The sequence below is a fragment of the Pedobacter aquatilis genome (genome assembly GCF_032678425.1).
In the GTDB taxonomy this organism is placed as follows: Bacteria; Bacteroidota; Bacteroidia; order Sphingobacteriales; family Sphingobacteriaceae; genus Pedobacter; species Pedobacter aquatilis_B.
The window spans coordinates 403,700-634,385 of record NZ_JAVTSG010000003.1 but is presented as its reverse complement, the minus strand read 5'-3'; the positions used below and the strand labels follow the sequence as shown (position 1 = coordinate 634,385).

At 35.4% G+C, this 230,686-nt stretch carries 190 protein-coding genes, 1 tRNA gene and 2 riboswitches (2 of these 193 cut by a window edge); of the genes, 112 read left to right on the top strand and 79 right to left on the bottom strand.

Annotation, left to right across the window (positions count from 1 at the left end; genetic code table 11):
* The 5 genes from R2Q16_RS12730 to R2Q16_RS12710 form a co-directional block, all read left to right on the top strand.
* A protein-coding gene (locus R2Q16_RS12730) for a flavodoxin (RefSeq protein WP_316737513.1) crosses the window boundary here: on the top strand, window positions 1–416 show its 3' portion. Its footprint begins 211 nt before the window's first position; only the last 416 of its 627 coding nucleotides appear in the window; the start codon falls outside the window, past its left edge; the stop codon is at window positions 414–416.
* Between the two features lie 46 nt (window positions 417–462).
* On the top strand, window positions 463–1,176 hold the full coding sequence (locus R2Q16_RS12725) for a carboxymuconolactone decarboxylase family protein (protein WP_316737512.1): 714 nt from the start codon (window positions 463–465) through the stop codon (window positions 1,174–1,176).
* A gap of 20 nt (window positions 1,177–1,196) precedes the next feature.
* The gene (locus tag R2Q16_RS12720; RefSeq protein WP_316737511.1) at window positions 1,197–2,261 is read left to right on the top strand and encodes an alpha/beta hydrolase; all 1,065 of its coding nucleotides are present in this window, start codon (window positions 1,197–1,199) and stop codon (window positions 2,259–2,261) included.
* A gap of 3 nt (window positions 2,262–2,264) precedes the next feature.
* On the top strand, window positions 2,265–2,741 hold the full coding sequence (locus R2Q16_RS12715; protein ID WP_316737510.1) for a cupin domain-containing protein: 477 nt from the start codon (window positions 2,265–2,267) through the stop codon (window positions 2,739–2,741).
* Window positions 2,742–3,062: 321 nt separating this feature from the next.
* Window positions 3,063–4,175, top strand: a complete 1,113-nt coding sequence (locus R2Q16_RS12710) for an acyltransferase (RefSeq protein WP_316737509.1) — start codon at window positions 3,063–3,065, stop codon at window positions 4,173–4,175.
* Here R2Q16_RS12710 and R2Q16_RS12705 read toward each other — a convergent pair.
* Both R2Q16_RS12705 and R2Q16_RS12700 read right to left on the bottom strand, forming a co-directional pair.
* The gene (locus R2Q16_RS12705) at window positions 4,172–4,621 is read right to left on the bottom strand and encodes a GNAT family N-acetyltransferase (RefSeq protein WP_316737508.1); all 450 of its coding nucleotides are present in this window, start codon (window positions 4,619–4,621) and stop codon (window positions 4,172–4,174) included. The two genes, R2Q16_RS12710 and R2Q16_RS12705, sit on opposite strands and share 4 nt — an antisense overlap.
* Before the next feature lie 11 nt (window positions 4,622–4,632).
* Window positions 4,633–5,226: an HPP family protein gene (locus R2Q16_RS12700; RefSeq protein WP_316737506.1), complete on the bottom strand. Its 594-nt coding sequence runs from the start codon at window positions 5,224–5,226 to the stop codon at window positions 4,633–4,635.
* A 173-nt stretch (window positions 5,227–5,399) separates the two neighbouring features.
* Here R2Q16_RS12700 and R2Q16_RS12695 point away from each other — a divergent pair, with 173 nt between their 5' ends.
* The gene (locus R2Q16_RS12695) at window positions 5,400–6,383 is read left to right on the top strand and encodes an SDR family NAD(P)-dependent oxidoreductase (protein ID WP_316737505.1); all 984 of its coding nucleotides are present in this window, start codon (window positions 5,400–5,402) and stop codon (window positions 6,381–6,383) included.
* Between the two features lie 3 nt (window positions 6,384–6,386).
* On the opposite strand, the gene R2Q16_RS12690 is transcribed toward R2Q16_RS12695, so the two are convergent.
* Window positions 6,387–6,575: a hypothetical protein gene (locus tag R2Q16_RS12690; RefSeq protein WP_316737504.1), complete on the bottom strand. Its 189-nt coding sequence runs from the start codon at window positions 6,573–6,575 to the stop codon at window positions 6,387–6,389.
* A gap of 461 nt (window positions 6,576–7,036) precedes the next feature.
* On the opposite strand from R2Q16_RS12690, the gene R2Q16_RS12685 reads away from it, so the two are divergent.
* From R2Q16_RS12685 to R2Q16_RS12660, 6 genes are all read left to right on the top strand, one after another.
* Window positions 7,037–9,427: a TonB-dependent receptor gene (locus R2Q16_RS12685; RefSeq protein ID WP_316737503.1), complete on the top strand. Its 2,391-nt coding sequence runs from the start codon at window positions 7,037–7,039 to the stop codon at window positions 9,425–9,427.
* A gap of 19 nt (window positions 9,428–9,446) precedes the next feature.
* Window positions 9,447–10,688: a DUF4374 domain-containing protein gene (locus R2Q16_RS12680; RefSeq protein WP_316737502.1), complete on the top strand. Its 1,242-nt coding sequence runs from the start codon at window positions 9,447–9,449 to the stop codon at window positions 10,686–10,688.
* A gap of 130 nt (window positions 10,689–10,818) precedes the next feature.
* Window positions 10,819–11,148, top strand: a complete 330-nt coding sequence (locus R2Q16_RS12675) for a hypothetical protein (RefSeq protein WP_316737501.1) — start codon at window positions 10,819–10,821, stop codon at window positions 11,146–11,148.
* Window positions 11,149–11,438: 290 nt separating this feature from the next.
* Window positions 11,439–13,085, top strand: coding sequence for a PepSY-associated TM helix domain-containing protein (locus tag R2Q16_RS12670; RefSeq protein WP_316737500.1), 1,647 nt, complete (start codon window positions 11,439–11,441; stop codon window positions 13,083–13,085).
* Window positions 13,086–13,186: 101 nt separating this feature from the next.
* Complete coding sequence (locus R2Q16_RS12665) at window positions 13,187–14,179, top strand: alpha/beta hydrolase (protein ID WP_316737499.1); 993 nt, start codon at window positions 13,187–13,189, stop codon at window positions 14,177–14,179.
* A gap of 32 nt (window positions 14,180–14,211) precedes the next feature.
* A complete protein-coding gene (locus R2Q16_RS12660) occupies window positions 14,212–14,502 on the top strand; it encodes a hypothetical protein (RefSeq protein WP_316737498.1) in 291 nt (96 codons plus the stop codon).
* 3 nt (window positions 14,503–14,505) lie between these two features.
* Here the strand turns inward: R2Q16_RS12660 and R2Q16_RS12655 are convergent, their stop codons facing one another.
* From R2Q16_RS12655 to R2Q16_RS12635, 5 genes are all read right to left on the bottom strand, one after another.
* Window positions 14,506–14,694, bottom strand: coding sequence for a hypothetical protein (locus tag R2Q16_RS12655; RefSeq protein WP_316737497.1), 189 nt, complete (start codon window positions 14,692–14,694; stop codon window positions 14,506–14,508).
* Window positions 14,695–14,780: 86 nt separating this feature from the next.
* Window positions 14,781–15,404 carry a TetR/AcrR family transcriptional regulator gene (locus tag R2Q16_RS12650; protein WP_316737496.1) on the bottom strand — a complete coding sequence of 208 codons (624 nt, stop codon included), beginning with the start codon at window positions 15,402–15,404 and terminating at the stop codon, window positions 14,781–14,783.
* A gap of 98 nt (window positions 15,405–15,502) precedes the next feature.
* The gene (locus R2Q16_RS12645; RefSeq protein WP_316737495.1) at window positions 15,503–17,023 is read right to left on the bottom strand and encodes a PAS domain S-box protein; all 1,521 of its coding nucleotides are present in this window, start codon (window positions 17,021–17,023) and stop codon (window positions 15,503–15,505) included.
* Window positions 17,024–17,180: 157 nt separating this feature from the next.
* Window positions 17,181–17,993, bottom strand: a complete 813-nt coding sequence (locus R2Q16_RS12640) for a response regulator (RefSeq protein ID WP_316737494.1) — start codon at window positions 17,991–17,993, stop codon at window positions 17,181–17,183.
* On the bottom strand, window positions 17,975–21,145 hold the full coding sequence (locus R2Q16_RS12635) for a two-component regulator propeller domain-containing protein (RefSeq protein WP_316737493.1): 3,171 nt from the start codon (window positions 21,143–21,145) through the stop codon (window positions 17,975–17,977). The genes R2Q16_RS12640 and R2Q16_RS12635 overlap by 19 nt, the downstream gene beginning before the upstream one ends.
* 323 nt (window positions 21,146–21,468) lie before the next feature.
* On the opposite strand from R2Q16_RS12635, the gene R2Q16_RS12630 reads away from it, so the two are divergent.
* From R2Q16_RS12630 to R2Q16_RS12595, 8 genes are all read left to right on the top strand, one after another.
* A complete protein-coding gene (locus R2Q16_RS12630) occupies window positions 21,469–22,494 on the top strand; it encodes a glycoside hydrolase family 43 protein (RefSeq protein WP_316737492.1) in 1,026 nt (341 codons plus the stop codon).
* Between the two features lie 225 nt (window positions 22,495–22,719).
* The gene (locus R2Q16_RS12625) at window positions 22,720–25,803 is read left to right on the top strand and encodes a SusC/RagA family TonB-linked outer membrane protein (RefSeq protein WP_316737491.1); all 3,084 of its coding nucleotides are present in this window, start codon (window positions 22,720–22,722) and stop codon (window positions 25,801–25,803) included.
* Window positions 25,804–25,813: 10 nt separating this feature from the next.
* The gene (locus R2Q16_RS12620) at window positions 25,814–27,484 is read left to right on the top strand and encodes a RagB/SusD family nutrient uptake outer membrane protein (RefSeq protein WP_316737490.1); all 1,671 of its coding nucleotides are present in this window, start codon (window positions 25,814–25,816) and stop codon (window positions 27,482–27,484) included.
* Between the two features lie 231 nt (window positions 27,485–27,715).
* Window positions 27,716–28,273, top strand: a complete 558-nt coding sequence (locus R2Q16_RS12615) for an RNA polymerase sigma factor (protein ID WP_316737489.1) — start codon at window positions 27,716–27,718, stop codon at window positions 28,271–28,273.
* Window positions 28,266–29,042, top strand: coding sequence for a HEAT repeat domain-containing protein (locus R2Q16_RS12610; RefSeq protein ID WP_316737488.1), 777 nt, complete (start codon window positions 28,266–28,268; stop codon window positions 29,040–29,042). Before R2Q16_RS12615 ends, R2Q16_RS12610 begins: the two co-directional genes overlap by 8 nt.
* 22 nt (window positions 29,043–29,064) lie before the next feature.
* Window positions 29,065–29,970 (top strand): DUF4097 family beta strand repeat-containing protein, encoded by a 906-nt coding sequence (locus R2Q16_RS12605; protein ID WP_316737487.1) that lies wholly within the window; start codon window positions 29,065–29,067, stop codon window positions 29,968–29,970.
* A 62-nt stretch (window positions 29,971–30,032) separates the two neighbouring features.
* On the top strand, window positions 30,033–30,761 hold the full coding sequence (locus R2Q16_RS12600; protein ID WP_316737485.1) for a hypothetical protein: 729 nt from the start codon (window positions 30,033–30,035) through the stop codon (window positions 30,759–30,761).
* Window positions 30,762–30,943: 182 nt separating this feature from the next.
* Window positions 30,944–33,352, top strand: a complete 2,409-nt coding sequence (locus tag R2Q16_RS12595) for an outer membrane beta-barrel family protein (RefSeq protein ID WP_316737484.1) — start codon at window positions 30,944–30,946, stop codon at window positions 33,350–33,352.
* A gap of 369 nt (window positions 33,353–33,721) precedes the next feature.
* Here the strand turns inward: R2Q16_RS12595 and R2Q16_RS12590 are convergent, their stop codons facing one another.
* Window positions 33,722–34,972: a TlpA disulfide reductase family protein gene (locus tag R2Q16_RS12590; protein ID WP_316737481.1), complete on the bottom strand. Its 1,251-nt coding sequence runs from the start codon at window positions 34,970–34,972 to the stop codon at window positions 33,722–33,724.
* A 119-nt stretch (window positions 34,973–35,091) separates the two neighbouring features.
* A riboswitch (SAM riboswitch) is annotated at window positions 35,092–35,191 on the top strand.
* A 355-nt stretch (window positions 35,192–35,546) separates the two neighbouring features.
* Here R2Q16_RS12590 and R2Q16_RS12585 point away from each other — a divergent pair.
* From R2Q16_RS12585 to R2Q16_RS12550, 8 genes are all read left to right on the top strand, one after another.
* Window positions 35,547–38,720: a SusC/RagA family TonB-linked outer membrane protein gene (locus R2Q16_RS12585; RefSeq protein WP_316737480.1), complete on the top strand. Its 3,174-nt coding sequence runs from the start codon at window positions 35,547–35,549 to the stop codon at window positions 38,718–38,720.
* A gap of 4 nt (window positions 38,721–38,724) precedes the next feature.
* Complete coding sequence (locus tag R2Q16_RS12580) at window positions 38,725–40,158, top strand: SusD/RagB family nutrient-binding outer membrane lipoprotein (protein ID WP_316737479.1); 1,434 nt, start codon at window positions 38,725–38,727, stop codon at window positions 40,156–40,158.
* Window positions 40,159–40,600: 442 nt separating this feature from the next.
* Window positions 40,601–42,103, top strand: coding sequence for a glycoside hydrolase family 43 protein (locus R2Q16_RS12575; RefSeq protein ID WP_316737478.1), 1,503 nt, complete (start codon window positions 40,601–40,603; stop codon window positions 42,101–42,103).
* Between the two features lie 126 nt (window positions 42,104–42,229).
* A complete protein-coding gene (locus R2Q16_RS12570; protein ID WP_316737477.1) occupies window positions 42,230–42,967 on the top strand; it encodes an alpha/beta hydrolase family protein in 738 nt (245 codons plus the stop codon).
* A 27-nt stretch (window positions 42,968–42,994) separates the two neighbouring features.
* The gene (locus R2Q16_RS12565; RefSeq protein WP_316737476.1) at window positions 42,995–43,399 is read left to right on the top strand and encodes a DUF805 domain-containing protein; all 405 of its coding nucleotides are present in this window, start codon (window positions 42,995–42,997) and stop codon (window positions 43,397–43,399) included.
* 98 nt (window positions 43,400–43,497) lie between these two features.
* Window positions 43,498–43,842 (top strand): hypothetical protein, encoded by a 345-nt coding sequence (locus R2Q16_RS12560; protein ID WP_316737474.1) that lies wholly within the window; start codon window positions 43,498–43,500, stop codon window positions 43,840–43,842.
* Window positions 43,843–44,362: 520 nt separating this feature from the next.
* Window positions 44,363–44,677 (top strand): hypothetical protein, encoded by a 315-nt coding sequence (locus R2Q16_RS12555; RefSeq protein WP_316737472.1) that lies wholly within the window; start codon window positions 44,363–44,365, stop codon window positions 44,675–44,677.
* A complete protein-coding gene (locus R2Q16_RS12550) occupies window positions 44,670–45,344 on the top strand; it encodes a competence protein (protein ID WP_316737471.1) in 675 nt (224 codons plus the stop codon). The genes R2Q16_RS12555 and R2Q16_RS12550 overlap by 8 nt, the downstream gene beginning before the upstream one ends.
* Before the next feature lies 1 nt (window position 45,345).
* Here R2Q16_RS12550 and R2Q16_RS12545 read toward each other — a convergent pair whose 3' ends face one another.
* Window positions 45,346–46,062: a hypothetical protein gene (locus R2Q16_RS12545; RefSeq protein ID WP_316737470.1), complete on the bottom strand. Its 717-nt coding sequence runs from the start codon at window positions 46,060–46,062 to the stop codon at window positions 45,346–45,348.
* A 137-nt stretch (window positions 46,063–46,199) separates the two neighbouring features.
* Between R2Q16_RS12545 and R2Q16_RS12540 the strand changes: the two genes are divergently transcribed.
* From R2Q16_RS12540 to R2Q16_RS12530, 3 genes are all read left to right on the top strand, one after another.
* Window positions 46,200–47,201 carry an LLM class flavin-dependent oxidoreductase gene (locus tag R2Q16_RS12540; RefSeq protein ID WP_316737469.1) on the top strand — a complete coding sequence of 334 codons (1,002 nt, stop codon included), beginning with the start codon at window positions 46,200–46,202 and terminating at the stop codon, window positions 47,199–47,201.
* Window positions 47,202–47,270: 69 nt separating this feature from the next.
* Complete coding sequence (locus tag R2Q16_RS12535; RefSeq protein ID WP_316737468.1) at window positions 47,271–48,785, top strand: SulP family inorganic anion transporter; 1,515 nt, start codon at window positions 47,271–47,273, stop codon at window positions 48,783–48,785.
* A 220-nt stretch (window positions 48,786–49,005) separates the two neighbouring features.
* Window positions 49,006–50,847 carry a glycoside hydrolase family 2 protein gene (locus tag R2Q16_RS12530; protein ID WP_316737466.1) on the top strand — a complete coding sequence of 614 codons (1,842 nt, stop codon included), beginning with the start codon at window positions 49,006–49,008 and terminating at the stop codon, window positions 50,845–50,847.
* A 57-nt stretch (window positions 50,848–50,904) separates the two neighbouring features.
* On the opposite strand, the gene R2Q16_RS12525 is transcribed toward R2Q16_RS12530, so the two are convergent.
* Together R2Q16_RS12525 and R2Q16_RS12520 are read right to left on the bottom strand one after the other, a co-directional pair.
* Window positions 50,905–51,267 (bottom strand): response regulator, encoded by a 363-nt coding sequence (locus R2Q16_RS12525; protein ID WP_316737465.1) that lies wholly within the window; start codon window positions 51,265–51,267, stop codon window positions 50,905–50,907.
* Window positions 51,268–51,378: 111 nt separating this feature from the next.
* Window positions 51,379–51,630, bottom strand: a complete 252-nt coding sequence (locus R2Q16_RS12520) for a hypothetical protein (RefSeq protein WP_316737464.1) — start codon at window positions 51,628–51,630, stop codon at window positions 51,379–51,381.
* Window positions 51,631–51,770: 140 nt separating this feature from the next.
* Between R2Q16_RS12520 and ligD the strand changes: the two genes are divergently transcribed.
* Window positions 51,771–54,458, top strand: coding sequence for a DNA ligase D (gene ligD / locus R2Q16_RS12515; protein WP_316737463.1), 2,688 nt, complete (start codon window positions 51,771–51,773; stop codon window positions 54,456–54,458).
* Here the strand turns inward: ligD and R2Q16_RS12510 are convergent.
* The 4 genes from R2Q16_RS12510 to R2Q16_RS12495 form a co-directional block, all read right to left on the bottom strand.
* Complete coding sequence (locus R2Q16_RS12510; RefSeq protein ID WP_316737462.1) at window positions 54,455–54,898, bottom strand: TQO small subunit DoxD; 444 nt, start codon at window positions 54,896–54,898, stop codon at window positions 54,455–54,457. The genes ligD and R2Q16_RS12510 overlap by 4 nt on opposite strands.
* Before the next feature lie 229 nt (window positions 54,899–55,127).
* On the bottom strand, window positions 55,128–55,865 hold the full coding sequence (locus tag R2Q16_RS12505; protein ID WP_316737461.1) for an MIP/aquaporin family protein: 738 nt from the start codon (window positions 55,863–55,865) through the stop codon (window positions 55,128–55,130).
* A 36-nt stretch (window positions 55,866–55,901) separates the two neighbouring features.
* Window positions 55,902–57,392 carry a glycerol kinase GlpK gene (gene glpK, locus R2Q16_RS12500; RefSeq protein ID WP_316737460.1) on the bottom strand — a complete coding sequence of 497 codons (1,491 nt, stop codon included), beginning with the start codon at window positions 57,390–57,392 and terminating at the stop codon, window positions 55,902–55,904.
* A gap of 21 nt (window positions 57,393–57,413) precedes the next feature.
* Window positions 57,414–59,003, bottom strand: a complete 1,590-nt coding sequence (locus R2Q16_RS12495; RefSeq protein WP_316737459.1) for a glycerol-3-phosphate dehydrogenase/oxidase — start codon at window positions 59,001–59,003, stop codon at window positions 57,414–57,416.
* A gap of 153 nt (window positions 59,004–59,156) precedes the next feature.
* Between R2Q16_RS12495 and R2Q16_RS12490 the strand changes: the two genes are divergently transcribed.
* Together R2Q16_RS12490 and R2Q16_RS12485 are read left to right on the top strand one after the other, a co-directional pair.
* Window positions 59,157–59,921 (top strand): DeoR/GlpR family DNA-binding transcription regulator, encoded by a 765-nt coding sequence (locus tag R2Q16_RS12490; RefSeq protein ID WP_316737458.1) that lies wholly within the window; start codon window positions 59,157–59,159, stop codon window positions 59,919–59,921.
* 39 nt (window positions 59,922–59,960) lie between these two features.
* Window positions 59,961–60,353 (top strand): response regulator transcription factor, encoded by a 393-nt coding sequence (locus R2Q16_RS12485; protein WP_316737456.1) that lies wholly within the window; start codon window positions 59,961–59,963, stop codon window positions 60,351–60,353.
* Between the two features lie 52 nt (window positions 60,354–60,405).
* Here R2Q16_RS12485 and R2Q16_RS12480 read toward each other — a convergent pair whose 3' ends face one another.
* The 3 genes from R2Q16_RS12480 to pta form a co-directional block, all read right to left on the bottom strand.
* The gene (locus R2Q16_RS12480) at window positions 60,406–60,741 is read right to left on the bottom strand and encodes a hypothetical protein (protein WP_316737455.1); all 336 of its coding nucleotides are present in this window, start codon (window positions 60,739–60,741) and stop codon (window positions 60,406–60,408) included.
* Window positions 60,742–60,834: 93 nt separating this feature from the next.
* A complete protein-coding gene (locus R2Q16_RS12475) occupies window positions 60,835–62,031 on the bottom strand; it encodes an acetate kinase (protein WP_316737454.1) in 1,197 nt (398 codons plus the stop codon).
* Between the two features lie 54 nt (window positions 62,032–62,085).
* Window positions 62,086–64,176, bottom strand: coding sequence for a phosphate acetyltransferase (pta, locus tag R2Q16_RS12470; RefSeq protein ID WP_316737453.1), 2,091 nt, complete (start codon window positions 64,174–64,176; stop codon window positions 62,086–62,088).
* A 182-nt stretch (window positions 64,177–64,358) separates the two neighbouring features.
* Between pta and R2Q16_RS12465 the strand changes: the two genes are divergently transcribed.
* The 4 genes from R2Q16_RS12465 to R2Q16_RS12450 all read left to right on the top strand — a co-directional run bounded on the left by R2Q16_RS12465 (window position 64,359) and on the right by R2Q16_RS12450 (window position 69,345).
* On the top strand, window positions 64,359–64,844 hold the full coding sequence (locus tag R2Q16_RS12465) for a sigma-70 family RNA polymerase sigma factor (protein WP_316737452.1): 486 nt from the start codon (window positions 64,359–64,361) through the stop codon (window positions 64,842–64,844).
* Between the two features lie 61 nt (window positions 64,845–64,905).
* Window positions 64,906–65,544, top strand: a complete 639-nt coding sequence (locus tag R2Q16_RS12460) for a hypothetical protein (RefSeq protein WP_316737451.1) — start codon at window positions 64,906–64,908, stop codon at window positions 65,542–65,544.
* A 9-nt stretch (window positions 65,545–65,553) separates the two neighbouring features.
* A complete protein-coding gene (locus tag R2Q16_RS12455) occupies window positions 65,554–66,771 on the top strand; it encodes a hypothetical protein (RefSeq protein WP_316737450.1) in 1,218 nt (405 codons plus the stop codon).
* A gap of 81 nt (window positions 66,772–66,852) precedes the next feature.
* Window positions 66,853–69,345 (top strand): TonB-dependent receptor domain-containing protein, encoded by a 2,493-nt coding sequence (locus tag R2Q16_RS12450; RefSeq protein WP_316737449.1) that lies wholly within the window; start codon window positions 66,853–66,855, stop codon window positions 69,343–69,345.
* Between the two features lie 73 nt (window positions 69,346–69,418).
* On the opposite strand, the gene R2Q16_RS12445 is transcribed toward R2Q16_RS12450, so the two are convergent.
* The 5 genes from R2Q16_RS12445 to R2Q16_RS12425 form a co-directional block, all read right to left on the bottom strand.
* Window positions 69,419–69,503, bottom strand: a tRNA-Ser gene (locus R2Q16_RS12445).
* A 96-nt stretch (window positions 69,504–69,599) separates the two neighbouring features.
* Complete coding sequence (locus R2Q16_RS12440; protein WP_316737448.1) at window positions 69,600–70,589, bottom strand: YihY/virulence factor BrkB family protein; 990 nt, start codon at window positions 70,587–70,589, stop codon at window positions 69,600–69,602.
* 7 nt (window positions 70,590–70,596) lie between these two features.
* Window positions 70,597–71,007 carry a thioesterase family protein gene (locus R2Q16_RS12435; protein ID WP_316737447.1) on the bottom strand — a complete coding sequence of 137 codons (411 nt, stop codon included), beginning with the start codon at window positions 71,005–71,007 and terminating at the stop codon, window positions 70,597–70,599.
* Window positions 71,007–72,062 (bottom strand): endolytic transglycosylase MltG, encoded by a 1,056-nt coding sequence (mltG, locus tag R2Q16_RS12430; protein ID WP_316737446.1) that lies wholly within the window; start codon window positions 72,060–72,062, stop codon window positions 71,007–71,009. Before mltG ends, R2Q16_RS12435 begins: the two co-directional genes overlap by 1 nt.
* Window positions 72,063–72,081: 19 nt before the next feature.
* A complete protein-coding gene (locus R2Q16_RS12425; protein WP_316737445.1) occupies window positions 72,082–72,852 on the bottom strand; it encodes a PASTA domain-containing protein in 771 nt (256 codons plus the stop codon).
* 197 nt (window positions 72,853–73,049) lie between these two features.
* Here R2Q16_RS12425 and R2Q16_RS12420 point away from each other — a divergent pair, with 197 nt between their 5' ends.
* The 3 genes from R2Q16_RS12420 (at window position 73,050) to R2Q16_RS12410 (ending at window position 75,120) form a co-directional block, all read left to right on the top strand.
* A complete protein-coding gene (locus tag R2Q16_RS12420; protein WP_316737444.1) occupies window positions 73,050–74,039 on the top strand; it encodes a D-alanine--D-alanine ligase in 990 nt (329 codons plus the stop codon).
* Between the two features lie 9 nt (window positions 74,040–74,048).
* Window positions 74,049–74,630: a Crp/Fnr family transcriptional regulator gene (locus R2Q16_RS12415; RefSeq protein WP_316737442.1), complete on the top strand. Its 582-nt coding sequence runs from the start codon at window positions 74,049–74,051 to the stop codon at window positions 74,628–74,630.
* Window positions 74,631–74,841: 211 nt separating this feature from the next.
* Window positions 74,842–75,120 (top strand): hypothetical protein, encoded by a 279-nt coding sequence (locus R2Q16_RS12410; protein ID WP_316737440.1) that lies wholly within the window; start codon window positions 74,842–74,844, stop codon window positions 75,118–75,120.
* On the opposite strand, the gene R2Q16_RS12405 is transcribed toward R2Q16_RS12410, so the two are convergent.
* The 5 genes from R2Q16_RS12405 to R2Q16_RS12385 all read right to left on the bottom strand — a co-directional run bounded on the left by R2Q16_RS12405 (window position 75,117) and on the right by R2Q16_RS12385 (window position 79,773).
* On the bottom strand, window positions 75,117–75,641 hold the full coding sequence (locus R2Q16_RS12405) for a hypothetical protein (protein ID WP_316737439.1): 525 nt from the start codon (window positions 75,639–75,641) through the stop codon (window positions 75,117–75,119). The two genes, R2Q16_RS12410 and R2Q16_RS12405, sit on opposite strands and share 4 nt — an antisense overlap.
* Before the next feature lie 303 nt (window positions 75,642–75,944).
* Complete coding sequence (locus tag R2Q16_RS12400; protein WP_316737438.1) at window positions 75,945–76,691, bottom strand: copper homeostasis protein CutC; 747 nt, start codon at window positions 76,689–76,691, stop codon at window positions 75,945–75,947.
* On the bottom strand, window positions 76,692–77,729 hold the full coding sequence (locus R2Q16_RS12395) for a N(4)-(beta-N-acetylglucosaminyl)-L-asparaginase (protein ID WP_316737437.1): 1,038 nt from the start codon (window positions 77,727–77,729) through the stop codon (window positions 76,692–76,694).
* A 69-nt stretch (window positions 77,730–77,798) separates the two neighbouring features.
* Complete coding sequence (locus R2Q16_RS12390; protein WP_316737435.1) at window positions 77,799–78,605, bottom strand: nitrilase family protein; 807 nt, start codon at window positions 78,603–78,605, stop codon at window positions 77,799–77,801.
* 22 nt (window positions 78,606–78,627) lie between these two features.
* On the bottom strand, window positions 78,628–79,773 hold the full coding sequence (locus tag R2Q16_RS12385) for a methionine aminotransferase (protein WP_316737433.1): 1,146 nt from the start codon (window positions 79,771–79,773) through the stop codon (window positions 78,628–78,630).
* Between the two features lie 71 nt (window positions 79,774–79,844).
* On the opposite strand from R2Q16_RS12385, the gene R2Q16_RS12380 reads away from it, so the two are divergent.
* Window positions 79,845–80,033 carry a hypothetical protein gene (locus R2Q16_RS12380; protein ID WP_316737432.1) on the top strand — a complete coding sequence of 63 codons (189 nt, stop codon included), beginning with the start codon at window positions 79,845–79,847 and terminating at the stop codon, window positions 80,031–80,033.
* A gap of 132 nt (window positions 80,034–80,165) precedes the next feature.
* Here the strand turns inward: R2Q16_RS12380 and R2Q16_RS12375 are convergent, their stop codons facing one another.
* The gene (locus tag R2Q16_RS12375) at window positions 80,166–81,392 is read right to left on the bottom strand and encodes a multidrug effflux MFS transporter (protein ID WP_316737430.1); all 1,227 of its coding nucleotides are present in this window, start codon (window positions 81,390–81,392) and stop codon (window positions 80,166–80,168) included.
* Window positions 81,393–81,539: 147 nt separating this feature from the next.
* On the opposite strand from R2Q16_RS12375, the gene R2Q16_RS12370 reads away from it, so the two are divergent.
* Entirely contained in the window at window positions 81,540–82,310 is a 771-nt protein-coding gene (locus R2Q16_RS12370) for a queuosine precursor transporter (protein WP_316737429.1), read from the top strand.
* Between the two features lie 15 nt (window positions 82,311–82,325).
* Entirely contained in the window at window positions 82,326–82,769 is a 444-nt protein-coding gene (locus tag R2Q16_RS12365) for a hypothetical protein (protein WP_316737428.1), read from the top strand.
* 75 nt (window positions 82,770–82,844) lie between these two features.
* Here R2Q16_RS12365 and R2Q16_RS12360 read toward each other — a convergent pair whose 3' ends face one another.
* From R2Q16_RS12360 to R2Q16_RS12350, 3 genes are all read right to left on the bottom strand, one after another.
* Window positions 82,845–84,089 carry a homoserine dehydrogenase gene (locus tag R2Q16_RS12360; RefSeq protein WP_316737426.1) on the bottom strand — a complete coding sequence of 415 codons (1,245 nt, stop codon included), beginning with the start codon at window positions 84,087–84,089 and terminating at the stop codon, window positions 82,845–82,847.
* 123 nt (window positions 84,090–84,212) lie between these two features.
* Window positions 84,213–85,271 (bottom strand): alpha/beta fold hydrolase, encoded by a 1,059-nt coding sequence (gene metX / locus R2Q16_RS12355; RefSeq protein WP_316737425.1) that lies wholly within the window; start codon window positions 85,269–85,271, stop codon window positions 84,213–84,215.
* A gap of 34 nt (window positions 85,272–85,305) precedes the next feature.
* Window positions 85,306–86,625, bottom strand: coding sequence for an O-acetylhomoserine aminocarboxypropyltransferase/cysteine synthase (locus tag R2Q16_RS12350; RefSeq protein ID WP_316737424.1), 1,320 nt, complete (start codon window positions 86,623–86,625; stop codon window positions 85,306–85,308).
* A 277-nt stretch (window positions 86,626–86,902) separates the two neighbouring features.
* Window positions 86,903–87,013, bottom strand: a riboswitch (SAM riboswitch).
* Window positions 87,014–87,230: 217 nt separating this feature from the next.
* On the opposite strand from R2Q16_RS12350, the gene R2Q16_RS12345 reads away from it, so the two are divergent.
* Both R2Q16_RS12345 and R2Q16_RS12340 read left to right on the top strand, forming a co-directional pair.
* The gene (locus R2Q16_RS12345; protein ID WP_316737423.1) at window positions 87,231–88,235 is read left to right on the top strand and encodes a hypothetical protein; all 1,005 of its coding nucleotides are present in this window, start codon (window positions 87,231–87,233) and stop codon (window positions 88,233–88,235) included.
* 66 nt (window positions 88,236–88,301) lie between these two features.
* On the top strand, window positions 88,302–88,817 hold the full coding sequence (locus tag R2Q16_RS12340) for a glutathione peroxidase (RefSeq protein ID WP_290237854.1): 516 nt from the start codon (window positions 88,302–88,304) through the stop codon (window positions 88,815–88,817).
* A 173-nt stretch (window positions 88,818–88,990) separates the two neighbouring features.
* Here R2Q16_RS12340 and aqpZ read toward each other — a convergent pair whose 3' ends face one another.
* Window positions 88,991–89,701, bottom strand: a complete 711-nt coding sequence (gene aqpZ / locus R2Q16_RS12335) for an aquaporin Z (protein ID WP_316737419.1) — start codon at window positions 89,699–89,701, stop codon at window positions 88,991–88,993.
* Between the two features lie 163 nt (window positions 89,702–89,864).
* On the bottom strand, window positions 89,865–90,956 hold the full coding sequence (gene mnmA / locus R2Q16_RS12330; RefSeq protein WP_316737418.1) for a tRNA 2-thiouridine(34) synthase MnmA: 1,092 nt from the start codon (window positions 90,954–90,956) through the stop codon (window positions 89,865–89,867).
* 761 nt (window positions 90,957–91,717) lie between these two features.
* On the opposite strand from mnmA, the gene R2Q16_RS12325 reads away from it, so the two are divergent.
* Window positions 91,718–94,003, top strand: a complete 2,286-nt coding sequence (locus R2Q16_RS12325) for a GH92 family glycosyl hydrolase (protein ID WP_316737417.1) — start codon at window positions 91,718–91,720, stop codon at window positions 94,001–94,003.
* Between the two features lie 48 nt (window positions 94,004–94,051).
* Here the strand turns inward: R2Q16_RS12325 and R2Q16_RS12320 are convergent, their stop codons facing one another.
* Window positions 94,052–95,239: a DUF1624 domain-containing protein gene (locus R2Q16_RS12320; RefSeq protein ID WP_316737416.1), complete on the bottom strand. Its 1,188-nt coding sequence runs from the start codon at window positions 95,237–95,239 to the stop codon at window positions 94,052–94,054.
* Window positions 95,240–95,633: 394 nt separating this feature from the next.
* Between R2Q16_RS12320 and R2Q16_RS12315 the strand changes: the two genes are divergently transcribed.
* From R2Q16_RS12315 to R2Q16_RS12245, 15 genes are all read left to right on the top strand, one after another.
* On the top strand, window positions 95,634–97,034 hold the full coding sequence (locus tag R2Q16_RS12315) for a phage tail sheath family protein (protein WP_316737415.1): 1,401 nt from the start codon (window positions 95,634–95,636) through the stop codon (window positions 97,032–97,034).
* Window positions 97,035–97,086: 52 nt separating this feature from the next.
* Window positions 97,087–97,584 (top strand): hypothetical protein, encoded by a 498-nt coding sequence (locus R2Q16_RS12310; RefSeq protein ID WP_316737414.1) that lies wholly within the window; start codon window positions 97,087–97,089, stop codon window positions 97,582–97,584.
* A gap of 248 nt (window positions 97,585–97,832) precedes the next feature.
* Entirely contained in the window at window positions 97,833–99,257 is a 1,425-nt protein-coding gene (locus R2Q16_RS12305; protein ID WP_316737413.1) for a glycoside hydrolase family 125 protein, read from the top strand.
* Window positions 99,258–99,398: 141 nt separating this feature from the next.
* The gene (locus R2Q16_RS12300) at window positions 99,399–101,543 is read left to right on the top strand and encodes a GH92 family glycosyl hydrolase (RefSeq protein ID WP_316737412.1); all 2,145 of its coding nucleotides are present in this window, start codon (window positions 99,399–99,401) and stop codon (window positions 101,541–101,543) included.
* A gap of 188 nt (window positions 101,544–101,731) precedes the next feature.
* Window positions 101,732–102,319, top strand: a complete 588-nt coding sequence (locus R2Q16_RS12295; protein ID WP_316737411.1) for a sigma-70 family RNA polymerase sigma factor — start codon at window positions 101,732–101,734, stop codon at window positions 102,317–102,319.
* A 70-nt stretch (window positions 102,320–102,389) separates the two neighbouring features.
* Window positions 102,390–103,409 (top strand): FecR family protein, encoded by a 1,020-nt coding sequence (locus R2Q16_RS12290; protein ID WP_316737409.1) that lies wholly within the window; start codon window positions 102,390–102,392, stop codon window positions 103,407–103,409.
* A gap of 167 nt (window positions 103,410–103,576) precedes the next feature.
* Window positions 103,577–106,900 (top strand): SusC/RagA family TonB-linked outer membrane protein, encoded by a 3,324-nt coding sequence (locus R2Q16_RS12285; protein WP_316737408.1) that lies wholly within the window; start codon window positions 103,577–103,579, stop codon window positions 106,898–106,900.
* Window positions 106,901–106,910: 10 nt separating this feature from the next.
* Complete coding sequence (locus R2Q16_RS12280; protein WP_316737407.1) at window positions 106,911–108,440, top strand: SusD/RagB family nutrient-binding outer membrane lipoprotein; 1,530 nt, start codon at window positions 106,911–106,913, stop codon at window positions 108,438–108,440.
* A 63-nt stretch (window positions 108,441–108,503) separates the two neighbouring features.
* The gene (locus R2Q16_RS12275; protein WP_316737406.1) at window positions 108,504–110,138 is read left to right on the top strand and encodes an alpha-L-fucosidase; all 1,635 of its coding nucleotides are present in this window, start codon (window positions 108,504–108,506) and stop codon (window positions 110,136–110,138) included.
* Between the two features lie 19 nt (window positions 110,139–110,157).
* On the top strand, window positions 110,158–112,455 hold the full coding sequence (locus R2Q16_RS12270) for a family 20 glycosylhydrolase (RefSeq protein ID WP_316737405.1): 2,298 nt from the start codon (window positions 110,158–110,160) through the stop codon (window positions 112,453–112,455).
* Window positions 112,456–113,772, top strand: coding sequence for a gluconate:H+ symporter (locus R2Q16_RS12265; protein WP_316737402.1), 1,317 nt, complete (start codon window positions 112,456–112,458; stop codon window positions 113,770–113,772).
* 18 nt (window positions 113,773–113,790) lie between these two features.
* Window positions 113,791–114,261, top strand: a complete 471-nt coding sequence (locus R2Q16_RS12260) for a RidA family protein (RefSeq protein WP_316737401.1) — start codon at window positions 113,791–113,793, stop codon at window positions 114,259–114,261.
* A 5-nt stretch (window positions 114,262–114,266) separates the two neighbouring features.
* Complete coding sequence (locus R2Q16_RS12255; RefSeq protein WP_316737400.1) at window positions 114,267–115,379, top strand: D-TA family PLP-dependent enzyme; 1,113 nt, start codon at window positions 114,267–114,269, stop codon at window positions 115,377–115,379.
* Between the two features lie 9 nt (window positions 115,380–115,388).
* Window positions 115,389–116,459: a dipeptidase gene (locus R2Q16_RS12250; protein ID WP_316737399.1), complete on the top strand. Its 1,071-nt coding sequence runs from the start codon at window positions 115,389–115,391 to the stop codon at window positions 116,457–116,459.
* A gap of 11 nt (window positions 116,460–116,470) precedes the next feature.
* Entirely contained in the window at window positions 116,471–118,870 is a 2,400-nt protein-coding gene (locus tag R2Q16_RS12245; RefSeq protein WP_316737396.1) for a glycoside hydrolase family 3 N-terminal domain-containing protein, read from the top strand.
* A gap of 331 nt (window positions 118,871–119,201) precedes the next feature.
* On the opposite strand, the gene R2Q16_RS12240 is transcribed toward R2Q16_RS12245, so the two are convergent.
* Entirely contained in the window at window positions 119,202–120,107 is a 906-nt protein-coding gene (locus R2Q16_RS12240; RefSeq protein WP_316737394.1) for a hypothetical protein, read from the bottom strand.
* A gap of 2 nt (window positions 120,108–120,109) precedes the next feature.
* Window positions 120,110–121,795: a PNGase F N-terminal domain-containing protein gene (locus R2Q16_RS12235; RefSeq protein WP_316737392.1), complete on the bottom strand. Its 1,686-nt coding sequence runs from the start codon at window positions 121,793–121,795 to the stop codon at window positions 120,110–120,112.
* A gap of 188 nt (window positions 121,796–121,983) precedes the next feature.
* On the opposite strand from R2Q16_RS12235, the gene R2Q16_RS12230 reads away from it, so the two are divergent.
* Window positions 121,984–122,850, top strand: coding sequence for a sugar phosphate isomerase/epimerase (locus R2Q16_RS12230; RefSeq protein WP_316737390.1), 867 nt, complete (start codon window positions 121,984–121,986; stop codon window positions 122,848–122,850).
* A gap of 10 nt (window positions 122,851–122,860) precedes the next feature.
* On the opposite strand, the gene R2Q16_RS12225 is transcribed toward R2Q16_RS12230, so the two are convergent.
* Window positions 122,861–123,922 carry an endonuclease/exonuclease/phosphatase family protein gene (locus R2Q16_RS12225; RefSeq protein ID WP_316737388.1) on the bottom strand — a complete coding sequence of 354 codons (1,062 nt, stop codon included), beginning with the start codon at window positions 123,920–123,922 and terminating at the stop codon, window positions 122,861–122,863.
* Between the two features lie 250 nt (window positions 123,923–124,172).
* Between R2Q16_RS12225 and mutS the strand changes: the two genes are divergently transcribed.
* The 3 genes from mutS (at window position 124,173) to R2Q16_RS12210 (ending at window position 127,917) form a co-directional block, all read left to right on the top strand.
* Window positions 124,173–126,752 (top strand): DNA mismatch repair protein MutS, encoded by a 2,580-nt coding sequence (gene mutS, locus R2Q16_RS12220; RefSeq protein ID WP_316737386.1) that lies wholly within the window; start codon window positions 124,173–124,175, stop codon window positions 126,750–126,752.
* A 106-nt stretch (window positions 126,753–126,858) separates the two neighbouring features.
* Window positions 126,859–127,362, top strand: coding sequence for a C40 family peptidase (locus R2Q16_RS12215; protein ID WP_316737385.1), 504 nt, complete (start codon window positions 126,859–126,861; stop codon window positions 127,360–127,362).
* Between the two features lie 87 nt (window positions 127,363–127,449).
* On the top strand, window positions 127,450–127,917 hold the full coding sequence (locus R2Q16_RS12210) for a TlpA disulfide reductase family protein (protein ID WP_316737383.1): 468 nt from the start codon (window positions 127,450–127,452) through the stop codon (window positions 127,915–127,917).
* Window positions 127,918–128,050: 133 nt separating this feature from the next.
* Here R2Q16_RS12210 and R2Q16_RS12205 read toward each other — a convergent pair whose 3' ends face one another.
* The 3 genes from R2Q16_RS12205 to R2Q16_RS12195 form a co-directional block, all read right to left on the bottom strand.
* Window positions 128,051–128,887: an SDR family oxidoreductase gene (locus R2Q16_RS12205; protein ID WP_316737381.1), complete on the bottom strand. Its 837-nt coding sequence runs from the start codon at window positions 128,885–128,887 to the stop codon at window positions 128,051–128,053.
* Between the two features lie 90 nt (window positions 128,888–128,977).
* Window positions 128,978–129,811, bottom strand: a complete 834-nt coding sequence (locus R2Q16_RS12200) for an SDR family NAD(P)-dependent oxidoreductase (RefSeq protein ID WP_316737380.1) — start codon at window positions 129,809–129,811, stop codon at window positions 128,978–128,980.
* Window positions 129,812–129,893: 82 nt separating this feature from the next.
* Entirely contained in the window at window positions 129,894–130,805 is a 912-nt protein-coding gene (locus R2Q16_RS12195) for a helix-turn-helix transcriptional regulator (RefSeq protein WP_316737379.1), read from the bottom strand.
* A 185-nt stretch (window positions 130,806–130,990) separates the two neighbouring features.
* Between R2Q16_RS12195 and fabF the strand changes: the two genes are divergently transcribed.
* A complete protein-coding gene (gene fabF / locus R2Q16_RS12190) occupies window positions 130,991–132,241 on the top strand; it encodes a beta-ketoacyl-ACP synthase II (protein ID WP_316737378.1) in 1,251 nt (416 codons plus the stop codon).
* Here the strand turns inward: fabF and R2Q16_RS12185 are convergent, their stop codons facing one another.
* A complete protein-coding gene (locus tag R2Q16_RS12185; protein WP_316737376.1) occupies window positions 132,242–132,892 on the bottom strand; it encodes a YceH family protein in 651 nt (216 codons plus the stop codon).
* Between the two features lie 125 nt (window positions 132,893–133,017).
* On the opposite strand from R2Q16_RS12185, the gene R2Q16_RS12180 reads away from it, so the two are divergent.
* Entirely contained in the window at window positions 133,018–134,064 is a 1,047-nt protein-coding gene (locus R2Q16_RS12180) for an NAD(P)-dependent alcohol dehydrogenase (protein WP_316737374.1), read from the top strand.
* Window positions 134,065–134,420: 356 nt separating this feature from the next.
* Here the strand turns inward: R2Q16_RS12180 and R2Q16_RS12175 are convergent, their stop codons facing one another.
* The 4 genes from R2Q16_RS12175 to R2Q16_RS12160 form a co-directional block, all read right to left on the bottom strand.
* On the bottom strand, window positions 134,421–136,034 hold the full coding sequence (locus tag R2Q16_RS12175; RefSeq protein WP_316737372.1) for a S8 family peptidase: 1,614 nt from the start codon (window positions 136,032–136,034) through the stop codon (window positions 134,421–134,423).
* Between the two features lie 154 nt (window positions 136,035–136,188).
* Window positions 136,189–136,785, bottom strand: coding sequence for a DUF4142 domain-containing protein (locus R2Q16_RS12170; RefSeq protein ID WP_316737371.1), 597 nt, complete (start codon window positions 136,783–136,785; stop codon window positions 136,189–136,191).
* Window positions 136,786–136,897: 112 nt separating this feature from the next.
* Window positions 136,898–137,347 carry a GNAT family N-acetyltransferase gene (locus tag R2Q16_RS12165; RefSeq protein ID WP_316737368.1) on the bottom strand — a complete coding sequence of 150 codons (450 nt, stop codon included), beginning with the start codon at window positions 137,345–137,347 and terminating at the stop codon, window positions 136,898–136,900.
* Between the two features lie 68 nt (window positions 137,348–137,415).
* Window positions 137,416–137,907 carry a YajQ family cyclic di-GMP-binding protein gene (locus tag R2Q16_RS12160; protein WP_316737366.1) on the bottom strand — a complete coding sequence of 164 codons (492 nt, stop codon included), beginning with the start codon at window positions 137,905–137,907 and terminating at the stop codon, window positions 137,416–137,418.
* Between the two features lie 76 nt (window positions 137,908–137,983).
* On the opposite strand from R2Q16_RS12160, the gene R2Q16_RS12155 reads away from it, so the two are divergent.
* From R2Q16_RS12155 to R2Q16_RS12145, 3 genes are all read left to right on the top strand, one after another.
* Window positions 137,984–138,649, top strand: coding sequence for a hypothetical protein (locus R2Q16_RS12155; RefSeq protein ID WP_316737364.1), 666 nt, complete (start codon window positions 137,984–137,986; stop codon window positions 138,647–138,649).
* Window positions 138,650–138,747: 98 nt separating this feature from the next.
* Entirely contained in the window at window positions 138,748–140,805 is a 2,058-nt protein-coding gene (ppk1, locus tag R2Q16_RS12150) for a polyphosphate kinase 1 (protein WP_316737362.1), read from the top strand.
* Between the two features lies 1 nt (window position 140,806).
* Window positions 140,807–141,688 (top strand): exopolyphosphatase, encoded by an 882-nt coding sequence (locus R2Q16_RS12145; RefSeq protein WP_316737360.1) that lies wholly within the window; start codon window positions 140,807–140,809, stop codon window positions 141,686–141,688.
* Here the strand turns inward: R2Q16_RS12145 and R2Q16_RS12140 are convergent.
* The 5 genes from R2Q16_RS12140 to R2Q16_RS12120 form a co-directional block, all read right to left on the bottom strand.
* Window positions 141,681–142,040, bottom strand: a complete 360-nt coding sequence (locus R2Q16_RS12140) for a DUF5655 domain-containing protein (RefSeq protein ID WP_316737359.1) — start codon at window positions 142,038–142,040, stop codon at window positions 141,681–141,683. The genes R2Q16_RS12145 and R2Q16_RS12140 overlap by 8 nt on opposite strands.
* 3 nt (window positions 142,041–142,043) lie before the next feature.
* Complete coding sequence (pgl, locus tag R2Q16_RS12135; RefSeq protein ID WP_316737357.1) at window positions 142,044–142,769, bottom strand: 6-phosphogluconolactonase; 726 nt, start codon at window positions 142,767–142,769, stop codon at window positions 142,044–142,046.
* Window positions 142,770–142,876: 107 nt separating this feature from the next.
* Entirely contained in the window at window positions 142,877–144,391 is a 1,515-nt protein-coding gene (gene zwf, locus R2Q16_RS12130; RefSeq protein ID WP_316737356.1) for a glucose-6-phosphate dehydrogenase, read from the bottom strand.
* Between the two features lie 28 nt (window positions 144,392–144,419).
* Window positions 144,420–145,835, bottom strand: coding sequence for an NADP-dependent phosphogluconate dehydrogenase (gndA, locus tag R2Q16_RS12125; RefSeq protein ID WP_316737355.1), 1,416 nt, complete (start codon window positions 145,833–145,835; stop codon window positions 144,420–144,422).
* Between the two features lie 98 nt (window positions 145,836–145,933).
* Entirely contained in the window at window positions 145,934–146,692 is a 759-nt protein-coding gene (locus R2Q16_RS12120) for an ROK family protein (RefSeq protein WP_316737353.1), read from the bottom strand.
* Between the two features lie 154 nt (window positions 146,693–146,846).
* Here R2Q16_RS12120 and R2Q16_RS12115 point away from each other — a divergent pair, with 154 nt between their 5' ends.
* From R2Q16_RS12115 to R2Q16_RS12085, 7 genes are all read left to right on the top strand, one after another.
* The gene (locus tag R2Q16_RS12115; protein WP_316737351.1) at window positions 146,847–148,070 is read left to right on the top strand and encodes a sterol desaturase family protein; all 1,224 of its coding nucleotides are present in this window, start codon (window positions 146,847–146,849) and stop codon (window positions 148,068–148,070) included.
* 629 nt (window positions 148,071–148,699) lie between these two features.
* A complete protein-coding gene (locus tag R2Q16_RS12110; RefSeq protein ID WP_316737349.1) occupies window positions 148,700–151,864 on the top strand; it encodes a SusC/RagA family TonB-linked outer membrane protein in 3,165 nt (1,054 codons plus the stop codon).
* A gap of 10 nt (window positions 151,865–151,874) precedes the next feature.
* On the top strand, window positions 151,875–153,443 hold the full coding sequence (locus R2Q16_RS12105) for a SusD/RagB family nutrient-binding outer membrane lipoprotein (protein ID WP_316737348.1): 1,569 nt from the start codon (window positions 151,875–151,877) through the stop codon (window positions 153,441–153,443).
* Between the two features lie 17 nt (window positions 153,444–153,460).
* The gene (locus R2Q16_RS12100; protein WP_316737345.1) at window positions 153,461–154,966 is read left to right on the top strand and encodes a DUF5689 domain-containing protein; all 1,506 of its coding nucleotides are present in this window, start codon (window positions 153,461–153,463) and stop codon (window positions 154,964–154,966) included.
* A gap of 54 nt (window positions 154,967–155,020) precedes the next feature.
* Window positions 155,021–156,433, top strand: coding sequence for a calcineurin-like phosphoesterase family protein (locus R2Q16_RS12095; RefSeq protein ID WP_316737344.1), 1,413 nt, complete (start codon window positions 155,021–155,023; stop codon window positions 156,431–156,433).
* Window positions 156,434–156,446: 13 nt separating this feature from the next.
* Complete coding sequence (locus R2Q16_RS12090) at window positions 156,447–157,346, top strand: glycerophosphodiester phosphodiesterase family protein (protein ID WP_316737342.1); 900 nt, start codon at window positions 156,447–156,449, stop codon at window positions 157,344–157,346.
* A 3-nt stretch (window positions 157,347–157,349) separates the two neighbouring features.
* Entirely contained in the window at window positions 157,350–158,042 is a 693-nt protein-coding gene (locus R2Q16_RS12085) for a GDSL-type esterase/lipase family protein (protein WP_316737341.1), read from the top strand.
* A gap of 62 nt (window positions 158,043–158,104) precedes the next feature.
* Here R2Q16_RS12085 and R2Q16_RS12080 read toward each other — a convergent pair whose 3' ends face one another.
* Window positions 158,105–158,554, bottom strand: coding sequence for a hypothetical protein (locus R2Q16_RS12080; RefSeq protein ID WP_316737340.1), 450 nt, complete (start codon window positions 158,552–158,554; stop codon window positions 158,105–158,107).
* A 67-nt stretch (window positions 158,555–158,621) separates the two neighbouring features.
* Window positions 158,622–159,398, bottom strand: a complete 777-nt coding sequence (locus tag R2Q16_RS12075) for a LexA family transcriptional regulator (protein WP_316737338.1) — start codon at window positions 159,396–159,398, stop codon at window positions 158,622–158,624.
* 132 nt (window positions 159,399–159,530) lie between these two features.
* On the opposite strand from R2Q16_RS12075, the gene R2Q16_RS12070 reads away from it, so the two are divergent.
* Entirely contained in the window at window positions 159,531–159,881 is a 351-nt protein-coding gene (locus tag R2Q16_RS12070; RefSeq protein WP_316737337.1) for a GIY-YIG nuclease family protein, read from the top strand.
* Between the two features lie 71 nt (window positions 159,882–159,952).
* On the opposite strand, the gene R2Q16_RS12065 is transcribed toward R2Q16_RS12070, so the two are convergent.
* A complete protein-coding gene (locus tag R2Q16_RS12065) occupies window positions 159,953–163,102 on the bottom strand; it encodes a peptidase MA family metallohydrolase (RefSeq protein WP_316737335.1) in 3,150 nt (1,049 codons plus the stop codon).
* A gap of 116 nt (window positions 163,103–163,218) precedes the next feature.
* Window positions 163,219–165,666, bottom strand: coding sequence for a transglycosylase domain-containing protein (locus tag R2Q16_RS12060; protein ID WP_316737334.1), 2,448 nt, complete (start codon window positions 165,664–165,666; stop codon window positions 163,219–163,221).
* Between the two features lie 139 nt (window positions 165,667–165,805).
* Between R2Q16_RS12060 and R2Q16_RS12055 the strand changes: the two genes are divergently transcribed.
* Complete coding sequence (locus tag R2Q16_RS12055) at window positions 165,806–166,693, top strand: polyphosphate kinase 2 family protein (RefSeq protein WP_316737333.1); 888 nt, start codon at window positions 165,806–165,808, stop codon at window positions 166,691–166,693.
* 37 nt (window positions 166,694–166,730) lie between these two features.
* On the opposite strand, the gene R2Q16_RS12050 is transcribed toward R2Q16_RS12055, so the two are convergent.
* Window positions 166,731–168,785, bottom strand: coding sequence for a beta-L-arabinofuranosidase domain-containing protein (locus R2Q16_RS12050; protein WP_316737332.1), 2,055 nt, complete (start codon window positions 168,783–168,785; stop codon window positions 166,731–166,733).
* 152 nt (window positions 168,786–168,937) lie between these two features.
* On the opposite strand from R2Q16_RS12050, the gene R2Q16_RS12045 reads away from it, so the two are divergent.
* Complete coding sequence (locus R2Q16_RS12045; RefSeq protein WP_316737331.1) at window positions 168,938–169,402, top strand: VOC family protein; 465 nt, start codon at window positions 168,938–168,940, stop codon at window positions 169,400–169,402.
* Between the two features lie 105 nt (window positions 169,403–169,507).
* A complete protein-coding gene (locus tag R2Q16_RS12040) occupies window positions 169,508–170,581 on the top strand; it encodes a PAS domain-containing sensor histidine kinase (protein ID WP_316737329.1) in 1,074 nt (357 codons plus the stop codon).
* A 670-nt stretch (window positions 170,582–171,251) separates the two neighbouring features.
* Here R2Q16_RS12040 and R2Q16_RS12035 read toward each other — a convergent pair.
* On the bottom strand, window positions 171,252–171,914 hold the full coding sequence (locus tag R2Q16_RS12035) for an HAD family phosphatase (RefSeq protein ID WP_316737324.1): 663 nt from the start codon (window positions 171,912–171,914) through the stop codon (window positions 171,252–171,254).
* A 105-nt stretch (window positions 171,915–172,019) separates the two neighbouring features.
* Between R2Q16_RS12035 and R2Q16_RS12030 the strand changes: the two genes are divergently transcribed.
* Window positions 172,020–172,847 (top strand): murein L,D-transpeptidase family protein, encoded by an 828-nt coding sequence (locus R2Q16_RS12030; RefSeq protein WP_316737323.1) that lies wholly within the window; start codon window positions 172,020–172,022, stop codon window positions 172,845–172,847.
* A 4-nt stretch (window positions 172,848–172,851) separates the two neighbouring features.
* Here the strand turns inward: R2Q16_RS12030 and R2Q16_RS12025 are convergent, their stop codons facing one another.
* Entirely contained in the window at window positions 172,852–173,373 is a 522-nt protein-coding gene (locus tag R2Q16_RS12025) for an RNA polymerase sigma factor (RefSeq protein WP_316737322.1), read from the bottom strand.
* A gap of 313 nt (window positions 173,374–173,686) precedes the next feature.
* Here R2Q16_RS12025 and R2Q16_RS12020 point away from each other — a divergent pair, with 313 nt between their 5' ends.
* Window positions 173,687–174,307 carry a Crp/Fnr family transcriptional regulator gene (locus R2Q16_RS12020; RefSeq protein WP_316737321.1) on the top strand — a complete coding sequence of 207 codons (621 nt, stop codon included), beginning with the start codon at window positions 173,687–173,689 and terminating at the stop codon, window positions 174,305–174,307.
* On the opposite strand, the gene R2Q16_RS12015 is transcribed toward R2Q16_RS12020, so the two are convergent.
* Complete coding sequence (locus R2Q16_RS12015) at window positions 174,304–174,945, bottom strand: phosphatase PAP2 family protein (RefSeq protein WP_316737320.1); 642 nt, start codon at window positions 174,943–174,945, stop codon at window positions 174,304–174,306. The genes R2Q16_RS12020 and R2Q16_RS12015 overlap by 4 nt on opposite strands.
* A 453-nt stretch (window positions 174,946–175,398) precedes the next feature.
* On the opposite strand from R2Q16_RS12015, the gene R2Q16_RS12010 reads away from it, so the two are divergent.
* Window positions 175,399–175,674, top strand: coding sequence for a hypothetical protein (locus R2Q16_RS12010; protein WP_316737319.1), 276 nt, complete (start codon window positions 175,399–175,401; stop codon window positions 175,672–175,674).
* Window positions 175,675–175,682: 8 nt separating this feature from the next.
* Here R2Q16_RS12010 and R2Q16_RS12005 read toward each other — a convergent pair whose 3' ends face one another.
* Window positions 175,683–176,033, bottom strand: coding sequence for a hypothetical protein (locus R2Q16_RS12005; RefSeq protein ID WP_316737318.1), 351 nt, complete (start codon window positions 176,031–176,033; stop codon window positions 175,683–175,685).
* A gap of 148 nt (window positions 176,034–176,181) precedes the next feature.
* On the opposite strand from R2Q16_RS12005, the gene R2Q16_RS12000 reads away from it, so the two are divergent.
* A complete protein-coding gene (locus tag R2Q16_RS12000; RefSeq protein WP_316737317.1) occupies window positions 176,182–178,887 on the top strand; it encodes a PQQ-dependent sugar dehydrogenase in 2,706 nt (901 codons plus the stop codon).
* 59 nt (window positions 178,888–178,946) lie between these two features.
* Here R2Q16_RS12000 and R2Q16_RS11995 read toward each other — a convergent pair whose 3' ends face one another.
* From R2Q16_RS11995 to R2Q16_RS11985, 3 genes are all read right to left on the bottom strand, one after another.
* Window positions 178,947–179,675: a LytR/AlgR family response regulator transcription factor gene (locus R2Q16_RS11995; RefSeq protein WP_316737316.1), complete on the bottom strand. Its 729-nt coding sequence runs from the start codon at window positions 179,673–179,675 to the stop codon at window positions 178,947–178,949.
* A 152-nt stretch (window positions 179,676–179,827) separates the two neighbouring features.
* On the bottom strand, window positions 179,828–180,907 hold the full coding sequence (locus tag R2Q16_RS11990) for a sensor histidine kinase (protein ID WP_316737315.1): 1,080 nt from the start codon (window positions 180,905–180,907) through the stop codon (window positions 179,828–179,830).
* 5 nt (window positions 180,908–180,912) lie between these two features.
* The gene (locus tag R2Q16_RS11985) at window positions 180,913–181,665 is read right to left on the bottom strand and encodes a LytTR family DNA-binding domain-containing protein (protein ID WP_316737314.1); all 753 of its coding nucleotides are present in this window, start codon (window positions 181,663–181,665) and stop codon (window positions 180,913–180,915) included.
* A 419-nt stretch (window positions 181,666–182,084) separates the two neighbouring features.
* Here R2Q16_RS11985 and R2Q16_RS11980 point away from each other — a divergent pair, with 419 nt between their 5' ends.
* Together R2Q16_RS11980 and idi are read left to right on the top strand one after the other, a co-directional pair.
* Entirely contained in the window at window positions 182,085–182,921 is an 837-nt protein-coding gene (locus R2Q16_RS11980) for a phytoene/squalene synthase family protein (protein WP_316737313.1), read from the top strand.
* 33 nt (window positions 182,922–182,954) lie between these two features.
* The gene (idi, locus tag R2Q16_RS11975) at window positions 182,955–183,473 is read left to right on the top strand and encodes an isopentenyl-diphosphate Delta-isomerase (RefSeq protein WP_316737312.1); all 519 of its coding nucleotides are present in this window, start codon (window positions 182,955–182,957) and stop codon (window positions 183,471–183,473) included.
* A 195-nt stretch (window positions 183,474–183,668) separates the two neighbouring features.
* Here idi and R2Q16_RS11970 read toward each other — a convergent pair whose 3' ends face one another.
* Window positions 183,669–184,049: a hypothetical protein gene (locus tag R2Q16_RS11970; RefSeq protein WP_316737311.1), complete on the bottom strand. Its 381-nt coding sequence runs from the start codon at window positions 184,047–184,049 to the stop codon at window positions 183,669–183,671.
* 53 nt (window positions 184,050–184,102) lie between these two features.
* Between R2Q16_RS11970 and R2Q16_RS11965 the strand changes: the two genes are divergently transcribed.
* The 5 genes from R2Q16_RS11965 to R2Q16_RS11945 all read left to right on the top strand — a co-directional run bounded on the left by R2Q16_RS11965 (window position 184,103) and on the right by R2Q16_RS11945 (window position 188,013).
* Window positions 184,103–184,291: a hypothetical protein gene (locus tag R2Q16_RS11965; protein ID WP_316737310.1), complete on the top strand. Its 189-nt coding sequence runs from the start codon at window positions 184,103–184,105 to the stop codon at window positions 184,289–184,291.
* Between the two features lie 103 nt (window positions 184,292–184,394).
* Complete coding sequence (locus tag R2Q16_RS11960; RefSeq protein ID WP_316737309.1) at window positions 184,395–185,186, top strand: HipA family kinase; 792 nt, start codon at window positions 184,395–184,397, stop codon at window positions 185,184–185,186.
* Window positions 185,164–185,547, top strand: coding sequence for a DUF3037 domain-containing protein (locus tag R2Q16_RS11955; RefSeq protein ID WP_316737308.1), 384 nt, complete (start codon window positions 185,164–185,166; stop codon window positions 185,545–185,547). The genes R2Q16_RS11960 and R2Q16_RS11955 overlap by 23 nt, the downstream gene beginning before the upstream one ends.
* A gap of 37 nt (window positions 185,548–185,584) precedes the next feature.
* Complete coding sequence (locus R2Q16_RS11950) at window positions 185,585–187,492, top strand: AAA domain-containing protein (RefSeq protein WP_316737307.1); 1,908 nt, start codon at window positions 185,585–185,587, stop codon at window positions 187,490–187,492.
* Window positions 187,493–187,635: 143 nt separating this feature from the next.
* Window positions 187,636–188,013, top strand: coding sequence for a response regulator (locus R2Q16_RS11945; RefSeq protein ID WP_316737306.1), 378 nt, complete (start codon window positions 187,636–187,638; stop codon window positions 188,011–188,013).
* Here the strand turns inward: R2Q16_RS11945 and topB are convergent.
* Window positions 188,002–189,858 carry a DNA topoisomerase III gene (topB, locus tag R2Q16_RS11940; protein WP_316737305.1) on the bottom strand — a complete coding sequence of 619 codons (1,857 nt, stop codon included), beginning with the start codon at window positions 189,856–189,858 and terminating at the stop codon, window positions 188,002–188,004. The genes R2Q16_RS11945 and topB overlap by 12 nt on opposite strands.
* 181 nt (window positions 189,859–190,039) lie before the next feature.
* Between topB and R2Q16_RS11935 the strand changes: the two genes are divergently transcribed.
* Window positions 190,040–190,480: a hypothetical protein gene (locus tag R2Q16_RS11935; RefSeq protein WP_316737304.1), complete on the top strand. Its 441-nt coding sequence runs from the start codon at window positions 190,040–190,042 to the stop codon at window positions 190,478–190,480.
* Here the strand turns inward: R2Q16_RS11935 and R2Q16_RS11930 are convergent.
* The 3 genes from R2Q16_RS11930 to R2Q16_RS11920 all read right to left on the bottom strand — a co-directional run bounded on the left by R2Q16_RS11930 (window position 190,477) and on the right by R2Q16_RS11920 (window position 195,438).
* Window positions 190,477–191,265, bottom strand: coding sequence for a murein L,D-transpeptidase catalytic domain family protein (locus R2Q16_RS11930; protein WP_316737303.1), 789 nt, complete (start codon window positions 191,263–191,265; stop codon window positions 190,477–190,479). The genes R2Q16_RS11935 and R2Q16_RS11930 overlap by 4 nt on opposite strands.
* A 292-nt stretch (window positions 191,266–191,557) precedes the next feature.
* Complete coding sequence (locus tag R2Q16_RS11925; protein ID WP_316737302.1) at window positions 191,558–193,465, bottom strand: DUF3857 domain-containing protein; 1,908 nt, start codon at window positions 193,463–193,465, stop codon at window positions 191,558–191,560.
* Window positions 193,465–195,438, bottom strand: a complete 1,974-nt coding sequence (locus R2Q16_RS11920; protein ID WP_316737301.1) for a DUF3857 domain-containing protein — start codon at window positions 195,436–195,438, stop codon at window positions 193,465–193,467. Before R2Q16_RS11920 ends, R2Q16_RS11925 begins: the two co-directional genes overlap by 1 nt.
* Before the next feature lie 170 nt (window positions 195,439–195,608).
* Here R2Q16_RS11920 and R2Q16_RS11915 point away from each other — a divergent pair, with 170 nt between their 5' ends.
* Both R2Q16_RS11915 and R2Q16_RS11910 read left to right on the top strand, forming a co-directional pair.
* The gene (locus R2Q16_RS11915) at window positions 195,609–196,556 is read left to right on the top strand and encodes an exonuclease domain-containing protein (RefSeq protein ID WP_316737300.1); all 948 of its coding nucleotides are present in this window, start codon (window positions 195,609–195,611) and stop codon (window positions 196,554–196,556) included.
* Between the two features lie 72 nt (window positions 196,557–196,628).
* Complete coding sequence (locus tag R2Q16_RS11910; RefSeq protein WP_316737299.1) at window positions 196,629–198,485, top strand: M1 family metallopeptidase; 1,857 nt, start codon at window positions 196,629–196,631, stop codon at window positions 198,483–198,485.
* Between the two features lie 54 nt (window positions 198,486–198,539).
* On the opposite strand, the gene queG is transcribed toward R2Q16_RS11910, so the two are convergent.
* Window positions 198,540–199,478, bottom strand: coding sequence for a tRNA epoxyqueuosine(34) reductase QueG (gene queG / locus R2Q16_RS11905; RefSeq protein ID WP_316737297.1), 939 nt, complete (start codon window positions 199,476–199,478; stop codon window positions 198,540–198,542).
* Window positions 199,479–199,614: 136 nt separating this feature from the next.
* Here queG and R2Q16_RS11900 point away from each other — a divergent pair, with 136 nt between their 5' ends.
* On the top strand, window positions 199,615–199,821 hold the full coding sequence (locus R2Q16_RS11900; protein WP_316737296.1) for a hypothetical protein: 207 nt from the start codon (window positions 199,615–199,617) through the stop codon (window positions 199,819–199,821).
* Between the two features lie 62 nt (window positions 199,822–199,883).
* Here R2Q16_RS11900 and R2Q16_RS11895 read toward each other — a convergent pair whose 3' ends face one another.
* Window positions 199,884–201,392 (bottom strand): bifunctional GNAT family N-acetyltransferase/carbon-nitrogen hydrolase family protein, encoded by a 1,509-nt coding sequence (locus R2Q16_RS11895; RefSeq protein ID WP_316737295.1) that lies wholly within the window; start codon window positions 201,390–201,392, stop codon window positions 199,884–199,886.
* 119 nt (window positions 201,393–201,511) lie between these two features.
* Between R2Q16_RS11895 and R2Q16_RS11890 the strand changes: the two genes are divergently transcribed.
* Window positions 201,512–201,892, top strand: coding sequence for a GxxExxY protein (locus R2Q16_RS11890; protein ID WP_316737293.1), 381 nt, complete (start codon window positions 201,512–201,514; stop codon window positions 201,890–201,892).
* A gap of 268 nt (window positions 201,893–202,160) precedes the next feature.
* Here the strand turns inward: R2Q16_RS11890 and ruvB are convergent, their stop codons facing one another.
* Window positions 202,161–203,183, bottom strand: coding sequence for a Holliday junction branch migration DNA helicase RuvB (gene ruvB / locus R2Q16_RS11885; protein WP_316737291.1), 1,023 nt, complete (start codon window positions 203,181–203,183; stop codon window positions 202,161–202,163).
* Window positions 203,184–203,215: 32 nt separating this feature from the next.
* Window positions 203,216–204,115 carry a 3-hydroxybutyryl-CoA dehydrogenase gene (locus tag R2Q16_RS11880; RefSeq protein WP_410478161.1) on the bottom strand — a complete coding sequence of 300 codons (900 nt, stop codon included), beginning with the start codon at window positions 204,113–204,115 and terminating at the stop codon, window positions 203,216–203,218.
* Between the two features lie 365 nt (window positions 204,116–204,480).
* Here R2Q16_RS11880 and R2Q16_RS11875 point away from each other — a divergent pair, with 365 nt between their 5' ends.
* The gene (locus tag R2Q16_RS11875) at window positions 204,481–207,612 is read left to right on the top strand and encodes a TonB-dependent receptor (protein WP_316737290.1); all 3,132 of its coding nucleotides are present in this window, start codon (window positions 204,481–204,483) and stop codon (window positions 207,610–207,612) included.
* 12 nt (window positions 207,613–207,624) lie between these two features.
* The gene (locus tag R2Q16_RS11870) at window positions 207,625–209,232 is read left to right on the top strand and encodes a RagB/SusD family nutrient uptake outer membrane protein (protein ID WP_316737289.1); all 1,608 of its coding nucleotides are present in this window, start codon (window positions 207,625–207,627) and stop codon (window positions 209,230–209,232) included.
* Between the two features lie 399 nt (window positions 209,233–209,631).
* Here the strand turns inward: R2Q16_RS11870 and pdxH are convergent, their stop codons facing one another.
* Entirely contained in the window at window positions 209,632–210,282 is a 651-nt protein-coding gene (gene pdxH / locus R2Q16_RS11865; protein WP_316737288.1) for a pyridoxamine 5'-phosphate oxidase, read from the bottom strand.
* Window positions 210,283–210,327: 45 nt separating this feature from the next.
* On the opposite strand from pdxH, the gene R2Q16_RS11860 reads away from it, so the two are divergent.
* On the top strand, window positions 210,328–210,891 hold the full coding sequence (locus R2Q16_RS11860; RefSeq protein WP_316737287.1) for a YqgE/AlgH family protein: 564 nt from the start codon (window positions 210,328–210,330) through the stop codon (window positions 210,889–210,891).
* An 86-nt stretch (window positions 210,892–210,977) separates the two neighbouring features.
* On the opposite strand, the gene purE is transcribed toward R2Q16_RS11860, so the two are convergent.
* The gene (gene purE / locus R2Q16_RS11855; RefSeq protein ID WP_316737286.1) at window positions 210,978–211,460 is read right to left on the bottom strand and encodes a 5-(carboxyamino)imidazole ribonucleotide mutase; all 483 of its coding nucleotides are present in this window, start codon (window positions 211,458–211,460) and stop codon (window positions 210,978–210,980) included.
* A 47-nt stretch (window positions 211,461–211,507) separates the two neighbouring features.
* On the bottom strand, window positions 211,508–212,647 hold the full coding sequence (locus tag R2Q16_RS11850; protein ID WP_316737284.1) for a 5-(carboxyamino)imidazole ribonucleotide synthase: 1,140 nt from the start codon (window positions 212,645–212,647) through the stop codon (window positions 211,508–211,510).
* Between the two features lie 340 nt (window positions 212,648–212,987).
* On the opposite strand from R2Q16_RS11850, the gene R2Q16_RS11845 reads away from it, so the two are divergent.
* Window positions 212,988–214,178 (top strand): NAD(P)/FAD-dependent oxidoreductase, encoded by a 1,191-nt coding sequence (locus R2Q16_RS11845; RefSeq protein ID WP_316737282.1) that lies wholly within the window; start codon window positions 212,988–212,990, stop codon window positions 214,176–214,178.
* A gap of 156 nt (window positions 214,179–214,334) precedes the next feature.
* Here R2Q16_RS11845 and R2Q16_RS11840 read toward each other — a convergent pair whose 3' ends face one another.
* The gene (locus tag R2Q16_RS11840; RefSeq protein WP_316737281.1) at window positions 214,335–215,042 is read right to left on the bottom strand and encodes a hypothetical protein; all 708 of its coding nucleotides are present in this window, start codon (window positions 215,040–215,042) and stop codon (window positions 214,335–214,337) included.
* Window positions 215,043–215,226: 184 nt separating this feature from the next.
* Here R2Q16_RS11840 and R2Q16_RS11835 point away from each other — a divergent pair, with 184 nt between their 5' ends.
* The gene (locus tag R2Q16_RS11835; RefSeq protein ID WP_316737280.1) at window positions 215,227–217,422 is read left to right on the top strand and encodes a B12-binding domain-containing radical SAM protein; all 2,196 of its coding nucleotides are present in this window, start codon (window positions 215,227–215,229) and stop codon (window positions 217,420–217,422) included.
* 117 nt (window positions 217,423–217,539) lie between these two features.
* Here the strand turns inward: R2Q16_RS11835 and R2Q16_RS11830 are convergent, their stop codons facing one another.
* Complete coding sequence (locus tag R2Q16_RS11830) at window positions 217,540–220,767, bottom strand: amidohydrolase family protein (RefSeq protein ID WP_316737277.1); 3,228 nt, start codon at window positions 220,765–220,767, stop codon at window positions 217,540–217,542.
* Between the two features lie 73 nt (window positions 220,768–220,840).
* Here R2Q16_RS11830 and R2Q16_RS11825 point away from each other — a divergent pair, with 73 nt between their 5' ends.
* The 9 genes from R2Q16_RS11825 to rplT all read left to right on the top strand — a co-directional run bounded on the left by R2Q16_RS11825 (window position 220,841) and on the right by rplT (window position 230,534).
* Window positions 220,841–222,733 (top strand): ATP-dependent DNA helicase RecQ, encoded by a 1,893-nt coding sequence (locus R2Q16_RS11825; RefSeq protein ID WP_316737276.1) that lies wholly within the window; start codon window positions 220,841–220,843, stop codon window positions 222,731–222,733.
* Between the two features lie 96 nt (window positions 222,734–222,829).
* Window positions 222,830–224,137, top strand: a complete 1,308-nt coding sequence (locus tag R2Q16_RS11820; RefSeq protein ID WP_316737275.1) for an MFS transporter — start codon at window positions 222,830–222,832, stop codon at window positions 224,135–224,137.
* A 29-nt stretch (window positions 224,138–224,166) separates the two neighbouring features.
* Window positions 224,167–224,904, top strand: coding sequence for a (Fe-S)-binding protein (locus R2Q16_RS11815; RefSeq protein WP_316737274.1), 738 nt, complete (start codon window positions 224,167–224,169; stop codon window positions 224,902–224,904).
* 120 nt (window positions 224,905–225,024) lie between these two features.
* The gene (locus R2Q16_RS11810) at window positions 225,025–225,933 is read left to right on the top strand and encodes a hypothetical protein (RefSeq protein WP_316737273.1); all 909 of its coding nucleotides are present in this window, start codon (window positions 225,025–225,027) and stop codon (window positions 225,931–225,933) included.
* Window positions 225,934–226,105: 172 nt separating this feature from the next.
* Entirely contained in the window at window positions 226,106–227,188 is a 1,083-nt protein-coding gene (locus R2Q16_RS11805; protein WP_316737272.1) for an acyltransferase, read from the top strand.
* A gap of 174 nt (window positions 227,189–227,362) precedes the next feature.
* Window positions 227,363–229,288 carry a threonine--tRNA ligase gene (thrS, locus tag R2Q16_RS11800; RefSeq protein WP_316737271.1) on the top strand — a complete coding sequence of 642 codons (1,926 nt, stop codon included), beginning with the start codon at window positions 227,363–227,365 and terminating at the stop codon, window positions 229,286–229,288.
* A gap of 23 nt (window positions 229,289–229,311) precedes the next feature.
* A complete protein-coding gene (gene infC / locus R2Q16_RS11795; RefSeq protein WP_316737269.1) occupies window positions 229,312–229,881 on the top strand; it encodes a translation initiation factor IF-3 in 570 nt (189 codons plus the stop codon).
* A gap of 29 nt (window positions 229,882–229,910) precedes the next feature.
* Complete coding sequence (gene rpmI / locus R2Q16_RS11790) at window positions 229,911–230,111, top strand: 50S ribosomal protein L35 (protein WP_056872807.1); 201 nt, start codon at window positions 229,911–229,913, stop codon at window positions 230,109–230,111.
* A gap of 78 nt (window positions 230,112–230,189) precedes the next feature.
* Window positions 230,190–230,534: a 50S ribosomal protein L20 gene (gene rplT / locus R2Q16_RS11785; RefSeq protein ID WP_025144714.1), complete on the top strand. Its 345-nt coding sequence runs from the start codon at window positions 230,190–230,192 to the stop codon at window positions 230,532–230,534.
* 60 nt (window positions 230,535–230,594) lie between these two features.
* Here the strand turns inward: rplT and R2Q16_RS11780 are convergent, their stop codons facing one another.
* Window positions 230,595–230,686: the 3' end of a serine hydrolase gene (locus tag R2Q16_RS11780; protein WP_316737259.1), read on the bottom strand. It continues 1,156 nt past the right edge of the window; the window shows 92 of its 1,248 coding nt (coding positions 1,157–1,248); its start codon lies beyond the right edge, outside the window; its stop codon occupies window positions 230,595–230,597.

Genomic DNA, 230,686 nt, shown 5'->3' with positions numbered 1-230,686 from the left:
AAAAGCCATATCCAACTGATTACAGGCAAACCGTTGAGCAGGTAGCGAGAGAAAATGATGCTGGCTTTTTGCCGCCCTTAAAAACAAAGGTAAAAGATATTGATAAGTATGAGGTGATATTTGTTGGTTTCCCAACTTGGGGCATGCAACTTCCACCGCCAATCAAAAGCTTTTTAAAAACAAATAATCTTCAGAACAAAATAATTATTCCATTTAATACTAATGGTGGTTATGGTGTGGGCAGCAGTTTTGATACGTTAAAATCACTATGTGAAAACAGCAAAGTGCTTAAGGGCTTTACCGTAAAAGGTGGTATAGAAAGAGATGGGGTTTTATTTGTAATGGAAAATGAAAAGAAGATTTTAGTAGAGAAAGATGTTGTGAAGTGGCTAAAGGAAATCGAAATACTCAAATAATTAATGCTGAAGCGCAATGAATTATCCATCAAAAAAACCTAACGGTATGCAAAAAATAATCCTTTTGATAATGTTTATCACCATGTGTGTAAAAGCTGATGCCCTGCAAGTGATTAAGCCAGATACATTAAATAAGACGGAAAGTAATATTATAACCATTGCTTCGCTTACGGCCAAGGGTGATTTAGTACGGTTAAAAACAGCCTTAAACAATGGACTTGAAGCAGGTTTAACTATCAATCAGATAAAAGAAATTCTAGTCCATACCTATGCTTATTGTGGTTTCCCGAGAAGTATACGGGCGTTGCAAACATTTATGGAGGTACTGGATGGAAGGAAGTTAAGCGGGATTAAAGATAATCTTGGTCTGGACGCTTCTCCAATTGAGAAGGCCGGCACTAAATATGCACGAGGGAAAGAGATATTAAGTGAATTAACCAAAACGCCACCTACAGAAAAACTAAGCGGCTATGGTGCGTTTGCACCTACAATTGACACTTTCTTGAAAGAGCATCTTTTTGCAGATTTATTTGAAAGGGATGTACTCTCGTATAAACAGCGTGAGTTGGTCACAATCGCCGTTATCGCAACCATTGGAGAGGCTGAACCAATGCTTCAAAGTCACTTTGCAATTTGCCTTAACCTCGGTTTCACTAAGGATAATTTAAAAACATTCACATCACTCATCCGGAATACTGCAGGTGAAGCACGTGAAGTGGAAGCGAATCGAGTATTAGAAAAGATAACTAACGCTCATTAACAAAGTTTAAACTATAGCATATGAAAATTATTAAATTCTTACTGGCTGCTTCAGCTATTATCACAACAGATGCTGTTACTGCAGTAGCACAAATAAAGAAAAGTGCTGAAATTCAAAATCCGTTTGGCTTAGTTTACAAAGATGCCATTAAAGTAAACGAGAAAAACAAGGTAAATATACATCCGGTTAGTTATACATTAAATGGCGTTACCATTGCGGCTAATGTTTACACGCCTCCACAATTTGATGCAAGCAAAAAGTATTCTGCTTTGGTCATTGCGCATCCAAATGGTGGTGTTAAAGAGCAGGTGGCAGGTTTGTATGCACAACAAATGGCTGAGCAGGGCTACATAACGATAACTGCTGATGCAGCCTATCAAGGCGCAAGCGGCGGAATGCCAAGAAATGTTGATAAGCCATCAAACAGAATAGAAGATATTCATGGGATGGCAGATTTTGTATCCAAGTATGATGGTGTTGATGTTGATAAAATCGCTTTGCTTGGAATTTGTGGTGGCGGTGGCTATGCTTTAAAAGCGGCCCAATCTGATAAGCGTTTCAAGGCTGTTGCTACTTTAAGTATGTTTAATTCTGGAGAAGTTAGGAGAAATGGCTTTTTAAACAGTCAGGTAAATACCATACAACAACGTTTAGCTGAGGCTTCGGCTGCGAGGGCCAAGGAAGCTGCGGGCGCACCGATTATCTACAGCGGTACTGCCGAACCTACAGATGAAGAGATTGCTAAAATACCAACGGATTTATACAGAGAAGGCTACATTTATTATCACCGCACGCACAAGCATCCAAATTCTACTTTTAAATATACCACGAGTAGCTTAATCGATTTAATGACTTTTGATGCAAATACGAATACGGATTTGATTAACCAACCATTACTGATGATGGCTGGAAGCAAGGCAGATACAAAATACATGACGGATGAAGTTTTTGATAAGGCCATTAATGCAAAGACCAAAGAACTTTATATTCTAGAAAACGCCACACATATTGATACCTATTGGAAGCCAGAATGTGTATCGAAAGCTATTGATAAATTAACTGATTTTTATCATAAAAACCTTTAAGTTATGAAGTTCCGTTTTTGTATAATGCTGCTTTCCTTATTTTGTTATGGCAGGTCAGTTTCGGCTCAGGATACAGAGAAATCTGAAGATAGCAGCAAACTATTTCCACTTGGAGATAATGTAACCAATGATAATTTTACGGGCAAGGTTTGGCTTCACATGTTGGTGCCTTCAGATACGATATTTAATAGCAATATTGGTTCGGTAAGCTTTTCGGCAGGAGCGAGAACAAACTGGCACAAACACGCTGGCGGCCAGATTCTGTTGATTACGGAAGGAACTGGTTGGTACCAGGAACGTGGAAAGACGAAACAAACGGTAAAAAAGGGAGCTGTAATAAAGTGTTTGCCGGGTGTAGAGCACTGGCATGGCGCAACTTCTGCTAAACCTATGACTCATATTGCAATAGGTACTAACGCAAATCTTGGGGCTGTGGTTTGGTTAGAGCCGGTGGCAGAAAAGCAGTATAGGGCAAATTAGTGGATGATGGAATATTGAATTATAGAATTAGTGAATTAGAGAATGGTGGGTTTAGTGAGTTATGGATGAGGGAAGATGGAATATTGAATTATAGAATTAGTGAATTAGAGAATGATGGGGTTAGTGAGTGATGGAATTGGTTGAGGTTTGCAACATTGCAGTTATCTAAAGGAAAAATTGTGAATGTTTAATAATTTGCGAGGGAAGAATTGAATGACTGAATTAGTGAATTAGCGGATGATTGGATGATTGATTATACAAATGATATTTTTTAATTCCTCGCAATAAAATTATTAGCCCTTACGCAAATTTAACTAACCAATGGACCAAAAAAGTCTGACTACAAAACCGCATTACCCAATACTTGATGGATTACGCGGCCTTGCTGCAATTATCGTAGTAACCTTTCACCTCGCAGAGCCTTTAGCGACAAGCCAGTTAGATAATTTGGTTAATCATGGTTATTTGGCAGTTGATTTTTTCTTTCTTTTATCTGGTTTTGTAATGGGCTATGCCTATGATGACCGGTGGCATAAAATGAGCGTTGGCGGTTTTTTAAAACGCCGTATTATCCGTTTGCAACCGATGGTTATTTTAGGTATGACACTTGGAGCAATCGGTTTTTACTATACTGATTCTGCAATATGGCCAACCATACACGAGGTTCCAATATGGAAAATGTTGTTGGTTTTGCTGGTGGGTTATACCATTCTTCCCGTTCCTTTATCGTTAGATATTAGAGGTTGGCAAGAAATGCATCCGCTTAACAGTGTGGGGTGGTCGTTGTTTTTTGAATATATAGCCAATATTTTTTACGCTATCGGTATCCGAAAACTCTCTAACAAAGCGCTTGGTGTTTTGGTATTCATTGCTGCGGTAGCACTGTCGCATTTGGCTATAACAAGTGTTAATGGAAATGTTGCCGGTGGCTGGACACTAAATGTAGAGCAGGTTCGTGTTGGTATTACCAGAACCATATTTCCATTTTTTGCAGGTTTGTTATTGTCGCGGATTGCAAAGCCTGCACGGCTAAAAAATGCATTTTTATGGTCGGGCTTATTGGTTGCTTTGGTTTTGTATATGCCGAGAATTGGAGGTGCGGATAATGTGTGGTTAAATGGAATTTACGAGTCGGTAAGCATCATTATTATTTTCCCATTAATTGTTTATATCGGGGCGAGCGGAAATACTGAAACGGCTATCGGCAATAAAATCTGTAAATTTTTAGGCGATATTTCTTATCCACTTTATTTAGTGCATTACCCAATTGTGTACTTCTACGTGGCCTGGATTAGCAATAACAAAGGCATAACCATAACAGAGGTTTGGCCAGTAGCGTTAGCCATATTAATTGGTTCAACCATTCTCGCTTACATCACTTTAAAATGGTATGATGAGCCTGTTCGTAAATGGTTGCGCAAAAAGTGGGCTTAGCTGGATTTTAGCATTTCAATATGCGGTATTCCATCTTCATCGTAAACATCGCCTTGCGCCACAAAACCAAGCGATTGGTAAAATTCAAGCAAATAATGTTGGGCACTTATGCGAATAGGTGAGTGGCCAAAATTTTCATAACAGGCTGCTATTGAAACTTCCATTAGCTTACGCCCCAAACCAGTTCCACGTTGTTTGGCAGAAGTAGCAACTCTGCCAATTGAAACTTCATCATAGGATAAACCTTTTGGCAATAAGCGGGTGCAGGCAGATAACTCGCCATCAGCATAGTAAAGAATGTGAAAGCTTTCCTGGTCTTTATTGTCTAAATCTGCGTAAACACATTCTTGCTCCACAACAAATACGTCGCTTCTCAACTTCAATAATTCGTAAAGTTCGGTAATGTTTAATGCGGAGAAATGTTTGGCTATGTATGATAAATTCATTGTTGAGTTAATTAATCTTTATTACGGTTGATGAATAGAAACCGGCGTTTTAAACGACTTTTTACCGGGTATTTTCTGTCTGCCGTTAAATTGTTGAAGATAAGTGCGACGATAAATAGAATCAATACACCTGTTAAAACAGGAAATAAAACATATAAATAGCCTAACGATTTTATTTTAGCAGAGCCCGATACAGCAATAAGCGCGGTTGCGCCACCCGGCGGATGCAGGGATTTCGTGTATTGCATCGCGATGATAGAAAAGGCAACAGCAAGGGGTGCGTTTATCCAAATAACATCAGGCACAATTTTATAGACGGTAACCCCAACTATTGCGCTCACTAAATGTCCAAGAATTAAATTACGAGGTTGCGCCAGCGGACTCGCGATAACACCATAAATTAATACGCTGCTTGCTCCGAAAGAACCAATCAAAAAGGTATTATCACTTTGTGGGAAATAAAATGATTGTATTAAGGCAATTATGCCAATACCAACAACCGCACCGATAAACGACCAGAATTTTTCTTTGTAATTAACCAGTGTCTCTTTGTAAATGAAATATCTGCCAAGTCGGTAATTCCGCTTAATTTTTTTTCTTATCAATAGATTAATTTCTTTCGGGCAAATATATGGCTTTAGCGAGAAAAAATTTATAGCTGAATTTGGTTGATTGCTTAATCAATAGTAGCAAATATTTGTTCGGTTTAATTGGGGGGATTTATAAAACATTTCTATGCTTTTGATGTTGGAAATAAGAACATTATAAATTATTAAACATGAAAAGCAGCACAACGAAAAGCGATTTATTGGGTAAAACTGTAATCATTACTGGCGCATCAAGCGGCGTTGGTTTAGCTACTGCTGAAGCTTTTGCCAATGCAGGTTGTAATTTAGTATTGGCGGCAAGAGGTGAATTACCGCTTCAAAATGCTGTAGATTATTGCGAAAGTTTAGGCGTTCGGGCAATTGGTGTACCTACTGATGTTTCCAATTATGATGAAATTCAAAATTTGATTGAGCAAGCATTGTCTTTTTCGGGAACAATTGATTTTTGGGTTAATAATGCTGGTGTTATGGCTAGTGGTAAATTTGATGAAATACCGATTGAAGTTAGTCACCAGGTAGTGAAAACAAATTTATTGGGCTATATGAATGCTGCTCATTCTATTATTCCGGTTTTCAAAATGCAAGGGTTTGGCGTTCTAATCAATAATGTTTCAATTGGCGGATTTATGCCTGCGCCTTACAGTGCGGTTTATTCTGCCACTAAGTTTGGAATCAAAGGTATGATGGAGTGTATTCAGGGCGAATTATCTGCAGAAGCGAATATTCATGTTTGCAATCTTTATCCCCAGATACAACGTTCTACGGGCAATATGCATTCTGCAAAATACTCTGGGCTCGATTTCAAAATACAACCATTTGCTGCTGATCCGAAAGATACTGCAAGCGCATTATTAAAACTTGCGTTAAGTCCGAAGAAAGATAAATTTCCTGATTTTTCATCATGGGCTTTAAAAACGATGCATAGCATATTTCCAAAATTACTGGTTAATACCGCATCTGGCGGGATGAGGGTTTTGATGCATGTTAAAGATGGAAAACCAACTGCCGGTAATGTGTTAGAGCCATCAGCACCACCACATCAAATTTATGGCGAATCGCTAATTCCAGAACCATCAAAAAAAGCTACACTCGCTTTGGGTATTGGTTTGGCCTTAAGTTTAGGATTTTTATTATTATCAGGAAAAAGAAGTTAAAAATTACGAGGCCTGGTTTAGTGAACGTTTTGTAAAATCGTACTTAATTTGCTCATATTCTGTAGCCGCCTGAGATAACCTCATCATCTCAGGAATTTCTTCCGTTATAACCGTTGGATTGGATGTATTTAATAAGCTTTTGATTTGCGCAATAACAAGCTTATATTCTTGTTCTGTTGATATGTTAACCATGGCTATATTTTTTAGATATATAAATTTAATACATTCGTAAAGCAGGCTTAAATGGTTTTTCTTAACAGATGTTAATAAGTGGAATATGCTTTACTTTGTCTTTAATTTTAGGCATGCAGATTTTTTACTCTTCGAGAAATAATAATTTTCTCAGCGCTTTTATGTTTAAGCTTTTCTGAAATACAGGCGTATATCATTGCTTCAAAATAAGGCAATAAATACATTAAGCGATGTTTTTGTTTATCATAGTAGTTTCTAAACCGATTAACTAATTGGTTCAAATTATGGGAAATGGTTATAAAATCATTTCATTTTCTAATAAAGTTTTAATAAATTCTAGTTTCTATTTGGACTTATTCTAAATAAGGTCTATATTTGCCGCATAAAAAAAATGCCACATGGTTCGGACCCATGTGGCTAAACCGGACAAACCGGCTCACCTTTAATCTCAGTTAAAAGTCATGCAATTTAAGAAAATTTTGCTAACGGGCATGTTATGTGCCTTCGTAATTTTCACTTATGCCCAAAATCTAGCCTCTTCGGTTTCGGGATATCTAAAAACCTCTACTGGTGAAGCACTTACAGGTGCTACCGTAAGAATTCAAAAAACAAATTTTGGTGTAGTAACCGATGAAAAAGGTTATTTCAAATTCGCTAACGTTCCGCAAGGAAGTTACAGTATTGTTGTAAGTGCAATTGGTTATAAAACCATAAAAAAAGAGGTTAATTTATCAAACGGCATTGAAGTTAAATTAAACCTTTCAATTATAGAAGACGCTGCCCAAATGGAAACGGTTAATGTAATTGGCCGAACCAAAGCGCAAGAAGTAAATAAGCAAGCCTTTAACGTAACCGCTATTGATGCAAAAAAACTTTACAATTCTACGCTGGATATTTCAGGTGCATTGGATAAGGTTGCTGGTGTTCGCGTAAGAGAATCAGGTGGTGTTGGCTCAAACTTTAATGTTTCGTTAAATGGGTTTTCTGGTCGCCACATTCGTTATTTTATTGACGGAATCCCGATGGATAATTTCGGTTCATCATTCCAGATAAATAACATTCCAATTAACCTTGCCGAACGTGTAGAAATATACAAAGGTGTTGTGCCTATTTGGTTAGGCTCTGATGCTTTGGGTGGTGCCATAAACATTGTAACCAATAACAGTCAGCGCAATTATTTAGATGCCTCTTATTCGTATGGATCGTTCAATACGCATCGTAGTGTAATCAATGCGGCAGTAACTTCAAAAAGTGGTCTAACATTTCAATTGAATGCTTTCCAAAACTATTCTGATAACAATTACAGAACGGATTTAAGGTTATTGTTGCAAAACGATATGCAGCCAGAATTCAGAGCTCCATCTGTAAAAAGATTTCATGACAACTATCACAACGAAACCTTGATTGCAAACGTAGGTGTGGTTGGTAAATCGTGGGCAGATAACTTTTTGATTGGAATGACTTTAGGGAAAAACTATAAAGAAATTCAAACAGCGGCAAGACCAGAAGCGGTTTACGGTCAATTACATAGACGTGGAAACATTGTGATGCCTTCCTTAAAATATAAAAAAGTTAACTTATTAAAAGGGCTTGATGTAACCATTAATGCAAACTACAATTTAGGTTACGAAACAACTATCGATACAGCTAGGGCAGATTATGACTGGGACGGAATCCGTGACCCGAAAGTAAGTATGGGTGAACGTGGCGATGGTGGTCAGCATAGCGAATTCAGAAATAATAATGGCCTGGCTACAGCGATGGTAAGTTATCAAATTTCCGAGCGTCAGTCTGTTGCAGTAAATAACGTATTCTCAACTTTTAACAGAAAAACTGACAATCTTTTATTCCCAGATAGAAATGCATTAGATCCCGCCAAAACGATGAATAAAAACGTATTGGGTTTTGGTTATTCTTATGCTATACAAAACAAATGGAATGTAAATGTTTTCGGTAAGTACATTACATTACAAAGTGTAGTTGGTAGTTTAAACAGAACGAATTCTGACGAAAAGTTAGGCTACGGTACGGCGTTATCCTATTATGTAATCCCAGATTTACAGGTTAGAGGTTCTTACGAATTGACGAATAGAATGCCAGAAGCCAATGAAATTTTTGGTAACCTGGAAAATGAAGCGGCTAATCCTTTATTGAAACCTGAAAAGAGTGACAACTTTAACTTAGGTTTAGTTTACGGGTTTAAGCTAAATGATATTAACCGTTTCTCTGTTACAGCAAATGCTATTTACAGACATTCAGCCGATTTCATTTTTAGCAGGTTTGTAGGCGGTACAAGTGCTCAAAGAGATTTTACCATTTCAGATAATCGTGATGGTGTACGTACAACGGGTGTTGATGGCGAAATCAGGTATTCTTATAAAAACTGGTTAAGCGCAGGCGCTACAGTTACTTACCAAAGATTAATTAACCTTCAGCAATATGATTACGATGCAAACGCCAGACGCTACTACACGACTGAAAGTTTAACCTATTTAGACCAGATGCCAAATATTCCTTTCTTTTTTGGCAATGCAGATGTTTCCGGGACATTTAAGGATGTTTTTGCTAAGGGAAATAATTTAACAGTTGGCTACAACCTATTATATGTACATGATTTCTGGTTAGACTGGCCTAGCTTCGGTTCGCCAACGGCTGATTCAAAATACGGTATTCCGGCGCAAGTTTCTCATGACGCCAACTTCGTTTACTCGATGAAAAATGGCAGATACAATGTTTCTCTCGAAGTAAGAAATATTGCTGATAAACCTGTGTTTGACAATTTTGCTCTGCAAAAACCAGGTCGTAGCTTTTACCTGAATCTTAGATACTTTATTAATAAATCACAAAAATAAATCTTTAATAAAAATTAATATGAAAACAACAATTACGAATTCACTACTAGCTATGGCTTTTGTAGGTGTTTTAAGTTCTTGCCAAAAAAAATCAGATAGAGAAGTTATTCCAGAGAATCCTGGGAACTATGTAATTGCGGTTAGTCCGACTGCAATTGCCAGTAAAGCAGATTATTTATTAACTGCGAGCAGTTTAGAAAGCGGTGCAGTTTCTATTGTAGGTAATGGTGTTGAACAAGATGGTTTGTATAGATACTATGTTACTGCAAAAAATAAGTTTTTTAGTATGTTATATGGCCAGGGTAGTCCGGGTGCTGTTACTGTTTATGGTGTTACAGACGGTAAACTGAAAAAATTAAACGATTTCACTTCGGCAACTGTACAAGCTTTTGCGCCAGTTAATGATGATATCTTAATGATGAAAGTACCAAGAAGAATTGCCGCAGAAGGTACACCAACTGTTTACGAATGGTATCGCGTGAGCGCAGAAACCAATGCTGAGGTTGGAAAAGGTACAACCGATGCAATTATTCCTAGTGGTAATGGCGAAATTGCTCACCTTAGCTGGATTAAACAAGTTGGCAACAAGGTGTTTGCTCCTTACTTCGGTATTTACGCTAACTTCTTTACTAAATATCCAAACGAAGCGGGTATTGCAGTATTCTCTTATCCAGATATGAAATATGAGAAAACCATTAAAGATACCAGAACAAGTTTTATCGGAAGATACTTTACCGATGGTTTAGGCGTGGTTGAAAACGGTGATTGCTATGCATTTTCATCATCAGTTGCGATGGATGGCGCTACTTCTGCGGAAGGTAAGTTAACTTCTACCAAACCATCAGCTATTACCCGAATTAAATCTGGAGCTACAGAATTTGACCAAACTTATTTCTTCAATTTCGAAGAAGTATCTAAAGGATATGTAATTACTAATTGGTTCGGTATTGGCCAAAATAAATTCATTGCTAACATCGAACCAGTTGCTACTAAAGGCCCATATGTTGTTGGAAAACGTTTGGCAATTGTTGATGTTGTGGCTAAAACCGTAACTCCGGTTACTGGCTTTGCAGACCCTGCAACTGTATCAAGCGTAACAACTACAAACTATAGCCCTGTTGATGGTAAAACTGGTTATGTAGGTGTTAACTTGTTAGACGGTTCAACTTATGTTTATAAAGTTGATGCCAGCACAGCAGTTGCAACAAGAGGTTTGAAAGTTGAAGGTGGTTTAATCACTGCAATTCAGCACATCAAATAAAATTAATACTCTAGTTTGAGCGATAGCAGTAGAGAAAATCTGGCTAAATTTTAGTCTGATTTACTTCTACTGTTATTGCTTTAAATAATGCTTTTTTCATCAAAAGCAATTTGTTTAATGCATTAATTTTATGATAACGACTACATTTCTACTTCTACTGATATCTTTTGAACTGTTTTACTTAACCTCAAAGCAATTCAAAGAAAAAAATACACCTGCATATTTGGCAAAAATTGCGACAAATGGTAAAACTTATCGTTTAGTGGCTGCTGCATTATTCGTTGTAGCGACAATATTATTCATTATTTCCCTTGGATGGTCGAGCGGATTAGTGGCCATAATTGTTGGCATTATGGCTGCCGGGAGTTTAATCGTGCTGTTGCAGCCGTTTCGTTATTTGCGCCCAACTACAATTGCAGTGCTTTATTTCTCCATTTTAATATTAGAGTTTTTAATATAATTGATATGCCGGCTAACAAAAAATACCTTACCAAGTCGCCCTGGCTTAGATTAGCAAAAATTCTTATTGGCAGCATCGGCGGTTATGCCGTTATGTTCTCCTTTCATTTGCTTATCTGCAAAGTTTTTCCCCAGAGGGATGTTATTGTTACTTCATTTATAACAGGTTACATCATTTGGTCTATATTATTACTTCTGGCGTTTTTATCAAAAAGTGTCTGGAAAATTTTTACAATCTATCTTGTGCTGACCTTAATTTTTTCAGCCCTGTATACTTTTTTATAAAGAAAAATGGATAACAGAAAATACAATATATATTTTCATACACATACGATAAGTGGAATTATAATATGCGCACTTTTATACGTGATATTTTTTGCGGGTTCTTTTTCATTCTTTAAAGAAGAAATTAGTGCCTGGCAAAAAAATAATTCATATGTTAAAAGCCGTAAAACGTTAACAAGAGATTTTGATAAGGTTATCGATTCTCTTGGGCAAAAAACTAATCTGAAAGGAAGAGATTTCGATTTCTTTATTCAGAGAAATGATGTTGGTGCATATGTTTCCATGACTGCATCGGCTGATACAACCTTAAAAAAGAAACCTAAACCTAAACCCGAAGGCGAACCTAAAAAACGCCGAGGCAGGGGCAGAGGTGGCGATGATGATTCGATGTATTTTAACTATGATTTTTCCAAGCAAAAATCTGGTGATTATTCAGAAGCCTATGATATGGGCGAATTTTTATACCGATTACATTTTCTTGCCCAGCTTAATGCAGTTCCAATTCGCTTAGGTGCACCGTTCGGCTATTTATTGGCTGGTGTGGTATCGTTTATATTCTTATTCGCGTTGGTAACAGGATTAATGCTCCATTGGAATAAAATTGTCTCGAACTTTTTTACCTTCAGGCCATGGTCTAAATGGAAAACTTTGTGGACAGACCTCCACACAGCAATTGGTGTAATTGGTTTCCCTTTCCAATTAGTTTTTGCAGTTACCGGTGTTGTTTTAATTGCAAACGTGTTTTTAGTTGGCCCTTATACAAAATACCTTTACAAAGGCGATAGTGCTGCAATTTATCAGGATTTAGAATATAGTGATACTACGAAATACGTGTATTCTTATCAGCCACTGCAAAAAACTTTTCAGGTTAATGAATTTGTCGAAAAAATAGAAGATAAATGGAGTCACAGCAGAATTACCGGTGTAACGATAAAGAATTACGGTGATGCAAATATGCATGTAATTGTAGCGGCTAAACCTAGAGCTAACAAAAGTTTCTCGGGAACCGGAAAACTGGTTTATCGGGTGCGGGATAACAAAATTTTAACCGAGGTATCACCAGTTAAAAGTTCGAGTTATGTAGATAAAATAAAAAGTACCATTTACCATTTACATTTTGGCGATTTTGGAGGTAAACCACTCCGCATCATATTTTTTGTATTGGGTGTAATGGGTTGTTTGGTTATTATTTCCGGGATATTGATTTGGCTTGTTGCCAGAGATAAAAATAATGTGCCTAAGCATAAACGTGTTTTTAACTTCTGGACCGCTAATATTTTTATGGCTTCTTGCCTGAGTATGCTTCCGGTAACCGCACTAACTATGTTGAGTTTGCTATTTATTGATAAGCCAGACCAATCGGCAATTTACCACATCTATTTTTATTCGTGGTTGGTATTATCGCTCTATTTTATTGCCAGAAGAAGCATCAGAACTACAAATCACCAAACCTTAATATTATCTGCAATCTTCTGTCTTTTATTGCCGTTGGCAGATGGTTTTAAGCGTAATAATTGGTTATGGACTACCTTTAATGAAGGAAAATTTGATATTCTGTTTATTGATTTATTGTTCCTGATATTGTCAATTTTATCTGTTGTGGTATTATTTAAAATGAAACAACATGAAAAACTTAAAGTAGCAGAAAAATAGTTCTTCATAGAAATATATCCCTCATTGTGAGAAACGAAAATGTTCTTCGAGTTAAACAATGAGGGATTCGTAAAATAAGTTTGTAAAAAGCCTTCTCACTAATGAAAAAGATAATTCACATCACCATTAAAGCATTAAAATATATTGGTAGTTTATTATTGATTTTGTTGGTGATTGGTATCGTATATGAGCAATATAGCAGATGGAGATTAGAATCTAAAGCATTTAAAGGCGAAACCTTTACTGAAATTGATGGCGCAAAAATACATTATGTAAAAAAGGGCATTGGTAACAAAACGATTGTCTTTGTTTCGGGAATGGGCAGCAATAGTAGCATTTGGGCAGAAATTCAAGATAAAACATATCCAAATGCCGTAACCATCTCATATGATAGAAGTGGTCTTTTTTTAAGCGAGAAAAGGGAAGGTACAATTACAAATCAATCCGTTTCGAAAGAATTAGCGCAATTACTTGAGCAAACAAATTGCCCAAAACCATATATTCTTGTACTTCATTCAATGGCAGGAATTTACATCAGACCATTTATAGAACAGCACAAAAAAGATATTGCCGGAATTATGCTAATGGAATCTGCGCATCCATTACAATTAAAAAAATCGTCAGCAGCATTTTTAGAATCGTTGAAACCACCACCATTATCATTGGTTAAATTCCTTACATTTTCAGGGGCATATCGAAGCCTATTTTCTTTTAACAGGATAAATCCTGAAATTCCAATTGAGCATGCTATCCATAAGAATGAGCGTGATTTCTTTTACCGCTCTGTTGAAACACTTTATGATGAACTTAAAAATGATGATGCTAATTTTGAAGATGCAGGCAACTCCAACAATTTTGGAAATATACCACTAACGGTAATTACAGGTACTTCGAACATACGAACTGAAGCTATTCCAAATCCAAAGGTAAAGGAGGAATACATGCAGTTGGTACACGACTTACATCGCGATTTTTTAAACCTTTCAACTGACAGCAAACTTGTAGAAGCTAAAAATAGTGGTCATGTTGTACAAGTCTCAGAGCCTGATTTGATTGTTAGGGAAATACATGCGTTGTTGAAAAGAAATAATTGAAATCTTTGGACAATTATGTTCAATTTAGCGCAATGAGTTCATTAGCGATATTTAAAGAAAGTATTAAAGAAATTGAGCCAGCAACAGAACTTTCCGTTCAATTAAAAGCACTTTGGTTTGATGGAAAAGGTGATTGGCATAAGGCCCACAGTTTAATCGATCATTTAACCGACCAATCTTCTGCATTGGTTCACGCTTATCTGCACCGTAAAGAGGGCGATATCTGGAATGCTGATTACTGGTACAGTAGAGCTAAATCTATTCGTCCAAATGTTTCTTTGGAAGCTGAGTGGGCGCAACTGGTTGAATACTTTTTGAAATAAAATCTAATTATTTACGTCGGCAGGTGCATTTGTTAATGAATCAGCTGTGCTATCAGTTGCTAAAGAATCAATAACCTTTGTGGTGTCGGTGTATTTGTACATGCTATCGGCATTTTTCTCATCTGCTTTTTTACCGTTACAGGCTGTTGCAAAAGTTGCGATTACGGATAAAATTATTAGGAGCTTTCTCATTTTTAATTTTAGTTTCTTTTAATAATCATCAAAAGGCTAAAATTGTTTAGCATTATTTAAATTTTGGAAAAAGATAAACACCAATTCTATTTTTCGTAAGTTTTTTTAATGATAAAATCGATGGCATTTTTGATTTCGTTTCGGCCTTGTTCTGTCTTTAAATTTAAGCCGCAAAAGGTCGTTCCATTTGTTTCTTGAATTAAATTCAGGTAATAACTTCCGGCAATTATTAAAGCTGTAACTGCCCGAAACCTTTTAGCGTTTTCACCGAAGTGAGGGTCAGTTAGGTTTTGAAAAATTTGCTCGCCGTTTGCCTCACGTAAATCAACTTGTTCAGTTAAAATATCTCTTTTTTCAGATAGTTCCCAAAGCATTATTTTACGCAATTCCTGGTTACGATGCAGCTCATCATATTGTCCTCTGAGTATGTTCGTGACAAAATCAGAGCTATTTTCGGCGTTTTCTGGTCGTTCTAATTTGGTTAGCACATTCCAGTAATCTTGTTGCTTAATGTAGGCATCAGCAAGTTCATCAACGCCACCAAAATATTCGTAAATTAATCTTTTATTTACACCAGAAACTGCTGCTATGTCGTTTACTTTTAAAGCTTTGTATCCTTTGGTTTTTAGTATTTCGCCTACGGCCAGCAAAAGTTTCTCTTTCGTTTTTTCTTTGTTGCGTATAGGGCCTTGAACAATTCTTTTTGCCATTAATCGGGGATTATAAATCCTAGCAATTTCGGAAATATTAACGGAATATTAAATCTAATAGATGATGAAGCGTTGCTAAATCCAAATTTGAATTATTATTATAAACTCAATGGCAGCGCAAAATAGAATAAAGAACCTTTACCAAGTTCACTTTCTACGGCGAGGCGTGATTTGTGTAGTTTCAAAAGCGTAGTGCAGAGGTATAAACCAATCCCAAATCCTGGTATAAATTTAGTTTGCTCGCTTTCTACTCTAAAAAATTTCTGGAACATATTACGTTGGTCTTCGAGAGATATGCCAATTCCATTATCTTTTATTTTGATGATAACTTGCTGTTTATCTACAAAGCAAGAAATTTTAATCTCACCACCAGCAGGCGCATACTTCTGTGCATTGCTGATTAAATTGGTTAACACCAGGCTTATTTTTTCCTCATCGCCAATTACGTTGATTTGGGGCAAACCTTCATAAACTACCTGGTGTTTATGGCTTGAAACACTCGCATCCTCAATACAATCGGCTATTAATTTTACAATATCAAATTGACTTGGCTTGATGCCGATATTGCCTTCTTCAAAACGCGAAACATTTAAAAAATCCTGAATTAAATGCTCCATTTTTTTAGTTTGCCCCTCAGCTTTTGCCAGGGCTCTAAGTATAAAATCAGCATCATTAGACTTCAATAAAGCCATTTGGAGATAAGATTTTAAAGAAGTTAGCGGAGTTTTAAGCTCGTGACTTACAAAACTAACAAACTCATTTTTTTTCTTTTCGATGAGGCTTTTTTCTGTAATATCTCTGGCAATTTTTGAAAGACCGATAACCTTTCCTTCTAAATCTTTTACAGGAGAAATGGTTAAAGAAACGCGGATTAATGAACCGTCTTTGCGCAATCGTTCGGTTTCAAAATGTTCTACACGAATGCCTTCTTTGAGCTGTGCTAAAATTTTAGGTTCTTCATCATGCCTATCTTCAGGTATAATTTTAAGGATAGATTCGCCAATCATTTCAGCGGCTGTATAACCGAAAATGCGTGTTGCCGCTTCATTCCAACTTATGATTTTACTGCTAAAATCTTTGCTGATAATTGCATCATCAGAAGATTCTACAATGGCAGCTAAACGCTGTCCAATGGTTTCAGCTAATTTTTCTTTAGTAATGTCGCGAACAATTTTTGATAAGCCAATTAAATCGCCCTGCGAATTGTAAACCGGAGAAATGGTTAAGGAAACATCAACCAAAGTTCCGTCTTTACGTAAACGCTGGGTATGAAAATGATCAATTCGGTTTCCTTTTTTTAACTGTTCAAGAAATGTAGGTTCTTGGTTTTGCAGGTGTGTTGGTATCAATTTTAATATCGATTCGCCAATCATTTCGGTTTCTGAGTAACCAAAAATTGTTGATGCGGCATTGTTCCAGCTGGTAATTATACTGTCCAGGTTTTTACTGATAATTCCATCGTCTGTAGATTCTACAATTGAATTTAGTATTGCACTTTTCTCTTCGGCTTTTTTTAGCGCATCATTTAACCTCTTGAGCTCACTATTGCTTAATTTTAGTTCAAGTTCTTGTTGCTGATACGCTTGTATTTTACTAATAATCTCCTTACTCTCGTGCATGCGCTAATAGATGAATTTGCATTGAAATATAATTATATCCTCATCAATTTAGGCAAATGTTTCGTAACTTTTTTTTTGCGAAAAGAATATTCCGTATTAAATAAATCAGATGATTAACTTTCGATTATTTTTTGATAATTAATCTAATAAATCGCTGTTATTTCGAATGTTGTCTGGATATATATTCAGTAGGCGACATACCAAACTGCTTGGAAAAACTTCTGCTAAAGTGTTTGTGAGAATTATAACCAACCATTTCCGAAATTTCGTAGATTTTGAGCACACCTTCATTTAATAATTCTGCCGCTTTCTTTAATCGGGTAATATTGATGAGTTCATTCCCGCTTAGGTTTGAAATTGATTTTATTTTTCGGTAAAGTGTTGGGCGACTCATGTTCATATTATCGGCAAGGTAATCAACACCAAGTTCTGCATCATCAATTCTATCGTTTATTAAATTTTGCAGTTTTTCCAGAAACAATTCATCGCCTTTGGAATGTGCCATACTTTTAATATGAATGAGCGGAGAACTTGCAAAATAAGCCTTTATTTTATCTCTGTTTTTGAGCAGCGATGAAACCTGAACCTGCAAAAAATCGGTGTTAAATGGTTTTTCTACGTAAGCATCGGCACCAACTTCCAAACCCTCTATTGTGGCTTGCAAACCTGTTTTGGCGGTTAACAGAATAACGGGGATATGGCTGTATTCAAAGTTCGATTTTATTCTTTCGCAAAGCTGAAATCCATCCATTTCGGGCATCATAACATCACTAATAACTAATTGTACAATCTCCTGACTTAAAATTTGGAGCGCCTCAATGCCATTAGCAGCCGTTAAAACATTGTATTTTTCACTTAAAACATCTGCTACATATTCCAGGATATCTTCTTCATCATCAGCTAGTAAAACAGTAAACTTATTTGTGGGTATTGCTTGCGCATTCGTTTCTGTCATAATCTTTTTTTCCATTTTCCCTTTAAGTTAAATTCGATGAGTTGGTGTATCGGTAAGCTCAGTATAAACAGGTTGTGGCCCATTTCATTGTTTATTGCCTTCAAGTTTCCGCCATGTAATTCTGTTAGCGATTTTGATAAAGAAAGTCCAATTCCCGTCCCTTGTTTTATTTGCGTTTCCGTTGCTCTAAAAAATGGCTCGAATATTTTTTTATGTAACTCTTCAGGGATTGTTTTTCCATCGTTTAAAACTGTAATTTCGAAGTATTCGGCATTACCTACCGGAAATGCTAAACTCACTTCGATTAAAGAATCGCTGTATTTTATTGCATTATCAATCAGGTTGCTCAATATTTTGTAGAAAGCTTCGGTATCGATGTAAGCTTCAAGTGTATTATCCGGCAGGTTAAGCTTGTAGTTAATGTTTTTTTGCTCAGTGATGGACTGGAAGAAGCTAAAAATATCCGTTAAGATTTCCGAAATATCAGCTTTAACAAAATTCAGAGAAAAACCATTGACTTCAGTTTTTCTAAAATCGAGCAATTGATTAGTTAGTTTAAAGAGTCTGTCGGTATTACGTTCCATTATTTTCAGCTTCTTTTCCATGTACGGAACCTCTGAAGCTTGCTTCAATAAATCGCCCATTGGGCCTTTAATCAGTGTTAACGGTGTACGTATTTCGTGCGCAATATTGGTGAAAAACTCAATCTTTGCCTGATATATTTCTTTCTCTTTTTTGTTTTCAAAACGCTCCATTCTTCGTTTGTTGCGGTTCTCCATTCGTGTGTGGTAGCCTCGAAAGAAAAAGAAAATTACCAAACCCAGTAAAATCGTGTAGCACAAATACGCAAGTTTACTTTTGTAAAAAGGAGGGAGGATGGTAATCGACAATTTTGGGTTTTTTACTGTCCAGGTGGAGTTTCCATTACCCAATGCTTTAATTTCAAAAACGTAATCTCCGGCAGCCAATTTGGTGAAATAAACCTTTCTATTGGTTTCCAGATAATTCCAATCATCGCTAATGCCTTTCATGCGATAAGCGTACTGTGTCATTTCAGGAGATAGAAAACTAATGGCGGCAAAATCCAAACTGAAAGAAGATTGCGCATCGTTAAGTACAATTTTTTGCGTATTTATGATAGATTCTGATAAAACTGACTTGCCTTGTACTTCAATTTCCTGATTGTTAATCTGAAAACCAGTTATTTTTAGAGGAGGTTGAGCATAAACCGTATTCAAATCCTTCGGATTAAAACTTATCATTCCCCTTACGCTTCCGAAGTAAATGCGTCCATCAGTATCTTTAAAGCCCGAATTATAATTAAACTGATCGGTTAACAAACCGTTTGAACTCGAATAAACTTTAACAGATTTATCAATTGGGTTGAAATGAACAAGTCCTCTGCTGCTTCCAATCCAAAGTTTTTTGTCGGCATCTTCAATTATTTTAAAAAGGAAATTGCTAGGCAAACCATCCTTAACAGTGATTCTATCAAAATTTTCATTCTTCTGATTGAACAGATTTAAACCACCACCATCAGTAGAAACCCAAATGTTTTTATTGCTGTCTTCATAGATTCCATTTACCGTATTGTGCGATAAACTTTTCGGTTTTTTAGGATCATTTTGGTATTGGGTATAACCTTTTTTGCCCGGCTTAAATTTTATAATGCCATGATTAAAAGACCCAGCCCAGATGTTCCCCTGGCTATCTTCCGAAATAATTGCATAAAAAATTAAAGGCAAGCCTTCCACCAAATCAAAATCGTCTGTTTGCCGGTTATACCGATATAAACCTACAATGGTTGCCAAGTAAATATCGCCACTTTTGGTTTTGCAAAAGGTTAAAATAAAGCCATTTAATAGTGAATTGCCTTTACCGGGCGTGTAATGCTTTATCACTTTTTTAGTTTTGATATCCATTACATCGATACCATGTTCAAAAGTTCCTATCCAAAGTTTATTGCCATCAACCAATAAACCATGAATATTTGAATAGGAAATACTGCCCGATTTTCCATCAGGAAAGAAATTTGTAAATAGACCCGTTTTAGGGTTTAGCGTATTTAAGCCAGCATCTTCAGTTCCAATCCAAAAATTTCCATTGTCGTCTTTACAAATTTCACGAACATCGCTTCCGCTTATGGAATTGATGCCTTTCTGCGGGAAATATTTGGTAAAGATGGAATATTGGCTCGAGCAATAATTTATGCCACCGAAATAGGTTCCAGCCCAAATGCCATTTTCCTTATCTTTATGAAGTGTGTAAATAGCATTATCCGATAGGGAATACAAATTGGAATATTGCTTTGTAAGCTGAATTACTTTCTTTTTATCGTAAATGTAAATGCCAGATTCAGAGCCAATCCAAAATTCATTTTCGGAGGCCTTAATCATGTCTCTTACATAAATTGAAGTCTTATTTTCGTTAAAGGTTAATATTTCTTTAGTGATGCCTGTCTTTCTATCAAATGATTTAATGCCTTGATTTGCAGTGCCGATAAGAATGGTGTTATTACCCATATCGAGTGTTTTGGTTACCCAGCTATTTTCTTTCGGATTAGCTTTGCTCATCACGTAGTACGCATAGAAACGATTTGTTTTTGGGTTGTATTCCTCTATCGTTCCCTTTAATGTGGTAATCCAAATGGTGCCATCATTCATTTTTGAAACAGATGTTGCATCTAAATTTAAATTCTTATCAAAGGCGTAAAGTTTCTTTTGATTGATGTTATACCGATAAACCTTTCTTATCGAAATAATCCACAAATTCCCATTGTTGTCTGTGGCGAGTTCATTTATCCTTAGGGTTTCCGTGCCCTTAACAAGCTCAAATTTTTCAGTTTTCGGTAAGTATAAATATACACCACTATTAGTTCCAACCCATAAACGATTGCCCTTATCATAATGTAAGGCATAAACTAAGTCATTTCCTAAAGTGCCTGGTTGCCCGGTTTTATTTCGGTAGGTTTTAAATTGATAACCATCAAAACGGTTTAAACCATCTTTAGTTCCAAACCACATAAAGCCCTCGTTGTCTTGCGTACTGCAAAAAACCGAATTGTTTGATAAACCGTTTTCGACCTGATAATGCCTGAAATAATACGGCTGCGCTGTGCAAACCATACCAATAAACAAGAAAAGAATAAACAGGGTCGACTTTTTCAATTTGGTTAAATTCAATGTTCAAATATATTAATATCAACAGATGATAGTTAATTTCTCTATTGTAATCGCCATTCGAAATTGAACTAAATTGTTGTAAGCACATGTATTAAGCATCATTACGAGCCAAACAATTAGGTTTAGTTTCAAAAAATAGAATCAAAATGTGTAATTATTGAAATATTATGAGATAATGAACAATATAAAATCTTTCATATTTGGATATTATTTTTCGGCTTCGTATTGGTGCTGATGATATGCTAACCAAAATATACAGATAAGCTTTTAAACAACTTATCTTATTGTAACCCGAACAACCAAATATTATGAGCAGATTTTTACTTTGTGTGCTTTTTTTCCTATCCGTTAAAAGTTTAAGTGCGCAAACCTTTACCAATCCTTTACTTCCGGCTGGTGCAGATCCATATAGTTTTTATAAGGATGGATATTTCTATTATACACATACCACAGGCAATAGAATTGAGTTGTGGAAAAGCAAAACTTTGGAAGGGCTGAAAGACGCACCACACAAAACCATTTGGAAAGCACCTGAAACTGGTCCGTATTCAAAAGAAATTTGGGCTCCAGAGGTGATGTTTTTGCAAGGTAAGTGGTATGCTTATTTTGCTGCCGATGATGGGCAGAATAAAAACCACAGAATGTATGTGCTTGAAAATTCATCAGCCGACCCGATGTTGGGCGAGTGGATTTTTAAAGGCCAAATAACTGATAAAACCAATAAATGGGCCATTGATGGTGATATTGTTGCGATTAAAAATAAGTTATATATGGTTTGGTCTGGATGGGAGGGCGACACCAATGGTAAACAGGAAATTTTTATCGCCAAATTAAAAAATCCCTGGACGGTAGAATCCGAAAGGGTTAAAATATCATCTCCAGCATTCGAGTGGGAAAAACATGGCGATTTAAACTCAGCTGATAACCCACCGCATGTAGATGTAAATGAAGGTCCGCAGTTTTTGGTTCGTGGCAATAAAATTATGATAATTTATTCTGCAAGCGGTTGCTGGACTGATTTTTATGCCTTGGGCATGTTATCAGCCAATCTAAATTCCGATTTCCTAAACCCAAAATCGTGGGTTAAGCATCCAAAACCATTGTTTAGTAAATCTGAAGCTAATGGTGTGTATGCGCCGGGGCATAATTCTTTTTTTAAATCTCCTGATGGAAAAGAAGATTGGATTCTATATCATGCGAATGACCAGCCGGGGCAAGGGTGTGGTAAATTTCGTTCGCCGAGGGCACAAAAATTTACCTGGAATAAGGATGGAACGCCAAATTTTGGTATTCCTGTAAAAACGGGTGTTGCCATAAAAGCACCATCCAAATAATTAGTAAAGCGATAAATATCCAATTCTGAAAAGACGGAATTGGTTTACAAAAGATATAACCAAATATTAAAACTATAGAATAATTATGAGAAAAATTTTAAGATAAATATCAGATAGTTAGTGAAATATACTAGCTAACTAAAGCAATGTTCAGCGAATTTAATCCAAGATTCCTGAAATAATTTGCCGCTAATTAATCAAACCTAAACCAATAACTGACCAAATATGAAATATAGAGCTTTACTATTAAAATTTATAGCTATAGTATTTTTGCAGTTCATTATCTCCGCCGGCTTTTCTACAGCAAAAGCGAATAATGAGGATGCACGAAACGTGCTTAAGAATAAACTGAAACTCAAACCATCGAAATTAAATAAGTTTGATATTACGATTTCAGGTAAAATAGTTGATCAAAAAAACAACAACCCAATTGCGGGTGTAACTATTAAAGTTAAAAACAGCACCGCAACCGCAACAACTGATGAAAATGGTAATTACAAAATCACCGTTCCAAATGAACAGGCAATTCTAGTTTTTACTTTCGTTGGTTACGAGTCTCAGGAAAAACTTGTTGGCGATTTAAAAACCATTAATATGTATCTGGTTTCCTCGCAATCAGATTTAGATGAAGTAATCGTGGTAGGATATGGTACGCAAAAGAAAGCTGATGTAACCGGTTCGGTAGCGAGAGCAAATCTAGATGATTTCAGAAATTCGCCGACGACCAACGTTGCCAATCTTTTGCAAGGAACTGTACCAGGACTGAATGTTGGGCAAGTTAATCGTGCCGGTGCAACGCCAGGTATAAGTATAAGGGGCCAAAATACTTTAGGTGGTAACCAAAGCGTGCTCATCATTTTAGATGGTGTGCAGTATAATGGTTCGTTAACCTCTATTAATCCTGATGATATTTCGACAATCGACGTTTTGAAGGATGCAAGTGCAACCGCAGTTTATGGTGCTCAGGCCGCAAACGGTGTAATTTTAATTACCAGTAGAAAAGGCGCAGCAGGCAGAACTAAAATTTCTTTCTCTACTCAGTATGCAACACAGAAACCTAATGTAGATTTAAGGCCAATGGGCAGAGATGAATACTTGGAGAATATTAGGTATTTACACTATGAGCAAGCCTTTTTAGCGCCAACTTTTACTCAACCTAATCCTGCGTTTGATTTAATTTCTAAGGTTGATGCATCAATGAAGGATGCGCAAGGAAACCTTTTACCGAACGATTTTAGCTGGTATGATGAAGCTACACGTACAGGAAATATCATTGATAATAAACTGAGTGTATCAGGAGGTTCTGATAAAATTACATACCTATTATCGGGAAATTTGGTCAAAAATCAGGGTTTTATCCATAACGACGTTTTTAAAAGCAAAGGCATTAGGGCAAATATCGAAACCAAAGCAACAGACTGGTTAACAGTTGGTTTGCAATCTTTCGGAAGTTTTATAAATGAGGATGGTATCGAACCAAATTTTGCCCAAATTAATGCAATGTCGCCATTAATTACACCTTATGATGCAAGTGGTAATTATAAAATCAATCCATATGCCACGAACTTAACCAATCCGTTTTTGAATTATCAAGCAGACGACTTTGACCGTAAGAATTACTTCTTTGCTAATGTTTATGCCGTTGTGCAATTACCCTTAAAAGGTTTAAGTTATAAAGTAAATTTTGGAAACAACTATCGTGTAGAGCTTAGAAATACAGCGAATAGATTTGATGCAAACTTAACCGGGCAGGCATCAAAGGAAAATGTTATATACCATGATTACACTTTTGATAATATACTTACTTACAATAAAACGATAGGTAAACATAATTTCACAGGTACCTTACTTTACGGTGCCATAGAGCGAAATAACAGCTACACCCGAGCTTATTCTACAGGTTTCTCTAACTTAACCTTGGGTTACAATAATTTAGAGCAAGGAACAAACAGGTTTGCAATCTCTAATGCTTATAAGGAATCGTTAAACTATCAAATGTTTCGTTTGAACTACAATTTCGATAGTAAATACTTATTTACCGGAACAATAAGAAGAGATGGTTTCTCTGGCTTTGCCGAAAATAACAAGTATGGAGTTTTTCCATCGGTATCATTAGGTTGGGACATTTCCAAAGAATCGTTTTTCAAAGTTAATTGGGTTGATAATTTGAAATTAACAGCTGGTTATGGTGTTGCAGGAAATCAAACTACCAGATATTCATCTTTAGCAAGAGTGGGTTCTAGCGCAGCTTACGTTTTTGGCGATGGTGGTTCAACGCAGTTTGGACAGCAAGTTAACTCGCTTTCAAACCCTGATTTAAGATGGGAGCGTACCGGAGGTTTAAACCTGGCCTTAGATTTCAGTTTATTTAAAAACAGATTATCGGGTCGTGTGGATTATTATAAAACTAAAACAACAGATTTATTATACTCTGTAAATATTCCTGTGGTAACCGGTTTTGGAAGCATTTTAACCAATATTGGTCAGTTGGATAATCAAGGTTTAGAGTTTTCTTTAAATTCCAGAAATATCTCAGCTAAAGATTTCCTTTGGACAACAACGTTAAACTTTTCTAGAAACACAAATAAGATTGTTAAATTATTAGGTGATAAGAATGGCGATGGCGTAGAAGATGATCTTCCGCAAAGTGGATTGTTTATCGGTCAGCCAACTGCAGTTATTTTTGATTATCAGGTAAATGGTATCTGGAATGTTGGCGAGCAAATCCCGGCAGGCTATTCTCCGGGAACTTATAGAATTGTAGACCAAAATGGCGATGGTGTAATTAACGCGAACGACCGTTCTATTTTAGGAAGCGGAGCGCCGGCGTACAGAATCAGTATGTTAAATAATTTTCAGTACAAAAACTTTACGCTAACTGTATTCTTAAACTCAATTCAAGGTGGTAGCAAATCTTTTTTATCAGGCAATACACCGCGTAGAATCAGAGATGATAATGCGATTCGTGATAATTACTTAAGTGGAGTTGATTTCTGGTCGCCCGATAACCCTAACGGAAAATACCCTCGTTCGATTGTAGCGGCTACACTACAGCCACAGTTATATCAAAACAGAAGCTTTATCAGATTACAAGATGTATCGCTTTCGTACAAATTTACGGGCAAGTTTATCGAGCGTATGAAACTGCAAAACTTAAATGTTTTTGTAAGTGGAAGAAACTTAGCAACCTGGACGAATTGGGAAGGATGGGACCCGGAAGCTGTAATTGACGGAAGAACACAAGGATTAACAAACGATGGAAGACCTGTTTTTAAAGGTTATTCAGTTGGTTTAAACGTTACATTTTAATTAAAACGACATGAAAAAGATTTTTATAGCAGCAGTTTGTGTTTTAACAAGTATCAGTTTTTCTTGTAAGAAAACCTTCTTAGATGAAGAACCGCTTGATTTTTTAAGTACAACAAATGCATATAACACCACAACCGACTTTAATGCAGCGGTTAATAATTTATATTCGAGGGTAAGACAAGAATTTTATAGCAGCGGAGAGCAACGTCCGTTTGATTACGTTTTCGGAACAGATTTAGTTTACGATGGGCAACCCGCTGCGACCAGGCATACCAATATGATTGCGGCGTATTCTCCTTTGAGTACAGAAATTCCCCTAATCCACTGGACTTCTCTTTACAAAATCATTGCAGAATCAAATACGATTTTGGATAGGATTCCAGCTTCCGCGATGTCGGCAGCTGATAAAACCTTAATGGAGGCTAGAGCAAGATTTTTCAGGGGTATGGCTTACCGTACATTAGCTTATTTGTATGGTGGCGTTCCTTTGAATACAACCGAGGTTTTATCTCCAAAAACAGATTATGGAAGAGCAACAAAAGCAGCTGTTTTGGAACAAGTGATTACAGATTTGAAATTCGCATCGACCAATTTACCAGCAATTAATGCAGTGCAAGATGGACAAATCAATAATCTTGCTGCATTTCATTTACTTTCTGAAGTATATCTTGCGGTCGGACAGTTTCAAAATGCTGTTGATGCAGCGACTTCTGTAATCAGCAATCCAAACGTGGGTTTAATGAGAACCAGGTTTGGTGTGAAACAATCCGATGCAACCAAAAACGTGTATTGGGATTTATTTCAGCAAGGTAACCAGAATAGAAAAAACGGGACCAACCGCGAAGGACTTTGGGTAATTCAGTTTGAAACTGATGTGCCGGGTGGTGGAACGGTTTCTACAGGTATTGGCGGCTCATATCAATTCGAACGTCACTTTGCACCGCAGTTTTTGAATTTCAGGTTAGCTGGAAGCAGCATTCAGCCATTTCTTTATCCAATAAGCGATTATACAGGTGGTAGAGGTATTGGATGGGCAATTCCAACAAAATATTTCTCTGACGTAATTTGGACCAGCGATTTCAATAACGACCTTAGAAATGCACCATTTAATTTTGTTAGAGAGTTTAAGGTTACAAACCCAGCGCATCCACAATTTGGTCAAACAATTTCGACCAGAACGCCACCCGCAGGTATAACGGTTCCGCGAAGAGATTTTTATGCTTTCCAATCTAAGGTAACTACCCCCGGCGATCATCCGGATGGGATGTTTGAGAATAAAGCAACCTTATTGCTTAAAGCGAGTGCTGGTGCAACCTACGCAGATCAATATATGTTCAGGTTGGCTGAAACTTATTTGCTAAGGGCAGAAGCTTATCTTGGTCTCAACAGATTATCAGATGCAGCAACCGATATTAATGCAGTTAGAAGCAGATCAAACGCTACAAATGTTTTGGCTGCAAATGTTAATATCGATTATATTTTGGATGAGCGTATGCGTGAGTTAGGCTCAGAAGAAAAGAGAAGAATTACATTAATGCGATTAGGTTTGGTGTTTGATAGAGTAAAAAGATTTAATCCGTATTACACTGATGTTTTGCCAACTTATAATGTTTGGCCTATTCCCGCATCTGAAATTGAACGCAACAACGGAGTGAAGCTAGAACAAAATCCAGGTTATTAAAATTAGTTTAATTGTTTTTGGTTTAGTTGAGGATGCAAATTTTGCATCCTTTTTTTTTCTTAAAAATTTTATAACGGTATTTTATTATCTGTAAATGAGTTATTTGTAAATTTAATGAATGCCTGAAATCAATTTTTTTGAAAAAAATAACAAAATAGTGTAACACTTTTTAATAAGTTGCGACTAGAGTATAGAAACACATTTAAATATTGGAAAATTAAAGCTCTTGCCTTGCCACCTTTAGAAAAAACAACTGATAAGTATTTAATTGATTTATGCCTTGATGGGCGTGATGAAGGCTATACTGGCTTATACAACCGTTATGCAAGGCAGGTGTATAATTCGATTAGCAGAATTGTTAGTCACAGTGGCGAGGCCGAGGATATATTACAAGATACTTTTTGTGCAGTATTTAATGAGGTTGGCAAATTGGCAAATGTATCGAGCGTTGAGGCATGGGTTAGGCGTTTGGCAATAAACCGGTCTATTTCTCACATTAGAAGAAGAAAAATGACCTTTTCAGACTTAGGTGAAATGGACTTGCCAGATGAGGTTGAGGAGAGTGAAAATGCCGATATTTTTGACGCCAAAGTTGACGATGTAAAAAGAAGTATTGAAGAATTGCCCGATGGATATAAAACAATTGTTAACCTGCATATTTTCGAGAAGTTAACACATGAAGAAATTGCGGTAATGTTGGATTTAACTGCAACAAATGTTAGAACGCAGTACCACAGGGCAAAAAAGAAGATTTTATTTTCATTAAAAGATAAATGTTATTATGAGTGATGAGATTAGAGATTTCGTAGATAGAAATAGGGAGGAATTTGATCACCTTGAAGCTCCGGCTTTTGATATGGCCCGGTTTAAAAAAACGCTTCCCAAAAAAGAGGTGGTTATTAAAAAGCTTCCTTTCTATAAATCGCCAAAATGGTTGGCAGCGGCTTGTGTACTCGTTGTGGTAGCAGCAGCTTGGTTCGTTTATCAGCAGCAAGCTGAGATTAATAAGCTTTATGTAAAAGCGAAACCAATACAAAATAAACCTGCAAATGTAGTTCCTGAAGAAACTAATGAAGAAGTTGAATCAAAAGCTAACACAAATGATAATGTCTCATTTGCAAGTTTAAGGGAAGCACCAAAGCAAAAGAAAGTTACACCACTAGTGATAACTGAAGAATACAAAGGATTAAGTGACAGCAGTTCGGCAAGTATGCGTTTGTTAACGATTATGGAGATTGAAAAATCTGACAAAATGAATAACAGAACGCTTGATATGCTTGCGCAAACCTTAAATCATGATGGGAACACCAATGTTAGACTTGCGGCTTTAAGCGTATTACAAAAATATAGTTTCGATGGTCACGCTACTTCATTGCTGGTTAAATCATTAGATAAGCAGAACGATCCAATTGTTCAGCTTGGATTAATCAGCTCGCTCGGAAAAATGAAGGATGTAAACATCGACCAAAAACTTCATGCTTTGGCAAATAATCCGGAAACGTTTGTTGCGGTAAGAGATGAAGCAAATAAAGTATTATTAAATCAAGACAAATTATAAATCAGTAAAAACAAATAGAATTATGAAAAAGCAATTTATCATCCTTCTTTCTATGCTTTCTGTTACCTTATCGGTATCAGCACAGAAGGAATACAAGCTGAGCAAATCAACAGGGCAATTAAACCTGAATATCTCAGGCGCAATAGTGGAGGGTTACAGCGGTAATGAAATCATTTTTTCAATCCCAACATTTAAAGAAGAGGTTGTAGATGAACGTGCAAAAGGTTTAAGGGTAATTACAGGCTCTGGTTTTACTGATAACACAGGTTTAGGTATTGATGTTACCGAGCAAGGTTCTGAAATTAATGTTAATACCGTTAATAAAGAACTTAAAGGTGTGCTCACTATAAAAGTTCCTCAAAATGTTAAAGTAAAATTCGCAAATCAGAGTAATATGTACCACAGCGATTTAATTTTGAGAAACCTTAAAAGTGAAATCGAAGTTTCAACGAGCTATAACAAAATTAAACTGGAGAATAACAGCGGTCCGATGAGTGTAAAATCATTGTATGGCAGTATTGATGCAAGTTTTATCAATGAAATTAAAGGTCCGGTTTCGATTGTTTCTGTTTATGGACATGTTGATGTAATGTTGCCAACAAATGTTAAAGCCAACGTAGAACTCTCTTCGGGTTATGGTAAGTTATATGCTGCTGATGAACTTAAAATCACCATAGATAAAGCCGAGCGAACACAAACAGAATCTTCTTCATATGGTAAAGGATCAATAAATGGAATTAGAATTGCTGAAGGCACAACTACCTTGAACACAATTATAAGCAGCGCAAAAGCAGGAACAATTTCTGCACTAGGTTTAGCCGCTTATGGTGGACGTAGTTCTGAAGATATCAAAGGAAAAATTAACGGTGGCGGAAGCAATATCGTTTTAAAATCTAGCTACGAGAACGTATATCTTCGCGTAAAATAATTCAATTTCTAACGGCTCGCCAAAGCAATTCTGCAATTTTCTGAGCCATTAACATTTAATTTATGAAACCAATATTATGTTGGCTGTTTACAGCCTTAGTGCCTTGTATTGCCTTATCTCAGGCTAAAATCAGCGAAAATTATTCAGTAAAAAATGCACAGGCTGTAGTACTTCACTTTGATTTCCCTAAAACTGTTCGTGTGAGCACCTGGGATAAAAATGAAATTTCTGTTGAGGCTACTGTCCATGTAGAAGGGGTAGATGAAAAATCAGTTTTTAATCTGGAAAAAAGTGAATCAGATGGAAAGATTTTCATCAAAAATAAAATAGATATGGAAAAAATACCATACAGTTATTTTGTAACTGTTGGTGGTGTTAAACATCGCTTTGCGAATAAAGCCGATGCAGATGTATTTGTGAAAGAACAGCCAGGTGGGTCGGTGAAATCGAATTACCAGACAAGAGATATGGAAATTGTTGTGGATGTAAAAATACCAGCTAATTTGAATACTGAAGTTACCTCTGTTTATGGTTTTGTTGAATTACAGGATTTTAAAGGCCCCATAAAAGTGGAAGCTACTTATGGTGGAATCGAGGCGAAATTAGACCAAAGATTAATTGGTAAGCTGAGAATGACCAATCGTTTCGGTAAAATTTACACCAATTTGGATTTAAAGCAAGAAGAAATCAAGGAGCAACGTTTTTACACCGCAATCAATGCAACACCAGGTAAAGGTCCGAGTTATGATTTTAATTCATCTTACGGAAATATTTATTTAAAAAATCCTTAGCACTTTTCAAAGATTAGGGCAAAGCAGTGAAAATATTTTCTATTCGATGCAACGATTAAAGAATTATTTCGTCTTATATCCATTGTACTTGCCCTAATCATCTATTATACATTCTACCAAACATTTACATGCGAAATCCTAAATTATCATTGCTCAACAAAAGATTTTTTTTAATTAGTTTTTTGTTAATCCTCTCTTTATTCTCGACAAAAACCTTTGCTCAGCAAAATACTGGTGCTTTAAAAGGTGAGGTTATTGATTCAGCTTCAAAGAAATCTTTAGAATTTATTACACTCGCCATTAAAAAAGATGGAGTTGTTGTAAAAACTACCGTTACTTCCGAAAAAGGCCTGTTTGAGTTTAAAAATATTGCCTTTGGAAAATACACGCTGACGGCGATTGCAGTCGGATACAATTCTACAACCTTAAATTTTGAACTTAGTGAAACTAAAAATCTGTTCGATGCCGGAAAAATCGGTGTAGCTTCACAAGTAAATAATTTGAGTGAGGTTTCGGTAAGTGCCATGCGCCCGGTTATTAAACAAGAAGTAGATAGAATTAGTTATGATATTCAAGCCGACCCCGAAAGTAAGGTTTTAACCGCTTTGGATATGATGCGAAAAGTTCCATTATTATCTTTAGATGCTGATGATAACATTAAACTTAAAGGCAGCGGAAACTACAAAATCCTGATTAACGGTAAACCATCGAGTATGGTAGCCCGTAGTCCGAAAGATGTTTTGCGTAGTATGCCTGCATCATCGATTCAAAAAATTGAGGTAATTACAACCCCTCCGGCTAAATACGATAGTGAAGGTCTCTCGGGAATTATAAACATCATCACCAATAAAAAAATAGATAACGGTTATAACGGAAGTTTAAATCTTCGTCACCAATTTCCAGTCGGCGGACCAGGAATTGGCGGTTTTGTAACGGTTAAACAAGGTAAATTTGGTATTACGGCTTATGGTGGTACAGGTTTTTATTCTTCGCCAGAGACACAAATTATAAATACCAGGACGACCTTGGGTGCTAATCCATCTGAATTATCAAATATTGGAAGACGAAAATTTGATAACAATTATCGTTATGGTGGGGCTGAACTTAGTTTCGAGATTGATACTTTAAATTTGGTAACTGCAGAAATAAATCCGTACGGTGGATATAACAAATCTACAAATAATCAGATTTTTAGATTGAATTCTCCAGCTCAATTAACTGCATACGATTTATTAAGTCAAAACAGATTTGGTTGGAATGGTTTGGATATGACATTGAACTATCAACTTGGTTTCAAGAGTAATAAAGAACGATTGCTGACATTCTCTTATAAGTTTAATAATGCTGGTAATCCGCAGAAAAATGATTTAACATTCTCGAACCGTCAAAACTTTACCGATCCAAATTACATTCAGGAAAATGATAGCCGATCCAAAGAACAAACCATTCAGTTGGATTACGTTCACCCGGTAGGTAAATTGAATATTGAAGGTGGTATTAAAGGGATTTTAAGAGATAATAACAGTAATTTCGAATACAGACAATTTAATGCAGCAACTGGTGATTATCAGATTATTCCATCGAGAACAAATATTTTTGATAACAATCAGGATGTAATTGGTGCGTATAATTCTTACTCATATAATTTAACAAATTGGGGTTTTAAGGCCGGTGTTCGTATAGAAGAAACCTTTGTAAAGGCTGATTTTATTAGTAACGCTTCAAATGTAAATACCGATTATTTTAATGTAATACCATCGTTTTCTGTAAACAGGAAGTTCAAAAACCAGAGTAATTTAAATTTTGGTTTTACGCAACGTATCGAAAGACCAGGAATTGACAATTTGAATCCCTTTGTAGACCGCTCTGTTCCAAATTTTGAAACAACCGGAAACCCGGATTTGAAAGCGGTATTAAGTAATAATTTTGAATTGACTTACAGTAAGTTTAAAACGGGTTCGATAAATGTTGGTGTAGCTTACAATTTTGCAAATAATACCATTCAAAATATTTCTATTTACAACGATGTTGATAAAATTACCCGAACCAGTTTTGCAAACGTAGGCAGAAATAAAAACCTGAACACTAATGTAAACGTAAACTATCCGCTAACTAAAAAGTGGAATTTAAGTTTGAGTGGAAATATTGGTTATACCTGGTTGGAGGGTGCAATTAATGGCGTATTGACCAAAAATGATGGTTTGGCTGGTTACGTTTATATGAATACCGGATACAAGTTTGAAAAGGAATGGCGTGCAAATGCGAGTTTTAATTACAGCAGTGCTGATGTTTTATTGCAAGGTCGTTCAGGACAGTATTATTACATGGCATTTAGTGGAAGCAAGGAAATTATAAAGGATAAGCTTACTATTTCGGCAGGGGTAAACAACCCTTTTATCAAGTATAGATATTATGAAACCCTAACCGAAGGGCCAAACTTTACGCAACGTTATCGCGGCGAAAACTACAACCGCTCATTTAATATGAGTTTGAACTGGAAATTCGGAAAGCTTAAAGATTCGATTAAAAAGAGCCAACGAAGCATCAGTAATGATGATGTGAAATCTAGCGGAAGTAAATCTGGAAGTTAGTATTTATAAGATACTATATATATTTAGCTTGTCGAAGTAGTGCCTTGAGCTACATCTTCGACAAGCTATTTTAGTTTTAATAGCTTCTGCCATTAATTATTATGATTTATAAACCCAACTAAGCCTAAGCAGAAACATACGTTGAGCTTAAATCGGCCTAACAAATTTTTGGCTATAGATAGACCAAGCCCGCTCACAAACCTTAGTACAAAAATTTTCAGCCGACAGTTTTGTTTCTTTTGCTGTCAAAAGAAAAAGGCCAGTCCGGCTAGGACAATTAGTTAAGTTCATGTAATCTAACACATCTCTTAAATAGATTGCTTCGTACCTCGCAATGACGATTTTTTTAGAATATTATTTCTTTGGAGATTACTCATTCAACAATCTATCTACCTCTTTGTTAAATTCCTCAACAAAAGCAGTGTAAAATTTTCCTGTTGCGGGGCCACTATAACCCGTATGTATTTTGGCGACTTCGCCTTTTTTATTGATAAAGATGGTGGTTGGGAAAGATAAAAAATTATTCAAGGCAGGTAATGATTCGGCTACAAGTTGTTTATCCGGTTTTCCGGCTACTACCTGGTCGTATTTTATATCAAATTTCTGACGGAAAGCAGTCAAAGCTTTTTTCACGTAAGCAGAATCTAATTGGCGCTCGTAATGAATGGCAATTACTTCCACACCTCTTTTCTTATTTTCTTTATACCAAGGCGCAATAAAAGAGGCTTCATCAACACAGTTTGGGCACCAAGTTCCAGTAATGGTTAGGATGACAGGTTTGCCTTTAAACTTCTCATCGCTAAGCGAAATCCTTTTACCATTAACATCCGGGAAAGAAAAATCCAAGGTTTTGTATCCTTCTTTAAGATAGGTAAGTTTAAAGGCATCTGGTAATTCAGCATTTTGATTTTGAATCCCTGCGAAAACGATGCTGCCTCTAGAATTTACCGATTCGCCAGTAATTTCTCCATTTTTAGAAAATGAACCTTTATAATAAGCAGGAGTTGAGCCGATAAAGCTTGATAGGTAAAAGTTATTTCCCTCAACCACGCCTTCTAAGTAGCGGGAGTCGCCGGTTACTCTTAAAAATGTACCGGTTAATTTATTGCCAGTTTGCTTAAATACTCCAACAGATTTTTCATCAGTTCCAGTTGGATTTTTAAAAGTTACCTCGTAAGTTCCTGAATAGTTTTCTGTAGCTTTTTCTCCAGAAGTTTTAAACCTGAAGTTTTCTCCTCTTTTTGCTGTTAGGGTAATTGGTTTACCTGAATAGTCTTGCTTTCTTAATGTGCCTGTTAAAGAATCTCCTTTTAGTTGAAGTGCAAGTTCATTATCAAACTGATCTAATTTTACTTTAACCGAATCACCTGTTTGATAAACTTTGCCACCATCAAATCTTTCTTCAGCATTTATAAAAAAGATTTTATCATTATTAATTTCGAAGTTAAACGGAACATCAACTCCGGGTTTTATTTGAAATACGCCTCTCCACTTACCATTTGCTGCAAAGGTTTTATTCGTTTTTAATGTTGATGTATTTTGCTTTTTAACGCTTTGGGCATTTGCAATATTTAGGCTTAGGCCCAGGCTTATAGATATAATGGTGGTTTTAATATTCATTAGGATAATTTTTAATTCTGGCCTCAAAGATAAGCACTAAGAATAATATTTTCAATAAAATCTATAGAATTTGTAGACTATTAAAATATTATACTATATTTGCGGCAGTTATTTTAAAATGCTTATCGAGAAAGGTGGAGGGAATGGCCCTTTGAAACCTTAGCAACCAGCTTTTTTAGGTATGGTGCTAATTCCAACCCGTAATGGGGTAGTTAAGTCAGTTTGATGCTAAACAAATATTGAACACAATATATGAGCGCACTTCTGATTTTTCGGAAGTGCTTTTTTTATAAAGTATTTTTTGGGATTGAAACGATTTGCTTTTTTAATGGCTCTTAAATAAATGTTTAAATGAAAAAATCTAACGAGCAAAAATCAAAAACCTTAACAGTGAAAACAAACTGTAAAACCATTCGAATGTGCATGGAGCCGTGTTGTAGCTCATAATATCTGAGCTTAAGCTCCCAATTCAAAATCAATTTAATGTCACTAAAAAAAATCGCCTTAGCAGCGAAGTGGCATTGCTTTGTCTAAAAATCAAATAATATAACTAATCATTATTAATCAAGTTAACATGTATAAAAGAGTAAAGCTTTCAGCATTCTTGTTTTTGCTACTGCTATCTACATTCGTAAGTGCCCAAAATATAACGGTTTCGGGTATCGTTAAAGATGCTGCCGGAGAAATTTTGCCTGGAGTATCTGTTTACGTTAAAGGAACTAAACAAGCAGTTACTACAAACAACGAAGGCCAATTTGCCTTAAGTTTAAACGGCAAGGCCACATTGGTTTTTTCTTACATCGGTTATACCACTAAGGAAATCGAAGTGTCAACAAATTCAGCCTCACTATCTGTTGTTTTGAGTGATGCCAACAACGCTCTAGATGAAGTTGTCGTAACTGCTTTAGGTATCTCTAAGCAGAAAAAATCTTTAGGTTATGCTGTGCAGGAACTTAAAGGCGAAAATTTAGCTGAAGCTAAGGAAACCAATTTGGTTAACGCACTTGCTGGTAAAGTTGCCGGGGTAAGGGTTACGAATAGTCAGGGCGATATGGGTTCCTCGAGAATTGTCATTCGTGGTGAAACTTCGATTTCAGGCAATAACCAGCCACTATTTGTTATCGATGGGATTCCGGTTGATAACTCGCAACTTAATTCGGCGGGAGCGAGAGATTATGCCAACACAATTTCTGATATCAACCCAAATGATATTGAATCGATGAGTGTTTTAAAAGGACCAAACGCAGCGGCTTTGTATGGTTCTCGTGCGGCTGCGGGTGTTATCATCATTAAAACAAAATCTGGTAAAACAAAAAAAGGATTGGGCGTTACATTTAATTCAAACGCTGTAATTGAAACCTTACTTACACTTCCAAAATATCAAAATGTTTTCGGACAAGGCTCTGAGGGTAAATTTAGTTATGTTGATGGAAAAGGTGCAGGTATAAATGATGGAGTTGATGAAAGTTGGGGCCCAAGATTAAATGGTCAGCTGATTCCTCAGTTTTATTCTAAAGGAGTGGCTGTTCCGTTTGAGGCGCATCCGGATAATGTTCGCGATTTCTTTGAAACGGGGTATGCCTTAACAAATGGTATAGCGATAGAGGATGCCGGAGAAAAATTCGATTACCGCTTATCATACAATAATTTAAAACAAGTTGGTATTGTGCCAAATTCTGGCCAAGGAAAAAACTCTTTTGCTTTAAATACAACGTTAAGAATCAACCCGAAATTAACATTAACGGCCAACGCAAATTATAGCAAATTGGGTTCTGATAATTTACCTGGAACAGGCGGTTCTCGTTCTACAAGTACCATGCTTCAATTTACCTGGTTTGGCAGACAGGTTGATATTAACCGTTTGAAGAACTATTTGGATGAGAATGGAAATACCTTCAACTGGAATAATAGTTATTACAGCAATCCATATTGGGTAGCTTATGAAAATACGGTTTCTCAAAATAGAAACAGGATAATTGGTAGTATCGGTTTAAACTATAAAATTATTGATGGCTTAAATTTTAATTTTCGTACCGGAACGGATTATTATAATGATAGAAGAAAGATTAAAATCGCTTACGGAACAAATGGAACGCCATTCGGTTCTTACACGGAAAGTGCGTTTACGGTAAACGAGAACAATACGGATGCAACTTTAAATTACAGCAAACAGCTTAATGATGATTTTAGCTTAGAAGCATTATTAGGTACGAATATTCGTTCACGATACATTGAGCAAAACGACCAAAGTGCGCCAAGATTAGCAGTTGCGGGTTTATATACATTGAGTAATTCAAGAGACCCACTAACATCTTCTAATAATTACAGTGAATTAAAATCTTATAGCGGTTATGCATCTGCTCAAATCGGATTTAGAAATTATTTCTTTGTAAACATTACTGCCCGTAACGATTGGTCGTCTACACTTCCTGCTCAAAATCGTTCATATTTTTATCCTTCATTTAACGGAAGTTTGGTTTTAACTGAGGCTTTCGACATCAAAAGCGATGTGCTTGATTATGCTAAAATTAGAGGAGGTTGGTCTAAAGTTGGTAAAGATGCCGACCCATATCGTTTAATTAATACTTATTCATTTGGTGCGCCGTTTGGCACAAATCCACAACTTACTGCATCTGCAACTGATTTAAATCCTGATTTGAAACCTGAAACCACAACCTCATCAGAATTTGGTGCAGAAGCGGTTTTCTTTAAAAGACGTTTGCGTTTCGACGTGAGTTTGTACAACACCAATAGTTACGACCAGATTTTAAGTGTAGATGTTAGTCCGAGTACAGGATTCCGTTCGAAATTGCTTAATGCTGGAAAAATTAATAATAAAGGTATCGAAGTACAGTTAGGTATCACACCAGTTAAAAAAGCTTTTGTTTGGGATGTTGACGTAAATTATGCTGCAAATAGGAGCAAAGTAATTGAGTTGGATAAAGCAGGTTTATTGCAAAACTATGTAGTTGCAACCAACTCGGCGCAAGTTATTGCAGCTGTTGGTCAGCCTTACGGAACGCTTTTTGGAAATGCATTTTTACGGGATGGCAGTGGCAATATTGTTGTGAATGCAACTGGGGCACCACAAACCGACCCAACGAAGAGAGTTTTAGGAAAATATACACCAGATTGGATTGGCGGAATCTCCAATACTTTTACTTATAAAAATTTGAGTTTAGGTGTATTAATCGATGCCAGTTTTGGAGGCTCTATTTATAACGGAACTTACGCTACAGGAACTTACACCGGTGTTCTGGAATCCACTTTGCCTGGTCGTGCGGCTGAGTTTGGTGGTATTTCTTATTACTATCCCGCTAATTTAAAAGCAAATGGAACGGTAAGGGTAACGGCTAATAATGCGGCTCCGGCTGGAGTTACAGTTTATGATGATGGTATCATTTTCGATGGTGTTACTGCAGATGGAAAAAAGAACGAGAAAATTCTTCCTGCGCAGCAGTATTATAAATCTTTCCGTACGATAGATGAAGCAAATATTTTTGATGCTTCATACGTAAAACTTCGTGAGGTAAGGTTGAGTTATAATCTACCTGCAAAATGGCTTAAACCATTAAGCTTACAAGGTGTTTCGGTTGCTCTTGTTGGTCGAAACCTTGCAATACTGCATCGCAATGTTGCCGACATTGACCCGGAAGTTGCCTTTAACACTGGAAATGGTCAAGGTTTGGAAAGTCTTTCTAACCCAACTACACGCACTTACGGTATAAACCTAAACATCAAATTTTAATTTCATGAAAAAGAATATTCTATATAGCCTGTTATCTGTTTCACTTTTGTTCGCATCATGTGCTAAAGAGTTGGATGAGGTAAATATAAATCCAAATGCTACTGAAAATGCCCAGCCAGATTATTTGTTAACGGCGGCAATAAAAAATACAACTGATGCTTATTGGGGCACAGCAAATAACATGAATTCGAGCTTGCTGTTTTCGCAGCATTGGGCCAAAGTTCAATATACCGAAGAAGATAGATTTATCTACTCTAACAGTAGTTTTACTTCATTATGGTCTACACTTTATGCGCAAAGTATAACGGGTTTTAACAAAATTATTGAGATTGGAAATTCAACAAGCAACCCAAATTACAGAGGCGTTGCATTAACTTTACGTTCGTGGTCGTTTTTGCTTTTAACCGATGCTTATGGCGATATTCCTTACAGTCAGGCTGGAAAATTGAGCCAGTTCATAACTCCGGCATACGATAAACAAAAGGATGTTTATTTTGGATTGTTAGATGATTTAAAAGCGGCAAAAACTGCTTTAGATCCGAATGGGAAAGCCATTGCTGGCGATATTATTTACAGTGGCAATATCACAAGGTGGAAAAAATTAGCAAACTCATTGAGGTTAAGAATTGCTTTGCGCATTGCGGATAAAGAACCAGCAAAAGCTAAACAAGTTTTAGATGAAATAAAGGCTGATGGCGATTTGTTTATCAGCGATAATTCAGATATTGCTCAACTTGTATATCAAATTTCACCTCAACAAAACCCGGTTAGTGCCCAGTTTGATACGCGTGATGATTATCGCATCAGTAAAACCATTGTAGATAAATTATTTACTTTAAATGACCCACGCTTAGCAATCTATGCGAGTAAAACACAAACCGCTACACCACAGGAATATGTTGGTTTGCCAAATGGATTAACCAATTCGGAAGCCAGCAATCTTGGCTTTGCCAGAACATCAAAACCTGGTGCTTACTTTTTAACGCCTCAATCTCCGGCAGTAATATTTAGTTATGCAGAATTACTATTTGATAGAGCAGAAGCTGCGGCGAGAGGTTTAACTACAGAAAATGCTGCAGATTTGTACAATCAAGGAATTGCAGCTTCTTTAAAACAATTCTCTGTCGGTGATGCTGCTGTTGCGACATATCTGGCACAATCTGCTGTACAATATGATGCAACTAACTATAAAAAATCAATAGGTGAGCAAAAATGGCTTGCATTATTCGGACAAGGTTTGGAAGCTTGGGCAGAACGCAGAAGATTGGATTATCCTCAGTTAACGGCTTCTGTTAATACCGTATTAAATGGACAAATTCCGGTTCGTTTTATTTATCCTGGTACAGAACAATCTTTAAATGGGCAAAGTTATAGAAATGCTGTGACCAGCCAAGGTGCTGATTTACTAACCACCAAATTATGGTTTGATGCGAATTAAGAAAGTTATTGTAATTTCTTAATCTTTAAAATGATTATTTCAAAGCAGTTCTGAAAAGAACTGCTTTTTTGTAAAAACCTTTTAGGGTAGTCGTTCAACAGATAATCCTTATACCTTTCCTAAACTGTAGCTATTCAAATATTAGGGCATAATGCTTTGTTGCAATGGCTTTTCCTTTGAAGTAGAATAAATAAGCTTGAGACTGGGCTCACAGTTGGCGCATCATGCATTCATATGTGGGTAGAACACGGACTTGATACGGATATGAGGCGGACTTGAGGTGGACTTGATAAAACTCAACTGAGATGTTTTTTGATAATCTACCGCATTGAATAGCAATATCCTTTGGAAGAATTAAATATAATCAATTATTGTGTTTGTATAAATGTAAAATATAGATTGATACTTGAAGAATATTCATAATTAAAATTAATTTAGTTAAATGAATCTACCCAAATATTTATTGCTAATCATTTCAGTGTTTTTTATTAACTCATCCTTTGCGCAAAATGCGATAAAACCCGTAATTCCTGGCGATTATGCTGACCCATCAATCATCAAAGCAAATGATAATTATTATGCGATTGGAACATCATCTGAATGGGCGCCGCATTTTCCAATTTATACATCAAAGAATTTAAAAGATTGGAAGCAATCAGGCTATGTTTTTGATAAAGCTCCTGAATGGACTTCTGGTTCTTTTTGGGCACCGGAATATGTTTATCATGAAGGAACTTATTTTATTTATTATACCGCAAGGCGAAAAATTGATGGTATTTCCTGCATTGGCGTTGCAACTTCAAAATCTCCTGATAAAGGATTTGTAGACCATGGCGTAATTATAGAACATGGAAAAGAAGCCATTGACGGTTTCGTTTTTGAGGATAAAGGTGTAAGATATATCACCTATAAAGCTTACGGACTGGATAAAAGACCGATTGAAATTTTAGGTGTTAAGCTTTCTAAAGATGGCTTAAAAGTAGAAGGAGAAACGTTTTCTATGATGAAAGATGATGCGGGTAAGGGTTTAGAAGGACAAAGTTTTATGAAAGTTGGCGACTACTATTATATGTTCTATTCAGCAGGGGCTTGTTGCGGCATACAATGTGACTATAATGTTGGAGTTGCCCGGTCAAAATCTTTCAAAGGACCGTATGAGAAATATGCTCAAAATCCAATTCTTGCGGAAAATGAATCATGGAAATGTTCAGGACATGGAACTTTTGTTAAAGCTGAAGACGATAAATATTATTATCTATATCATGCATATAACAAACAAACTACGGTTTTTGCGGGGCGACAAGGTATGTTAGCCGAGCTAACCTGGCCTGAAAAAAATGGCTGGCCAAAGTTTAAGGAAATTTCCGGGGCAAGCGGCAGTCAAGATTTATCTTTTGATTTCAAGGATAAAAATGTAAGTCAGAAATGGCAATGGGATTTTCGTAACTCCACACCTAAATTTTCTCAGGAAAATGGAATACTTAGTTTATATGGTGCAATTTCAACATCAAATCAAACCGGAATTGTATTAACTGTCCGTCCGGTTTCTGTACATTTTGAAGCCACAACAACTGTAAGTAATTCAAATAACGCGTTAAAGGGCATTTGTTATTATGGCGATGCAAATGCTTCAATTGGCATTGGCGTAAGCGGAAATCAGGTTCAGTTTTGGAAAGTTCAAAATAAAGAAAAAACAATTCTCGCTACACAAACTATTAATATAACCGGAGCTATACAATTAAAGTTTAAGGTAGAACCAAATTTAGAGGTCGCTACATTTTACAAACAAGGTAATGGCGGTTGGGAAAGTTTAAAATCTGAAACTAAGGTGAATGTTAATTTTTTGCCGCAATGGGATAGAAGCCCTCGGATTGGCTTAAATTTTTACGGTAAATCTGATGAAGTAGCTTCTTTTACTAGCTTTGATTTAAAGTACAAAAATTAAAAAATATAGATATCAACCTAAGAAAATACAAGAATGAAATATTACCTTTTTATTTGCCTATTTATACTATCGTTTACTAACAGTTTTGCCGCAACCGTTGATACCGTTTTAACTCGCAGCAATGCTATGAAAAAGGATATAAAAGCTGCTGTTGTAAAACCAAATGGTTACAGCAACAGCATGAAATATCCGGTTATTTATTTATTGCATGGTGCTGGCGGTAAATTTTCTGATTGGGTTAATAACACACCAGATAAAGAAACCGTTAAGCAGCTGTCAGACCGATATAATATCATTGTGGTTTGTCCGGATGGTGGTGTTACGAGCTGGTATTTTGACAGTCCGGAAGACCCGAAATACAAATATGAAACTTATGTAGCCACCGAACTGGTTAATTATATCGATAATAATTATTCCACTATAAAAGACAGAACTGGGCGTGCCATTACAGGTTTAAGTATGGGCGGGCATGGAGGGTTGTATCTGGCTTTTCGCCATCAAGATGTTTTTGGTGCATGTGGCAGCATGAGTGGTGGTGTAGACATCAGGCCATTTCCCGAAAATTGGGACTTAGCCAAAAGGTTAGGTAAATATAGCGAACATCCGGATAGGTGGGAAAATAATACGGTTATCAATTTAACTCATTTATTGACGCCAAATAAACTTTCGATTATTATCGACTGCGGTACTGGAGACTTTTTTTATAAAGTAAATGTTGCCTTGCACGATAAATTATTGGATAGAAATATACCACATGATTTTATAACCCGACCGGGTGTGCATAATATGGAATATTGGGGTAATGCTGTCGTTTATCAAACTCTATTCTTCAGCAGATATTTTGAAAAGAATAGAAAAAATTAATATTTTTATAAAACTTAATACACTCTCATGTTTAAAGATATCTTTTCCTTTTACGGCAGAATTCGTCGTACAGAATACGCATTAACTTATATTTTTTATGTTTTGGTATTGCTTGCCACCTCTATCATATCAGAGGCTTCAAAACAAGATTGGGTAGGCATTTTTGTGCTATTACCAATATATCTGCTAATCTCGCAAGGTGCAAAGCGTTGCCATGATAGAGGGAATTCTGGCTGGTATATGCTTATCCCTTTTTATCCTATTATAATGCTTTTTGGAGCAGGAGATTATGGCCCGAATGAATATGGTGATAATCCGAAAGGCGAAGGTAATATCGTTGATGATCCGTTTGGTTATTACAGTAGAAGCGAGGCTGATGCATATGTGCCTCAGAATCAAATTGAAAATAATACAATTGTAAGTCCAGAATAATTACAGGTTTAAAAATTGATAGTAATATTCTAGTTTGTTCTAGGTTATTTAACATTTTTCAAAACTTAATTTCTTTTGTAGGGGTTGTCTTTTTAACTATGAAAGAAAAAACAACTACAAAAACTCCCGTAAATCAATTAATAAATACTCTAGGAAAATCGAAAACTTTAAAGAAAACGATTGGTCCAGGGTTTTCTGTGATAAACAGTTTGATGCGGGCAAATTTCACAAAAAAAGGTTCTACCCCTTATAGCATTCAACGAAATGTTGAGTTTGGTGCAGCAGGGGTAATTGCCGCATACAACCTTTACAACGGCATTAAGAAAAAAAGGAAGCACTTGGTTTTTCAGGCTGCATTAATTGGTGTTGCAATTACCAGTTTATTAATTATTTCTTCTGTTGAGAAAAATAAGATTGTAGAAAACAGTCCGAATAGAAATTAAATTTCTGCTAAATAGTCTCGAATTTGATTTTTTAGGTTTTTGAAGCTCAAAACTTATTGTCATTCCCACGTAGGTGGAAGCTGTAAAACATGCAGCAATAGCTTTAAGTTTCTCAATTAAATTGGGAATGACGGGAGTTTACAGTAGCATCGTCATTCCCGCGTAGGCGGGAATCCTAAAGCATGTAGTCAATATTAAAATTACTGTGCATGCTTTTCAACTATGATAGTATTTTTTGTTCATTCAATATCCGTTGGTTGAAACCAACGGCAATGAAACTTCAGAGTTTTATATAATATAGATAAATACAGATTTCAACACATCGCCATCACTCCAATATAATTGATAACGAATTGCACGAAATTTTTATCTGAATTTTATTTTCCTAATCTACAGTGATTTATATTCTGCTACGCAAAAATTATGGCTGATTATTTGCTTGCTAAAAATATTAGTATAAATTTGCTTTATTCTATTGCGTTTGCAAACAATAGAATGATAATAATTAGGAAGATACTTTATGACAATTACGGTACTTGCAATAACAGAAACAGATTTTGTGCCCGATATTTCACTAGGGAAAATAATGAATGAAAGATTGAAACAGGCTGCCGCCGAACTTCAGGATATTCATTTACAGCCACTGCTTTCAGTTGGCGAAAGAAAGGACGATTTGGTTGTTTACATCAGTTACAACCCAAAATATAAGATAAGATTTAGAGTAGTAAACGATGTTGCGGAAGATGTAGAAAACTTCGTGGCTTACACTTGCGGTAATTTAGGTTACATTAAATGGAAAACGAGCGTTTTAAACGTTTTTAAAGGAAATGGATAAGGTTGATGAAAACCTTCTAAAATATTTTAACGGAGATTTATCAGCTTACCCAGATGATCCTTTTGAGAAATACCACAGGGAAAGTGTGTGGCATAAAAATTGGAAAAAGGCATTTCCAGTTTCTTACCGGGAAAAAGTTTTTTGTTGCGATAAAAGTGGCGAACTGCACAGGGCTGATGTTTACACAAACTGCGGTACGGCAATAGAATTTCAGAATTCGCCCATTACATTGTTAGAAATGAAAAGTCGCGAGGCTTTTTATCCGAAAATGATTTGGGTTGTTAACGGCAAAAAGTTTAAAGGTTTTAAGGTTTTAAAAAATCTGCCGAATCCATATGATCCGAAACTTGATGCTTTCGAGTTTTGTAATACCGATCATCTTTCTATGGTAAGTAAGTCGGAGGTATTAGCCGGAATACATCCCAAAGTATTAAACTTCTATCATCCGGAGTTGAAAACGGTTAAAATCAGTTCAAATTTTTATCATTTCTGTTGGAAACAACCTCATTCTGTTTGGTACGAAGCAACTGCACCAATTATAGTCGATTTAGGCGGATTGTTTCTCTATCGATTGAAAACAAGAAAACAATATTCTGGCGATTATTTCTACCTGGAAATGATTAACCGCAAAAAGTTTATCGAATCTTTTTTGAGTAACGGATTGTAAACTAGAAATATTTATCGATACTTAAACCATAGGTTAGATTGAGGTTTTCTCGCTGAGTAACATTCAATCTATTGTAATTCAAAGCAGTTGTAAAGCTTATCCACTTTCTAATTTTTAAGCCAATCGTGGTGTTTGAACGTATAATGTAATCGCCTTTGCGACTGTAAGAATTTTGAAGAAAATGACTTCCATCAATCGTCACAATGTTTTTAATAAGGAAGTGATATTGTAACCTTAATGAATTTCTGAAAGTGCTGTAGCCCGCCAATTCTACCAAACTACTTCTGTCAAACAGCACACCGTTACTCAGATTTATGTAAGCATTTGTGGTATCAATAAAGCTGTAGGCAACTCCTGCGCCAGCTAAGAGCTGGTTTTTTAATTTCAGGGAATAGCTGGTGTTGTAATTTATTAATCCCCAATAATAAAAATTGGTAAATGGTTTATAGAGGTTAAGATTCATCGTAGTTGAAAAATCGTTATTGCTTAAAGCATTGTTCTGTTTGCCATACAGCCAGCTCGAAGTGCTATTAAACACTATGCTTTTCTTTTTAATTCCGAAATTAATATTGTTGTTAAGCAAGTATGCACGTTCGTTATTGGTTTTATTTATCGAACCCGCTGATGTGGCTACTATGTGATAATTTGTACTATCGCTAAACTGCGCAAATGATAAAACTGAAGAAAAAACCAGAGCAAGCAGTAAAAATATTCTCATAATTATTTAACACCGTATCGCTACTGTATGTTTGAAGTAAATAAACTGTTTGATAAAGGTCATATGTAAAAGTTGGCTCGTTTTATTTTCTTCTAAAGGATATTTTTGTCACCGTACTAGTATAATACTTTCGTTTGATGGAAAACCTTTTAAAAAATATATCATATTCTGTTTTAGACCTTGCAACTGTTTTGGAAGGGCATACTGCCGCCGATACTTTTAAAACGAGTTTAGAAATGGCTCAACAATCTGAAGATTTGGGCTACAATCGCTACTGGTTTGCCGAGCATCATAATATGGCTGGTGTGGCGAGTTCGGCTACCGCAATTTTAATCGGTTTTGTGGCTGGCGGTACAAAAACTATTCGTGTCGGTTCTGGCGGAATAATGTTGCCAAACCATTCGCCTTTAATCGTAGCAGAACAATTTGGCACACTTGCCTCTTTATATCCCGATAGGATAGATTTAGGATTGGGCAGAGCACCAGGAACCGATCAGGTTACCGCTATGGCCATTAGAGGACAAAACATTCATGCAGCACATAGTTTTCCAAGAGATGTAGAGCAATTACAAAAGTTATTTTCTGCGGATAATCGTAGCTCAAATGTTAGGGCAATACCGGGCGAAGGTTTGGATGTGCCAATTTGGATTTTAGGTTCGAGTACGGATAGTGCCAGATTAGCCGCTGCAAAGGGTTTACCTTACGCTTTTGCAAGTCATTTTGCACCAACTTACTTTGAACAGGCAATCGAAATTTATAGAAATGAGTTTCAGCCTTCTTCGTTTTTGAGTGAGCCGTATGTGATGGCTTGTGTTAATGTTGTGGCCGGTGATACAGACGATGAAGCTGAAGTTTTATCAAACTCAGTAAAGCGTATGTTTTTAGGTGTGATAACCGGCAAACGAGAAAAATTAAAACCACCCGTTCAAAATATGAATTTGATTTGGGATGCGATGGAGAAAGACGCTGTAGAGCAAATGTTGTATTATTCGTTTATCGGTAGTGCTGCAACCATAAAGAATAATTTAGATGCATTTGTAACTAAATATGGCGTAAATGAAATTATGAGCACTTCGCACATTTACGACCAAACAGCGAAATTGCACTCCAATAAATTGTTTGCTTCACTTTTTAAGTAAGATAATGTTTCAAAGTAAATTAATTTAAAAGCTAAATCGGTTTTAAATTAATTTACCTTTGAAGCTGAAATGAAATCTTACTTAAACCTGTTCGACTTTAAACAAAAAGTTAATTACCGCAACGAAATTTTAGCCGGATTAACCGTGGCCATGACCATGATGCCGGAATCTTTATCTTTTGCTATTCTTGCAGGTTTTCCACCATTAGTTGGACTTTATGCGGCTTTCATAATGGGCTTAATTACCTCAATATTTGGAGGCAGACCGGGGCTAATTTCTGGTGGGGCAGGAGCAACAGTAATCGTTTTAATTGCGCTGATGAAATCAAATGGAATTGATTACGTTTTTGCCGCAGTTATTCTGGCAGGAATTATTCAAATCGTTATCGGGTTATTTAAGCTTGGCAAATTCATTCGATTAGTGCCGCAACCTGTAATGTATGGTTTTGTTAACGGTTTAGCAGTGATTATATTCCTCGCTCAGCTCGAACAATTTAAAACGGTTGTTAATGGCGAGTTGGTTTGGCTTAGTGGCAATGCGCTTTATTTAATGGCTGGTTTGGTACTGTTAACCATCGCAATTGTAGTAATTGTACCAAAATTTACTAAAGCCATTCCACCATCTTTAATTGCTATCATAGTTGTTTTTTTAATTGTTTTAGTGTTTAATATCGATACCAAAACGGTTAAAGATATTGCTTCTGTAAGTGGTGGCTTTCCTCCATTTCATATTCCCAAAATCCCATTCGAATTTGAAACCTTAAAAATAATTTTTCCATACGCAATGATTATGGCGGGTGTTGGTTTAACTGAAGGCTTGCTCACGTTAAATTTAGTTGATGAAATCACTGCAACCAAAGGTAATAGCAACCGTGAATGTTTAGCGCAGGGAACGGCAAATATTGCAAACGGTTTTTTCTTTGGGATGGGTGGTTGTCCGATGATTGCGCAAACATTGGTTAATCTCTCTTCAGGCTCTAGAGCAAGGCTTTCGGGTATCATTGCCTCATTAACCATCCTCCTAATTATACTTTTTGGTGCACCACTGATAGAAAAAGTACCGATGGCTGCTTTAACTGGTGTTATGATAATGGTTGCCATAGGAACATTTGAATGGGCAAGTTTCAGAATTGCGAATAAAATGCCTAGGCATGATATTTTTATCGGTGTAACAGTAGCTTTGATTACCATTTTTCTCCATAACCTAGCCTTAGCCGTTTTAATTGGCGTAATTATTTCAGCATTGGTGTTTGCCTGGGAAAGTGCAAAAAGAATCAGGGCCAACAAGTATATAGATGAAAATGGGGTTAAACATTACGAGATATTTGGCCCATTATTTTTTGCATCTATAACTGCATTTAATGAGAAGTTTGATGTTTTGAACGACCCAAAAACGGTTATCATTAATTTTTCAGAAAGCCGGGTAGCAGATATGAGTGGCATTGATGCCTTGCATAAACTTACCCAAAAGTATGCGCAAGAAGGGAAGCAACTTCACTTGAAAGGTTTAAGCAGCGATAGTTTGATTCTTTTGAAAAATGCTGAAGCAGTTATTGATGTGAATATTTTGGAAGATTCAAAATAAACTGATTTTTATCATACTGCCCTAAATTTAAGGATTATTATTGCTTTAATACCGGCTCCGCTGAGCACTATGTGATTCTGGTTATTAAGGGAAGAACAATGCTTATCAAATTATTGCAAGCACAATTTTCTAGCAATAAACGGCATTTAAGTAAATAATTTGTTGTAAAATGATGTAGGTAAAAGGTTTTACTATATTTACGCTCTAACCACATATATACATGAAATTCAAAAAATTACTCATCCCTTTAAGTGTTTTATTGAGCTTTGGTGTTCAGGCACAAACCAGCTGGACTTTCAAAAAAGATAAGATTGTAACTGATTTTGCTTCGCAAGTAAATCCAAATGCGCCACTGCCAGAATATCCCAGACCACAATTGGTTAGAAACGATAACTGGAAAAATTTAAATGGCTTATGGGAATATGCAATTGTTCCAAAATCTGCCGCTGAACCTTCAAAATATGATGGTAAGATTTTAGTCCCATTTGCTGTAGAATCTGCACTTTCTGGTGTTGGAAAAACTGTTGGCAAAGACAGTATTCTATGGTACAAAAATAATATCAGCATTCCTTCAGGATTAAAAAATAAAGATGTTGTATTACATTTTGGTGCGGTTGATTGGAGAGCAGAAGTTTTTGTAAATGGTAAATTGGCGGGAAAACATGAAGGTGGCTTTGATCCATTTAGCTTCAACATAACTTCCTTATTAAAAAAGGGTAATGCTCAAGAAATTAAAGTAAAAGTTTGGGACCCAACTGATGATGGGCCACAACCAAGAGGTAAACAAGTTAAAAAACCAGAGGGAATTTGGTACACACCCGTTACCGGGATTTGGCAAACCGTTTGGATTGAGGGTTTGGCAAAAACACACATCATTAATACTAAACAAACACCAGATATTGATGCAAAAACAATTTCAGTTACTACAAATCTTGCTTCGGTACAAGCTGCAGATTTAGTTAGGGTTGAAGTTTTGGATGGCAACAAGGTAATTGCTCAGAATCAAGTTAAACCGGGCACCACGGCAGTAATTCCAGTGAGTAATCCTAAGTTATGGTCGCCTGATAGCCCTTTTCTGTACGATTTAAAAATCAGTGTAGTTAGGCAAGGTAAAACCATCGATGAAGTGAAAAGTTACTTTGCCATGCGAAAAATATCAACTGGTACTGATGCCAACGGTATAAAAAGAATGTATCTGAATAATAAGTTCTTATTTCAGTATGGACCTTTAGATCAAGGTTTCTGGCCAGACGGATTATATACACCGCCAACAGAAGCCGCCATGAAGTTTGATATTGACGAGCTTAAGAAAATGGGTTTCAATATGATAAGGAAACACATTAAAGTAGAATCAGCAAGGTATTATAATTATTGCGATAAGGTTGGGATGCTCCTTTGGCAAGATATGCCGAGTGGCGATTTAGGTAACGGTTGGGAGCCAAATCCGGGTATTATTGGCAGAGGCACAGAACAAAATAGAACTGCAGAATCAGAAGCTTATTACCGTAAAGAATGGACAGCTATAATGGATGCATTGCACAATTATCCTTGTATCGTGGTTTGGACACCTTTTAACGAGGCTTGGGGCCAATTTAAAACTGTTGAAATTACAGAGTGGACGATGAAAAAAGACCCATCGCGTTTAATAAATAGTGCAAGTGGCGGGAACTTCTTTAATACAGGTCATTTTACAGATTTACACCATTATCCGCAACCAGCAATGCCAAGACCAGATTTATTTGGTAAAAATACCATTTTGGTTTTAGGCGAATTTGGAGGTTTGGGTTTACCTGTAACAGGGCATACCTGGCAAAACAAAAATAACTGGGGTTATCAAAGTTTTAAAACTGCCGATGAAATGTTAAGCAAATACAAAACTTTTACAGAAAGAATGGTAGAACTAATTCCATTGGGTTTATCAGCTGCAGTTTATACACAAACTACTGATGTTGAAGGCGAAATAAATGGCTACATGACTTACGACAGAAAGGTTATTAAAATGCCCTCTGCCGAGTTATTTAAACTGCATACAAAATTATATGATGCTTCTTTAGTGAAATAAGATTTGAATTTATACATTAATAAAAAGGGAGATTACAATTTGTAATCTCCCTTTTTATTAATTAGGTGCATATTTTCCAACCCTTTCGGCAAAATCGTTTAAATCGAATGGTTTATTAATGAAATCTTCTGCCGTGCATTTGGATTTAACCTGCGCTAAATGGTTATTAGCCGACATCATCATCACCGGAATATTATGAGTTCTTGCATTGCCTTTTAGTGCTGTACAAATATCTATTCCATTTCCATCAGGTAACATAATATCTAAAATAATCATGTCGGGATTGTGGTTATTCATTTGCTGCCAAAAGGCCTTACTGTCTTTACAAGTTTTAACTTCGTAAAGTTCTTCAACTAGTAGAAATTCTATAATTTCTCTAATACTAGGATTGTCTTCAACTACATAGATACACTTTTTCATAAGCTTAAATTCTATACAAGTAAAACCTAAAACAGAATTTGTAGTTTACGTTAGTTATTCACAATCATGTAGTTATTAACTTATGGTTATTATAATACTTTAATAGAAAACTTAATTTTTATCATACCAGTTAGGTACAGCGATATAGTTATCATCCCAAATAATTTCGTTGTTATCTGTTTTATATCCGGTAGAAATGTATTTTATGTTTGGCTCTTCTTCCGATAATTCATTTTTAAACTGATAGGCATCAATTGCCAAGTGATGATAAAGTTTAGATTGTTCCGTTTCGTTTTCGGTTAATAAAATCAGGGCCTTTTCTCCTGTTTTTAATGTAATAACCACTGTGCCTTTAATCCTCATAATCAATGCTTTCGTAACGTAACGTTTATGTTAGATTAATGTTTTTAGAATAGGTTGATAATCAGTAAAATACTTGATTTTAAGTATTATGATTTCAAACATTTGCCTAATTAAGTGGTTGTGTAATAAATATTTCCATTATGAGTTTAGCAAAATATAAATCCAAACGAAATTTTTCTAAAACTTCTGAGCCAAAATCTAGTAAAGGTGTAAGTAAAACAAAATTAATGTTTGTGATTCAAAAACACGATGCTTCTCGCTTACATTACGATTTTAGGTTAGAAATGGATGGTGTTTTAAAAAGCTGGGCCGTTCCGAAAGGGCCATCAACCGACCCAAAAAATAAGCGTTTGGCAATGATGGTTGAAGATCATCCATTTGATTACCGAAACTTTGAGGGCATTATTCCGAAAGGCGAATATGGTGGTGGAACTGTTATTGTTTGGGATGAAGGTACTTATGAACCGATTGAAGAAATAAAGGGTAAAAAAGCGCAGGAAAAACATTTGCTAAAGCAACTTAAGGAAGGCTCTTTAAAAGTAAACTTAAATGGCAAGAAACTAAAGGGCGAATTTGCACTGGTCAAAACTAATGGAATGGGAGAGAATGGTTGGCTGCTTATTAAGCATAAAGATGATTACGCATCGGTAAAAGACATTACTAAGGAAGATAAATCGGTAATTTCTGGTAAGGACATCGAATCGATGGAGAAAACCTCACAGAATGTTTGGAAGGATGGTCACAAAGAGAAAATAAAACCACCAAAAAAAACGCAACAAGATAAACTAGCACAAAAAGTTAAAACCGAAACACCCGATAAAAAGATTGATGTAAAAAAATTGCTTGCCAAGGCAAAAAAAACAGCAATTCCAAAAAACATAAAGCCCATGTTGGCCACATTGATTGATGAGCCTTTTGACGATGCAGATTGGCAATACGAGGTTAAATGGGATGGCTACAGGGCTTTAGCGTTTATAAATAAGGGGAAAGTAGAATTGCTTTCGCGAAACAATAAAACTTTTAACGATAAATTTTACCCGATTTATGATTTGCTTACTAAGCAAAAAATAAACGCTGTTTTTGATGGAGAGATTTTGGTTTTAAATGAGAAGGGAATTTCAAATTTTGGTGCTTTGCAAAACTGGAGGAGCGAAGCTGATGGTGAACTGGTTTTTTACGTTTTTGATTTGCTTTGGTACAATAATAAAAACCTGATGGATTTAACGCTGACAGAGCGACAAGCCATTCTTGCGGATATTTTGCCAACTGATGATGATAGAATCAGGCTGAGCAAAGTTTTTAAAGCAAATGGTGTAGATTTTTTTGATGCCGCTAAAAGAATGAGCTTGGAGGGGATTATCGCCAAAAAATCTACCAGTACGTACTTGGTTGATAAACGCTCAAAAGAATGGTTAAAGATAAAAGTGGATAAAAGACAAGAAGTTGTAATCGTCGGGTATACTAAAAACGATGATACATCCAAAGCATTCAGTTCGCTATTGTTAGGGGTATATCAAAACAAAAAACTTAATTACGTTGGTAAAGTTGGAACTGGTTTTTCTGATAAATTACAAAAAGAGCTATTGGCGCAATTTAAGCCGTTGGTTTCCGATAAATCTCCTTTTGATGAAATTCCTGATGTGAACAAACCCTCGAGGTTCAGGCCAAATCCGCCGAAGGCGAAAATAACCTGGTTAAAACCTGAATTGGTTTGCGAAGTTGCCTTTACCGAAGTTACTGATGATGGCGTTTTCCGACATCCATCTTTTCAAGGTATGCGGGAAGATAAAAAAGCGAAAGATGTTGTTCAGGAAAAGGAGATTTCAACCGATAAAGTAATTGAAACTGAAGACAAACATAGTAATGCTTTGAAACCGCCGAAAGAAAAGCCGACTAAAACCTTGCTAAATCCAAAAGATGAAACTCAGGTTCGTAAAATTAAAGGACATGAACTAAAATTTACACATTTAAGCAAGCTGTATTGGCCGAAAGAAAAAATCAGTAAGCGGGATATGTTTAATTATTATTATCAGATTGCCGATTATATTTTACCGTATTTAAAGGATAGACCTCAATCTTTAAACAGATTTCCTGGCGGGATAAATGGCAAGAGTTTTTATCAGAAGGATGTTAAAGGTAAAGCACCAGGTTGGGCAGAAACTTTTCCTTATGAAAATGGGGAAGGGGAGAAAAAGGAATACTTGGTGGGAACGAACGTAGATAGTTTGCTCTGGATGGCATCACTCGGTTGTATAGAAATGAATCCATGGTTTAGCAGGGTGCAAAAACCCGATAATCCAGATTACTGTGTGATTGATTTAGACCCAGATAAACACACTTTTAATCAGGTTATTGAGGCTGCAAATGAAACCAAAAAAGTTTTAGATGCGCTAGATGTACCAAGTTTTCCTAAAACCTCAGGCTCAACGGGTATGCATATCTACATTCCTTTGAATGCAAAATACACCTATGAGCAAAGCCAAATGTTTGCAAAAATTGTGGTGAGTTTGGTTAATAAACAAATCCCCGATTTTACAACGCTAGAAAGAATGGTTTCGGCCAGGGGAGGGAAAATGTATCTCGATTTTCTGCAAAACAGGCCGGGTGCAACTATCGCAGGACCGTACTCTTTACGTCCAAAGCCTGGTGCAACGGTTTCAATGCCTTTGGATTGGAGTGAAGTAAAACCAGGGTTAAAAATGACCGATTTCCATATTTTTAACACCCTTGATAGGCTTGAATCTGAAGGTGATTTATTTAAAGGTATTTTAGGTAAGGGAATCGATTTAAAAAAAGCAATTGCAAAGGCAAAAGAAGTTTTCGGCTAATTTTTATTAATTTTCAGATTATCAAAGCTCCATTTGTAATCACCAATATAAGCCAATAACAAAGCTGCTGCGCTTGCGGTGAAAACTGAATAATTAAAGGGCGCTTTTAAGCCCAATGTGATTGCCATGCAAGTTGCAAATCCTAAAAGTAGAATAAAACTTCCGATAGAGGCGAGCCTGGTTTTATATCCAATTATGAGTAAAATGCCGAAAGTAACCTCAGCAATTGTGGCAATTAATCCGAAAAAGTCTGTTAGTGATTTACTTAAGATTGGCATTAAAGAATGTGTATAGGCTAAAAATGTTACCCAATCTCCCCATCCGATGTTTTTACCATCGGCAGGGCCAAGCCAACCAATTCTATCTAGTACCGGGTAAATGAAACCGATGCCTAAAGCAAGCCTGAGAAATATTTGAGCATATGAAGATTCTTTTTTCATTTATGAGGATTTTATATCATCAAATATAAAACTGTATCGCTTAGAAAAACTTAATCTAGATTAAGAAAACAAAAAAAGGATAGGCACCTAGGCCTATCCTATATCTAAACCCAAACATGCGCTCAAACATGAATGAATCAAACAAAGGTATCAATTATTTGATTTTAATACATTATTTATATGAGTAAAAACAATGTTAATTCTTTGTTACAGATGATTGTAAATCGTATTAGTATTTAAAATTTAAGGCTAAATAAAGTAATGCGGCAAGCGTAGCACCACAAATAGGGCCTACAATTGGAACCCATGAATAAGACCAATCGCTACTTCCTTTGCCTTTCATTGGGATAATACTATGGATAATCCTCGGTCCCAAATCTCTAACCGGATTTATGGCATAACCTGTAGTACCGCCTAAAGCAAGGCCAATAACCCAAACCAAGAAAGCAACCGGAATTGCGCCTATAGAACCTAGTCCAATTGGTGTTTTATCCGTTCCCATTTCGGCATTTGTGAAATAGAAAATAACAAATATTAGTACGAAAGTCCCGATGATTTCTGAAAATAAATTAGATTTTAAGTTTCGGATTGCAGGAGCTGTTGCAAATGGAGCGGCTTTAAGTCCTTTATCTTCTGTGGCATCAAAGTGGTCTTTGTAAATCAACCAAACTAAAATAGAACCCAACATTGCGCCGCATAGCTGCGCCAAAATGTAATACGGAACTTTAATCCATGCAAATTTTTGCGTTATAGCGAGCGCAATTGTTACCGCCGGATTTAAATGTGCGCCACTGTACGGTGCGGCGATAACTACACCCACAAATACTGCAAGCGCCCAAGCGGTTGTAATAACCATCCACCCACTATTGTTGCCTTTTGTTTCTTTTAAAACAACATTGGCAACTACGCCGTTACCAAGAAGAATAATTAGCGCTGTGCCAATAAATTCTGCTACAAATTCTGTCATTTTTATATTTGGTTAAATATTTTTGTTGTAAATATGCTAATTTTCTGCGCAAACCCTTGCCGCCTTAACTGCTCTGTTCCAGCCTTTAATTCTATCCGTATTATCAATTCCTTCAGTGGCAGAAAATGTTTTATTAATTTTCCACTGAGAACGAATTTCATCAATGCTGCTCCAAAATCCGGTAGCTAAACCTGCTAAATAGGCAGCACCAATTGCGGTTACTTCCGTTACTTCTGGTCTAACTACCTTGCTGTGCAATAAATCAGCTTGAAATTGCATTAACAAATCATTTGCTGTCGCACCTCCATCCACTCTTAATTCGGCAATGTTTACGCCTGCATCAGCTTCCATGGCTTTTAAAACATCCATTGTTTGATAGGCAATGCTTTCCAGTGCAGCTCTGGCAATGTGCGATTTATTCGTGCCACGAGTTAAACCAGTTATCGTTCCACGAGCATGTTGGTCCCAATGTGGTGCGCCTAAGCCGGCAAAGGCTGGTACAATATATACGCCCTGTGTATCCTGAACTTTTTTTGCTAATGTTTCTACATCTGCAGATTTTGAAATCAAACCCATTTCATCTCGAAGCCATTGTACAACTGCACCACCAATAAAAATACTTCCTTCCAAAGCATAATGTACTTCATCTTTTATTTTCCAGGCGATGGTGGTGAGTAGGTTATTGGCCGATATTTTGGCTTCGGTGCCAATATTCATGAGCATAAAACAGCCAGTTCCATAAGTGTTTTTTACCATTCCGATTTCCGTGCACATTTGCCCAAAAAGCGCCGATTGCTGGTCGCCGGCTATACCTGCAATTGGGATTTTGGCCGCAAGAATTTTTCCTGCTGTTTCGCCATAAACCTCACTTGATGATTTTACTTCAGGAAGCATTCCCTTCGGAATTCCAAATAACTCAAGTAATTCATCATCCCAATTTAATGTATGTATATTGTAAAGCATTGTACGCGATGCGTTTGTAACATCGGTTATATGCGTTTTTCCAGCGGTAAGTTTCCAAATCAACCAACTGTCTATTGTACCAAAAGCAAGTTTGCCAGCTTTTGCTTTTTCCATTGCGCCATCAACGTTTTCTAAAATCCATTTTGCTTTAGTTGCCGAGAAATAAGAATCGATAATTAAGCCTGTTTTTTCCTGAATATTTTTTGATAAACCCTTTGCTTTAATTTCATCACAATAGGCTGATGTCCTTCTGTCTTGCCAAACAATGGCATTATAAATTGGTGTTCCACTTTCTTTATCCCAAACTACTGTGGTTTCGCGTTGGTTTGTAATCCCGATAGAATCTATATCGTTAACCGTTAAGCCCGCTTTCACAATTACTTCGGCAACTACAGAAAGTTGCGTCGACCAGATTTCCATCGGGTCATGTTCTACCCAGCCTGCCTGCGGATATATTTGCGTAAATTCTTTTTGTGCAATGGCCACAATTTCGCCATTGTGGTTAAAAATGATTGCCCTCGAACTGGTGGTTCCTTGGTCGATAGACAAGATGAACTTGCTCATAATGTTATATTAGGTTAGGTGCTATTCGGTTAAAACCGATTGCAATTTTGTATTATTATTTTGGATATAGCCTTCTGCCAAATTATTAAAAATTTCAATTTGCTTACGTTCCCATTCAGCATTTGCTTGTAACGCTTTTGCTAAAATTGATGCTACAACCGGAGCCATTTCCATAGCAGCCTTTGCATCAATAAATAAAACCCTTAAACGGCGGCTTAAAATATCTTCAACTGTTTCGGCCATTTCATTTTCGATTGCCCAAACTACTTCTGCTTTGTTGTAGGGGAAATTTGGATGAAGTTTCTCACTTAATTCTGGATTTTGTTCAATTAATGCTTCTATTTTAGGTTTATCTGTGCCATAGATATCTAAATAATGTTCATCCTTAAAATCTCTGCAACCATTAATTTTTAATGTTCTGGTTATACACTCAGTAGCGCTCAAATTCGCATGTGTTATCGCTAAATTAACCGTTTCTTCCGCCATGCGGCGATAAGTTGTCCATTTGCCGCCAGTGATGGTGATTAATCCTTTTGCAGAGATTAATAATTTGTGATCGCGACTAATTTCTTTTGTGCTGCTTCCATCGGTTTTAGTTGGAGCTGCTAAGGGTCTGAGCCCAGAGAAAACACTCAAAATGTCATCTTCTGTCGGTTTTCTATTGAAATAAACTGAAGCTGTAGCTAAAATGAAATCAACTTCCTTTTTTAGCGCTTTAGGTTCTAAACTGTGCTCATCAATAGGGGTATCAGTAGTGCCAACTAACAAATGTTTATGCCAAGGCACAGCAAAAAGTACCCTTCCATCAGATGTTTTCGGAATCATAAGAGCAGATTCTGTATTTAAAAAACTTTTATCCAAAACAATATGAATACCCTGACTTGGTCTAACCATATTTTTCGATTTAGGATTGTTCATCTTCAAAATATCATCTACAAAAACACCTGTAGCATTAATAATTACTTTACCCTTAAATATATTTTTTATACCTGTTAAAACATCTTCGGTTTCTATTCCGATTATGGTTTCATCCCGTTTTTGCAGCGCGATAACTTTAGTATAGTTTAACAAGGTTGCGCCATGATTAATTGCTGTCTGAGCAATATTTATCGCTAAACGGGCATCATCAAATTTACCATCAAAATATCTGATTGCACCCTTTAAACCTTTTGATTTTATTTCAGGCATTAATTTTAAGGTTTCACTTTTTGATAAATATTTCGATTTTCCAAAACTATACTTGCCAGAAAGCCAATCGTAAATGGTTAATCCACTTAAATATTTTATAACAGAAAACCAGTCGTAGCAGGGAATAATAAATTCTTCTTTATCAACCAAGTGAGCTGCATTATTTTGCAATAATCCACGTTCTTCCAGCGCATGTTTTACTAAGCTAATATCACCCTGTGCTAAATAGCGAACGCCACCATGTACTAATTTTGTGCTTCTGCTCGATGTTCCTTTGGCAAAATCTGATTGTTCGACAAGTAGTGTTTTTAATCCTCGGGTAGTGGCATCTAGAGCAGTACCCAACCCTGTAGCACCACCACCAATAATAATGATGTCCCAAAGGATATTATCTTCAATAAGTGGGTTATGTATTCTATTCATTTAAAACAAAAGATAATAAAACGAAACAATACGCAATTATAAGTAATCGTAATCGAAATAATATACTATTTGAGTTAAAAAATTATTATTTTATTTATCCAAATGATTTTTCAATTTGCTAATTTGTGGCGTTTTAAAAACAATCAAACTATTATGATGAATTTAGCTGAGAGGCACCAGTTAATTTTGAGTCGTTTACAGCGAGACCAATATATTAATGTTGTTGACTTGTGTAAGGAACTGAAAGTGTCTTCTGTTACGATAAGAAAGGATTTAAAACTTTTAGAAGACAAGAATCTTTTATTCAGAACACATGGTGGAGCGACCATGAATAATCCTTATACGGTTGATAGACCTGTAAATGAAAAGGAAAAGCTACAATCATCTGAAAAAAATAAAATTGGGGCAGCTGCTGCTCAACTCTTAAGCGAAAACGAATCAATTGTAATCGCATCGGGAACTACTGTTTTATATTTTGCCAAGAATATTCCGGCAGGTACAAATTTAACCGTGGTAACTTCTGCCTTAAATGTAGCTTTAGAATTGATGAGGGAAAACAGCATTGAGGTGATACAGTTGGGCGGTTTGCTTAGAAAAAGTTCGTCATCAGTTATGGGCAGTTATGCAGAGCAAGTTTTGGGCGATTTCTATTTTAATAAACTTTTTTTGGGTGTTGATGGAATAGATTTAGATTTCGGTTTAACCACAACAAACGCTATGGAAGCCCATTTAAATAGAAAGATGATTAATGTTTCGCAGAAAACTATTGTACTTGCCGATTCGACTAAATTTGGTAAAAGAGGCTTTGGTAAAATCTGCGGATTAGAAGAAATTGATCACATTATTACAGATAAAGGAATTTCTGAACAAATTGTAAAACATTTAGAAGGTTTAGGTGTTACTGTTACAATCGTATAGAATAATATCGATATTTAAACCAAAACAATAATTTGAACCATGTTAAAAAAACGCATACACATTTTAGAAGATGATCAGGAAATTAGAAATGTAATTGAGATTCTTTTAAAAGAAGAGGGTTTCGAGCTTCAACTTTCATCAACATTTTCAGAATTAAAGAAGAACATTCAAGATGCAATGCCAGACTTATTTTTGCTTGATGTAATGTTACCTGATGGAAACGGGGCTGAAATTTGTGAAGATTTAAAAACGGATATTTTTACAAAGCATATCCCGATTATAGTGATGTCTGCACAGAATAATAGCGAACAAAAAGCAATTGATGCATTTGCTGATGATTACATTAGTAAGCCTTTTGATATCTATGATGTTTTAGAGCGTATAAATAAGCAAATCGATAAAGCTAGAGCAGGCAAAGAAGCTCAGGCCTAATTAGTCTATAAAATATTAAAAAAGGGGATTTGCAATTTGCAAATCCCCTTTTTTAGTTAAAGTCTTTAACAATATCTCCTTCTAAATTTCTGATGTAAACCACAATATCTTCAATCTGATTTCCAGCTTTCAAATCATTTGGAGTTTCTATGCTGAAGGTAAATTTGTAACCTTTAAAATCTAATAATCGATTTGTAGATGTGCAGTAGTACAATCCACCAGTTTGCATAAATCTTACATACCAATATAATGTTTGTGGTTCATTGGTATTAGTGTTTAATATTTTAGTTGTGAATACATTAAGTTTAATAACATTTGGAGGAGGAATTGATTTTTTACAAGCACTTAAAGTAAACAGCAAGATAAATCCGAAAAGTAATTTTCTCATAACACTTAATTAACGGTCGCAAAAATAGTAAAAACTATTTCTTATGCTATTTTCGGCTAATATTTATAAACATTTGTCAAACCATAAATTAATTTAATTAAGCAAGTTAAAGCATTGATTAGCAATTTCGTACTCTTCGTTAGTTGGTATAACCAAAATTTCAACTTTGGATTCGCTGCTATTTATATTTAACAACTGCCCTTTATAATTATCATTTTTAGCTATATCAATTTCAATTCCTAAATAATTCAAATTTCTGCATACAGAAAGTCGCATTTCTGCATCATTTTCGCCAACGCCAGCTGTAAAAACGATTGCATCAATTCCATTTAGTATTGCGGCATAAGCACCAATAAATTTCTTAATTCTATAGGCATAAATATCGAGTGCAAGCCTTGCCGCTTCGTTACCTTCATTTACTAGTTTATTGATATCACGCATATCGCTAGAACCACCAACGCCAAGCAAACCTGATTGTTTGTTCAACAATGCACTTAATTGTTCGAGTGTGTAACCCGAGTGTTCCATTAAGTGAAAAATAACGGATGGGTCGATATCTCCAGATCTTGTTCCCATCATTAAACCACTAAGCGGACCAAAGCCCATACTCGTATCAATTGATTTTCCGTCCTTTATAGCAGTAATACTACAACCATTCCCCAAGTGTATGCTAATGATTTTTGAATCTACTTTATTCAAATGTTTTATGGCTTGCTCACTAACATATTTGTGGCTTGTACCGTGAAAACCGTAAACCCTAATCCCATGTTCCTTATAGTACCATTCTGGAATTGCATATCGAAATGCGTCTTGCGGAATGGTTTGATGAAATGCAGTATCGAAAACAGCGATTTGCTTTGCCGTAGCAAAAGTTTGTTCGGCTACTTCAATACATTTATAATTTACCGGATTGTGCAACGGCGCTAGTGAAAATAATTTCTTAATTTGATGTTTAACTTCATCATCAATTGAGGTTGCACTGGTAAAATGCTCGCCACCGTGTACTACTCTGTGGCCAACCGCCATAACATCTTCCGGACTTGCAATTACTGCATTTGTTCCTTCTGATAATAAATTTAAAACTTGCCTTAAACCTTCGCCGTGGTTCGATATAAATCCATCTTTCTCAACCAAAAGTTTTTCATCATTAGAAAAAACAGCATGTTTTATAAACGAGCCTTCTATACCGATACGTTCCACCAAGCCACTGCATATTGGTTTTGGAGATGGCATTTTAAATAATTGATATTTAATTGAGCTGCTTCCTGAATTGATAACTAAAATATTCATGCGTGATATTTATTGTTTTTGCGATTGTTGTTTCGTTACAAGGCTATGTTATACTTACATTATATCCTGACATTGAATGGCTGTGATGACAACGGTGTTGAAAATATCATCAACCGTACAACCCCTGCTTAAATCGTTAATTGGTTTATTTAACCCTTGCAACATTGGACCAATTGCCAATGCACCGGTTTCTCGTTGAACAGCTTTATAAGTGTTGTTTCCGGTATTTAAATCAGGGAAAATTAAAACACTCGCTCTCCCTGCAACTTCCGAGCCTGGTAATTTTTGCTGCCCTACAAGCGGGTCGACTGCTGCATCGTATTGAATTGGGCCTTCTATTTTTAACTCTGGATATTTTGCTCTTACAATTGATGTTGCCTCCCTTACTCGCTCTACATCTTCACCCTCGCCTGAACTTCCGGATGAATAAGAAAGCATTGCAATTCTAGGTTCAATCCCAAACTTAGCACTGCTTTCTGCTGATGAAATTGCAATTTCTGCTAATTGTTGTGCAGTTGGATTAGGATTTACAGCACAATCGCCGAAAATGGCAACACGCTCTGGTAAACACATAAAAAATATTGATGATACAACGGAAACGCCAGGTTTCGTTTTTACAAATTGTAAGGCGGGCCTGATGGTGTGCTGAGTAGTGTGAACAGCACCAGAAACCATTCCATCGGCATCACCTTTGTAAACCATCATAGTACCGAAATAAGATACATCAGTCATCATATCCCGAGCCATTTCCATGTTTACGTTTTTAGTTTTACGTAATTCATAAAGCGTTTCAACATAATTATCGTATTGCGTAGATTGAGATGGACTTTGGATGTTAATTGCATTTATATCCAAATTTAATCCTAGCCTTTTAATTGAAGTGCCAATTTCTAAAGGGTCGCCAAGCAAGGTGATGTTCACAATATCTTGAGTAATTAGTTTTTCAACAGCCTTAAGAATTCTATCATCATTGCCTTCCGGCAGTACTATGTGTTTTTTATCTCGCTTTGCCCACTTAACCAAATTATATTGAAACATGTGAGGTGTAATTCCCTCATAGCTGAACGTGATTATTTTATCGTCAAGCGCTTTAAGGTCAACATATTTCTCAAATAACTCAATCGCAAGCGCAATTTTCTTTTTATTATCTATTGTGATTTTAGAATGAATTGAGCCAATTGCAGTTGTGGTTTCAAATGTGCCTTTTTGAACAGAAATTATTGGGATAATGGTTTGCAAACCCTCAATTAGTTTTATCATTGGTTCATCAGGCAAACTTCCGGCAGTTAAAACGATGCCAGCAACTTTTGGATAGTTTGCAGATAAATTGGCTTGTAACGAACCGATTATGATATCGCCACGGTCGCCAGGGGTAACAATGAGCAGGTTATCTTTAATGTGTCTTAAAAAATTGGGTAGCATCATCGCACCGGTTACAAAATTATCAACCTGATTTTCCATTAAATCTGCGCCAAATAATATTTCTGCATCCAAAGCATCGGTAATTTCCCTCATTGTCGGACTTTGCAAACCACTCTCTATCGGAATTACAGCGATTAATAATTCGGCTGGCAATTGATTGGTTAAAGCTTGTTTAATACGTTCGGCTTCTTCAGGATTTACCATATTGGCCACAACACCTAAAACCTGAACATCTCTTAATAAGAAATTACGGTAAATATTTATGGCCGATTTGAAAAGCTGACTCGCTGTTTTATTCTTTCCAGAAACGACGATTAATACCGGCGCACCAAGATTTTTGGCCATCAAAGCGTTGGATTCAAATTCAAATGCCATACCTTCACCAAGAAAATCACTTCCTTCAATTACCGTGAAATCGTAATTATCTTCTAGTTTTTTGTATTTGCTTATTATTGTATTAATGACATCTCCGCTGTTTTGATGTTCGTGAAGCATGTCCTGTCTGGTAAAAGCAAATGCATCTTCATATTTAACCGGAAGTGAAAAGTAATCAAGCATTGCTTCCACATGTTTATCCTTTTCATTTAAATCATCTTGCGCAATAATTGGTTTGAAATAACCAACTTTTTGTGTTTTGGCGAGCAGCATATTAATCATTCCGAAGGCAATAACCGATTTTCCGGTATATGGTTCTGCGGAAGCAATGAAGATATTTTTAGTCATACGAAGAGTAATTTTATAGATAAACCAATTATCGGCAAGATAGTTGGAAATTTTTAGATTGTGATTTGTAAATTGCAATATTATTTAGAATAAATCTAAATAATTATATATTTGCCGAAATTCTCATTTCATTTTTGGGCAAAAATATTTCCATATCAGATAAACCTATAAAAATTGATCGCTTGGTATTTGAACAGGCATACAATCTTTATTGGGAAAAAATATTTGCCGTTTGCTACAACAATATTCAGGAATTGGAGCCAGCGAAAGGTATGGTTCAGGAAATTTTTCGTTCTTTATGGGAGCGTAGAAATGAATTGGAAATTCAGAACCTTGAGCATTATTTAATCAAATCGGCAAAATACAAAGCATTTGAATATATTAGAAACAAGGTAAGCAGGCAAAAGCATAATGAGTTGAGCTTGATAAATTGTGCCAATTCGACAAATTGTACTGAAGAACAAGTTATTTTTAACGAATTAAAAAGTAAAGTTGATCTTTTGGTAGATGAGTTGCCGTGTCAATGTAAAAGGGTTTACAAAATGAGTAGAGAGCAGGGGTTGAGTAATAAAGAAATTGCTCAAGTTCTTTCCATTTCCGAACGGGCCGTTGAATATCACATTACTAAAGCTATGAGCAGGTTAAAAGAGGCTTTAAAAAAATATTAAAATTCACTTACGGTAAAGATAGAGTTATGCTACTTCATAATATCGGCCATTGTATACTAACATGAACATAAATAAAGAGCTTCTGGAAAGATATCATTCAAATACTTGTACGCCTGAAGAGTGTATTCAAGTAGAAGAATGGTTATTTAATGCTGAGGTTGAGGATTTGGATGATAACATTTCTTTGAAAGAAAAAATCAGTATTAAAGCAGATATCTGGAATGATATTGAGTCAGCTCTTCCTCAAAAGAATAAAATTAGGAGCAATTCTTATTTTATGTGGAAAGGCGCCATTGCAGCATCTTTGTTAATCTTTGTTCTGGCTTCTGCTTTTTATTTAATTTTTAGTGCTAAAACAGATAATCCAACGCTACTGTTATCGCTCGAAAACCTTTCAAATAATCATGTTTCAAAAGTAAATAAAAGTGACTACAATGCGTTAATTGCTCCAAATACCATTGTTAAATTTGATGAGATTAATAGAATAACCAATTTAAAGGGTAGTTTTCTAATTTCTCCAAAAAAAGATATTGAAATTGATGTAGGTTTGAAAACATATATTACCTTAAAAAAGAATCAAACTTATATTGTTTTAAGAAATGGAAATCGCTTGTCGGATATACTTGTTGTGAGCGAAAGAAACCTGTTAGATTTGCCACCAGTTTTGCAACAGCAAATTTCTAATCAATTTGGTATTTAATTTTAATCAATGCGACTATATTTCATCCATCCATCTTTAAAGTATATATTTTGGGTTTGTTTTTCTCTACTTTTTGTTGGTTGCGTATCTAAAAAAGACGAGTCAGAAAATCCCAAATACAGTATTTATATCTTGGGTAAAAGCGGAAAAGAATACCTTTTACAAACTAGTAGTTTAGCTGATGGAAACTTAAAGCCAGAAAGAGATGGAGTTTTACTAAATACTGAAAATATTGGCCGAGATACTTTTGTTAAAAATGGGTTTTACTACCACCTCGATAGAAAAACCGGGCTTTTCTCAAAATTTAAAATAGAGAATAATGTATTTGAAACTGTAGATTCAGTAAGAGTAGATGATTTTGTGCTAGAAAATTTTAATTGGATAGATGATAATAATTTGCTGCTGGTTGGATTAAATGCGTCTGGTTACGATAAGGCAAAATTTGTGTTATTGGATGCTAACTCTTTGCATAAACAATCTGAAAATAATATAAACATTAGTAAAACCTCCAATGAATTTAAAGCATTATCAATCGGTTTTGTAGAAAAGCAGGCGGATAAATTGTATATGGGCTATACTTTTCATGCCTCACAAAATTCGAATTATTTAACCAGTGATACTTTGTATGTTTCGCAGTATGATTTTCCATCTTTTAAATTAGTAAATACCGAGAAAGATACTCGTTCTACCTATCCAGGTGGGCCAAATACAATTCAATCTTATGGTTTTAAAACGGAGAAACAAGATTATTTCTTTATGTCCTGCCCAGGCATTGCTTTGGGCAATCGCCCCGAACTATCAACAGGAATATTTAAATTAAATGCTGATAATCGTAATCTGGCAAAGAATTACTTTTTCGACATAAGCAGAAAGGTTAAAAACCACGCTTATGGAATGTGGTATTTAGGTAATAATAAAGCCATTATTAGGGCAGAGCGAAAAGACTTGTTTACTGGATTAAACGATCATTACAGTAAAGCGCATTTCGAATTTTATGTTATTGATTTAATGACGCAAAGCGTTAATAAATTAAATCTTCCTTTAGATAAGGGTACACGCCGTGAGGCAGTTGTAGTTAGGGATGGTACAGCATATATTTCTATCAATTCTGAAAAAAAAGGTAATTACATTTGGCTTTATAATATAAAAAAGGAAACCTTAAAAAGAGGATTGAAGTTATCGGGTGATACTGATTTTATTCTTCGGATAGATAAACTTATCGACTAATATTTTATTTTTTCATTTTCTTACTTCGGGAAAATGATAGTTGTGCTACTTATCTGTAAATGCACAATTATAATCTAGAATATGCCTAAAAATTTATTTATTACACCCGTTAAAAAATCTATTACTACAAAGTTTATCCATTACGCTCTCGTTCAATTTTTCTTTTTGCTTGCGATGAATGATACTTATGCGCAAACAAATCAAACCGTAAAAGGAATTGTTTTTACATATGACGATTCGGCTTTGGAATATGCGTCAATTGCACTTCAAGATGCTGATGGCAAGACTATCAAGGGCACACTTACCGATTCTCTTGGTCAATTTTCGATTTCTGGTATCATATCAGGCAGGTATAGAATTAAAGTTTCCAGTATGGGCTATATCGAATATACTGGTGAATTTTTTCAAATCAGTATTCAAAATAAAGAAACCATTTTAGCAGCAATTAAGCTCCAGGAAGATGCAAAAACATTAAACGCGGTAAATATTGTAGCTCAGAAAAACGTAATTGAGCAAGGCTTGGATAAAATGACTATAAATGTCGAAAATAGCATTTTATCAGAAGGAAATACAGCATTAGAGCTATTGCAACGAGCACCTGGTGTTAAAGTTGATGAAGACGGTAAAATATCTTTAAAAGGACGTCCGGGTGTGAATGTTATGATTAACGGAAAATTAACCTATTTATCTCCAACAGAACTAGGTGTTTTGCTAAAAGGTACAAATTCGTCGTCTGTTTCGAAGATTGAAATTATGTCGAATCCATCTGCAAAGTACGATGCAGCAGGCAATGCAGGGATGATTAACATCATCATGAAGAAAAATCAGCTGAAAGGATTAAATGGTTCTGTAACGGTAAATGGCGGCTCGGGTAGAAATGCCAGATATGGTTCGGGTTTTAATTTAAATTATAAAAATGCTGGTCTAAATGTCTTCGGAAGTTATAATTATGCTTATCGTGGTGAAACTGAATATTTAGATTTTAGCCGTCGATTTTATTTAAATGGAGTAGCGGTTGGTAATTACGATAGGATTTCAAATCAACATACGAAAACCCGTGAACCATTAAATACTAATAATTTCAGATTAGGCGCTGATTTAGACCTGGATAAATCAAATACGGTTGGCTTTTTAGTTAATGGAAATATCGGAAAATATCTTCACAACAGTAATACCATCAATAATCTAAAAGATTTTTCTGGTGCTACAATTAGCGATTTGCAGACCACAAATTACGACCAGCAAAGCTGGAAAAATATAACCTACAATTTGAATTATCAGCATAAATTTAATAAAGATGGACAATCTCTTTCAGCAGACTTAGACTATGCCAGTAATAGTTTTACATCGAATTTGAACTTAGATACTTACACTTTACCAAATTCGCTAAATCCATCTGGTATTACGACAAATAGAAAAGGCTATGTTCCTGCTAAAACGGATGTCTATGTCGCCAAAATAGATTTTGCTGACAAATGGGGTGAGAAATTAAAATTTGAAAGCGGATTGAAAAGCTCATCTGTAACTTCTGATAATAATTTGGTTTATCAAAATTTAGAACAAGGAAATTGGGTTTATGATGCCGCCAGTAGCAATTATTTTGTTTACAAAGAACAAATACATGCCGCTTATGTTAATCTAAATCAAGAATTTAAAAAGATAAATATTCAATTAGGTTTAAGGGGTGAGTACACGAATACGCTGGGAAATCAGGTAACAACCAATACAACTTTTAAAAGAAATTACTTCCAGCTATTTCCCAATCTTGCTATTAGCAAGCCAATTGGTGAAAATAATCAGGTTCAACTAGCTTTCAGCAGGCGTGTTCAACGACCAGATTACGGCGATCTGAATCCTTTTAGAGTTTTTAGAGACCCATTATTATATTATGAAGGAAATCCGAATTTAAGACCAGAACTTACACAGAATTTTGTTGCCAGCTATGTATTTAAGCAAAAATATACTGCATCCATAAATTACAGTCGAACTAAAGACGTTATAACATGGATTACTGGGCAAATTGATAATATTAATACAACATTTGAAAGTCCGCAGAATTTAAAAAGTTTAACAAATTATGGGGTTAGTTTTACCGGACAAACGAATTATTTTTCTTGGTGGAGTGCTACTAACTTTGTTAATTTATTCAGAAATAAATATGAAGGAGATGGTGCAATTGGTAATTTTTCTAATAGTAGAATGAGTTTTAGTGCGAATACCCAAAACTCTTTTAAAGCTGGAAATGGTTATAGCTTTGAATTAAACGCATATTTTAATTCAGCTTCTGTTTATGGAACGTCTTTAGAAAAATCATATCATGCCGTATCAGCAGCATTTCAAAAATCCTTACTAAATGATAAGGCTAGTTTGAAACTTCTGTTTAATGATATTTTTCAATCGAGCCAATATAAACATGTTACCAGATACCAAAATGTGGATATGAACAGCCACGTCAATGTTGATGGACGCAGATTAATCCTATCTTTCTCGTATCGCTTTGGGAATTCATTCGCTCAAAAGGAACGTAAAACAGGTAGCAAAGATGAATTGAATAGGGTAAAGGGCGGAGGGTAATATTTCTCTACGAAAGCTTGTAAACAAAAAATCCTGCAATCGTTAGATGCAGGATTTTTTGTGCTTTTAAAAGCGGAAAGCGAGGGATTCGAACCCCCGGACCTATGACAGTCAACAGTTTTCAAGACTGCCGCATTCGACCACTCTGCCAGCTTTCCGGAGGCAAAAGTACAAACTCTGCTCAAATCTGCAAATTCTGATGTGCTTTTTTTTATATAAAATTGATAATTGCTTAACACAGAGGAAGAAAAAAATTATTTCTTTGAAATGTTTCCCTCAATAGGGTCGGCTTTTTTGAATAAATTAAACGTTGGGCGAATAATTTTAACACTTCGTTTGCTCACATCAACACTTGCATTTAGCTCAAATCCGATGAGTAAAATCAATGAATTTAGGTAAAGCCAAATCATCACTACAATTAGAGTACCGATGGAGCCGTAAACTTTATTGTAAGAGCCGAAATTATTGATGTAGAATGAAAAACCCCAAATGGTTATAAAAGCTAAAATTGTTGCCAGCCAAGAACCCGCACTAAACAGTTTCCATTTTTTTGCATGTGATGGGCCATAACGATACAACACTGAAATTGTAATAAAGTATAGTGCTGCTAACAAAGTCCATCGCGTAAGCTGGATGGCATAAACGGCTAAGCTATCTTTAATATGAAGTTCTGTTTTGATGTAATTAAGTAACAATTCTCCAATGGCCATTGCGCTGATGCAAATGATGATGGAGAGAAAAATTATCATTGTTAGTATTAAAGCAATTAAACGTTGTCTTAACCAACTTCTTGTTTCAATAACTAACGAAGCTTTGTTAAACGCTTTCATGAGATTTTGAACCCCATTTGTGGCGAAAAATATTGCTGATAAAAAACCAAATGATAATAAACCTCTGTTTTGGTTCTTAATGATATCTTTTAAGGTTGTTTCAAAAGCTTCAAAGGCATTATGAGGTAAAATCAGTTCTATTAAACTTAAAAGCTTATCCTGAAAACCAGAAATTGGTATAAAAGGAATAAGCGTGAATAGAAAGATTATGCTGGGGAAAATCGCCAACATGAAGCTGTAAGCCAAAGATGATGATTTATTAACTAGCGATTCTTTTTTAATTTCTCTGAAAAAGAAGGTGGCAACCGTAAAAAGGGGCAAAGGGCTAAAACCAGGCAAGACACAGGTTTTACTCCACTCTATAAATTTAGAGTAAAACCTGAAACTTAATAATTGCCTATGTAACCATTCCATTAATTAATTATGCAAAATGTGGGGCAACGCCAGCCATAAAGTTTTTGGGAGGATGGCATGGTCTTCTCGTCGTTTTATCAACAAAAACCAAAACAGTTTTACCGATATTAATCAGTTCTCCTTTTTCGTTGTAAATTTCGTATTCTACATTAAGCCTAACTGTTGGTAATTCTTTTACGATAGATTTAACGGTTAAAACCTGATTGTAAAGCGCCGGTTTTAAAAACTTTGATTGTAATTCTAACAATGGCAGCATCACGCCATCGGCTTCCATTGATTCGTAAGTAATGCCCGAACAAGCTTCAAAGCATTCAGTTCTGGCAATTTCGTAATATAAAGCATAGTTAGCGTGATGAACAACACCCATTTGGTCTGTTTCCGCATAGCGAACTTTAACCTTTGTTTCGTGTACAAACATTATTTAAAGATGTTTCTTTTATTTAATGCATCACGATATTTTTTTGCGTTAATTTCGTGTTCTGCTTTAGTTTCTGCAAAATTATGATAGCCAGAAAAATCTTCTTTAGCACACATATAAATATAGTTGTTCTTGTTGTAACTTAATACTGCATCAATGGCATTAATACTAGGCATCATAATTGGTCCAGGAGGCAAACCTGCATACTTGTAAGTATTGTAAGGCGATTGAACCTGCAATAATTTGTTAGTTACCCTTTTTACCGTAAAATCATTATTTGCGAAAATTACGGTTGGGTCGGCTTGTAATAAAATTCCTTTATTTAAACGATTTAAGTATAAACCTGCAATTATTGGCATTTCTTTATCATATAAAGCCTCTGCATCAACAATTGATGCCAAAGTATAAACCTGGGCAGTTGTTAAATTTAAGCTTGCAGCTTTTTGTTTGCGTTCAGCAGTCCAGAATTTATCGTATTCTTTGTGCATACGCTCAAAAAAATCAACAGGCGAGACATTCCAATACATTTCGTAAGTGTTTGGAATAAACATGGTGTATACGTTATCCTGATTTAAACCATATTTGCTGATGAATGCTGTAGAGTCTAATAAGCTAATGAAGCTTAAAGAATCAGCTTCTAAATTACTGGCTAAATAAGCTGCAAAATTTTCCTTCTTGCGTATGTTTTGAAATTTAAGTTTTACAGGTTCTTGGTTTCCAGCTTTAATCATGTTAATCAAAGTGCGGTTAGTCATACCTTTTTTTAGGCGATAACGGCCAGGTTTGAAACTCGTTGGAAGATTCATTTTTCCGGCGGCATTTGCAAAAGAGGCGGTGCTATTCAGGATTTCCTTAGCCCTTAAATTATCAATCAAATTATCGTAACTAGAATTAGTTTTTATGTAGAGATATTTTTGATTTTCGGTAACATTTGGTGCAAAATATAGCCTGTAAATATTCAAGGCAAAATATCCTCCCACTAAAATTGCTAATACTACTAGGGATAAACCAATTTTTTTTCCGGTTGTCATGCTCTTTTTTTCAATCTCGCTCATTGTGTAATGCGTAAAAAGATTATTGTTGTTTGTTAGATAGTGTGATGTTAATTTTTGTTCCAATGGCAACCTTTGTCAATGAATCAACAGGTGTTGGATCTTGTTTTGTGATTACGGCATTTGCGCTATCGGTTATCGCACCTTCGTAGATAATATTACCCAAAGTTAGTGCCGAACCTTTTAAGCTAAATTTTGCCTCATCAATTGTTAAACCAGTTAATTGAGGAATATCTACCTCTTCATTTCCTCTTCCGTCACCTAAAACCAAATTGATTCGGGAGCCAACCGGGATAGTTTGCCCTGCTTGTATTGCTTGTCCACCAAAGTTTGCTTCTAAAACTACATCTCGACTAACATCTGCTTTATATGTGGTATCGCCAAGTTTTAAACGAGAACTTTCTATAATTGCTTGGGCTTCTCTAAGCGTTTTAAAAGCAATATCAGGGAATTTTGTGTTTGGTGTATTTGCCGTGTTTATGGTTAAATAAATTGTTCGGTTATCTTTTACAAAAGTGTTTGCATCAGGATCCTGGTCAATTACCAATCCGGCAGGCTGATCCATAATGTAAACAGAATCAACTTCATATTTCAAACCCGCTTCTTCGAGCTTAACAACAGCATCATTAAACGATAATCCTTTTACTAAGGGTACATTAAGTCCTTGGCCGTGTTTGGTGTAAAATCTCAAACTAAAAAATGCAACTAAAAGTAACACGAAAACGGTTAATACAGCTGCAATGAGGGTTTTTCTGAACGATTTCGTTTTTAAATACTCTATAAATTTCGACATCAAATATTAATTCTGGTGTTAAGCCTGTAAACTCAAATGTAGGTAAATTTTAATTATCGCTTTTGAGATATAAGCCTTTAAGCAATAAGCTTACCAACTATATAAATTCTCTAAATCAAAATTAAACTTTGCACAAAGATATTTATATTTTTGAGGATATATTTACATCAATTTTTAATATTAAAAGTATTCTCCATATGAAAAAAACTATTGCCTTACTAACAGGCGGAACCACAGGCGAATGGGTCGTTTCAGTTAAAAGTGCAGCAACAATTGCTCAAAATATCGATGCCGATTTGTATGATGTGTATAAAATTATGCTGAATGATAAGGGATGGTTTTACGAACCCGCAGATTCTGTTAAAATTGAAGTAGATAAAAATGATTTTTCGATAACTATTGAGGGAAGAAAAATAAAATTTGATGGTGTTTTTATTGCCATTCATGGTTCGCCTGGTGAGGATGGAAAGTTGCAAGGCTATTTCGATATGCTTAACATTCCATACACAACCTGCGATGCTTTAACCTCATCAATTACTATGAATAAAGGTTACACAAAAGCAATTGTTAACGGGATTGACGATTTGATTGTTGCTAAATCCGTGCAAATATTCAAGAATGGAAATTATAGCCTAAGCGAAATTAAACAAGATTTGAAGTTGCCTTATTTTGTAAAACCAAATAGTGGTGGCAGCAGTATTGGCATGAGTAAAGTAAAACATGCCGATGATTTAGAAAGTGCTGTAGATAAAGCCTTTAAAGAAGATACACAGATTTTAATCGAAGAATTTGTAAGTGGTAGAGAGTTTTCAATCGGTGTATTTGGTGCTGAAGGAAAGGTAATTGTTTTGCCAACAACAGAAGTTATTCCCGCTAATGAGTTTTTTGATTTTGAAGCAAAATATACACCAGGTGCTACAGAAGAAATTACACCAGGAAATATGAGTGAGGAAGAAGTTGTTCGTGTAAATAAAATTGTAACGGATGTTTATAAGAAGCTGAATTGCAGGGGTGTTGTACGTATTGATTACTTTTTAGAGCATGAAACCGGAAAGTTTTATTTCATAGAAATTAATACCATTCCCGGACAAACTGCAACAAGCTTTATTCCGCAACAAGTTGCAGCAATGGGTATTAGTTTAAAAGAATTTTATACCCGATTAATGAAAGAAACACTTAGAGGTTAATTTAATAGAATGGATATCCAAAAATTAATTGATATGGGATGTCCGGTTCGGAAATACCCGAAGGATGCTATTGTTTACGAACCCGGAATGCAACCTCGGAATGTTTTTTTTGTAAAAGTGGGAGAGGTGAGGATGGTTACCGTTAATCATGATGGTAAAGAATTTATTCAAGGTATTTTCCAATCGGGACAGTATTTTGGTGAACCTGCATTATTGGTTGATAAGCCTTATTTAGCTTATACAATTGTGAGCAAGCCTTCGGAAATAATAACGGTTAGCAAACAAAATTTTATTAACTTAATAAAAACTGATGCTGATTATAGCATGAGTTTAATCAAGGTTTTGAGTAATCGATTGTTTTATAAATCGATGATGCTGGAAGAATTAGCAAACGAAAAAGCCGAACATCGTTTACTCACCATTATAAATTATTTGTTTAGCGATTATGCAAAAGGTGAAAGCCTTAATGTAACCCGTCAGGATTTGGCAGATTTGACAGGTTTGAGGGTTGAAACAGTGATTAGAGAAGTTAAGAATTTAGCTGATAAAAATTTAATTCTTCTCAAACGAGGGAAAATCTTTAAGGTTTAATTTATTGATTTTCAAAATATGATTTAGGTCATAATTTATCAATTTAAACGGAACTATTTTTGCCGTACAATAATTAATAATGGAAGAGCTTACAAAATTTCAGGCAGTAGTAAAATGTAAATGCCCCAGATGCAGAAAAGGTGATATTTTTACCGGCAACGCTTACGCTTTTAAGCTTCAAAAAACTAATATAAATTGCCCTTATTGTAATTTGAAATTCGAACGTGAACCTGGATTTTTTTATGTTGCTATGTTTGTAAGCTACGCGATGAATGTAGCAGAAATTATTACAATTGGTGTGGCATCGTACGTTTTAGGATTACCACTTATTTATGAAAACTTGTGGTATTATGTAGCATTGATTTTAATTGGCGTATTTCTTTTATCACCAATCAATTACCGATATTCTAGGGTGATATTATTGCATTGGCTAACTCCAGGTTTAAGTTATGTGCCCGGAATTGCAGCGCACAAATCTGAGCGTGTTTAATTAATCACCTTAATCGGATGTTGAATATATTCCAAAAGTTCAACCAGTTTTCCATCCGTAAATTTCACTTTGTTATACAAATAAACGGTGTCGATTTTGCCCTCTTTTGTAATATTTATCTGTTCGTACCAAAGATTTACAGATTCTTCTTCATCATTAACGAAAGGAACTACTTCATAAACAGTAATTTTAAAGCTAGTCATTCGATTAAACTCAAATTCCATTTGATCTAAAAAATGTTTTTTGGTGCCTTTAAATCTATATCCATCTAAAAAAAAGGTAACCGTGTCTGCCATGTCGACACTCATCATCGCGGTATCTAGTTTTTCAAATCCCTTAAGAAGTTTTAACATTTTTATAGAATTGGTACTGTCAGTTCCAATTTGCCAATGTTTATTGAGTTCAATCTTATAAGGAGAACTGCTAGTATCTGCTGAAAAAATATCTTTAATCTTCGGTCCATTATATTGGCATGCCACTAATAGTGGTATTGCACCAATTAGAATTGATAAATTTTTCATGATTAATTAATTTGGATGGTTAGTAATGTAAAATTAATAATTATCTGAAAACTAATCAATTAAATATCTTTCGTTGATTTTTAAATTAATTAGATATTCTTAATAGGAGTGTGTCGTGAAATTGCCACTTAGCAAAAAAAAATGTAATTTATTTTAGTAAGAACACTAATTAATATTTTTTTAAAAGAACGCGACCAAATTTTTACGCAAAAAAAAAGGAGCAATTACGCTCCCTAATTCTTTACTAAAAATTCTTAGTATTTATAAGCAATACCTTTCTTGATGTTTTAACTAAACTGTTTATTATTTTATTTCGCTTACGATAATACTCACCAATTCTTCAACTTTTTGTGTTGATGTAAGTTCATATTTATATTCATCATCAATACTTCCCATTTTGGTATCAACATTTCTAAATTGCATTTTACTATTAACAAACCCTTTTGCTGAGGCATGAAAATTAGTTGCACCAGTTTCCGCTATCAATGTTTTTAAATTATTTGTATTTATGCCAGCGCCAGGCATGATGGTAATTCTACCACCTGATTGTTTTACAAGTTTAGCCAAAGTTTTTACGCCATTAATTGCCGATGCAGCACCGCCTGAAGTAAGTATACGAACAATCCCCAAATCAATTAAATCTTCCAAAGCTTTTTCCATATCATTGCTCATGTCAAAAGCTCTATGAAAAGCAACTTTCATTGGTGCAGCCAGGTCAATTAAGCTTTGCATTCTTTCCTTATCTATACTGCCGTCTGTTAAAAGTATTCCTGTAACTATCCCTTCGCAATTTATTGATTTAAAAACTTTTATATCTTCTTTCATCAAATTAAATTCAATATCAGAATATAAAAAATCGCCACCTCTTGGTCTTATGATCGGCCATATTTCTATTGATAGATTTTTCTTAGCCAATGCGATTTGGCCAAAGCTTGGCGTTGTTCCACCCTCGGCTAAATTATCACAAAACTCTACACGCTTTGCACCACCATTTTGTGCTGCTAACGCAGATTCGTAGCCATTTGCGCAAACTTCTAAAATACCACTCATTTAATAATAACTTTTTCCTTTGATTAAAAGGTCTTGTTTTTCTGCATTGCAAACAGCGTAGCTAAATCCTTGTTGAATTGCATAAGCGCCATATTCGCCTTTCTTGTTTATGGCAAGGAAACCGACTTGAATGTTTTTAGCCGTTTCGGGTTTCTTTTTAATGATGCGCATAACGGCTTCTTTACATGCAGCTTCAGGCGTATATCCCTGACGCATAAGTTCTACCACCAAAAAAGAGCCAACATTTCGTATAACTTCTTCGCCAACACCAGTAGAAGTTGCGCCACCAACTTCATTATCAACAAATAAACCTGCACCAATAATCGGACTGTCGCCAATTCTTCCACGGAGTTTGTAAGCCATTCCACTAGTGGTACATGCACCGGAAATATTTCCTTTAGCATCTATTGCCAACATCCCAATGGTGTCGTGATTATATTGATTGCCTGGCAACTTTTGAGGGGCAGCCTTATCATAAAGCTTATTTTCAATATTCATTGTCGGCTCATACTTAGATGTTTTTAACCACTCATTCCAAGCCTTCTCGCTCGCAGGCGTAAGTAAGTTTTCTTTTTTAAAGCCTTGTTCTAAAGCAAACTGTAGAGCTCCATCTCCAGCCAGCATTACGTGAGGTGTTTTTTCCATTATCTTACGAGCAACAGATATTGGATGTTTAATATGCTCTAAAGCCAAAACAGCACCGCAATTTCCATTTTCATCCATTATGCAAGCATCCAATGTTACTTTCCCATCTCTATCAGGCAAGCCTCCGTAACCAACAGTTTGGTTTTTTTCATCCGCTTCAGGTACCCAAACTCCTTGTTCAACAGCGTCTAATGATTTTCCACCTTTCGATAAAACTTTCCATGCATCGGCATTTGCCGCGATACCAAAATCCCAGGTAGAAATAACTATTGGGAAATTTGCGGTTGAAACATTCGATTGTGTAGGAATTGCATTTGCAATACTGCTTTTATCGATGGCTAACAAACCAGCAGAAAGGGCAGAAGCTTTTATAAATTTGCGACGGTTAAACATTGTTTTGGTGTAGTTTGGTTAATTGTTTTTATGAATAATTGTTGAATTGCTAAATTGATTATTGAAAATTTAATCTTTTATTTCAAATTTATCTGCATCCTTTAAGAAAGGAAATTGCCTTCGTATTTTCGCCAATTCTTCATAATTGATAGTTACGGTGTACATATCTTCATCTTCTGGTTTATAATAAACGGTACTTCCATAAGGGTCGATAACCATCGAATGACCACCGTGATAAATTTGATTTCCATCATGACCAACACGGTTTACACCAATAACATAGCTTTGATTTTCAATTGCTCTGGCCGGAATTAATGCCCGCCAATGCGATGAACGTTTATCTGGCCAACTGGCTATCAATAATAAAATGTCATATTCTTCATTTACATTTCGTAGCCACACCGGGAAACGTAAATCATAACAAATTGCTAATCTAATTTTCCATCCTTTAAGTTCAACTATCAACTTATCTTTTCCAGGACTAAAGTTTTTATCTTCTTCACCCATTCCGAATAAATGGCGTTTATCATAATGTTTGTACCCGCCATTTTGGTCCATCCAAATTAAACGATTATAATAGTTGCCATTTTCTTTAATAATCAAACTTCCGGTAACAATACAATTATATTGATGCGCAATTTTTTGCATCCATTGCATGGTGTAACCGCCCATTTCTTCAGCTAAGGCTTCAGAATTCATGCTGAAACCACTGTTAAACATCTCTGGAAGTATTATTAAATCTGTTTTTTCTCTTACTCCTGATGATAATCTGAGGCCAAGATTCAAAAGGTTTTTCTCTATATTCTCCCAAAAAAGATAGGCTTGAAAAATGGTGATTTTCAGGTTTTCTATTTGTGTATAAATAGGTTGTTCCATGTATGTTTAGTTTTAAGGGATGTTAAACATTTTTTAATTTTTCTGCTGCCGATGCTAAGGTTGCATTTTCTTTGGCAAAGCAAAAACGGATTATTTTATGGTCGGTTGCTTGTTGGTAAAATGCCGAAACTGGGATGGTGGCAACTCCAAATTCTTTTATCAACCTGATGCTGAAATCTGTATCCTTTTCATCGCTGATTTTACCATAGCTTGCACATTGAAAGTAAGAACCATTACACGGTAGCAAATCAAACCTGCTTTGTGCCAAAAGCTTTCTGAAATAATCGCGTTTCTTTTCAAAAAAGATTGATATACCAGTATAATTGCTTGGTTCTTTTATGTATTCGGCAATAGCTTGCTGCATCGGACTATTAACGCTAAAAACATTAAATTGGTGTACTTTTCTAAATTCTTTAGTTAGCTGCTCAGGCGCTAAACAGTAACCCAATTTCCATCCGGTTGCATGTAAAAGCTTACCGAATGAGGCTACAACAAAACTTCTTTTCCTTAATTCTGGAAAAAGCATAACGCTTTTGTGTTGCTGTCCATCGTAAATTAAATGCTCGTAAACTTCATCGCTTAGTATTAAAATATCGGTTTCTTGAATAAACTTAATGAGCGATTTCATATCTTCTTCGGATAAAATACTTCCGGTTGGATTTTGAGGTGAGTTTAAAAGTATCATCCTCGTTTTTGCAGTAAATAACTTTTTTACCATATCCCAATCAATTCCATAATCGGGTGGGGCAAGTTCGTAGGTTTTTACAATCCCCCCTAATAATTTTATCGTTGGTGCGTAGCTATCGTAAGCCGGTTCAAAAATTATAACCTCATCTCCAGGATTAATAATAGCGGCTAAAGCGGTAAAAATTGCCTGTGTTCCGCCTGCTGTTACGGTTATTTCGGTATCTGGATTGTATTTTACTTTGTAAATATTTTCTACTTTTTCGGCAATGGTTTCTTTTAAAAAGATGTTGCCAGGCATTGGGGCGTACTGGTTATAGCCATCTTTCATGGCCTTTTCAACAAGTTGCGTAAGTATTGGGTCACAAGGATAATCTGGAAAACCTTGTGATAAGTTTATGGCGTTATGCTCTGCCGCAAGTTTAGACATTACCGAAAAAATGGTTGTGCTAACGCCTGGAAGCTTCGATTGTATGTTTAACATGTTACAAGCGAAAATAGCAAAAAAACCTTAAGGAATAGACTGCTTAATGTTATATCAATTAGTAGATATTTTTGGAAAGCAGTTGCAGTGGTAAATTGGTTCGGCTTGGTCCCGCTTTGCAATCGGGTTTAGGTGGCGCAGATAGAAATGCTATTAACGGTTTTGGTGCTATGCAAATTGGCAAATGCAGTAAAAACATCAAAGGAAAAGGCAAATCGTTTAATAAAATTTTCAGAAGTACGACTATCCTTGGTTTTTAAACCCGACAGTAGCGGACACGGAGTGCAACGAAGTAAAGCGGATGGCGGGACTGAAAGCCACTATGAAATGCTAGCTTTCATTTCCAAATCATTTTAAAAGCTATTGCAAATTAAATCATGGTTCAGTAAAACTTAATGCGCTACTATGCTGGCATCTGCCGATGCTTCAACTTCGTTTGTAATGAATCTTCTGCCGATTAAAAGGCAAAATAACGCTACAAACGCTGCAGCTGCCATAACTAATGGCATTGGTACAACAGAATGTTCGCTAAATAAACTCACCAAAACGGAAGCTAATGCGCCTAAACCCATCTGCAACGCACCCATTAAAGCTGATGCGCTTCCTGCATTTTTGGTGAATGGTGCCAAAGATAACGCCGCTGCATTTGGGTTGATAAAACCTAAACATGATAGAAATAGCGCAATAAAACCAATCGTACAGTAAAGATTTAACCAATCGTTTATGGCAAATGCAAGAAAAATTAAGCTGAAGGCACACTGTGCCAACAGCGCAAAACTTACAATTTTTTTGCTGCTAAACCATTTTAAAATTAGACTGTTTAATTGACTTGAGCCAATAAAAGCAACTGATAGCAATGCAAAAATCCATCCGTAACCAGTTTTACTCACATCGTATATTTTCATAAAAACAGTTGGCGAGGCGGATACGTAAGCAAACAAGCCAGAAAATGTAATCGAACTAATTAATGCATATGTGGTAAATTGTGGTTCTTTTAAAACGGTTAAAAAGCTATTGATAATTGGCTTTGGTTTTAGTGAATAGTTTGGATCTGGTTTATAACTTTCTGGTAGTTTAAAAATTGTAGCCAAAAGAATTATAATAGCCATTAAGCCTAAAAAGACAAAAACATATTTCCAACCTAAAGCGGCAATTAGGTAACCTCCAGCAGTTGGCGCAAGCATAGGCGAAACGGCAATAACTAACATTAAGGAAGCGAAAACTTTCGGGCTTTCTTCAACTGTAAACAAATCGCGAACCATAGCAACTGATGCGACTGCCGTTGCACAACTTCCAATAGCTTGAACAAAACGAAGGATTATGAGCTGGTTAACATCAGTAACGGCTAAACATAAAAATGAAGCAAAAATGTATAACACTAAACCAAAATACAGCGGTTTTTTACGTCCGAATTTATCAAGTAAAGGTCCGTACAAAAGCTGGCCAGCAGAAATACCAATAAAGAAACTTGATAATGATAAAGCAACTGTTGATTCTGTGCTTTTTAAGTCTTGCGCTATATCAACAAACCCTGGTAAATACATATCGATAGAAAACGGACCTAAAGCCGCTAACGAACCTAATATTAATATAAGGAAAAAGTGTTTTTTCTTAGCCATGTTTGTTAGTATTTAAGGCCGCAAAGATTGCGAGATTATCTTTCTTAACCTATTTTTATAGTCGAATGATTGTAAAAAGTAGTTGTTTTTAAATTTTAACATATAAGAATACAATTCTGATTTGATTTATATTTAGATTTATGCGCTATGACTTTTAAAACTAAAGAAAGCCGTTTACTTCTAATCCTTGGAAGTTTTTTTGTGGCAAATGCAATCTTATCAGAATTTATTGGTGTAAAATTATTTAGTGTTGAAGAAACATTGGGTTTTAAAAAGTTTGACCTCAACTTGCTTGGTGTTAAAAATCTTTCTTTTGTGATGTCTGCTGGTGTATTAACCTGGCCAATTATTTTTATCATGACAGATATTATAAATGAATATTTTGGTGTAAAGCAAGTTCGTTTCTTATCCATTTTAACTTCAATTTTAATTGCTTTTGCTTTTATTGTGGTTTGGGGTTCTATGCATTTAAGCGCAGCCGATTTTTGGGTGCATCAAAATATTAACGGTGAAGATTTGAATATGAATAATGCTTTTGCTGGAATATTTGGGCAGGGGATGTGGATTATTGTCGGTTCGATAGTTGCATTTATAGTTGGGCAGTTGGCTGATGTTTTAATTTTTCATAGGATAAAAAGAATAACTGGAGATAAAGCACTTTGGCTCCGTGCTACAGGGTCAACATTAGTTTCGCAATTGATTGATAGTTTTGTAGTCATATTCATCGCATTTTATTTAAATCCTCAATATCATTATAGTTGGGAAATGGTTGCGGCAATAGGTTTAGTTAATTATACCTACAAATTTATTGTTGCCATTTTAATGACACCTATTTTGTACATTGTACATGCAATAATTGATGGTTATTTAGGGAAAGATTTAGCCAAAAAATTGATTGATATGGCAGGCCGAGGATAATTAAAATCAATACTTATGAAATCAAAATTCTTAATTTTAATTGCAGTTTGCTTACTGTTCTCTTGTAAAAATGAACCTGTTAAAACACTAAACATTCAAGGAACCTGGAAATTAATTTCGGGTAGTATAACAGATAAAAAATCAGGCAAGACAACACCTTATGAATTGGATTTTGAAATGATAAAAATCATTAACGATACCCATTTTGCATTTCTTAAACACAGCTTAAACAAGGCAGATACTTTGGGTTTTGATGCTGGAGGTGGAAGTTACAGCTTAAAAAAAGATGATTATGTAGAGCACCTTGAATATTACTGTAACAAAAACTGGGAAGGTAAAACTTTTGAATTCAAGATAATTTTGCAGGGCGATACACTTATTCAAACAGGAGTGGAGCAAGTTGAAAAGGAAGGTATTGACCGGATAATTGTCGAAAAATACATCAAAACAAAACAATAAATGCAAAAGGTCGGAATCGCTCCGACCTTTATGCTTAACAACAAAACAAATAAAAAAATTAACCTTAAAAAATTCTTATAAAGCTGCTAATTCTTCAGCATATACATTTTCGGCAAGCTGCTCTTCCTTATAAATTTGTCTGCCTGTATAGGCTACAAAAACATTTTGATCTAAAAGCAAATCGCGGTTTTTGATTAAAGCATTTAATTTTACAGTGCCGATAACATATTTATATTCGCTGGCTGCATAGCGTTCACTGATGTTATCAAATTCTAATAAACTGATTAAGTCTTCATCAGCGTAGCGCAAGTAAACTTCCAGTAAAATATCTTCAGTATGCTTTACGCCATTTTCTGAATGATATTTTTTATACTCGTAACGGTAATCGTAACGTAAAGCAGCAATATCCGATAACACAGCCGCACCAGTCGGATGTCCACCAGCGCCTTTACCAAAAAAGAATTGCTTATCTGCAAAGGCAGCTTGAACAGTTACTGCATTGTATTCATTTTCAACATTGTATAAGAAATCATCTTTAGTTACCAGTTTTGGTAAAACATAAGTTACGATATCTTTTTTGTTTACCTTTCTTGCAGTAGGTACTAGTTTTATCTTGAAATTCTTTTCACGAGCATATTTAATATCATGCTGAGAAAGGTTTTGAATACCTATGTTTAAAATAGCATCAGGATTTACAAATAACCCATAAGCATGTGCTGTTGCAATGGCTAGTTTATATTTCGGGTCGTAACCACCAACGTCTAAAATTGGGTCTGTTTCAGCAAAACCTAAATCCTGGGCTTCTTTCAAAGCAGCATCATAACTCTGATTTTCGTTAAAAATCTTCGATAAAATATAATTAGAAGAACCATTGAAAATTCCGCTTAAAGCATGAAAAAGCTCGTTGTCGTAATATTCCTCAAGGTTTCTTATAATCGGAATGCTACCACAAACAGCACCTTCGTAAAGTAAAGAAGTTCCATGTTTTTGCTGTAAATCTACCAACTCTTTCAAGTGTGTAGCGATCATTTTCTTATTAGCCGAAACTACGTTTTTACCATTTTTTAATGCCGTTGTAACGATTTCATAAGCTGCATCTGCATCATTTATCAACTCAACAATTGTATTGATTTCCGAATTATTCAGAATCTCGTTTTTGTCGGTTGTAAATAAATCTTTATTTAGCGTACGCTTTTTCCTTGGGTCTTTTATTGCAATTTTTATAATTTCCAGGTTTAGGTTTTGGCTTTGAATAATATCCAATAAGCCTTGCCCAACAACTCCGAAACCAAATAATCCTATTTTTAAATTTTTACTCATGATTGTATTGTAGTATCAAGTAGCGAGTATTAAGTATCAAGACTTTTCTCAATTCAGATTCCCTACTTTATTTATTTTGATTTTTCTTTTTAGCTTTCTTGGCTAACATTATTTTCGATCTTATTAGGCCGTATGCTGCAACTTTACAATTTTCTTATCTCTGCTTTCCTTAATGAAATTTCCGATAATGTTAGTCAAAGCATTAGTTTCGATTAGAAAACCATCGTGGCCATATTCAGAGTGAATGGTTTCAAAAGCAGCATCAGTAATATTCTCAGCCAAGTATTTTTGCTCAGAAATGGGGAATAAGAAATCGTTTTCAATTCCAATAACTAAAGTATTTGCCTTAATCATTTTTAAAGCTTCTGCAATTGATTTGCGATTACGTCCAACATTATGACTATCCATTGCTTTAGTTAAATAATAGTAACTATAAGCATTAAAGCGATTTATCAATTTTTCGCCCTGATAGTTTTGATATGATGAAGCTCGGAAATTGTCAGTTTTATCATTCACACTTTCAACTTGCGTACTTCCGTAAGCGTTATAGGTTCTATAACTTAAAAGTGCAATGCTTCTGGCAGTTTTCAATCCTTTGCTGCCACCGTCTGGCTGATTAGCGAAAAAAGTTCTATCTGTTGTTATCGCTAAACGTTGACTCTCATTAAATGCAATTCCCCATGGAGAATGAACTGCATTGGTTGCAACCAGGATTAAATTTTCAATTCTGGTTGGTTCAGATATTGCCCATTCTACAGATTGTTGACCACCTAATGAACCACCTATCAGCAATTTGATTTGATTGATGCCTAAATGATTTGCTAACAACTGATGTGCTGTAACAAAGTCTCTTATGGTAAACTGAGGAAACGATAAATAATATGGCAAGCCGGTTACAGGATTTCTGCTTAAAGGATTTGTCGTGCCATAATTTGAACCTATAACATTTGCGCAAACAATATAGTGGTCGTTCGGATTGAACAAAGCATTTTGTCCGAATAAACCTTCCCACCACTCAAAAACATCAGCATTTGCTGTCAGAGCATGGCAAACCCAAATTACATTATCCTTGTTTGCGTTTAACTTTCCATAAGTTTGATAAGCAATTTGAAGATTGCGGATTTTTTTACCGTTCTCTAATTTAAACTGTTTAGGGTGATTATATGTTGATGCAGTACTCATTCTAAATTTTAGTATCGTGTTCGTAAAAGGTTTTTTAAGCTTGCAAGGTTTCTTCAGTAATGTTTGCAAAAGCTTGTTCAAAATCTGCTTTTATATCGTCAATATGCTCAATGCCAACAGAAACCCTCAGTGCATTTGGTTTTACACCTGCTGCTAATTGTTCAGCTTCGCTTAACTGTTGGTGCGTTGTTGCAGAAGGCTGAATAATCAGTGTTTTTGCATCACCAACATTAGCCAAATGAGAAACTAGTTTCAAGTTGTCGATAACACGTGTTGCATTTTCTTTTGTACCGTTAAGTTCAAAGGTTAAAACGCCACCAAAGCCATTACTTAAATATTTTTTAGCTAAGCCGTTATATTTACTACTAGCTAAACCAGGGTATTGTACTTCTTTAACTAACGGATGATTTTCCAGCCAAATGGCCAATTCTAAAGCATTATCAACATGGCGCTGTACCCGAAGTGATAAGGTTTCTAATCCTTGAAGCAAAAGAAACGAGTTAAATGGAGAAAGGGCAGGACCTAAATCTCTTAAGCCCTCAACTCTGGCTCGGATAATAAATTGAATGTTCCCAAAAGGACCACCAATACCGAAAACATCGTTAAACACCAAGCCATGATAACCATCTGATGGCTCTGTAAATTGACTGAATTTTCCATTGCCCCAATTATAATTTCCACCATCGATAATTACGCCACCAATACTTGTTCCATGTCCGCCAATCCATTTCGTTGCAGATTCTACAACAATGTTTGCGCCATGTTCTAGTGGCTTAAACAAGTAACCACCAGCTCCAAAGGTGTTATCAACAATTAATGGAATATCATATTTTTTCGCAATAGCCGCAATTTTCTCGAAATCAGGCACACTAAAGGCAGGGTTTCCGATAGTTTCTAAATAAATAGCTTTAGTTTTCTCGGTGATTTTTTCTTCAAATTCTTCAGGCACATCTGGATTGGCAAAATCTACCTGAATGCCAAGGCGCTTAAACGAAACCTTAAATTGATTATAAGTGCCACCATATATATGTGATGATGAAATAATACCATCTCCAGCTTCAAGAATATTATGCAAAGCGATAAATTGTGCAGCTTGTCCCGAAGCAACTGCTAAAGCAGCAACGCCACCTTCTAATGCTGCAATTCTTTTTTCAAAAACATCTGTTGTTGGATTCATCAAGCGGGTGTAGATATTTCCAAATTCCTTTAACGCAAACAGGTTAGCGCCATGTTCAGCACTATTAAAACCGTACGATGAGGTTTGGTATATTGGAACTGCTCTTGAACCAGTTGTAGGGTCTATTTCTTGTCCGGCGTGTAGCTGTAGGGTTTCAAATTTATATGAGGTTGACATAATTTCTAAGTGATTAATTGAATGAATGTTTTGATAATTGAATTGATTTTGGGAAAAATTCTAAATTCTGACAAGGCTTCGTATCCCGATTATTCGGGACCTTCCAATTTGAAAAAGAAACAAGAGTGGAAGATTTTTAAATTACTGTATGCAACAGCACATACAAGTAATCGCCTGCATATCAAAACAAATTAAATCAATAGAAGAAATTGCTGCCTTTTTGACTTTCGTGCCGGATTCGCTTTGCGATTGAAGATTTAATGTATTCATCAGTTCTAATTTATATCACCAAATAACACCATGTTATATGGTCAGGAATTGGCACCTTCTCTTTCTGAGGGTTGCCAGCGGGTCATAGAGCCAGTCTCTCGCCACTTCTTTATAAATCAATCTGATTAAAGATTGACTTTTATTTAGCTGCTTTGCCAAATAATATTTCAAATGTCTGAATTTAATTTCAATTCACAAAATAAAATTCTGATTATTATGTAAAGCTATGAATTTGAGGTAAATAAAATAGAGCTTAAAGTGATAATTTCTTGAAAATTGATTTGTTATTAACGCTAAAGTTCTATGTTTGTGCAACCTATAAAATCTAATTATTAATGAAAAACGTAAAAATCATTCTCCTATCAACATTATTATCTATAGCTGGAATTAACGTTAATGCACAATTTGGCGGCTTAAAGGACAAATTATTAAAAGTTGGAACTGCTCAAGGTGCCAAAGCATTAGGCGTAGATAAATTTTTAAAACAGCCAGAAGCAATCTCCACAAATTTCGAAGATGTTAATCGTGAAGGTGAAAAAATGCCTGAATTTAATGCCTCAGCGAAATATCAACCTTTGTACTTATTGCCAAAAAATGCCGAAGGGGGTTACATTTTATGCGAAGGCTTTTACGAAATGACCAATAAAAGCTATTGCTTAAAAGCCGGAACATTCGCACCATCAAAAGGTGATGGTTACATGTTTGCACCAGTTTTAGGCCCAAAAGAACAAATCGTAATTTCAGTTTTGAGAAGTGCTGAGAAGCATCAGGATGTTGAACAACACGATATTCAGGTTTTACTTTGGACAATTATCGCCAGAACAAAATTTGCTGATTATGCTGGACAAGTAAAACTTACAGCCATAAAATTACTCACTCCAAAACAACTTACTCAATTGGAAGGTGGCGCTTTGGGCGTTTTACCTTTTGATGTGATGGAAAAAGCTAAAGACCAATTGCCATCAGGTGTAAAAGCCGTTTTTGAGGCTGAAAATAACATTCGCCAATTGGTTTCTTCTGGCAATTATACCTACGCAGACATGGAAAAATATGCAATTCTTGCTGGTATGGCACCTCCAAGAGCAGATGTACCAAGTGGAATATGGACAAAGCATCCCGATGGTTATTATGTACGCTATTTCCCTTCAGGTTATTCAATCACAAAAGTTCAAATTTATGTGCCGAAAGAGCTAATAGCAAATGGCAACAGATTAATTTACGATGCTGTTGGCGATATTGCGTGCCCAGCAAATACAGGTTCGCAACGTTTGGCGCAAACCAACGAACCCTTAAATGCAAATTACGCGGCTAAATTGTCTACCGTTTGTAATCCTAAATAGATTTCCAACAAAAAGTTAAAGCTAAAAACTATTTGTAACTATATTCGTATATAAAATAAACATAAAATGATAAGCACGATTTTAATCCTATTAAACTTTTTGGTTCCTAACCCACCAAAAAATGTTTACGATTTCAGCTTTAAAACCATCGATGGTAAAGAAATAAAACTGTCGAAATTTAAAGGCAAAAAAATTATGATAGTTAATACTGCTTCTAAATGCGGTTATACACCACAGTATGAAGATTTGGAAAAACTGCAAAAACAGTATGGTAAAAAAGTAGTTTTAATTGGCTTTCCGGCAGGTAACTTCGGTGGTCAGGAGTTTTCTACCAATGCAGAAATTAAAGAATTTTGCACAGGAAAATACAATGTTTCTTTCTTACTTGCTGAAAAAAGCAGCGTAAAAGGGGATGATATTAGTCCGTTGTTTAAGTATTTAACTACTCAAACCAATACAGAAGAGCAAGGCGATATTAAATGGAACTTTGAGAAGTTTTTAATCAACGAAAAAGGGGAGTTGGTTCACCGTTTCCGTTCAAAAACTAAACCTATGGACGAGGCGATTGTAAAAAATCTCTAGTTGATGGAAGATGTTTGACGGGAAATGGAATGATTTTCTATCGTAAAAAAGGTAAAATGGTGAATGGGTAATATTCCATCTTCCATTTTACCTTTTTCAATTAATTACCTTCCTTAAAGGTAACATAGGGTAATTGGCAGAGATTTTTTTAATCCATCACCCATCTTACATCTTTATTGGTTTTTCTCTAAAACAGTCTTCCAAACTACTGCACTTAATATGGCACCAACAACTGGAGCTGCAATAAATAACCAAACTTGCTTTATCGCTTCTCCACCTGCTAATACGGCAGGGCCAATACTACGGGCGGGATTTACAGAAACGCCCGTTACTTTAATACCAACAATGTGGATTAAAACCAATGAAAGTCCGATTGCCAAACCAGCAAAACCACCATTAATATTTTTGGTAGATGTAGAGCCGAAAATTACCAATAAAAAAATAAAAGTGAATACCGCTTCTGCAATAAAGGCGGCTGTTATATTGTATTCGCCTAAGTAACCAGTTCCCCAACCGTTTGAACCTAATGCCCATTCTTTCATTTCAAAAATAGATTGATTGCTAACGATTAGATAAAGCAAACCTGCGCCGGCTATTGCACCTAAAATTTGGGCAACAATGTAATAAGCCGCTTCACTTGCCTTCATTCTGCCAGCTACAACCATTCCGATAGAGATTGCCGGATTAATGTGGCAGCCAGAAATGTGCCCAATGGCATATGCCATTGCAACGACTGATAAGCCAAAAGCGAAAGAGATACCCAACAAGCCAACGCCAGTTGAACCATCAGCACCTGCAATTACTGCACTTCCGCAACCCATTAAAACTAATACTAATGTGCCAAGAAATTCGGCACTAAATTTTGAGAATTTACTCGTTTCCATTTAATGTTTTTTTATAGTTAAAAATTAAATAGGAATGAGATGCTGCAAATGTAACCTAAAAATTACGATTTCAAAATTTTTGCTTGCTTGAAGAATAATTGCATATGTGTAAAAACAAAAAAGCCGACATTAAGCCGGCTTTAAAATATTGTTATTGATGTTGTTAAACTAAAAAACCACCACCTAATAAATCATTTCCTTCGTAAAATACAGCAGATTGACCCGGTGCAATTGCAGAAACATTATGGTCAAAAACAACACGCATTCTGTCTTTTTCTTGCACGATGGTACTTAACATACCCGCATCTTTATAGCGAATTTTTGTAATTACATCATTCATTGGCTCTTCAATGCTCGCATATTTTATAAGGTTAATATTACGAACCATTGCCTCTCTACGTTCCAATTCATCGGCTCTGCCTAAAACAACGGTATTACTTTCGGGTAAAATTTGAGTAACAAACATCGGTTCGCCAAAAGCTACACCCAAACCTTTACGCTGACCAATTGTGTAGAACGGGTAACCTTTATGCTGACCAACAACCATTCCATTACTTAAAATGAAATTTCCACCTGCCACGCGTTCTTCTAAATCTTCAACTTTGTGTCGTAAAAAAGCTCTGTAATCATTATCCGGTACGAAACAAATTTCATAGCTTTCAGATTTTTTAGCCAATTCTTCTTGCCCCATATCTAAAGCCATTTGTCTAATTTCTGCTTTTGCAAAACTCCCTAAAGGAAATTTTGTACGAGAAAGATTTTCTTGCGAAACACCCCATAAAACGTAAGATTGGTCTTTATTTTCGTCTTTACCTTTCGAAATAACATAACGTCCGCTATCTTGCTGACGGATATTTGCATAATGTCCGGTTGCAATAAATTCGCAATCCAGTTTATTCGCACGTTTGAGTAAGGCCTCCCATTTAATATGTGTGTTACACAAAACACAAGGATTTGGTGTTCTGCCAGCTAAATATTCATCAACGAAATTATCGATTACATAATCGCCAAATTCATCGCGTATATCCAAAATATAATGTGGAAAACCATAATTTACGGCAAGAGTACGAGCATCATTAATGCTATCCAAAGAGCAACAACCGGTTTCCTTGCTACTACCTCCAGATGAAGCATAATCCCAGGTCTTCATGGTTAAGCCAATTACCTCGTAACCCTGCTCGTGTAACATAACTGCAGCTACCGAACTATCAACCCCGCCACTCATGGCTACCAGAATTCTACCGTGTTTACTCATCTTAAAATTATTGGATGCAAAAATAAGGTTTTCTAATCTCAATTTACGCAAAGCAAGTCAGTTACTTGTAAAAAGCCATGATTATAGCGTAATTGTATTTAGTAAAGCAAAGGCAGTATTCTAGTTAACGTTCTTCCAGCTTTTTGCTCATACGCCTGCAGGCCTTAACCACAAGGCCGGTATCCGCTTCAATCTGGTTTAAGAAACTTAAAATTGTGCAATACACTTGCAAAAATCAAGACAAATTTTCGTCGAAGTCTTTAATGTATAACAAATACTGAAGTTGTTATTTTCATCCAATTAAGCCTAACCACTACTTCTTCGTTCCACTTTAAACCGGCCTAACAAATTTTTGGGGATGCACAGTCAAAGCCTTACCGCTTACTTTAATACAAAAATTTTCAGCCGGCAATTTTGTTTCTTTTGTTGTCAAAAGAAAAAGGCCCGTCTGGCCAAGACAAATAAACACCCCGCCCTGCGGGCACCCCTCTGGAAGAGGGGAATGCATTACGCAGAAAGCAAATCAGCAGGGGAATTTTATTGATAATGATTTTTAAAAATAAATTAATCTTAAAATTGATTATTCTTGAAAGATTAAAACATTTGGCAAGACTATAACATCCGATAAGCACTACAATTGCTTTTCAAAACATCTAAATAAAGCTTTGTATTTTTTTAGATAGTTAATCGATTTAGTTTATCTTTATCTTATCAATTACAGATAAATTAATACCTTAGAATTTTTAAATTTTAAAACTGATATGATTAAAAAAATTATTCTGCCTTGTTTACTGTTTTCGGCGTTTTTTGCTTCGGCGCAGCAGAATTTGGTTCAATATGTTAAGCCTATAATTGGAACTTCAAAAATGGGCCATACTTATCCTGGTGCTACGGTTCCGTTTGGTGCAGTACAACTTAGTCCTGAAACTGATACACTATCTTACGAAGTAAACGGAAAATACAATGGCGATGTTTATAAGTATTGCGCTGGTTATAAATACGAAGATAAAACCATCACTGGCTTTAGCCATACCCATTTTAGCGGTACAGGCCACTCAGATTTAGGCGATTTTTTAATCATGCCAACTCAGGGCAAACTGCAATTAAATCCGGGTACAGCTAGTGACCCTAAATCAGGTTATCGCTCTGCATATTCTCATGCAAATGAAGTAGCTGAAGCTGGTTACTATAAAGTCAAGCTGGATGATGATAACATCACAGCAGAGTTAACCGCTACAACCCGTGTAGGTATGCATCAATATACTTTCCCTAAATCCGATCAATCGCACATTATTTTAGATTTGATGGCTGGAATTTACAATTACGATGAAAAAACCGTTTGGACTTACGTTCGTGTTGTGAATGATACTTTAGTTACAGGTTATCGCCAAACAAATGGTTGGGCAAGAACCAGAACTGTATATTTTGCGATGAGTTTTTCTAAACCTTTTAAAAGTTATGGACGTAAAAGTTACGATGCAAAACAAGCTTACAGAGGTTTCTGGGGTAAATTTAATCAGGATAAAAACTTCCCTGAAATTGCAGGTAAAAAGTTAAAAATGTTTTTTGATTTTGATACTGAGGAAGGGGAGCAGGTTAAAATTAAGTTTGCTTTATCTCCGGTAAGTCAAGAAAATGCACTTCAAAACATGCGAGGAGAAATTTCTGGTTGGGATTTTAACAAGGTAAAGTCGCAAGCTCAAAGCACTTGGAATAAGGAGTTAAATAAGATTCAGGTGAATGCATCTAACGACAACAAAATTAATTTCTACACTGCATTGTACCATGCATTTATAAATCCAACCGTTTATACAGATTTAAATGGAGAGTATAAGGGTTTAGACCAAGGCATTCATAAAGCTGACGGATTTACAAATTACACAACTTTTTCTCTTTGGGATACCTACCGTGCACTACATCCATTTTTTAATATTATGCAGCCGGGAAGAAGTAATGATATGGTAAAATCGATGATGGCGCATTTTGACCAGAGTAGTTTGAAAATGCTTCCAATTTGGTCGCACTATGCCAACGATAATTGGTGCATGAGTGGTTACCATAGTGTATCTGTTATTTCTGATGCAATTATAAAAGGAACTTACAATGGCGATGCAAACAAAGCTTTGGACGCTTGTATTGCAACGGCAAACCATCGCGATTATGAAGGCATTGGATACTATATTGATAAAGGATTTATTCCAGCCGATAAAAGCGGAGTTTCTGTTTCTAATAATCTTGAATATTCGTATGATGATTGGGCGATTGCTCAATTGGCAAAAAAACTGAACAGAATGGACGTTTATAACGAATTTACCAAACGTTCGAACAATTGGAGAAATAATTGGGATGCAGCATCAGGTTTTATGCGACCGAAATTAGCTGATGGAACATTCAAAAAAGCATTTGACCCGAAAGACACAGAAGGACAAGGTTTTATTGAAGGTAATAGTTGGAACTACAGTTTCTTTGTTCCGCATGATCCAGCTTCGTTAATTGAAGTGATGGGCGGAAAAGCAAAATTTGCATCGCGTTTAGATACTTTATTTACGATGCATTTACCAGATGAATTTTTTGCACATACAGAAGACATTACACGCGAAGGTATAATCGGTGGTTATGTACACGGAAACGAGCCTGCGCATCATATTGCGTATTTTTACAATTGGGCTGGACAGCCATGGAAAACTCAGGCACAAGTTCGCCACATTTTAAATATGCAGTATAAACCTACAGCTGATGGGTTAGGTGGAAATGATGATTGCGGTCAAATGAGTGCCTGGTATATGTTCTCATCTTTAGGCTTTTATCCGGTTTCGCCAGGTTCTGATGTATATTCGTTGGGCAGTCCGGCGGTAAATAACGCGGTTTTAAACCTTGAGAATGGCAAGACTTTCACTGTTGAGGCAATTAAACAAAGTCCTAAAAACGTTTACGTTCAAAAGGTAGTTTTAAATGGTAAAGAAATTACTAATTATCAAATTAAACACAGTGATATAACGAATGGTGGAAAGTTGACGTTCTATATGTCAGCAAAGCCGAAGAAATAAAATATACTATAGACATCTAAGCCCCGAAATTTTCGGGGCTTCTTTGTTTTACAAATACCTCAGCCACCAATTGTTGTGTGTAGCTTTATATTTTTTGAACCACTTACATGGATAGTAGAGCGAAGCAACAACCAAAATCCAAATGGAATACACCACCCATAAATTGTATCCAAATGCAACCGGACGAAAGAAAAATGGCATTTGAATAATTTGAGCTGTAGTATTTCCTTCCAGGAAAAATAAAGCAATTAAAATAGTGTGTAATAAATAGAAATGTAAGATGTAGTAGAAGAAAGGTACAGAGCCAAATACAGAAAGTACCTTGCTTAATTTATTGGTTGCACTTTCAATCAAAGCGAGTAGTAACAAAGCCACACCAATCGTCATGCTTGTATATTGCAGTGATGGAGGATATTTACTCACATTAAAAAACGACAATAAGTTTTTAGCCAAATCATGATATTCTTTTCTCGGAGCGGGATCACCATAAATGCTTAATAAACGCAGTGCGACAAAAAGTACCAAAGCTAAAGCACCAAAATTGAGCAAATTTCTATTCCTTTTTACCGGATTGTAATCTTTACTAAACCATAATCCAGCAGCATAACCGAGAAACATTATTCCTGTCCAAGGTAAAATTGCATAAAAAACACCAACAAAATGATTACCTCCTAAAGGAACGACGGTGCCAAAGGCGGTAAAGAATACTTTCAAAATTAAACTAATACTTTCATCTTTAGGAGGAGGAAAAAGGTTGAAAATGTTATGTCCGAAAACTAAAATCAACCCTATAATTAATACCAAACTGTAAGAGATTCTACTGAAAATAGCTAGCAGAATCATGCTAAAACCAATAGCCCAAATTACCTGAAGTATTATGAAGTTATATGTTGGGTTAAAAGTTAAACCCAAAGTAACAATTGCGATTTCGACAAAAATTAACCAAAGGCCACGCTTAAAAAGGAATGCGCTAGCTTGTGAGTGTGTTTTATTTTGAGCCGAAAGAAAAGCCGATAATCCTGATAAGAAAACAAATGTTGGTGCACAAAAGTGTGTAATCCATCTCGTAAAAAATAGGATCCCACTGGTTGTGTCTGGGTTAAGCGGATCGCTGGTCATGGCTTCGATATGGAAAAAATCTCTGGTATGATCTAGCGCCATAATCACCATCACAAGACCCCGTAAAATATCAATAGAAACAATTCTTTTTGATAGAAGCATTTGTCCTTCGTTCATTTTAATGATGGCTAGAAGTTTAGGAATGGTTAGAATTTGTTTGCTGTAGATTTAAAGATACACAGTTTTATATAATTGCAAGAAAATATCTACTTAAAAAGATGGGATTATTTATAAAAACAATATAATTAAGAATATATTCCTAAAAGGAGTATAGCGTGCGGTGTTAATAACTATGCTTTATCACTGATGAAAAGGTATTAAAATATTCGTTCACAGCGTTTATTATGTATTTGTTTGATTATGAGTGTGTTGATAAAATTTTAAAATTATGTTGATAACCCTTAAAAATAAATTTTTAGGTTTATGTAAGTCATTAAATATCCCTAAGAAAACTAATTAAGACACATATTATGTTTAGTATCTTAACTGGTTTTTATAAACGAATTTTGAGATGTCTAAGCAATATCAAACACCAGGCGTTTATATCCAAGAGACTAGCAGATTAGCCCCTGTGATTTCTCCAGTTGATACAGCAATTCCGGCATTTATAGGCAAGACCGAATTCAAAAATATTGATGAGCATAATCGTCCGGTACCTGTAAAAATTTCTTCACTAGCAGATTACGAACATTATTTTGGTATAGGAAATTCAGAACATTCTATTTTTTTAGTTTCAATCTTAAATGAGCCAATTGATGTTCTAAATCATCAAATTGAGGTAAATATTAAAAAGGAAGTTATTAGTGGCAGGTACATGTATTATGCCATGTTAATTTTTTATGCAAATGGTGGCGGCCCTTGTTATGTAGTTTCAGCAGGGGATTATAGTAGTGCTTTCGATGATAATGATGGAATTGCCTGTCTCAATGCAATTGAAGATGTTGATGAGGTTACAATTCTGGTTTTTACTGATAAACATTTTAATCAGACTGAAACATCATCGGGATATAAAATGCTTAATGATCTAGCGCTTTTGCAGTGCAATAAGTTGAGAGATAGGATTGCAATATTTAATTCTTGGATAAATTCTTCTGATGTTTCTGCAGATTTGGAAAAAATGCGTAGCGATGTTTCGATGGAAAACCTTAAATACGGTTGCATGTATTATCCTTGGTTGCATACAAGTTTAAACTATTGTATTGATGAAAGTCAAATCATTATCAAACATTTAGTAAATGATATTAAGGGAGCATTAGATGGTACATCACTATGTGATATTGAAAATAAAAATTTATACGAATTAATAAAATCCGAAATCCACAAACATACAATCGAATTGCCACCATCACCAGCCATTGCAGGTGTTATGAGGAGCGTTGATGATAATAGGGGTGTTTGGAAAGCGCCTGCAAATGTTTCGTTAAATCTTACGCTTGCCCCAGTTACAAAAGTTACCGATTCATATTCAAGCAATTTTAATGTAGACGTACATACTGGGAAATCAGTTAATCTTATAAAATACTTTGTAGGGAAAGGTACATTGGTATGGGGTGCAAGAACATTGGCTGGAAATGATAACGAATGGCGATATATTTCTGTAAGGCGTCTTTTTAATTTTGTAGAAGAGAGTATAGAGAAGAGTATTCAACCATTTGTATTTGAACCTAATGATGCAAATACCTGGTTAAAAATAAAAGCAATGTGTGAGAATTTTTTAACCATTCTGTGGAGGTCTGGCGCTTTAATGGGCTCTAAATCCGAACATGCTTTTTTTGTAAATATTGGTTTAGGCAAAACAATGACTGCTATCGATATTTTAGAAGGCAAACTAATACTTGAAATTGGATTGGCTCCTGTAAAACCGGCAGAATTTATAATTATCAGATTAAAATTAAATATGCAGATTAACTAAAATGAATTTATATCACTGAAGAAAATTAACAACTAACTTAAATCATAAACCCATGATTTTATTATCATCCATCAAAAGTACAGAGGGCGATTTAAATAAAATATTGCCGTCAAATCAGGTTGAAAACATGATTTTTAGTGAAACCAATTATCATAAAAACCCGATAAGCTATGATATTAATTACGATAGTTTAGAAAAATTTATGAATGATTATGAAGCTTTGGTATTTTATCTAATGAAAGGTTTTAAGCCCCAATGGCTCCCGGTAGATACAATTTTCGAGCCTGCAAATATTTTGCTTTCTCTTTACAAAAACCATTTCAACCTTTTTGTTGAGTTTGTCCAATCTATAAAAAACGATTGCAATTTAATCAATAAAACTGCCGAGCTTATCGTTAGAAATACATTTAATATTAATTTCAGTTTTGCCTCTGAAGAAAATAATCATTTAGATTTCAATGAAGCAGCAAAAATTTGGCTACTTCAGGTAGCATCAAATGAAACTAGTTCAAAAAATCCTTCCATTGAAAATAATGTAGTCGAGTTCTAATAACTACAGAAAGATTTCAATCCTGCCCAAAAGCATAAATACCTTCTATGCTTGTAATAAATTTGGTACTTGCAACAAAAACGATTTAGGAATGCTTTAATTGGCTTTTTCGATTTTGAACTTCAGAATATTTTAATATATATTTGTTTTAGTTCTAACCGAGAAATTAAGAAACCTAACAGATGTACTCAAAATTGCAGCAGCAATATTATTAAGTACAACCTAAATAAACACACAACAAAATAATTATGAAAAGAAGAACTTTTATTCAAAACACAGGCTTATTAGGCGCTGGTGTTGTGGCTTCAAAATTTTCTTTTGCCGCAGAATTAGCACCTGAATTTCCTGTAGTAAGAGTTGCTGAAGGTAAAAGACATTTTAAAAGTAAAGCAGTTGATAATGCAATAAAAACTTTCCAAAGTAAGGTGAAAAACCCTGAACTGAATTGGCTTTTTGAAAACTGTTTTCCGAATACTTTAGATACTACTGTTTATTATTCTGATAAAAATGGCAAGCCTGATACTTATGTAATCACCGGCGATATAGATGCAATGTGGTTACGCGATAGTTCTGCACAGGTTTGGCCGTATTTGCAATTTGTTAACGAAGACGAGCCATTAAAAAAACTAATTGCCGGTGTAATTAGTCACCAAACGCAATGTGTTTTGAAAGATCCATATGCAAATGCTTTTTATGGTGATGCAAATAAAGTAGGAGAGTGGAAAACTGATCGTACGGATATGCAAGCCGGCGTACACGAACGTAAATGGGAAATCGATTCTTTGTGTTACCCAATTCGTTTGGCTTATTACTATTGGAAAAAAACCGGAGACAAAGCACCTTTTGATGCAAATTGGAAAAAAGGAATCGAAGCTACTTTGAAAACTTTTAAAGAGCAGCAACGTAAAACGAATAACGGACCTTATCATTTCCAACGTAATACGCCACACCCAACGGATTCATTGCCTATGGCGGGTTACGGTTTCCCGGTAAATCCTGTTGGTTTAATTTGCTCGGCTTTCCGCCCAAGTGATGATGCAACTATCTTTCCATTCTTAATTCCTTCAAATTTCTTTGCGGTAACCAGTTTAAAGCAAGCTGCAGAAATGATTAAAGCTTTGCAAAGTGATGCTGCGTTAGAAAGTAATTTACTAAACCTTGCTGATGAAGTGAGTGCTGCCATTCAAAAACATGCAATCGTAAATCATCCAAAATATGGGAAAATTTATGCTTTTGAGGTTGATGGCTTCGGTAGCTCTTATTTAATGGATGATTCCAACGTACCGAGTTTGTTAAGTTTACCTTATTTAGGAGCTGTTAAACTTGACGACCCGATTTACCAAAACACACGCAAGTTTGCGCTTTCGCTTGATAATCCTTATTTCTTTAAGGGAACAGCAGCCGAAGGCATTGGTGGTCCACATGTTGGGCAAGATATGATTTGGCCAATGAGTATCACTATGAGGGCATTAACCTCAACAGATGATAAAGAAATTAAATGGTGTATCGAAACCTTACAGAAAACCCATGCTGGTACTGGCTTTATGCATGAAGGTTTCCATAAAAATGACCCTACTAAGTTTACCCGTTCTTGGTTTGCATGGTCTAATACCTTATTTGGTGAGTTACTCTGGAAAACTTACAATGAAAAACCTGCCCTTTTAAAAGTTTAATTGTTAGCCCGTCTTCAATAAATTGAAGCGGGCTTTTTTATTTTACTTTTAATAAATCGATTTATGTAAATGAGAACGCCATTTTTACCCTGAATAAACCATTTTTGAAACACGATATTCCAACCAAAATATATTCATTTTATGAAAAGCCAAACCAAACTATTTCTGTGTACGATATTATTGATGGTTTTTGGAGCAGTGGCTTCAAAAGGTCAAACATTTAGCAAATACGTTAATACATTTATTGGTACTGCACCTTTAACCGACCCAAAAATTTTAGGTTATAAATTGCCTGATGGATGGCGCTCTTGGGCAGGTTTAACTTTTCCCGGAAGTTCTTTGCCAAATGCAATGGTACAGCTTAGCCCAATGACAGAATATGGCTCAGGAGCGGGTTATGAATATGAAGATTCAGTAATTTTAGGTTTTACGCATACAAACAAGGGCCATTGGAATCTTTGTAATATTCCAATTTTACCAATGTCTAACCCTGGTGAAAAATTTGGTTCAAAGTTTTCTCACAAAAAAGAAAGTTCAGCTCCGGGATTTTATCAGGTTTATTTAGATGATTATGATGTAAACGTTAGTCTTACATCTACTTTAAGAGCCGGTTATCACAGATACGAATTCAAAAACAGTGCAAACAGGCAAATTCTTTTTGATATGGGCAAGGCCAATAGCCGTGTATCTACTTGGAATATTGAACAGGAGGGTACAAATATTATTAAAGGTTTTCAAGGTGGTGAAAATGTTTATTTCTATGCTATTATCAATGCAAAAATTGATAAATTAAATAAAACTGAGGAAGGTAAAAGAACTGGTTATGCCATTGCGCATTTAGCTGATGGAGATAAAGAACCCGTTGAAATTAAAATCGGTTTATCTTTTGTCAGCATAGAAAATGCTAAGCAAAACGTTTTGGCAGAGATTGGCAAAAAATCCTTCAATGAAATTCGCAAAGAAGCAACTTCAAAATGGGAGAAAATACTATCATCAATACAAGTTAAAGGCGGAACTGAGAAGCAGAAAGTTATGCTTTATTCTTGCTTGTATCGCTCTTTTTTATGGCCAGCTTTGCGTAGCGATGTTAACGGAGAATTTACGGATGCAAATAAAAAAGTTGTAAAGGCAGATTTTAATTATTATACGGAGCCATCTTTATGGGATACTTATAGAAATAAGGATGTTTTATTAGGTTTGATTTCTCCTGACGTTACGCTTGATGTTATAAAATCGATGAAAGATGTTGGTGACAAGAAAGGATTTATTCCAACGTTTTTTCATGGCGATCATGGTTCTTCATCAATCGCAGGCGCATATCTTCGGGGTATAGATAATTTTGACATCAAAGGCACTTATCAAATTTTATTAAAAAATGCCAATACGCCAGGCGGAGCAAGACCTCACGTAGAAGAATATATAAAAAAGGGATTTATTTCTGATCCTGATGTTCCTAACCCTCATGTTGAAACTAAAGCCGCAGCTGGTGTTTCAAAAACGTTAGAATATGCTTACGACGATTATTCTGTTGCGCAAATTGCAAAGAAACTGGGCGATACAGCTAATTATAGAATTTTAATGGCTCGTTCTAAAAACTATAAAAATATGTTCGATCCATCAACCAGGTTTATGCGAGGTAAATTGGCTGATGGTTCTTGGATTACGCCATTTAATCCTCAGTATCCGTATTACGAGTATATGTATAGAGAGGCAAACGCCTGGCAAGTTTCGTTTTTTGCTCCGCATGATATGAATGGTTTAATCGAACTTTACGGTGGCGCTAAAGGTTTTGAGTCGAAGTTAGATTCACTTTTTACCGTTCCGTGGAATCCGAATCATATTGCAAGAAATGTCGAAACGATGATTGGACAGTATTGTCACGGTAACCAACCCGACCATGAAGCGCCATTTTCTTATCACTTCATCAATAAACCAGAAAAATCACAAAAAATATTAGATACAATTATGAATACATTGTATGGAATTGGTGATGATGGTTTGGCATTATGCGGTATGGATGATGCTGGTGAAATGTCGTCTTGGTACGTTTTTAGCGCATTAGGTATTTATCCATTTTCGGCTACCGATGCAGAATATATTGTTACTGCGCCTCTTTTTGACGAAGTTAAATGGCGAACCAGCAATGGTAAAACCATAACCATAAGTAAACCAAATAAGGGGAGAGCTTTAACCACTATTAAGGTTGACGGAAAACTAAACAAGGGTTATTTTGTATCGCACGATTTATTTAAAAACGGCGGCAAAGTAGAAATAATAACAAATTAATATAGATTTTAATAGAAGATTGAGGCCTTTGCATTTTTGTAAAGGCTTTTTTTATTATATCTGCTAAAAACATCAAAGAAATTTTACATATTGAGGATTGTAAAATTATTTATAGCTTAACTCCCTAAGCTATTTAGCTAATTGCCCCTATGCCTCTAAAAAGTATTCTACATAATGAAACCAGTTATATGGAATGGAACGCCTTCAAGGCGGGAGATTGGGATGCATATATGCAGCTTTATAATACTTATTTTAAGTTGCTCAACAATTACGGCTATAAATTTACCAGAGATGCAAGCTTAATCGAGGATGCTGTACACGATTTGTTCGTTAATCTTTGGGCTAAAAAAACAGAACTGGGAAATCCCGTTTCGGTAAAGAATTATTTATATAAATCGTTAAGAAATCTACTGTTTAGGAAAATGGAGAAACAACAACGTTTCGTAAATATTGATGCTGATGAAGATTACCCATTCAATTTCGAAGTTTCTTTTGATACCATTCTAATAGAGGATGAACAAGAAAAAAATCTGCAAAGAAAAATAAAGGAAGCGGTACAGAGTCTGCCAGCAAGACAACAGGAAATTGTTTATTTACGATTTTATGAGGGGTTGAGTTATGAAGAAATTGCAGACATTATGAATTTAAATATCAATTCAACATATAAACTCCTATACAAAGCTATTGCAAAACTTCAGGAAAAAATAAAGCTCGCTGATTTGCTTATTGTATTATGCGTTTTGGCATCAAAAAAGGCACTTTTAGAAATAAATTAATTTTTTTTTAAAAATGAAGGGATAATTTTGGGTAGTCCATGTATATAGGGAGTATAACATCTTTCACAATATGGATTTTTCTAAATATATAAACTATAGTTTTGAAGATTTTCTTAATGACGATGAATTTTTAGCATTTGTTATTGAGCAGAATCCTGATGATACTGAAGCTTGGAATCAATTTAGAAATGATTATCCGCAGCGCAGAAAAATTGCTGAGTCTGCTTTCAAAACCATATTCTCTTATCGCAAACAAGAAACTTTCTATAACGAAACTGCCCAGCCAAGAGTATTCGAGAGAATTAATGATTCTATCTCAGGTAAAAAACAGAAGACCAAAATTTTCAAATTATCTCCATTTATAAGAATAGCTGCCGTTTTTGTATTGGTATTTCTATCTTTTATAATTTACAGAAGCCTTACTGCTAATCAGATTCAAAAAACTGATTTCGGAAAAATCAGAACGATTGCTTTGCCTGATGGTTCTGAAGTAACTTTAAATGGTAATTCTGAAATTAAATATGCCAAAAATTTTAAGGGTGGAATTAGAGAAGTTTGGATTACCGGAGAAGCATTATTTAAAGTTGTTCATCTTAATATAGATACCAATAACATCAAGCCTGAAGAAAAATTTATTGTACATAGTAATGACATCGATATTGAAGTTTTAGGAACCACTTTTAATGTACGCAACAGGCACGAAAAAACGAGTGTTGGTTTGTTAAGTGGAAAAATCAGAATTGATTACAAAGACACAGCTAAAGTTAAAAAGCAATTTGTAATGATACCAGGTGATTATATCAAACACACTGAAGGAACAGCTTTATCACATCAAAAACTTACCGATACACAGCATTTAACGGCATGGGTAAATCATCAGTTAGTATTTAAAAATTCTACTATAGAAGAAATGTGCGTTGTTTTGGAAGACGATTTAGGCTATAAAGTTACTGTGAATGAAGATTTGAAAAAACTAAAAGTTGAAGGAGAAATTAACGTGAATAATGTAACCGATTTAATTCACATCCTTAAAACAACCTTGCATTTAAGTATAGAAACCAATAATAAAAAAATTACCATTAAAGAATAACCAAACTCAGAATTTAAGCGCTTGAATTCTGAGAACAACAACAAACCAACTAGACAACCAACTAAACTAAACAGATTATGAGAATACTCTACCTTAGCAAGGCGGTGAAATACTGCTGTCTTACTATGATGTTCTGCGCATGCGCCTTGTTTTGCTCTGCACAACTAATGGCCCGGAACGTAGTGCACACCAAAAAGGTTAATAAAGCGCAAATACCAGGAGAAAATAAAATTTCGCTTAAAAATGCCATCGAACTCATTAAAGAAAGATTCGATATTAAAATTGCTTATAAAGAAGGCATCTTGGAAAATAAAATCAGTAACGTTTTTCAAAGCCAACTAAATGCAGCAACTGATGCAAAAACTGCATTAACATTGAGTTTGAGTGGTTCATCACTAGATTTTAACAAAATTAACGAAGCCCAATATGTTATAGTAGATGCAAAAGCATATTATGCTGATGTAATTAAAGGAACAGTAACTTCTGCGAGCGATAATGAACCTCTTGTTGGCGCTACTGTTTACATTAAAGGAACAAAAACTGGTGCTTCAACAGATGCACAAGGACAATTTAGCATTACCATACCGGCAAATTTAAAAGGACAGCCAATTGTTTTAACCATTGCGTCCGTAGGGTATGAATCCCTTGATTTACCAGTTTCAAACCTTGATGCGCCCGTTTCGGTTAAATTACAGGAAAGTAACAGCAATTTAAATGATGTTGTGGTTACCGCTTTGGGTATAAAAAGAGATAGTAAAGCTTTGGGTTACGCCGTAACTGAAGTTAAAGGTTCGGAATTTACACAAGCCAGAGAAAATAACATTGCAAATGCACTAACAGGTAAGGTTGCCGGTGTAAATGCCACCGGACTTTCAACAGGTCCGGGTGGCTCGAGCCGGGTAATTATACGTGGTAATGGTTCATTCAATGGTAATAACCAACCGCTTTATGTGGTAAATGGTATGCCTATTGATAACACTGTGCCGGGTGGAGCTGCCACAACCAACACACTTGCGACAAATGTAGATAGAGGTGATGGTATCGGAAGTATTAACCCTGATGATATTGAAACCATAACCGTTTTAAAAGGTGGTACAGCTGCAGCACTTTATGGTTCTCGTGCCAGTAATGGTGTTATCTTAATTACAACGAAAAAAGGCGTTAAGCAAAGGGGTATTGGTGTTGAGTATAATACAACGTACACCATCGAAAATGCAATTAATGATAATGACTACCAGTACGAATACGGACAAGGTTTAAATGGGGTAAAACCTGCAAATCAAAATGATGCAATCGCTACAGGCCGCCTCTCGTTCGGAGCGAAGATTGATAACTCGATGTACATCGCTGCCGATGGTTTAAGTCATCCATATAGTGCGGTAAAAGATAACATCAAAAACTTCTACTCTACAGGTACAAACTTTACCAATACGGTTGCCTTTTCTGGCGGAACGGATGGCATTGTTTACCGTTTATCAGTTGCCGATTTAGATAGTAAGGGTATTATTTCTACCACAAGATTTAAACGCCAAACGGCTAACTTAAACATTAATGCCAAAATAACTGATAAAATTAAGGTTGAAGGTTTAGCACAATACAATCTTGAAAGAGGTTTTAACAGAACTTTAGCTGGTGATGCATTGGGAAATCCAAACTGGACACCTTATGAAGTTGCCAACACAGTTGATGTAAGATGGTTAGCACCAGGTTATGATGCTGCCGGAAATCAAACGCCTTGGAATGATGCAGGTATTGCAACGAATGGTTATTTCGTAATGAATAAATATCAGCAGAACGATACAAAAAACCGTTTCATTGGGCAAGGTTCGATTACTTATGATATTGTTAAAAATTTCAGCTTAAAAGGTGTTATTAGCCGCGATTTTTACAATTATAACTATGTAAATATTTTGCCTACAGGCGATACTTACATTCCAAACGGCCAATATTCTGGAATTAAATCTGATGTTTCTGAAACCAATGCGTTAATTACAGGTAACTATAAAACACGCATAGCGGATAAAATAGGTATTTCGATTTTGGGGGGTGCGAATAGCCGTAGGTTTGAAAACAAGCAATTAAATATGGATGGCGCAACATTTACCATTCCATTCTTTTATAGTTATAAAAACCTTGCAACAGCAAGTACAATTCCTACGCATCAAAGAATTAGAACAAACTCTGTATTTGGTTCGGCAGATTTCGATTACAAAAGCATTTTGTTCTTAACCTATACGGCAAGAAACGATTGGTTTTCAACACTAAGTCCTGAAAATAACAGTATTTTATATCAAAGTGTTGGTGGTAGTTTGGTGCTTTCTGATGCTTTGAAAATGCCTTCATCAGTTGATATTTTTAGATTAAGAGCATCTTGGGCTGAAGTTGGTGGTGGTGCTGCCGACCCTTACAAAATCAATTTAACGTATAGCAACGTACCAAGTTCTGGTTTGCCATTGCAAAATGTAACTACGAATGATATCACTAACCAAAATTTAAAACCATACACTTCTACTACTTATGAAGGTGGTTTCGAATTGAAAATGTTTAAAGGTAGGTTAGGATTAGATTTTACTGCTTACAGTCGTAAAACAACAAATGATATTTTAAATGCTGCGATATCATCAACCTCTGGTTATAATAACGCGGTTTTAAATGTTGGTGAATTGAGCAATAAAGGTCTTGAGTTCTTATTAAGTGGCAGCCCGATTTCTAAAGAGAAATTCAGCTGGAACATTAGCTACAATGTTTCATATAACAAAAGTGAAGTTATTAAACTGGTAGAAGGTACAAACAGCTTTCAGGTTGCCAATTCGGTTGGTAACTGGGGTTACATCAACCAAACCGTTGGCAGCTCTTACGGAACAATTGTTGGTACGAAAATACTAAGAAACAATGCCGGACAAATCGTGTATAATGCAACGACTAATCGTCCCGTTGCAACAGGTTTACAAGAACTTGGAGATGGTGTTCCGCCTTTAACTATGGGTTTAAACCAAGATTTTAGATTAGGTAACTTTACTTTAAGTTTCCTTGTTGATGGAAAATTTGGCAATAAAGTATTCTCTGTAAAAGAAGTTTATGCAACGCGTTTGGGCTTAATGAAAAGCACTTTGCCTGGTCGTGAAAATGGTTTAGCTTTAAGTGGGGTAGACCAAGCTGGTAATCCATACTCGGCAACCATTCCGGTTAGTGGTTTAAGAGCTTACTACAACGATATGAGAAATTACTCTGAGCTTTTTGTTCACGATGGAAGTTTTATCAAATTACGTCAGGCAATTTTATCATATAATATTCCTGTTAAGGACTTTAAAATGCTTAAAATACAATCGGCCAGTTTATCTTTTGTAGCCAGAAATATTTTAACGCTATATAAGAAAACGGATACATTCGACCCTGAATCTAGTTACACGAATGGTAACGCACAAGGTTTTGAATCGATTGGTTTACCAAGAACACGCACTTTCGGTATGAACTTAATGGTTAAATTCTAAAGCTATAATAATGAAAAAGTACTCTAACAAATATAAAGCAGCGATTTGCATGTTATGGCTAAGTGCAACTTTAACCTCATGCACAAAAGATTTTCAGGAGATTAATACTGATCCTGAAGCTTCATCAAACATACAACCCGCTTTTGTTTTCACTAAATCGTTATACGATGGAGCAAAAAACAATTTAAACTTATTGCTTGGAACCATGCAATACACCACAAGTTTTAACGATGTGGCCGGTTTTGGTTCTAAATATGTTTCCAGTCAAAGTCAACAATCTGCTGCAGTTTTTAGTGCAGCCTACAATCAGGAAATTAATGAAATTGCATTAGTTATCAATGCAGTTAGAACAAATCCAGAGCAAGTAAATTTATTGGCTTCAGCTCGTATATGGAAAGCTTATTGTTACAGCAGAATTACCGATTTGTACGGTGATATTCCTTATTCAGAAGCGGTACAAGGTTTTACAAATTCAAACTACAAACCAGCTTACGATGCACAAAGAGCCATCTATTTGGATTTACTTAAAGAACTTGATGAAGCGGCTTTAAGTTTAAATCCTGCAAAGGCAACTTTTGGAGCTGCCGATTTAATTTACGCTGGCAATACGGTTAAATGGAAGAAATTTGCCTATTCACTAATGCTTCGCTTAGGTATGCGTTTAACAAAAGTTGATGCTACACTTGCCGAAACCTGGGTTAAAAGAGCTATTGCGGGTGGTGTAATTACGGATGATGTGGATATCGCCAAAATGAGTTACTTAGCTGCCGGGCAAGACATCAATAAAAATCCGATTGCTTTAAATTTATACAACAGCGATTACATAAGAGCTGATGGAACGAGTAATCAGGAAGGCGGTAAATATCAGGATACATTTATTACTTACATGAAAAACAATAAAGACCCACGTTTGGGAATTTTATCAGTAGTTTATGTAAATGGTGTTGCTGATACATCTGCGGCGATTCAAAAAGGAATGCCTGCAACTTTAAATGCAAAACCTGGAAATTTTGTAACCTATTCAGAGCCTAACCAAAAAACAGTTTTAGCTTTAGGTAGCCCAAAATTGTTGTTTACCACTGCAGAAAGTAATTTCCTTTTAGCAGAAGCGGTTTTACGTGGTTGGTTTACTGGAAATGCCTCTACACTTTACGAATCAGGAATTAGAGCGGCTATGAAACAGTGGGCAATTATTGCTCCAGGCGATGGTGCAATCAGTGATTTGCAAATCAATACTTACATTAAATACCATCCATTAAATGCTGCTGGAACGCTTGATAATAAGCTTCAGCAAATTTACACGGAGTTTTGGTTAGCGGTATTCCCTGATGCGCAAGAAGCTTTTGCAAGTTACCGCAGAACGGGTTATCCTGCATTGGTTCCGGTAGTTTACGTTGGTAATGCCACTGGTGGTAAAATCTTTAGAAGAATGCTCTATCCACTTTCAGAGCAAAATTTAAATCGTGCTTCGCTTGATGCTGCTGTTGCTCGTCAAGGCGCAGACGATTTCTTAACCCGTATCTGGTGGGATAAATTATAGTTGTTGATAATGAAATCCTGCGGTGCATAGCGGTTGCACTGCGGGATTATTTTTTTTAGCTTAATGATATATCGATTAATAATTATTTGCCTCTTACTGGCAACAACTGCTTCTGCACAAAAAAATGATGTGGTAGAAGATGAAACTTCTAGTAGTTACAATTTAAACAAACCCGAAAGGGAAGAATGGCTCAGAAATACAGGAGCAGGCTTGTTTATTCATTTTAATGTCGATGTTCAGCTTGGTGTTGTAATCAGCCATTCCTTAGTTGGCGCTTCTGATGATTATACAGAGCGATATTTCAGAGATTTGCCGAAAACCTTTAATCCTTCCTCTTTCAACCCGAAAGAAATTGCGGAATTAGCAAAACTTGCAGGTATGAAATACATCGTTTTTACAACGAAACACCATGCTGGTTTTTGCTTTTGGGATACAAAGACAACAGATTTCAAAATCACCAACACACCTTATAAAAAAGATTTACTTAAGGAATTTGTTAATGCTACGCGTGAGGCTGGCTTGGATGTTGGTTTTTATTTTTCGCCAGAGGATTTTAACTTTCTATACAAACATAAAATTCCAATCAGCAGAAACATTACCAATTTAGATGAAAAGGTTAAAAAGGAATATGCCGAATATAACCGTAAGCAAACAGAAGAATTAATGCAAAATTACGGTAAAATCGATGTGTTATTTATCGATGGCGACCCAAAGGAAACGGTAAAGGAAACGGCCTGGAAAATGCAGGCTGATATATTAATTACCCGCGGAGCCATTTTAACGCCCGAACAAACTTTACCAGGCGCAAAAATTATCCAACCCTGGTTATCACCTATAACTATGGGTACGGCTTGGCAATATCAACCAACAAACGAACGCTATAAATCGGGTTCCCAATTAATTGAATTACTGATTGAAGCTCGTTCTAAAGGTGGTTCACTTTTACTAAATGTAGGTCCAAAAGCAAATGGTTCTTTAGCTGATGAACAGGAAAATCGCCTGCGTGAAATGGCTGGATGGTATTATATAAACCATGAAGCGATGGATGATGTGCGCAGTTGGGTGGTGAGTAAAGAAGATAACATTTATTTCACCAAGAAAAATTCTAATACGCTATTTGCAATTGTTATGGATTCAAAAGATTGGAAAGAGGGCGAAAGAAGAAGTTTTTTACTACATTCTGTTAAATCTTCAAACAACACTAAAATAAGTGTATTGGGGCAAAATAGTCAGATAATTGAGTATAAACCAAATCTAGATGTTTCATGTAAATTTAAGCAAACGGATAAAGGATTGGAAGTTTCTGTAGTTAAGGCGCAACGTATTTACGATGACCATCGTTGGCCAAATCCTGTAGTTATCAAATTGGAAAACGTTAATCCTGTATTTGAAGAAGCTGCAGTTGTGCAAACTGGCAATTCCAAAGTTTTAGCGACTGGGGTTCAGCTTCAAGCAAAGGTTTTGAATTATAAAGATATCAAACCAAAAAGAGCCAGATTTTATTATCGTCCTTATCGCGGACAGGTTGAAACACTTTACGCAGATGCCTGGAAAATGAGTCCATGGTTAAACATTAATGCTGATGGAACATTTACAAGCACTTTGAAACTAACAAAAGGTTCATTTGAATATCAGGCTGTCGTTGAGCAAGAAAATGTAGTAATTGAGGGAGAAAACAAAGTTTTAAGCTTACCTTAGGCTTATTATAATTGGCGTTATGATAAAAATCTCGGTACCTAAAATTACCTTTTTAAGCAAAGCTTTAACTACTATCATATTGATATTTGGAGCTAGTCTATTGAATATTAATGATGGTTTTGCGCAAGATTCAGCTGATTCTGGTATTATTCCAAAACCGCTAAAAGAAGAAAAGAAAACAGGTTATTTTACCATAACCGCCAATACAAAGTTATCTTTCCCAAAAGGACAAAATGTAAGTCTTGAATTTCTAAACCAGCACTTAAAAGATTTAGGCGGTTTTACACTTTCAGGTGAAGGAAGTATGAGTTCGAAAAGCATTGATTTCATTCTCGATTCGACTTTGAAGATTAAATCCGAAGGTTATTTTCTTTCTATTTCTAACAGTAAAATTGAGATTAAGGCAAAGGATAAATCAGGTTTATTTTATGGCTTGCAATCTCTAGTTCAGCTGATTAAAAAGAAAGGCAAATTGATAACTGTGCAGGCATATGATATCAAAGATGAACCTCGTTTTGCTTACAGAGGTATGCATCTGGATGTTGCAAGGCATATGTTTAGTGTTGCTTCGATAAAAAAATGGCTTAGGGTTTTAGCTTTTTACAAGATTAATACTTTTCACTGGCATTTAACGGACGACCAGGGCTGGAGAATTGAGATTAAAAAATATCCGCTATTGCAAACAAAATCTGCTTACAGAAATGAAACCCTCATTGGGCACAAACGTTTCAATCCGCATACTTTTGATGGTAAACGATATGGTGGTTTTTATACTCAAAGTGAGATAAAGGATGTTGTAAAATATGCAGATGAACTTAATATCACCACAATTCCTGAAATAGAAATGCCTGGACATGCAAGGGCTGTACTGGCGGCTTATCCAAATTTAGGTTGTACTGGCGGTCCATACGAAACCGCAACTTTTTGGGGTGTTTTTGATGATGTTTTTTGTGCAGGAAATGAGGAAACCTTTAAGTTTTTGGAAGGTGTTTTGGATGAGGTTGTCGAACTTTTTCCTTCAAAATATATTCACATTGGCGGTGATGAATGCCCAAAAACGAGGTGGCACGATTGTCCGAAATGTCAAAAAAGAATCAAAGCTGAAAACCTTAAGGATGAACATGAGCTACAATCTTATTTTATCACACGGATGGAAAAATATCTCCATGCAAAAGGCAAAAAGATTATTGGCTGGGATGAAATTCTGGAAGGTGGTTTAGCACCAGATGCAACGGTAATGAGTTGGAGAGGATTAGAAGGTGGAATTGCCGCAGCAAAACTTAAGCATGATGTGATTATGACGCCCGAGAAATTTATTTATTTGGATTATTATCAATCATTAAACAAAAGCGAACAAACTGCGGCGGGTGGTTATTTACCGCTTAGAAAAGTTTATGAGTATGAACCAATGCCTGGAGAATTGAGTTCAGCAGAGCAAGTTTACATTAAAGGCGTGCAAGCTAACGTATGGACAGAATATATGTCTGACGAGAAGAAAGCCGAATACATGATTTTCCCCAGAATTATTGCTTTATCAGAAATGGCTTGGTCGACTGCTGAAAATAGAAATTACGAAGACTTTCTGCGTCGTTTACAGCCAAACCTTAAGTTTTTAAAGGAAATGAATTATAGCACCTCATTTTATGAGGTTAATGGAAAAGCTACCGATAAGGGCTTTGAACTTCAAACAGATGTGCCAAATGCCGAAATTCATTATACTACGAATGGTGCTCAACCCACAACTACGAGTAATAAATATACGTCAGCTTTAAAATTTACCAAATCCACAATGCTTAAAGCAAAGGTTTTTAAAGGCAAAAGCGCAATTGGAAAATTGTATGAACAAGCAATCGTTAATAATTTAGCTACCAACAAAAGTATATCAATTAAAAATTTAGGTTCTGGTAATTATAATATCGATAAACAGGTTTTAGTAAATGGTTTAAAAGGTTCTTCTTTGTATAATAATGGTGAATGGTTAGGTTTAAGTGGTACCGACTTTGAGGCTACCGTTGATTTGGGGAAAGAAGAAAGTATTAAAGAAGTTGGTATCAATGTCCTTAACTATCAATGGCAAAAAATGCATCCGCCAAAAGAACTTACTGTAGAAATTTCTAGTGATGGCAGCAATTTCAAAGAAGTTTCCCGTCAAACCAAATTTACTCAAGAAGGTATAAATTCTGCCCTGCATAAATTTGAACCGATTAAAGCCAGGCTTGTTCGTTTAAAAGCCTCAAATATTGGAATTATACCTAACGGATTTTATGGTGCCGGCTCAAAAGCTATGTTAATGGTTGATGAAATTATAATAAATTAAATGACAATACTAATCGTTTTTCTTTGCATCGCTTTGTTAATTGTGCTGATTTCGGTATTTAAAATCAATGCATTTTTATCTTTCATAGCCGTTTCATTTGTTGCGGGTTTGGCTTTAGGTTTACCTCCGGGAAAAATTCCCTCAAGCATAGAAAAGGGAATGGGCGACGTATTGGGTTCGTTAGCTATTATAATCACCGCTGGTGCCATGTTGGGTAAACTGGTAGCCGAAAGCGGTGCTGCACAAAAAATTGCACATGTGAGCATGAATATTTTTGGTGAAAAATACATACAATGGGCAATGGTTTTAACTGGTTTCCTGATTGGAATTCCGCTTTATTACGGAATTGGTTTTGTACTTATGGTACCATTGATTTTCTCTGTAGTTTACAGATATAAGCTGCCTGCACTCTATATTGGTTTACCTATGTTGGCGGCGCTGTCCGTTACTCACGGTTTTTTACCGCCGCACCCATCGCCTGCGGCATTAGTAATTCAATTTAAAGCAGATATGGGCTTAACCTTACTTTATGGTTTAGCAGTTTCCATCCCTGCAATTGTTATCGGCGGTCCAATATTCTCCCGATATTTAAAGGCAATTCCTGCAAGTCCATTGGCTTCATTTACGCCGAAGGAAATGGCAGAAAATGAGTTACCAAGTGGATTTAAAAGTTTTTTTACGGCATTATTACCAGTAATATTATTGGCTGCCGCTTCATTTTTGCCGATGGTTTTAGCAAAAGATTCGGTCATGTTGCCTTACATTTTATTCGCAGGTAATCCTTCTGTTGTGATGTTGATTGTTCTTATCGTGGCAACCTGGCTGCTCGGTTTATCTCAAAAGAAAAAGATAACCGAGATTATGGGCGTTTATGCAGAAGCACTGAAAGATATTGCACTTATATTGCTGATAATTGCCGGTTCAGGAGCGTTAAAACAGGTTCTGACTGAAAGTGGTGTAAGTAATCAAATTGCCGATTATTTACAGCATATTAAGGCTGAGCCACTATTTTTGGCATGGATGATTGCTGCAATTATTAGATTTTGCGTAGGTTCAGCCACTGTTGCAGGTTTAACTACTGCCGGAATCATTGTTCCGCTTATGGAGCAAACCCATACTAATCCTAATCTGATGGTTTTGGCTGTTGGTGCAGGAAGTTTAATGTTTTCTCATGTTAATGATGCCGGATTTTGGATGTTTAAAGAATATTTCGGCTTAACTTTGAAAGATACTTTTAAATCGTGGGCCATGATGGAATCTATTGTAGGTCTTATTGGTTTGCTTGGTATCTTATTACTGAACATAATTATCTCTTAATAATATAAAATACACAAAATGGAAAATTTAACTCCCGACGAACGTTTCGAACAATTAAAACTTAATTTACCACCTGCACCGGCACCGCTTGGGGTTTACAAGCCTTGCTTAGTAGATGGAAAATATTTGTATTTGAGTGGTCATGGTCCGGTTCAGGATGATAAATCGTTGATTATTGGCAGAATCGGTTCTGATTTAACGCAGGAAGAAGGTAAACTTGCGGCTTTGCAAGTGGGTTTGACTATGTTATCAACCATCAAAACCAATATTGGAAGTTTGAACAAGATAAAGCGAGTAATTAAAGTTTTGGGCATGGTAAATTGTACGCCTGAATTTGAAAAACATCCTTTCATTATTAATGGTTGCAGCGAACTTTTTGCTAAAGTTTGGGGTGAAGAAAATGGTATTGGTGTTAGAAGTGCAGTAGGTTTTGGCTCATTACCAGATAATATTCCTGTCGAAATTGAAGCACTTTTCGAACTAGTTTAATATTTATGCAGCAACAAGATTGGTTTTTACTTTCTGATGAGGCTAGTTTAGAAACGCCTTCCTTGATTTTTTACAAAGAGCGAATTAAACATAACATCAAAACATTGAAAATAATGATTGATGATGTGGAGCGATTGCGCCCTCATGTCAAAACACATAAATGTCTGGAGATTAGCAGTCTTATGATATCTGAAGGTATTAATAAGTTTAAGTGTGCAACTATTGCTGAAGCCGAGATGCTTGGCATCGCAAAGGCAAAGGATGTTTTATTAGCTTATCAGCCAGTTGGCGAAAATATTAACCGATATTTTGAACTTCAAAAAACATATACTGAGAGCATTTTTAGCTGTTTGGTTGATGATTTAGGAATTGCAAAGCAGTTATCGCTGAAAGCGAAAAAAGAGGATATTATTGTTAACATTTACATCGACGTAAATGTTGGGATGAATAGAACTGGGATATTACCTGAGCTGGCAAACGGTTTATTTAAGGAAATGGTTTCTTTGGAGAATTTAAACATTTTGGGCTTACACGCCTATGATGGGCATATTCACGATTCCTCCATGGATATCCGTAAGCAAAGATCTGAACCAATAATTAATAAAATCAATCAGTTAAAGCAAGATTTAAAAAACATCTCTAAAAAAGATTTAACCATAATCGCAGGCGGAACACCAACGTTTCCAATTTATTCGAAAGATACTGATTTTGAATGTAGCCCAGGTACTTTTGTCCTTTGGGATAAAGGTTACCAGGATGCTTATCCCGAGCAAAAATTCGAGGTTGCCGCACTCGTTGCCAGTAGGATTGTTTCAAAACCTACAAACGGTTTTATCTGCACTGATTTAGGACATAAGGCTGTTGCTGCCGAAAAGGAATTGCAAAACAGAGTATTCTTTCTTAATGCTCCGAATCTTGAAGTGAAAGGTCAAAGTGAAGAACATCTGGTTTTACAAACTAATAACCCTGATGCATATAAAATTGGCGATGTGCTTTATGGTTTGCCTTACCATGTTTGCCCGACTGTTGCCCTACATGAAAAGGCAATTGTTGTAGATTCAAATCAATCTAGTCAACATTGGGATATCATTTCCCGAAAAAGAAAAATAACACTTTAATATTTTAACATGTTTACCATAGATGCCCATTTGGATTTAAGTATGAATGCTCTCGAGTGGAATCGAGATTTAAAACAAAACGTTTCTGACATCAATAAAAGGGAAGAAGGATTAACCGATAAGCCTGACCGCTCGCTGGCAACTGTTTCTTTGCCAGAGTTGAGAAAAGGTAATATTGGCTTAATCGTGGCTACACAAATTGCCCGTTACGTTGCACCAGATAATCACCTACCGGGATGGCATTCTCCAGAACAAGCTTGGGCGCAAACGCAAGGTCAGTTGGCCTGGTACAAAGCGATGGAAGATGCGGGTGAAATGTTTCAGGTAAAAGATTTGGAAACTTTAGAGCAGCATTTAAAAGTTTGGAATGATGGGCAACCAGTTGATAAAAAGCCTGTTGGTTACATGCTAAGCCTGGAAGGGGCAGATTCTTTTGTAACCGTTAAACACTTAGAAAAAGCGTGGCAAAATGGTTTAAGGGCGGTTGGTCCTGCACATTATGGACCGGGAAGATATGCTCAAGGCACTGATGCAACTGGAAAAATGACTGCAATGGGTCATGAATTGTTGAAAGAAATGGAACGCTTAAATGTAATTTTAGATGCTACTCATTTGTGTGATGATAGTTTCTGGGATGCGCTTAGCCGTTTTAACGGGCATGTTTGGGCATCGCATAATAATTGCCGTGCTTTGGTTAACCACAACCGCCAATATAGCGACGAACAAATTAAGGAACTGATTGATAGAGGTGCTGTAATTGGTGGGGCTTTGGATGCCTGGATGATGGTTCCAAATTGGAAAAGAGGTGTTTCTAAACCAAAGGAGATGAACTGCAATTTAGAAGTAATGATAAACCACATCGACCACATCTGCCAGTTGGCAGGAAACGCAAATCATGTTGGTATCGGTTCTGATTTAGATGGTGCTTTTGGTAAGGAGCAATGTCCATATGATTTAGAAACTATTGCTGATTTACAAAAGATTCCTTCATTATTTAAACAAAAAGGTTATACCGATAGCGATGTAGAAAATTTAATGCATGGCAACTGGTTAAGATTTTTAAGAAAAGCATGGGCATAATATTATCAAAAATGAAAAAAAATAAAGTAACTCTATTTTCTCTGGCCGTATCAATTTCGTTTTTGAGCTTAGGGGTTTCGGCGCAAACCAAAACAAGTACACCAGTTTATAAAAATCCTAAAGCATCTGTAGAAAGCAGAATTAAAGATTTGCTTTCGAGAATGACGGTTGAAGAAAAAGTTGGACAAATAACCATGCCATTGGGCTGGCCAATGTACACTAAAACTGGTAATGAAGTTGAAGTAAGCGAGAAATTCAAAACTTCGCTTAAAGAAGAATATACCGGAATGTTATGGGCAACTTTAAGAGCAGACCCATGGACGAAGAAGACACTTGCCAATGGTTTAAATCCAGAACTAGCGGCTAAGGCAACAAATGCTATTCAAAAATACGCCATTGAAAATACCCGACTGGGCATACCTGTCTTGCTTTCGGAAGAATGCCCTCACGGTCATATGGCTATCGGAACAACTGTTTTCCCTACTTCAATAGGCCAAGGAAGTACATTTAATCCAGAAATTATACAAAAAGTAGCAACTGCAATTGCAAAAGAAACACGTTTGCAAGGCGGACACGTTGGTTACGGACCAGTTTTGGATTTAGCCAGAGAACCAAGATGGTCTAGAGTGGAAGAAACTTATGGCGAAGACCATATTTTAAATAGCCGAATGGGCGAGGCAATGGTTAAAGGCTTCCAAGGAAATAGTATTAAAAGTGGTGTTAATGTTGTTGCCACTCTAAAGCATCTTGCAGCTTATGGCGCTCCTGAAGGTGGACACAATGGTGGAAGTATCAATGTTGGTTTGAGAAGTTTACATCAATTTTATTTACCACCATTTAAAGCTGCAATAAAGGCGGGTGCATTATCTGCAATGACGGCTTATAATTCCATCGATGGTCTTCCATGTTCATCAAATGAATATATTTTAAATGATTTATTGAGAAATGAGTGGGGTTTCAAAGGCTTTGTAGTGTCTGATTTGAATAGCATTACAGGTTTAATGGCGAATCACCATATCGCTGCAAACGCAGCCGATGCTGCAGCATTGGCGATAAATGCTGGTTTGGATGCAGATTTAAGTGGCATTGGTTATGGTAAAGCACTTCGCGATGCGATTAAAGCCGGAAAAGTTTCTGTTAAAACGCTTGATACCGCTGTGAGCAGGGTTTTGCGCATTAAGTTTAATATGGGGCTTTTCGAAAATCCTTATGTAAACGTGGATAAAGCTAAGACAAGTGTTCGTAGCGCTGAACATATTGAATTGGCCCGACAAGTAGCCAGAGAATCGATTGTTTTGCTAAGAAATCAGGGTAATGTTTTGCCATTGAGTAAAAGCTTAAAAAACATTGCTGTTATCGGCCCAAATGCAGATAATATTTATAACCAGATTGGTGATTATACGGCACCACAAACGGAAGAAAATGTGGTAACCGTGTTGGATGGAATCAGGAATAAATTATCATCCTCAACAAAAATAAATTATATAAAAGGTTGCGACATCAGAGATACTGTAAATAGTAATATTGATGACGCAGTTTCTGTGGCTAAAAAATCGGATGCAGTAATTATTGTATTGGGCGGTTCAAGTGCCCGTGATTTTAAAACTGAATATATCGAAACCGGAGCAGCTAAAGTTAGTACAGCGCAAAGCGGTTTAAGCGATATGGAAAGCGGAGAGGGTTTTGATAGGGCAACATTGGATTTATTAGGTGACCAAGTTAAGCTTCTAAAAGCCATCGTGAAAACCGGAAAACCAGTTGTTTTGGTTCTGATTAAAGGTCGTCCCTTAAATTTAAATTGGGCTGCCGAAAACGTACCTGCTATTCTTGATGCATGGTATCCTGGTCAGGAAGGTGGAAATGCGATAGCTGATGTAATTTTCGGCGATTACAATCCTGCGGGAAGATTACCAATTTCGGTTCCAAAATCAGTTGGTCAGTTACCGGTTTATTATAATGCTCGTTTCCCTGAAAAGCATGATTATATTGAAGTTGATGCTAAACCTTTGTATAGTTTTGGTTACGGCTTAAGCTATACTACTTTCGATTATCAAAATTTGAAGGTAGAAACTAACAGTAACAATATTGTAAAAGTAAGTTTCGATTTAAAAAATACTGGAGCTGTTGATGGAGAAGAGGTTGTTCAGTTGTATTTGAATACCAAAACTTCCTCTGTAGTGTTACCAATGAAACAGTTAAAACAATTTAAACGCGTCTTCTTAAAATCTGGAGCGCAGAAAACTTTAAATTTTACCTTAACAAAGGATGATTTAGAAGTTTACAATCAAAAAATGCAATGGGTGCTAGAAACCGGAACTTATCACTTAATGGTTTCTTCCTCATCTGATAATGTAAAATTAGAACAAGATTTTGTTATAAATGCTGCGAAAAATACGAAAGCTAGTAAATAAAACCGTTTGAGCTTTAGATGTATATGATTGTTTTCAAGAATTATTATCATCTAACAAGAAAATAACTATACCTTTAGGTGATTAATTTTAGGTAATTGATTAATTGTTCCTAGAGAAAACAATTGTAAAAGGGTAGCTTAAAGCTACCCTTTGTTGTATAATTAGGGTTTAAATTTTGTATTCAGGTAGATAGCTAAAGTTGTCGATAATTTAGGCTTCAAAGAAAGGCATTTTCGAAATACTTGTAAAAACCAACATGCCTTTATCATGCCTTCATCCTGCCTTGAGCTATTGATAGGGTTTGATAGTGATAAACGGATAAATTTATGTTTTAAATTGTGGAGTATTTCGCTTTATTAAGTTTATTCGGTTTTATGTAAACAAACTTTCTGTCTTTATCTATTATTAGATTAAATCTCTTTATCAAGTCGCCACCAATTACACTCATTTTTTGTCTGCCTACAGAACCTTCAAAAAATGATACCGGAATTTGGTTCAGTTCAAATTTACCCAGTAAGAATTTTGGTAGAATTGCTTTCCTGGTTTTAATCGTATTACCGTAAGAATCCTTCAAATCCCTTTCGCTAATTACTTTTAGCTGTTCATTTAATTTATACTTATTGCTGAAGTCATCATCGAGGAGCATTGTACCTCCATAGCCCGTATGAATTAAATATTGGTTATCAAGAGTATCATTTCCAATTACACAAACAGCGTTTAAAAACATTGAATCATCTTTTACCACAAGTGGAAACTTCTGGTAATGTTCTAAATCTTTTGGCAATGATTCGGTTATTTGAATAATATTTTTCTCAAAATCTATGGACACAAATTGGTCTGTGAATAAATTTAATCCAAACTTTCCATCCGTCTCTGGTCCGGTATTTTTATTTTCCCATAGTTGAATATTTTCTAATTTTAAACCATTAATATCGAGTTTGTTTTTTGCGCTAAAACGTGACGTATTTTGCTGACTTCCCCAACTCGTAACCGTATCAGTTCTATTAAAGATTAAACTTTTAGTCTTGGCTGTTCCATCTTCGGTAATGCTTATATCGCTCGAAGCGGTGTGCAGCATCAGTTTCAAGGTATCAATGCTGTTCAATACAACTTTAACCCTTATGTTATTCGAAGAAGTAAGTTCAAAAGGAATATTGAAATCTTTAATCTCTTTTTGCTGCGCAAATCCTTTTAGGGATAAAATTAAAGATGCTGCAATGATGATTGGGCCTTTCATAACTATTCCTTTCCAATTAAAATTCCTGAAACATTCCACGCACTGCTACTTCCACCTTCCGGTTTACCCATTGGGATGGAAACTTTTATAGTATGCGTGCCCGCTTTTAAATCTCCTAAATCAATAAAGTTCGGATTTGTTACCGTTCCGGGGCACCAATTTGAACGACTTAAATCTGATGAAGATAATCCGGTTTCGAAGTTCCCTGAAGCCGGGTTTGAAAGGCGATATGAACCACAATCCTGTCGCCATGGCACAAAAGAAAAAGTTTCTTTACCATCCAGCCAAATGCTGTTCTTTTTCGGCACAAATTCATCTCCGTTGCCCCAACCGCCATGTCCGGTTGTTGTGTAACGTAATTTTGCATTTTTTACATCTTTATCTAAAGTGAAAGAAACCTCTAAACCTTTTTCTATACTAAACATGGTTGCGTATTCCTGACCGGCCATTTCCATCACATTAGTGGTATTGAATAGAGGCATGATTATCTCTTTTTCAGGTTTCTGCCTGCCGCCATTATGCAAGGTAATATTTAAGGATACTTTGTGTCCGCCTTTATCGTAATTTCCAATAAATACAGCAACCCACACTTCCTTGCCATTAAATAAAGGGAAAAGCTCAGAAATATCCTGACGGTAGAAAACCTGTTCAGCCCAGGATTTGTCCTTCAGTTTTAAGTTATTGTATTTACCAACGCCAAAGGGCGTGAAGAAACGCATCAATTCTACAACGGGCGTAAAATCCTGCGTAGCAGTAACACCCTGATATTGTTTGCCATTTCCGTTATCATAAATTGGCAACACTTTAACCGAATTTTTCAACGCATCCATTAAGCTTATTTTCTTATCCGTTGGGATGATAAATACTGAGCCTGTTCTGTCGTAAGCATCACCGTTTGATTGTTCTGTTAAATCTGCAAATACATTTTGAGTTGATTCAATGGAAGGAAATTTAACTTTTCTAACAATTACAGTTCCACCGGCAAACCTAAAAATACTATCGTTTGATTGTGGTTTATCTATAAAATTTATGGTTTCATTTTCGAATATTTTCAAGGTGGTAAATCTACTTTTCCACAACAAATCTTTATAGCTAAGTGCATCTGTTAGTTTTAGTTTTGAACCTTTAAAATCCTTTACATCAGTTGCTTTAATGTCTTTTATTGAAGTGGCTGTTAAATAACTATTTCCATTCCGAACCTGTTCCAAAACCAAACCTAAATTTTGACCAAGAACAGTTGGAGCGGCTTTTATTCCTGCTTCAGTGGTAAACCATAAATCAATCCGGTTCGAATTAACAACGGTTGTTGCCTTTTTACAGTTGTAACCTAATATTTGCTTTGTTTCATTTGTAATTTCAATAATTTGCTTAGAAATGGCGGTACTGTCGGCAGTTGCAATCTGCGTCTGTTTATTTAAATCGGCAATTTGAAAAAGTATGTTTGAGGGTTTTTCAATTATACTTTGTTCAAAGGGATAACGGCCATTTCCTTCGAATATAGATGCCGTTGTTACTATGTTCTGATTTGGCCCAACGATTGAGATTACAGGATTTCTATCTTCTTTAGGTTTGCCATCTGCCGAACGCCAATACGTGATTTTATAGTGATTTGTTGGTTTTAATTTTTGCTGTGCAGCAACCAAGACGGGAATGGAAAGAAGCAATAAAAAGCTGTAAATGTATTTCATTATTGTTGATGATTTAAAGGCTTAAATATATTACAGAAATATGGTTTCTTTATCAATTGGGAATAATTTGGCTTCTTGGTATAGAAGATTTTACACAATTATCCAGAGCTTAATGTTATTCTATGTTGAAGTTTAGCCAATTAACTTTAATTTAGATGAACATCTAACCATTAATCAACCCTTTTGATATGAGAAACTTAACGTTCAAAATTTTCAGTGTTCTTAATATATTACTTGTAAGCTTTGAATTAAATAGTTTTGCTCAACAAATGCCTAAGCTCGGCATTGTCTCGCCGATATCCAGAGATAGCATAGTTTACAATGCCGGTTTTAAATACATTGGCGAATCGGTTTCAAATATGCTCTCTCCATCTTTAAGTAACGATGCTTTTGAATCGAATCTAAGAAAGATAAAATCTGCTAAAACAAAGGTTTTAAGTTGCAATGTGTTTTTTCCTGGTAGTATTAAAATTGCTGGTCCGGATGTGGATAAAGAAAAGGTTCTTACTTATGCTGAAGGCGTGCTCTCGAGAGCGAATAAAGCTGGTGTAAAGTATATTATCCTAGGGAGTTCATCCGCAAGGTCAATTCCTGATGGTTATGATAAAGAAAAAGCAAAATCCGATTTCGTTATAATTTGTAAAGAACTGGCAAAGCTAGCCGGGAAATATAAGGTAACTATCGCCCTGGAAAACTTACAATCGTCTGAAACTAATTTCATTAATACGGTTAAAGATGCTGCCGATGTAGTGAGCAGGGTTAATCATCCGGCCTTTGGCTTAAATGCTGATATTTTTCATATGATGAGGGAGAACGAATCGCCAGAAGAAATTTTAAAAGCAGGTAAATTATTAACGTTTTGTGAGGTTGCGGAAAAAGCAAACCGTTCACTTCCAGGGGTTATGAAAGATGATTTTAAGCCATACTTCAACGCTTTAAAACAAATTGGTTATCGAGGTTATCTCTTTATCGAAGGAAGAATTGAAAATGCAGAAACTGAAATACCTTTTGCCTTTAAATATTTAACTGAGCAATTAGCAGAGGTGTATAAATAATACAGTTTTTTTAACCTTCTGAAGTATCTGCGTTTATCTTTTCTTCCGCAATTTCTAAATCCGCTTCGGTTGCTACAGGCGCATCATTTAGTTTTTCAACTTTTGGATTGAATTGCAAATCTACACACATCGGAAAATGGTCTGAGTTGCAACTTGGCAGCCTTTTTATCGAACTCAAAGAAAAATCTGTTGAGCAGAAAATATGATCTAGCGGAAAGCGCAAGAAGAAATATTTAGCATTAAAACTATTAAAAAAACCACGACCTCGTCTTGGGTCCAGCAAACCACTTATTTTGCCAAAAAGTTCAGTGGTATAGCTCCAAGCAACGTCATTCAAATCGCCCATAACAATCACCGGATATTCAGAAGTTTTAGCTTTTTCGGCAACCAATAAAATTTCCTTATCTCTTTCTGTAGATTTTGGATTTTCTTGTGGTACCGGAGGTTCAGGATGCAGACAAAAAAGTTTTACAAACTGGCCCGAAGGAAGTTTTACAAGTGTTTCTATCGATGGAATATCCTCCTTAACTAAATAATTAACTGTTCCATCTGAAAGTTCTAGTCTTGAGTATAATAACATTCCATAAGTATTCGGAATTGGCACCTTTAATTGATACGGATAATCTTTTCCGATAACATCAATTTGTTCTTGCCACCACTCATGTGTTTCAACCATTAAAACCACATCTGGGTTACAAGTTTCAATAAGTTTTAGGTAAGCTTTAGCGTTTCTGTTTTCCTGATAAACGTTTGCAATAAAAACCTTTAGATTGTTATCGTTGGGCGGATTAATTGCTCCAACAATTTGTTTCGAACCGAATTTTGTGAAAGGAAATATCAGGTAAATTAAATAAGAAATATTAAGTAAGAGCAATCCGAAAATGATATAATCCTGAAGGTTGTTTGGAAAACAAAATGATAAAATCAGGATGATGAGTACGACATTCAGAACCAATTTTTGCAGGCGCGGAAACTCAAAAACTCGGAATATCCAAAAATCGTGACGAATAAAAGGAATTAAAGTTGTAAAAACGAGGAAAATACTAAAGTAAAAAAGAATGTCGTGAATCAAGGGATTGTTATTTTAATCAGCTAATATTAACCGAAGTGAAAATCAATGTAAAATAGTAAATTTTATTTGTTGCAAAAGTACGATGCTATCTGAGATTGCAATTAAGCCAATATTATTTTTACAATATTTATGCTAACAATCTTTTAACTTTTCAACAAAACAGCTGTAGAACGTTTAATCGTACTATCTTTATAGCTTTTGCAAATTAATTTCAGTTTTGGCTAAAGATACGAATAAAGAAACCCCGTTAATGCAACAATACAACGCTATAAAGGCGAAGTATCCTGGCGCACTTTTACTTTTTAGGGTTGGAGATTTTTATGAAACCTTTGGCGAAGATGCCATTAAAACCGCACAGATTTTAGGGATTGTACTGACCAGAAGAGGTACTGGACCAAATGGTGGTGCTTTAGAATTGGCAGGTTTTCCGCACCATTCATTAGATAACTATCTTTCGAAATTGGTTAGGGCAGGGCAGCGCGTAGCCATATGCGACCAGTTGGAAGACCCGAAAGCCACTAAAACAATTGTTAAACGTGGTGTTACCGAACTGGTAACCCCTGGAGTAGCTTATGGTGATAACATTGTAAATCAAAAATCTAACAATTATCTGGCATCTGTTTTCTTTGATAAAACGCAAATTGGAATTTCTTTTTTAGATATTTCGACTGGTGAATTTTTAATAGCACAGGGAAACAGTGATTATATTGATAAGCTTTTGCAAGGGTTTAAACCAACTGAGGTTATTTTTCAAAAATCGAAACGACAAACTTTTACAGAACAATTTGGGGATAGGTTTTATACTTTCGGATTGGATGAATGGCCCTATACTACAGATTATGCAGAAGAAACTTTAACCAAGCATTTCGATGTAACATCGCTTAAGGGATTTGGAATTGACCGTTTACAGAGTGGGATTATCGCTGCTGGTGTTATTTTGCATTATTTAGGCGAAACCGAGCATCGTAATTTAAAACACATTACTTCAATCAGTAGAATTGAAGAAGACCGTTTTATGTGGTTGGATAGGTTTACCATCCGCAATCTGGAATTGGTAAATTCTGCCAATGATAATGCCGTTACTTTGTTTGATATTCTGGATCATACTTGTACGCCGATGGGTGCTCGTTTACTCCAAAAGTGGATTATTATGCCACTAAAAGAGTTAAAACCAATTGAAGAGCGTTTAGGTATGGTTGATTTTTTTGTGAAACATGAAGAAATACAACAAGAATTTGTAACGCATATCAAGCAAATTGGCGATATCGAAAGATTGATATCTAAAGTTGGTTTGCAACGTGTTGGTCCGCGTGAATTGGTGGCTTTAAAAAGAGCCCTTTATCATATCGAATCTGTAAAAAAACTGGCTGCAAATTCTAAAAATCCATTTCTTATCAAAATTGCTGACCAGTTAAATCCATGTTTGGCTATTCGCGAAAGAATAGAACGAGAGCTTCAACAAGAACCACCGGCTTTAGTTATTAAGGGAAATGTTATTGCCGATGGCATTGATGAAGATTTGGATCGATTGCGCAAGATTGCTTTTGGTGGCAAGGATTATCTGGTTCAGATACAAAAACGTGAGGCAGAAGCAACCGGCATTCCATCCTTAAAAATTGCTTTCAATAATGTTTTTGGTTACTATTTGGAGGTTACGCATACCCATAAAGATAAAGTTCCGGAAGGATGGATTCGTAAGCAAACCCTGGTTAACGCAGAGCGATACATTACGCCCGAACTTAAAGAATACGAAGATCAAATTTTAGGTGCAGAAGAAAAGATTCAGGCGATTGAGATTCGGTTATACAACGAATTGATGTACGAAACGGCAAGCTACATCAAACCAATTCAGCTTAATTCGTTCTTGATTGCGCAGTTAGATTGTTTGTTATGTTTCGCCCAACTGGCTGAGAAAAACCATTACGTTAAACCAACAGTAAATAAAGATAAGGTTCTTGATATTAAAGGCGGCCGCCATCCGGTTATTGAAAAACAATTGCCTGTAGGGCAGGAGTACATCACAAATGATGTTTATTTAGATACCGATTCGCAGCAAATCATCATGATTACCGGACCGAACATGGCGGGTAAGTCGGCTATTTTAAGACAAACTGCACTTATTGTTTTAATGGCGCAAATGGGCTGTTTTGTGCCAGCTAAAGCTGCTGATGTAGGTTTAGTTGATAAGATTTTCACCCGTGTTGGTGCTTCTGATAATATTTCATCAGGAGAAAGTACTTTCATGGTGGAAATGAATGAAACCGCTAGTATTTTGAATAACATCTCTGATAACAGTTTAATTTTATTAGATGAAATTGGACGCGGTACGAGTACATATGATGGTATTTCCATTGCATGGGCCATTGCAGAGTTTCTGCATCAACACCCAACTTCGCGTCCTAAAACACTATTCGCTACGCACTACCACGAATTAAATGAGTTGGCGAATACAATGCCTCGAATCAAGAACTTTAATGTTTCTGTTAAAGAAATGACGAATAAAGTTATTTTTTTAAGGAAATTGATACCCGGTGGAAGTGAACATAGTTTTGGTATTCACGTAGCAAAAATGGCGGGTATGCCTCCAAAATTAATTGGTAGGGCGAATGAGATTTTAAAGAAGCTCGAAATTGACCGTACTGAAGGTCAAAGTATAAAAGACAGTATTAAAAAGGTTCAAAACCAAGCTTATCAATTACAGATGTTTGCCATTGATGATCCTGTTTTAGTAAAAATTCGTGATACATTGAATAATTTAGATGTAAATGCGTTAACTCCTGTAGAAGCTTTGCTAAAATTGGATGAAATTCAGCGTTTGATAAAAAATTAGGGTTTGCCACGGAAGCACAGAATACACGTAATTTCGTATGTGTTTAATAGAAGTTTCTTATTTCTTTCCGTGTATCCTGTGTTTCAGTGGTAAAAAATATTGCAATATGACAAAAACGAAAAATCTATATGCTTTCTGGTTAATTTTATTGCTTTCGATAGGTCTAACTTCGTGTGGAAGTAGAAAATATACTGTTAAACTGGAAAATAGAGCATCAAAAGCGGCTGATGCAATGTCTAATTTGAAGAGCAAACAGCTTTATAAATTCATTACAGACTGGACTGGCGTTAGATATCGTTTTGGCGGACTTGATAAAAATGGAATTGATTGCTCAGGTTTTGCTTATTTGCTTGAAAAGGAAATTTACGGCGTTACATTACCTCGTATTTCACGAGACCAGGCTAACTTCGTAAAACGAAAAAACGTTGATGATTTAAAAGAAGGCGATTTGGTTTTCTTCTCTTTCGGGGGCAATAATGTAGATCATGTTGGTGTTTACCTTAATAATGGCTTTTTTGTTCACGCAAGTACTAATAGAGGCGTAATTGTAGATGATTTGAATCTTCCGGCTTATCAGCGGGTTTTGGTAAAAACTGGTTCGGTTAATTAGTATCCCCTGGTTGAAATCAAGGGTAATAAACATGAAAATTCTTAGAATCGAATTTCGAAACTAATCCTATTTGTATCATTCTAAAATATGCGTATATTTTTTATAATCTGTTTATCCTTAATTGTTTATTCTGCGAAATCTCAAGTTAAGCTCCTTACTTTAGATGAGTTAGATAAGCGAATTTCGAACGGGAAAGACACCACTTATGTAGTTAACTTTTGGGCCACATGGTGTGCGCCATGCGTTGCAGAATTACCAAATTTTGAAAAATTAAGAATATCGAATTTAAAGAAACCGATTAAGGTTTTGTTGGTGAGTTTAGATTTCAAGTCGAAATTAGAGAAATCCGTTATTCCTTTCGTAAACAAGAATAATATTAAAGCTGAGGTTTTTCTTTTGAATGAGCCTGAGCAGCAAGCATATATTGGGCGTATTGACAAGAAGTGGTCGGGCGCAATACCAGCTACTTTGTTTGTAAATAAAAAAGTGAGACGCTTTTACGAAAAAGAATTTACAGAGGCGGAGTTGGAAAGCACCTTATTGATGCTGAAATAAAATTATCAATCATAAAACCTGATGTTTTTTAAACGGAATCGTTATTGCGAGTTACGAAGCAATCCTTTTGTACATATTTAGCCAAAATTTTAAGATTGCTTCGTGCCTCGCAACAACGAATTGTATTCTAATTTTAGAAATTAGTAGCTGTTGCTAAACTCTTCCAAGCTTCCATATCTTTTTGTACATCGGCAATTTTTGCATTTGCAACAGCATAAGCATCCGGACCTAAAAATAAATGCAATGGTGCATTTTCACTTTCTGCAGCAGCAATTATCACATCAACACCTTTTGCCGGGTCGCCTGGTTGCTGGTTGTTAATATCGTTTTGATGTGCAGCCTGCGAATCACGAACTTCTTTATAAGCATCAATTGGATTTGCCGGAACAGCTAATGAACCAGATGTTAAAAATTCGGTTCTGAAATAACCCGGCTCTACCACTGTAGCTTTTATGCCTAAAGATTTCACTTCCGCCACTAAAGATTCTGTAAAACCCGATACAGCAAATTTCGTAGCGCAATAAATTCCAAACCCTGGGAAATTACCAGAGAAACCACCAATTGAAGAAATGTTAAAAATGTGGCCAGAACTTTGCTTTCTCATTTGAGGGAGTGCCTTTCTAATTACATTAAGTGAACCGAATACGTTTACATCAAAATTCTCTCGGGCTTCTTTGTCGCTCAATTCTTCTAAGGCACCAAGCATACCATAGCCAGCATTATTTACTATAACATCAAGTTGACCAAACTTACTGATGGTTTGGCTAATCGCATCTTCAACGCTCGTTTCGTTTAGCAAATCCATAGAAATAGGAAGGAAGTTTTCATGATTTCCAACCGCCTTTTCTAAATCTGAAATGCTTCTAGAAGTTGCAGCAACATGATTGCCATTGCTTAATAATTTTTTTACTAACGTTAGTCCTAGGCCTTTTGAAGCACCTGTTACGAACCATACTTTTTTATTTTCCATGATTTTTGTTTTTAAATTTAATAATGATTTGACCACCTAAGACATTTTAGGCTCTGTTTTCAATCAAGGTATCCTAGGTATTATAATTGCTTAATAGTCTGTGGAGATTGTAATGGCTTTCCAATCCTGAAACTCTTTTTCCAATGCATTCACTTTTGCAGTTGCTCTTTTTAAAGCATCATTTCCTAGCAATAAATGAATTGGCGGATTAGGCATGCTTGCCAGAGAAATCATTGCTGCTGCAGCTTTTTCAGGGTCGCCAACTTGCTGACCATCCATTTCAAGGTATTTTTTATGTACAGCACGAACATCTTCATATTCACTGATTGGATTTTCAGCTAATACCAAAGATTCTGGAGTAAGGAAACTTGTTCTGAATGCACCCGGAGCCACAACTGTAACTTTAATGCCAAATGCTTTTACATCTTCAGCTAAAACCTCAGATAGCGCAATAACTGCCGCCTTAGCAGCAGAATAAACTGCCCAGCCGGTTACGCCTGCAATGCCGGCAATTGATGCGATGTTAATAATGTGCCCTGAACGTTGCGCTCTTAGATGAGGTGTTGCTTTCCTGATTACATTTAAAGTGCCGAAAACATTTACATCAAAACTGTTTCTGGTTTCTTCATCGCTTAATTCTTCAATGCTTCCGCCAATTCCATAGCCAGCATTATTTATAACTACGTCGATTTTTCCAAATTCAGCAACAGTTGAGTTTATGGCTTGTTCAACACTTAATTCATCATTTAGATTGACTCCTAATGGAAGAAACTTTTCAGAATTTGAGTTTACGGCAGTGATTAAATCATTTACATTTCTGGAAGTAGCCGCAACATACTGACCAGCTTTTAATAATTGGTTTACTAAACTAAGGCCTAATCCTTTGGATGCACCAGTTATAAACCAAACTTTTTTAATTCCCATAATTTTATCCTTTTTGTTGAGACAAAATTACATTGTGAATTAAAATTAGATATTACGTCATTCAAACTGATGCTTACGAAATTCAAACAATTCGATAAGAAGTAGGCGTGTGACTGGTTAATTTTTTAAAAAAGTTATTGAAATGGGTAGCTTCTTCAAAACCTAAGCAATAGCCAATTTCAGAAATATTCCAGTCGGTATGTTTTAGTAAAGCTTTTGCTTCGCTCAACAAGCGTTCAGTGATGTAATGGGTTGTTGTTTTTCCCGTAGTTTCTTTAATTGCCCTATTTAAATGGTTTACGTGCACAGAAAGCTGCTCGGCGTAATCTTTTGCAGAACGCATTGTAAACCTTTGCGCAGTTGTTTCTATTGGAAATTGACGTTCTAAAAGCTCAGTAAAAACAGAAGTAATGCGTGAGTTTGCATCTGTATGTTTAAATAAAGTTTCTGATGGCTGAGTTTTTAAAGCGAAATGAGTTATCTCGGTCACGTAATTTCTTAATAAATCATATTTATAGATGTAATCGGTATTTATCTCCTCAAGCATTTTTAAGAAAATAGATGCAACATGGGCATCTTGTTTTTCATCCAATACATAAGCAGGTTTTCCTCCAGGGGCGAACATTGGCAAATCACTAATATTTCCTCTTATTTTTTCGGTAAAGAAAGCCTCGGTAAAAATGCAGAAAAAACCTGTAACATCTGATTTAGTACCACTTGCCAATTCCCAGGTATATGGAACCAATGGATTGAAAAACATAAGTGCAGTTCCATTTATTTCAATGCTTTTATCAGCATAATGGTAAATGTTATGTCCGCGGTTAAGCGCAATTTTATAAAAATCCCTGCGGTTGTAACTCATTTGCTTGTTATCATCACGAAGGCAATCTTCGAGCCTGAAAACATTGAAGTGCCCAACACCGTTTTGTAAGTTCTCTGGCAAGAAATTAAATTTCTTCTGGTAAAAATCTTCAATCGTTTCTGTAGTGCTCATAAATCAAAGTTACAAAATTCAAACTAATTTAAAAATCATGAGCTTTGTTTATGGTTTGGGAGTTGAATTCAAGATTTGCCATTATTATGGCAATTATTACAATCAGAATTATCACCTTTGCCGCGATAAGTGTGAGCGGGGATGCTCTAATTCTCTGTTTGCAGAACAAATTAAAACTAATAAAAATGAAACGAGTAGTTGTAACAGGTTTGGGTGCGATAACACCGCTTGGAAACACAGTAGAAACTTTTTGGAAGAATATTTTAGATGGTAAAAGTGGCGTTGGGCCAATTACCAAATTTGAAGCTTCGAAATTTAAAACTCAATTTGCTGCCGAAGTAAAGGGTTTTGAAGCGGAAGCTTTTATCGATAAGAAAGAAATTAAGAAATACGATTTATTTACGCAATACGCAATTGTTTCAACCGACCAGGCAATTGCAGATGCTGGTTTGGATTTTACAACATTTACTGATGACGAACTTGCAGAAGTTGGTGTAATCTGGGCAACCGGAAATGGAGGAATCTCGACATTTGAACAGCAGTTAGCAGAATTTCATCAATGCGATAAAACGCCAAGGTTTAATCCTTATTTCATTCCAAAAATGATTGTTGATATTGCAGCAGGGGTTGTATCTATCCGCCACAAATTACGTGGTCCAAACTATTGTACAGTTTCTGCATGTGCATCTTCAAATACAGCAATTATCAGTGCTTTTGATACCATTCGTTTAGGTAAGGCAAATATCATGGTTGCGGGTGGCTCAGAAGCGGCTATTACTGAAGCTTCAGTTGGTGGTTTTAATGCTGCACAAGCTTTATCTAAAAGAAATGATAGTCCTGAAACAGCTTCAAGACCATTTGATGATAGCCGTGACGGTTTTGTAATGGGCGAGGGCGCAGGTGCATTAATTCTGGAAGAGTTGGAGCACGCTTTAAATCGCGGTGCAAATATTTATGCTGAAATTGTTGGCGGTGGTATGGCCGGAGATGCTTATCATTTAACAGGAACGCCACCAGATGGTATCGGTGCTACTTTAGGAATGAAAAAAGCCCTAAACGATGCGAATATATCTGCCGATGAAATAGATTATATTAATGCTCATGCGACTTCTACAGGTTTGGGCGATATTAGTGAGCTTGTTGCGGTTAAAAATGTTTTTGGCGATTTACCTGTAATCGTTGGTGCTTCAAAATCAATGACCGGGCATTTACTTGGCGCTGCTGGTGCTGTAGAGAGTTTAATCAGCATTTTGGCAATTAGAGATGGTGTTGTTCCACCAACAATTAATACCGAGAAATTGGACGAAAAAATTCCACAAGGCTTAAACATTGTACTTGGCAAACCAATTAAAAAAGAAATCAACTATGTCTTAAATAACACATTTGGTTTTGGTGGCCATGTAGCCAGTACAATATTTAAAAAGTATGTAGGATAGTTATTTATCCATTAAAAGGTTAACCAATTCTTTTAATTCTTCAACTTCTTGCTCCAATTTAGCAATACGATTTTCCAGCTCTTCATTGGGTTGGAAAATTGTTGTTTTTGGGGATAGTGTTTCCACTTCCTGAACTTCTGTTTGTTCGCCCAATAAATGAATAAAACGAGCCTCCTTTTGGCCTGCTTTTTTAGGTAGAAGTTTTACAAACGCAGGCTGCTCTTCAGCAAGTTTTTGCAACTGTTCTGAAATTTCTTCAATGCTATCAAATTCATAAAGCCTGCCCGAATTACTGTTAATTTCTCCTGGCGTTAATGGGCCGCGTAACAACAATAAGCACAATATAGAAAGTTCTGAAGGGATTAATGGGTAAACAATTCCTAAGTTGTGTTTATATTTAATTACTCTACTCGAACCGCCTGTTGCTGTTGATATTAAGCCTTTTATTTTTAATGAATTGAGTGTTAGGGTAACCGATTCTTCATCATAGTTTACTACCGGATTTCTCGAACTTTTTTGATTGCAGGCCGCTGTTAAACTATTTAAAGTCATAGGGTAATAATCGGGCGTAATTCTGCTTTTCTCAATTAATGAACCTAAAACACGTTGTTCTTCTGCTGATAAATCGGGTAGTGGTTTAATATCTTCCATGTGATAAAAATATAAATTGAAAAGAGAATATAAAAACTAATTAGCTAAATTTAAATCACTGAAATGAATTCAGTATGACCAACGTTGAAGCCTAATCTTATAGCTTTGACCTAAAATAATAATATATGATAGCTGCAAAAGGATATGCTGTTCACAGCCAAACCGATAAACTGGCTCCATGGAATTTCGAAAGAAGAAATGTTGGACCTAAAGATGTTTTAATAGAAATTTTATTCAGTGGAATTTGCCACTCTGATATTCACCAGGTACGTAGTGAATGGGGACCAGCTAGGTATCCTATGGTTCCAGGGCATGAAATTGTTGGTCGTATTACTGAAGTAGGTGCAGAAGTAACCAAATTTAAAGTTGGCCAATTGGCTGGTATTGGTTGCATGGTAGATAGCTGTAAAGAATGCCCGACTTGTAAAGGCGGACAACAGCAGTTTTGCGAAAACGGCGAAACTGTTTGGACTTACAACAGCGTAGAACGCGATAAAACTACCCCAACTTACGGCGGTTATTCGAATAAAATTGTTTGTACTGAAGAGTTTGTTGTTGGCGTTTCTGAAAACCTACCTTTAGAAGGTGTTGCCCCTTTACTTTGTGCGGGTATTACTACTTATTCTCCAATTAAAAGATGGGGCATTAAAAAGGGGCATAAAGTTGCCGTTTTGGGTTTAGGCGGTTTAGGACACATGGCGGTTAAGTTTGCGGTTGCATTTGGTGCCGATGTTACAGTTTTAAGTACTTCTCCTTCAAAAGAGCAAGATGCTAAAAAACTAGGCGCTCATCACTTTGTGATTACCAAAGACCCTGAAGAACTGAAGAAATATGCGAAGCACTTTGATTTTATTATCGATTCAGTTTCTGCTCCGCACGATTACGAAATGTATTTTAAATTACTGAATGTTAATGGTGTTCACATCTGCGTTGGTTTACCTCCAGAGCCTTTAAAATTCCCAGGTTCGGCATTAATGCATGGCAACAGAGTGTTAACTGCATCAAGCATTGGCGGAATTGAAGAAACTCAAGAAATGTTAGATTTCTGCGCCGAAAATAACATCGTTTCAGAAGTTGAGGTAATTAATATCAACTATGTTAACGAAGCTTACGAACGTGTTTTAGGTAGTGATGTGAAATATCGTTTCGTAATTGATATGGCTACGGTTTAATCTAAATGTCGTTTATAAAACTTACGAAGTCTAACAGGAATTGGAAATAAAGACTTCGTAAGGTTTACAAGAAATTATTTGAAGCGCGAAACCTGTGATACTTAGGGAAATTTAGTCCCGCCAACGCTTCAATCTTTTCGTAAAACTTACAAAACTTATGCATTATTTAATGAAACTGCATAAGTTTTACTAAAAGTATTTCCGCTGATGTCGGGGCTATTTAACAGAAGTTTTCTGCCTTTGGTAACGTGAACATATCAACGCTTTAGACATTAATTTCAATTCAGAATAAGTCTTAACAGAAAAGGCATCCTGATTTTTATCAGGATGCCTTTTCCGTTTAAATATTTAAATAATTACTTCGCAGTAGATTTACCACTATAAGTAGCTGCTAATTTCAATGCATTGTAAGCATTAACAATTCCGCCGCTAATAGATAAATCAGCAAATGGAACGGAAACCTTTGGCGCATCGGGTCCTTCACCTTTGGCATATTCTACATTATGATTAACCTTTGTAACAGATTTCACAATAATTTCCTTTACTTGTGCAGCGGTTAATTTCGGGTAATATGAACGAATTAATCCTGCTAAACCTGCCACAACTGGCGATGCCATACTTGTTCCATCTAAATCTTTATACTTTGAGCCAGGAACGGTAGAATGAATTTTAACCCCAGGTGCAAAAACATCAACCTGAGTTTTACCGAAGTTTGAGAAACTTGCTTTTAAAGTTTCATCGTCCTTAGGACCAGAAGCACCAACTGTAATCCAAGATGCAATGGTTTTCTCATCTAAATCTTTATGATTTGGAAAGTTGTTTTCAGTATCAATGTCTTTATTTTCATTTCCTGCAGCTTGTACAATTAAAACATCTTTTGAAGCTGCATACTTCATCGCATCATTTACAACTGCTTTGTTCCAGCTGTAGGCTTTACCGAAACTCATGTTAATTACTTTTGCGCCATTATCTACGGCATAACGAATACCATTTGCAACATCTTTATCGCGTTCATCACCATTTGGTGTAACACGAACGCCCATAATCACAATGTTATCCGCAACGCCCATAATGCCTAATTTATTTGTTCTATCTGCGGCAATAATACCAGCAACATGGGTTCCATGCATGGCATCCGGACCAGTTACATCATTATTTCCGTAGTTTTTCTCTGTGTCGTTGTTCTGATTATCACCAACAATACTTCTTGGGTCGTAGCTAACATTTAAGTTGTATTCTGCTTGTTCAGTATAATATTTTATACCTTCTGTGATTTGAGCATCGTAAAATTCGGCAAATGTGCTTTTCTTCAATTCGTCTGATAAAACCTCCTGAATACGTGATTCTGGATTTGTAGATGGTTTGAAGTTTGCGAAATCTTCTGCCGTCGGGTTAGTTTTGCCAATTTTCTTTACAACATTATCTAAAGCATTTTTAAAACCATTTAAACCAGCAAGATTTTGATTAGCTTCACCCAATTGTTGCTCCAAATCGGCACGCATCAACTTAAATGCTTCGTAGTCCTTTTTATCTTTTTCAGTAACATTTGCATCTGTTACATTTGCAAATCTTGCCTGGTCGCGACGCACAAGCCTGGTTAATTCTAAAGTTTCGTGGTCAACTGAGCCTTTTGCTCCACCAATAAAATTCCAACCGTGTATATCATCGATGTAACCATTATTATCATCATCCTTACCATTGCCTGCAACTTCTTTTGGGTTAACCCACATAATTCTTTTCAAATCTTCATGGATTGCCTCAACACCACCATCATTAACCGCAACAATAACTTTGGTAGATTTTTTACCTTTTAAAAGTTCTTTGTACGCTTTCTCCGTACTTATTCCGAAAGTGGTGTCTGTTTTTAAATCAAGATTTTGCCAGTTTGCTTTTTGCGCAAAAGTGAAGTAGGGCAGTGCACTAATTAAACCGATAGTAAATATCGATTTGCAAATTTTATTCGTGTTCATTTATGTGTTTTTTTGTATTAACGGGAAAATATAGCTTTAATTTTCTAATTATGATAAAATCAGCATAAATTTTAGCTGGTTATGACTAAGCCAAAAAAGAAAATCCTGCACTTTTTTCGAAGTAACAGGATTGTATTTAGGTTTAAATTTAATTTTATTTAAAGCTTAAAGCGATTTCTTTTGCTTTAGCTGTATGCGCTTCAATTGTTTTTAAAGTGTTTGTAGCCCAAGTTTTCAATTCAGAATTTTTATTCTGTTTACCTTGCTCAAATAGTGCGACTGTTTTTTCATGGTCGGTTACCATCATGGCAATATAATGTTTATCAAAATCTGCACCTTTCATTTTTTTCATCGCGTCTAAATGAATTTGTTCATCCGCGGGTAAAGCATCGGGCGTAATTACTTTTTTCTCCAAGGCAAATGCTTTTAATTCTTTGTTCGCTTTAGTATGGTCTGTAATCATCTGCTGTGCGAAATTTTTAACTTCGGCATTGCTAGAATTTGTCAGCGCAACTTTAGCAGCTTCAATCTCCACAATACCACCAACAGCAGCTTTCTTTAAAAATGTTCCGCCTTCCTCATCTAATCCTGTTGATGTACTTTCAGCGCCAGTAGTATGCACACCATTCACCATAGTGGTATCGCCAGCAACGCTGTCTTTCGTAGTTGATGATTTTTTATCTGCCGTTTGGCAAGCTTGAAATGTAGTGGCGGCTGAAATTGCTAACGCAAAAAAGAATATCTTTTTCATCTTTATTATTTTTCTTTAAGGTTGATAAAGCCATCATCTTCTAGGAAGGATAATAGTTATCAGTTATGTTTTTCTTAAATTGAAACAAGAAAGATATAAAAAGGTTTTTTTGCTATTGCTTATCATCAGTTTGGTAAGGGTTTGGGATTACAATTCCCATTTGCCTTTCAGGATTTTGTAAAGCCTTAAAACCGAATTGCTCGTACAAACTGTGCGCATCTAAGGTTGCTAACTGATAGCGGCGTAAACCTTGCAAATCGGGATGGAAAATCATAAATGACATTAATTTTTTAGATAATCCTTTACCACGATGTTCGGTTTCGATGTAAACATCGCAAAGCCAAGCGAAAGTGGCCTTATCGGTTATCCAACGGGCAAAACCAATTTGCTTTTCATCTTTATAAATGCCAAAACATAAAGAATTTTCTATAGAGGTTTTAACTATTTGTAATGGAATATTTTTAGCCCAATAAGATTCCTGACTTAAATAGCGATGAATAGAATCGATATTTAGTAATTCTTTTTTATCAGAAAAGATATAGCCGTTTTCATGTATTTGCATTATTAAATAAGCTTAAAGCTGAAAGACTAAAACAAAAAGATTAAGCTTTGGTATTTCAGCAAATAAATTTAGTTGCGCATATTGATGTATTGCAAGGGTTGACCGAAATCTTCGTTTCTGCAAAGATTAATTACAGCTTGTAAATCATCAATCTTCTTTGCGGTTACTCTAACCTGGTCGTCCATAATTGCAGGCTGAACCTTTAAACCACTGGCTTTAATTTTAGCAACAACCTTTTTCGCAGCTTCCTTATCTAATCCTTCCTTAATGCTGATTTCTTTCCTAATCATATTGCCGGAAGCTTGTTGTTCATCTCCAAAATCTAAACTTTTTGGGTCTAAATTTTGTTTCATCATACGAGAGATAATTGAACCTTCGATGGCTTTCAAACGCATGTCATCTTCGGTAACAATCGTTATGGTATTGGTTTTTTTATCCAGTTCTACTGTACTTTTAGAATTATTGAAATCGAAACGATTCAGGATTTCTTTTTTAGCGTTGTTAATTGCGTTATCAAGTGTTTGCGCATCAACTTTACTTACAATATCAAAAGAAGGCATGGTTTTAGCTTTAAAGTAAAAAAATAAGTAGATTTAATAGATATTTCTACATCCCCACAAAAAAACGAAAAATAATATGAAAACCACTAAATCTAAGTCTCAAAAAAAGGTAACAAAGAAAGAGGTTAAGAAGCAATTAGAGCAATCGATTACAGATAAATTTTTAGAAGTAATAAAAAGTTTAGGGCACGATGCTTCAGAAATCAGTACAGAAATTGGTAAAGCCAGCAAACGTGTAGCCAAGAAACTGACCAAAAAGTTTACTGTAATCAAATCTGATGTTGGTCAAAAAATTGATGAGCTTGTACATTCTACAAAAACGAAGCAAAAAGAGATAAAGAAACCAGTGGCTAAAGGTGTTGCAAAAATAGAAAAAACTGCTGCCAAGGTGGTTAAAAAAGCTGTTTCAAAGGCAAAACCAGTTGTGCAAAGTGTTAAAGTTGGTGCAATAGCTACTGAAGACAAGGCTGAAAAAGTGATAAAAAATACTGCTACTAAAACTACAACTGTTGCCGATAAGGCTGTTGATACGGTGAGAAAAGCTGCTCCGGTTGTAAAAGAAACAACATCTGCTGTTAAAAAAGCTGTTTCAACTAAACCGGCTGCTGCAAAAGCGACAGTTAAAGCCACAGTCGATACAGTAAAAACTGCAGCAGCGAAACCAGTGGCTACGGCTAAGAAAGCAGTGAACACGACCGCTACAGCAGCTAAAAAAGTTGTAAAACCAGTTACTAAAAAATAGATTTGTTAACATTAATCGGGTTATGAATTAACATCGATTTAACAAATTAATTTGCAGTTTTGAGCATCCCTGTTAAACAGGGATTTTTATTTTTATAGATGAGCAAGAAGAAATTACCTTTTTTTAATAGAGAGATTAGCTGGTTGTATTTTAATGAACGCGTTTTGCAAGAAGCAGCCGATGAAACGGTTCCTTTGATAGAGCGAATAAAGTTTTTGTCTATTTTCTCATCTAATTTAGAAGAATTTTATAGGGTTAGGGTTGCCACAATGACACGCTTAACTAATCTTAACGAAAAAGCAAAAGCGCTTTTAGGTTTCAATCCGAAAAAGATTCTTAATGAAATTAAAAATATTGTTGTAAAGCAAGAACGTAAATTCGACCAGCTTTTTCAAGCTACATTGATTAATGAACTTGCTCAAAACCGTATTTTTATTTTAAATGATACGCAACTGAATGTTAGTCGTGGTGAGTTTGTAAAAAATCATTTCCGAGATAAAATCTTATCCAATCTAGTGCCGATAATGCTTGATTTGGATAAACCTTTTCCAGAACTTAAAGACCGATTTCTATATTTCTTTGTTAAACTTTCTAAAAAAGACACGAAGCTTAGAGAAAAGTATGCTCTAATTGAAATTCCACCAAATTTACCAAGGTTTTTGGTATTACCGGAAACAAACGATTTGAAGTTTATCATTCTGGCAGAAGATATTATTCGCTATTGTTTAGATGATATTTTTTATGTTTTTAACTATGATAGTCTTGAAGCTTACTCTATTCAGCTTACGCGTGATGCGGAATTAGACATCGACAAGAACATAAATGATAAGTTTATTGATGATTTAAAAAGCAGTTTAGAAAAACGTAAAAAAGGTAAGCCAATGCGTTTGCTTTATGATTCTGCAATGCCACTCAACATGCTTACGGTTTTGGTTAACAAATTAAAATTAGAAGCTGAAAGTTTGATTCCCGGTAATCGATATCATAAATTTGGTGATTTTATTGCCTTTCCAAACGTAGGTAAGAAAGATTTGGAATATACACCAAATGTGCCTTTAAAAGTTCGTGGATTGCACAGAACGGAAAGTATTTTTAACAAAATTGCGCATAAGGATTACCTTATCAATCTTCCTTATCAATCTTATGATTACATTATTTTATTTCTTCGCGAAGCTGCCATTGACCCTAAAGTAACCGAAATTCAGATTACGCTGTATCGCCTTGCGGAAAATTCGAAAGTTATAAACGCTTTGATTAATGCGGCAAAAAATGGAAAAGCAGTTTCTGTTTTACTAGAATTAAAAGCCAGGTTTGATGAGCAGGCGAATATTTTCTGGACAGGCCGTTTAATGGAAGAAGGTGTTAAGGTAAATTACGGACTAACGGACTACAAAGTGCATTCGAAAATTTGTCTTGTTAAACGTATTGAGAAAGATAAACCAGTTTACTACGCAAATTTAGCAACCGGGAATTTTAACGAAAAAACAGCAAATATATATTGCGACCATAGTATTTTTACGGCAAAAAAAGAAATTACCAACGACTTAGTAAAGCTGTTTGACGCATTAAATAAACGAACGGTAACCAAAGGATTTAAACACTTAATTGTTTCTCCACTTGAAAGTCGCTCTCGTTTGACCAATTTCATTAACCGAGAAATTAGAAATGCCAAAGCTGGGAAAATTGCTTATATCTTACTAAAAGTGAATAGCCTTGCCGATGAAGGCATTATTAATAAACTTTATGAAGCCAGTAATGCAGGCGTAAAAATTCAGTTAATTGTAAGGGGTATTTGCTGTCTCATTCCAGGAGTAAAAGGCTTTAGTGAAAATATTTCTGCTGTAAGTATTATTGATAAATTTTTAGAACACGCCCGTGTTTATATTTTCAGTAACAATGGCAAAAACGATATGTATTTATCATCTGCAGATTTAATGAGCAGGAATATTGATCATAGGGTTGAGGTTGGTTTCCCGGTTCTAGATCCTGATGTTAAGCAAGAAATTCAGGATATTATTGATATACAATTACAGGATAATACTAAAGCCCGCCAAATCAACGCCTTAAATAATAACAAATACCATAAAAACAGACTAAGTAAAAAAACACGAGCTCAAGTAGATATTTATAATTACTTGAAAACCAAACATCAATAATATGCTCAGATACGCTGCAATAGATATTGGCTCAAACGCTGTTAGACTTTTAATTGCTGATATTAGTAAACACGAGGGCCAATTCAAATACAAAAAGAATACCTTAATTAGAGTACCATTACGTCTTGGTGATGATGCATTTCTAGATCAAAAAATATCTGATAAGAAAGCTGAAGATTTGGTTAAAACAATGCTGGCTTTCAAAAACCTGATGGATGTTTACCATGTAACCGAATATTTGGCTTGTGCTACATCCGCCATGCGTGAGGCTGATAATGGAAACGATATTGTAAAATTAATTAAAGATAAAACTGAATTAGACTTAGAGATAATTGAGGGGCAAAGGGAGGCAAACATTATTTACGCCAACCATATTGAACAAGATTTAGATCAAAATAAAACTTATTTATACATTGATGTTGGTGGCGGTAGTACAGAACTTTCTGTTTTTGTAGATGGTGCACCGGAAGCTTCCAAGTCTTTCAATATCGGTACGATTAGAATGCTTGATAATCAAGATAAGGAGGAAACCTGGGATGAGATGAAAACTTGGGTGAAACATCATACAAAGAGTTATAAAAACCTTGCAGCAATTGGTACAGGTGGTAACATTAATAAACTTTTCCGCATGGCGGATGAAAAAGATGGCGCACCAATGTCTTTGCAGAAGCTGAATTCGCTTTATAACAAGTTGATTAGTTATTCTTTAAAAGAGAGAATTAATACTTTAGGTTTAAATCCCGATAGGGCAGATGTAATTATTCCGGCTAGTGAAATTTATTTAACCTTAATGAAATGGACCGGAATTAAGCAGATTTATGTACCAAAAGTTGGAATGGCCGATGGTATTATTAAGCTGTTGATTGAGGAAAAGCTCAGCTAACTGATTCTGAAAAGGCTTTCCTCATAAAATCCTTTACTTCATCATTAATATCTTCTTTAAAATATAACCGAAGATGATGATTGTATTGATTTGTACCAGGAACTTGTGCTATCTTGGTAAAGCAAAGGTTATCTGCGAATTGGCAATTAAAAGGGAATACAGTATGAACAAAATTTTTTCCGAGCTGAGTGATGTAAGCGATTCTGCCCTGAGCTTTTATGGCAATCATAGACTTTAAAGGTTGCAATTCTATTGGCCCTACTTTTTGAAACTCATCAATAAAAAAACGGAATAACGCTAGCGTATATTCCGTTTTTCCATTTAAAAAATCTGTTAAGTCTTTATCAGACATTGCTTATTCTTCTAATAATTTAGCAGCTGCTTCATCAACGAACCAAGTTAACTTGCCATCAATTGGATTTATCAGCTGTGCTGGATATTTGTCAAAATTCTTGTTCTCATCGCCAATAACATGAGCCAATGCTTCGGCCTTATTGTCTCCAAAAGCAAGGAAAGCAACATTTTCAGCTTTATTAATTAGTGGCGCTGTTAAGCTTATTCTATAAGTATTTAGCTTTTCCACAAAAACAGCTGCAACATTTACTTCTTCATCTTTAACCAAATCAGTGTGTGGGAATATAGAAGCTGTATGCGCATCATCTCCCATGCCTAATAGAACTAAATCGAAAACAATATCGTTTCCTTTGAAATGAGTATCGATGTTTTTCTTGTATTCGATAGCAGCTTTCTCTGGTGCTAAAGTTGTGTCAACATAAAAAATATGATCTTCAGCTATGTTTAAATTATCAAAGAAATTTTTCTTAGCCATTAAACCATTGTAGTTTTCGTCTGTATTGGGAACATTACGTTCATCACCGAAAAAGAAATAAACCTTTTCCCAATCTATTCTGTCTTTGCAATCAACAGATAAAATTCGGTATAATTCTTTTGGTGAATTTCCGCCAGTTAAAACAAAGTTAAAACGATCATTTTCTTCAATAGCTATTTCGGCAATTTTGATAATATAATCGGCTAAGTCCTGATTTAATTCTTCGAGCGTTTTGTAAATAAGTAGGTTCATGTGTTTTAGATAAATCGTGATTGCGAGGTACGAAGCAATCTTTTGGTTAAGCATATTTACTAATGCTTCCAGATTGCTTCGTACCTCGCAATGACGAGTAGTATATGTTATTCCTTATTCTTCAATGGTAGATTAAACCAGTGGAAACCGTCTCTTGCAATAAGTGCTTCGGCTTCTTCGGGTCCCCAGCTATCTGCCGGATAATTTGGGAAGTTGATTGATTTTTTACTTTCCCAAGTATTTAAAATTGGCATCACTAATTCCCATGCAGCTTCAACCTGGTCGCCACGCATAAATAGTGTTTGGTCGCCCATCATTGCATCAAGCAATAAAGTTTCGTAAGCTTCGGGTGTATCGCCATCGTAGGTTCCCTTATAATCGAAAACCATATCAACCGGGTTTAAAATCATATCTAAGCCAGGTCTTTTTGCTTGTACCTGCATACGAATGCTCATTTCTGGTTGTATACTGATAATTAATCGGTTTTGCTGCCAGTTTTCGGTTACACCAGATGAAAATATCTGATGAGGAACATCTCTGAACTGAACCGTAATTAGCGATGAAGTTTGATTTAAACGTTTTCCAGTTCTTAAATAGAAAGGGATTCCTTGCCATCTCCAATTATCAATATGGAATTTTACAGCCGAGAAAGTTTCGGTATTTGAGTGTGGATCTACACCTTTTTCCTGACGATAGCCCGGAACTTCCTTGCCTTCAACCCAACCTTTGCTGTATTGGCCACGAACGGTATTGTAACGGATATCTTCTGCATTAAACGGACGAACGGCACGTAAAACTTCAACTTTACGGTTTCTGATCTCATCGGCATCAAAATTAATTGGCGCTTCCATTCCAATTAAGCAAAGCAATTGCAACAAGTGATTTTGAATCATATCTCTCAATGCACCAGCGCCTTCATAATAACCACCTCTGTCGCCAACACCTAACTGTTCGGTTACAGAAATTTGTACATGATCGATGTAAGTTCTATTCCATAATGGCTCAAAAAGTGCATTTGCAAATCTGAAAGCCATCATATTTTGCACAGTTTCCTTACCCAAATAATGGTCGATTCTGTAAATCTGCTTTTCGGTAAAAATTGTACTTAAAAGTTTATTTAATTCTTTTGCTGATTCTAAATCATGACCAAAAGGTTTTTCGATAACGATGCGACTATTATCTTCGTTCTGCGTTAGTTTATACTTATGTAAACACTCGGCAATAATAGGGAAGAAGTTAGGTGCAACCGCCAGGTAAAAAATCACCTGAGTTTCCGGACCATATTCTTTTTGATATTTTTCTACAGCGCCTTTTAAGTTTTCGAAAGTTTTTGGCTGTGCAAAATCTGTAGGGCAATAATGGATGGTATTACCAAAATCTTCCCATTTATCTTTCTTAACCTTTCCAGAACGAGAAAATTCGTTTACTGCATCTTCCAATGCATCTTTATAACTCTTATCTGTAAACTCTGTTCTTCCAGTTCCAATTATTGCAAATTTATCAGGCATATAGCCTTCCATAAATAAATTGTAAAGGGCAGGTGCTAGTTTACGTTTATTTAAATCGCCAGTGCCACCAAATATTACAAATATTGTTGGACTTAATGCGGTGTTTGATTTCATTTTATTGTTTGTTAAAACTAGGATGTTTTTAAGAAAGTTTATTCCAATCGGCATGGAATACGCCGTCTTTATCAATTCTTTCAAAAGTATGTGCGCCAAAAAAATCTCGCTGAGCCTGAATTAAATTTGAAGGCATTCTGGCCGTTGTAATGGTATCGAAATAAGTTAAAGTTGAAGCAAAAGCAGGAATACCAACACCAGCATTTAAACATGCCGAAATGGTTTTGCGAGTTCCCTTTAGAGTATTTTTAATGATTTGTTGAATACCAGAATCGCCGAATAAATGTTCCAGTGAATTGTTTTTATCGTAAGCTTGATAAATATCTTCTAAAAATTTAGCTCTAATGATGCAACCGCCACGCCAGATTTTTGCAATTTCCTGCAGTTGTAAATCGTATTGATATTCTTTAGAGGCTTGCACCAATAAATGCATTCCTTGAGCGTAGGCACTAATCATTGAGAAATAAAAAGCATCTTCAAGTTCATTTACAGAAACATCAATTTTATCTTCCTTCTTACCAAAAGCTTCTTCTAATGAAACTCTAAGTTTTTTAAATTTAGATAAATCGCGGTTTGAAACGGCTTCATTAATGGTTGGTACAGGAAGTTGAAGTTCCATTGAAACTTCTGAAGTCCATTTTCCAGTTCCTTTCGAACGAGCTTCATCTTTAATCTGATCTAATAAATCATTTTGAGTTTCGGTATCCTTAAAAAGGAAAATTTCTGCCGTTATCTCTAATAAGAAAGATTGCAGGCGGCCTTCATTCCATTTTTTGAAAACTTTGTAGATTTCCTCATTTGAATAACCTAGGCCATTTTTTAGGATTCCATAAACTTCTGCAATAAGTTCCATAATGGCATATTCGATTCCATTATGTACCATTTTAACAAAGTGTCCAGAAGCACCAGGGCCAATGTAGGTTACGCAAGGGTCGTTATTTACTTTCGCGGCAATGGCATCGAAAATATCTTTAACAACGTTGTAAGCTTGTTTATCGCCACCCGGCATCATGCTCGGACCAAAACGTGCACCTTCTTCTCCACCAGAAATTCCCATTCCAAAAAAGTGCAAACCTTCTTTTTCCAATTCATCAACACGACGGTTGGTATCAGTAAAGTGAGAGTTCCCACTATCAATAATGATATCACCTTTACTTAAAAGAGGCTTCAATTCGGCAATTACGCTATCAACAATCGGCCCTGCCGGAACAAGTAATACCAGAGTTCTTGGCGTGGATAAATGACTGATAAAATTTTTAATGTCATCAAAACCTTCCAAATTGTGCTTTTTGCCTTCCTCTTCAAGCTTTGCAATCATTTTATGGTCTTTATCGTAACCTGTTACAGAAAAACCCTTATCTGCCATATTTAGTAAAAGGTTACGGCCCATGGTGCCTAAACCTATCATTCCTAATTTATATTGCTTTGAATCGCTGTTTGCCATTTTTTATTTCTTTATTATACCCAAAATTAGGGTTTACAAATTAAAATTTGCGTGTTGGTTGTTAAATGATTGTAATAATAAGCTAATTAATAAGCCAGTTATTTACTTGGATTTACTGTCGTGATGTTGTTTCCATCGCTCAGTTTCCAAAGTTTTGCACCGCCTTTAATTCCATCGCGGTTTGAAACCACTTTAATATTTAAATCGAGTTTAAAATCGATTTGCTTAGAGTTACCACCACCGATGTATAAGGTGTCGTAATTGAAAACTGTTTTATAAATTTCGATAACCTTTTTTAAGCGCTTGTTCCATCTTTCCGTGCCAATTTTTTCAAAGGCTTTGTTGCCAACGTAATCATCATAATCTTCTTCTTTGTTGATAGGGAAGTGGGCTAATTCTAAGTGCGGAAGTAAACTTCCATCAAAAAGCAATGCCGTACCGAAACCTGTACCTACAGTGAAAACGATTTCAAAACCTTTCCCTTCAACAACGCCTAAACCTTGTTGGTCAGCATCATTTACAAGCCTAACGGGCTTTTTTAATTCATTGGCAACTCGTTGTGCTAAATCAACATCTTCCCATTTGTTTTTGGCAAGGTTTGGTGCAGTTTTAACAATTCCATTTTTTACATAGCCTGGAAAACCAATAGAAACCCTATCGTAAGTGTCTGGAATAGGTTTTATTAATTCAACTATTCCTGAAACAATATCTTTTGGTGTAGCACCGTCTGGCGTTTTGCTTTTCATATACTCCGAAAGCATATTGCCATTTTCATCTAAAAGCACTGTTTTAATGCTTGTTCCGCCAATATCTATCGATAAAATGTTGTTGTTTCCTGCTTGTTTTTTTGTAGCCATACCTTTGCTTTTTCTTGGAATCGAAGTTCTATAAATATTTTAAAACCACAAAAATAAAATAGCAGAATTAAAGGATAGTTTTAATCTATATAATCTATGTAATTAGTAGAATATTTTTAGTTTTGTAGCGTTATTAAAAAATAATCCTGAAAGTATGTCGCAAGTAAACTATTTAGCCTTTGCAATTCCCGCTTTTTTTCTTTTCGTTTTTATTGAATATAAAGTTGCTCAATATAAAAAGCAAAAAAATGTTTTTAAATATGAGAGTTCGGTTGCAAACTTTAGCGTTGGTATAGCAGAGCGACTTTTAAACTTATTTATCGCAGCAAGTTTTTACCAGGTTTACAATTGGATATACAACAACTACGCCATTTTCAACATTCCAAATAAATGGTATATATGGCTCATTTTATTATTGGCAACTGATTTGGTTTGGTATTGGTACCACAGGCTTGGGCATGAAATTAACTTTCTTTGGGCAGCGCATATTGTTCACCATCAAAGCGAAGAATTTAATTTAACGGCTGCAGCCAGAATAACAACCATACAAGCCCTTTTTAGAAATGTGTTTTGGTGTGCTTTACCTTTGGTTGGTTTTCATCCAAATATGATAATTACGATTCTTTTGGCTCATGGTGCTTACTCTTTCTTTACACATACACAGCTTATTGGTAAGCTAGGCTGGTTAGAGCATATTTTTATTACGCCATCGCTTCATGGTGTTCATCATGCATCTGATGAAAAATATCTGGATAAAAATTATGGTGATGTTTTTGTTTTTTGGGATAAGCTTTTCGGTACATTTCAAACTGAAGAGGAATCACCAAAATATGGCTTAACGCATCCAATTAAAAGCTATAGTTTCTTGTGGCAGCACTTCCATTATTATTTAGAAATTATTGAGGCTTATAAACGTGCCAATGGAACCAAAGCAAAGTGGCAAGCTGTGTTTGGTAGCCCGGCATTAATGGATCAAAATATAAGGCCTTATCTGGAACAAAAATATCTGCAAAATAAAAAACAGTCGAAACCAATTCGATTTAAGTTTTACCTGAATTTGCAACTCATTACGGTTGTTGCATTATTAACCTTAACTACACTTTTCTATAAACAGATTTCTGGTTTTGATAGTATTTCTATTTTGATTTTTATTCTATTAACATTAATTAATATTGGGGCACTTTTGGAGCAAAGAAAATGGATTTACTACCTCGAATGCTTTAGATTAATACTGATTACAGCTTACATTTTTTACAATTTTAATGTTACAGAATTTTTAGTATTTCCGGTTGTACTCCTTATTGTTTTAGAGCGTATGTTTTCACTTAGTAATTTATACAATAAGTACGTGCTAGATTATAAGAAATCTTCAAAATAACCTTTCCTTGTCTTTCGATTTCAATATCATATAGTAATGTTACAATGGTGATGCTTTCGTAATATTATTTTCTAAACGATTTAAAAATTACTATATTTTTTTATTAGTAACGAATTTATTACTGTTCTAATTTTACTTCCTATCGTACTCTATATGTGCCTATATGGGCTTCATTTCTATCATTTTTAATGGTTTTTTTATATTAAGACAATGTTATGAACGTAGCTAACATCATCGCCAAGAATATAGTTCCTTAACATTAGATAAAATTGTTTTTACTTTCGATTTGTTTTTATAATTTTATTATCGAAACATTAAGAAATAAAAAACCAATAAAACGTAACAGTCTTGATTTAAATTGCAGATTTTTAACCATTTGTTAATATTAAATTAATGTGCAGAGGCTTTATTTGCCGGCAATCCGGCTCGAAATAAATCGAAATTAACTATTCCTATAATCATTACTAACCGGATTGAAACAATTTATGAACAAAATTTCTACACAACAGAAATCAGGATTTCATTGCATATTCTTTGCAAGAAAAAGTAGTCCGGATGATTTCAAAACAAACCAAACATCAATTTTTGCTCATCTCTGTATAAAAACATTGATTTTGATGCTGCTGACAATGCCATTTTTCACAAAAGCGCTTTATGCTCAACAAGGGCAGCAGAACATCACCATAAAAGGAAAAGTAATTGATGAAGATGATAACCAACCTTTAATTGGCATCACGATAAGTGATAATAACAAAAGGGTTCTTGGAACTACCAATAATGATGGTAATTTTTCAATTGTTGTTCAAAAAGGGACAGTGGTTTTGTTTAACATGTTAGGTTATACATCCGTTAGCAGAACTTTTAGCAACAATGAAAATGGTGTTTCCGTAAAACTAAAATCTTCTTCAAGCCAACTAAATGAAGTGGTAGTCACTGCTTTGGGTATTAAGCGTGAAGAAAAAGCATTAGGCTATTCTGTAACTAAAGTAGATAGCAGCGCCTTTACAAATGCTGTAGCCAGTAACTGGACGGATGCATTATCTGGAAAAGTTGCAGGCTTAAATTTGGTTAGAAATAGTGGTCCAGCTGCATCGAACAAAATTATTTTAAGAGGAGAAAATAACTTAACAGGAGATAACGAAGCCTTAATAGTGATTGATGGAGTTGTTGCAAGTAGTTCTGCAAGAAGAACTGCGGCTTCATCGGGCGGTGTTTATGGAACTTCTGGAGATATTATGCCGCCAGATTTTGGTTCGGCTTTAAACGATTTAAACCCAGATGATATTGAAAGTGTTGTCGTTTTAAAAGGTCCAGGCGCATCAGCTTTATACGGTCAACGTGGTGCAAATGGTGCAATCATCATCACTACAAAATCGGGTAGCAAAAACAGCAAGAAGCTTAATATTACTTTCACCTCAAACAGCACTTGGGAACAAGTGAGCAGAGGTCCGGATGTTCAAAACCAATTCGGACAGGGGCAATTTGGAGTTTCATATTTTTCTTACGGCGCTACAGAAGATGGTGCAAGTACAAACGCCACCAGTGCGAGTTGGGGTGCTCCGTTTGCAAATGGTGGTATGTTTTATCAATACGACCCGGCAACTAAAACCCGGGGATTAACCAGAACGCCTTGGGTGGCTTACGAAAATCCGGTTGATGCATTTTTTAAAACTGGTTTTGAATCTTCAAACTCTGTAAGTTTGGATGGAACCTATAAAAAAGTTGGGATGCGTTTTTCGGCTAGCCACGGAGATAACTCCTGGATTGTTCCGAATACTGGTTTAGAACGTACATCAGCCTCTTTTTCAGCAAATGCTGATGTGACTAAAAAGTTAAACATTAATTTTAAAGTTGCTTATAATAACAGGCATAGCGATAATTTACCAGCCACGGGATATGGTAATCAATCGTTAATGTACTGGTTTATGTTTGCTCAACCTAACGTTAATACAGATTGGTATCGCGATTATTGGGCAGTAGATAAAGTCGGAACTCAGTTTGTAAACATCACCACTACAAACCCTGAAAGTCCTTATGCAATTTCCGAACAATACTTAAACAAACAGCGTAGAAATGGTGCTTTGAGCAGTTTGCAAGCTAATTATAAATTTACGGATGAACTAAGCTTACTGGTTAGGGGTTCGATAGATTACAACCACGATATTCGTGAAACGCAACGTCCATATGATGCTGCTGGTAATAAATTTGCACAAGGTTCTTATCGTATTCAGGATATTAATTCTTACGAGATAAATGCCGATTTCCTATTAAAGTATGATAAGAAAATCACAGAATCATTGAGAATGACTGCGAATGTAGGCGGAAGCCAGATGCGCAATGAATATAAAAAATCAGAACTTAGAGCTGATGGTTTAGTTGTTCCAGGCGATTACAGTTTAACAAATAATGCAAGTCCGCTAGTTTCTGTTCCGGATACAGCACGCTACAGAATAAACAGTTTCTACGCAGCGATATCTTTCAGTTATAAAAATTACTTGTATTTAGATTTAACTGGCCGCCAGGATTGGAGCAGTACATTGGCTACACCTTTTAGAACAGATAATGTTGGCTTTTTCTACCCATCGGCAAGCGTTTCATTCGTGCCGTCTGATTTATGGAAAATGCCAAGTCAAATCAATTTCTTCAAACTTAGGGCATCAATTTCGCAAGTAGGAAGTGGTGGTACAACACCTTATCGTACCGCCTACAATTATAATTTAGCCTCGAATGGTATTTATCCGGATAGCGCAATGACGAATCCAACGATATTACCAAACCCAAATTTAAAACCACTTAAAACCACAACAATAGAGGTTGGTACAGAATTACGCTTGTTCAAAAGTCGTTTAAACTTTGATTTTGCCGCTTACATGGGAGATACAAAAAATCAAATATTAAGTCGTATTGTAGATAGGGCAACAGGTTATAATGTAGCTGTATTTAACGTTGGTAAGGTCGAAAATAAAGGTATTGAGATTGCTGTTAACGGAACTCCAATACAAGCAGGTAAATTTAGATGGGAACTTACCGGAACATTTACAGCTAACCGCAATAAAATTGTAGAATTGGCAGATAGTTCGGTTGTATTAAGAACAGGCGCTTTAGGCGGCGGACAAATCGTAGCAAATGTTGGAGGAAGTATGGGCGATTTATATGGTAATGGCTATTTACGTTCTCCAGACGGACAAATTGTTTACGATGCAACAACCGGAAATGCTAAAACAGGAACTGGATTAATTTATCTTGGTAACACGATGCCAAAATTTCGATTCAGTTTTGGTTCTACACTTACTTATGGCAGTTTCAGTGTTAATGGTTTATTCGATGCTCAACTTGGTGCTGTAGCGCATTCTTTAACTTTTTCGAGAATGGCCGCTTTAGGTAAGTTAAACCTTACATTGCCAGGTAGATATAATGGTGTGGTTGGTGATGGAGTTATTCAAAATACCAACGGCACTTATCGCCCGAATGACGTTGTCGCCACAAACTTAGAAAGCTTTTATACTTCTCTTTATGGTTCAGACCAAGCAGAGGGTAGCGTATTTAGAACTGATTATTTAAAATTCAGAGAAGCAAATATCACTTACACTTTCAATCCAAATTTCTTAAAAAGAATAGGCTTTTCAAAGATGACTATAGGTGCTTACGGACGTAACCTTTTCATTTGGTCGCCGTGGCCAGCGTTCGATCCAGAGTTTGGAACACTCTCAGGAACAGACATTGTTCAAGGTTTTGAAACGGGCCAGTTGCCATCTACAAGAACTTATGGTGTACGTTTAGTTGTTGGCTTATAATTGAAATCACATGAAAACTATAAATAAAATAACCAATTATATAATGCTAGGCGTAATCAGTTTATCTGTATTATCCTGCAAAAAAGACTTTAACGAAGTGAATACCGACCCGATTGGTAAATCATCTGTTAAAGCAAGTCAATTGTTGGCACCATCATTAGTTAACATATTAACCGCAAACATGGTTCGTAACCGTAACTTCAACAATGAGTTAATGCAGGTAACTGTTGATATTAATGATGCTGAAGGGAGAGTTTTCAGGTATGATGTTAGGCGTACCTGGGCGGATTACACCTGGAACAACTGGTATCCGGAATTAACCAATTTACGTGATATTTATACCATTGCCAACAAGCCAGAATCACTAAACGCATCTTATAAAGGTATTTCTCTGATTGCTCAAGCCTGGGTTTTTCAATTACTAACGGATGTTTATGGCGATGTGCCGTATACTCAAGCAAATCAAGGTAAAGAAGGAAATTATGAGCCTGAATTTGATAAGCAAAAGGATATTTATCTTGATTTATTTAATAAACTTGAAGAAGCAAATAAATTATTAACCGAAGGAACATCTATTGTTGCCAGTAGCGATCCGGTTTACCAAGGTGATGTTAGCAAATGGCGAAGATTTGGAAATTCCTTGTATTTACGTTTATTGCTTCGTATTTCTGGCAAAGCCGATTTAAGTGCGCAGGTTATTGCCAAAATAAAGGATATCGCCGATACTAATAAGGCAAATTATCCAATCATGGAAAACAATACGCATACGGCCAAAATTCTTTGGAATGGAACAAACAGCAGTACAGCGGTTTATTCATCTCCGTTTATGATAAATGTAAGGGCAGTAGATTTTAGAGGGCCAGCAATTACAGATTTCTTCATCGGTAATTTAGCCATTTGGAATGACCCACGAGTTAACGGCACTTATGGCGTAAATGGCGTGAGCCGCTTTGGTATTGCACCTGGTCCCGCTGGATTAATTGGTGTGCCGAGTGGTTATGATGCTGGAACTTCTGTACTTAAACAATCATATTTTTATTCTGATGCTCAAAGTGCCGGTGTTACTTTGCAAACTGCCGCAAACACAGGCATAATCATGAACTGCGCAGAAGTTGATTTTATCTTAGCCGAAGCAGCAGCTAGAGGATGGATAACCGGAACTGGAGAAAGCTATTACATGAAAGGTATTGCAGATGCGATTAATTATTGGGTACCAAGTTTATTTACTTCGGCTACAGATCCAGCATTAGCCAGTTACGTAGTTGCTGCAGATATCCAATGGAACAATAGTTTGCCACTAAATAATACCGCTAATAATTCGCCAAGCAAGCTGCAATCTATTCATCTTCAAAAATATTATGCTTTATTCTTGGTCGATTTTCAACAATGGATAGAGTATCGCCGAAGCGGACATCCTTTTATTCCAAAAGGAACTGGGCTTGCTAACGGTGGTAGAATGCCGGCAAGATTAAATTATCCATTAGTTACTCAATCAACCAATCCAACAAGTTATAAAAATGCTGTTGCATCGCAAGGTGCTGATGATATTAATACGCTTGTTTGGTGGCAAAAACCTTAATCATATCTAGAAACAATATGAAGAAGATAATATTATTATTTAGTGCTTTAGTCGTAATCTGCGGCACTTGGATGGGATGCAAACGTGATACGGATTACATTAAAGTAGCCGTTAGCCCATATATTTCAAATTTCGATTTGCGTAAACTCTTTAAAGGTTCTGATTTACAGCTTAATGATGAAAATTTAGGCGGTGCAAATTTTATAAAGGGTATAGTTGTTTCAAATCAGGCAAGTGGAAATCTTCCAGCCGGACTATTACTTGTACAAAACAGCAGGATTGCTGGAAATGGAATAGATTCTTTAAGAGGTATCGCATTTAATGTTGGCACCGAGGCGGCTAAATATATTCCAGGAGATTCTGTTCATGTAAGAGTTACGGGTTCTACGCTTAAAAGAGTAAATGGAAATTTACAGATTGATGGCGTTGCTGCAACTGGTATTGAGAAAAAAGCCAGTGGTAGAGCAATAATCGTTAGGGCTGTTAATACAGGTATGTTAACCACCAGACCAGCTTTTTACGAAAGTACTTTAATCACCATTAGTAAAGGTAAAATGAATCCGGAACCTGTACAAGGTGATATTTACACAGGTAACAAAACAATTGGCGATGGTTTCGGAACGGCAATTATTCATACAGAGGCAACTGCAACTTATTCAAAACAAGAATCTGTTCCATTTGCAGATTACACAGGTATTGCTTTATCATCTGCAACAGGTATACAACTATGGCCAAGAACCAGCGATGATATCTTTGCTTTACCAGAAATTAAGCCATCGGCTTTAATTATCACTGGCTATTTAACTGACCCGATGAATAGCGATGCTAATTATGAATACATCCAATTTAAAGCGACAAGAGATATTGATTTTGCAGTAACTCCATTTTCGGTTGTGACTTGTAATAATGCAGGTATCCTGGCAGCTCCGGCAACAGGATGGGCTTTGGGTGGTATTAGAACCTATAAATTTAACATCAACTCTGGTACAATCAAAAAAGGTCAATTCTGCTATGTAGGAGGAAATAAAGTGATCTGGGGTGCTGGTTCAACAGATATCAGTTCTGCAAAATGGATTGTAAGTAAGCAATACACAACTTTGGATGGTGATGGTTTCGGTACAGCAACTACAAACTTACTTGCAAACAGTGGTAACGTTGCAGGTGTAGCTGTTTTTGATGGACTGAATGTAACAGGCACATCAGTTCCTTTAGATGTAATTATGTATGGCGGTAATGGAGCAGTTTATTCTGCCGGACCACCAGAAATTGGATACAGAATTACAAACACGGATAAATACAGCACTATACAAAATAAAAAGGTAGTTGCGTTTTACGGTGGAGGTACCAATACCAATAAATTTGGCTTCCCAAGCACCAGTAATTTTACTATGCTTGGCGGAGTTTATAATGCCACAACAGGCATCTGGAGTACTGGTAGAACAGCAACCAATGTTGCTTTAACAGCAACATCACCATTATCAGCTATTGAACAAGCAGTTGGATTTACCACTATAACAAATTAATAAAACACCAGCAAGCCATCCCAACAAGATGGCTTGCTTTTTTAAAGAAATATAATGAATAGAAGATCGTTTATTCAAAAATCAGCCCTATTAGGTACAACACTATTTGTTAGCCTTAAATCATTCCCGTTTTCGTCAACATCCTTAGAAAATAAAATTTCGGGTAAAATAACAAGCAAGGGAAAAGGAATTGCCGGAGTTGTAGTTTCTGATGGCTTTAATGTTGTGCAAAGTGATAAATCTGGGAAGTATATAATTGATATTAATCCTTTGGCAAAATTTGTTTGGATTAGCACGCCATCTGGCTACGAATTTAAGACCGAAAGCCATATTGCAAAATATTATGAAAGTGCAGTTGGTAAAACCGATTTAAACTTTGAGCTAAATCCTCTTAAACTAAAAGATGATAAACACAACTTCATCATCTGGGCTGATCCGCAGGTTAAAAACAAAAAAGACGTAGCGCAAATGATGGAAACTTCTGTGCCAGATACCATCAAAACTATCAAATCAATGAAACCGAAAATACCTGTACACGGCATTACCGTTGGCGATATTGTTTGGGATAACCACGAACTTTTTGCTGATTACAATACTGCTATTGCAAAAATGGGTATTCCGTTTTTTCAGGCTTTAGGCAATCATGATATGGATTATAGAATGGGCGGAGATGAAACATCAGATAAGACATTTCAGGAGCATTATGGCCCGACATATTATTCGTTTAATAGGGGAAAGGCGCACTATGTTGTATTAGATGATGTTCGTTATTTAGGTACTGAACGTAACTACGATGGATATATCAATCAGCAGCAATTAGATTGGCTTGCCAAAGATTTAAAATATATTGCAAAAGATGCATTATTGATTATCAATCTTCATATTCCGGTACATAATGCGGTAAAGAACAACATAGATTTTTATGCCGTTTTAAATGGTTTTACGAATGTTCACATCATGTCTGGGCATACGCATTACAATAGAAATGTAATTACCAACGGTATTTTTGAGCATAATCATGGTGCAGTTTGTGGCGCCTGGTGGACAGGGCCAATCTGTGAAGATGGAACACCAAGAGGTTACGGTGTTTATGAAGTTGACGGAACAAATTTAAAATGGTATTATCAACCAACAGGGTTAAGCAAAAAAGATCAAGTTCATATTTATGTTGACGATTTAACGAATCAAAAACGATTAATTGCTAACGTTTGGAATTGGGACCCAGAGTGGAAAGTTGAATATTTTGTTGATGGCAAAGCAATGGGTTTATTAGAACAGCAAAAAGGTTACGATCCCTTATCAGTAAGTTTATACAAGGGTGATAAATTGCCTGCCGGAAGGACATTCCCGGAACCAAGTAAAACCGAACATTTGTTTGTAGCACATTTCGAACCTTCAGTAAAAAACATTAAGGTGGTTGCAACAGATCGTTTTGGAGAAAAATTTGAAGCCGAGTATAAAGCTTAATTTATTTCAAAAGATGAAAATTTCAAAAAAAATTAGTGTTGTTTTATTAACAGCAATTTCAATCAGTGCATCGGCGCAAGTTGCCGAATTTCCAAAATTTAGTGCAGAAGCACATCGTGGTGGGAGAGGTTTATGGCCTGAAAATACAATTTTAGCTATGAAAAATGCTATGAAAATTGATGGCATAACTACTTTAGAAATGGATACACACATTACTAAAGATGGAAAAGTTATCGTAACACACGATGATTATCTAAGTCCGGGTTTTATGCGCACAGCTGATGGGCAGGACATTCCAGCGTCAGACTCTAAAAAATATCCTGTTTTCCAAATGGATTACAAAGAAGTAAAAGCTTTTGATTTAGGTTCTAAAGATTTGCAAGGTTTCCCGAATCAGCAAAAAATTAAATCTTATATTCCTTTGTTATCAGATTTAATTGATGCTGTTCAAAAAGATATAAAAGCTAATAAGAGACAACAGTTTTTCTATAATATAGAAACTAAATGTAGTGCCGCAGGCGATGGAATTACAAATCCAAAACCTGAGGTATTTGTTAAACTTTTGATGGAAATTATAGAGAAAAAGGGCATTGCTCCATATGTTGTAATTCAATCGTTTGATAAGAGAACAATTCAAATCATTCATGAGAAATATCCAAACGTAAGAACTTCTTTTTTAGTAGCCAATAAGAAAACTTACGAAGAAAATATTGCTGATTTAGGTTATAAACCATTTATTTTAAGTCCCGTTTGGCAAATGGTAAATGAAGATTTAGTTAAAAAAGCTCACGCAGATAATGTAAAAGTTATCCCTTGGACCGCTAATACAGTTGCAGATATGAAAGGTTTAAGAGCACTTGATGTTGATGGCATCATCTCGGATTATCCAGATTTACTAATTCAATCGAAATAAAATATGAAAACAATTTTCTATAAAATCTTAATCTCTTCAATACTTTTTAATGTTTTCATTTTAGGTAATTTATATGCTCAAACCATAACTTGGGACAGCACTTATCGACCAGGAAAGTATGTAGAATTGGTTTCAAAATTTAAAGGTGAACCGAAATCAAAGACAGATTATATTTTTTTAGGAAATAGCATAACGGCAGGCACTGATTGGTCTAAATTATTAAATCTGCCGCAGGCAAAAAATAGAGGTATTTCTGGTGATATAACTTTTGGCGTTTTAGAAAGATTGCAAGAAGTTATTGATGGCAAACCTGCTAAAGTTTTTATACTTATCGGCATTAATGATGTATCCAGGAATATTCCTGACAGCATAATTCTCAAGAATTACAAATCCATTATTGCAAGAATTAGAAAAGGATCTAAAAAAACACAAATTTATTTTAATACGCTTTTGCCTGTAAACAGTTCATTCGAGCGTTTCAAAAATCATTATGGTAAGGATGAACATATTCTTTGGCTTAACAGCGAGATAAAAAAACTTGTAGCAAAAAATGTTACTATAATTGATTTATACGCTCAATTTATTGATAAGGATAATCATCTTCGTGCTGAACTTACAAAAGATGGTCTTCATCTCATACCAGAAGGTTATAAAGTTTGGGCCTATTTTTTAAACTCAACCGGATATTTAAAATAAAACCTTAAGCCATAAAAAAGGCGTTCCAAATATTTGAAACGCCTTTTTTATTAAAATTTATTTTAGCCTTGAGCTGGTGGATTTGAAACAACAGGCGCTTTATCTTTTCTACCTTTTCCCAATCCCTTTCTCATCTTTTCACCTTTTTCTTTTGCTTCAGCTCTGAAAGCATCCATTTTAGTCTTTTGGTCTGCTGTTAAAACATTATCCAATTGAGCCTTAGAAGCTTCCATATCTGCTTTTCTAGATTTCATTTTATCTTTCATTGCAGATTTATCTTCTGTTCTGAAAACATCCATTTTCTTAGCTCTATCTAATTCAATAGCATAAACCTTTGTTTTTTGGTCAGCTGTTAAACTAAGTTTTTTATCCATTGCATTTGTAGCACGCTCAGCTCTTTGCTCAACGGTAAGGTTTTGCATTGGTCTTCTTGCTCTTCTTGTCGAATCTTGTGCGAAAACTGCAGTAACACCCATCACTGCAATTGCCATTGTTAAAATTAGTTTTTTCATGTTTATGTGTTTTCTCTAATAGATACGAAAACACTAAAACGGTTTAATCGCCAATTGTTAAATTTTGTTAATTCTTATTTAGCTGCGAAATAGATTTCTGCATCTGTGCCATCATCTGCGTTAAAGTTTCCATAGTTGGGTCTGGTGCAGGTTCTGGTAATGAAGTAGATATATATGCTTTTGCACTCCAAATCTCCAAAATATCATCGGCAGATATGGTATAAGCATCATAAACCTTGTTATCAGAAACTAATTTTAAGTCTTTATTTTCTCTAAAGCGATTGCCTGCACGTTTGTAAACTACGCCTTCATTTTTACTAATGATGATGTATGTTTCACCAGTTTTAACCTCGTTCCAGTTATCTAGATATTCACCGATAATTACGCTTCCCGGTTGAACTGGCAACATACTATCGCCCATAATTTCAAAAGCACGAAAAGTTCCTTGTCTTAATGCCGGAATAGGTAGCTGAAACTTAGGTAAATCACTTATATATTGCGGATCAGAAAAGCCATTTAAGTAGCCTGCACTAGCCTTAACCGGAACAAGCTCAATATTCTCTCTGTCGTTTGCATCAACGGAAATACTTAAAACACGCAGATTCGAACCCTGACTTTTCGGTTTAGGTTTCCAACTATCAGATATTTTTTCGTTGATAAATTCATCTATGGTTAAATCAAAATACTCTGCTATTTTTTTTAGTAAGTCGTATTTTGGTTCAGCACGATCCTCTTCATAAGCACCAATAAGCGATCTTTTAATTTCCATAATATCAGCAAATTGCTGCTGCGTATGGCCTTTCTTCTTCCTTAGGTACTTTAAGTTATTTGAAATATTCGACATAAAAATAAATTTTAAAATAAATTTGGAATTACTAAAATAGTTAGTAATTTTATGCTCATAAAGTTAGTAATATTATTTTGATTTGCAAGAGGGTATACTAAATAGTTTAGTTTTAATTTTAAATACGTTATTATGAAAAAGTTTGTTTACATCGTTACCGACAGAAATCGTACTAGTATGCATGTTGGCATGAGTTCTGATTTGATTAAAACATTAGATTTTTATAAACAAATGCCGAACTTATTTTTTGATAATGGAAAGCAATTAACACGTTTGGTATATTTTGAAGAATTTAAAACTGAAGAACAGGCTTTGAGTAGATTTAAGTTAGTGAGTAGATTTACTCGTGTACAAAAGGAGCGTTTGGTACGTTCTTGTAATCCAGATTGGATTGACTTAACAATTGGCTTAGATTTCGAAAATATTGTTATGCACAGAAATGTCACTAACCAAGTGAAGTTATCATTCACAAGTTTATCTTAATATAGATTTGCATAAAAAAAGGGATTGAGTTAGTTTACGCAATCCCTTTCTGAAATTATTACTTTATTTAATTACCAACCTGGTGCAAAGGTTAAACCAAAAACACCTGTTTTAACATCTTTTCTTTGGAAGGGAATTGCGTAGTAAGGTTCCAATACGAAATATCCAAAAACATTTACTCTTAACGATAAACCAACGCTCATAACCGGAACACGTTCCGTTGTAGCCTGGTAAGTTCCGGTTTGTGTACCATCTGCACCGATAATTGGCGTGGTAACATACGTTGGTTCGTTTTTAAAAGCAACTTTCGTATCATTAGTCCAAGCAACACCTGCATCAAAGAATAAATTTAAATCAGAGAACAAAAACTTAGATGGTATTGCAGATAGTTTTTTAGGACCTGTAAATGGTAATCTAACTTCAAAGTTAAATACTGCCATTTTGCTTCCACTTAATTGATTTATATCGAAAGATTGATCAGCTCTTTGGGTAGTTGATTTATAAATTGAGTTTGATTCGTAGCCTCTAATCAGGTAAGGATAGCCTAAAAATAGTGGATACAATCTGTCAGCATCTTTACCTATTCTTAGCATATTATAACTTCTAACGGCTAAGGTAATAGGTTTTAATCTCCAATATTTTCTTAAATCTACGGTTGTACCAGCAAAACTATAGGTGCCAAGATATTTTTCTGCACTAACTCTGTATCTGAAACCATCCAATGGCGCCGCTAAGCCAAAAATTGAATTGTCGCCAACAAAGCCAGCATTTAATTGATATAGTGTAAATGAATTAAATGGCACTCCATAATCTTGCGTTGCCTGCTCATTTGAAACTCTACTTCTGTCTGAGCCCACATAATATCCAGCATTATTGTAATAGTTGCTATATCTGTCGATTCTGTAACTATAATGAGAAAATGCTCCTCCAAGCTCAAATCGGTGGATTTTACTAAATGGATAAGCACCAAAAATCTGAACCTGGTCTTCAAAAGTTCTAATGATATCTGTACGTTGATTAATTACATCAATCGTTCCACTACCTGAAGGAAGTCTTTCGTTTGCATAGGAATTAAATCCCGAAACGTAAGGAATGTGTGATAAAGCAACACCCCAATTTATTCTGCTTTTTTGGTTGATGTATCCAACTAAACCGCCGAAATCATAAATCTCTCCATTTACGGATAGGTTTCCGATAATTTGATTTGTACCCAAAATATCACTGAACATACCCACTATACCGCCTTGTACACCCGTTCCAAATCTACTCGTAGAAACACCAACACCACTATTAGCTAAATAATCTAATCTAAATTTTGGACGATATGGAACAACTCGCATTGAATCAGCAACTATCTTCTCAAACCTATCAAAATTTATCAAATTGGAATTGATGATGTTTACCCCTACATTTTCCATTGGCGGTAAAACTGCTGCATCAAAATTTTCGTCCTGATTATTTATCCTTTTAGGTTTAAAACTATTTAGGTTTGCATTATATAAAGTGTAACGTTGATAGCGATAATAGCTGTAAACGATATCATTGGTTTGTGAAACAGAAATTGCCGGAGAAAATTCGGTAATACCACTAATTCCCGTGAAATAATCTGTTAATTGGTCTACAGTATTATCTGTAAAACTATATTTATAAAGATTTCTGAAACCATCTCGGTTCGATAGAAAATAAACACTTTTACTATCTGGGGAGAATTGTGCATTCAAATTATTCGCACCCGCGAAAACATCAAGGTTGCTAATAGTTTTTGCAGCAATATCGTAAACTGCTAAGTTTATTGGATGTACTGCCGTTATATTATTACTTTGGATTGCTGCTCTATCAGATGAGAAAACTAACTTACTGCCGTCAGGAGCATAACTTGGGGCATAATCTGAATAAACATCGTTCGTTAGTTGGGTTACTTTTTTAGTATCTAAATTATAAGAAAAAATATCACTTTGGCCTTCTACCATACCTGAAAAAGCAATATCTTTTCCATTTGGCGACCAGGTTAAGTTACCGAATTGACTAACGTCACCCATTTCGGTTTCTAATACAGTATTGCCATTATTCACGTTAATAATTAGCATTCGGTTTTTGCCTTTACTAAAAATACTAAAAGCAAATTGTTTGCTATCTGGCGACCAAGCTCCAGCCGATTCTATAAAGTTAAAATCATCAATGTGTCCGTTCGAAATTTGGCTAGTTAGTTTTCTGATAATTCTACCTGTTTTAGCATCAGCTAAAAATAAATCAATTCCGAACAAATCCTTTTCAGACATGAAAGCCACAAATTTTCCATCAGGACTTAGGGCAGGAGCAACGTTCATATTTCCTGCATTTTTATTGTCTAAAATTTTTGTTCCGGTAATTTTAATTTGTGAGCTATCTGCTTTAAGCATTGGTTTGTAATGCTCATCAATTGAGTTTTTCCATAAACCAGAGAGTGTTTTATCATCGTAACCAAATGTATACCTGATGGCATTTTCATAGCCATATTTTGCAGTATTCTTAAACAATGGAACAATCGTTGTATCGCCATATTGCGAACCAATATAAGTCCAAAATGCCTGACCGTAACGATATGGGAAATATTTGTTAGAGTTCGTTAGGTCTTTTAATGAAGGAATATCGCGGTTTAGCATTGCGTCACGCATCCACATCGATGTAAAAGCATCTTTTTTTCCGATGGATAAATATTCGGCCATGCCTTCAACCATCCACAATGGTGTTTGCCCAACGTTCTCTAAACTAATGGAATCTTTCTCTAATAAAACGTGGTACTGAAATGCGTGAACCAACTCATGACCTAAAACATGTCTGGTTTGATTATTAAGCTCCATAACAGGCATAATTACCCGGTTCTTAAATGCCTCGGTAACACCACCCGTACCTATACCAATTTCACCGTTGAGTGCCGTAGTCTGCTGGAAATCAGGGTGATTATTATAAAGTATAATTGGATTTTTCTTTAAAAAAGTATCTCTAAATACTTCTTGATGCATTTTATACCAAGTTTCGGCATCTTGAGTAAACTTTTTTAAGAGATTATCATTTTTTATGTAATAGTAGATTTCGAAATGTGGTGTTTGCAAAACCTTAAAATCTAACTTTTTATACCTCACTTTGTTTTGTCCGAAATACTGCGCCTGAGCAGTGAATACAGCAAAAAATAGGAGCAAAGCTGGTATAAATCGCCTTAATAAAGTAGAGGTTTTTTTCATACGTTTGGTATTATTATTTCAGTTTTTTGTATGTAACTGATGATAAACTAAGAATGAAATAAAAATAGTGATTGTTTAAATCACTATTCAAATTTTAACATTTTTTAAAAGATTGGTTAATTATTGCCATTTTTTCGTTTTTCCCGCTCTTCTTGTCGTTGCTTTCTCTTAAGTTCTCGTTCTTCTTTTTTAGTAAGCGGCACAACGGTTGCAGGCTGATTTTGAACAGGTTCAGGCTTTTTTTCTTCTTTTTTAACTTCTGTTTCCGCAGGCGTAGTTGCTGGTGCTGTTTCAGGCACAACTGTTTCTTCAACTGTAGTAGAATCTACGGCAACACTATCTGTAGAAGTAGTATCCTGTACAATTCTCGGGCTTGGGCAATTGTAAGTTCTCGTAATATCTACCGTTGCCTTTGGAAATTGACCATACGTATAACCAGAATTAGGGTCTAGATAAACCTTTTCCATAAATTTGGCAAAAATTGGTAAGGCAGTTCTAGAACCTTCACCTTGTTCGCCATTTTTAAAGTGGGCGGTTCTTTCATCGCAACCAACCCAAACACCAGTTACTAAGTCTTTTGTCAAGCCCATGTACCAAGCATCTACATAATCTGATGAAGTTCCTGTTTTACCGCCAATTTGATTATTTTTTCTGAATAAATCAGGCCATTCCCAAAGTGCCTGGGAAGTTCCTCTTGGTTCTTCCATACCACCACGAAACATATAAGTCATTAACCAGGCAATTTCTTCGGTCAGAACTCTTTTTGTTTTAGGTTTAAATTCATCAATAACATTATCATCCTGGTCGGTAATTTTCTCTACCAAAATTGGGTCGGTTTTAACACCATTGTTCATAAATGTTGCATAAGCTTTAACCATTTCGTAAACGGTAACATCGTTAGAACCTAAACTCACTGAAGGAACAGATTCCAAATGGCTATCAATACCACATTCATGCGCCCATTTAACCACATTATCCCAGCCAACTTTTTCTGTAACCTGAGCTGTAATTGTGTTGACCGAACGAGCCATTGCCCAACGTAAACTCATTTCCTGATAGGTTACGCTATAATCAGCATTTTTAGGTTCCCAGTATTTTGTTTCGCCCTTATCCTGGTAAGCAATTTTTACTGGCTTATCTGTGAATTTATCGCAAGGGCTCATGCCTTGTTCTAACGCGGTTAAGTATGCAAACGGTTTAAATGTTGAACCTGCCTGGCGTTTAGCTTGATTTACGTGGTCGTATTTAAAGAATTTATGATCAATACCACCAACCCAAACTTTAATTTTTCCGCTTGATGGTTCCATGGTCATCATTCCCGTATTCATTATTTTGCCATAATAACGGATGGAATCTAATGTAGAAAACATGGTATCCCTATCACCTTTATAAGTGAAGATTTGCATCTTCTTCTTTTTGTTGAAGTAGGAGGTAACCGAATCCGGATTATTTGGGAATTTCTTCTTAAGCAAACCATAAATCGGCAGATTTTTCATTGCTCTATCTGGATAATCAACTTTGTTTTTCTCAGAATCATACCATGGGTCTTCATTTCCCCAAACACTGTAAAACCTACGCTGCAAAATTCGCATTTGGTCTTGCACAGCCTCTTCGGCATACTTTTGAAGTTTGGAATCGATTGTTGTGTAAATTTTCAAGCCATCTTCATACAAATCATAACCATTATCTTTACACCACTTTTCCAAATGTTTTGCAACAGCAGCTCGCAAATAAGAATCGCCATCGCTACCATCTTCCATCTTACCTTCCTTAAGTTTAATGGGCTCTTTTGAAAGCTGTGTTAAACTATCTTTACTTAAAAACTTGTACTTATTCATTTGGCTTAAAACTGTATTTCTACGTTCTAAAGCCCTTTCCGGATTTTTAATTGGGTTGTAATAAGTTGTACCTTTTAACATGCCTACAAGCATGGCTGCATCATTTGTAGATAGTTCCCTGGTTTCTTTATCAAAGTAAATTCTACTTGCTGTTTTAATTCCATAAGCATTATTTCCAAATGAAACGGTATTCAGATACATGGTAATAATATCTTGTTTGGAGTAGTTTGATTCCAGTTTTACGGCTGTCATCCACTCTTTTAACTTAAAAATCAAGGTTCTAACCAAAGGGATTTTGTTTAAAACACCCTGAGATTTATTATAGCGTGTGCGATAAAGGTTTTTAGCCAACTGCTGTGTAATTGTACTTGCACCACCTTCTTTACCAAAACCTACAACAGCCCTTCCAACGGCCTGTGCATCAATTCCCCAATGCTTATAAAATCTTACGTCTTCAGTAGCAACGAGCGCATTTAGCACACTTGGCGATATCTCATTATAATTTACTGGCGTTCTGTTTTCTTTGAAATATCTGCCAATCAATTTCCCATCGGCGGTATACAATTCAGAACCGACACGTAAAGTTGGTATTTTAATATCGTGGTAGCTTGGAGAATAGCCAAACAGCCACAAAAAATTAAGCTGAAGTGCCGAAAAGAAAATAATTATAAAAAAAACAAAAATTGAGGTATAGCGTAAGTACTTGTTTTTTATCTCTTTAAACATATAGTGTAAGATGTTGAGTAGGTAAAGGCAATAGGGATAAATATAAAAAAAACTCTAAATACAAATTAACGTATTTAATTTACTTATTTTTTAGTCTATATTTAAATAAATCACATTAGAAATTAAAGCTTCACATAGAATGAAAAACGAATTTAAAAGCCTAATTGTACAAGGCGATAAAAAGTTTTCGCTAAAAAATGTAAAAACCGATTATACTGGCGGATATAATAAAGAGAAAGCGAAGGATGCACTTGTTAAATCTAAAATTGAAGTTAGCCAGTTACAAGAAAAATTGTACGCCTCGGGTACACATTCGCTTTTAATTATTTTTCAGGCGATGGATGCTGCCGGTAAAGATAGTGCAATTGAACATGTTATGAGTGGATTGAATCCTCAAGGTTGCCAGGTTTTTAGTTTTAAGGTGCCAACATCAGAAGAGTATGAGCATGATTTTTTATGGCGACATTATAAAGCATTACCAGAAAGAGGTAGAATTGGCATTCATAATCGTTCTCATTATGAAAATGTATTGGTTTGTAAAGTGCACCCTAATTATGTTTTAAGTGAAAACATACCCGGTTATGCTGATGTAAAGAAAATTAATAAGGATTTTTGGGCGCAGCGATATAAAAGCATCAGAAATTTTGAAGAACACCTAACCGCAAATGGAACGGTTATTTTAAAATTCTTTTTAAATGTGGGTAAAGATGAACAAAAACAACGTTTTTTGGATAGGATAGAAGACCCAACTAAAAACTGGAAATTTTCATCGGGAGATATTAAAGAACGGGCTTTGTGGAACGATTACATGAAAGCTTACGAGGACGCAATTAACGAAACGGCAACAAAAGATGTGCCTTGGCATGTGATTCCGGCTGATAAGAAATGGTTCGCCAGATTGGCAATTAGTGAAATTATTGAAGATAAACTGAAAAGTTTAAACATAAAGTTTCCGGTTTTGGATGAAATTGAACAAGGTAAATTATTAGAAACTAAAACTGCCTTGCTTGCTGAAGATACCAAATAAGAAAAAGCCCCGAAATTTTCGGGGCTTTTTGTGTAAATTAATTTACAACCGGAAATGCAGAAATTCTTAATCTGGCTCCGCCCATCGGTACCAGCGTAAGTTCTTGTTCATTCTCACTGCTTTTTAAAGGGCTTTTTGGTAATATATCAACCAAACCATACTGGTCTATTTTCCATTCTGGAATGCGTTTACCTTTTGCCTTAATTTCTATAGGCGCATTTGCATTTGTAAATGGATTATTATCTTTTGGCCATGTTTTTTTGATAACCGAAAATGATTTATCAATATTATTTTTGTCAACTACTAAGCCATAATTCCAATCTGTTTTTGGGTGAATTTCGTACGATGGCCATTTCTTTGGGTCCGCTCCATTTTGCCACCTAGAATCTCCAATTGCAGTTTCTTTACTATCTTTTTGAAGATAATTTTCATCAATTTTTAAAGAATAAGTAAGTGGACCATAATTTAAGCTTACACTATTTTTATTTTTCTCCCATTCTCGTAATTGTAAATCCATTGGAAGTTGTAAAGCGATTTTATCACCATTTTTCCATAAGTTTTCTAGTTTAATGTATGCTCCGCTTTTTGCATCAATATTAATAGCCTTACCATTTACCTTAACTATTGGATTTTTACACCAAGCCGGAATTCTCAAATACAATGGAAATGAAACAGGTTTTGCTGTTGCAAGCTCTATATTAACCATATCTTCAAATGGATATTTTGTGATTTGGTTCAATGTAACATCAACACCATTTCCAACTTTTACCTTTACTGATGATTCAGTATATAGTTGCGCTGCAATGCCATTATCCGGAGTTGCCATCCAAGCATTTTCAGCGTAATAAACCCAGCCTGCAGCATGATTATGTTGGCAACAACGACTGCTAAAAGGATTCATCATTAAAAATGGACCAGTGTTATCAATACCCGGATGATGATTTTTTGCATCGCTGATAACCATATTTGGAGCAGTTAGATATCTTAAAGCTTTATAATCTGGCGTAAAAGCAGCCGAAAACGTGTTGAAAGCAATATCTTCACAATTTTCTGCCCAATAGGTATCACCAGTCATGGCAAGCATCATTTGGTCTGAAGTCATTTGCTCTACCATTCCACAAGTTTCCACCGCTTGGCGAGGGTCGTCATAACCCTTTCTCGAATTTTCATCTCCACCAAACATTCCACCAGGAACCTGACCATAAATTTCTCTTATAAGCTTTTGATTATTATAGCTTGCGTCTAAATCAGATTTATTATGACTTTGCAAATAATAGGTTGCCGGTTCGCGAAAACATTGCGCAATATTAACATTGTGCCAGTTGGGTAGATTATTATTTTGCCTCCAATCTGATGTATTTTTATCAATTTTAGTAGCTAAGTCAAGCAAAAATTTATCGCCAGTATGGTTGTAAAGCCAATAAATGCTTATAATGTTGTCGCCACCACGGCTTTTTTCCCAATAATCTTCTAATAACTTATCATCAGGAATTGATAACTGCCATTTAAAATATTTAGTCATTATGGTAATTACCCTTTTATCGCCAGTAAATTCATAGTAAGATTGTAAACACCAAAGCATCGGCATGTTTGTCCACAAATCTCGTTTCCCTTCGCCTTTTTCTACCAACGGACCAAAATCTCCATTTTCACGCTGGTTTTCTATAGCTGCATTTAGCCAGAATTTTGCTTCCGATATCATTTTAGGATCGTTAAGCATGTAGCCAATGTTAGCATAACCTTTTAACCAATATGGAAGTTCTTCCCATCCATATTTCCCTTTTCCATCTTTATGCAACCATGCATTATCTTCTTTTGATAGCCAAATACTAATTTCTCCCAAATTTCCGGTTAAACCATTTTTCTGAAGATTTAAAGCATTTTTAAGCCATCCACCAGGTTTAATACTACCGATTGGCAATTTGATAAAGTGATTTTTTAGCAAAGGGGCTCTGTTATTCTGATACGATTTATTATCCAAAGTATTGTTTGTGTTCGTAACTACAGAAGCTTTTAAACCCTGTGCATTTGCATAAAAACTATTTATTGCTACAAAGAACAAGGATGTAAATAGGATAGATTTTCCGTTCATAAAATCGATTTAGTTAATGGTTAGTGCAATAAAATTATAATTATTATTTAAGTAAATGCACAAATTATTTATAAATGTTACAAGGTATTTTCTTCATAATAGTTTCGAATAAATGAGTACCTTTCATCATCTTATTTTTAATATATCCCCCTATGAAAATTTCTTTAAGTTCATTTTTAACCGTGATTTTCTTTTGCTTAACTCAAAACTCAATGGCACAAACCGATAAAAAAAATTCTCCTGCAATATTAAATCATATAGCTGTTTATGTTTCAGATTTGAAGGCGGCAAGCGATTTTTATGAAAGTCTTTTCAATTTACCCCAAATCCCCGAGCCATTTAAAGATGGTAAACACACTTGGTTTAGCCTAGGTCAGGCTGGTCATTTACACATTATACAGGGTGATGATAGCAAAGCTAATTTTAATAAAAATAACCATTTATGCTTTAGTGTAGCATCCATTGAAGATTTTATTAAAAAAATGAATGAAAAGGGTTTAGCGTTTGAAGATTGGGCTGGTAAAATTGGTGCAATTAACCTACGTGTTGATGGGGTTAAACAAATTTATTTTAAAGATTTAGACGGGCATTGGCTAGAAGTTAATGATGCAAAATAACTTTGTGATAAATACCTGAATTTTTAAACAAATACGGGTTTTTAATGTTGCCAAGAATCAAATCATTATTTTGGCAAATCAACATTTGTTTAGAACTATTTAAGAATGCAAAATGAAATATTTCGCCAGATTGGCGATACCTCTAGAGATATTTATTTTATTTTCAATTTTCAAACCAAAGAAATTGAATACTTGGGCCAAGCTTTTAAGCCCATTTTCGGAATTGATGTAAATCACATCAAAGAAAATCCAATTGGATTAATGGATTTTATTCATCCGGAGGATAAAAATTTGGTGTTAGAATTTTACAGAGAATGCACTGAAGAAGCTGTTAATAGGAAATACGAGTTTAGAATTGTTGATAACGAAAAAACTACAAAATATTTAAGGGTAAGCGTTTATCCGATTAAAGGGGGGAATAACACATTATTAATTACTGGAATTGCCGAGGATGTTAGCGTTGCAAAACACAACAATTTTCACATCGAAAAAATTAATGCCAGAAAAAACACAACATTAGAAATTGTTTCTCACGATTTAAAAGAGCCAATGGCCATGATAAGTTTGGCAGTTTCTGATCTGTTAAAAGATAAACTTTTTGAGGGGCAAGATAGAATTTTAACATCTCTTACTTTTATAAAGGACATGTGCGAACGAAACATTCTGCTCATCAGGAATTTAATAAATCACGAATTTTTAACTTCCTCCGAAGTAGAAATCAGAAAAGAACGAACTGATTTGGTACATGAGGTTAAAGATGTTCTTAGTTTTTACAAAAAAGCTGAGTCAAATCTTTTCAGAAATTTTGAATTTACAAGTGCGCAAGAAAAAATATATGCTGCAATTGATAGCATGAAGCTGATGCAAGTCATTAATAACCTAATATCCAATTCCATAAAATTCACCAAAGTAAATGGCACAATTGGCATTCATATCGAAGATGTTAATGAAAATGTTTTGATTAGTGTTGTTGATAATGGTATCGGAATTCCAAAGCATTTACAGCCTTATATTTTTGATAGATTTAGTATTGCAATGCGTGATGGCCTGAAAGGTGAAGATTCTTGGGGCTTAGGAATGGCCATTGCTAAGGCGATAATTAATTTACATGGCGGGAAAATCTGGGTCGAAAGTATCGAAAATGTCGGTACAAAATTCTTTATTGAAATTCCAAAATAGGGGTAGGTTTATTCATTATTATCGATGTTTTATTCATTGATAAAAAGCATTGTTCATTCACTTTATTCATACCCTCAAAAACGTTAACATTTTATCTATTTTGTGGTTAATCATATAAAGCTTATCAGGATTGGAAGCAATGATTAATTTAGAGGATTGCAGGTTATGCTAATGTAGCCTGCAATTTTTTTCTCATAAAACATGCCCTGATTAATCATATGCTGCAGTTTTGATGTTTTAAAAATCTAAGATATCATGATAGAAGTTAATCACAACACATCCTCACATGAATTGGATAACATCCAAGAGGGAGATCAGATTTGCTATAAACATGGCAAGTTTGGATTAGTAGAAAAAATACAGGTTATTCTTTCTAAAGGCAGAAAAAAATATTTTTATAAACTTAAAAACGATAAGATACTTTTCATAATGAGGTAGTATAGTTTAGCAACAACAAAGCCCCGAAAATTTCGGGGCTTTGTTGTTTTTGGTTCAATTTGTTTTGTTGTTATGAGGTGCCTGCCCTACACGGATATCCCGCTCACAGGACTTATTTTCTGCTTTTTTCTTGATAACAAGTTAGCAATTGAAAGGTTTCATTTTATAAAATAATTATAAACAAAAGCAGAAAAATGTTGATAACTCAAAGCAATTAAGAATTTGATGTTTTTCAAATTAAATTGTCAAAATAGAAGTCTTTATAATCACTAACCATTTTTAGCACATTTGGGTATTTTGCAAAATCTTCAGCTCGATGAGCAGTAGTTAAAACAATACAATTCATGCCTGCATTTAGCGCAGCTTCAACACCTTTGGGCGCATCTTCAAAAACTAAGCAATCTTGAGGATTTACATTTAGCAATTCTGCACATTTTAAAAATGTTTCTGGATGTGGTTTACTCTCTACGACGTCGTTGGCGCTTGCAATGGCACTAAAATAATTACGAATATTTAAACCATCTAACACAAAATCTATATTAAAAGGTATTGCAGCAGAACCTATAGCCATAGGAATTTGAGCTACCTTAGCTCTGTTCAAAAGAATATTTAATCCATCAATTAGTCGCAAATCTGCCAGATAATCCTCTTGATAAATTTTCTCCTTTTTTATGGATATATCATCCATTTGCTGTTGGGTAAAATGCCCTTTACCAAAAACACGTTGTAATAACTCATCATTTTTACCATACATTTGTTTTTTAACATCAGAATAAGAAATGTTTGCATTCAAATCGTCATTCAAGATTGTGTGCCAGGCTCTGTTATGATATTCCATATCGTCTATCATCGTACCATTTAAATCAAAAAGAAGGGCTTTAGGTCTAAAAATCATTTTTTAATAATTAAGCATTAAAGATAAAAAATACATAAAACCTTTTTAATTTAAATTTTAACTATTAAATTAGTTATAGTATTCGGAATCATCTACAAATCTTTTATGAAATATTTAAGCATTGTTCTTTCTATATTTTGTGTAATCATAATTATGTTTTGGAGGTCTAATTCTAAAAACGTTAGGGTAAATGAAAAAACAAAGTCCTTAAATAATGCTATCCAATGGCAAGATAGTTTAATGCGACATTTGCCGAAAAACTTAGATACAACAATTATTGTTCATGACGCGAATGAAACACCTTTGATGTTTTATCAATATATTAAACTTGTTTTTAATAATGAAGCAACGATTTATCTTGAAAAGGGTAGATGGAAGTTGCAAAGGTTTACCAAAGCTGCGCTTGATTCTTTAGAAAGAGATGATTTTGCAATAGCAAGGGTTGACAGATATTCTGCATATAGAAACCCGGACACTTCAAAGTCTTATCAAGACAAACTTATAAATATTGCCAATAGATTGAATATGGCAGATTACATTTTAGTAGTTAAACACGAGCGAAAGATGTATGTACAAAGGAAAGGTATTAATTTGCTAGAATTTAACATTAGTTTAGGAGGAAAACCATTTGGAAAAAAGGAATATGAAGGAGATAGAAAAACACCTGAAGGAATTTATCATCTTGATTTGAAATATAATAGACCAGATAAATTTTACAAAAGCTTTATGCTTTCCTATCCCAACTTGGCAGATAAAGAGAGAGCTGCTAAATTGGGCTTAAAACCTGGTTCTGGAATTATGATTCACGGAACATACCCTGAAAGAAGAAATGCTAAAGATTGGACAAACGGTTGTATTGCTTTAACTAACAAAGAAATGGATACGTTGTTTAATCACGTGTTGGATGGGACGAAAATAGAGATAAAAAAATAGCGGGTTATTCACCCGCTGTTTCTTTTGCATATGTTTTAAGGTATTTTTTGAGCATTTCTCTTGCTACAAATATTCTTGTTTTTACAGTACCCAAGGGTATTTGTAACATATCTGCAATTTCGTGGTATTTATAACCTTCAAAATATTTGATAAATGGAGTATGGTAAGCTTCTGGTAATGAGGCTAAAGCTTTGCCGATATCGCCAACTACAAATTTCCCAACGGCATCATTTTTTGTAGAACTGTGCATTAAGCTCGATGATGAAATTTCATCAGTTTGAGTGATTAATGTTCTAGTTTTTGAAATTTTTCTGTAGTTATTGATAAATGTATTTCTCATAATCACAAATAACCATCCTTTAATATTAGTGCCTTCCTGAAAGTTTTTATAAAATCTAATTGCTTTTAGTAAAGTATCTTGAACAAGATCATTAGCGTCTTCAACATCATTGGTAAATTTTAATGCATGCAACCTTAAAGAAACTGCATGAGCATTAATAACATGGTTAAACTCAAGTGTTGTCATAATATTTAGTTTTAGGTATGTACTTTATAGTTGGCAAAACATATACCACATAAAATAATTAAATCTGACCTCAAAATGGATTTAGGCCAAAAAAGCACTCTCGGGGTTGTGATGGCTCTTTCGAAAATTTCACTTAAGATTTATCGAGTATTTATACTGAGTTTTTTAGGTACTTAATCAGCCGCTGCGTTATACTAACAATTAATATATTTTTGATAATTGATTATTTTTGCGGTCGTTTTTTACAAATAGCTAGAAAATTCATAAATTTTTAACGTCTTGTAATTACATCGTCTTAAACAGATTATTTCATATGAATCCGGAAAAAATTAATATTCATGATAAGTGGGAAGAATTTAATGGTTTTTCTCCGTTGATTTCAATTTTTAAAGCATTTCATCCACTAAACAAGAATATTGAGAAAATCATTAATGAAGAAACTTTTCCTGTGATATTCAAAAAGAACAAGTTTATTTCATCGCCTCTACATAGAAATAAGTACATCTTTTTAATTCTTGAAGGCACTGTACGAGGCTTTATGAAGCATGGGAACAAGGAAATCACCACATGGATATCAAAAGAAAATGAACTGGTTGGTACGATTAGAAATCTTTGGGAAGATGAAGCTACGGAAGAATATATTCAGGCCATAGAACCAATTCTGGCTATCGCGATACCACACACAATGTCTAAAGAACTTTACCAGAAATTTCCAATAGCAAATTATGTGGGTAGGAAAATGACCGAAATCTATTATGCGCAAGCATTTGAACGCGGGTATTTGAGCAGATTACAATCTGCCGAACGTAGGTACAAACGTTTTCTTAAATCATATCCTGATTTGATTGAGCGTGTTCCTTTAAAATATATAGCATCTTTTTTAAGTATGCGATTAGAAACACTTTCCAGAATAAGAGCCAAAATTAAAGCTTAACCAACTTCAGTCGGACTTTTCTTAAAGTAAAAGTAGCATAGCGGGAATAGGCAAATTAAACCAAGCAAAAATCCCCCAAGCGTATCCGTAAACCAATGTGCGCCCAGGTAAATTCTTGATGGTGCTATCATAATGATTAAAAAAACTGATAAATAAGTTAGAAAATTTCTAAGGCTTTTTGGAATGGATTTAAGTCTTTGCATTAAAACGATTAAAAAGCCAAAGAAAAGCACATAAGATAAGACATGTCCGCTCGGATAACTTTGAAAGCGATTAACTTCTACCAAGCGAACATAAAAACTGGTTGGTCTTGGCCTATCAATAATATTTTTTATACCTAAGATAATTAAACCCGAGAGTAATGTTAAGCTAACAAAATAGCTTTCTCTTTTATATTTTTTAACGTAAAATATTATTGCAACTAGCACAACAGAAAGTAAAGACCAAGGTAACTCTCCAAAAAAACTCACGGCTAACATAGTTTTATCTAACCAAATTGCCTGGTATTTCTGTACAGCTAATGAAATGTTAATATCGAATTGTAAAATTGGATGTTTTGCAATGAAGAAACTTAGAAAAGTAAAGCTTAAGATTAATATGAAAAGGGCGGCTAAAATTAGTTTACGACTTTTAATCATGATAAGTATTTAAGGAAAATTCAAAACTATAAAATTTATTACAATGCTTTTCCATGTATCAATATTCTTATTATTAAAGATTGTTCATCAAGCAATAATCACTTTCTATCAAGGATTACAATTTGTTTGTATGATTTTCTTTACGCTTTGAATTAGTTTTTCAATCTTAGATACAGATTATAGGAAATCTAAAGCTTAAACAGTCGGCAGGGCTACCTCTTTGTCGACTGTAAAAGCATCTTTATATTACTGCAATTATAAAATTTGAATAATTAACGCTCTCAATTTGAATTTTACCTCCTCAAAATCAATTTTTAAGTTGATATTTTAACATTCTCTAAAAAGATACATCAGTTAAAACAATTATTTTAATCTGTTGTATCTTAATTAGATATAATTTTTCGCTCAGTTTGGCCAACGCTCATTTTATTTATTTAACCTAAATATTGTATTATGAATCAGAACAAAGGAAAGTTAGAAATGAACGACTCTTTAACAAAGAAAGTAATCGAATTGCATGATAAAGGTTACGATTGTGATTTCCTTTTAATTGGAGATAAAGTTATACTTTGTATGCAAACCAATAGAAAATATCCTGTTAAAGAGGTAACGGTTAATGCTGTAAAAAGAGCATATGACGACTTTTCGCATTCTTATAAACACATACATACAATAGAAACAAGTAGCGGCGAAAAAGGCGTTTTGTTAACCGAGGCTGTGTTTAATTAGCGAAGTAATTATTTAACTACGATTTGCTTTGGCTCAGTAACGACAATTTGATATTTTCCTTTAAACTCAGTAACAACACCTGTAACGCAGATGTTATTGCCAAGATACATGCTTGCAGGTTCTGATGAAAATTTAGAAATATCATCTTTATTAATTGCCAAGGTAAGTAATTCTTTAGGATAAGTACCGCCCAAATTTATCAGGCTAATTTTATCCAAGGCCTTTGTGCTATAAACAAAATCGCATATGGTTACGGTTTTACCAACATATTGGGCAGCATCTTTAGCTAAAATTAAGGTTTGGCTTTTGGCTACGTAAGTAAACGAAGTTAAAAGCATTGCAAATAATAGCTTTTTCATAAGATTCTATTTTGGATGATTTGTTTGGTACTTGCAAATATACAATGCTTTTGTTCTTTAAAACAAGAATTTTACTTGATATAAAAATCATTTAATGCTTTATCGAACATTAATTTATATTTTACAATATAATTAACAAGCATTCTTGATGAAAACCGTAACTTCTATTGCCATCACAGGTATAGCAATCACATTTCTTGCGTTACCAACACTATTTATTAGAAATTCTTTTAGCAATAAAATTGATGAAAGGAAACACTCAAACCAATCAATTATTAGGATTGATACACCAGATCAGGACAGATTTGTTAAAGTAGATTTAGTTCATGGTCAGTTTACCGAACCTACAGAAATGGCAGTTTTGCCAAATTTGGATATTCTTGTTGCTCAAAGAAGAGGAGAGTTGATGCTCTATAAAAATCAGACTAAAAAGCTAACACAAGCTGGTAAACTAGATGTTTACTTTAAAACTGGCCTAGCCGATGTAAATGCAGAAGAAGGTTTATTAGGCTTAACAATCGACCCAAAATATGCCATAAATAAATACGTGTATTTGTTTTATAGCCCAATGGGAAGTTCTGTAAACCGCCTATCGAGATTTAAAATGGTGAATGACGTATTGAGTATGTCATCCGAGAAAGTAATTCTCGAATTTTATTCGCAACGCGAAATCTGTTGCCATACGGGCGGTTCTTTAGCTTTCGGGCCAGATGGTTTGCTTTATATTTCTACCGGAGATAATTCTACACCCTTTGATGTTCCAAATCAAAAGTTTGTAAATAAAGGTTACGCCCCGCTAGATAACAGACCTGGTTTGCAACAGTACGATGCAAGAAGGTCGGCCGGGAATACAAATGATTTAAGGGGTAAAATTCTTCGAATTAAGGTAAACGAAAATGGTAGCTATAGCATTCCAGAGGGGAATTTATTTGCTAAAGCTGATAAAGGTCGCCCGGAGATTTATGTAATGGGGAATAGAAATCCATATAGAATATCGGTAGACCAGAAAAACAGTTATTTGTATTGGGGTGAGGTTGGTCCTGATGCTACCAATGATGATGAATTACGTGGCCCTAGAGGTTATGATGAAGTAAACCAAGCCAGAAAAGCCGGAAATTTTGGCTGGCCTTTGTTTATAGGTAACAATTATCCCTACAAAGCTTATGATTTTACAAATGGAGCGAATGGCGAAGCTTTCGACGCTACAAAACCAATAAATAACTCGCCAAATAATACAGGTTTTAATGAATTACCTACGGCGCAGCCTGCATTTATTTGGTATCCTTATGGCGAATCAAAAGAGTTTCCTCAAGTTGGTTCTGGCGGAAGAACTGCAATGGCTGGTCCGGTTTTATATACGCAGGCAAGTTCAGCTTACCCAACATACTACAACGGAAAATTAATTATTTATGAATGGGTTAGAGGTTGGGTAAAGGCCGTTACCATGAATGCAAACGGAGATTACTTAAGCATGGAACCGATAATGTCTAATTTATCTTTTGCTGCGCCGATTGATATGGAGCTTGGTCCTGACGGAAAAATATATGTTTTAGAATATGGTAAAGGCTGGTTTTCGAAAAACCCTGATGCTGGAATTGCCAGAGTAGACTTTTTGAAAGGTAACCGACCACCAGTTATCAATGCTTTAAAAATTGAGAAACCAAGTGGTTTATTGCCATATAAAATGACTGCAGAGGTTGAAGCTAGAGATGCTGACGGTGGAAAATTAACCTACATTTGGAACTTAGGGAATGGTTTAAAAAAGACAACCACAGTTCCAAAACTAACACACACTTTTGCTAAAGCAGGCGAATATCCAATTAGTGCTGCGGTTGTAGATAATGCCAATGCAAGTACAAAAAGCAAAACTATTCAGGTATTTGCTGGTAATGAACATCCGAAGGTTGATATTTTAATTGCAGGCAATAAATCATTTTATTTTCCGGGAAAGGCAGTTAATTATCAAGTGTTGGTTAGTGATAAGGGTGCGGTGGTTAATAAGGATAGAATTTTTATTTCCAGCAGTTATACTGAAGGCACTGACTTAGCAGGTGCTCAACTTGGTCACCAACAAGTTGAACAAACTATGATTGGAAAGTCTTTAATGATGAAATCTGATTGCAGCACTTGTCATAAGGTCTCTGAGGCATCTATTGGGCCTGCCTTTATTAAAATTTCTACCAAATATCAAAAGGATACTAAAGCTGTAGAGTACCTTGCTTCAAAAGTGATTAAAGGAAGTGCAGGTGTATGGGGTGAAGTACCGATGCCTGCACATCCTTCAATGAAACAAAGTGAAGTAAAACAAATAGTAGAATGGGTGATGAGCCTTTCTGCAAAGGAAAATAAAGTAGCTTCGCTACCATCAAAAGGATCAATTATTCCTCCAAAAGAAATTAATAAAAATAAATCAGTTCTAACACTAAAGGCAAGTTACGCCGACCAAGGCGCAAAAGGATTACGACCGTTAAGTACAAATAATACATTTAACTTAAAAAGTAATGTGGTTGCGGCGACTGATATTCAATATGTATCTGGCTTTAACCGTAATGAAAATGGAAGTTTAACAATTGCTAAAAGTAAGGGTTGGATTAAACTTAAAGCTATCGATTTGACAGATATTAAGTCTATTTTAGTAGCCTCAAAAACTGGGAACAATCAAAATTATGAGGTTGAGATCAGATTAGATTCTGAAAGCGGAAAAGTTCTTTCAAGCGCTAATTTCAACAACGGATTATTCCCGATATCTGAAATAGTTGACGGTAATTTTCACGATGTCTTTATCATCATAAAAGAAAAAACTGATGCTAAAGAAAAGTTAAATATTGAAACACTAACTTTAAATGCCAAATAAAAATTAAGGGCTTTGAGTTTACTCAAAGCCCTTAACTTTTCAATATCGATTTAGCGCAATTAGTTTTGTTGCATTAAGTTTTGCTTAACAAATTGCACAAAAGAATCTTTATATTTTAATGCTAATGAAGTTGATAATCCACCGGTTAAAACAATTTGATCGCCTAAAAAGCTTTTAACGTGTTGTTTTGAAATTATTGCTGAAGCGTTAACTTGAATAAATGCCGGATGCTTACGAAGCATTTCTACAATATTGTTAAAGCTTAAACTAAAGCTCATATAATTATTATGACTGGTTCTAAAATAAACCATTTCATTAATCTGCTCAAAAATAATCAAATCGTTAAATGCAATTTCAACAGTTTCAGTAGTGTTTTCTCTTAATTGTACGGAAAACGATTCGCCGTGAATTTCATCGCTAAGCGGATTTTCATTTGGGTAAAGATTATTAATTGCTTCTGAAAAATGAATTAACGAATAAGGCTTAAGTAAGTATCCATCGGCAGCAACATTAAAAGCATCTAATGCATATTTTGAATGCGCCGTGGTAAAAATAAGGTGTTTTGTTTTTTTTCTGAGTAAAGTAGCGAGTTCAATTCCAGATAAAGTTGGCATCTCGATATCCATAAAAATAATATCAACCGTTTCTGCTGATGAGATATCTGTTAAAGCTTGTAAAGGATCAGTAAAACTCTTAACAAGTTGTAAATCAGGTATTTTATCTAAATAGGAATTCAGATTCTCTAAAGAATTGGGATCATCATCTATTGCTATACAATTAATCGGCATATAAGAGGTTTTTTGAGCATTAATTTAAATTAAGTTTTTTATAACAATTATTTCATTTTCAGTTAAAAAATCAAATTGTATAAATTTTAAGCCCCTTTATGTTAAAATTTAAATAAAGTTGGGCTAATTTATGAATTATCTTTTTAAGTTTTCTATTTTTTTATCTCTACACTTACATTAAAGTGTTCATTATCATTGATGTAGCTTTTAATACTTGCGTTAGTTCCATAACTGTAACCCAAGCGCTTTGTTATATTATCCATCCCTGTTCCTGAGCGGCCAACTTCCTTAATATTTTTCTTAATAATATTTTTGGTTTTAAGCTGTAAACCATCATCGGTTTTACTGATGGATATTTCTGCCGGAAATTCTAATTTAGATAAATCACCATGCTTAAAAATATTCTCAACCAATGTTACTAATACCATTGGTATAATTTGTTGCGTTTTCACATCATCATCATACCAAAATCTTATTTGCAAACTATGCCCATTTCTTAATTGATGTAAGTTAATCAGGTTTTCTGCCTGCTCAATCTCATCTCCTAAAAGCACAAATTCATCTTTATAATTGCCATCTGCGGCATATCTCATCATATCAGATAATGCAACAATGGTTTCGGCAGCAATTGGCGAATTCTCTTTCGCATTTTGATAAATAAAATCTAAAGTATTAAACAACAAGTGAGGTTGCATTTGTGCACGCAAAAAAGCATTTTCAGATTGCGCCAGCTGAATTATATTATGCAGTTTTTGTTGCTCAAGGTTCTCAGTTTTCTTACGCTCCTTTAGAAATGTTACCAAGAAATAATAGGCGGTGCCAAAAACAATGAAGTATAATGCTCTGATTAATCCACCAAGAAAAAATGTGGCATTTATAACTACATCTTTGCTTGTGATAATGTGCGTATATCTATTTACAACATTGTAAGCAAAATACATCACAACGAGGAATATTCCGATTTCTAAAATTAGGTAAAGTGGCAACTTCCAAATGGCAGATTTTGGATTTTCCAAGCCACACTTTAAAACCAGAAGTGCGTGTATGTAGAAGATGCCAATATTAATGATGTAATGAAATATGTATCGGCCAGCTTCGCCAAATTGGCCTGCATATAAACCAACGGCTATAATTTCATAAAAAAGAAAGGCTGCCCAAAAAATAAAGTGATATTTTTTTGAAACAAACCATCTCCACAAAAATAAATTTTTGGTACTCGAATTTTTAGGCATTAATTTTAAGATCTACCGGTTTTAATTGTTTTTTCTTTAATGTAAGCCAATATTTCTTCTCGGTAATTATTGCCTAAATTAACTTGCAGGTTATTGGTCATTTTTAATGTATAACCTTCTAATTTTTCGATATGATTTCTCGAAATTATAAAAGAACGATGCGCCTGGAGAAAATTTGGCATCTCTTTGAGTATTAATTTTATTTCTGATAAACCGATATACGCCACTATATTTTCTTCTGTTGTATATATCCGCACATAGTTTTGCAAACTTTCTACAGCAATTATAGCGTTATACCTAACTTTTATTAGGTTATTATTGTCATTTTTATTTCTGATAAAAAAATAATCTTTTCCGGCTGGTTGGGTGCCGGAATTTGATTGTACGGAAACAGATGGATAGAGATGATTAATTGTCTCTGCAAAGCGGGCAAAAGTATAGGGCTTTAGCAAATAAGCATTTGCCAGCATCTCAAATGCTTCGTATGCATATTTACTATGCGAGGTTGTAAAAATAAGTTTATCGGTTTTGTGGCGTATAGATTTTGATAATTCTATACCAGAAATTAGTGGCATATCTACATCCATAAAAATAATATCGACATCAGAACCTGCAATAATTTCATTGAGCGCTTTAAGAGGGTCAGTGTAAACTTCTATTAAGTGAAGATTATTTAGTGATTTTATATATGATTTTATCCCCTCAACAGCGTGAATATCATCTTCTATAACAATACATTTTAATTTAATATTTGGCATCGGCATAAACAGCTGCAAATTAGCTTATCCTAAATTAAAAATAAAAAAAAAACGGTTCGTAGATTAATTTTATATTTCAGTAACGGATAATCTGTTATTGGTGTAGAATTTTCTGTCGTTTTCTGTAATATTTATCTGTAAGATAGATGCAAAATTGTACAAAAAAATTAAAATTCTATCGATTTGAACATTTAGTTAGAAATTTATCAAACCAAATTAAGTGTTGTTGGTTTAATTTATTGAAATATAATATTTAGGCCTAAAGGATAATTTTAGTACATAAATATTTTAGAATATTTAACCGCTTTTTAAAAGCATAATTAAATATAATTGATATTTTTATCAAAAATTGATTTAAGGAGCTTTGTGAGAATTAGGAAATTGAATCAACATTTTACTACACATAAATTCTTCCCTCTATGAAGTTATTGTTCGACCAAGTTTCTGCCGAGTGTAGTAGATTAACTACTATACGCTATAGTACCAGTTTTTCTTACGGTATTTATTTTCTTAACAGTAAATTACGGATGCCAATCTATAGCATTTATGGTTTTGTTCGCCTGGCTGATGAAATTGTAGATAGTTTCCACGATTTTGATAAAAACTTATTGTTAGATAAATTTTCTGCAGATACTTACGAAGCAATTGAACTTGGAATAAGCCTAAATCCGATATTAAATTCTTTCCAAAAAGTAGTAAATCAATATAATATTGATAGAGAATTGATTGCACTATTTTTGCATAGTATGCAAATGGATTTAGAGGAAAGAGTTTATACTCCAGAACTTTATAAAGAATATATTTTAGGCTCGGCAGAAGTTGTAGGTTTAATATGTTTAAAGGTTTTTACCAATGGAAACCAACAGGAGTATGACTTATTGAAGCCATTTGCAATGAAACTCGGCTCTGTTTTTCAAAAAGTTAATTTTTTGCGAGATTTAAAAGATGATCATAAAGGGCTCAATAGAACATATTTTCCAAATGTACACCTAGCAAGCTTTTGCGATAATCAAAAGCAAGCTATAGAAATCGAGATTGAGGAGGAATTTAACGAAGCTTTAACCGGCATTAAAATGTTACCAAAATCATCTCGAATTGGCGTTTATTTATCCTACATCTATTACAGAAAACTCTTTTCGAAAATTAAAGGTTTAACAGCCGAACGGATTATGACAGAACGCATAAGAATTTCAAATCCTCGCAAAATAGGATTGATGTTTGATTGTGTTATCAGACATAAATTGAATGCAATTTGATTTCAACTGCAATCATAACCTATTAAATCTATAATGCAAGAACAAGTAATACTTGTTGATACTAACGATAACCCAATTCGCCAAATGGAGAAAATGGAAGCCCATGAAAAGGGTATTCTTCATCGTGCATTTTCTATTTTTATTTTTAACTCTAAAAATGAATTGCTTTTGCAACAAAGAGCTAAAGATAAATACCATTCATCGGGCTTGTGGACAAATACTTGTTGCAGTCACCAACGTTGGGGTGAAAGTAACATAGATGCCGCCAATAGACGGCTTAAAGAGGAGATGGGCATGGAGTGCGATTTGCGCTATGGATTTAATTTTATTTACAAAAGCGAACTTGAAGATGGCTTGATTGAACATGAACTGGATCATGTATTTTTTGGACATAGCGACGTTCTGCCAAATATTAATAAATCGGAAGTTGAGGATTATCATTACCTCACATTGGATGAACTTCAAAATGAAATAAATACTAAGCCTGAAAAATATACAGCTTGGCTTAAAATATGCCTTGATAAGGTAATTGAGGCGGTTAAAAAGGCTTAAAACAAAAAACGGGCATACAACTTTCGTCGTATACCCGCATCTAAATTAACGCTCTCGAGGACAAAGATAGAGTTAGTTATGATATTTTCTAATTTTTTAACAATTATCTTTTTATTTTTTTTAGTTTTCTTACACATGGCTGATGTTGTTGCCGAAATGCTAAAAAAACTTTTTGCTTGAAAATGAAGCAATAAGCTATTTTTCTTCCAATTCTTGTTCTTCTTTAGCAGCCCTAATTTTTTCTTTTTTTAAGTCAATTCTAATAAGATTATATAAACTCATATAAACATTTGCAATCCATATTATAGAAAAACCAGATATTAAATAACCTCGCCAATCATTATAAAAAAGCCAGTATTCTGTAATGATGAGCATGGCTATCGTTACATAGTGGCTAAAACAATATTCGCAGGTAAAAACATAAAAGAATTTTCTTTTATAGAGCTTATTGCAGTCTTTTGACCGACTAACACAAAATTCTCTCGCTTCTTTAAAAATTTCTTCTTTAGTTACCGTCCAGGCAATGCAAGCAACTGGAATGGCCAAAACAAACAAGTAATAAATATGATTTCCCATACTATTTATAAACTTTAATTAGTATCAAATGTTTAATATAAAAATACTTAATAATGGAAAGAGCAGAAATTAAATCATTACTTGAAGTTATTGAACAACAAGTAAGTTCGTCTATTTTGGGAGGAATGGATGAACAATATGAAGAACTGGAATTTTTAGGTTACGTAACGATAGATAGAGAAGCTGTACAATGGTCTGCCACAATTACAAAGGCAGGAACAGATTTTCTTCATAATTATTAATCACAGTAAATTACATTCTCATAAAATCATCAAGCAGTTTTTATTTTAATTCTATTAAATTTGAAGCTTGCTAAAGCTACAAACATGGCTTGGCAAATTAATTATGAACGATATTAATTTGAGAACAGTTAATGTGACCCGATACGTTACGCCTTTAAGAGAAGGCGGTTCGATGCCGGCAATTGCAGAAGCTGACGATGATTTCCTCTACGTACTGAAATTTAAAGGCGCCGGACAAGGACCAAGGGCATTAATTGCCGAGTTAATTGGTGGAGAAATTGCCCGTATTTTAGGCTTTAAAGTTCCGGAACTTGTTTTCGCTAATTTGGATGAAGCCTTTGGAAGAACAGAGCCTGATGAAGAAATTCAAGATTTATTAAAAGCTAGTGTTGGCTTAAATTTAGCTTTGCACTACCTTTCGGGTGCTATAACATTTGACCCAACTGTAACCAGAGTTGATGCTAAATTGGCTTCACAAATTGTTTGGTTAGATTGTCTTTTAACCAACATGGATAGAACTTGCCGCAATACAAATATGCTTTTATGGCATAAAGAATTATGGTTGATTGACCACGGCGCATCATTATATTTCCACCATTCATGGCAAAATTGGGAAGAACAGGCAAAAAAACCTTTCGTATTAATTAAAGACCACGTTCTATTGCCAATGGCAGAAAACCTTGAGGAAGTTGATGAGGAATTTAGCTCAATCTTAAGGCCTGAATATTTTCAAAAAATTGTATCGCTAATTCCTGATGAGTGGCTGGAAGGCGAAAACGTTTTCGAAAATAAAGATGAACACCGTAAAGCTTACGCAAAGTTTTTGGAAATCAGATTAGCTCATTCGGATGTATTTTTAAAAGAAGCACAGCATGCAAGAGAAATTCTTATTTGAGTATGCTGTAATTCGGGTTATGCCAAGGGTAGAACGCGAAGAGTTTCTTAATGTAGGTATCATTTTATATTGTGCTAAACCAAAATTTCTGAAAAGCATTTACAAAATTGATGTCAATAAGCTAAAAATGTTTTCGCCCGAAATTGATGTTGAAGAAATCGAAGAAAATCTTAAAGCACTTGAAAGAATCAGTTTGGCAGGCAATGGTTCGGGTACAATTGGTACTTACGATATGGCCTCTCGTTTTCGCTGGTTAACGGCCACTAGAAGTACCGTAGTACAATGTTCTAAGGTTCATCCAGGTTTTTGTATCGATGCTCAGGAAACATTAACTAAATTATTTGAGCAATTGGTTCTATAATTTAGAGCGTTTTGTATATCACATTAAAATAATAAAATTGCTTAAATCATATTTTGAAGAACAGCTTAATTTACTCAAAATTGAGCGAAAAGCAGATCACGAAGCTTATTTAAAACTTACCGAAAACACTTCTGCTGCCGATAGAAGAAATCTCGGTTTAACCTGGTATCCAATCGCCATTCGAAATACTGAAATTGGCCGTGGAGAATATTTAAATATCGAAATAGAAAGGACAACTCACAAAGATTTATCGCAACAATTTCGTTTTGGTTCTGCTGTAGTTTTGTTCTCCAATCACAATGCAAAAGATGATAGGATAGAAGGAATAATCAGTCATCTAAATCGCGATAGGATGAAAATCAGCTTAAGACTAGATGAATTGCCTGATTGGACTAGAGATGGTAAGCTGGGTGTAGATTTATTATTCGATAATAATAGTTACGATGAAATGCAAAACGCATTAAAATCTGCTATTTCAATTGTCGATGATAGTAGTAAAAACAAATTAGTTAAAGTGCTTACAGGTGCAGAAAAACCAACGTTTAATAAAATCGATTCGAATTTTAGTTCGCCTAACTTAAATCCTTCTCAAACAGAAGCGGTAACTAAAATATTATGCGCAAATGAGTTAGCCATTATCCATGGTCCGCCGGGAACTGGAAAAACTACAACCTTGGTTGAAGCCATAAAAGCAATTAGTAAACTCGAAAAGAAGAAAATCTTGGTTGTTGCACCCAGTAACACGGCTGTAGATTTATTGACCGAAAAATTAGCACAAAATGGATTAAATGTTGTTCGGGTTGGAAATCCGGCAAGGGTTTCTGAGCATTTATTGCATGCAACACTCGATTATAAAATGGCTGCTCATGCAGAAATGAAAAAAATTAAGGCTTTAAAGAAACAAGCTGCTGAATTCAAAAACATGGCGCATAAATACAAGCGTAGTTTTGGTAGGGCAGAGCGAGAACAGAGAAAAGCTTTATTCAACGAAGCACATAAAATTGGTCGTGAGATAGAAAATTCAGAGAAATACATCACTGAAAATATATTCAATAATGCTCAAATTATTACGGCAACCTTGGTTGGCGCTAACCACTACACTGTAAAAAGTTTAAACTATGGCACTGTATTTATTGATGAAGCAGGACAAGCTTTAGAACCAGCATGTTGGATTCCAATTTTAAAAGCAGATAAGCTGGTTTTAGCTGGAGACCATTTACAATTATCACCAACAATAAAATCAAGCGAAGCTGCAGAAAAAGGTTTAAGTAAAACTTTGCTGGAGAAATCAGTTTATCTGCACCATGAAGCTGTCGTGCTTTTGCAGGAACAATATCGAATGAATACAAAGATTATGGGTTATTCATCAAAGGTTTTCTATGAAAATAAGTTAAGTGCACATGCTTCGGTTGCCAATCAAACTCTTTTTGAAAATGAGCCACCATTAATGTTTATTGATACTTCTGGTTGTAGCTTTGATGAAAAAGCAGATGGAACAAGTACCACAAATCCTGATGAAGCTGTATTTGTTTTAAATCATTTAACTAGCCTAGTTGAGCGGTTAGAATCTGCAAACTCAAATTTGCCTAACATTGGCATAATTTCTCCATACAAACAACAGGTTTATCTACTAAAAGAATTATTGCAAGAGAATACAGTTCTAGCTAAGAATGCTGATAAAATTGCTGTAAACACCATTGATAGTTTTCAAGGGCAAGAACGCGATGTAATTTATATCAGTTTAACGAGGAGTAATGCAGATGGTGCAGTTGGTTTTTTATCAGATATTAGAAGAATGAACGTAGCCATGACAAGAGCCAAGAAAAAACTTGTGGTTGTTGGCGATGGCAGCACTTTGTCAAGATTTCCATTCTATAACAATTTTATAAAGTACGCCGAGGATTTGAATGCGTATCATAGCGCTTGGGAATTTATGTCTATCTAAAATAAATCTTATTTTCAGGCCCTAAGTCAATAAAATTATTATTTTTGAATATCATCTCATTTTGACAATTAAGTAATTTGTTTTATTTGTCTTTCATGCGATGTATGTTCTAAATCCCTTAAAACAATCATCTTTTTAATAAAATGAAGGATAACATTAGAATTTTAATTGCTGACGACACAGAGCTTATGCGGGTTGTAATGCGCGGTTTTTTTAAGAAGTTGCTCTCTAATCCTTATGTTTCTGAGACTGAAAACCTCAAAGACACACATCAAAAACTCAGCGAAGAAAAATTTGACTTACTTTTATTAGATATTAATATGCCAAATGGCGATAGTAGTCCAAAAACTGTTGTCGAGATAAAAAGGAATTACCCGGATTTACACATTGTGATGTTTACCGGAAATGACAAAAACACTTTAGAAGCTGAATATACCGCCGCTGGAGCGGTTGGTTTTATCCAAAAGGATGAAAATATGAATTTCTATACAAAAGAAATTATAAGTAAGTTATTTAGCTAATTGTTCTACCTTTTGTTCTTCTATTTTTCCCGAAATTGATGCGCCTGCTACCAAAAGCTCTGAAGTAATGGTTTTGGTATATTCTTGTATTTCTTCCTTAAAATCCTTTACCGAAGCTCCAGAACGGATTTCTTCCAATCGCTTTTCCCACTGACCAGTTAATTCTGCCTGTGCAATTCGTTTATCCTTTACAACTTCATAAACGGCCAAGCCTTTATTTGTAGGTACTAAATTTCGCTTTTCCCTGCTGATGTACTCCCGAGTAATTAATGTCTCAATTATTGAAGCTCTGGTTGCTGGTGTCCCCAAACCGCTATCTTTCATAGCATACCTAAGTTCTTCATCCTCAATTTCTTTACCAGAAGTTTCTAAAGCTTTTAATAAGGAAGCCTCATTATACATTGCTTTAGGTTTGGTTTGCTTCTCTAGTAAAGATTTCTCGATAATTGGCAACGCTTCTCCGACTGAAACCTTTGGTAAAGCAGCATTATCTTCATCTTTTTTATCATCTTCAGTTTCGTTAAAAACCGAACGCCATCCAGCCGAACGTATTACCGTTCCGTTTGCTAAAAATGTAGTAGCAGATTGTATGGTGATTTTAGTGATTTCCTTTAAACATTCCTGATGAAATGCTTCAATCATTCGCCCAACAACCATATCATAAACCGCTTGTTTATCGGCGCTTAAACCGTAAGCTTCTTCACCAGTTGGTAATACAGCGTGGTGGTCGGTTACTTTTTTAGCATTAACACTTCGTTTGTTTAAACTAACGGTTTGTAAGAAAGTAGCTTGCTTACCAAAATCAGGATGGTTGGTAAATTTTGAAATCAAATCTGGTACACCTGCAAAAACATCATCCCCAATATATCTACTACCGGTACGTGGGTATGAAACCAACTTACTCTCGTATAAGTTTTGGAGAATGTTAAGTGTTTGGTCGGCGGTAAAACCCTTTTTCTTATTGGCTTCTTGTTGTAATGAACTTAAATCATGCAAAAGCGGTGGTGGTTCTTTTCTTGGTTTGGCTTCAACAGCAGTTATATTCCCACCAATTGGAAAACCCGAAGGCACATCTTCAACTAAGCTAAAAAAGGCTTCAGCTTCTGCTTTGTCTTTATAATTACTTGTTGAAATGGCCTTAAAAGTTTGCTCATCTTTAGTGAGCTGTATGCTAATTTGGTAATAAGTTTGCGGAACAAAGTTCTTAATTTCTAAAAATCGGGCACAAATCATGGCAAGGGTAGGCGTTTGTACACGTCCGAGCGAAAGCACAGTTCTATTACCAGCCGATATACTTAAGGCCTGTGTAGCATTCATACCAACCAACCAATCAGATTCAGAACGGCAATGTGCCGAATTAAATAATGTATCGTAATCGGTTCCGGGTTTTAAATTTCTAAAACCATCTTTAATCGCTTCATCAGTTTGCGATGAAATCCATAAACGCTTAAATGGTTTTTTGCATTTTAAGTAATAATAGATGTATCGAAAGATTAATTCACCTTCACGCCCGGCATCCGTTGCAACAATAATTTCTGATGCTTCATCAAAAAGTTTCTTTATTGTATCAAGTTGCTTTCTAACCGCAGGGTCTTCTACAAAACCATCCTTTGTTTTAATTTTTCTAATAGAAAGCTTGAATTTGGCGGGTAACATCGGTAAATGTTGTTTTCGCCAGCCAATATAACCGTAATCTTGCGGTGGTGCCAGTTGGAGCAAATGTCCAAAAGCCCAGGTAAATGAGTAACCTTTCCCCTCTATATATCCATCTTTTCTGGTTGTTGCACCAAAAACTTTCGCAAGTTCTCTACCCACTGAAGGTTTCTCTGCAATTACGATTTTCATTAATAGCTTTAGTGTTTTGAACCCCAAAGATGATTAAAATATCCTGTCAGTAATCAAAAATTTATGAACAATTGGATTTAAAAAACACTAACCACTGCATCAAACAAATAAACTGATTGATTATCAGTAATATTGATTTTAGGCTTAACAATTTGATGTTTTATCTGTCTATGTAAATAAGATGAATAAAGTTTACGAACTCGACAGTAATAAAATTAAGGTATGTATCGAAGAAGGTTTAATTCGATTAAAAAGTGATAAGGCTTTATGGCTATATCTAGATGGTGCAACGATAGAAAAAACTGCTAAACTGGTTCAGGTTATTAAAACTGATTATAATACTGAATTCGGGCGAAAACTCAAAATTTCGGATAGTTCTTTAACTGTTGAGATTTGGGCACACGTTTACAGCCATTATTTTGGTTTGCTCATCAAGCGGAATAGTAGAATAAAATGGCTTAGAAAGCTCTTAGTTAAGATAATTGAAAGAGCACAAGTAATAGATTGTGGAGAAAGACATTTAGATACTAACCGATGGTTTTGGGATTTATTTTCGGGAATGAAAAAGCCAATATCTTGGTTTTTACCAAAAGATATTGGCCGTAAAAACTTAAATCCCTAATCGAAATTTGCAGCTAAAACATCTGTTTGCTCATTTAGAGCGATGTTTGCTGCAAGTGTTTCGTTTAAATATCTCGAACTGTAAGCTTGATTTGTACTGTTGATAAACAATACAGTTTTATCTGCTATAGTATTTATAACCTTATCAGAAAGCTTCGATGAAACTGCCGGACAGCCCTGACTTCTACCTAAACGACCTAATTGGTTAATACTTTCCTGACAAACATAATCTGCTCCATGAACCACAATTGCCCGCTCTCTCGCATTGTTGTTGAAACCATAATCAATCCCATCAAGTTTTAAAGAACGACCATGTTTACCAAAATAAATTTCTCCAGTGATGTAAAAACCTAAACTACTTGCGTTCGAATTTTTTGTGTTTGAAAAGTAACCGGGTTTATCATCGCCGCTGTTTAGACCATGCGCAACCCAGGTATTTAAGATCAATTCCTTTTTGTCTAAATCGATAATGTATAGGCGTTTTTTACGACTTTCCTGATCAAAATCTGCAATGGTTAAAACCGACTTTGAGTGCATTAAGCCTGAATGTTTTATGTTATAAAATCCAGTTAATGCTTTTTCGAAAACTTCAATATTTAAGCCGGCAGAATCAAGGTGCACTTGATGATAAAGCTTTTCGATATGTTCGTTATAGAGGCTATCGGTTGAAATAACTTTATTAACTGTTTGATTTTGTTGTGGATGCTCCACCGCTTTCCAACCTGTTCCTATAATGCCCATACCTACTAAAAGGCATAAGGCCACGCGCACCAATCTTTTTCTCATTAAGGGATATTTGTATGATTTTGAACTACTTATACGAACGAATAAGAGAAATATTGTAACAGCGATGATACAAATTTCGAATTAGCACGTAAATGACATTACCCTGATAATGAGCGTTAAATTTTCTTTCTGGGGTAGATGAGGTGCGTCTACAAGAAATAATTAACTTTGAATTCAATTTTTACTATGCCTAATCAAGATAAAGATTACTCATTTTGGACTAAGTATAAACGTTTCGCAACTACCGAAATCTTAATGTATTTAATAATGATTATTGGAATAACTCTTGGAATTATTTTTTTAAGCTAAGAACAAGTTTATATCTGTCGGAAGTATTTACATCGCTAATAAATTTGTGAAATTCTGCATAAGCCTCCGCTGGAAATGTTCCCTCGTTAATAACCAATTTCCTGTAATAATTAAGTTTATTTCCATCTAAGCTAACTTTTGTTATATATTGGCCAAACTGGTTTGAAAACTTTTTATCATTATTTGGAATTTGGGTTGATGTCACACCATCAGGCAAATTATAGGTAATACTATCTTCATCGGTAAAACCTCTATTCAAATAAACTGGTTTTGTACGGCTTTTTACATCTGCAATGTTTTCTTTAACATTGAAAGCATTAAGCACCAGAAATAATTTATCATTATTTATAACAGCGTATTTATTAATATCGATATCAAGTTCTTCTGTTATCTGAGGTTTAATGCTTTTATCCTGAAAGTAATTTATCTTTTTAAAATAAATATTATCTACGTCGTAAGCATCAGCAAGTAATTTTTGCTGCTCGGAAAATGATTTGCCAATAATGTTTTCGTTATTATCGTACTGCGAACCTGAAAATACAGTTTTTATATTTCCTTTTATATCTCCGTTTGGCAATATTGTTAAATTTGCCGTTCTAATTTGCTTATTGTCTTCTGTGCTCAGTTTTGGAGTTCTTAATAATTTACCACCCTCAGCAGTACAGGCTAAAACAAGTCTATCATCTGTAAAATCACTTAAAAAACCGAACGGAATTTTTTGACTGGTACATTCAAGCCAAGTTGTGTCGCCTTTGAGTGGTAAACATAAGATAATATGATTCCCTTGAACCATGCTCGCATAATTCACATCAAAACTCTTTTTACGTGTTCCAGCTTCTACAACACAATAATAAGATTCTATCCCAGCAATACTTAACAAGCTTTGCGTGTAGTTAACCAAAGCTTTACAATCGCCGTAGCCAAGTCTATCAACCTCAGAAGCCGCAATGGGTTGATTGCCACCAATACCTATCTGAACACTAATGTATCGGGTTTTATTTTGCATGTAATGATAAATCTTTCTCGCCTTTTCTTTATCATCAGTCTCATTTTTAACCAGATTTTTTATGGTTTCAACTGTTGCTGGCGGAAGTGCCGAGCGACCTTTAAGTAAATTGTCATGAATCCATTTTCCAAGCTCTATCCAATTATTATAAGTGCCTTTATAATTATAAAATGCAAAATCTCTCGGTGCGATTTTTATATTTGTTTCGTAAGTATCTCTATCCGGACTATAGGGCTCGGATTTTATTGCAGGCAGGTTATTAACTGTCCAAGTGTATGTTTTAAATTTATCGGTTTCTGTTTCAACCGCTTTACCCGCATAATTTTGAGCATTTATTCTTAATTCGTCAGTTGGTTTACAAATAAACGTGTAAGTACTTTTTTCAACTGAAACATCATTTGCAGGTTTTGGATCCCAATCCGGAATAGCCAGGTTTTGCTTATGTTTTATTTCATAATTATAAACAATTGTATAAGGGTAAACATTCTCGTTGGGCAAATAATGCTTTACTCTATCATCAACAAATAAAGAAAAACCATCAGCGGCACTTTCATCAGTAAAATTATTTTGAGTGAATTTGCTGATTAATTTTCCAGCTGCGTTATACACTTCACCTTTTATACCCTTTATGGTGATGCTTTTATCGTAGAAAATTACAAGTCGAGCCGCGTTTTCACCATTTTTGTTTAGTACCGTTATTGCCTGTTTTACAGTTTGTATTACATTATCAGGCGCACGCATATCAATTGTAGTTTCCTCGTTTCTAATGGTAGCATTTGCCCTGCTTTTTAATGCCGATGGAATTAATTCTGCATCATAATTATCCTGTGCAGCAGTTTTTAATAAGATTACGCAAAGCGATAAAAAAATAAGTGCCGATTTCATTATTTAGTTTTTTTTAATAAAAGTTCAGCCTTTTGATTTTGGATGATTTTGCTGTAGAATTCCTTTAAATATGGATATTCCTCAGGCATATAACTCGCCTTATTAAACTGCATTATCTGAGTAAATGAAATCATATTATCTTCAATACCAGTTTGGAGTAAGTATTTTCCACCAGTATTTGGTAAGCCAATAGCTAAATCCTTAGGTTTTTCTATCAGTTCGTATTTTCCCGGCAGTTCAATATTTATGATTATTCTTTGATCTGATGTAGAACCTAAATCTACCGGATAAGTTCGTGATTCTAAATTAAAGGGATTTTTAGCGACTGGGTTTATGAAAAATGGATTTAAGTAAAGTTCATCTTTATCGGCATTTGGAAGTGGTGCAAATTCGATATTATAAATTTCAGTAAGCGTATTTTCTACACTGTCTATATTCCTAATTTCGTGTTTCAAGATTTTAATTTTCGCCATCGATTCATCAAGTTTTTCAACGTATTCATCAACGCTATTTGTTTTCTTAATCGCTTTGCGTTTATTAAAAGCTTCGTAACCTGTACTGTGCGTAATGATTGTTCCATTAATTACGCCATCAGCATTTAATTTTCCTTGTAAAATATAGCTAGTTGTTGATTTAGTTGCAGCCACCAAATCAATCCAATACGATGGTTTTTTTAGGTTAATAACCCGACCTTGGTCGTTAATGCAGCGCAAAGGCAATAAACCAAAAGGTAAAAGCGGCTCGGTGGCATCAAGCATATAGCTTTTTTCAGCAATATTTACTTTTGCTACCAAATAATTAAAATCGCTGATTATTGGGAATAACTTATTTACAGTTCCGTTGTCTCTTGTAGAAAGAATTACAGCCTCAGCATCGAGATTAGCAGCAGAAAGCGCCGCAATTAAATTTAGATTAACATCTGCAACATTACCAGATCGCATGTCTAAAGCCTTTTTGATATTATCTTCGCTGTACTTTCCGTAATAATTATTCCACTTTATTTGATTTTTAACGTAATTGAAAATCGCCTTTGCCTTACTTAAATCATCAGTTGTATTTTTCAAAATCGAAGGCAACAAATCTTTATAAACATCTTTGCGTTTCATTTGTGCACCTAAGCTTTTGTCGCCAGTTAGCTCATAATCAACATCTTTCCAGCTTTTAGTGTAATTAATTTTGGCACCAGTCATAGTTACTTGATCTGAAAGTTCGAAGTAAATTGCTGATTTAAAATTACTTGCAGCTGTCATGTAATCTTCCTCAATAAATGCCGGAATATCTTTCATTATATACCAAATTTTAGAGCAATCTATCGGCGTTCCGTTAATGCGCATACATTCTTTATTTAGCACACTTTTGGAGCTGCTTAGTTTATGAAATCCGCGAAGCGAAACGTTATAGTTATATATTGCAGGAATGTAAACCAAATATTCGCTGTAAACCTTTGGTATATCAGTCTGAAATTCCCAAGTTCTAAAATTGAATAAGTTGGGCGATTCAAGGCGATAACTATATTCAATAATAGAACCATCTTTAATATTGGGCAGGGTAAATTTGGTTAGCGTTGTATATTTCGATCTACTCTCATTAAAGATGGCCTTTTTATCCATTATGGTTTCAACAAATCTTCCATTCTCAAAATTGAAAGTAGAAGCCTTGATATCTGTGATAATTTCTTCCCTGTTAGCATCTTTATAAAGTGGGATTACAACATTCGCCTGGTCAAAACCTTCTTTGTTGTAAATTTTAATTTTTACATGATATTCAAAATAAAGCTGTGCGCTATTTGTTCTATCACTGATTTGGATGGCCGAAGTTCCAAATTCTTTTAATACAACTGCATTGGCCGAACTATCGATTTTGTTTCTATCGAAATTATCATCTTCATATGTAATTTTACCGAAATCGAAATTTTGTGCAGAACAATAAATAGATAAAAAAGAGGAGATGATTAGGAATAAAATTTTTCGCATTGAGTTTGGTTAATTTTGCTGCAATTTAATTTTAAGCGTTAACATTCAGAAATAATTGTTGATTAATTATTTAAAATTTATGCGCCCCTTTTAAAAAACAAACCAAACCTTTTTAGCACTTTTGATTGAGAAACTTTACAGGCGTTTTTTTACGCCAAAACATTATAGAAATGAAATTAAATTTAAAACGCCCATTAGCCTTTTTTGATTTAGAAGCAACCGGAATAAATGTTGGTGCAGATAGAATAGTTGAGATTGCAATTTTAAAGGCTATGCCAGATGGTACCGAAATTGTTAAAACATGGCGTGTAAATCCTGAAATGCCAATTCCGTTGCAAACTTCGCTAATTCATGGTATTTATGATGAAGACATAGCAAATGAACCAACATTTACTGAACTGGCTAAAGAAATTGCAGAATTTATTGGTGAGGGTGATTTGGCCGGATATAATTCAAATAAATTTGATATCCCGATGCTTTTGGAAGAGTTTTTACGTGCCGATGTAGATTTTGATATGAGCAACCGCAAATTTGTTGATGTTCAAAATATATTCCATCAAATGGAGCAACGTACATTGAAGGCGGCCTATAAATTTTATTGCAATGAGGATTTGGTTAACGCACACGCTGCAGAGGCTGATGTTATCGCAACTTATAAGGTTTTGCTTGGACAGTTGGATATGTATCGTGACAAAGAGTTTGAAGATAAACAAGGTGTTAAATCGAAACCTGTAGTAAATGATGTTGAGGCATTACATACTTTTACCAATATAAATAAGCCGGTGGATTTCGCTGGAAGAATGGTTTATAACGATAAAAATGAAGTTTGCTTCAACTTCGGAAAGCATAAAGGTAAAACGACAGCACAAGTTTTTAGCATCGAGCCAAGTTATTATGCCTGGATGAAGAATGGAGATTTCCCGCTTTATACCAAGAAAAAACTTGATGAAGAATGGGCAAAATTCAATGCGAAGAAGAACGAAAACAGATCGGTAAAACCACAAAATACACCTCAATCGGCAAAGCCTAATTACAACAAACCAAAACCTCAGGAAAAGCCTGCACAGCCAATAAACACAGATATGCTGGAGCAGCTAAAAATGAAGTTTGGTAAATAAATAAGATTTAATAAAAGGCATAAAACACAGATTAAATTTGTGTTTTATGCCTTTTACATTTTAAACATCACTATGAAATTTTTAAAACTAACTGCCATCTTTTTACTTGCCGGAAGTTTATCAAATGCCCAAACGCAACTTCCAATTGAACCTGTTTTTCAGAAAACCTATCAAAAGGAAACAAGAAGCATGGATGGCAAGCCTGGAAAAAAGTATTGGCAAAACACTTCGAACTATAATCTAAAAGTTAATTTTAATCCAACTAGCCGATTGTTAGATGGAAAGGTTGATGTAGTTTACACCAATAATAGCCCGGATACGTTAAAAACAATTTGGTTTAAGTTGTATCCAAATCTTTATAAAAAGGGTATACCAAGAAAATCGAAATTTGCAGAATCTGATTTAGGTGAAGGCGTTAAAATTGAAAGTTTAGCTGCAAATGGAAAAGCCATCAGTGATTTTAACATCAATGGAACCAACATGACTGTAAATGTTCCGTCGGTTTTGCCAGGAAAAACCATCAATTTTACGATTTCTTACAATTACATTTTAAATAAAGGTTCGCATATGCGTACCGGACAAGTTGACGATGGTTCGCATTTTATTGCCTATTTCTTCCCGCGAATAGCTGTTTATGATGATGTTGATGGCTGGAATAAATTCCCATACACAGGTGCAGAGGAGTTTTATAACGATTTCGATAATTTCAACGCAGAAATTACCGTTCCTGGTGGTTACGGCGTTTGGGCAACCGGCGATTTAAAAAATACCTCTGATGTTTTCCAAAAGGATATCGTTTCAAGAATTTCATCAGCAGAGAAAAATGATGCTGTAATTGATGTAATTACTGAAAAAGACTTAGCTGATAGAAAAGTAACTCAAAACAAAGCATTTAACACTTTTAAATTTTATGCTAAAAACGTCACTGATTTTGTTTTCGCATTAAGTGATCATTATTTGTGGAAATCATCAAGTTTGGTGGTCGATTCTGCCACTAAAAGAAGAACGAGAGTTGATGCTATTTTCAACCCAAAACATAAAGATTTTTATGAGGTGATTGATTTTGCTCGTAAAACGGTTGATGCAATGAGTTTTAAATTTCCAAAGTGGCCATTTCCTTATAGCCACGAAACTGTTTTTGACGGTTTAGACCAAATGGAATATCCGATGATGGTAAATGATAATCCGGTAGATAACCGTGAAGATGCAATTACTTTAACCGACCATGAAATTTTTCACACCATGTTTCCGTTTTACATGGGCATAAATGAAACTAAATATGGCTGGATGGACGAAGGTTGGGCAACGATAGGCGAGTGGTTAATTTCTCCGATGATTGATTCTACAATTGTTGACGAATATGGAATTCAACCCACTGCATCAAGTTCTGGTGGCAAAGACGATTCGCCGATTATGACATTAACACCTGAATTAAAGGGTTCAGGTTCGTTTACAAATTCTTACCCAAAACCCGCATTGGCTTATTTATATGTTAAGGATTTTCTTGGTGAAGAATTATTTACAAAAGCTTTGCATCACTACATAAAAAATTGGAATGGTAAACATCCAATGCCATACGATTTCTTCAACAGCATGAATGTTGGAAGTGGTAAAGATTTAAATTGGTTTTGGAAACGTTGGTTTTTCGAAGGTGGCGTAACAGATATGGCCATTAAATCAGCAACAAAAACGAATGATGGTTATTCAGTAGTTATTGAAAATAAAGGCAAACCTTTGCCAATAGATTTAACTTTATCTTTTGAAGATGGTTCTGTTGAAAAAAACCACAGTACAATTGCCGTTTGGGAAAAAGGAAATAACTTAACAACTATAAATATTAAAGCGACAAAAAAGCTTAATAAAGTTGTAATGGGCAATCCGCATACACCTGATAAAGTTAAATCGGATAATAGTTTTTCGGTGAATTAGCAAATTCTTTTGAATTACAGAGTAATCTGGCGTAAAGCCGATTGCTTTGTAATTCTAATTTGAGGTTTTTAAGAAATCGATATTTCGTTTTAATCCAGAATACTTGGTGCGCTTAACAGCAGAACCTTTAAAAACCTTTTTAAAAACTTCATCCGTAATTTCGGTAAGTTCTTTTGCGCTTAAATCTAAAAGGCCAGTTTCAGGCTTAAATGCTTGCTCATTATGTGCCTTCGAAAAACGGTTCCAAGGGCAAACATCCTGGCAAATATCACAACCAAACATCCAGTTATCCATTCTATCTTTAAACTCGTTTGGTATTTCATCCTTAAGTTCGATGGTTAGATAAGAGATGCATTTTTTGCCGTCTACCACTTGTGGAGCAATTATGGCATCGGTCGGACAAGCATCTAAACAACGTGTACATGTGCCGCAATGGTCGGTTTGAAATGGATTATCGTAATCAAGTTCCAAGTCGATAATCAGCTCTGCAAGAAAAAAGAATGAGCCATTTTGTTTACTGATTAAATTTGAATTTTTACCAACCCAACCAATACCCGAACGTTTAGCCCATGCTCTATCCAAAACAGGAGCAGAATCTACAAAAGCTCTGCCTGAGACTTCGCCAATATTTTCCTCAATAAAATAAGTCAGTTCTTTTAGCTTATTTTTTATCACAGTGTGATAATCTTGTCCAAACGCGTATTTCGAAATTTTTGGTGCATTCGGATCTTGCTGTTTATCCTCGGTATAATAATTTAGAGAGAGCGAAATTACCGATTTTGCACCATCAACCAGCAAGCGTGGGTCGAGACGTTTATCGAAATAATTTTCCATATACTTCATTTCACCATGGTGATTATTTTTTAACCAATTCTCCAGGCGAAGGGCTTCTTCTTCTAAAAATTCTGCTTTTGAAATACCACAATCCAGAAAGCCGAGGCGCAAGGCTTCATCTTTTATCAGTTGGCTATATTTTGCAGAATTATTGTACATCGCTTTGCAAAGATAGGGCTTAGAATTAAAACCTTTTGCTTTATTGCTTGTTGTTATTTTAAATGCTACAAAATTGATTTGAAACTCATTTCATAATCGTTTAGCCAAATAGTCCAACTAACGCAAATTTTTAACAATGGAAAATATAGATCCGAAACATACGGAAAGTGGAGAAGCTCCAAAACCGATAGAGCAAGATTACGAAAATCATAAAGAAGATCCGGGACCAGCAAAACCAGCGGTTACAGAAAAAGATGAAAATGGTGCAGGCTCGGTTTTAAAATGGATTTTACCAATAGCAGTAATTATTGGATTAATTGTATGGTTCGCCATGCGGAAATAATTAGCTTTAGTATAATTGAAAAAGCCGGTTATCGTTATGATAATCGGCTTTTTATGTTTAATTTATTTCAAAAGCTTAACCTGGTATAAATCTTTTCTTCTATCCTTTAAAACCTTCACTGTACCGTAATGATGTAATTCATCCAATAGGTGCAAATCAACATCAACAACCAAAACCATTTCTGTATTTGGTGTAGCTTCGGCCTTAACGGCATTGGTCGGGAAAGCAAAATCAGAAGGCGTGAAAACTGCAGATTGAGCAAATTGAATATCCATATTATTCACTTTTGGCAAATTACCAACACACCCTGCAATGGCTACATAACATTCATTTTCTATCGCTCTGGCTTGTGCACAATGCCTTACGCGGGTATAACCATTTTGGGTATCAGTTAAAAAGGGAACAAATAAAATCTGCATGCCTTGGTCGGCGTAAATTCTGCTCAGTTCCGGAAATTCAACATCATAGCAAATTAAAATCCCAATTTTACCGCAATCGGTATCAAAAACCTGTACCTTATCTCCACCAATCATTCCATAATATTTTTGTTCGTTTGGTGTGATGTGGATTTTTCTGTATTCGTCGATTTTACCCGTTCTATGGCATAAATAAGTAACATTATATAGTTTACCTTCTTCAAGCAAGGGCATACTTCCGGTAATAATGTTTACATTATAACTTAATGCATACTCATGCATTTTATCAACAATTTCCTGTGTTTTTTCGGCAAGTTTGCGCATAGCCTCAATCTCTGGTAAATGATTGTAGGGTTGCAAAAGCGGCGTATTAAATAGCTCCGGAAACATCACAAAATCAGATTTGTATCCGCTTAAAGCATCAACAAAAAACTCAACCTGCTCGTAAAAGGTTTTTAAATCGGGGAATAAACGCATTTCCCATTGAACCAAACCCAGTCTAATTGTCATAGCCGAACGAGCTGAAGCATCAACACCTTGGTAGTAAATGTTATTCCATTCTATCAAGGTGGCATATTCTTTCGATTCTTTATCGCCAGGAAGATAGTTTTTAAGTACTTTTCTTACGTGAAAATCATTTGAAATTTGAAAGGTTAGGGTAGGGTCGTAAATTTCTTTACTTTTTACTTTATCAATGTATTGTCTGGGCGTTAACGTTTCGGCATAAGTATGGTAACCCGGAATTCTTCCGCCAGCGATAATACTTTTTAGGTTTAAACTTTCGCAAAGTTCTTTTCTGGCTTCGTACAACCTGCGACCTAATCTTAAACCTCTAAATTCTGGATGTACAAAAATCTCAATTCCATATAAAGTATCGCCATTTGGGTCGTGAGTGGTAAAAGAGTAATCGCCAGTTATTAATTTGTATGTATGCCTGTCGCCGTATTCATCATATTCCACGATTATAGCAAGTGAACAGGCCACAACTTTATCATCAACTGCAATACACAATTGTCCCTCTGGAAATATATTTAAAAGTTTAGCAATACTAGATTTGGGCCAGATAGAACCGCCCATACTATCATAGGCCTGTAACATAGATTCTTTTAAATCGGCATAATCTTCAAGTGTTAATCTTCGTAATTCTATATTCATAATTTGTTGGGTTTTACAACTAATGAACAGAAATAGTAAGCTAATGTTTGAACTTAATTTTTGATTAAATTGATTTTTACTCTTTTTTGGAATAATTATATTTATTAATAAATTTATATATGACTGAAAATGAAATTTCATACATTATTCGGGGATGTATTTTTAAGGTTTATAATAGCTTGGGCCCTGGATTATTGGAATCAGCTTACGAAACGGCCTTGAAATATGAAATTCAAAAAGAAGAACTTGAAGTACAAAGTCAAGTTGCTTTACCAATGGTTTATGAAGATGTGGCTATTGATGTAGGGTATAGACTTGATTTGGTAGTTGAGCAAAAAGTTATTGTCGAGCTTAAATCTGTTGAGATGATTTCGAATGTTCATCATAAACAATTGCTTACTTACTTGAAATTGTCCGGATTAAAACTAGGGTTGCTTGTAAATTTTAACACAGATAATATAATGGATGGTATATTTAGAAAGATTTATAGATTGGATTAATAGTTTTTTCCCGCAGATTTTCGCAGAAATGAAACGCAGATCTAAAATGATTTTTTTGCTTGCTGTTAGAAGAATCTGCGCAAATCAGCGGTTTTTATCACTATAAATCAGCGGGAAATTATTAGCTATTTTTTAAGAAGGCATTTAATTATCTCTTTCCCGCAGATTTTCGCGGAAAAAGAAACGCAGATTTAAAATGACTTTTTCTTTCGCAACCCAATAATTCGCGAGAATCTGCGCAATTTATCATTTTAAATCAGCTGGAAAACTAAAACAATTTCCCTGTCTGTCCAGGAAAACTCTTTTTAAGATGTTTGTAAGCTGCTTCAGTTACCTCACGACCGCGAGAAGTACGCATAATATAACCTTCCTGAATTAAAAATGGTTCGTAAACCTCTTCAATAGTGCCTTCATCTTCGCCAACAGCTGTTGCAATGGTTTTTAAACCCACAGGACCACCCTTAAATTTATCAATAATGGTTACCAATATCTTGTTATCCATTTCATCTAAACCATGCTCATCAACATTTAATGCATTTAACGCATAGCTTGCAATTTCGGTATCAATTTTACCATTACCTTTAATTTGTGCGAAATCTCTTGTTCGACGTAAAAGTGCATTAGCAATACGTGGTGTACCTCGGCTACGACGTGCAATTTCATAAGCGCCTTCATCGCTAATTGGTGTTTTTAAAATCTCTGCCGAACGTAATACAATGGTAGTTAGTAGTTTTGCATCATAATAAGCTAATCTTGCATTAATGCCAAAACGGGCACGTAATGGTGCGGTTAATAAACCAGAACGGGTTGTTGCACCGACTAAAGTAAATGGGTTTAATGAAATTTGCACTGACCTTGCGTTTGGACCAGTTTCAAGCATAATATCTATCTTGAAATCTTCCATAGCAGAATACAGATATTCTTCTACCAAGGGTGATAAACGATGAATTTCATCAATGAATAAAATATCACCTTCGTCTAAACCCGTTAATAAACCAGCTAAATCGCCAGGTTTATCTAAAACTGGTCCGGATGTTACTTTTATACCCGTAGCCATTTCATTGGCGATAATATGCGACAATGTCGTTTTTCCTAATCCCGGAGGACCGTGAAGTAAAACGTGATCTAAAGATTCCCCACGAAGTTTTGCCGCCTGAACAAAAATTTTCAGGTTTTCCATTACTTTTTCCTGCCCGGTAAAATCCTCAAAAGCTTGCGGACGTAAAACACGCTCAATATCTCTATCGGTTGGTGTTAAATTGCTTGCTTCTGGATCAAGATTTTCATTCATATCAGCAAATATAAAATTAAATGCTAAAAAAATTAGGATTTTTTAAATTTCTCGGCAACAATTAATTCTTTTGAACCTGCAGTATATTGATAAAAACCTTCACCAGTTTTTACGCCCTTTTTTCCAGCAGCCACCATATTTACAAGTAGTGGACAAGGCGCATATTTCGGATTTCCAAAACCATCATGCAATACTTTCAAAATAGCCAAACAAACATCTAAACCAATAAAATCTGCTAACTGTAATGGCCCCATCGGATGTGCCATACCTAATTTCATAACAGTATCAATTTCATAAACGCCAGCAACACCTTCATATAAAGTATAAATTGCTTCATTAATCATCGGCATTAAAATGCGATTTGCAACAAAACCTGGATAATCATTTACTTCAACAGGTGCTTTTTGCAAATTTTCAGAAAGCGACATAATGGTTTTAGTCGTTTCATCGCTGGTTTGGTAGCCGCGAATAACCTCGACCAATTTCATCACCGGAACAGGATTCATAAAGTGCATACCAATAACTTTATCGCCACGATTGGTAACAGCAGCAATTTGAGTAATAGATATTGATGAGGTATTTGATGCTAAAATGGCATGAGCAGGTGCGAAGCCGTCCAATTCCTTAAAGATTTTTAGCTTCAGTTCAATGTTTTCTGTAGCAGCCTCAACAACTAAATCAGCTGTTTTTACCCCATCAGCGATAGATGTGAAAGTTTTTATATTATTTAAAGTATCAACCTTTTGGGCATCTGTTAAAGTTCCCTTTCCAACTTGCCTGTCTAGGTTTTTATCGATAGTGGCAATCGCCTTATCTAAAGCATTTTGGTTGATATCAATTAAATTAACGCTAAATCCGAACTGCGCAAAAGTATGTGCAATTCCGTTTCCCATTGTTCCAGAACCAATTACTGAAATATTCTTCATCATAATATGTGCTAATTATTATTGTTAAAATTTGATTGTAAATTGATGAAAAAACCCTCCATAAACAAAAATTTCGGGCTTTTTTGTTAAAAAATATCAATTAACATTTCTTTAATATTTTGTCGATACAAGTATCGGATTCATCGTTACTTAACATTTTTTATTTTTCAGAACCGTTTTATTAGTCCTCGAATTATTAATCATCGCATTTGTTCGTAAAGAACTGGAAATCCACTCAAGTTTTCCAAATAGGTGATAAATACGACTAATCATTTTGCAGGCTCATTTAAGCAGGACACGGTTCTACATCGGCTATGCTATGATTAATTCTTCAAAAATATTATTAACAATTTAAACTAAAATTAATGTAAATGAAAAGAAAACTACTAAAGTGTTTGTTGTTCTTTATGGTATTGCTGGTTACGAAAGTATCGGCACAAGAAAGAACTGTTACGGGAATGGTAACGGCAAAAGAAGATGGTTTGCCTTTGCCTGGGGTTAGTATTAAGGTTTTGAACAGTAGAAATGGCATATCTACAGGCGCAGATGGAACATATTCTATCAAGGTTAGTTCATCAACTGTGTTGCAATTTTCTTCCATAGGTTATGTATCACAAAATGTAACTGTAGGTAAAGCCACAAAAATTAATGTTTCATTAGCTGCTGATGCCCAAGCCTTAACCGATGTTGTTGTTATTGGTTACGGTACGGCAAAAAGAAAAGATGTAACCGGCTCGGTTGCAAGTATCAAGGGTGAAGATTTAGCCGGAAAGCCAGTAGCCAGTTTCGATCAGGCTTTGGCTGGTAAGGTTACAGGTGTTCAGGTAACCAATTCAAGCGGTATTTTGGGTGCTGGTCCGCGTATTCGTATTCGTGGTACAAATAGTATTTCATCTGGAGCTGATCCATTATATGTTGTGGATGGAATGGTAATTATTTCAAGCGGTTCTAGTAGTGTGGCTTCTGTAAATCCGTTAGGCGATATTAACCCGAACGATATTCAAAGTGTTGATGTATTAAAGGACGGTGCTGCAACTGCGATTTATGGATCCAGAGGTGCAAATGGGGTAATTATCATCACAACGAAAAAAGGAACAAAAGGCAAAACTCAGGTAAATTATAACTCTTGGTTTGCATGGTCAAATGTTTCAAAACGTTTTGATTTATTAAATGCACAAGAATTTGTAACGATTGCGAACGAAAAATTATATAATTCGGGTACAACAACACCGCAAGCAGTTTTAGCAAATGATGCTTCTGGAAATGTTATTGATACAGATTGGCAGGATTTAGTATTCAATAAAGATGCTTTTCAGCAAAACCACAATATTTCTTTTAGTGGTGCTACAGACTTATCAAACTATTATTTCTCGTTAGGATATGCCGATTTAAAAGGCACAACGGTCGCTAATAATCAAAATAAATATCAGTTTTCTGGTAAGTTTGAGCAAAAAGCCTTGGGCAATTATTTAACGTTTGGCGCAAGCATCACTGGCTCTTATGTTAAAAATACAGGCTTAAATTCGGGCACAAGTTCGTTATCCGGAAATATTGGTAATGCAATTAGAGCTTTGCCTAACGTTGGTGCTTTTAATGCTGATGGAAGTTATAATTTGAGTTCAGATAATGCTCGTTTAGGTCGTGGAGCAAATTTGAAAGAGATTGATGATAACTACACCAACATAAAATATGTGTTAGACCATAATATCTTCAAAAACCAAACTTTTACATTACTTGGAAATGCTTTTGCTGATGTAAAAATTATTGATGGATTAAATTTACGTTCGCAAGTTTCGACCATGAATATTTTAGGTGAGGATTACCAGTATTTAGATCCTTTACATGGTGATGGCGGTAGCGCAACAAAAGGTTACGAGCTGCAACAGTATATTCCAAGGTTTAGATACAGCTGGACAAATACTGCAACATATAATAAAACAATTGGCGACCATTCATTCGGTGCCACTGTAGGCATTGAATATCAAAAATCTAAAAGCCGCTCATTTTATGCGAGTGGTTCACAATTATCAAGTACATTTTTTAGTGGCGAAAACATTATTAGCAGCTCATTAACTCAATCAACTTTCGGTATTGGTGGTGGTGTATCAGAAAATGCTTACAAATCTTATTTCGCCAGAGCAAATTACAGTTATAAAGACCGCTATTTATTATCTGGAACTTACCGTATAGATGCAATTTCTTCTTTACCATTAGGAAATCAAAGTGCAAAATTACCAGGTGTTTCGGCCGGATGGAGATTATCACAGGAAGATTTTATTAAAGGTAATGATGCTTTTAAATTCATAAACGACTTCAAAATTAGAGGTAGTTATGCCAAAACAGGAAATACAGATATTGGAAATTATCCATTTGCCGGAACATTTAGCGCAGCAATTTATGGTGTGCAAAGTGGCTTAGCATATACACAAGTTGGTAACAGCTCCTTAAAGTTTGAAACAAGTGGTAAGTATGATGTGGGTATTGATGCAACACTATTTAACAGCAGAATTACCTTAACAGCAGATTATTTCAAAAATAATATTGATAATTTGATTTTAGCAGCCCCAACTGCGCCATCTTTAGGTGTCCCTGGAAATTCTATTAACCAGAACGTTGGTAAAATGTACAACAAAGGTTACGAGTTTTCACTAAATGCTGATATCCTTAGAGATAGCCCTTTCAAATGGAATACTACTTTTAACATCACTTTTGTGAAAAATAAAATCACACAGCTATCAAACAACAATTCGGATATAACTTATACCTACAACATCAACAGAGTTGGAGAATCTATCGGTTCTATTTACGGTTTTGAATATGCAGGTGTAAATGCGGCAAACGGAAATCCCTTATATGTTAAGGCTGATGGTTCAATTATCCAAGGAAACATTGCAAACCAAACTTATTACATTTACGATGCTGCAAATCCAACAGCTTTAATAACCGCAACAACACTAGCGGCAACTGATAAGAAAATTTTAGGCCAATCAAACCCAACATATTATGGTGGTTTTGTAAATAATTTCAGCTATAAAGGTTTTGATTTGAATATCAATATGGTGTTTTCAGGTGGTAACAAAGTGATGAACATTACCCGTCAGGAAAGTCTTTTAAATCAAAAGTTTTTGAATAATGGAACAGAGATTTTAGAAAGATGGACAACCGCTGGTCAAATTACCAATGTTCCAAAAGTTTACTACGGACGAGATGCTTTCACAAATTTAACATCAAGCGCAGTTTCTCGCTTTGTAGAGGATGGTAAATTCATCAGAGCACAAGACATTGTTTTGGGCTATTCTTTCCCGAAATTATTTACCGATAAAATAAAATTGAACAGACTACGCGTTTATGCACAAGTACAAAATGCGTTTGTAATTACTCCATATTCTGGTTTAGATCCTGAATTAAATTATAGTACATCTACTAACAGTCAAGCTGGTTTGGATTACAATACCAACCCAAGAGCCAGAACATTTTTAGTGGGTTTAAATGTTGGATTTTAAGAATATACTGATATGAAGAATTTTAAAATAAAAAATAAATTTGCTTACGCAGGACTACTTGTAACTATGTTATCAGTAAGTTCTTGCGAAAAATACACAGAGTTGAATCCTATCAACTCACTATCAGAAGCTACTGCTTTCGATACACCTGCAAATATCGAATTGGTTGCAGCAGGCGTTTATAATACGGCGGCAGTTGGTACATATAATGGCGGTTCAGGACGTGGCTATCCTTTTGGTGCTGCATCAATTGAGCAGGGCGAAATGAGAGGCGAAGATATGGTGAATTTAGCCACATTCTTTCAAATTACTTACGAATCAACATATACATCAACTACTGCAAATAACATCAACTTGTGGAGCAACTTATATGCACTTATCAATCAATGTAATATATTAATCGCGGGTGTCGAATCAGCGGCAGCAAAAGGAACAATTACAACGGCTGTTTCAACTCAGTATGCAGCTGAAGCTAGATTTTTAAGAGCTTTAGCGCATCACGAATTAGTTGTTAATTTTTCTCGTCCGTATGTTGATGGAAATGGCAGTAACATTGGCGTTCCATATCGTACGGTTGCGGTTAATTCTACTGATGCAGTAACCACACAACTTTTGATTCCAAGAGGAACAGTTGCAGAAGATTACACTAAAATTTTAGCAGACTTAGATTATGCTGAAACGAATCTACCTTCCACCCGTTCTACTTATGCCATAACCAGAGCCACAAAAGCTGCTGCCATTGCTTTAAAAACTCGGGTTAAATTACACATGAATGATTTTGCCGGAGTAATAACCGAAGGTGCAAAATTAGGTACATCAGCAACGGCAGCGCCATACACAAGCCCAATTGGCAATTATGCTTTAACGGCTTCGCCGGATGGACCTTTCACCAATTTTACAAGTAATACTGAATCTATATTTTCAATAGAGAATAGTGCGGCTGCAAACGGTGGAGTAAATGGTGCTTTACCAAATATGTTCGGTCCGGCAAGTTTAGGCGGGCGTGGTTTGGTTGCAACAAGTCCGAATTTATATAATGCATCTTTTTGGGTTACCGGAGATACCAGAAGAACATTATTACAAATTCAGCAAACTACAACTGGTGCAAGGTATTTCTTCAATTATAAATTTAGAGATTACACCAACAAAACCGATTATGCTCCGATTATTAGATATGCAGAAGTCCTGTTAAATGTTGCTGAAGCATATTCGAGAACAACTGCATTAGATACGAGAGCTTTGGGTTTATTAAATGCAGTAAGAAACAGGGCAGTACCAACTGCAAGCCAATACACGATTGCAAGTTTTACAACTCAAAATGCTTTAACACAAGCCATTCTAAACGAAAGGAGAGTAGAATTTGCAGGCGAGGGCAGAAGATGGCCAGACATTACCAGATTATCTCAAGATGCTAATTTCCAGGTTGCAGGTGGTGGAATACCAGCTAAAATTTTGGTAACTGCACTAAGTGGAACAGGCACAAATTGGGATGTGGTTTTAAGACCAACAACTGCAACTGGAAAAGCCGCAATTGCTTATACAGATTACAGATACATCTGGCCAATTCCTACAGACGAGCTTAATGCCAACCCAAATATCAATCAAAACCCAGGTTATTAATTTTTTCTAATTTCCTATTTATCAAGCAAGGCTTTCTCGAAAGAGAGAGCCTTTGTCTTATAATAAAATAATCATGCTTTTAAACTCTAATTAATGACGTTTAATTGCCTGAAAAACAATTATTTATTGTTAATAATTGTTAAAATAAATGTTAAACTTTATTAGTCGATACAATGCCGATATTCATCGATACAAGCTTCAAAACTGTATTAATTTTAGAGACCTTTGAGTCATCAAGAAAGAAAAGATACTTGATTTGAAAGAGAAATAATCGTCGGAGTTTAGAAAACACAAGACGTTTTTATAAGGATACTTCCTAGTAAATTTAGGTTAGTTAATGATTAGTTAAAGAAAAGAGATATGGCTGGATAGCGTATCTCTTTTCATTTATAATAGATTTTATGGTGCCAATCTATTTTTTACCCAACTGCCTTTTACCAGTTCAAAATTAATCCTATCATGCAAACGGCTACGGCGACCTTGCCAAAATTCTATACGTGTAGGTTTTACAATATAACCGCCCCAATGTGCAGGCTTAGCAATTGTTTTTCCTTCGCTTTTATTTTTAAGTTCTTCAAATTTATCTTCTAAAACTTGTCGGTTTGCAATTACCTGACTTTGAGGAGATGCAACTGCACCAATCTGACTTGCAACCGGACGTGTAACAAAGTATTCCTCAGAAGTTTCTTTATCAAGTTTTTCTACAGTCCCTTCCACTCTTACTTGTCGCTCCAAATCCGGCCAAAAGAAAACTAAAGCTGCATAAGGGTTTCTCTTCAATTCTTTTCCCTTGGCGCTTAAATAGTTGGTAAAAAACCTGAAACCATCTTCATCAACGCCTTTTAATAAAACAATTCTGGCATCGGGTTTTCCGGCTTTATCGGCTGTAGCCAAAGTCATTACATTTGGTTCATACACTTGTGCTTCAACAGCGTTATCAAACCATTTTTTAAACTGTATAATTGGATTATCATCTACGTCAGATTCATCTAGTGTAGCACTGATATAATCTTGGCGCAGGTTTTGTAGAAATTCATTTGTAACTTGCATAAACAAAAATAAGCATCTTTTGCGGTGCAACAAATGATTATCATCATGCTAAACAATATAAAGCCAAAAACCGGACGATTACTCATTTCAGAACCTTTTATGGCCGATCCTAATTTTAAACGCTCTGTAGTTTTGGTTACCGAACACGGAGTGGATGGTACTGTTGGTTATATACTTAATCAAGCCGATAATTTACTCTTAAAGGATGTTATACAAGATTTGTGGGAGGCAAACAACCATATCTATTTTGGTGGACCCGTAGCCGCTGATACGCTACATTTTATTCATCGTGCTTATGATAAATTACAAAGTGGTGATGAGATTGGAAATGGAATTTACTGGGGAGGAAACTTTGAAACATTGAAAATCCTGATTAATACAAATGCAATTCAAGAAGATGAAATTAAATTCTTTTTGGGTTACTCTGGATGGGATAATGGACAACTAAACCGCGAAATTGAGCAAAATGCCTGGATGGTGAGTGATATTTCACATCCTGATATTATTTTTGGAAACGATGATGAACAACTATGGAGAGATGTTATTGTAAACCTCGGTCCGAAATATGCGCATGTAAGTAATTTTCCAATAGACCCAAATTTGAATTAATTATATTGTCAGAAAAGTTAGTAGTCAGTAAACCGATGTGATGAGTTTTAATTAAAACATGAAATTATCTGACTCCCGACTTCGGACTACATACTTTCAGCGCTTTCCTCAACCTTTCTTCTCAAATCGTCTTTATAGGCTTGCATTTTAGCCGTTATAGACTCGTCGGCTGTAGCTAAAATTTGCGCAGCTAATAAACCAGCATTTTTAGCTGCGTTTAAAGCAACTGTTGCTACTGGAATTCCATTCGGCATTTGTAAAATTGATAGAATACTATCCCAACCATCAATTGAGTTAGATGATTTAACCGGAACTCCGATAACAGGAAGGGTAGTAATTGATGCAACCATTCCTGGTAAGTGCGCAGCGCCACCAGCACCTGCAATAATCACTTTTAAACCCCGGCCTTGTGCTTCTTTCGCGTAATTAAACATACGTTCTGGTGTTCTGTGAGCAGACACAACCGTAATTTCGTAGTCAATTCCAAATTCTTTTAAAACATCAGCAGCATCTTGCATAACAGGCAAATCGGATTTGCTGCCCATAATTATCCCAACTTTAGCACTCATTTCTAACTTTTTATATCTTTAATCTTTGTTCCTAAATCTTCACTCTTTTAAGCAATAACCCTTAATGTTTTCTGCACATATCTGGCTTTCTCAATTGCTTTTTCTCTGTCGATATCGACAATAGTTACATGTCCCATTTTACGAAAAGGCTTAGTATATTTTTTACCATATAAATGAACAAATACGCCATCAATAGCTAAAATCTTTTCCAAATTCTCATATTTTGCGACGCCTTCAGACCCTTTTTCACCCAATAAATTAATCATAATTGCATTGGTGATGCTGGTTGTATCGCCCAATGGCAAATTATAAATAGAACGCAAATGTTGTTCAAATTGAGAAACATAGTTCCCTTCAATAGTTTGATGGCCACTATTATGCGGACGAGGTGCAACCTCATTAACTAATAGTTCTCCATCTTTACAAACAAACATTTCAACCGCGAGTATACCGGTAATGTTCATTGCCGAAGCAATATTTTTAGCAATGTTTTCTGCCTTTTGCTGCAGATTTTCTGCATATGTAGATGGTGATATTAAAAACTCAACTAAATTAGCTTCTGGATTAAACTCCATTTCCACCATTGGGAAAGTTTTCATATCGCCCTTCGAATTTCTGGCAACAATTACCGCAACTTCCTTTTCAAAATCAACTAACTTTTCGATTATGCAAGGCGCATCGAAGGCTTTATCCAAATCAGCAGCGCTATTAATTCGCATTACGCCTTTACCATCATAACCATCTTTTCTCAACTTTAAAATATAAGGAAAAGGAATCTGGCTATTTTCCATATCCTCCTTTGTATTTACGATTTGGAATGGAGAAGTAGGAATATCATTTTCTTTGAAAAATTGTTTCTGAACGCCCTTATCTTGAATCAAGCGGATAACTCTTGATTGAGGAAAAACTTGTTTTCCCTCTTTTTCCAATTGCTCTAAAGCTTCAATATTAACCTTTTCGATTTCGATTGTAATAATATCAGCCTTTTTTCCGAAGTTATAAACGGTATCAAAATCTGTAATCGAACCATTTTCAAAATAATTTGCAATATGCTTGCAAGGTGCATCTGGGTCAGGGTCTAGAACCAAAGAAGTTACGTTGTAGTTAATTGCTTGCTGAATGAGCATCCGGCCCAATTGTCCGCCACCTAAAATACCTAACTTTAATTCGCTAATCTGTTTTGCCATCAGTAAGATTGATTTTTTAAAGAAGCAAAAATAGTAAAAAGAACAAGGATAAAGACAGAATGATTGATTTGTAACATTAATTTTCGAAGCGCAGTTGTACTGCAAGGGTTAAGATTCCGTCCCGCTTTTCGTTGCAATCTTTTTGCGATTGTCAGTCTGAGCTTGTCGAAGACCTGCTAACAAAAAGTATTTTCACTACAATCGGGGCTATTAAACAACTAATTCTGCAATAAACCTAAAATTAAGTAATTGCGTGCGAGCAGACATTCTGAAAGAGGAAAATACAAATCTCAAAAACAAACTAACACAACAGTAAATCTAAAACTTATACCTTTGCCACATGAATGCTGATGCGATAATTATTGGTGCAGGTGCTTGCGGATTAATGTGTGCAGTGCAAGCCGGTTATCTTGGAAAAAAAGTAATTGTACTCGAAAAGAACGAAAAACCTGGCGCTAAAATTTTAATTTCTGGTGGTGGCAGATGTAATTACACCAATCAATTTGCATCTGCAGAGCAGTTTATTTCGGCAAATCCTCATTTTATAAAATCTGCTTTTAACCAATGGACAGTTGATGATACCATTAGTTTTTTTGAAACCTATGGCATTCAAGGCAAAGAAAAAACATTAGGTCAACTTTTTCCTGATGATAAAAATGCTAAAGATATTGTTCAGGTTTTCACCTCGATTTGTGAAGATTTTGGACAGGAAATTAGATGCAATGCTGATGTTAGGGAGATTGAAATTTTACCTAATGGATTCAAGATAAGTTACGAAAAGAATGGCAAAGTGGTTTCCTTAACCTCCGAAAAACTGGTTATAGCGACCGGAGGCTTGCCTATCCCGAAAATGGGTGCTACAGATTTCGCTTTGCGTTTCGCTCGAAAAAATGATTTGAAAATAGTCGAAACGGCACCGGCTTTGGTTCCACTTACCATTACAGGAAAAGACGAAGAATGGTTTGCGCAACTTTCTGGCAATTCCGTTTTTTGTGAAGTTAGTAATGATGAAATTTCTTTTGAGGAAAATATTTTATTTACGCACTGGGGTTTAAGTGGTCCGGCTATTTTACAAATTTCCTCCTTTTGGCGTAGAGGCGAGGTGGTTAATCTTAATCTATTGCCACATCACAATATTGCTTCGCTTTTGGATGATGAACGAAAATCAAATGGAAAAACGCTTTTATCAACTTTGTTGAATAGATTTTACACGAAGAAATTTACTGATGCTTTGGGTAAATTTTTACCACTATCGAAACCTGTAGCATCATTAACCAAAAGTGAAATTGATTTAATTGAACAAACTATTCATCAATTTAAAGTAAAACCAGCAGGGGATAAAGGTTACGATAAAGCCGAAGTAATGCGAGGCGGAATTGACACCAATGAAATTTCTTCAAAAACTTTAGAATGTAAGAAAATCCCAAATTTATTTTTTGGTGGCGAATGTATGGATGTTACGGGCTGGCTTGGTGGTTATAATTTTCAATGGGCTTGGGCAAGCGGTTTTGTCATAGCGCAGAATTTGTAGTTGTTTTTTTGCTTCACGTCATTGCGAGGTACGAAGCAATCTTAACACAATTCGTTTCAATAGCTAAAATTGTAGGATTGCTTCGTGCCTCGCAATGACGATTTGTTTAGAACAAGATTTTTCCGTGACTTCCGTGTTTCCGTGGCAAAACTAAAATCACAAATAAACATTAGGCATAATTTCCCAGGCCCAGGGTTTTTTAAAAGTCTTAAATGTTCTCAGCTGACTAAAATATAAAACTTCACTTGTTCTTCGATTTGTAACATCTCGCCTGTGTAAATTACCAACTGTGGTAAACAACTCACGAGTTTTAAAATCGTAAATCCGCTCGGTCATGTCGCCTGTATTTTGATTGAAGTAGAGATTTATTGCACTGGTCAAAAACCAATCTTTGTTCTCGAATTTAAATGTATAACCCATTTCCCAGCGCCATTCTGCGCCACCTTTAAAACGTAAGTAAAGTTGTTGGTCTTTAATGGAAATTTGATTTAAAGGGTCGCCTAATCTTCCGCCTTCTTCGGAACGTAAAATAAAATCGTTGTTTTGAGTGGACAGAATATAATTGCCAGACGGATGATTTTTAAAATAAATAGCTAGGATACGAGGTTTCTGTGTTTCCTTAATAATATCCGAATTGTTATCACCATAAGTTCTGGTTTCGCTAGCGATTTTATCAGATTCGTAAACAATTGCCAAATCTTCAACTCCATCATTATTTAAGTCGCCATTTGCAGTTTCAATAATTGTCCAATTTGCTGGTTTTAAATCCTGCGCTGTTAAACCTTGCGATTTAACTTTTGGGAAAATAAATGATTTCTGAGCGAACGAGGTTTCAGTAAAGGTTATTAATAAAAGGAATAGCAAAAATTTCATTTATGTAAATGGCGTTGATGTATTTGTAGAACGCGATTTTTCAGGTTTTAGTTTATTAAAATCCGCCACCCTGAATTCATTTCAGGGTCTAATAACATAATGGATGCTGAAATAATTCCAGCATAACGAACGCTACTCCCAAAATTCCCTTACTTTTGCGTTTTAAATATTTCTTTTGAAAGCAGAACTTTTTATTGTTACCCCACCATTTACCCAACTGAATACGCCATATCCAGCAACAGCGTATATAAAAGGTTTTCTGAATACTAAAGATATTTCGTCAACACAAGCCGATTTAGGTATTGAAGTTATCCTAAAAATCTTCTCAAAAGAGGGATTGAAGGATTTATTTAGTTTCAAATCTGACAAACAAATAAGCCCAAATTCGAAGCGCATTTTAGCACTCCAAGATGAATACTTAAAAACAATTGATTCGGTTATTGATTTCCTTCAGGGTAAAAATCCAACCTTAGCTTTACAAATTTGTGGTGATGATTTTCTTCCGCAAGCATCAAGATTTGCACAGCTGGAAGAATTAGATTGGGCATTTGGTGCGATGGGAACTCAAGATAAAGCCAAACACTTGGCCACACTTTACCTCGAAGATATTTCTGATTTCATTGTTGAATGTGTTGATGAAAACTTCGGTTTTAGTCGTTATGCAGAGCGTTTGGGCAGAAGTGCAAATTCTTTTGATGAACTTTACAATGCTTTAGAACAAGGGCCAAGCTATATAGATAACATTTTAATTTCTATTCTAAAAGATTACATCGAAGCTGTTCAACCAAAATTATTTTTGATTTCAGTTCCTTTTCCAGGAAATTTATATAGTGCATTCCGCTCGGCACAATGGGTTAAAAAACATCATCCCCAAATTAAAATTTCGATGGGTGGCGGTTTCCCAAATACTGAATTACGTTCACTTTCTGATAAACGTGTTTTTGAGTTTTTCGATTTCATTACCTTAGATGATGGTGAACTACCAATAGAATTACTTATTCAGAACATCAGCGGAAATATTCCTGTAGAAATGCAGATGTATAAACGCACTTTTCTGCTTGAAAACAATGAAGTAGTTTATAAAAATGATTCCTTCAGAAAGGATTACAAGCAAGCCGATGTAGGTACCCCCGATTACTCGGATTTGCATTTGGATACATATATTTCAGTTATCGAAATTGTGAACCCAATGCACCGCATGTGGAGCGATGGACGATGGAATAAACTAACAATGGCACATGGGTGCTATTGGGGAAAATGTACTTTTTGCGACATTTCCTTAGATTATATTAAGGTTTACGAGCCTGTACAAGCCAAGCAAATTGTTGATAGGATAGAGGAATTATCTATTAAAACCGGACAAAACGGTTTTCATTTTGTAGATGAAGCCGCACCACCGGCTTTAATGCGTGAAGTGGCTTTGGAAATTCTTCGCAGAAAATTGGCTGTAACCTGGTGGACAAACATTCGCTTTGAAAAAAGTTTTACGGCTGATTTATGTCTGTTATTAAAAGCATCAGGCTGTATCGCTGTTTCTGGCGGTTTAGAGGTTGCATCTGATAGGTTATTAAAACTGATTGATAAAGGTGTAACGGTAGAACAAGTGGCGAGAGTGACCCGAAATTTTACCGAAGCAGGCATCATGGTTCATGCTTATTTGATGTATGGTTATCCAACTCAAACCATCCAGGAGACGATTGATAGCCTGGAAATGGTTCGCCAATTATTCGAAGCTGGAATTTTACAATCCGGTTTCTGGCACCAGTTTGCCATGACGGCACACAGTCCTGTCGGCATGTATCCTGAAAAATTTGGTGTAGTTAAAGAAACCGAAGTGATAGGAACATTTGCAAATAACGACATTAATTATTTAGATAAAACGGGCATCGACCACAACAAATTTAGTTTCGGATTGAAGAAATCGCTCTTCAATTTTATGCATGGAATTTGCTTTGATTACGAGTTGCAAGACTGGTTTGATTTTAAAATTCCAAGAACAAAAATTCCTGCTGATTTTATTGAGAAAGCCTTAAATGAAGAAAATAACTTCAATACAAAACCTACCGCAAAAGTTGTTTGGCTAGGCAGTAAACCTGACACAGAATATTTCACTAAAACCAAAAAAGGTAATTCCTGGGAAATGGCTTCGCTAACATTTCACGATAAAAAAGAAAGCTTTACTATTCAAACCAATAAAAGTGAAGGTGAATGGTTGGTTTCTATTTTGGATAAAATAAAAGTTTCTGGTGATAAGATTTATTCATTTCAAGAGGTAAAAATCGATTTTGAGAGGGAAATGGAAAACTTTGAATTGTTCTGGTATTCAAAACCGATTAATACTTTGAGGGAGTTTGGGTTGTTGATATTGTAAAGCTTTAAGCTTCTTTATTTTAAGTCTTCATTCCATAAAAGCAGGAATACTAAAAAAGAAAGTTTCCCGCAGATTTAAAAGATTAGCGCTAATCTTTTAAATCTGCGGGAGTATAATTTAATCGCAATGCGGAACAGTATAAGTCCAGGTTTCCGATTCGCCATTTGGAATAATGTAACCAGTACCTCTAGCATTTTCGAACCATAACTTGCCACGAAGTTTTTCTCTGGTTCCAATTTCATTCATTGTGGCGCTATCATATAAGCGGCCATTAATCATCACATATTTAATCTTTTCAGAGTTACGAATATCATCCAATGGATTGGCATCCATAATAACTAAATCGGCTAACTTTCCAACTTCTAACGAACCAATTTCTTTATCCATTCCTAAATAATGCGCGCCATTTAAAGTTGCATTTCTAATGGCTTGTAAAGGCGAAAATCCTCCCTGAACAAACATCCATAATTCCCAGTGTGCGCCTAAACCTTGAATTTGTCCGTGCGCACCCAAATTTACTTTTGTACCGCCATCTGCAATTTGTTTGGTCGCTTTTGCAATATCAATGTGGTTGTAATCGCTATATTCTGAAGTTGTTCTACGTCTTGCTCTCGAATCGATAATTGAACGAGGTGTATAAGTCATTAACTTTTCGTTTTCCCAAACATTGGTTCTGTCATACCAATAGTTTTCGCCCCATTGACCACCGTAAGCTACAATTAAAGTAGGTGTATAACCAACAGTTGTATTGTTCCAAAGCGTAGTTACATCCTTATAAACAGGTAAAACCGGGATGCTGTGTTCAATACCCGTATGTCCATCGGCAACCATATTCATATTATGAAAAAACGTTGAACCACCTTCGGGAACAACTTCCATTTTCAACTGGCGGGCAGCTTCTAAAATCTGTTGGCGTTGCTCTCTACGTGGTTGATTGTATGATTTTACGGAGAATGCACCAACTGCCTTCAAGCGTTTTAGGTTTGCTAAAGCATCATCTAAGCTGTTAATCACGACTTTAAAATCGCCATCAGCACCATATAAAATTCCCCCAGTCGAATAAACTCTTGGTCCAACCATTCTACCGGCTTTAAGCATTTCACTTTGGCTAAAAACCATTTCCGTATTGCTCGATGGGTCGTGTGAAGTAGTTACACCGAAAGCCAGATTGGCTAAATAACTCCAATCGCTTTGCGGTGAAATTCCATCAGGACTTGTGCGTAAATGCGCATGAACGTCAACAATCCCTGGCATAATGGTTTTACCATTAACATCGATAACTTTCGCACTTGTTGGAATAGTAACTTCATCGGCTTTGCCAATTGCAGTAATTTTATTGCCATCAGTTAAGATGATTCCATTATCAATAACTTCGTCGCCTTTCATTGAAATAATTCTCGCACCTTTCAAGGCTACAATTCCAGTGGGTGCATCTGATTTTAAAGTCAGGTTAATATCAATTGAAGAGGCTTGTGTCTTCGGTGTCGAACCATCAAAATTGAAAGTGCTATTTACATCGACAGTAAAATATTTTGGGCCTAATGTCCAATGTAAATTTTTGCTATCTGCACTCCATTGTATGTATGTACCGCCGTCGGTTGTAACTTTTGCAACAGGAATTGCTTTGTTTCCTGCGGATGCATCTTGTGCCACACCAATGTTAATCATCGGGGTGATGTACACATTAAAAAGCTCATTGAACGCCAACCATTTATTATCCGGACTAACAATAAATTGATTTGCATATTGAGATGTAAAATGAGTTCTTTCATTCGCTCCATTTAAATCAATACTTTTTAAGGCTTTTTTGCCATCGGCATAACTTTGGAAATAAATTCGCGTATCTGTATTATTAAAAGAAGGCTTTATGCCACTTTCAGAAACCAAAGTTTTAGAACCTCCAATTGCAGCCATTGTAAAAATTCCTGTTCCTCGTCCGTAATTGTAACCTAAAACATCATTTCCGCTTCCTTTTCTGAACACGATTTTATCACCTTTGGTAGAATATTGCGGTGAATAATAAAAGCCTTTTTCATCACTCAGCGTTATGGTTTTGCCTGATTTTAAATCTGTTCTTTTAATCGCTCCGCGAAGTTCATCACTCCAGCTGGTATAAATTACATACTTTCCATCAGGACTAAAACTTGGTTCAAATTCGAAATCTAAGCCGTTAGTTAATCTTTCTGGCGTTCCGTTTGGTAATTCTTGCTTATATAAGTAACCTGCTGCATTAAAAACTATTGTTTTGCCATCAGGCGATGTTGTTAACTGACGAAGCATTTTAGCCGAAAAATCATTACTAAATACCTGCTGTTCGAAATGTAAAGCTTGCTGCACGGTTTGAACCGTATTTGCTTGAAAAGGAATTGTCGAAGTAATCAATGTAGCCAATTCGGTTTTTCTGATTTTACCCTTTGCATAAAACACCAAACTTTTACTATCTGGCATCCAGGCGAAATTTGGATAAACGCCGAAAATTGCCCATGTTTCTTGCTGATCGTGAGATAAATCTTCATTAACTGGCCACTCTTCGCCAGTTTTTATATTTTGAACATAAAGTGTCGACTTTAAACGAACACGCTTTACGAAAGCGATTAAATTTCCATCCGGAGAAACTTGCGGACGACAAGCACCACCTTGCTCGTTAATTAGGGTGGTTAATTTTCCGGTCGTTAAATCCAGTTGACGAATGGCGTAAATTGTGCCATTTGGGTCTTTACTGTATTCAAAATTTGGACCTGGAGTAACATCTTCGCTGAAATAAACATATCTACCATCAGGTGAAACATTTGGCTCCCCAGCATCTTGCTGGTCGTTTTTACGTTTTGTCAATTGCACACCATCACCACCATTAATATTGTACATCCACATTTCGCCAGCGCCTAAAGAACGGCCAGCTGTGAAGTGCTTTCGAGCCACAATATATTCGCTATTTGGCATCCATGTCGCGTTATTTAACAATCTGAAAGTCTCTTTGGTTACTTGCTTTTTGTTTGCACCATCGCGGCCCATAATCCAAATATTATCACCTCCACTTTTATCACTTGTGTAAGAAATATACTTTCCATTTGGGCTAAAGCGTGGTTGAACATCATAAGCAATACCACCACTTATCAGCTTTGCTTGGCCACCTGCAATTGGCATGGTGTAAATATCACCCAATAAATCGAAAACAATTTCTTGCCCATCCGGACTAACATCCAAATTCATCCAGGTTCCTTCATCGGTATTTAAGGTGAAATTTTTAGTTGTTCCTTGATATTTTTCAACGTCCCATTTCTTTTCTTGGGCACTGGCGGCGAAAAACAGGAGTGAGAGAGCGGATAGAAAGTAAAGTTGCTTCATCTAAATTTGTATTAATTTTTGGCGCAATTTAGCAATATCAATAGCTTTTTTATAGTTTTGATACCGCCGATTTATGACAGCAATAGAGATTTTACAAAAATATTGGGGACACCAATCTTTTAGACCCTTACAGCAAGACATTATAACTTCTGTTTTGGAAGGTAAAGATAGTTTGGCTTTGTTGCCAACTGGCGGAGGAAAATCCATTTGCTTTCAAGTTCCTGCATTGGTGAAAGAAGGAATTTGCATTGTGGTTTCTCCATTAATTGCCTTGATGAAAGACCAGGTTGAAAACCTGAAATCAAGAGGAATTGAAGCGATTGCCATTTACGCTGGAATGGGCAAACGTGAAATTGATATTCTGCTGGATAATTGCATCTACGGCAAGATAAAATTTCTATATCTATCTCCAGAAAGGCTGCTCTCTGATTTGGTTCGCGTTCGAATTTCTTATATGAATGTTAATTTAATTGCTGTTGATGAAGCACACTGTATTTCTCAATGGGGATATGATTTTCGCCCGCCTTACCAACAGATTTCAAAGCTTAGAGAAATACTTCCTGATGTGCCTGTCTTAGCACTTACAGCAACCGCTACAGATTTTGTTCGGAAGGATATTATCGAAAAGCTTGAAATGAAAAACCCAGAAATTTTTATTAAAAGCTTCGCCCGAGATAATTTAAGTTATGTTGTTTTTAATAAAGAAGATAAATATAAAAAGCTGATTGACATTTGCAAAAATGTTAAAGGTACAGGCTTAGTTTATGTTCGAAATCGCAGAGAAACTGCTGAAGTTTCAAACTTCATTAATCGTAACCAAATTAAAGCCGATTTTTACCATGCAGGTTTAGAACGAGATATTCGTTTTCAAAAACAGGAAGATTGGAAGCTAAACAAAACCCGCATAATGGTGGCAACAAATGCTTTCGGCATGGGGATTGACAAAGCCGATGTTCGCTTTGTGGTTCACTTAGATTTGCCAGAAAGTTTAGAAGCTTATTATCAGGAAGCCGGTAGGGCTGGTCGAGATGAACAAAGAAGTTATGCTGTTTTACTAGCCAATCAATCTGATATTTTAAATTTGGAATCTCGCTACATTGATAGTTTCCCATCTCCCGATGAAATCAGAAAAGTATATCATTACCTAGGTAACTACTTTCAATTGGCTTTTGGTGCAGGCGAGGGTTTAACTTTTACTTTCGATATAGCTGATTTCTGTAAAAGATTTAATATTAGTGTTTTAAAAACAATTTCTGCCTTAAAATTTTTGGAGCATGATGGTTACATTATACTATCAGAAAGTGTTTTTCTACCATCAAGGTTGATGTTTACAGTCGGCCATGAAGATGTATATCGATTCCAAATTGAAAATAAAGCTTACGATAGCATCATAAAAACCATTTTGCGATCGCATGGTGGCGCCTTTGATGGTTTCGTTAAAATTAATGAAGCAGATTTAGGTAAGAAAACAGGATTATCGTACAAGGAAATTGTTGCCTTTCTAAATAAACTACAAGCAATTGAGCTACTAACCTATATTCAACAAACCGATCAGCCACAATTACAATTTGTTAGGGCGAGGGTAGATATGAATCATTTCGATGTAGATGTGAAATACCTGGAAATGCGTAAAGAAATTTTGCTTAAGCAGATTAATGCCGTGGTTGCCTATGCATCAACTAATATATGTCGAAGCATTCAATTACTAAACTATTTCGATGAATTGAATACAACAAAATGTGGTGTTTGCGATGTTTGTTTAGCAGAAAAAAGAATTGAAAATGAAGTTCAGCTAAATGATGAAATCGAATTTGAAATTGTTTCTTTATTACAGCAACAGCCTTTAATTTTAGATGATTTAGTTATCAATATAAAAAATGGCTCTGAAAATGAACGCATCGATACCATACGTGAACTATTAGATGCAGGCAAGATTAAAACTGACGGAAAGAAGTATTATCTTTAACCTCTGTTTGGTTAATCGTAATAACTGGAGAAATTGGTTATGCCAACCTGATTGAACGATTTATCAATTTAAATAGTTAACCTCCTTAAAATTCAAATGATAGAAAAAGACAACAAGAAAACCATCCGTTCATGGGCTTTCTTTGATTGGGCAAACTCCGCCTATAATTTGGTAATTACTTCAACAATCTTTCCCGTATATTATGTTGCCGTCACTACAACCGAGGCACATGGCGACGAGGTTACATTCTTTGGAAAAACCTTTATAAACACTGTTTTATCAAACTATGCATTGGCTTTTGCCTACTTGGTAATGGTTGTGCTTTTGCCAATTCTATCATCTTATGCTGATGCAAAAGGCAAGAAAAAATTCTTTATGAAGTTATTTACCTACGTTGGCTCTATTGCTTGTATGGCTTTGTTTTTCTTCAAATTAGAAACTTTAGAAACCGGAATTATTTGCTTTGTTTTGGCCGCAATGGGCTATGTTGGTGGCGTAATGTTTAATAATTCTTATTTGCCGATTATTGCTTCGGTAGAAAACCAAGATAAAGTTAGTGCACAGGGCTTTTCTTACGGTTATATCGGTAGCGTGATTTTACAACTAATCTGTTTTGTATTTGTTTTAAAGCCTGAGCTTTTTGGCATTACAGATAAGTCTTTACCTGCTCAAATATCATTTTTATTGGTTGGTATTTGGTGGTTGTTGTTTGCCCAAATTCCGTTCAAAGCTTTGCCAAGAGATGTACCAAATCCAGCGTCACTTGGTAAGGGAATTATTAAAAGCAGTTTTGGCGAGTTCGTAAAAGTTTGGCAACAACTAAAGCAAATGACCTTTTTAAAAACTTATTTAATTGCATTTTTCTTTTATTCGATGGGGGTTCAAACCATTATGCTTGCAGCAGCTGGTTTTGGCGCAAAGGTCTTAAAATTAGAATCAGGAAGTTTAATTGCAGTAATTTTAATTATTCAATTAGTTGCAATCTTAGGCGCCTGGTTAATGTCTAGATTAGCGAAAAAATTTGGTAATATAAATGTTTTGATAATTGTTGTTTTGATATGGATTGCCTGCTGCATTTATGGTTATTCCATTACAAATCAATATCAATTTTATGGATTGGCAGCAATTGTTGGTTTAATTATGGGCGGAATTCAATCCTTATCTCGTTCTACTTATTCAAAACATATTCCTGAAAATACTACTGATACCGCTTCATTTTTTAGTTTTTACGATGCGACAGAAAAATTAGCCATTGTGATTGGTTTATTCAGCTTTGCTTTTATAGAAGGACTTACACACAACATGCGACAGTCAATTATCGCTTTGGCATCATTTTTTATAGTTGGATTAATCTTTTTGGTAATCTTAAGGAAAATCGAGCGCAAAGAACCTGCAAAATTGTAAGTTTGTAGCTCGAATTGTAATTATAATAGATGAAAGTAGAATTGTTTGTTCCCTGTTTTGTAGACCAATTATATCCCGAAACCGCATTTAATACTTTAAGATTATTAGAAAAGTCAGGATGTAAGGTAGAATACAACTCAAAGCAGACTTGTTGTGGTCAACCAGCTTACAACGCTGGTTATTGGGATGAAGCGAAGGAAGTTGGTACAAAATTTTTAAACGATTTTACCGAAAACACTTACGTTGTAGCACCATCAGCCTCATGTGTTGGCATGGTAAAAGGTGGTTTTAACGATCTGTTTACTAATACAATCGTTCATAATAAATGCCGCAGTTTACAGTCTAACATTTGGGAACTTTCAGATTTTTTAATCAACGTAGCCAAAAAAGATTATTTCGGGGCAGAATTAGAAGGTAAAGCGGTTTACCATGATTCTTGTAGTGCTTTACGCGAATGTAAAATTAAAGATGAACCGCGCCAGCTTTTATCAAAAGTACATGGTTTGGAAATGTTGGAATTACCAGATAATGATATGTGTTGCGGCTTTGGCGGTACATTTGCGGTAAAATTCGATGCAATTTCATCAGCAATGGCCGAGCAAAAAGTAAATCACGCTTTAGCACAACAGGCCGATTATATTATTTCTACAGATTTGTCTTGCCTTCTACATCTTCAAGGCTATATCGAAAAAAATAATTTACCCATTAAAACTATGCATATTGCAGATGTTTTGTGTAATGGCTGGCTGGAAAGTACAGAATACTAACAATATTATTACCTCTGATTTTTAAGCGTTTAACACTTTTTAACAAGCTTTAAGTTAAAATAAAATAACTTTGTTAAACCTTTTTTTAAGTTTCATATCTAACAAACAAAACATAATAAAATGAGAAAAGTAATTTTCGCTTTAGTAGGGGTTTTGTCTTTCGCAACACTTGCAAATGCACAAAAGAAAACTTCGGGAGCAATACAATTTGAAACTACAGTTGATCCTGCTGCTATGATGGCTGCAAGTGGTATTAAACTTCCTGAACAGGCAATTGCAAGAATGCCTTCTACAAGTAAAACAAATTTTGAGTTGTTGTATAATGCAACCAACGCCAGTTATATGCCTGTTGAAGATACAGAGGATAGTAATGGTGGCGGAGGTGGAGGTGGCTTCGGTGGTCGTGTGATGCGTTTTGGTGGCGCCGGAGGTAATCGCGAGTATTATTACACTTTTGCAGATAATAAATTGGTTGAGGTTTTCGATTTAAATGATACCACTTATTACATGCCAAATACTCTGAAAATGAGTACCAGCGGACCGATAAATACTTTTGGCGGTGGTTTCGGTAGAAATAACCAAAACGACACTGCCAAAGCAAAACCTGCTCCTGCACCTAAAATAGAGATTGTGAAAACTGATGCAACGAAACAAATTTTAGGCTTAACTTGTAATGAGGTTATTGTAAAATCAACCCGTTCGGTTAAGATTTTAGATATGGATAAAGAGGTTACAGAAGAAACCCACATCTGGTACACAAAAGATTTAGGTTTCAATTTCTCTCCAAATCCAAACATGTGGACTGAAGGTACTGTTTTAGCCATCGAAGGAAGAGGCAATAGTACAATAGCAAAAAGTATTGAGTATAGAAATGTTAGCAATAAAGATGTAACAGCACCTAAAAAGGCAACATTAATTACCGAAGCTGAATATAGAACTAAAATGGAAAATATGATGAAACGTTTTAGAGGTAACGGAAATAACAGACCGGGTGGCGCACCAGGTCAGAGAGTTATTATGGTTAACTAGTTTCTCACATAAGAAGAAATAAAAAGCCTGTTCAAGTAAAATTGAGCAGGCTTTTTTAGTTTAAAGATTTTTTGCATGTATATTTCCAGTTACACTAAACTTAAAAACCCACATTTTTTTAAAGCCAATCACAAAATGATTATCATTGGAGAAAATTCAAATCCTCTACCAAATGCAAAACCATAATTCCTTACTAAACACAAAAAAACATTTCGAAATTTTAGATGGGTTAAGAGGAATAGCCGCGATATCGGTTGTATTATTTCATTTTATGGAGATAATATTTCTTCCAAATGAAAACCTTATTGCGCACAGTTTCATGGCTGTAGATTTTTTCTTTTGCTTATCTGGTTTTGTAATTGCATATGCTTACGATAGCCGTGTTGAGAAAATTGGCGCTTGGCAATTCATAAAACTAAGGTTAATCAGGTTGCATCCTCTAGTTATTATCGGCTCTGTTTTGGGTTTAATAACATTTTTGATTGATCCTTTTAGTGATTTCTACTCAACATATGGCTTTGGTAAAACATTTTTGATGTTTCTCGCTTCCGTATTTGTAGTTCCGTACCCATTAATGTCCGAACGATTTTTTAACCTATTTAATTTAAATGCACCCGCTTGGTCGCTTTTCTGGGAATACGTAGCCAACATTTTTTATGTATTCGTTTTGTACAGACTAGGTCGTAACACCTTGCAATTCTTAACATTAGCAGCAGCTATTTTAATATGTTTCATTGCCTTTAAATCAACTAACTTAATGGGCGGATGGAGTGGACCGACATTTTGGGATGGCGGAGTAAGAGTGCTTTACTCGTTTTTAGTTGGGATGTTGATTTACCGTTCTAACTGGGCAATTAAAAATAATTTAGGTTTTCTTGGCTTATCAGCACTACTGCTTTTAGCTTTTATTGTTCCATTTGATGATAAATATAACTGGTTAACAGAGCCATTAATTGTATTAATTTATTTTCCAGTATTGGTTGCGCTTGGTGCTGGTGCAACAGTAAAACCCAAATTAGAAAAGCTTTGCAAACTTTCCGGAGAGATTTCTTATCCATTATATATGACGCATTATCCATTTATTTGGGTCTTTCTTACTTACATGGTTACAGTTAAACCAGAAATGTCATTACTTAAAATCACTGTGCCAATATATCTCCTGCTATTAATCGGTTTTGCGTATCTGGTAATGAGGTTTATAGATGTGCCGCTTCGTAATTATCTGAAAGACAAGTGGGTAAAAACCAAATCATAATTAGGTTTAAAATTTATTTCAAAAATCAATTAGACGAAGTCTAAACTTGCTTTTTAGCTCAAAAAACAGCACCTTTGCAGCAAATCAAATCACGTAGTAAGTGATTTATAAATAACATTATTTTTAAACCGTTCCAATATTCTTGATTGTTGAGGAACAAAATCATAGTTGTAGATGATTAATATTACATTACCTGACGGCTCTGTTCGTCAGTACGAAAAAGGCACATCTGCCCATCAAATTGCATTATCAATTTCCGAAGGATTAGCAAGAAACGTTTTAGCTGCAGAAGTTAATGGCGAAGTTTGGGATTCAACTCGTCCAATCGAAGCAGATTCTTCTGTTAAGTTATTAACCTGGAATGATAATGAGGGTAAATCTACTTTTTGGCATTCATCAGCCCACTTAATGGCCGAAGCTTTAGAAGCAATTTACCCTGGTACAAAATTCGGTATCGGTCCGGCAATTGAAACTGGTTTTTACTACGATGTAGATTTTGGTGAAAAAGAATTTTCTTCGGATGATTTCAAAGCCATCGAAACCAAAATGATTGAGCTGGCTAAGCAAAAAGAAATTTTTACTCGTGAAAGTGTAAGCAAAGCTGATGCAATAAAATATTTTACCGAAAAAGGCGATGAGTACAAACTTGATTTAATCGATGGTTTGGAAGATGGAAAAATCACATTCTACACTCAAGGACAATTTACCGATTTATGTCGCGGTCCGCACATTCCAAATACTGGTTTTGTAAAAGCAGTAAAACTGATGAATGTTGCTGGTGCGTATTGGAGAGGTGATGAAACTAAAAAACAATTAACTCGTATTTACGGTGTAACCTTTCCAAAAGCGAGTGAGCTTACTGAATATCTTGCAATGATTGAGGAAGCAAAAAAACGCGATCATCGTAAACTTGGAAAAGAATTAGAGTTATTTGCTTTCTCAGAAAAAGTTGGAATGGGTTTACCTTTATGGTTACCTAAAGGAACAGCTTTGCGTGAACGCTTGGTAAATTTCTTAACTAAAGCACAAGCAAAAGCGGGTTACGAGCAAGTGGTTACGCCACATATTGGTCATAAGAATTTGTATGTAACTTCTGGTCACTGGGAGAAATATGGTAAAGATTCATTTCAGCCAATAAAAACGCCACAAGAAGGAGAGGAGTTCTTCTTGAAACCGATGAATTGCCCACATCACTGCGAAATTTACAAAACCAAGCCGCGTTCATACAAAGACCTTCCAGTTCGTTTTGCAGAATTCGGAACAGTTTATCGTTACGAGCAAAGCGGCGAATTACATGGTTTAACTCGTGTACGTGGCTTTACTCAGGATGATGCACACTTGTTTTGCATGCCTGAGCAAGTTAAGGAAGAGTTCAAGAAAGTAATTGATTTAGTGCTTTATGTATTTAAATCTTTAGGTTTTGAAAACTATACTGCTCAAATTTCGTTAAGAGATCCAGAAAACAAATCGAAATATATTGGTTCTGATGAAAATTGGAAGCTTTCTGAAAACGCAATTATCGAGGCCGCTGCAGAAAAAGGCTTAAATACTGTTGTAGAATATGGTGAAGCGGCCTTTTATGGTCCGAAGCTAGATTTTATGGTAAAAGATGCTTTAGGCAGAAAGTGGCAGTTGGGTACAATTCAGGTTGATTATAACTTACCAGAACGTTTCGAATTGGAATATACTGGTAGCGATAATCAAAAGCACAGGCCTGTAATGATTCATCGTGCGCCATTTGGTTCATTAGAAAGATTTATTGCTGTTTTGATTGAACATTGTGCCGGAAACTTCCCTTTATGGTTAAGTCCAGAGCAATTTATTATTCTTCCTATTTCAGAAAAATATGAAGAATATGCAAAAAAAGTTTTAGATGAATTAAATAATTCCGATATTCGCGGGCTGATTGACTTTCGAGATGAGAAAATCGGTCGCAAAATCCGCGATGCGGAGGTTAAAAAAATCCCTTACATGCTCATCATTGGTGAGAAGGAAATGGCTGAAGGTAAAGTTTCAATCAGAAAACATGGCGAGGGAGATTTAGGAGAAATGACGTTGGAGGAGTTCAGCGGCTTATTATTAAAAGAAGTAACAGTTTAAATAAAAATTAATATTATACAAATTTGGCATTAGGAAGACCAGGATTTAACAGGGGACCACGTCCACCTTTTAAGAAAAAAGAAGCAGAACATAACATTAATCAATATATTAAATCGCCTGAAGTGCGTTTAGCTGGCGATAATGTTGAACCGGGGATTTATCCTTTGGCTAAAGCTTTGGCACTTGCTGATGAACTAGAATTAGATTTGGTAGAAATTTCGCCAAATGCTGTACCTCCGGTTTGTAGAATTATTGATTACAGCAAGTTTGTTTACGAGCAAAAGAAAAAGCAGAAGGAGATAAAAGCAAACGCTAAGCAAACGGTTATCAAAGAAATTCGTTTTGGTCCTAATACAAACGACCACGATTTTCAATTTAAATTAAAACATGCCATCAGCTTTTTAGAGAACGGTGAGAAAGTTAGAGCTTATGTGCATTTTAAAGGTAGAGCAATTGTTTACAAAGAGCAAGGAGAAATTTTATTATTAAAATTTGCCCAGGCTTTGGAAGATGTAGGAAAAGTAGAGTTATTACCTAAATTAGAAGGTAAACGTATGTTTCTGACAGTTGCGCCTAAAGTAGCAAAAAAATAAAAATAGGTTTATAAATTAAAAAACAGGTTATGCCAAAAATGAAAACCAATTCCAGTGCTAAAAAGCGTTTTTCGCTTACTGGAACAGGTAAAATCAAAAGAAACAACGCATACAAAAGTCACATCTTAACTAAGATGAGTACTAAACGTAAACGTGCACTTGGAAACGCTAGCATGGTAACAGCAGCAGATACAGGTAACGTTAAACGTATGCTTTGTATCGGAAAGTAATTTATTAATTCACCAGGTATCAGGCATTAAAGTTCCTTAAATTAAATAGGACGCCGCTTACCAAAAAACAACAACAACATGCCACGTTCGGTAAACGCAGTAGCTTCGAGAAGAAGAAGAAAAAAAATCCTTAACCTTGCGAAAGGTTATTGGGGAGCAAGAAGTAAGGTTTATACTGTTGCTAAAAACACAGTAGAAAAAGGTTTGCAATATGCATACCGTGACCGTAAAGTTAAGAAAAGAGAATTCCGCGGATTGTGGATCCAACGTATTAATGCAGGTGCTCGTCAGCACGGTATTTCTTACTCTCAATTAATCGGTAAACTTGCTTCAAAAGAAATCGGTTTAAACCGTAAAGTATTGGCTGATTTAGCAATGAATCACCCAGAAGCTTTCAAAGCTGTAATTGATGCAGTAAAATAGAAATTTTCGCTTAGGCGATAATCATATTTGAAAAAGTCCTGATGCAAATCAGGACTTTTTTTATTTATAATCCATTTTGAATTTACTTAAGTTCGGCTTGTTTGTTTTATTTCTTTCCAATTCAGCTTCATAAATTGTTCTAGCTAAATTCT

Excerpts from the sequence above, each read along its gene's own strand:
- R2Q16_RS12725 (WP_316737512.1), top strand. The coding sequence starts at position 463 with ATGCAAAAAATAATCCTTTTGATAATGTTTATCACCATGTGTGTAAAA.
- R2Q16_RS12720 (WP_316737511.1), top strand. The coding sequence starts at position 1,197 with ATGAAAATTATTAAATTCTTACTGGCTGCTTCAGCTATTATCACAACA.
- R2Q16_RS12715 (WP_316737510.1), top strand. The coding sequence starts at position 2,265 with ATGAAGTTCCGTTTTTGTATAATGCTGCTTTCCTTATTTTGTTATGGC.
- R2Q16_RS12710 (WP_316737509.1), top strand. The coding sequence starts at position 3,063 with ATGGACCAAAAAAGTCTGACTACAAAACCGCATTACCCAATACTTGAT.
- R2Q16_RS12705 (WP_316737508.1), bottom strand. The coding sequence starts at position 4,621 with ATGAATTTATCATACATAGCCAAACATTTCTCCGCATTAAACATTACC.
- R2Q16_RS12695 (WP_316737505.1), top strand. The coding sequence starts at position 5,400 with ATGAAAAGCAGCACAACGAAAAGCGATTTATTGGGTAAAACTGTAATC.
- R2Q16_RS12690 (WP_316737504.1), bottom strand. The coding sequence starts at position 6,575 with ATGGTTAACATATCAACAGAACAAGAATATAAGCTTGTTATTGCGCAA.
- R2Q16_RS12685 (WP_316737503.1), top strand. The coding sequence starts at position 7,037 with ATGCAATTTAAGAAAATTTTGCTAACGGGCATGTTATGTGCCTTCGTA.
- R2Q16_RS12680 (WP_316737502.1), top strand. The coding sequence starts at position 9,447 with ATGAAAACAACAATTACGAATTCACTACTAGCTATGGCTTTTGTAGGT.
- R2Q16_RS12675 (WP_316737501.1), top strand. The coding sequence starts at position 10,819 with ATGATAACGACTACATTTCTACTTCTACTGATATCTTTTGAACTGTTT.
- R2Q16_RS12670 (WP_316737500.1), top strand. The coding sequence starts at position 11,439 with ATGGATAACAGAAAATACAATATATATTTTCATACACATACGATAAGT.
- R2Q16_RS12665 (WP_316737499.1), top strand. The coding sequence starts at position 13,187 with ATGAAAAAGATAATTCACATCACCATTAAAGCATTAAAATATATTGGT.
- R2Q16_RS12660 (WP_316737498.1), top strand. The coding sequence starts at position 14,212 with ATGAGTTCATTAGCGATATTTAAAGAAAGTATTAAAGAAATTGAGCCA.
- R2Q16_RS12655 (WP_316737497.1), bottom strand. The coding sequence starts at position 14,694 with ATGAGAAAGCTCCTAATAATTTTATCCGTAATCGCAACTTTTGCAACA.
- R2Q16_RS12650 (WP_316737496.1), bottom strand. The coding sequence starts at position 15,404 with ATGGCAAAAAGAATTGTTCAAGGCCCTATACGCAACAAAGAAAAAACG.
- R2Q16_RS12645 (WP_316737495.1), bottom strand. The coding sequence starts at position 17,023 with ATGCACGAGAGTAAGGAGATTATTAGTAAAATACAAGCGTATCAGCAA.
- R2Q16_RS12640 (WP_316737494.1), bottom strand. The coding sequence starts at position 17,993 with ATGGAAAAAAAGATTATGACAGAAACGAATGCGCAAGCAATACCCACA.
- R2Q16_RS12630 (WP_316737492.1), top strand. The coding sequence starts at position 21,469 with ATGAGCAGATTTTTACTTTGTGTGCTTTTTTTCCTATCCGTTAAAAGT.
- R2Q16_RS12625 (WP_316737491.1), top strand. The coding sequence starts at position 22,720 with ATGAAATATAGAGCTTTACTATTAAAATTTATAGCTATAGTATTTTTG.
- R2Q16_RS12620 (WP_316737490.1), top strand. The coding sequence starts at position 25,814 with ATGAAAAAGATTTTTATAGCAGCAGTTTGTGTTTTAACAAGTATCAGT.
- R2Q16_RS12610 (WP_316737488.1), top strand. The coding sequence starts at position 28,266 with ATGAGTGATGAGATTAGAGATTTCGTAGATAGAAATAGGGAGGAATTT.
- R2Q16_RS12605 (WP_316737487.1), top strand. The coding sequence starts at position 29,065 with ATGAAAAAGCAATTTATCATCCTTCTTTCTATGCTTTCTGTTACCTTA.
- R2Q16_RS12600 (WP_316737485.1), top strand. The coding sequence starts at position 30,033 with ATGAAACCAATATTATGTTGGCTGTTTACAGCCTTAGTGCCTTGTATT.
- R2Q16_RS12590 (WP_316737481.1), bottom strand. The coding sequence starts at position 34,972 with ATGAATATTAAAACCACCATTATATCTATAAGCCTGGGCCTAAGCCTA.
- R2Q16_RS12585 (WP_316737480.1), top strand. The coding sequence starts at position 35,547 with ATGTATAAAAGAGTAAAGCTTTCAGCATTCTTGTTTTTGCTACTGCTA.
- R2Q16_RS12580 (WP_316737479.1), top strand. The coding sequence starts at position 38,725 with ATGAAAAAGAATATTCTATATAGCCTGTTATCTGTTTCACTTTTGTTC.
- R2Q16_RS12575 (WP_316737478.1), top strand. The coding sequence starts at position 40,601 with ATGAATCTACCCAAATATTTATTGCTAATCATTTCAGTGTTTTTTATT.
- R2Q16_RS12570 (WP_316737477.1), top strand. The coding sequence starts at position 42,230 with ATGAAAAAGGATATAAAAGCTGCTGTTGTAAAACCAAATGGTTACAGC.
- R2Q16_RS12565 (WP_316737476.1), top strand. The coding sequence starts at position 42,995 with ATGTTTAAAGATATCTTTTCCTTTTACGGCAGAATTCGTCGTACAGAA.
- R2Q16_RS12560 (WP_316737474.1), top strand. The coding sequence starts at position 43,498 with ATGAAAGAAAAAACAACTACAAAAACTCCCGTAAATCAATTAATAAAT.
- R2Q16_RS12555 (WP_316737472.1), top strand. The coding sequence starts at position 44,363 with ATGACAATTACGGTACTTGCAATAACAGAAACAGATTTTGTGCCCGAT.
- R2Q16_RS12550 (WP_316737471.1), top strand. The coding sequence starts at position 44,670 with ATGGATAAGGTTGATGAAAACCTTCTAAAATATTTTAACGGAGATTTA.
- R2Q16_RS12545 (WP_316737470.1), bottom strand. The coding sequence starts at position 46,062 with ATGAGAATATTTTTACTGCTTGCTCTGGTTTTTTCTTCAGTTTTATCA.
- R2Q16_RS12540 (WP_316737469.1), top strand. The coding sequence starts at position 46,200 with ATGGAAAACCTTTTAAAAAATATATCATATTCTGTTTTAGACCTTGCA.
- R2Q16_RS12535 (WP_316737468.1), top strand. The coding sequence starts at position 47,271 with ATGAAATCTTACTTAAACCTGTTCGACTTTAAACAAAAAGTTAATTAC.
- R2Q16_RS12530 (WP_316737466.1), top strand. The coding sequence starts at position 49,006 with ATGAAATTCAAAAAATTACTCATCCCTTTAAGTGTTTTATTGAGCTTT.
- R2Q16_RS12525 (WP_316737465.1), bottom strand. The coding sequence starts at position 51,267 with ATGAAAAAGTGTATCTATGTAGTTGAAGACAATCCTAGTATTAGAGAA.
- R2Q16_RS12520 (WP_316737464.1), bottom strand. The coding sequence starts at position 51,630 with ATGAGGATTAAAGGCACAGTGGTTATTACATTAAAAACAGGAGAAAAG.
- ligD (WP_316737463.1), top strand. The coding sequence starts at position 51,771 with ATGAGTTTAGCAAAATATAAATCCAAACGAAATTTTTCTAAAACTTCT.
- R2Q16_RS12510 (WP_316737462.1), bottom strand. The coding sequence starts at position 54,898 with ATGAAAAAAGAATCTTCATATGCTCAAATATTTCTCAGGCTTGCTTTA.
- R2Q16_RS12505 (WP_316737461.1), bottom strand. The coding sequence starts at position 55,865 with ATGACAGAATTTGTAGCAGAATTTATTGGCACAGCGCTAATTATTCTT.
- glpK (WP_316737460.1), bottom strand. The coding sequence starts at position 57,392 with ATGAGCAAGTTCATCTTGTCTATCGACCAAGGAACCACCAGTTCGAGG.
- R2Q16_RS12495 (WP_316737459.1), bottom strand. The coding sequence starts at position 59,003 with ATGAATAGAATACATAACCCACTTATTGAAGATAATATCCTTTGGGAC.
- R2Q16_RS12490 (WP_316737458.1), top strand. The coding sequence starts at position 59,157 with ATGATGAATTTAGCTGAGAGGCACCAGTTAATTTTGAGTCGTTTACAG.
- R2Q16_RS12485 (WP_316737456.1), top strand. The coding sequence starts at position 59,961 with ATGTTAAAAAAACGCATACACATTTTAGAAGATGATCAGGAAATTAGA.
- R2Q16_RS12480 (WP_316737455.1), bottom strand. The coding sequence starts at position 60,741 with ATGAGAAAATTACTTTTCGGATTTATCTTGCTGTTTACTTTAAGTGCT.
- R2Q16_RS12475 (WP_316737454.1), bottom strand. The coding sequence starts at position 62,031 with ATGAATATTTTAGTTATCAATTCAGGAAGCAGCTCAATTAAATATCAA.
- pta (WP_316737453.1), bottom strand. The coding sequence starts at position 64,176 with ATGACTAAAAATATCTTCATTGCTTCCGCAGAACCATATACCGGAAAA.
- R2Q16_RS12460 (WP_316737451.1), top strand. The coding sequence starts at position 64,906 with ATGAACATAAATAAAGAGCTTCTGGAAAGATATCATTCAAATACTTGT.
- R2Q16_RS12455 (WP_316737450.1), top strand. The coding sequence starts at position 65,554 with ATGCGACTATATTTCATCCATCCATCTTTAAAGTATATATTTTGGGTT.
- R2Q16_RS12450 (WP_316737449.1), top strand. The coding sequence starts at position 66,853 with ATGCCTAAAAATTTATTTATTACACCCGTTAAAAAATCTATTACTACA.
- R2Q16_RS12440 (WP_316737448.1), bottom strand. The coding sequence starts at position 70,589 with ATGGAATGGTTACATAGGCAATTATTAAGTTTCAGGTTTTACTCTAAA.
- R2Q16_RS12435 (WP_316737447.1), bottom strand. The coding sequence starts at position 71,007 with ATGTTTGTACACGAAACAAAGGTTAAAGTTCGCTATGCGGAAACAGAC.
- mltG (WP_316737446.1), bottom strand. The coding sequence starts at position 72,062 with ATGAGCGAGATTGAAAAAAAGAGCATGACAACCGGAAAAAAAATTGGT.
- R2Q16_RS12425 (WP_316737445.1), bottom strand. The coding sequence starts at position 72,852 with ATGTCGAAATTTATAGAGTATTTAAAAACGAAATCGTTCAGAAAAACC.
- R2Q16_RS12420 (WP_316737444.1), top strand. The coding sequence starts at position 73,050 with ATGAAAAAAACTATTGCCTTACTAACAGGCGGAACCACAGGCGAATGG.
- R2Q16_RS12415 (WP_316737442.1), top strand. The coding sequence starts at position 74,049 with ATGGATATCCAAAAATTAATTGATATGGGATGTCCGGTTCGGAAATAC.
- R2Q16_RS12405 (WP_316737439.1), bottom strand. The coding sequence starts at position 75,641 with ATGAAAAATTTATCAATTCTAATTGGTGCAATACCACTATTAGTGGCA.
- R2Q16_RS12400 (WP_316737438.1), bottom strand. The coding sequence starts at position 76,691 with ATGAGTGGTATTTTAGAAGTTTGCGCAAATGGCTACGAATCTGCGTTA.
- R2Q16_RS12395 (WP_316737437.1), bottom strand. The coding sequence starts at position 77,729 with ATGTTTAACCGTCGCAAATTTATAAAAGCTTCTGCCCTTTCTGCTGGT.
- R2Q16_RS12390 (WP_316737435.1), bottom strand. The coding sequence starts at position 78,605 with ATGGAACAACCTATTTATACACAAATAGAAAACCTGAAAATCACCATT.
- R2Q16_RS12385 (WP_316737433.1), bottom strand. The coding sequence starts at position 79,773 with ATGTTAAACATACAATCGAAGCTTCCAGGCGTTAGCACAACCATTTTT.
- R2Q16_RS12375 (WP_316737430.1), bottom strand. The coding sequence starts at position 81,392 with ATGGCTAAGAAAAAACACTTTTTCCTTATATTAATATTAGGTTCGTTA.
- R2Q16_RS12370 (WP_316737429.1), top strand. The coding sequence starts at position 81,540 with ATGACTTTTAAAACTAAAGAAAGCCGTTTACTTCTAATCCTTGGAAGT.
- R2Q16_RS12365 (WP_316737428.1), top strand. The coding sequence starts at position 82,326 with ATGAAATCAAAATTCTTAATTTTAATTGCAGTTTGCTTACTGTTCTCT.
- R2Q16_RS12360 (WP_316737426.1), bottom strand. The coding sequence starts at position 84,089 with ATGAGTAAAAATTTAAAAATAGGATTATTTGGTTTCGGAGTTGTTGGG.
- metX (WP_316737425.1), bottom strand. The coding sequence starts at position 85,271 with ATGAGTACTGCATCAACATATAATCACCCTAAACAGTTTAAATTAGAG.
- R2Q16_RS12350 (WP_316737424.1), bottom strand. The coding sequence starts at position 86,625 with ATGTCAACCTCATATAAATTTGAAACCCTACAGCTACACGCCGGACAA.
- R2Q16_RS12345 (WP_316737423.1), top strand. The coding sequence starts at position 87,231 with ATGAAAAACGTAAAAATCATTCTCCTATCAACATTATTATCTATAGCT.
- R2Q16_RS12340 (WP_290237854.1), top strand. The coding sequence starts at position 88,302 with ATGATAAGCACGATTTTAATCCTATTAAACTTTTTGGTTCCTAACCCA.
- aqpZ (WP_316737419.1), bottom strand. The coding sequence starts at position 89,701 with ATGGAAACGAGTAAATTCTCAAAATTTAGTGCCGAATTTCTTGGCACA.
- mnmA (WP_316737418.1), bottom strand. The coding sequence starts at position 90,956 with ATGAGTAAACACGGTAGAATTCTGGTAGCCATGAGTGGCGGGGTTGAT.
- R2Q16_RS12325 (WP_316737417.1), top strand. The coding sequence starts at position 91,718 with ATGATTAAAAAAATTATTCTGCCTTGTTTACTGTTTTCGGCGTTTTTT.
- R2Q16_RS12320 (WP_316737416.1), bottom strand. The coding sequence starts at position 95,239 with ATGAACGAAGGACAAATGCTTCTATCAAAAAGAATTGTTTCTATTGAT.
- R2Q16_RS12315 (WP_316737415.1), top strand. The coding sequence starts at position 95,634 with ATGTCTAAGCAATATCAAACACCAGGCGTTTATATCCAAGAGACTAGC.
- R2Q16_RS12310 (WP_316737414.1), top strand. The coding sequence starts at position 97,087 with ATGATTTTATTATCATCCATCAAAAGTACAGAGGGCGATTTAAATAAA.
- R2Q16_RS12305 (WP_316737413.1), top strand. The coding sequence starts at position 97,833 with ATGAAAAGAAGAACTTTTATTCAAAACACAGGCTTATTAGGCGCTGGT.
- R2Q16_RS12300 (WP_316737412.1), top strand. The coding sequence starts at position 99,399 with ATGAAAAGCCAAACCAAACTATTTCTGTGTACGATATTATTGATGGTT.
- R2Q16_RS12295 (WP_316737411.1), top strand. The coding sequence starts at position 101,732 with ATGGAATGGAACGCCTTCAAGGCGGGAGATTGGGATGCATATATGCAG.
- R2Q16_RS12290 (WP_316737409.1), top strand. The coding sequence starts at position 102,390 with ATGGATTTTTCTAAATATATAAACTATAGTTTTGAAGATTTTCTTAAT.
- R2Q16_RS12285 (WP_316737408.1), top strand. The coding sequence starts at position 103,577 with ATGGCCCGGAACGTAGTGCACACCAAAAAGGTTAATAAAGCGCAAATA.
- R2Q16_RS12280 (WP_316737407.1), top strand. The coding sequence starts at position 106,911 with ATGAAAAAGTACTCTAACAAATATAAAGCAGCGATTTGCATGTTATGG.
- R2Q16_RS12275 (WP_316737406.1), top strand. The coding sequence starts at position 108,504 with ATGATATATCGATTAATAATTATTTGCCTCTTACTGGCAACAACTGCT.
- R2Q16_RS12270 (WP_316737405.1), top strand. The coding sequence starts at position 110,158 with ATGATAAAAATCTCGGTACCTAAAATTACCTTTTTAAGCAAAGCTTTA.
- R2Q16_RS12265 (WP_316737402.1), top strand. The coding sequence starts at position 112,456 with ATGACAATACTAATCGTTTTTCTTTGCATCGCTTTGTTAATTGTGCTG.
- R2Q16_RS12260 (WP_316737401.1), top strand. The coding sequence starts at position 113,791 with ATGGAAAATTTAACTCCCGACGAACGTTTCGAACAATTAAAACTTAAT.
- R2Q16_RS12255 (WP_316737400.1), top strand. The coding sequence starts at position 114,267 with ATGCAGCAACAAGATTGGTTTTTACTTTCTGATGAGGCTAGTTTAGAA.
- R2Q16_RS12250 (WP_316737399.1), top strand. The coding sequence starts at position 115,389 with ATGTTTACCATAGATGCCCATTTGGATTTAAGTATGAATGCTCTCGAG.
- R2Q16_RS12245 (WP_316737396.1), top strand. The coding sequence starts at position 116,471 with ATGAAAAAAAATAAAGTAACTCTATTTTCTCTGGCCGTATCAATTTCG.
- R2Q16_RS12240 (WP_316737394.1), bottom strand. The coding sequence starts at position 120,107 with ATGAAAGGCCCAATCATCATTGCAGCATCTTTAATTTTATCCCTAAAA.
- R2Q16_RS12235 (WP_316737392.1), bottom strand. The coding sequence starts at position 121,795 with ATGAAATACATTTACAGCTTTTTATTGCTTCTTTCCATTCCCGTCTTG.
- R2Q16_RS12230 (WP_316737390.1), top strand. The coding sequence starts at position 121,984 with ATGAGAAACTTAACGTTCAAAATTTTCAGTGTTCTTAATATATTACTT.
- mutS (WP_316737386.1), top strand. The coding sequence starts at position 124,173 with ATGCAACAATACAACGCTATAAAGGCGAAGTATCCTGGCGCACTTTTA.
- R2Q16_RS12215 (WP_316737385.1), top strand. The coding sequence starts at position 126,859 with ATGACAAAAACGAAAAATCTATATGCTTTCTGGTTAATTTTATTGCTT.
- R2Q16_RS12210 (WP_316737383.1), top strand. The coding sequence starts at position 127,450 with ATGCGTATATTTTTTATAATCTGTTTATCCTTAATTGTTTATTCTGCG.
- R2Q16_RS12205 (WP_316737381.1), bottom strand. The coding sequence starts at position 128,887 with ATGGAAAATAAAAAAGTATGGTTCGTAACAGGTGCTTCAAAAGGCCTA.
- R2Q16_RS12200 (WP_316737380.1), bottom strand. The coding sequence starts at position 129,811 with ATGGGAATTAAAAAAGTTTGGTTTATAACTGGTGCATCCAAAGGATTA.
- R2Q16_RS12195 (WP_316737379.1), bottom strand. The coding sequence starts at position 130,805 with ATGAGCACTACAGAAACGATTGAAGATTTTTACCAGAAGAAATTTAAT.
- fabF (WP_316737378.1), top strand. The coding sequence starts at position 130,991 with ATGAAACGAGTAGTTGTAACAGGTTTGGGTGCGATAACACCGCTTGGA.
- R2Q16_RS12185 (WP_316737376.1), bottom strand. The coding sequence starts at position 132,892 with ATGGAAGATATTAAACCACTACCCGATTTATCAGCAGAAGAACAACGT.
- R2Q16_RS12180 (WP_316737374.1), top strand. The coding sequence starts at position 133,018 with ATGATAGCTGCAAAAGGATATGCTGTTCACAGCCAAACCGATAAACTG.
- R2Q16_RS12175 (WP_316737372.1), bottom strand. The coding sequence starts at position 136,034 with ATGAACACGAATAAAATTTGCAAATCGATATTTACTATCGGTTTAATT.
- R2Q16_RS12170 (WP_316737371.1), bottom strand. The coding sequence starts at position 136,785 with ATGAAAAAGATATTCTTTTTTGCGTTAGCAATTTCAGCCGCCACTACA.
- R2Q16_RS12165 (WP_316737368.1), bottom strand. The coding sequence starts at position 137,347 with ATGCAAATACATGAAAACGGCTATATCTTTTCTGATAAAAAAGAATTA.
- R2Q16_RS12160 (WP_316737366.1), bottom strand. The coding sequence starts at position 137,907 with ATGCCTTCTTTTGATATTGTAAGTAAAGTTGATGCGCAAACACTTGAT.
- R2Q16_RS12155 (WP_316737364.1), top strand. The coding sequence starts at position 137,984 with ATGAAAACCACTAAATCTAAGTCTCAAAAAAAGGTAACAAAGAAAGAG.
- ppk1 (WP_316737362.1), top strand. The coding sequence starts at position 138,748 with ATGAGCAAGAAGAAATTACCTTTTTTTAATAGAGAGATTAGCTGGTTG.
- R2Q16_RS12145 (WP_316737360.1), top strand. The coding sequence starts at position 140,807 with ATGCTCAGATACGCTGCAATAGATATTGGCTCAAACGCTGTTAGACTT.
- R2Q16_RS12140 (WP_316737359.1), bottom strand. The coding sequence starts at position 142,040 with ATGTCTGATAAAGACTTAACAGATTTTTTAAATGGAAAAACGGAATAT.
- pgl (WP_316737357.1), bottom strand. The coding sequence starts at position 142,769 with ATGAACCTACTTATTTACAAAACGCTCGAAGAATTAAATCAGGACTTA.
- zwf (WP_316737356.1), bottom strand. The coding sequence starts at position 144,391 with ATGAAATCAAACACCGCATTAAGTCCAACAATATTTGTAATATTTGGT.
- gndA (WP_316737355.1), bottom strand. The coding sequence starts at position 145,835 with ATGGCAAACAGCGATTCAAAGCAATATAAATTAGGAATGATAGGTTTA.
- R2Q16_RS12120 (WP_316737353.1), bottom strand. The coding sequence starts at position 146,692 with ATGGCTACAAAAAAACAAGCAGGAAACAACAACATTTTATCGATAGAT.
- R2Q16_RS12115 (WP_316737351.1), top strand. The coding sequence starts at position 146,847 with ATGTCGCAAGTAAACTATTTAGCCTTTGCAATTCCCGCTTTTTTTCTT.
- R2Q16_RS12110 (WP_316737349.1), top strand. The coding sequence starts at position 148,700 with ATGCCATTTTTCACAAAAGCGCTTTATGCTCAACAAGGGCAGCAGAAC.
- R2Q16_RS12105 (WP_316737348.1), top strand. The coding sequence starts at position 151,875 with ATGAAAACTATAAATAAAATAACCAATTATATAATGCTAGGCGTAATC.
- R2Q16_RS12100 (WP_316737345.1), top strand. The coding sequence starts at position 153,461 with ATGAAGAAGATAATATTATTATTTAGTGCTTTAGTCGTAATCTGCGGC.
- R2Q16_RS12095 (WP_316737344.1), top strand. The coding sequence starts at position 155,021 with ATGAATAGAAGATCGTTTATTCAAAAATCAGCCCTATTAGGTACAACA.
- R2Q16_RS12090 (WP_316737342.1), top strand. The coding sequence starts at position 156,447 with ATGAAAATTTCAAAAAAAATTAGTGTTGTTTTATTAACAGCAATTTCA.
- R2Q16_RS12085 (WP_316737341.1), top strand. The coding sequence starts at position 157,350 with ATGAAAACAATTTTCTATAAAATCTTAATCTCTTCAATACTTTTTAAT.
- R2Q16_RS12080 (WP_316737340.1), bottom strand. The coding sequence starts at position 158,554 with ATGAAAAAACTAATTTTAACAATGGCAATTGCAGTGATGGGTGTTACT.
- R2Q16_RS12075 (WP_316737338.1), bottom strand. The coding sequence starts at position 159,398 with ATGTCGAATATTTCAAATAACTTAAAGTACCTAAGGAAGAAGAAAGGC.
- R2Q16_RS12070 (WP_316737337.1), top strand. The coding sequence starts at position 159,531 with ATGAAAAAGTTTGTTTACATCGTTACCGACAGAAATCGTACTAGTATG.
- R2Q16_RS12065 (WP_316737335.1), bottom strand. The coding sequence starts at position 163,102 with ATGAAAAAAACCTCTACTTTATTAAGGCGATTTATACCAGCTTTGCTC.
- R2Q16_RS12060 (WP_316737334.1), bottom strand. The coding sequence starts at position 165,666 with ATGTTTAAAGAGATAAAAAACAAGTACTTACGCTATACCTCAATTTTT.
- R2Q16_RS12055 (WP_316737333.1), top strand. The coding sequence starts at position 165,806 with ATGAAAAACGAATTTAAAAGCCTAATTGTACAAGGCGATAAAAAGTTT.
- R2Q16_RS12050 (WP_316737332.1), bottom strand. The coding sequence starts at position 168,785 with ATGAACGGAAAATCTATCCTATTTACATCCTTGTTCTTTGTAGCAATA.
- R2Q16_RS12045 (WP_316737331.1), top strand. The coding sequence starts at position 168,938 with ATGAAAATTTCTTTAAGTTCATTTTTAACCGTGATTTTCTTTTGCTTA.
- R2Q16_RS12040 (WP_316737329.1), top strand. The coding sequence starts at position 169,508 with ATGCAAAATGAAATATTTCGCCAGATTGGCGATACCTCTAGAGATATT.
- R2Q16_RS12035 (WP_316737324.1), bottom strand. The coding sequence starts at position 171,914 with ATGATTTTTAGACCTAAAGCCCTTCTTTTTGATTTAAATGGTACGATG.
- R2Q16_RS12030 (WP_316737323.1), top strand. The coding sequence starts at position 172,020 with ATGAAATATTTAAGCATTGTTCTTTCTATATTTTGTGTAATCATAATT.
- R2Q16_RS12025 (WP_316737322.1), bottom strand. The coding sequence starts at position 173,373 with ATGACAACACTTGAGTTTAACCATGTTATTAATGCTCATGCAGTTTCT.
- R2Q16_RS12020 (WP_316737321.1), top strand. The coding sequence starts at position 173,687 with ATGAATCCGGAAAAAATTAATATTCATGATAAGTGGGAAGAATTTAAT.
- R2Q16_RS12015 (WP_316737320.1), bottom strand. The coding sequence starts at position 174,945 with ATGATTAAAAGTCGTAAACTAATTTTAGCCGCCCTTTTCATATTAATC.
- R2Q16_RS12010 (WP_316737319.1), top strand. The coding sequence starts at position 175,399 with ATGAATCAGAACAAAGGAAAGTTAGAAATGAACGACTCTTTAACAAAG.
- R2Q16_RS12005 (WP_316737318.1), bottom strand. The coding sequence starts at position 176,033 with ATGAAAAAGCTATTATTTGCAATGCTTTTAACTTCGTTTACTTACGTA.
- R2Q16_RS12000 (WP_316737317.1), top strand. The coding sequence starts at position 176,182 with ATGAAAACCGTAACTTCTATTGCCATCACAGGTATAGCAATCACATTT.
- R2Q16_RS11995 (WP_316737316.1), bottom strand. The coding sequence starts at position 179,675 with ATGCCGATTAATTGTATAGCAATAGATGATGATCCCAATTCTTTAGAG.
- R2Q16_RS11990 (WP_316737315.1), bottom strand. The coding sequence starts at position 180,907 with ATGCCTAAAAATTCGAGTACCAAAAATTTATTTTTGTGGAGATGGTTT.
- R2Q16_RS11985 (WP_316737314.1), bottom strand. The coding sequence starts at position 181,665 with ATGCCAAATATTAAATTAAAATGTATTGTTATAGAAGATGATATTCAC.
- R2Q16_RS11980 (WP_316737313.1), top strand. The coding sequence starts at position 182,085 with ATGAAGTTATTGTTCGACCAAGTTTCTGCCGAGTGTAGTAGATTAACT.
- idi (WP_316737312.1), top strand. The coding sequence starts at position 182,955 with ATGCAAGAACAAGTAATACTTGTTGATACTAACGATAACCCAATTCGC.
- R2Q16_RS11970 (WP_316737311.1), bottom strand. The coding sequence starts at position 184,049 with ATGGGAAATCATATTTATTACTTGTTTGTTTTGGCCATTCCAGTTGCT.
- R2Q16_RS11965 (WP_316737310.1), top strand. The coding sequence starts at position 184,103 with ATGGAAAGAGCAGAAATTAAATCATTACTTGAAGTTATTGAACAACAA.
- R2Q16_RS11960 (WP_316737309.1), top strand. The coding sequence starts at position 184,395 with ATGAACGATATTAATTTGAGAACAGTTAATGTGACCCGATACGTTACG.
- R2Q16_RS11955 (WP_316737308.1), top strand. The coding sequence starts at position 185,164 with ATGCAAGAGAAATTCTTATTTGAGTATGCTGTAATTCGGGTTATGCCA.
- R2Q16_RS11945 (WP_316737306.1), top strand. The coding sequence starts at position 187,636 with ATGAAGGATAACATTAGAATTTTAATTGCTGACGACACAGAGCTTATG.
- topB (WP_316737305.1), bottom strand. The coding sequence starts at position 189,858 with ATGAAAATCGTAATTGCAGAGAAACCTTCAGTGGGTAGAGAACTTGCG.
- R2Q16_RS11935 (WP_316737304.1), top strand. The coding sequence starts at position 190,040 with ATGAATAAAGTTTACGAACTCGACAGTAATAAAATTAAGGTATGTATC.
- R2Q16_RS11930 (WP_316737303.1), bottom strand. The coding sequence starts at position 191,265 with ATGAGAAAAAGATTGGTGCGCGTGGCCTTATGCCTTTTAGTAGGTATG.
- R2Q16_RS11925 (WP_316737302.1), bottom strand. The coding sequence starts at position 193,465 with ATGAAATCGGCACTTATTTTTTTATCGCTTTGCGTAATCTTATTAAAA.
- R2Q16_RS11920 (WP_316737301.1), bottom strand. The coding sequence starts at position 195,438 with ATGCGAAAAATTTTATTCCTAATCATCTCCTCTTTTTTATCTATTTAT.
- R2Q16_RS11915 (WP_316737300.1), top strand. The coding sequence starts at position 195,609 with ATGAAATTAAATTTAAAACGCCCATTAGCCTTTTTTGATTTAGAAGCA.
- R2Q16_RS11910 (WP_316737299.1), top strand. The coding sequence starts at position 196,629 with ATGAAATTTTTAAAACTAACTGCCATCTTTTTACTTGCCGGAAGTTTA.
- queG (WP_316737297.1), bottom strand. The coding sequence starts at position 199,478 with ATGTACAATAATTCTGCAAAATATAGCCAACTGATAAAAGATGAAGCC.
- R2Q16_RS11900 (WP_316737296.1), top strand. The coding sequence starts at position 199,615 with ATGGAAAATATAGATCCGAAACATACGGAAAGTGGAGAAGCTCCAAAA.
- R2Q16_RS11895 (WP_316737295.1), bottom strand. The coding sequence starts at position 201,392 with ATGAATATAGAATTACGAAGATTAACACTTGAAGATTATGCCGATTTA.
- R2Q16_RS11890 (WP_316737293.1), top strand. The coding sequence starts at position 201,512 with ATGACTGAAAATGAAATTTCATACATTATTCGGGGATGTATTTTTAAG.
- ruvB (WP_316737291.1), bottom strand. The coding sequence starts at position 203,183 with ATGAATGAAAATCTTGATCCAGAAGCAAGCAATTTAACACCAACCGAT.
- R2Q16_RS11875 (WP_316737290.1), top strand. The coding sequence starts at position 204,481 with ATGAAAAGAAAACTACTAAAGTGTTTGTTGTTCTTTATGGTATTGCTG.
- R2Q16_RS11870 (WP_316737289.1), top strand. The coding sequence starts at position 207,625 with ATGAAGAATTTTAAAATAAAAAATAAATTTGCTTACGCAGGACTACTT.
- pdxH (WP_316737288.1), bottom strand. The coding sequence starts at position 210,282 with ATGCAAGTTACAAATGAATTTCTACAAAACCTGCGCCAAGATTATATC.
- R2Q16_RS11860 (WP_316737287.1), top strand. The coding sequence starts at position 210,328 with ATGCTAAACAATATAAAGCCAAAAACCGGACGATTACTCATTTCAGAA.
- purE (WP_316737286.1), bottom strand. The coding sequence starts at position 211,460 with ATGAGTGCTAAAGTTGGGATAATTATGGGCAGCAAATCCGATTTGCCT.
- R2Q16_RS11850 (WP_316737284.1), bottom strand. The coding sequence starts at position 212,647 with ATGGCAAAACAGATTAGCGAATTAAAGTTAGGTATTTTAGGTGGCGGA.
- R2Q16_RS11845 (WP_316737282.1), top strand. The coding sequence starts at position 212,988 with ATGAATGCTGATGCGATAATTATTGGTGCAGGTGCTTGCGGATTAATG.
- R2Q16_RS11830 (WP_316737277.1), bottom strand. The coding sequence starts at position 220,767 with ATGAAGCAACTTTACTTTCTATCCGCTCTCTCACTCCTGTTTTTCGCC.
- R2Q16_RS11825 (WP_316737276.1), top strand. The coding sequence starts at position 220,841 with ATGACAGCAATAGAGATTTTACAAAAATATTGGGGACACCAATCTTTT.
- R2Q16_RS11820 (WP_316737275.1), top strand. The coding sequence starts at position 222,830 with ATGATAGAAAAAGACAACAAGAAAACCATCCGTTCATGGGCTTTCTTT.
- R2Q16_RS11815 (WP_316737274.1), top strand. The coding sequence starts at position 224,167 with ATGAAAGTAGAATTGTTTGTTCCCTGTTTTGTAGACCAATTATATCCC.
- R2Q16_RS11810 (WP_316737273.1), top strand. The coding sequence starts at position 225,025 with ATGAGAAAAGTAATTTTCGCTTTAGTAGGGGTTTTGTCTTTCGCAACA.
- R2Q16_RS11805 (WP_316737272.1), top strand. The coding sequence starts at position 226,106 with ATGCAAAACCATAATTCCTTACTAAACACAAAAAAACATTTCGAAATT.
- thrS (WP_316737271.1), top strand. The coding sequence starts at position 227,363 with ATGATTAATATTACATTACCTGACGGCTCTGTTCGTCAGTACGAAAAA.
- rpmI (WP_056872807.1), top strand. The coding sequence starts at position 229,911 with ATGCCAAAAATGAAAACCAATTCCAGTGCTAAAAAGCGTTTTTCGCTT.
- rplT (WP_025144714.1), top strand. The coding sequence starts at position 230,190 with ATGCCACGTTCGGTAAACGCAGTAGCTTCGAGAAGAAGAAGAAAAAAA.